The organism is Vibrio sp. 1641, from assembly GCF_033339995.1.
Taxonomy (GTDB): Bacteria; Pseudomonadota; Gammaproteobacteria; order Enterobacterales; family Vibrionaceae; genus Vibrio; species Vibrio alginolyticus.
Map to the genome: position 1 here is coordinate 288,356 of NZ_JAWOVP010000003.1, position 230,686 is coordinate 519,041.

Here is a 230,686-nt window from a genome sequence, read left to right on the forward strand (position 1 = left end):
GTTATCGTAATCTCATTCTAGAGAAGCAGAAGCAGTTGCTGTCTAACCAATTTGTGAACGCGAATTTAACGGGCATGGCTTCAGGCCTGCTTATGCTGGTGAACGGCATTACACTGGTTGTGATGCTTTGGTTTGCTGCAGACGGCGTAGGTGGTCGTGCTCCTGATCCTTGGATTGCGCTGTTTGCGTTTGCAACCATGGCGAGCTTTGAGATTCTGATGCCTATCGCGAGCGCATTCCAGTATCTCGGTCAAACGTTGACTTCTGCTCGTCGTTTAAATGAAGTAATTTTGGCTGAACCTGACGTTGTCTTCCCTGAGCAGTCGAAACATAAAGACACAACGTTAGACATTGAATTCGACAACATAGATTTTACTTACCCTGACGGTCAGCAAAAGGTGCTGAAAGACTTGTCACTCTCACTACCGTTGGGCACTAAAACTGCAATTGTAGGTCAAACAGGTTCAGGTAAATCAACACTGATTCAGCTTCTTTGCCGCTACTGGGATGTTAACCAAGGTGAAGTTCGAATCGGTGGTACAAAACTGCAAGATTGGAGCGAGTCGGACCTGCGAGCAGCAATGACTGTGGTCAGTCAACGCGTAGATATACTAAACGGGACACTACGTGACAACTTACTCATGGCCTTTCCGGATGCAAGTGATGAGCAACTGTCTACTATTTTACGAAAAGTCGAGCTTGGCGGACTTCTTGAAGAGCCAGGTTTAGACGCTTGGTTAGGCGACGGCGGTCGTCAGTTATCTGGTGGTGAGAAACGCCGAATCGGTATTGCTCGAGCATTGCTACGTGATGCCCCAATCCTACTCTTAGATGAGCCGACTGAAGGCCTCGATAAGCGTACGGAACAAAAAGTGATGGCGCTTTTCAATGAACACTTTGCTAATAAGACAGTAGTATTCATTACACACCGACTGATAGAGTTAGAAAGTATGGATAGCATCTGTTTGATGGAACAAGGTGAGATCATCGAACAAGGCGACCATCCAACGCTACTCGCTCAAAAAGGTCGTTACTACCAGCTATTACAATCTCTATAATTCGATTTTCAGTGACGAGAAGGGCTCATCAAACGATGAGCCCTTTTGTTATTCCTGTATTATTAGTTACCTAATTAAGCACGTATACAGTGCTGATTTACCGACCAGATTTTTTGAGATAAGCCGCCATTTCATCTTCCGGAACCATGCCCCCACCTGTTGCCCAAACAAGATGTGTTGCTTTTTTGAGTTTTTCTTCGTCAAATTTCATTCGAGACTGATAAGCATGGTTATTCGAGACGTGCACTGCCCCAATCATACCGGCTAATGCAGAAGGCTCTAGATTAATACCTTCCAGTTCACTTAACTCACCCAAGTGGTGATACATACGAGCGTCATCAATGGTGTAAAAACCATCAAGTAGCCTTTCCATCGCTCTTCCGACAAATCCCGAGGCACGACCTACTGCCAAACCATCAGCGGCGGTAATGTTATCGATACCCAAATCTTGCACCGAAATATCGTCATGCAAGCCTGTATGTACGCCCAACAGCATGCACGGTGAGTGCGTTGGCTCTGCGAAAATACAGTGGACATGCTCGCCAAATGCTACCTTCAAGCCAAATGCCACCCCACCAGGTCCACCGCCAACACCACAAGGAAGATAAACAAACAATGGATGATGCTCATCAACCACGATTCCCAAGTCATCAAATTGCTGCTTAAGACGCTCACCCGCAACAGAGTAACCTAGAAACAGCGTCCGTGAGTTTTCATCATCGATAAAGAAACAGTTGGGATCTTTTTCTGCCTCTTTACGACCTTGCTCGACAGCAATACCATAATCTTCTTGGTGCTCTACGACATTAACACCATGCGACCGGAGCTTATTTTTCTTCCATTCCCGCGCATCCGCAGACATGTGGACTGAAACTGAAAAACCCAGCTTCGCACTCATGATGCCGATGGACATACCAAGATTGCCGGTTGAGCCAACCGCAATACTGTACTGCTTAAAAAACTGCCGAAACTCATTGCTGAACAATTTTCTGTAATCATCGTTTTCACAGAGCAAGCCGGCTTCAAACGCCAACTTTTCTGCATGAGTGAGCACTTCATAAATACCACCTCTCGCTTTGATCGAACCAGAAATTGGCAAATGACTGTCTTTTTTGAGCATTAAATGGCCCAATATTGGTGTGTCGTATTGCTGCTCCAAACGCACTTTCATATTGGGAATATCCACCACTGGGGACTCAATAATGCCACGCGACGTTTCCGTTTCGGGAAACGCCTTCATCAAATAAGGCGCAAATCGTGTTAGCCGTTCACTCGCAACTTGAATATCTTGTTCACCTAACCCGACATGAGGTAAGCCTTCCTCCAAGGAAGTGATATGGGGGTTAAACCAACAAACCTCTTCAAGATCAATAAGTGCTGCCAAGAGTGGGAACTGCTTAGTCAGCGCTTCAATATTTGCCTTGGTCATTTTACCTTCCTGGAATGATGTGAGTTGAGATAAACAAAAGCGCCGCAATAGCGACGCTTTGGAGAACAACTATCAGTTTGAGCTTACGCGTAGTTTTTCTCAAACTCTTGCATGAAGTCTACTAACGCTTGAACGCCTTCAAGCGGCATTGCGTTATAAATGGATGCTCGCATACCACCAACTGCTCGGTGACCTTTTAGCGCTTTCAGCCCTTTAGAGTCTGCTAGCTCAAGGAAGGTTGCATCCAGTTCAGGCTTAGCAAGTTGAAATGGCACGTTCATCAAAGAACGGTTTGCTGAGTGCACGCCATTACGGTAGAAATCAGACTGATCGATGTAATCATACAGTAGCGCGGCTTTAGCGCGGTTCACTTGCTCAATCGCTTTTACTCCGCCCTGTGCCTTCAGCCATTTGAAAACAAGACCAGACAGGTACCATGCAAAGGTTGGTGGCGTGTTGAACATTGATTCTTTTTCTGCCAAAACAGTGTAATCCAAAATACTTGGTAGTACCTGCTTCGCCATACCTAATAAATCATCGCGCACGATAGCAATAGCAATGCCGGAAGGACCAATATTTTTCTGAGCGCCCGCGTAAATCACACCGTATTTCGACACATCAATTTCACGAGAAAGAATTGTCGAAGACATGTCAGCAACAATCGGTTTGTCGGTGATAGGAAGATCGTTAATCTCAATACCATCAATGGTCTCATTTGGACAGAAGTGAACGTAAGCCGCTTCTGGAGCAATTTTCCATTCACTTGCAGGTAGAACCGAGACTTTCCCGTTGATTTCTGTTTTTGCATCAAACACGTCTGGTTCGCAGTATTTTTTCGCTTCAGCTACCGCGCTTTCAGCCCAATAACCACCATCGATGTAAGTTGCCGTATCGGCATCACCAAGTAAGTTTAGAGGAACAGCAGCAAACTGAGCACGAGCACCACCTTGGCAGAACAGTACTTTATAGTTGTCCGGAATATTCAGAAGATCACGTAAATCCTGCTCGGCTTCTTCTGCAACTTTGATGAACTCTTTGCTTCGGTGGCTGATTTCCATGACCGAAGTACCAAGGCCTTGCCAATCGATTAGTTCCTGTTGTGCTTGCTGCATAACTGCTTTAGGCAGGCCTGCTGGCCCTGCACTGAAGTTAAATACGTTGTCCGTATTTTGTTCCATGATGCTCATTGCTCCTGCTATGTAAATATTACGAAATTAATATCACGTTTTCGCAGTGATAAAAACAAGAAAAGAGGTCTTACGACCTCTTTTTAAAGACTAAGCGTTGAATTGGAACAAATTCGCAACAACACGAATTACTGTTGTTGCATCAAAGCAGGCATAAGTAGAGCCACCAATGGGAACTCATGCCCATTTTCGAACTTCAATTTGCCTTCACCAATTTCTGCTTTTAATTGATAACCGCCCTCTACTTTTTCGATCAACTCCATAATAAGGAGCTCATCAATCCCTTCTTGAATAAATGGGTAATGCGTTACTAATTCATCAGAGAAGTAAGTGCTAAGTTCACCAGTAGTGGCCGTCACCAACTTCATTGGATCTTGAGAAATATGCTCAGTACCTTCAGGGATGGATAGTTGCCACTCATTGTGGAACTTGCCGTCACCGAACGCGAGTGAAAGCTCGTTCACGGATAAATCAAAACCTTTGCTAAACAGCGTATCGACATGCGGCAATAAATTCGCAATTTCCTGTTCATCTAGCATAGGAGAGCTTTGATAGATAGACATAATTTGATCAAAAGACTGGCTATCCACATCTGCAATTGAGAAATCCAACTTAAAGTTATCGACATCCGTCCCATCAGTTAAACGTAGTTTCTTAGCATCTAGGTTTAATTGACTGTTCAGCTTATCACCAGACTCACTCATCGTAGTGTTACCACGGTAGCTCGCATTTTCAATCAAAAAGACAGGCGTCAAGTTCGCATCAACCACATCCAGCTTCTCTAGAGAGAAAGATTGCTCGCCTAACCAGTAGCCTTTTGCTTGCTTTCCTTTACCTTGCCCTGTCAATGCATTCAGATGAAGCTCTTCACCGTTTTCAAAATCCACTTGAACAGAAGGAACGGAAACTTGGTAATTGAGATCACCCAATACCGTCACATCACCTGTTACTTTTGCAGGGCTTGTAGAAACAGAAACACCTTGCGCTTCGTTACGATAATGCCAGCTGTCTAGGTCGAGGATAAATGCTGTATTGCCATTTAGTTGAGTCTGGCTATGCATCGTGAGAGGCAAAAAGTCATTGTCCACCAATTTTGAATCTGCTGTTAGGCTTGTTAGACCGTGGCTAACATCACTGGTTACGTCAAACGTCGTTGGCATACCATCACGCTCTAGCTGAGTTTTAAGCTCAGGATCAACAACTGAATAACGAGTCAGCACGACTGAAGACAAGTAGCCACGCTGATACTCGACTACTTCACCTTTAATCATTTCATCATTCATATTGGTAATACCATCTTCAATGATGGACTGACCAATTTGTCCGACAGCCAATGGCCAACACAGTGCTAATGAGATAGCACCACCAATGGCGCCGATTTTTTTAAGATTTTGCATAACGTCACTTATTAGATATTTTCGGTCAGTCTACCCCAAACCACCTGCGGAGAAAACATTGAGACAAATCAGACTATTGATGCTTATTCTAGTCCATTAATCAGGAATCATACTTGGCTCCCACTCATCATGTCCTTTTATTGTTAAAGTTTGCGTGGCGAAGTTTTAACCGGAGCTAAAACATCTGTGAATCGTTATGCTGTGTTGTGTCTCGACAACAACCCAATCAGTGCTGAACAGTTTCGATTGGAGCTGTCTGCCTTCTCAAGTAAGTTTGATATTTTTTCTGTCGAATCGATAGAAGAGGCTCAAAGCGCTTTAGAGTATCTAGAAGAAAGAGAACAGACTGTTGCTTTAGTTATAGCGAGCCATCACGCTCATTTTAACGGCGTGGATTTTCTTATTGGTTTAGACCGGATGCCACATACCGAGCAAGCAAGAAAAATTCTTATTAGCTGCTCGTCTGATATAGAGGCAATTCTCACTGCCGTTAATGAGGGCAGGCTCGACCACTGCCTCACTAAACCTTTGCCAGATCACGTCTTATTTAACACAGTGCAAAAAGAGCTGACCCAATTTATCTTGCGAAATGGCAAAGAAGACCTGCTAAGTTACAGTCAGATATTGGATCATCACAGCTTGTTGCGAGCGCACATCAATAACCAGATGAGCCATTATCAAGCCGGATTCTTACACGACTACCACTCGATGTCTGATGCCGAGTTAGCCGAGCAAGTGATCTCCGCTCTCCAGCAATTTTTCAAAGATAATGACGAAACAAGAGCGTGCCGTACATACTCACCTGAACACTTATTAACCGTGGAAGGCGAGCCAAATTGCTTTTTGTGGTTTATCACCGAAGGTGAAGTGGCTCTGTACAAGCGCGATGAGCAAGGCATGCAGCGAGAGGTTGTACGCCATAACAAAGGGAATATTGTCGGAGGCATGTCGTTTGTTACTGGGGAATGTTCTTTCTCGACAGCTCTAACACTAACCAAAACAGAAGTTATCAAACTCGATCGCAACGTATTCAATAAAGTGATGCAAAGCGACTCAAACTTACTGCCTCTTTTTACAAACTTGCTTTTACGCCACTTCAACCGCCGATTGCAAAGAAGCATCAACACCAAACTGCAACTTCAAAAAACGCTCGAATCTTTAGAATCAGCCCACCAGCAGCTCATTGAAAGAGAAAAAATGGCGATGCTTGGTCAATTGGTTGCGGGAGTGGCCCACGAACTAAACAATCCAGTAGCCGCGATATTAAGAGGCGTAGAGAATTTAACGCATACACTAGAACGATTACTTAACGATGCGCCCAGTTCCGATATACAAACCAAAGGCATTGAATTACTGAACAAAGCGCAAACCTCAAAACCCGCTTCAACCGCCGAGCTCAGATCACGCGTAAAAGCGCTTAGCCATACTCTTCCAGACCGAGCGTTGGCAAAGAAAGTGGTGAGCCTTGGTTTAGAATCCGATCACGAGCTACTTACCCAACTAACGAGAAAGCAGCAAGCGTCTTATCATGCTCTCAATACACTAGAGCAATACCACAAAGCAGGTTCTACACTTCGCTCAATTAATGTCTGTGCAGCACGAATTGCTGATATGGTAAAAAGCCTGAAAGGATATGCTCGGTCAGATGATGAGACCCTGCACTATGCCGATATTCATGAGGGCATTGAAGACACCTTGGTGATTTTCGAGAACAAATTAAAAATGCACCAAGTTTCAACCGACTATGCAAACTTGCCTTCCATCCTTTGTCAACCGATCGCACTCCAACAGGTGTGGACGAACTTGGTCTCTAACGCCATTGACGCATTTCCTGAGAAAGGTGTGTTAAACATACAAACACGCCTTGTAGAAAAAGAGCACACACATTATGCCGTTATCTCATTTGAAGATAATGGATGTGGCATTCCTGAATCGCAAAGAGACGCCATTTTCGAGCTGAACTTCACCACAAAAAAAGAAGGTAATTTTGGCTTAGGCATCGGGCTGTCCATCTGCCAGCAAATCGTAACAGCACACAGAGGGTGGATTGACGTCGAATCAGAGATCGGCCAGTTCACTCGAATGACCGTCTGGTTACCAGTCATCGAAGAAGGAGATGAAACATGACCAAGTATCTAATTTTATGTGTCGATGACGAACGAGAAGTCTTGGATAGCGTGCTCCAAGATCTTGCTCCCTTCGAGGAGAACTTTGTCGTCGAAGGAGCGGAATCGGTGACTGAAGCTCGGCAAGTGATTGAGGAGATGGCGGAAGAAGAAGTTCAGCTTGCGCTCATTTTATGTGACCACATTATGCCGGAACAAACTGGGATCAGCTTCTTAATCGAACTCAGTCAAAATGGTGGCACAAAAGCAGCGCGCAAAGTTTTACTCACAGGACAAGCTGGTTTGGAAGACACCGTAGAAGCCGTAAATAACGCGAGTCTCGATTATTACATTGCCAAACCTTGGAAAGGTGAAGCATTGAGAAAAGCAATCGTGTCTCAGCTTACCGCGTTTGTGATTGAGAATGATGATAACCTGCTATCCTGGACTCAAATCCTTGATTCTGAGGCAATCCTCAACGCCATGGCAGAAAGAAGAGCAAGCTTTGGCGAGTAATAAAGTGTTTGGTTCTAACTTGAACTCAACGATGCTCATTGCACCACCTAACTTCGCATAGTCGAATGAGGTTAGAAAAACATCGTTACTTGTCCGAGTGAAATTCTCGGACACTACGTATATGGCGTAGTTTTTGCTTAAACCAAGGAACTATTAAGTTAATTGACAAAACATCGACACATTTTTGTTGGTCGTGGACCTTCCTTTTTATTATGATGTCGGACAAATCAGATTACGGTTCAAGTGGTTGCTTGAATCCATGGAAATAATGAACAAGGTTTATCGTTAGTTATGCGTAAAACACTATTAGCCGCTGCCTTACTAGTGGCATCAAGCCATGCCCTAGCTGCAAACGATCGCAATGCGCCAGCAACTATGAGCAACTTTAGCTACGACTATTTCGAAGCACGTATTGGCGCAAGTCCTGTGACATTTGGTGCTGGATTCAGCAAATCAATTCACCCGAACGCGCATGTTATTGCTCGTATTGACTCTGAGTTTGAAAGTGATTTTGACTCAGCTGCTGGCTTTGGCTTCCATTCTCCGCTGAACAACTGGGCAGATCTTACTGGTGAAATGCTAATGCGCATTGTGCAACCTTCGAATGAGAGCAGCACAGATGTTGGTATGGAGCTTAACTTAGGTGTTCGCCAATGGTTGGGCCCTCAATTAGAAGTAGGCGGCAAAGTCGGCTACGTTTCTATCGATAACGATGACAATTGGACTGGCTCTGCCTACGCTCGATTCCACTCAACAGAGCTTTTCTCTTTGGGTGCTGAAGCACGTATCAACGATTTTTACGGTGATCAGGTAATGTTCACTACGCGTTTTAAGTTTTAAGATTTGTGCTGTAAGAAAAGAGCAAATTAAAAAAACAAAAACCGAGGTCTCTGCCTCGGTTTTTTTGTCTAATTTAATGACTAACTCAATGAAGTGGTAAAAAACTTCAACGTCCTTTTTCCGCTTTTCACACTTGCCTTTACGACCCGCTAACTCCATCGAAACGAGTCAATCATTGTGCGATCAGCTTCGCTTAGTCACACAGTGCCAATAACTGTTTTTTACGCGGCTCTTGGATCAGTTTCCAATGTACGCCATCAGTTGCACCAGCAAATTTCCACAGTAGCTTTACATCAACATCATTACCGTAAGCCGTTTTAACTTTGTTGAAGACTTTTACAGGTCCAAGTTCTAAAAAGGTTTCTACGTCATCAACACCGGCTTTCTTGACCATACGTTCAAGGGTTAGTTGCATGTTGGGTAAGTCTCTTAAGCGTCTACTGGCAGAGGACTTTTGATATTTCCGTTCCTTAATTGAGTATTCAATTGATTTCTGTACCAGTTCATCAAGCCCTACATATCCGGATTCGAATAAATCGGTTACATCATAATAATTTACGGTTGCCGTCGTCTGTTTTTTGACGTGCTTATACTTCTCACAGCTCAGTTGAGTAAACACTTCATCTAGCCCATTACCACCACGTAAGTAGCAGCAATCATTGCTGACAAGCGCAAACATAGCATCATCGGTGAATAAACCAATACCACCGAACATAGAACGTTTTTGGTACTCACTGAAGGTGCGTACATATTTAAAAAAAGCTTGGTCTGTCATGTCCATTGACCTCTTTAATCTGAATAAATTACCCCGATTAGCGATGTCACCAGATAAACAGCAGCTTATAGCGAATTATAAATGTCGATTTGTTGGCGATATTTTTGTGAGTTGTGCTCACCAACTTGCTTAATCATACTTAACGTTGAAAAATAAGTTAGGACATAGGTCACATATAAAAAAGTATAAATTCTGCATACGTGATTAGTTTCACACTTATTGTTTGTGTGGTGATATTTTTTTGACGCATAGCATGCCTAAAACACGCCATCATTATGATCTCGCTGGCAATTACGGGCACATAATACGCATTTAATTGATAAAGAATACGCTGTAAGGGTACACTGTACGAAAGATCTCAAGTACAGCGTCACAATGGAACATTTATCATTTTTTTGGCTGCCAAATAATAAAGATAAGCTTATAAACGCACTGGAATCCGAGTTTGCTCAGCTGGTAGAACAGTCCATCGCCACGGGTAAGATTTCGTTACCTCCTATTCCTGATGTCGTGCTTAAAATTCAGCAGTTATGTGTCGAAGAACACACCACGATTGCCGATGTTGCTAACTGTTTATTGGAAGATCCCGGATTAGCAGCGGTCGTTTTACGAGTCGCTAACTCTGTGATTTTCAATCGCAGAAATATCACATGCAACGACTTAACTACAGCGGTATCTCGTCTCGGAATACTTCGTGTACGTGATATTGTTACCGCACAAGCGATCGAGCAACTTAAACACTCAGTTAATCTCACTAAAGAATGCAATGCCATCTTGGTGAAGAGTGCGGCGATATCTCGTGAGCTCGGTGCCGTCATGGTGATGTTGGTTCAATCGTTTCGTAGCCACGAGCCAGGCACTTATGGTCATCTAGAGCAAGAAAAGGCGTTATTGGTCGGTCTATTAGCCGATATAGGGTTATTTTGCCTAATTAATGAGTACCACTTGTACTTAGATAGGGGCAATTACTTAGACCCAGATATTGCATTGCAGATCTTCCAAACACGTTGTTCTGCCACAAGTAAACTGGTACTTGAGCGTTGGGGGTTTGACAACGACTTCAGAGAAGTATCCTCAAACGAAAAATTCGAATTAACGCGACCAGAAGTGAGTTATCTCGACATCGCTAGAATTGCGCATCATTTATTGATGTTCCGCAATCACGATGAACGCATTGACGAACATGAAGTTGAATTCAACTTAACTGGTGCAGAAGTCTTGTATGAACTTAGTAACATGAGTGATACTGACTTCAATGATCAAATCCGTGCTGTACTGAATGCTAGCGGTTTGTAATTTATCGTTTTCTGATAATACCTTATCCGTGATAAAACGATTCGCTCAAGGCTGAGCTGTGTGTGGTGAAATGTCTCTAATTTCAACCGATAGATAATTTGATTTATGCGTGTTGATGTTATCTCAAAAAGGAATCATTGAGCTTTATGTTCTCAGGGATGCTATTTATTTTCGCTCCGCTTGTGGTGGGGTATCTAATTCCTATATCTCGATCTTCGTTATTGGAGAAGATCAATCAGTCAACGTCCTACCTTATTTACGTCATTTTGTCGTTGATGGGTCTTAGTTTGGCGGCGCTCGATAATTTAAGCAGCAACTTACAAAGTATTCTCCTCTATGCGAGTACGTTTTTTTTGTGTCTAAGTGCCTGCAACCTGTTGGCTTTGCCTGTTATTGATAAAATTGTTCCACTCCAGACCAATCAAAATCAAAAGAAGCTACCGTTATCTTCGATGGCTTTAGAGTCTGTTAAGCTTATCGTGGTCGTTGGCGGCGGGTTAGTGGTTGGCCTGCTGTTACCCATTGATTTGAGTTGGGTAGATACAGCAAGCGAATGGATACTCTTTCTACTTCTATTTTTTATTGGTATTCAGCTGCGCAATAGTGGACTTACTCTGCGTCAAATCCTATTAAATAAACAAGGAATGGCTATTGCGGCTGTTGTCATCGCAACATGTATGCTTGGTGGCGTTCTTGCAGCGGTGCTTTTGGATCTTCCTCTTTATCAAGCACTCGCAATGGCTTCAGGTTTTGGCTGGTATTCACTCGCAGGTATTTTAATGGGTGACGCTTTTGGTCCGGTATTTGGTGGCGCGTCGTTCTTGATTGAATTGATGAGAGAGCTAGTCGCACTGGTTGCCATTCCTCTCTTTATTCGTAGCTATCCGTGCACCGCAATTGGTTATGCCGGTGCAACAGCAATGGACTTCACCCTACCCGTTATTCAAACCACCGGTGGTGTGCGTTGTGTTCCTGTTGCTATCGTTAGCGGCTTTATTTTGAGTTTATTGGTACCAGTTATGATGCTTTTCTTTGTATCACTTGCTAGCTAGATCTCAGGTTTTCGCTTTAACATCCATTACAATACGGCAAAAATTTAAATACCCAGTTAACGTCAAAGTGGTCAATATTTTTTGGCAAGCCCCCTCTTTCTTTTCGTCATTCAGCTCAACGATTTGTCACGACCAAATAGAAAGAAGGGAGAAACATCAACTGATGTGCATTGCGTTAATAAAGGGATAACAACCAGAAGGAAGAAGAATGAAACGCTTTGTCGTTGCAGCGCTCCTCGCTACAAGCTCAACTTTTACGCTTGCCGCAGATCAACAATGTCTTGCTAGCAAATACGATGGCTACGTCGATGCCTCACTACAGTGGTATCAAGATCTTGTTGATTTGACGGTTACCCAATATCCAGATCTGAAAGAAGTTAGCCAATGGTTCTTGGATGGACGTAAACATCACTTTGAATTAAACCGCGAAGCGGTTCACTACTTTCTAGAGAACGACCCTAGCCGCGTTGCGACGGAACAGCCAATCGAAGCATGGTTAAAACTAGAGCAACATGACGTTAAGCAGTTAGCGACCCGAAGCGATAAGTTAGGTGAAGTTGCAAAACAGACATTTAGCGACCGTCAATCAACTAACCACCCAAAAAACTACGAGCTTCGTTCAGCATTCGCTGATCTGCTTAGTCATCCCCAACAAATTGATACCGCACTTAATAAGTACAATCAGTCAATAGAAAAGATTGAAAAGCAGAAATGTGACTAAGATTGCTCGCATTAGTCGTTGATTAGCATTCGAAAACACTAGAATGTTTTAACGTACTCAATCTAGAATTTTTTAATGTGAATATCGTAACCTTCACCTAAAATTTTCATTTCTACAACTTGGGTTTCAACAATTAAAACGGGACTTTGCGCCCGTTTTAGTTTAGATTGTGCCGCTCGCATTACCAAAATAACTACAAAGATTCTTTGCTATGGTTAAGGAACAAAAAACCGCTGATGTTAGCTTTGAGAGCTTGCTAAAGATCTTCACTGTCCCAGAAGGTCCGGACTCAACGTTAACTAAAATTGACGAGAGCCTCTCGCGAAATCTAAATCAATTTCTTCGTGAACACATCGTGGCAGAAGAAAAGCCTTTACGCGAAATCGAAAAAGACTTTTCTTCTGCTCAGATTCCTGAGCAGCCAGAGTTCGTGTCAGATCATACAGAGCACTTACTCGACACTTTGGTGTCGCACTCAGTTCACACATCTTCACCAAGCTTCATTGGTCATATGACATCGGCACTGCCTTATTTCTTGATGCCACTGTCAAAGATCATGATCGCCTTAAACCAAAACCTGGTAAAAATAGAGACTTCCAAAGCCTTTACGCCACTTGAGCGTCAAGTTTTGGGTATGCTGCATCGCTTGATATATGGTCAGAATGATACGTTTTACAATCAGTGGATGCACAGTGCAAACCACTCATTAGGCGCATTTTGTTCCGGCGGCACCATTGCCAATATCACTGCGCTTTGGGTAGCACGTAACAAAGCGTTAAGAGCCAATGGCTCATTTAAAGGCGTGGAAAAGGAAGGCCTTTTTAAAGCCATGAAGCACTATGGCTATGATGGCTTAGCGGTGCTAGTGTCTGAGCGTGGTCACTACTCCCTTAAGAAAGCAGCCGATGTATTAGGGCTAGGCCAAGAGGGCTTGGTTGCGGTTAAAACCGATGCCAACAACCGTATTATTATCGACGACCTTAAAGCGAAAATTGTTGAGCTCGAAAAACAAAACATCAAGCCTATTGCTGTTATTGGTGTGGCTGGCACAACAGAGACAGGTAATGTTGATCCATTGCCTGAAATCGCTGAAGTCTGCCAATCTCACGGCTGTCACTTCCATGTGGATGCCGCATGGGGTGGCGCAACACTTATGTCTAACCATCACCGTCATCTTCTTAAAGGTGTGGAAATGGCAGACTCAGTAACTATTGATGCGCATAAGCAGCTCTACATCCCGATGGGCGCTGGTATGGTTCTGTTCAAAGACCCTGACGCAATGAAATCCATAGAGCATCACGCTCAATATATATTGCGCAAAGGTTCAAAAGACCTAGGCAGCCATACATTAGAAGGTTCACGTTCGGGTATGGCGATGTTGGTCTACGCCGCAATGCACATCATAAGTCGCCCAGGTTACGAGCTTCTGATTGACCAAAGCATTGAAAAAGCTCGATACTTTGCGGATTTAATCAAACAGCAAGATGATTTCGAGTTAGTTTCTGAACCAGAGCTTTGTCTGCTCACATACCGTTATTTGCCGCCATTCATCCGTGAAGCATTAGCACAAGCAGAAGGCTCACAAAAAGAACAACTGAATGAGCTGATCAATGAGTTAACACAGTTTATTCAAAAGCGTCAGCGCGAAACGGGCAAATCGTTCGTTTCACGTACAAGACTGAACCCAGACCAATGGCAACGCATGAATACGATAGTGTTTAGAGTGGTTTTGGCAAATCCACTGACCACAAAAGAAATTTTGAGCTCAGTGCTTGATGAACAACGCGAAATCGCCAAGCAAGCACCAAATTTGATGAAAAGAATTCAACAGCTGGTTGTCGATATTCAATCGTCTTAACAGCCAGATCGAGTTACATCAATTTGAAATTTTTTTTCGTTTTGATGTAACTCAAACATCATTATCGTGCGACTAGCGCAACAAAACTTCGTTTACACATCCAATTCTGTAGTTTTTACAACATTTTGTTTGAGGCCTGTCAAATTCTCACTAAATAGTACCCGTTATTGGTTTAGACTGATTGAAGATCAGGTTTATACTGATTCTATGGCGCTGGTTGTTTTCGTTAACGCCCCACTCTACTCCGGAATCTTCGTGTTTCCTTTCGTTAGCAGAGCCAGCGAGTTGTTCTCTATACCCTCGTGAACACTATGAATACATTAGAAAAAATTCAAAAAAACCTGGAGAATTTCAGTAAGTCAGAGCGCAAAGTTGCGGAAGTAATTATGGCGTCTCCACAAACTGCAATTCATTCAAGCATTGCAACGCTGGCTAAAATGGCCGACGTTAGTGAGCCCACTGTAAACCGCTTCTGTCGTCGTCTGGACACCAAGGGCTTTCCAGATTTTAAGCTTCACTTGGCACAGAGCCTAGCCAACGGCACCCCTTACGTTAACCGTAATGTGGAAGAAGACGATGGCCCAGACGCGTACACCCATAAGATTTTCGAATCGACGATGGCGTGTTTAGATGTCGCGAAAAATAGCCTAGATCCAATGCAAGTGAACCGTGCGGTCGATTTGCTAACGCAAGCGAAGCGCATTTCATTCTTTGGCCTTGGTGCATCATCTTCTGTTGCCCGAGACGCACAAAACAAGTTTATTCGCTTTAATATTCCAATTACTTGTTTTGAAGATATTGTTATGCAGCGCATGAGTTGTATCAACTGCAGTGATAATGATGTTGTGGTTCTTATTTCTCATACCGGTCGAACAAAGAGTCAGGTAGAAATAGCGAACCTTGCTCGTGAAAATGGCGCAACGGTTATTGCGATTACAGCGAAGGATTCTCCTCTAGAAAAGGCAAGCTCGCTGGCCATTACGCTCGATATTCCAGAAGATACCGACGTTTACATGCCAATGGCAAGCCGAGTTGTACAAATGACAGTGATTGATGTGCTAGCAACTGGCTTCACTCTTCGCCGTGGTACAGGTTTCCGTGAGAACCTAAAACGCGTAAAAGATGCGTTGAAAGACAGTCGCTATGACAAATTAAGCCAGTACTAAGCACTAAAGCTTAGTCAATACTTTATCTAGGGGAGCTCAAGGCTCCCCTTTTGTTTTAATGCTGCTAAGGGAGCAATCACCCTAAGTCGTTGACACTCGATAAGTCCGTTCTTGATTCCAGTACTTCAACAGAACTGACATGTTGTGCACTCTCTGCTACACACTCTCCGCTACAATCACAGACTTGCTGCAATATGTGTATCAAACGTTCCTGATTAAGAGGTAAAGGATTCCCTTTGATTGCCATTGATTTAAGCGCATCATTCGCCACTTGCTCAAAAGAGGTTTGGCATACTCCAAATTGAGCCAGTAGCGGTAACGCTAACTTATCTAGCACCATATTTACCCAAAGAATTCCATCGTGTTCGTTAGCATTTACTCGCTCAGTGACTAATTGGGCCAGCTTGCGATAACGACTTATCACATCATTCCTACCCGCGAGTTTAGCGGCGTTAATGTTCTCCTGCATCACGTGCGGAGCTAGGCGAGCCGTAATAACGCTATGGGGGGCGTCTAACTTGCCTCCTAACGCCGATGCTAACCCATGAGCGGCACCTAATTTGGCATTAGTAATCGCCATACCACCAAGCAATGCAGCGAACGATAAATCAGAGCGCGCCTTATGATTATCTTGCTTACAAGCGGCAATCACTGAACGGCTTAAACGGCGTAGCCCCTCTTCGCAGACCATATCAGTAAGAGGGTTTGGCTCACCACACACATACGCTTCCATTAAATGAGTGAACGCATCCATTGCGCCACGTCCAGATGTGTATTGGTCGGTCCCGTAAGTAAGTGTCGGGTCTACAATGGCAACGTCTGCGAGCATATCAGGGCTTCGAAGACTCACTTTCACTTTATCTTGTCCAGATTTCAGCACAGCATTTCTGGTCACTTCTGAACCGGTGCTTGCTGTCGTAGGAATTGCAATAAAATGAAGAGGCTTTGCTTTTAAAGGGACGCTTCTTCCTACCACTTCTACGTAATCGTAAACATTGCCTTGATTGGGAATAATGGCAGCTAAGGCTTTGCCCATATCGATGACGCTGCCACCACCTATCGCAACTACCATATCAGGTTGGAATTTTCTACCGAGCACTGCGGTCTCTTCTACCATCGTGATGTATGGTTCACCAACGATAGCTACGTGCTGGTAACGCATATTTTGAGCTTTAAGATATTGGATAATGGGGGCGGCTCGTTGGGTATCCTGCCCAGTAACCAGCAAAACACTGTAGCCAAATTGGTTAATAACGGATAATGAAGATTGAAGTGCACCTTCACCAAATATAATCCTTGTTGCAGTCATAAACTGAAACATACACACCCTCCCAAAAGAATATACCCAAATAACCTCTCGCCCTCTGATTTAACACTTATGTAAGAGTTGAAGTTATTTGCGTATAGCCAAAATAGATTGCTATTTTTTTAAACAAAAAAAATTGACCAATTCCACCTTGCCATCATTAACCCTTTAGAATGTATGTTTTTTATGCGTCACTTCACATACTTCAGAGTCGTAAAATAAGCACGTGCGTTTAGTTTTTATTCGATAGATTTCACCTATAGAACCAAGAGGTAATTGCCGCTTTATTTCCGTATCTGGATCGGGCATAGTTACTCCAACAAAAGAAAGCGCACTCAGCCGCTATGTTTTGTACGCTTTCAAAAAAGAATAGATTTAGGAGAAATAAGATTATGTTCGTTGTTATCTTTGGTCGCCCTGCATGTCCTTTCTGTGTTCGTGCAAAAGAGCACGCAGAAACGCTAAAAGCAAAACGTGATGACTTCAACTACCGTTACGTTGATATTCACGCTGAAGGTATTTCTAAAGCAGATCTTGAGAAAACAGTTGGTAAACCAGTTGAAACCGTTCCTCAGATCTTTATCGACCAAGAGCACATCGGTGGCTGCGACGAGTTCGAAGCATACGCGAAAGAGCACCTAGGTCTATTTGACGAGTAATAAAGACTGTTTTCAAAAAAGCCGCTTCATGCGGCTTTTTTATTATTTTTCAGCTGGTTATTACGTTAAGTCAACTAATGGTAAAACCTAAAAAAATTCACTTATCTTTTTGCTATATTTAGTTACAATTCACAGTTCTTAATCTTTTTTGGCACACACTCTACCGAGCCACACAGTGAACATAGACGTCGTATACCTTCTCGAGCAAAACCCTATCCTTCTAATCTTCGTCGTATTAGCCATTGGCCTTGCCATCGGAAAAATTCGATTTGGCAAATTACAATTAGGCAACTCTATTGGCGTTCTTATTACCTCTTTGGTAATGGGCCACCTTGGTTTCTCATTTAATGCAGAAGCTTTAACCATTGGCTTTATGCTGTTTATCTACTGCGTTGGCATTGAAGCTGGACCAAACTTTTTTGGTATATTCTTCAGAGATGGTAAGCATTATTTTATTTTAAGCATGACTGTTCTCGTGTCTGCGGTCAGCTTAACGTATGGCTTGAGTCACTATTTCGGCCTCGATTTTGGCTTATCCGCCGGTATGATGGCAGGCGCATTGACCGCAACGCCAGTACTGGTTGGTGCACAAGATGCTCTTAACTCTGGCCTTGCGACTATACCGCGGAATATGGAATTTTCTCTGGTATTAGAAAATCTATCCGTAGGCTACGCGATGGCTTATCTGGTCGGCTTAATTAGCATGATCATGTTTGCTAAATTGTTGCCAAAACTGCAAAAACAAAACCTTTCTGATTCCGCGCAGCAAATCGCACAAGAGCGTGGCCTTGGAAATTCAAGCCAGAGAAAAGTGTATTTACCCATTATTCGAGCTTACCGAGTGGGCCCAGAGCTAATTGACTGGACTGATGGTAAAAACTTGCGAGAACTGGGTATTTATCGTCAAACTGGCTGTTACATTGAACGAATCCGTCGCAATGGTATTCTCGCCCACCCAGATGGTGATGCTATCTTGCAAGAGGGAGATGAAATTGCACTGGTTGGCTTCCCTGACAGCCATGCTCGCTTAGACCCTAGCTTCCGTAATGGTAAAGAAGTATTCGACCGTAACTTGCTTGATTTGCGCATCGTTGAAGAAGAAATCGTCGTAAAAAGTGACGCTATCGCTGGTAAGCGTTTATCGGATTTGAATTTGTCTGAGTTTGGCTGTTTCTTAAACCGCGTAGTTCGCGCTCAGATTGAAATGCCTATGGACTTAGACATTGTGCTCGCTAAAGGGGACGTCCTTCAAGTGAGCGGCGAGAAAAGCCGAGTACATGGACTGGCGGAAAAAATCGGTTTCATCTCGATCCACAGTCAAATGGCCGATTTGCTCGCTTTTTGTAGCTTCTTTATTTTGGGTATTCTGTTTGGCCTCATCACAATGACATTCGGTCAGGTGTCTTTCAGTTTGGGTAATGCGGTGGGTCTTCTGTTATCCGGTATTACGCTTGGTTTTTTACGAGCAAATCACCCTACTTTCGGTTATGTCCCACAAGGGGCGCTGAATATGGTCAAAGATCTAGGGTTAATGTTCTTTATGGTCGGAATTGGTCTAAGTGCAGGTGGAAAGATGTTCGAGCACCTAACGCAAGTAGGACCAAAAGTCATTGGTTTGGCATTTATTGTCAGTGTTGTGCCTGTAGTTCTGGCTTACTTAGTTGGCGCACACGTACTCAAGATGAACCGTGCCCTGCTCTTCGGTGCCATTATTGGCGCCCGTACTTGCGCTCCGGCTATGGATGTCGTTAACGACTACGCTAAGTCCACCATCCCAGCCCTTGGTTATGCGGGTACCTATGCGATTGCGAATATTTTAATGACGCTAGCTGGTACGATTCTGATAATACTAAGTTAATACTCACTTTGACTATGAAATACAAAAAGGCGCTCAATGAGCGCCTTTTGTTTATTGGTTATCTAGTCTGTGATTCGATTAGATTTGAATGAAGTCTGCTTCAACTGCTGGATTCACATCCGCTTCGTAATCTACGCCTTCAACGCCGAAACCAAATAGTTTCAAGAACTCTTCTTTGTACTCAACGTAGTCAGTCAGCTCTTTTAGGTTCTCAGTCGTAATTTGAGGCCATAGCTCACGACAGTGCTGCTGAATGTCGTCACGAAGTTCCCAGTCATCCAGACGTAGGCGGTTCATCTCATCAACTTCTGCCGCGCTACCGTCTTCTTTGTATAGACGTTGGCTGAACATACGGTAGATTTGTTCCATACAACCTTCGTGTACACCTTCTTCGCGCATTTTCTTGAATACCATTGCGATGTACAGTGGCATAACAGGAATTGCAGAACTCGCCTGAGTTACAACAGATTTAAGTACCGCAACATTGGCACTACCACCTGTTGCTGCTAACTTGTCGTTTAGCGCTTTCGCTGCACGGTCTAGGTCCATTTTTGCTTTACCTAGTGCACCATCCCAATAAATTGGCCAAGTTAGCTCAGTACCAATGTAGCTATACGCGACGGTCTTACAACCTTCAGCAAGAACACCAGCATCAGACAACGCATTGATCCAAAGTTCCCAATCTTCACCGCCCATTACAGTGACAGTGTCTTTGATTTCTTCTTCTGTTGCAGGCTCAACGCTAGCTTCGATGATCACATCTTTGTTGGTATCAACAGCCGTTGATGTGTAAGTTTCACCGATAGGTTTAAGAGATGAACGAACTAATTCACCAGTTTCTGGCATTTTACGTACTGGAGATGCCAGTGAGTAAACCACCATATCGATTTGACCTAAGTCTTCTTTGATGAGCTCGATAGTTTTCTGTTTCGCTTCATTTGAGAAAGCGTCGCCGTTTAAGCTTTTTGCGTACAGACCTTCTTCACGCGCTAGCTTTTCAAAAGCAGCGGCATTGTAAAAACCTGCTGTACCTGGTTTCTTCTCAGTACCTTCTTTTTCGAAGAAAACACCGATAGTTGATGCACCGCCACCAAATGCCGCAGCGATACGAGAAGATAGACCGTAGCCACTTGATGCACCAACAACAAGAACACGCTTAGGTGCGTTTTTGATTGGACCTTGCGCTTTGGTGTACGCAATTTGTTCTTTTACGTTAGCTTCACAACCAACAGGGTGCGTTGTAGTACAGATAAATCCACGAATTCTAGGTTTGATGATCATATTCAACTTCCTTTAAAAAACCTTGTTAGGATAAAAGTTTCGTTGGGATTTCGCATCTAATTTCTGTAAAAATGCTCTTAAAAGGCAAGTGGTTGGAGCACTATCCCACCATCCACTCCCCAAGAATACAAAAAAGCACCTCATTGAGGTGCTTTTCTTAACATTAGTTGTCTATTATGCCGCCGGATTCAACTGCGACTTTTTTGGGCTATGAGTTCGCACTTCAGAAAAGTCATGACTAAAGTGGTCAACTTGAATCGCCTTGTAGCGCAATTTATCTGCAGCCATGATTTGATCAATTTCTTGCTCAGTTAACACGCCTGCTTCAAATGCTTGCTGCAAACGGTCATGCAGCAGACCTTTACGAGCCACTTTACCATCCTTCGCAGCCTTCATAAGTTTACGCTCCAAAGGTTTAATGTCGTACATTGCAAGGAATGCATTCTCCATTAAGCCTACGCTGTCATCCTCTGATTTTCCGATGTAGCACAGATGCGTGAGGCGATCACGTTGCGCGCCTGGTGTCATCATCGCTTCAGCCAAATTCACACACAGCTCATCACTTGGCTTATTGAAATGATTACCAAGCGGGAACAATAGCCCCTTAAGCACACCGCCAACGTATTTCACAGGGAAGTTGGTGTAAGCCTCATTTAATGACTTAGAAGCGTTATACAAACAGTGTTGAACAGCGTAATGAACGAAGTCTAGATCGCCTTGTTGACGGCCTTCATCTTCATACTTTTTCAAGGCAGCAGATGCCATGTATAGATAGCTTAATCCATCACCCAAACGTGCTGAGATCATTTCTTTACGCTTCAAGTCTCCACCTAAGGTTAACATCGCAAAGTCTGCACTTACTGCAAGTGCACGACTAAGACGAGTAATGTCTTTGTAGTATTGCTGCGTTGGGCCACTCATGTGCGCGTTAACAAATCGAGAACCAGTTAGTGCTGCACCAAATGCACCGAATGTATTACCGAGAGCGTGCTTGATGTGTTTAAAGAGTAGGTTGTCAAATTCTTTCGCACCTTGTTCAGAATCTGGATTCGCCGCGGCTTCCATTTCTTTTAGAACATATGGGTGGCATCGAGTCGCACCTTGACCAAAAATCATCAGGTTACGAGTCAGAATATTCGCGCCTTCAACAGTGATAGCAACTGGGATGCCAAGGTAATGTTTAGCAAGATAGTTCATTGGACCATCTTGAATCGCACGACCCGCATGGATATCAAACGAATCATTTAGAATGGTACGCGCGATTTCTGTCATGTGGTACTTGGCAATCGCGGTTACAATCCCAGGTTTTTCTTTCATATCGAGAGAAGTCGTCGTTAGCGTACGCGTCGCTTCTAGTAGGTAAGTAAGACCACCAATGCGCCCCATCGCTTCTGCGACACCTTCAAACTTACCGATCGACATACCAAACTGTTTACGCACGTAAGCATAAGCACCTGTTGTACGTGTAGTAAGGTGACCAATCGCTGTGCCAAGCGCTGGGAGAGAGATACCACGACCAGCAGAAAGACACTCAACCAGCATACGCCAACCTTTACCTGCGTAATCAGCGCCACCGATCAACCAGTCCATAGGGATGAAGACATCTTCACCACGAGTAGGGCCATTCATGAACGCAGACCCCAGAGGATCATGGCGCTCGCCTATCTCGACACCTACATGGTCAGCGGGAATCAACGCACATGTAATGCCAACCTCTTTCTTGTCACCAAGTAGCCCTTCAGGATCCTGCAGTTTAAATGCTAACCCGAGCACTGTCGCAACTGGCGCAAGCGTGATGTAGCGTTTATTCCAACTAACTCGCACGCCAAGCACTTCTTTGCCTTCATGGGTGCCGTAACAAACCACGCCTTGATCAGGTATGCCACCTGCATCAGAACCCGCTTCAGGGCCAGTTAGGGCGAAACAAGGGATGTCTGTACCATCAGCTAAACGAGGCAACCAGTAATCTTTTTGCTCTTGCGTACCATAGTGCGATAGCAGCTCACCAGGGCCAAGAGAGTTCGGTACCATTACCGATACCGCGGTACTGATACTTCGAGTCGCAATACGAGAAACAATGGTTGAGTTCGCCAAAGCGGAAAATTCACGACCACCATATGCTTTCGAGATGATCAAAGAGAAAAATCGCTCTTTACGTAGGTACTCCCATACTTCAGGCGGTAAATCCCTGTCTTCTTTGACAATCTTCTGGTCATCAAGCATTTCTAGCAGGGTCTCAAGCTCATTATCCATAAATGACTGCTCTTCTGCCGTCAGTGTAGGCGTTGGATAATGATGCAATGTTGTGAAGTTTGGCTTGCCTGAGAATAGTTCGGCATCCCACCATACACTACCCGCTTCCATCGCCTCTTTCTCGGTGCTAGACAGAGGTGGCAATACTTTTTTGAACACTTTAAAAGCCGGGTCACTAATCCATTTTCTTCGTAGAGAGCTCATAGTTCAGATCCTTTTGTTCACGTAACCGCTCGGGGTATAATCTTATTATTGGTTTAACTTTCTTATTTGTCTTATGCCAACTGCTTTGCTGACATTCCTGCTGACAAATATGGAATCAGTAAATCGACGACAGATTTCACATCGACTTCCTTTTCAAACTTACTTTCTGCCAGCTCCGAAAGAGCTTGGCTTGAAGCCATCGTAAATACACAGGTTCCTAACGTGAAGTGCAGTCGCCAAAACAACTGTTCTTCACATAGTTCCGGGTTCGCCTTCATTATCGAGAAAGTGAAAAGGTTCAGTACCTCTTCGTATCTGGTGGTAATGAACCAGCGTAGATGACCTTGAACGTCTGTATAACCGCGGCCAATTAACAACATAAATAGCGCAGTACCATTTGGGCGTACATCATTTAATGTACGTAAAGGTAATCGCAATGACTCAAAGACATCGTCCATGTTGTAGCTATCGCGCGTGTTTAACTCAATTAATGAAGTCTTAATGCTCGGCATTAGTGCTTCTAAATACCTATCTAAAACCGCTCTAACCAGCGTTTTTTTATCGCCAAAGTGATAGTTTACCGATGCTAAGTTAACGTTAGCTTTACCTGTTATCGTTCTTAGCGAAGTATCATTAAAGCCATGTTCAGCAAAGAGTCCTTCTGCGACATCGAGTATTTTTTCTTTTGTTGATGTTCTCGGGGCCATTTTAATCACTCGTATTAAACAACTGTTTGAAAATATACTCCCGAAACTTAAGATTAACAAATGATTAACATCACACTTTAACCAATTGGTCTGACCAGGCAGTAAAAGGTGTGATCTAATCTTTTGAAATTCAATCGAATACTCCAGTGAAGCTTGTCAGAAGAAAACGATCAAATTTCTCAGTCCATCGCAATTGAAACGCTAACAATAGCCATGGCGGCTCGGAGTGAGCGACGAGAGTATGAAATACATCTTCGGTTCTAGGGAAGATAAAATTAGAAACACAGAAGTTAGTAACTTCGCCAAGTTGGTAATCCATCTCGATTTTTCTATTACTTTCGGGTGTGTAAGAAGCTAGAAAGCATTAAGTAGAAATTTTTTGAAAAAAAATGGAACTGTTTGGAAAAGGCTCGGTCTGAATATACGTAACAGTTAGGGCATTTGAAGTTTCACTGGCCGTCAAACTTGTTTCCATCTAATTGTTACGTTGCTGCTTTTTTCTTATTAACTCCTATGTTTGTATCCGCCCAGTCAAATTTTCGGCTGGGCTTTTTTTCGCCTGTAGATTTACCAAGCGCCTCTTTCGATGATTTGCCCCAACTCCATAAGCTAGACCTTAGTTGGTCACAAAAGTAACCACCCTGAAGTGGTTGATGTGCCAATCTGCAGACATAAAAAAGCCTCCCGAATGGGAGGCTTTACTAAACAGTGTGTATCTTACGCTTGCGCTTTCTTAGGCAAAGAAAAGTGCAGTAACGCGTAGCCAAGTAACGCGGCTGTCGTCGAGCCCATTAAGATACCTAGTCGAGCATAGGTATCAAACTCAGGGCTTACATTTCCAAACGCTAAAGAGGAAATGAATATAGACATTGTAAAACCGATACCACACAACACAGAGACCGCAAAGATATGCTTGAAGTTAATGCCTTCCGGTAACTTAGCTACACCCATTTTCACAGCTGCCCAACTAAAGGTGAAGATACCTAGAGGCTTACCAACCAGTAGCCCCAAAGCAATACCTAATGGCAGCATTGAAGTTAGGCCTGACATCGATACGCCTTCTAGCGAAATCCCCGCATTTGCAAATGCGAATAGAGGTAAGATACCAAATGCCACGTATGGATGAAGTGCGTGCTCCATGTGCTTAAGTGGGGAATGTTCGCCCTGTTTACCCTTAAGAGGAATAGCAAAGCCGATCACTACGCCTGCAAGTGTTGCGTGAACACCAGATTTAAGTACCGCAAACCATAAGATCGCGCCGACTATCATGTATGGCGTCAGTTTCGTTACTTCCTTCGCATTCAACATGAACAGGACACCAGTCATGATGAAGCCAACAAGCAGCGCCATGCTAGAAAGATCACCTGTGTAAAACAGTGCAATAATAACAACCACGCCTAAATCGTCGATGATAGCGAGAGCTAACAAAAACACTTTAAGGCTTACTGGTACGCGCTTACCTAGTAGCGCCATGATACCTAGAGCAAATGCAATATCCGTCGCAGCTGGAATGGCCCAGCCAGAAACCGCCTCTGGGTCGTTAGCATTAAACGCAACGTAAATAAGAGCAGGGGCTAACATACCACCAACCGCTGCAATCGCAGGGAAAATTGCGGTTTCTTTTGATTTTAGCGCTCCTTCAAGTAGCTCTCGCTTCACTTCAAGGCCAATAAGTAAGAAGAAAACAGCCATTAGGCCGTCATTAATCCAGTGAGAAACTGACATACCGAATACATAAGTATGCAGTACAGATTGATAAGTTTCGCCCAGCGGTGAGTTAGCAATGGTCATCGCAATTGCCGCTGCAATTACGAGAAGAATACCACCTGCTGATTCCATTTTGAAAAAGTCACGAATGACATCGTTCATGGTTTCGTCCTTATATTTATTATCTTAATAAACGATTAACAAAGAGTGATAAGAGTGTATAGCTGTCGAAAACTTTAGAATAATCGCTTCTTCAGAGTATAAACTTCGGTTTTTTCGATGTTAAGTTTACTATACATCGTATTTTCCAACATGACACTCAATTTTGATCGGACATCGTATTTGTTTTTGTCGCACCAAATATTTATCAAGATGATGAGAAAATCAGCATAACACGGCTTGTACCATCATGATAACCCCGTACTTTTGAGAAAAAGCTAGGAAGCTTCGCGCACTAAAAAACCACCCGTAGGGGGTGGTTTTCTTCACAACTCAATAGCCTGTCAGCTGCATAAAGCCCCAAGCCTCATTGGAGCCGGAAGCTAAAGTAGGCCCTTCCCAGTAAGGTATTACAAAGGGTAGCCACATATCTGACTTGATAATGCGGGTAGTCAAATTAATTTGATGCTTCGGAATATTGATAATCCACTGCAAAGGTAACCTTCTTCCATTGGATAAACTGGTCACTTGCATTGGTTTAATACTGATATCATCGTCTGAGAGGTTGATGACTTTACCTGAGCGTGTCGACAACGTGCCAAACACGTGCGGTGTTTGCCCATGGTGACGATAACGGCTAACAGTTAATGCTCGACCATCATCTAAATTGAAAACAAACCAATCCCAGCCTTGTTGCCCCTCACCAATTAAGCCGCTGCCCCACTCTTTTTGCGCCCAAGCAGAACCCGTCACTGAGAATCGCTTACCATTTAAGCTTAAGCTGCCTTTTACTTTTAAAAATGGAGCACTGAAGCTGAAAGAAGCAACAGATTGCAACGCATGTTTAACTTGGAAGCCTTTGTCTCCATTCACCACAAAGGGGCCGCTTGTCATGGTATTGAGCTCAAGTCCAAACGTATCAGTATTCACATTCAAGTTGCCCGGGAAAGGCGTCGCACCGAGTGATCGCCAAGTCCAATTATCAATCCATAACCTGAAAGGACGATTGATCATACCAGCTTGGCCTATCCCACCTCTAGCTACCCGTTGCTCTTTCCATACATGCGAGCCATGACTGACGACAACATGTGAAATGTACAATTGAGGGTTCTGCCAACCGCTGGTTTCTCGCTCGTCCGTCGCAACCCTGAAATAGCTCCATTGAACATTGTAGATCTTGCCTTGCTCATCTTTTAGTTTCGCAAAGTAGTGCCACCATTCATGCTGATACTCGGGATGAAAGCGAAAGTCTGAGGGTAAAGAGACATGCTCATTAGGTAGTACAGGCTCGAAAATCGTTTGATTTTCACGCGTTAAGATAGAATCAAGTTCGCTTTCTCGTGTTGCTGTCGCCTCTAACCAAAAAGTTGAGTAAAAAGCAGCCCCAGTCAGAAAAGCGAACGTAACAACAATGAGCGTTGAAACCAACAAGCGTTTTTTAGAGCCCATTTTTTTCATTACAACGCGTCCCTTAATGACTTCATCGGTGTACTTTTGATCATTCTAATAACTGGCAATGCGCCAGCAACCATGATGGCAAGCATCGCCCAAGCAATGGTTTGAGCATACTCCCATGGAATCGTTTGAAGCTCTAGAGACCAGCCAAATGATTGCTTAATGATAATATCAACGATCAAATGTGCGAGCGCCAAGCCGAGCGGCACTGCAATAATCGCAGAAATGGCTCCGAAGACGAATAGCTGCAAACCACCTAATACGACAAGTTCTTTTCCGGACACACCCATGCACCTTAATAAGGAAAAATGCCGCTGCCGTGAAAGTTCTCCTGCCAACGTCGCAAAGAATAAACCAAACACGGCAATAATCAGCGTGATATTGCCCAAGGTTCCTGCTATCGCAAAGGTATGATCAAACACTCTCATTGCTTGGCTATAAATATTACCGTTATCAAACACACGATCTTGCGGGAGACGGAATACATTCTCTAAGCGATTTTTCAGCCCTTCTCCATTGACGTTATCTTTTAATACTACGCCAAGACCAACATTACCCGTACCTGCAAATGCATACAGCCAATTCCGGTGCGACATCATCACCTGGTTATATGGGTTTCCATAATCGTAGTAAACGCCTACGACTTGCCAATCACCACCAAGCGGTTCTTGCAAGTTAATGAAATCGCCAGGGCGGATATCCAGCTTCAAGGCCATCGACTCACTGACCATTAAGCTCTTGGTAGCGTGCAGTTGATACCAGTAATTTGGGACACCTAACTTGACGGTAAGTGAGTCTAACTCACCTTCAGAAGAGCCAGTACTCACAACTTGCAGAGCACCATGCTCGGTCGGCATATCTTTTTCCCAGCGCCACCAAACCGAGTTCACCTCTGGCTGATTCTGGAGCCATGCGCTCATCCTAGCGGCTGAATTGTTAGTCGGATAGATGTACACATCAGCGGCTAATCGCTGATTTAGCCACTTATCGGTTGTATCTCGAAAGCTTCCGACCATTGTTTCTACACCAATGTTTGCCGCCAGCGCTAACATAAACGCCATCGTAGCCACACCTCGATAGCTCATGCTGGCTGCTGCATCAGCAAAAAACCAACGGACACGAACCCATCGCATGGTATAAGAAAAACTTTGGAACATATGCCACATAATAAATGGCATAAACAACGCCACACTAATCAACATCAGCGCAATAATTGCAAAGCCGGTTTCTTGTGTTTTCGGCGCCTGATATACCGCTATTGCAGCGACACAAAACGCACATGCCGCAAGCGCCTGCCAAGAGAACTCTCTTCCAGCAAATCGCATTAGCGACAGTCGAGAAGAAAGGCGGATTGGTTGTGACTTCAGCAAACGGATTAATGGCCACAGACACGATATCAACGCACCCATCGCTGCCATGATTAGGCTATATAAGCTAGATTGCCATGACCATCCTATGGTTAAACCTACGTTGGCATCATACAAATCACTCAGGCTCGAAGACACTGCTGGGATAAGTTCATTCGCTAAGATCAAGCCAAAAAAGTTACCACACGCCCACGCAATAAAGACGAGCAAAGACAACTCTAGCAATAAGGCTTGCGCTAACTGTGTTCCGTTAACACCAGTCTGTCTCAAAATACCGACCAAACGTTGTCGCTGGATGAAAGACAGAGACATCGCTTGATAAAAAATAAACAACCCGACCAAAAACGACAGCATTCCCATCGCGGTGAGATTCATATGGAATGCGTTAGTTAGCGACTCAAGCTCAGTACGCGTATTCCTAACAAGCGTCATTCCGTTTGGCAGCATGTTTTTCAGTGCTATTAGCTTTTCCTCTGGCATTTCGCCACAAGAAATCGCAGACAAACCTGAGCTCCGCTTGAGCATACGCAACAACGATATATCAGTAACCAGCCGAGTACCTGAAAGCATCTTGTCCTTATCTACTTGAATAGGCCCAAGACGGCTTCCATCATTCATCTCAATGAAATCCCCATCCTGCCAACTCATGTAAGCGGCCAAATCTTGACTAACAAGAATAGGATAAGGAGGCTTCATTAGTGATAAAACAGGCATCTCACCTAGCGATTTTCCTTGTTGTAGTGGGATCATCGCGACAGGATCTATCCCCACCAACATCAGGCTCATATCGGTCTTGGCATCTAGATGAAGCACGTCAAACGGTGCACATTGGTTGAACCCAGCTCGACGTAACTGAATATAGAAACCTTGAGGAATTTTATTGGCAGAGTGCTTCGTTCGGATTCGGTATGGCAAAGGATTGGAGAAAAGCTTTTCCCCAGTAGCATAACTTTGTTTTGCATGCTGGTTGATAGAAGTAACACCAACAAGGAGGGACACGCCTAAAGTTAATCCCAGCCAGACAAGAATAATTTGTAGAGGGTAACGACGGTAATGACCGAGTAGTGCCTTAACTACGGGCCATAACATGTAGCTGCCCTCCTTGAAGTCGAATCTTTCCTTCCATATGGGCGGCCACTTTTTCACTGTGCGTCACTAACAGCAAAGTACACTCCAATTGGCGAGCGAGACTCGTTAATAAGCGCATTACTGCTTCTGCGTTTCGCTCGTCTAGGCTACCAGTTGGCTCATCAGCAAGCAGGATTTTGGGTTCCATATAAAGGGCGCGAGCAATCGCCGCACGTTGTTGCTGACCACCAGACGCCTCTTCCGGATAACGTCCTAGCAATGGCATTAAGTCCAAAGCAGAAAGAATTTGACGCCACAACTCTTTATCTTCCGGCAGACCTTTTAACTGACGACAAAAACGAATATTGTCGGCAATATTAAGTGTAGGAAGCAGGTTGAATTGTTGGAAGATATTACCAATATTGTTGCGGCGATAAAGGGTTCTTAAATGCTCCGGTGCTTCATGCATAGCAAAATTTGGAAACTGCACTTCACCAGAGTCAGCAGTATCTAATCCGGCGATTAAATTCAGCAGAGTACTTTTACCCGAACCACTTTCTCCCATCAGAGCAACTTGGTCGCCTTGCTGCAATGTTAATTCTGCCCCTTGTAATACAGGGTGAAACTCTCCCCCGTCTACATAGCCTTTACATAGGTCTGACAGTTTTAACATTGATTATGCCGCTCGGATGGTGTTTAAAAATTGGGATCAGAATCTACACTAAAATCCTGTTAGTAGAAAGTATTTTGAATGCTTGATCACACTATGGAAGTACAAATGCAACTCGATTCACTTTCTGTTGCTAATTTTGTTGACGTTTTGAGCAGATTTTTGCAGCCAAAATAAACTCTGTTCCTCCTTACTGGCCAATCAGGTTTTTCATCCATTTTCGGCTAACCATTCTTGGCAAGCAAATCGCCCACTTCACAACTTCTTCCGTCAAAAAGAGTAAGTAAACCCATTGTGGGTCCCAATTGAGATAAATCGCTGCAAATGCTGCGAGTGGAATCCCGATCACCCACTGCGCCAAGATGTCTTGATACAAACAAAACTTAACATCACCGCCCGCGCGTAATACACCAACAATCGCCATCATCGGCACCGAGCGTAACACGACACCCAACGCTAGAATCACCATAAACTGTTCAGCTAGCTCGCGAGTGTCTGTTGTCAGTGCACTAAACGCATTAAGGATCCATTGATTTGACACTATCAACAAGATGGCGACCACAAATGCGATAAGCACATTCAAAATGACCGTAGCCCATGCTTGATAATAAACGGGTTCAAAATTACGAGCGCCGAGCTGGTTCCCTACTAGAACTGCAGCCGCATTCGATAAACCAATCATCATCGCCAATGCGATCGACTCAACAGGTGTCATTACGGAAAGTGCCGCCAAACCTTGTACGCCTGCTTGCCCCATGATGGCGTGATAAGCAAACAGCCCACCAGCCCACGCCAAGAAGTTAAATGTGGTTGGCAAAGAGAGGCTCAAGAAACGCGTAATTTTATCTAAGACCAATCCTGCGCGTATATCATCCCAACCAAATGCGATTATGTGTTTTTTCAACCATAGATAACCAAACAGGCAACCTACTTCGATCGCGCCACTGATTACCGTTGCGATCGCTGCTCCCGTAATACCCAGAGCAGGAAAGCCTAATTGACCAAAAATTAAAACCCAGTTAAGAAACACATTAGATAAAATGCCTATACCACTAAAAAAAGTGCTTAGGCCTGGTTGGTGCATCGCCCTTAGGCCCACCGACATACTGGCCACACATGCAACAGCAAACATGCTAACCGACGAAATAATGAGATAGCTGGCCCCTAATTCAATCACTTCTTGTGAATCGGTAGTCAAGCTCATGATGAGTTGTGGAAAAACAACAAACAAAGCAACAGCAATCGCAGCAAACATCATTGCGATCATCCATGTTAAAGCGGTACTGCGACGCACCCCAACTTTATCGCCAGCCCCCCAATATTGAGCGGTTAACAACGCACCGCCCGTTGTCACCCCAACTAACATGATGGTGGTGACGAAAGTCGCGCGCGCAGCAACTCCAACAGCGGCAATTTCTGCTTCACCAAGTTGACCAAGCATAAGAACATCGACGAGGCTTCGGCTAGAAAACATCATGCTTTGCAGTGTAATTGGTAACGCGATTGCAAATAAACGACGTAAGAATGCTTTATCTGCGTGTATTGAGAGTTGAGAAAGAAAAGTCACAAGCGCTCCAACGACAACTTATTGATAGAATGGGGAAAGTGTCTCATGATTATACTCTGTGGTGTTTATTCCACCAACGATAAAAGGACAGATAATGAAAAAGGTGTTGGTGCTAGGCGCCTCGGGTTACATTGGCTCTCAACTTCTTCCGTTACTCTTAGATAAAGGTTACGCCGTCACAGCAGCGGCGCGACATATTGATTATTTAGAGTCAAGAACTCAGCCTCACCCTAATTTAACGTTAAGGTATCTCGACTTGGCTGACGCAGAGACCACGAAGGCTGTAGTGAACGATTTTGATTTAGTCTTTTTTCTCGTGCACGGGATGGCTCAAGGTGATGACTTTGTTGAGTACGAACTAAACCTTGCTTTGAACTTCAAATATGCGTTGGAACAAAGCTCCGTCGAGCATGTTATCTATTTGAGCGCCATTCAACCTCAAACCGGAAACTCTCGCCATTTAGCCGCTCGTAAAGCCACGGGAAAAATAATTCGACAGTCTGGTATTCCAGTAACTGAATTGCGTGCTGGCGTTATCATCGGCCCCGGCTCTGCCGCTTTCGAAATCATGCGTGACTTTGTCTACAACTTACCTATTTTGATCGCGCCTAAATGGGTCGACTCAAAAGCGAACCCTATTGCCTTGCCCAATCTCAACCACTATTTGTTGAAGTTAGCAGAAGCCCCCTCTCCAGAAGAAAGTCAAATTTATGAAGTTGGTGGGCCAGATACACTTAGCTACCGCGAACAGTTCAAAGTCATTTGCCGAATCACGAACAAGCCGTATCGGCTGTGGTCGACCCCGCTACTTACTCCGAAAATGGCATCGTACTGGCTAGGTTTAGTTACCTCAGTGCCAACTAGTATCGGTAAAGCATTACTTGCGGGCTTAGAGCACGACTACATTGCAGACTCTAAAGCGATTGAAGAACGATTTCCTCAAACGCTGATCAGCTACGAGCAAGCGGTAACTGATACCATTCAAGATGAAGGCACATTTGTACGCAGTAATGTCTGGGGGTTTGAACCCGCAGCGCTTCGTCGATGGCAACCAGGATATGGCTATTACCCAAAACAAGCTGGAGCGAGCATTAAAACTCAAGCCTCCGCTGCGGCATTATGGAAAGTGGCGCAAAAGATCGGGAGTCGCGAAAAAGGCTATTACTTTGCCAACATCTTGTGGCGTACACGTGAATGGCTCGATATCTTTTTTGGCGGCGGAAAACCGATTCGCGTTTCTCCTCCTGGACCAGAGCTCAAAGTCGGTGATTTTATTGACTCTTGGAAAGTGATTCGCTGCGATAACAATCAGTTTCTTTCACTGTTTTTTGGTATGAAAGGCCCAGGCCTTGGGCGTTTAGAAATTACCATCAAAGATCTCGGTGACGAACGAGAATTGGATATTACCGCCTGGTGGCACCCGCAAGGGTTTCTTGGGCTGCTTTATTGGTTTGCAATGATGCCAGCCCATCTTTTCATATTTAAAGGCATGGTCAAAGCCATCGCGAAAGAAGCAAACCGTTTAGAAAACAAAAAGCCCCAATAACAGGGGCTTCTAAACACTCAAAATGTCACTTTAGTCAGCTTTGAACGAGAGTGGAATTTCGGCTAACTGGTTGCCTTCGTTTGCTGGAAAAATAAGGTACTCGCCATGGTATTTCACCATCGATTTGTAGTCTGTTACCTTATGTACCATAAAGCCCGCTTGCGCTGCTTTCTCAACAAACTCAGCATGATTGCCACGTACAAACCAACTCATTGGCTTTACGAGCAACTCGCCATCAAAACAGCTTTCGCATTGGTCTGCACATAACGCTAAAGAGTTTTGACCTTCAGTGAAGATTTGTACTTTGCCGCACCCAATCAGTTGCTCAGACGTTGAGACTTCCCAGCCTGCTTGCTCCATCAAATCAAGAAAAGACTCAATATCTGAATCTTTGAACACTTTGGAGTCTTCACCTTCAGGGAAGAATTGCGCATAAAAAGCAGAAATACGTTTAAAGATAAACAACAAACCAGCATCGTTCCCCTTTGAGCGACCTGCTTTTTGCCAACGCGTTAAGTCATCGCCTACCGTACGTCCGAAACGTTGTGATTTTAGCGCCTTTGTTACCCAACGCACTAAATAATGGTTATTCGCAACAGGGGCATTGGCTAACTTACCTGAGCGATGCTCTTGATCTAACTCTTCAAGTGCTGAGTTAACCAAGTTTTGAATTTCTTTGGTGTAATTCGACATTACGCCTTTCTTCCTAAAGTCCAATAAAACAGTGCTGAAAGCACAGAACAAGCAAACATCACGATGATCATCGGCCAAGCAACATTCCCGGGCAGTGATGCCACCAGCGCACCAACCAATGAACCGATACCGAATCTTAATGTCCCCGCTAGAGACGACGCCGTACCCGCCATTGATGGGTAACCACTTAAAAGCAGCGCCATCGCGTTACTACCTATCGTCGACAATGTACCGATAAACAGCACAACAAAAGGCACAATGCCCCATAATCCGAAGTCCATTAACCAACTTACGAATAAACCAATCCCCGCCAAAAGTTGCACGAACAACCCAAAACGAAGCATGGCATGGGAACCCACTTTCTTCACCAAGCGACCATTAATACTGGTCATGATGATCATCGCCACAATGTTCAAACCAAATAGGTAACCAAAGTGGTCTGGTCGAACACCATATAAATCAATATAAACAAACGAACCCGCCGTCAAAAATGCAAACATTCCGGAAAATGAAAACGCACCTGAGAGCATCAAACCGATCGCTTCAGGATTGGAGCATAATCTGGCGTAGTTTCTCAGCGTCGTGCGGAAACGAAGAGGCTGACGATTTTCAGGCTGTAACGTTTCAGGGATTTTCCAAAGTACGAGAAAAATCACAACTACAGCGAAAATAGCTAGTACCCAAAAAATGGAACGCCAACCAAACCAAATCGCGAGATGGCCACCGATCATCGGTGCCACCAACGGCGCAATAGTAATGACCAGAGTAACGAAGGACATTGCGCGTGCAAAGTCTTCACGGTCAAACATGTCACGCACGACGGCTTGGATAATGACCGCCGCTGCCGCGCCAGCAAAACCTTGTGCCGTACGTACATAGGTCAGCGCATCAATGCCATTTGTTGTCGCACTCACAACAGCAGCCAAGCCGAAGAAAAGTACGCCTAAAATCAACACAGGTCTGCGACCAAAGCTATCGGCAAGCGGCCCGTGAATTAACTGGCCGATCGCAAAACCCGCGGTATAAGCCGTCAACGTAATCTGAACCGCGCCAGGCGCGACCCCCAAATCTTTCGCTATTGTCGGCATCGCAGGCAAATACATATCGATCGCCAAAGGCGTCAAAGCACCAATCGCTCCTAGTACCAGAAACAATAGAAAACTGATTTGGGATTGCGGAGCACTTTGAGCTTTTTCTGTCATTCTTTTACCTCTTGTTGGAGCCCTACCGTCAATACTTGCAGAACAAAGTGAAAATAACGGAAGTTCTCATATCGCTGAATGTAGAAGCCAAAAACCTGTTCTATCCAACGTTCGAGAATCATAAGGGCAAATATGTACCAAGGTGTGACCTTGACGAACTCGACATAGAAAAGCATGTGAAAGCGAAATGTGTTTATGGGAAACAAACACAATGCAGTAAAAATGATGGCGTTGACACCATCATTCCATTCACCGTAGCCGAAGGCTTTGCAATAAGAGTATGCATGCATCAGCTAAATGCAAAGGCATATCACTGAGATGAGTAAGCACACCGGAATTGTCTAGGCACTAATTTTGGTAGGAAAATTTATTTTGAGCCAATTCCTACCAAAAGACTAGTTCCTATTAGGAACTAAAGAATTTCCCATGCCGACAATTAATTCCAAATAGAATCAATTTCTTCTTGCGTGAGGTAGCGATAATCACCTGGTTCTAGTGCCTCATCAAGTTCGATAGAACCAATACGCTCACGATGTAAGTACTCAACTTTATTTCCTAACGCCGCGAACATACGTTTCACTTGGTGATACTTACCTTCCACGATAGTTAACAATACTTCATTCTCAGCCTCGTTCACGATTTCCAAACGAGCAGGCAATGTTGCTTCTGATTCATTGCGCAAAATGATGCCTTGTTCGAGCTTTTCCTCGTAATCTGGCTGAATAGCATCGACGAGCCAAACACGGTACGTTTTCTCACACTTATGCTTAGGTGAGGTAATACGATGAGACCACTTACCATCATCCGTAATCAATACTAAACCAGTTGTGTCGACATCTAATCGGCCCGCAAAGTGAAGGTTTTCAATTTTAGGCTCATCAAGCAATGCGAATGCAGTTTGGTTGTAGCCATCTTCATGTGAACAAACAAAGTCAGCAGGCTTATACAACATAATGTAACGAGGACCAGGAGCACCAATAACACGGTCTTCCCACATCACTTCCGCACCTTTAGGTACTTTAAATGCACCACTTTTTTGAACCTCACCGTCAACGGTGATGTCTCCACTTTTGATGATCTTTGTTGCCTGTTTGCGTGTTGCACCCAGAGCGTCACACAAATATTTATCTAAACGCATGAATACCTCATTGAATTATACCCAAGTGATCTCTAAATCTTGGTTTAAAGGTCACTTGGGTATAAAAGTCAGGTATTATAGCGTTCCTCGTTCGAATAGTTGAGCAATTTCACATATTTTCATGTACACACTTCGTCCTTATCAAGCCGACTCGGTTAAAGCCGTTATTCATTACTTTCGTAAACACTCGACACCAGCAGTGATCGTGCTGCCAACCGGTGCAGGAAAAAGCTTGGTGATCGCAGAACTTGCTCGCCTTGCGAAAGGACGAGTGTTAGTCCTCGCCCACGTAAAAGAACTGGTCGAGCAAAACCACGCAAAGTATGAAGGTTATGGTTTAAAAGGTTCTATCTTCTCAGCAGGATTGGGACGAAAAGAAACTGACCAGCAAGTCGTGTTTGCTTCGGTTCAATCGGTCGTACGTAACTTAGATTCGTTCAAAAACCAGTTTTCTCTGCTCGTTATTGATGAGTGCCATCGTGTGCCAGATGACAAAAACAGCAGCTACCAAAAAGTTATTACTCACTTACGAGAACTGAACCCTGGCATTAAGGTGCTGGGACTAACTGCAACGCCCTATCGTTTAGGAATGGGCTGGATTTATCAGTATCACACCCGAGGTCAAGTGCGAACCGAAGAGCCTCGATTCTTCCGCGATTGTATTTTCGAACTGCCGATCCGTTACTTGCTCGACGAAAACTTCCTCACTCCAGCCCGCATGATGGATGCCCCCGTTTTGTCTTACGACTTCTCTCAGCTGAAGCCCGCTAACACCGGACGCTACAAAGAAGCAGAAATGGACATGGTGATCGATAAAGCCAAACGTGCGACTCCGCAAATTGTTGAGCAAATCATGCAATATGCGAAAGAGCGTCAAGGTGTCATGATCTTCGCTGCAACTGTTCGACACGCACAAGAGATACACAGTTTATTGCCAGAAGGCGAAACTGAAATCGTCATTGGTGATACACCTACGCCGGAGCGCGATGCGATCATCCAAGCGTTCAAGAATCGTCAAATAAAATACTTAGTCAATGTTTCGGTACTGACAACCGGGTTTGATGCGCCGCATGTCGATTTAATCGCGATTTTGCGACCAACAGAGTCAGTCAGTCTGTACCAACAGATAGTAGGACGAGGATTACGCTTATCAGACGGAAAATCAGAATGTTTAGTGCTTGATTACGCAGGCAACAGCTACGATTTATACCAACCTGAAGTCGGTGATCCCAAACCAGACTCTGACAGTGAAATTATCACGATTCCTTGCCCGGCTTGCGGATTCAATAACAACTTCTGGGGTAAGTTGGATAGTAACGGTTTCTTGGTTGAACACTTTGGCAGACGTTGCCAAGGTTACTTTGAAGATGAAGACACAGGCGAACGTGAACACTGTGGCTACCGTTTTCGTGCCAAATACTGTGGTGAATGTGGTGCGGACAACGATATTGCTGCACGAATTTGTCATGAGTGTGACGCGACGCTCGTTGACCCAGATAAAAAGCTAAAAGAAGCCCTTAATCTCAAAGATGCATTAATCTTTGAATGCACAGAAATGGACCTATCTGTATTTAAGTCCAGTGATGGTAAATCTCAGCTAAAAGTGACGTATTCTGGTGAACCATACCAAGGCGAAGGCAATGCGTTAGTTCATGAGTTTTGGTCATTGAGTACCAAAAAACAAAAACAAACGTTTAAAGATCAGTTCGTACGCCCCCACTTAGCAGACAAGCATCGCCCTTTTGAAGAGACTTCACCGACACGCGTTGTAGCTAATCAACATCGTTTCCGTTTGCCTCAGTTTGTTATTGCTAGAAAATCTGGTCGCTTTTGGAAGCTGCGAGATAAAATTTTTGAAGATGAGTTGAAATAACATCGACAACACATGGCAAAACTTAATTAGCTGATTCACTCTCTGTTCATCTATATCCGATATACTGCGGCTAACGCTCCAGAAAAGGTTTGACTATGTATAAAGCAACGACTTCTCTACATTCTGCGTTACTTTTCGGCCTTATCACGACATTCATGTGTGCACCAAGTTTTGCCAAGCATGACAACGAGTACACATCACAAAATGGCCACGCCATCGTGCAAGATGTCGAAAAGCCAGGAACACGCATCGAATTCGATGAAGATCAAGATGAGGTCTACCGCGCGGTTCAACAAGGATATATACGACCATTTTCGGAACTTTACGCCGCAGTAGAAAACGACTTATACGGCCGCATCATCAAGGTCGAGCTTGAAGAAGATGATGATGCTTGGGTGTATGAATTGAAAATTCTGTACAACAATAGCGTCCTGAAAGTTGAGTACGACGCCGCCACGCTGGAAATGCTTGAGATCAAAGGTCGCAGCTTTAACAAAGCGTTAAAGCCGCAAAACAACTAAACTTGTCTAATGCGTAATCCAGACACGATGCGTAACTTACTTCGATAAAAATCCAAACATAATAAGAATCATCAATATGAAAATACTTGTTGTTGAAGATGATCCTCGTTTAGGCGAGCAAATCATCGAAACATTAGAAAGTACCGGCTGGGTACCAGAATTGTCCCAAGATGGCATAGACGCTCTGTATCGCGCGACTTCGGAAGAATGGGACGCCATTGTTCTCGACCTCGGCTTGCCAAAACTGGATGGTCTTACCGTCCTAAAAGGCATCAGAGATGAAAACATTAATACTCCTGTCGTGATTCTAAGCGCTCGCGACACCCTAACGCAGCGAGTTGAAGGCTTAAACGCAGGTGCAGACGATTACCTAACTAAACCATTTGAAATGGTTGAGCTTATCGCTCGTATTCGTGCACAGCTGCGAAGAGCCTCTGGTAATGCCTCTCCTGTGATGCAAATTGGCGACTTGAGCTTGGATACACGCACTTCTAAAGTCATGTGGCAAGGGCAAGCGGTAAGCTTGACGGCGCTAGAGTATAAAGTGGTCGCTTACTTTATGCATAACCCGGAAAAAGTGATTTCTCGAACCGAACTCGTCGAGCACATTTACAAACAAGACTTTGATCGTGACTCCAACACAATCGAAGTTTTTATCGGCCGAATTCGCAAAAAAATCGCACCAAAGATCATCAAAACTGTCCGAGGGTTGGGATACCAATTAAATGCCGAATAGAAACAGGCTACCGTTGAACGCAATAAAACGACTGAGTATCAAAAGTCGCCTCGTTTTAGCGGCGATCGTTTGGTTAACGGCAATGATCCTCGCCGCTGGTGTGACGATACCGACGCAGGTCTACAACTATATGGTTGATGACACTCGCTCACAGCTCAGCATTTTTATGGATGAAGTCGCCGCACAGTTAGAAGTCGATAACACCGGGCATCTTTCACTCGCAGCTCAGCTATCAGACCCTCGATTTAACCGACCTTACAGTGGTTTGTATTGGAGTGCCTCTACAGAGGCAAGCCTCGAACGTTCTCGTTCGTTGTGGGACAAAAAAATCGAATACAAAGGTTTGGATAAAGATGCGTATGGAGCAAGAGGCGAAAAACTAATTACGCTAGAAAAAGCGCTTTATCTTCCTGATTACGATGGTCCTATTCACATTATTATTGGTATTGACGAAGAGCCCATTAAAAATACCCTTCAAACGTTAATCGGCCAACTTTGGCTTATTTTGGGTTTATTATTCGCGGGCGTACTTACCGTCATTTTACTGCAAATTGCTTGGTCATTGAGTCCGCTTACAAAGCTACAAAAAGAATTAGCCGAGCTGAAGTCTGGTAATAAAAAGAGTCTAGAAGAAACCTACCCAAAAGAGATTTCTCCTCTAATCTTCGACCTCAACGCTCTGCTGTTCCATTACCAAGAATTACTAGAGAGAGCTCGCAATCATGCAGGTAACCTATCTCATGCACTTAAAACGCCACTTTCTGTTCTAAAAAATGAAGTTCAGACGTTAGAACCTGAGGCACAATCCCGTCTCCGAGCTCCAATCAATCAAATACAAGACCATATCGATTACCATTTGGGTCGTGCCCGTATGGCCGGATCGATGAACATATTATCAGTGAAGTCGAACCCAGCAGATCGTGTGGATGCTATCTCAATGGCGTTTGATAAAGTGTATGCGAGCCGAAGCATTACCTTAATTAATGAACTTGATTCAGAGCTGAATGTAGCAGTAGAGCAGACCGATCTCGATGAAATGCTAGGTAACTTGCTAGAAAATGGCTATAAGTGGGCCAACAGCATGATTCGTGTGCACTCCTCTCAGGATAAGGAAAATATACACATCATTATTGAAGATGATGGGCCAGGCATCCCTAAAGAGAAACTGAGTCAAGTAATCAAGAGAGGAGTTAGATTGGATGAAACAACCCCTGGCTCAGGTCTTGGTCTAAACATAGTCAGTGAAATGGCACACAGTTACCGAGGTCAATTAACATTGGATACAAGCGCTTTGGGTGGATTAAAAGCATCTTTAGTCTTACATCTCAGCCGAACATAAAGCATATAACAGTAAACTTTGTTCTTCGGACCTTGATCAGTAAACCGATGAAAATGAAGTCGATGTGAACAAAATCCAAGCAAAGCGTTAAAAGGGATAGCCTTCCACCCCGCTAAATCATACCTTTTTGTTGATTTGGATACGATTTGGGTTGCCCATTTATAAGTGGAATGATAGTATCCGCGCTCGCTTGAACAGTTCCTGTTTCAAGCTTTACCACGAACAACAAGGTCGCATTGTTGATTGTGAACATTTGATTTTTACTAATTTGAGAGTAAATACTATGAAATTCGAAGCAGTAGTACGTACTGAACTAGGTAAAGGTGCGAGCCGCCGCCTACGTCACGCTGGCAAATTCCCTGCAGTTGTATACGGCGGTGAAGAAGCAGCAGTAGCTATCGTTCTTAACCACGACGACATCGTAAACCAAATGGACAAGCCTGAATTCTACGAAGGCATCGTTCTAGTTATCGATGGCAAAGAAGTTAAAGTTAAGCCACAAGACGTTCAACGTCACGCGTTCAAGCCAAAAGTTGAACACATGGACTTCATCCGTATCTAATTCCCTACCAAGGAATTAATCGGATTAAATCCAAACCTTTTGCATAAAAGATAATCGGACTTACCAACCGAGACATCTACAAAATTTCAAAACCCCGGAGTCTTACCACCTCCGGGGTTTTACTATATTTGGCATATAGCATTTGATTTATGAACGGGCAATATACTTCACTAAAGTGAGATCGGTCAGCGTCATACTCTCAATCACTTCCGACTCTTCCTCTCCAGTACGCACAAAACCACACTTCTTGTAAAAGTTAAGCCCCTGTTGATTAGTATCCAGTGCTTTCAAACTGATCTGCATAACTGACGTAGAGAGCAAACGTGTCTCTAACTCATCTAACAGTGCACTTCCTGCTCCTTGCCCATAATGTAGCGGCGTAACGTAGCAACATGTCACTAATGCCGTTTTATCTTCGCTGGTGTGGTTAGGTAACTCGTAACTTAAAAAGCCAACAATTTCTCCTTGCCTCTCAACTACGATCAATTGGGCCAGTTGCTCCGTCATCACTCGCGCCCACATCCTTTCTCGACGCTCAATCGTAAACTGCTCTATGTAGCTCTTTGGCATTAATCCTTTATACGCCACCTGCCAAGAATCAACGTGTATCTTGGCGATTTGGGCTGCTTCCTTTTTGAGTGCGTCCCTTACTGTGTATCTCATAAGCATCCTTTATTAGCGTTCACCACTTACAAATTCTTTTAACCCTACCCTTTAAACCAAAGCTCAAAGATAACAGCTACAGTCGCAACGCTTTACATTAATCCATTTCATTTTCATTAATTAAATGATAGTTCACATCATAATATTCGAAGAAGAATGATCCATTATTTACTTTTCATTTTGACTCATTAGGTTGAATCTATTTGTTTAAACATTCGAGTGTCAAATGCGGAATAAGCACGATAAGGTATCGGATGAGGATAAATAAACGATGCTTAAAGCATAAGGTTTCTAAACGATCGCAATTATAGTAAAGAGATAAATACAATTTTTGATAGAGTTTGGCAGAATAAAGCCATGATCAAATGAGTTTAAGCTCTGTGCTGTTCATTATGCATACAAACCGCCACCCCTCATCATCAGAGCGAAAATTTATAACGATTTGTGTCATACCTATTAGGAAAAACATAAACTTGGCAAAATAATCACCAAAATCAGCGTAATACTTCGCAAAAATGCGCATTGATTCACACAAACAACACACATTCAATTAACTACCTCACAAAAAATAGAGCTAGCTATATAAAATAAATACTAAATACCAATTCTGTTTATTTATAGACGTAGTTTGCAGGCTTATTAATTCATTTCTCCGATAGAAGTATAAATAAGAGATAGATCACTAAAGTTTCACATTAATTCCGTATATTTCACGCCGTAACAATAACAAAATCACAAAGAAAGGATCCCTTATGAAGTTTTCCAAATCTCTTTTGGTAGTGGCAGTGGGCGCTGCGCTAGCAGGATGCGGCTCAGACAGCGACAATTCTCCAGTAACCTGCGAGACTGCAGATTCTTGTACCAAGTTCACCGTTCTCCACACTAACGATAACCATGGTCGCTTTTGGCATAACAGCGACGGCGAATACGGCATGGCTGCGCGTCACACTTTAATCGAATCTATCCGCGCAGAAGTCGAAGCAAAAGGCGGTGAAACCATTCTGCTATCTGGCGGTGATATTAATACCGGTGTACCAGAATCAGACATGCAAGATGCGGTTCCAGACTTCGTAGGGATGAACCTACTTGGTTACGATGCAATGGCTGTCGGTAACCACGAATTTGATAACTCACTAGATATTCTCGATATGCAAGCCGAGCTAGCTGACTTCCCTATGCTGGCTGCGAATATCTATAAAAAAGATACAAACGAGCGTTACTTCGACCCTTACAAAGTATTTACTATCAACGGCCTTAAGATCGCTGTTATTGGTCTAACAACGCAAGACACTGCGAAGCTAGTCAATCCAGACAACGTATCAAACATCCACTTCGAAGACCCTCAAGTAGAAATCAAAAAGGTACTGAAGGAAATCGAAGAGAACGAAAAGGTAGACCTAGTATTTGCAACAACGCACATGGGTCACTACGAAGATGGCAAAAACGGTAGTGAAGCACCAGGTGACGTTAAACTCGCTCGCTCTCTTGAAGAAGGACAGCTAAACGCTATCATCGGTGGTCACTCACAAAACCCTGTATGTATGGAACCAGGTACCAATGAGTATGCTGATTTCAAACCTGGGGATGATTGTGCCCCAGACCAACAAAAAGGCACTTGGATTATGCAAGCGCATGAGTGGGGTAAATATGTGGGTCGTGCTGACTTCGAATACTACGACGGCAAGCTTCACTTAGCGAACTACGCACTGATTCCTGTAAACCTTCTAGACGAAAATGATGAAGTTATCGGTGAACGAATTCAACAAGATGCAACGGTAAAAGCATTACTACTGCCATACCAACAACAAGGTCAAGAGTTATTAGATGAGAAGATTTCTAATACGACGGGTAAGTTAGAAGGTGATCGTAACGTAGTTCGCTCTCAACAAACTAACCTAGGTCACCTACTCGGCGAGGCATACCGTACTTACAAAACGGTAAATGCTGACTTTGGTGTGATGAACTCTGGCGGCGTGCGTGATTCAATCCAAGATGGTGATATCACTTACCGTGACGTACTAACGGTTCAGCCATTTGGTAACTTCGTGACTAAAGCAACTATGACAGGTAAAGAAGTTAAAGAATACCTAGACGTGGTTGCGACGAAATCTGCAGGCTCTGGTGCTTACGCTCAACTAGATAACATCACTTTAGATGTAAATTGTGATGCTGGCTCAGTAACCATTACCGATATTAACAATAAAGGCTTCGATCTAGACGCAACGTACACATTCTCTGTAATCAGCTTCAGTGCTGCTGGTGGCGATAACTATCCAATCATCGATGTTCAATCTACACAGCTAACCGATGCATACGTTTTGCGCGAGTTCTTCGTAAACAACCCACAAATCTCTGCGGATAACTACAACAAGAACTTAGAGAACATCAAGTACTTCAGTAATGGCCAACCAGTAAAAGGCTGTCCTGCATCTGGTAGCTAATACTAAACACCTTCCCCCTGGCACTAAGAGCTTTTACAAGCAATTTCGTCAGGGCTTTCCTCAAAACCGAAGCTTTGTGCTTCGGTTTTTTATTTTCGATAAATTACTGAAAACTCTCCACCTTCACAATATGTTCAAAAATTGTTCATTTGTGTTATTGACGCCCCTGTGTTGGGCTTCTATGTTTGATAAGGTCTTTTAAATATGCAGGTTCATCGGCTAAATTTCGCGAAACATTTTTAATCGCATAGTCAATGATTCTGAGAAAGATGTGAATGGCGTTACAAACACTGCTCTCAAACAATTTGTCTTTGGACTTCAAACGATGGTGATGTGCCTCCACGCGCACACTAATGAGCAGCGATCTGGACGTCAATGTGTTCAAACTGCTGCCATCGAGTTCTGGAGGTCAAAAATGAAACGAGCCAGCAATAGCTACAGACTCCAAATGATCAAAGAAGTAGTTACCCGTAGAGAGCGTGAAGCTTGTACGGATCCTATGGCGAGATACATTCATCAACTGATGGATGAACGCCCAACAAGTAAATTAGATGTTGAATTCAATCATCGATTTTCAGGAAATCACTTCGACGAACAAGCGGGAGGCTGGGTTAGCGACCGTTGGTCGATGAAATAACGCCAATTACCGCTTTATAGGGAAAATGGATAGGAGATTCCCGGTTCTTAAAGGACACCTTGCCGGACCGGGAATATGTAAAAGCCTAATCAGAACCGAAAGCGAAGGCGTAACCCCACAGACTGAACAAGAACTCTAGAATAAGTCTTGTTGAGGCGATGACTCATCTTGAAGCTGTTCTGGCTTCGTCTTCCCTGCCAACATCTTTCTTCTGTACCTTTGACGACACAACTTAATAACGTGCAACTGCTGAGCGGGGGTTAAGTTAAGCCAATTAAACCTTTCCTCTCTCTTTCTCATACACCCCTTGCAATACCCTTTTTCATCGGAGGTACATACTCCAACACAAGGGCTTGGGACAGTAAAAAACTCCAGTTGCTCCATACTAAAACCGCTCTTTCCATATTAGGGCGTATTGGCCTAGTTTAAATAATGAGAAGATTAGTCAGCAACAAAACTTGCTATATACTTCGTTATGTCAAAAACATACGAAACCATAACCTTATGCTGACAAAAACAGTGTTTTATTACTTATACTTACCGCGTTTATAAAAACGGAGTCTATAAAATGAAGCTTAGCCTAAAAACGTTAGTTACAGCAATCTCTCTCCCTGTTCTTATGACTGCTTGTGCTAGCAACGGTGATGATGTGAAAGAAATAACGGCTCAAGATTTGCAGCACCACAACTGGGAACTTGTTCAAGTTGATGGCAAAAATATCGTTCTAGACGAACACCAAAAAGCGGCTCGCCTAGAAATCGGTGAAAATCTAACCGCAAACGGCAACGCAGGTTGTAACAACTTCTTCGGTCAAGCCGAGCTGAAAAACAACCAACTACGCATCGAAAAAATGGGCATGACCATGAAGATGTGTATGGAAGATCAAATGAAGATCGAAAACGCAATGACACAAACACTATCTAACTGGAGCGATATCACGCTAACTAAAGATGGTCTTGTTCTGAAAAGTGCCGATCACGAATTGACGTTTACACTACGTGACTGGGTAAACTAATCCCAACTAAGTAAACCAGATAGTATCTTAAAGCAGCCAAACGGCTGCTTTTTTTACATCGATGAATCGTTAGTCATGCATGCTAAAGTCATTTAAATGGCCAACTTTCTTTCTCTTTTCGCCCTCAATTCCATGCTTTAGACATCAATTTTGCTCTGTAAAACAACCTATTCATATCTCTGGGGACAATAATTTTCAATTACTTGAAAGAATATCCTCAAACAAACGGTCCGCTCCTAAAATGACACCAAATTTGTCCTTTCTTCGTTTTGCTTCACATTGAGAGTAATTCTTTGAATCAATGAGTGATTCCGTTTGGGATTGGCATTGATAATAGAGAGAGATGAATTACTATCCTTGTAACAGAGCGGAACGACTTGCGAAAACGTCAATAGAAACGAAAGCAAGAACCAAAAGACATAACACGGAATAGATATGAAAAAGCTACTCAGCAGCATTGGCATTTTAGCCACGACTTTTGCGATACCTTCTTTTGCCGATTCATCAGTGAATAGTGAATGGCAAAAAATCGAACAGCAAGCCGACGGGCAATCCGTCTACTTTCATGCTTGGGGCGGGAGCCAAGAAATTAATCGCTACATACAGTGGGCGAGTAGAGAGCTAAAATCACGTTATAACGTGACGCTAAACCACGTTAAAGTAACTGATATTTCTGAGACCACTACTCGACTTATCGCAGAAAAAGCGGCAGGCAAAAACAGCGGTGGTAGTGTTGATATGGTTTGGATCAATGGCGAAAACTTCAAATCAATGAAGGATAACCAATTGCTATTTGGTCCTTTTGTCGAAGGTTTGCCAAGCTGGCAATATGTGGATAAATCTCTACCAATTGATGTGGACTTCTCCGAGCCAACAGAAGGTCTAGAAGCACCTTGGGGAGTAGGACAATTAGTGTTTATCCATGACGAGCAAACCCTCCATAACCCTCCAAAATCATTCGCAGAAATGCTGAGCTATGCAAAAGCGTTCCCGAATCGCCTGACTTACCCTCGACCACCAGAGTTTCATGGCACAAGCTTTATCAAAGCGTTACTCATTGAACTGTCTAACAACGCCCCTGAGCTGCAACAACCAGCTACCGATGACACGTTTGAGCAAGTCACTCAACCGCTGTGGTCTTATCTAGATGAGTTCCATAAAGTCGCTTGGCGCGGTGGTAAGCAGTTTCCAGGCGGTACAGCAGAAACCCTTCAGCTACTAGATGATGGTCAGACTGACCTGGCGATTACCTTTAACCCGAACGCGGTTTTCTCTGCGCAGTCGAGCGGTAATCTTGCAGAGAGCACCAAAGCGTACGCAATGGACGCAGGAGCACTCTCAAATATCCACTTTTTAGCGATTCCTTGGAACACAAATGCCAGTGCTGGTGCACAAGTTGCGATAAACTTTTTATTGAGCCCTGAAGCACAGTCTCGCAAAGGTAACCTAAACATCTGGGGCGACCCTTCGGTACTAAGCAACCAATACCTAACTGGTTCGGCCAAAAACACTCAACAATTCAAATCTATCGCTGAGCCACATCCAAGTTGGCAAGCGGCGTTAGAAAAAGAATGGTTGAAACGCTACGGGAATTAGTAAGAATCCATGTTAAGAGCGCTGTATTTAGTCATTATCGCAGTTTGTATTTTGCCTACCATTCCGGGACTATTTGGAGTGGTGGTCTCTGCGCTCGGTTATGTACCTCCTATCGGTCTACACCACTTTTCTTTTGATGGCTTCAATGCCGTCTTTGATTGGGAAGGTGTTTGGACATCCATCGGGCTTACTTTCTACTCCGCCATTTTCAGTAGCTACTTGGCTTGCTTCATCACGTTTGCCATTCTACAGGCGTCTTGGGGCAGCAAGTTTTGGCGAAAAATTGAAGTTAGCCTTTCCCCACTTCTCGCTATGCCGCACGTCGCGTTTGCCATTGGCTTTGCGTTCTTATTTGCCCCTACGGGTATGGGCGTTCGTGTTCTCAACCAACTGTTTGGTTACGACCCGAATGCACAAACGGTGAATGACTTAGCATTGCTGATTAAAGACCCACATGCACTCGGTTTGGTCATCATGCTTGCGATTAAAGAAGTGCCGTTTTTATTGTTGATGAGTATTCCGATCCTTCAGCAATTGAAAGTCGATAAGGTTGAAAAAGTCAGTCACTCGATGGGCTACAGTTCCGCGCAAACGTGGTGGAAATGCGTATTTCCGCAATGGTTAGCAAAACTTCGTTTCCCAATGCTGGCGGTATTGGCTTACAGTTTGTCCGTTGTCGATGTCGCCCTGATTATTGGCCCTACCAACCCACCGACGTTCGCGGTTTTGGTATGGCAATGGTTTAACGATCCAGATTTATCGCTCCTACCAAGAGCTGCCGCTGGCGCAGTAATACTGTTTGCGATCGCTAGCGTTTTGATTGGATTTGCACGCTTAATGGAATGGTGTATTACCAAAGGCTTCAAACGCTGGCAGTACTCTGGTCGAAACGGGTTTCGTTTACCCGGTAAAACCCTATTTTCACTGATTGCTCTACTTGCACTTCTAATGATTCCACTCATGGTGCTGTGGAGCTTTGCCCAACGTTGGCGCTTTCCAGATTTGCTCCCAAGCCGTTACAGCCTGCGTTTTTGGGAATACGAATGGCACGGTATTCTAGGGACTCTAGAACAAAGTATGTCAATCGCCCTAATCAGCGCGACTGTCGCGCTAGTTCTTGCTTTGATAGCACATGAGTATCGTCTCCGTTATCGCTGGGAGGTGCCCGGTTACATCATCGCCATCCCAATGCTGATTCCTCAGTTATCGGTGCTATTCGGTATGCAAGTAGTGACGCTGTACTTAAACAGTAATGCGTATTTCTTTTGGGTATGTTGGGCGCATGTATTCTTTGCGTTCCCATTTATTTACCTCTCGCTAGACGGTCCGTGGCGCAGCTTCGACAACGGCTTAACTCGCGTCGCACTCAGCTTGGGTAAATCACCGATGCAAGCTTGGTTAAAAGTGAAACTACCAATCCTCCTGCCTGCGATTGCATTCGCATGGGCTATCGGTATTAGCGTAAGTCTGGCGCAATACCTACCGACATTGGTGCTAGGGGCTGGGCGCATTAGCACCATCACAACCGAAGCCGTTGCACTATCCAGTGGTTTTGACCGACGTGTCACCGCTATTTACGCTATTTGGCAAGCTCTGCTGCCATTCTTGTTCTTCTCTTTTGCGATACTGCTTAGCCACTTGCACAGGAAGTATCGCCGCTTGTCTATAAAAGGTTTACTACTGAATGAGTCTTTGTCTCGAAAACCTCGCCATCCGTAAAACCAATGGCGACGCGCTTTTCTCGGCGTTCAATATGACCGTAGAAAAAGGTGAAATCGTTACCCTGATGGGGCCTAGCGGTTGTGGTAAATCCACTTTGTTGGATGCCATTGCCGGGCACCTATCCGCCGAGTTCAACTACTCTGGATCCATTACGCTTGATAACGAAAAGTTGGATGCCCTCCCTGCCCATAAGCGTCAGGTCGGTATTCTATTCCAAGAAGATTTGCTCTTCCCTCATTTAACGGTGTGGGAGAACCTTGCCTTCGCGCTACCAAACTCAATCAAAGGTGAAGAGCGTAAAGCTCACGCCATGCAAGCACTGAAGAACATTTCATTGACCAAACTAGCAGAGTCCTTTCCTGACCAAATTTCGGGAGGGCAACGCGCCCGTATCTCATTGACTCGTATGCTGCTAGCAAAGCCGAAAGTTGCGCTACTTGATGAGCCCTATAGCAAGTTGGATAAAGACCTGCGTGTACAATTTCGCAATTGGGTGGTCGAACAATTGCAGCAAGCGAACATCCCTACTTTGATGGTAACGCACGATGAAGATGATATTCCTGATGGCAGCCGCTGCCTAAACTGGCCGTGGGAGACAAATCATGCTTGATAGCCTGAGTATAAAGCTCATCCGCAAACCGCTGGCACTCAGTGCGACATATATCGATAAATGTGGCATCACCGCAAATCAGACGACAGTATTTGGTTTTGTGCTTGGCTGTTTTGCCCTGCCTGCTTTGATCGCCGAACAGTACTTGTTGGCGTTGCTGTTTATTTTGCTGAACAGAATCTGTGATGGGTTAGACGGTGCACTGGCAAGGATTCAAGGCATTACCGATGCGGGTGGCTTTCTTGATATCAGCTTAGATTTTTTGTTCTATTCGTTGATTCCTTTTGGCTTTGTGCTTGCCAACCCAGAACACAATGCCGTTGCAGGCGCATTTTTGATTTTTTCCTTCATCGGCACTGGTAGTAGCTTTTTGGCTTTTGCCATCATGGCAGGAAAACAAGGCATCGATAATCCGGTATATAAAAACAAATCGCTTTACTACATGAGCGGCTTAACCGAAGGTACAGAAACCATTGGCTGCTTGGTTTTATTTTGTTTGCTACCGCAACACTTTGCCGTCATCGCGTATATCTTTGGCGCGGCATGCTGGTTTACTACTTTTACACGTATTTATTCAGGGTTTCATACGCTTAACGATCATTAATACTGCTTAGACAATCGCGTTTCCTTAAGGGACAGGCCGCTAAGCCACTGTTTTATAAAGCACCAAAACGCAGGTTAAATTGGGGTATATACTCTTTGAATGAAGAAACCATTCGGAGGCTATATGAAAAAACAGATCAATTTAGGCATGTTGCTCACCATTACTTGTGCGCTCGTGCTTGGCGGCTGTAGCTCACCTAACCCGTACGGAGATGCATACGGCTCATCCGACACTCGCAAAGTTCAGCAGGTTTACTACGGCACAGTAGAAAAAGTAGAACCCGTAACCATCGATGCCTCTACCCAATCCAATGCCATTGGCACCATCGCTGGTGCTGCCGTGGGCGGGATCTTAGGCTCAAAAGTTGGGGGCGGTTCTGGCTCGGATATCGCTGCCATTGGTGGTGGTCTATTGGGTGGCTATGCAGGCAGCAAAGCGGCTGAAGCAACCGCGAAAAGAAATGGCGTGAATCTGACCATTCGTTTAGAGGACGGAAAGATTATCTCTATTGTTCAAGAAGCAAATCCAAACATGATTTTCCAACCAGGCCAAGCGGTCCAAATCAATGTTTCTGGTAATGACGCTAGAGTCGTTCCTCGTTAATTCGGACGAACCAAACCTTTGGCCTGCTTTAATTCAAACACCTAACCCGCGCAAGCTTACATCACTGGCTTGTTAACTTGCGCGTTTCTTTTCGTATCAAACTTGATCGTCGTCAATGGAACATCAATCTCCCACACCTTTCGATGTTCAAATGACATCAAGTTGCTAGCATGAGCCCATTCCAGATAACTTTGAGCTTGTTATGACTCCGACTGTTGACCACGTACTCCTTAATATCGCGCTAAACCTCAGCTCAAATCGCTCTCACGAGCAGCAATATCAAAATCTCATTGATGGGGTCGCGCAAGTATTCCCATGTGATGCGAGCTGCCTGTTTATCTTCGATGAGGATGGTTTTCTAACTCCTGTCGCGGTAAAAGGCTTATCCAGCTCGGTCTTAGGTCGTCGCTATTTCCCCAAGGCGCACCCTCGCTTAGATGCCATTATTCATAGCCGTGAACCGGTGCGTTTCGATGCCGATTGTTCACTGCCGGATCCTTTCGACGGCACACTATTAACTGAAGACCAATGCATTGATGTTCACGATTGCATGGGCTTTAGCTTGTATGTCGAAGGCCAACTTGTTGGCGCACTAACGATGGATGCACTAACGGTGGGCGCGTTTGATGGCATCGATCCTGTCGCTATCGAAACCTTTGCAGCTTTGACCGCTGCGACATTGCGTAACATTGCTCAATTAAAAGCGCTCAAAGCGCAAAACCAGAAGCAAAAAAGCGTCACTCAAACCCTTATCCAGCAAGCCCGTTCTCAACATGGTGAAATGGTGGGTTTGAGTCCACAGATCAACCAGTTACGAAACAACATTGCGACTGTTGCTCAATCAGATTACGCGGTACTTATCACAGGAGAGACCGGTACTGGTAAAGAACTGGTCGCGCACTCGGTACACGCGCAATCTCATCGTAGCGATAAGCCGATGATTTACGTCAACTGTGCGGCCCTGCCTGAAGGTCTGGCTGAGAGTGAACTGTTTGGCCATGTCAAAGGCGCATTTACAGGTGCTAATAGCCACCGTGCCGGTAAGTTTGAACTGGCAGACGGTGGAACGATTTTCCTTGATGAAGTGGGCGAACTGCCTTTGATTTTGCAAGCAAAATTGCTGCGCGTAATTCAGCAAGGCGAGCTGCAACGTGTAGGTAGCGATCAGCATTTGATGGTCAATGTGCGCATCATCGCCGCGACCAATCGACAACTAGAAAAAGAGGTCGAATCTGGCACGTTTCGAGCAGACCTTTTCCACCGTTTGAACGTGTTCCCAATCCAAGTCCCCCCACTGCGTGCCCGTGACGGGGATATTCCCGTTTTAGCAGGATATTTGTTGGAAAAAGTACGCCAACAATTCAATGCTCCCAATCTGCACGTTCACCCTAAAGTGTTGACTCAATTGGAATCTTTACCTTGGTACGGAAACGTGCGCGAGCTCGAACACACTTTAACTCGCGCGGCTTTACACGCTATTCAACAAGGTGCAAGCACGATCATGCTTAACCATTTTGACACCTCATTAGCTCTCGATGATGTAAAAAACACATCGCATTATCTGCCTAAAGAAAGCCAGCCAATGCGAGAGCTAATAGAAAGCTATCAACGTGATTTAATTGAACATGCTTTGAGCCAAACTGGTGGCGTTTGGGCAAAAGCAGCGGAGTTTTTACAAATGGATCGCGGGAACTTATATCGGATGGGTAAAAAGCTCGGGATCAATAAATAACCGACCACAAGAAGTCGATGTGATTAAGACATCAACTGCGTTGTCTTAATTACATCAACCACTCTCCTAAATCTGATAAAATTCAATACAAATCAACAAGATAATAATTGGCACACATTCTGCTCTCTAGCGGTCAACATCACGACTATTAAAACAATCACTGGAGAACCCAATATGTTCTGTATTCAATGTGAACAGACAATTCAAACCCCTGCTGTTAAAGGTTGTTCTTTTGCACAAGGCATGTGTGGCAAAACTTCTGAAGTATCAGACCTACAAGACGTGTTGGTTTACACACTGCAAGGGGTTTCTTTTTGGGCATCAAAAGCACTTGAATTCAACATCATTAACGATGAAATCAACCAATGGGCACCCAAGGCATTTTTCTCTACATTGACGAACGTAAACTTTGACCCTGAACGTGTCCTAGAGCTAACTTCTCAAGCGGCAACGTACAAAGCATTGCTAAAAGAGCAAGTGATGTCTGCAGCAACGCTTGCCGATACCGAAGTCGCTGACATTCCTGCGGTTGCTCACTTTGAGCTACCAAACAGCGCAGAAGCGATCTTAGCTTTTGCTCCTCAAGTCGCGGTTAACCGTGGTAAAGACCAAGTACATGAAGATGTTATTGGCCTACGCCTACTTTGCCTATACGGTCTTAAAGGTGCAGCCGCGTACATGGAGCACGCACGTGTTCTTGAGCAAACCAACAACGATATCTATGCCGAATACCATGAAATCATGGCGTGGTTGGGCACCGATCCTGAAGATCTCGGCGAACTACTTGATTGCTCAATGCGCATTGGCCTGATGAACTACAAAGTGATGGAAATGCTCGACCAAGGCGAAACAACGACCTTCGGCCATCCAGAACCAACAACGGTGAACGTCAAGCCAGTAAAAGGTAAATGTATTCTTGTTTCTGGCCATGATTTGCATGACCTAGAAAAAATCCTGCAACAGACTGAAGGCAAAGGCATCAACGTTTACACTAATGGTGAAATGCTGCCTGCACACGGCTACCCTGAGCTGAAGAAATACCCTCATCTCGTCGGTAACTACGGCAGCGCGTGGCAAAACCAACAGAAAGAATTCGCCAACTTCCCTGGCGCAATCGTGATGACATCAAACTGTCTGTTAAACCCAAATGTGGGTCAATACGCCGACCGCTTGTTCACCCGTAGCATTGTTGGCTGGCCTGGTGTTGCACATATCGAAGGCGATGATTTCAGCCAAGTGATCGAATGTGCTCTGGCACAAGACGGCTTCCAACACGATGAAATCGAACACCACATCACGGTTGGTTTTGGTCGCAATGCACTGATGAACGCCGCCCCTGCGGTTATCGACCAAGTGAAGCAAGGCAACATCAAACACTTCTTCCTAGTCGGCGGTTGTGATGGTGATAAAGCGGAACGCAGCTACTACACCGATTTTACGGCTGAAGCGCCAGAAGATACGCTCATACTGACCTTGGCGTGTGGTAAGTTCCGCTTCAACAAGAATACGTTCGGCGATATCAACGGTATCCCTCGCCTATTGGATGTGGGCCAATGTAACGATGCTTACTCTGCAATCCAGCTTGCACTTGCACTGGCGAAAGAGTTTGACTGTGACATCAATGAACTGCCACTCACGCTTGTACTTTCTTGGTTCGAGCAAAAAGCGATCGTTATCTTGCTAACGCTATTTGCATTGGGCGTGAAAGGCATTTACACAGGCCCTACTGCACCGGCATTCCTAACGCCAAACCTAATCGCCATCATCCAAGAGAAGTTCGATATGCGCAGTATTGGCAATGTTCAGGATGATCTAAAAGCCATCCTAGCAGCTTAATAAACTTGCTTGTTCGCGCCTCCTTACGTGGAGGCGCTATCTATTTCGAACTAAAAATAGCCACAACCAAAGAGATTGTTATGTTTTTTGAATGGCAAGGTAACCAACCCGTCACACTCCGTTGCATCGACAAATACTTCGAAACACACGACACCGTCAGCATAAAATTGGCCGAACTAACCGAATCACTTCTGTTTCAGTTTAAACCTGGCCAGTTTATTAACTTGGGCGTCGAAATTGATGGAAAAATGGAGTTTCGTGCCTATTCAATCAGCTCGATCAATGAAGACGATCACCTTCAACTCACCATCAAACGAGTATCTGGCGGTAAAGTATCGAACTACATCGTTGACTCGCTGCTGCTCGGTGATACCGTTCAAGCATTACCACCAACGGGCGAATTTAACTGCATTGACCATCCACCCGTTTTACGTGATGGCGAAACAAAAGCCTTGCTTATCAGTGCAGGTTGCGGCGTCACGCCCGTATTTTCCATGGCAAAACACTGGCTGAGTAATCAAGATGAAAACGACAACGATGTGGACATCGCATTTCTTCATATCGCACGCAGCCCTGAAGAGACGATTTACTACGATCAGCTAGAAACGTTCGACGCTGTGTATCCCAACTTCCATTTAAAGCTGTTGCTGAAAAACCGCGAAGGAACGTCACACCCACAAGGTCGTTTGAATGCCGACTGGATTAAAGAGCTTGTTCCTGATTTCAAGCAACGCACCGTTTACCTGTGTGGTCCAAGCCAGTTTATGCAAGATGTTCACGGCTATTTGAATGATCTTGGTTTTGACATGACGAACTTCTACCAAGAGAGTTTTACGCCAGCGACTGGCGCAGAATCATCGGTCTCCGATGAGACGGTTAACGTTTCTGTTCCTGATTTTGCTCAAAGCATCGATGCGCAAAAAGGTCAGGTACTGGCCGATGTGCTCGAAGGCGCAGGTTTACCATTAATCGTCGCTTGTCGAAGCGGGATTTGTGGCTCGTGTAAATGCAAGGTTCGTAAAGGCAACGTCTCTTCCACCAGCCTAGAAACATTGACACCAGAAGAAATTGAACAAGGCTATGTGCTCGCCTGCTCATCAATCATCGAAGCGGATCTTGAAGTGCAGATCGGTTAATGCTGCTGGTATCGATCTTTTATTGTTTCCCGTCATTCCGACGAGCCTAGGCGAGGCCAGGAATCTAATATCAGCGTGTTAGGAATAACTCACTCTGATAATAGACTCTGAATCACACTCGCGTCTCGCTATTCAGATTAACGGGGTATCGTGGAAATGCCAGCCGTACTCAAACGGCTGGTATTATAGATAGGTACAACTTTCGTTTCGTCGTCATTGCTTCTCGCTAAACAGCAACACTTTCAATGCTGCTTCGCTGTCTACGTCCATAAACTCTGGTGGGTTATCCAGACGCTCACGGAATGTCAACTCTGGCGCTTCTTCTTTCATGCTTTCAATCAAGAAGTCGCTTGTCACAGATGGTGAGTTCACACATGCCATCACTTGACCGCCTTCTGCCAACAAATCCGGCAATCGACGTAGAATCTTTTTGTAGTCTTTAGTCAGCGCAAAGCTGCCTTTCTGGAATGAAGGCGGATCGATGATGATCAAGTCATACTGACCAGATTTCTTAATCTTACCCCAAGATTTAAAGATATCGTGCCCCATAAAGCTTACCTGGTTGATGTTATGACCATTTAGCTTGTGGTTCTCACGACCTTTAGACAGCGATGCTTTCGCCATATCGACGTTAACCACTTTATCTGCGCCCCCCGCAATGGCAGCGACAGAAAAGCCACACGTGTAAGCAAACAAGTTAAGCACGTTTTTATGCTTCGCATTTTCGCGTACCCAATCACGACCGTAGCGCATGTCCAAAAACAGACCGAAGTTTTGGTTGCGGCCAATATCCAATTGGTATTTCAAACCGCTTTCTTCAACGACAGGGCGAGCGTCTAATTCACCGACAAGCACTTCTGAAGGCGCACCATCGGCATAACGGTGCTGAAGAACCATAGTGCGACCTTGCTTGTCTGCCCACAGTGGTGATTGTACCAACGCATTGAGGCCGCTTTTCAGCTCAGCGAGAAACGCGTCGTCGACTTCTTTAAACAAGTTGATGATCAACTGACCTTGTAACCAGTCACAGGTGATTTGCTCTAGGCCCTCAAAACGACGACCACGACCATGAAACAGTCGACGAATTTCATTCGGAGCTTGCGCTAGCTCGGTTTCTAGATGCTGAAAAAACAGCGGAAGTTGTGATGCTTGCATCGAGTTCTCTTATTAGTTTTCTTTGTGACGGTTATTTGATCGTAGGCCAGTTCAGTTCCCAGGGGGAAAGCCAAGTATCCAAACCCTGAGAGACGATTTCACTGTACCATTTGTTACCAAGCACTTTGTATTCTCGTGGATCGCAAACAAAGCGATATTGCTCATCTCGGTATTGGAAGCAAAGTGAAAATGCATGCAGATAACCGCGATCAGCCTCATTGCCTGCATTGTAAATCGGGTCGCCAACAATGCCTGAGCCAACCGATTTTAATGCCACGCGGATTTGATGCGTTTTACCAGTGTGTGGCTTACATAAAAATAGGCGCTCTCCGGGCTCTGCCGCAAGAGAGAAAAACTGGGTGACGGCTGGGTTATTTTTGCTGTTGACCAGCTTCCATGATGAACGGCGCGAACGCTCCATATCACCAACGACCAAACCTTGTTTCTTTTTCGGCTTTTTAGAGCCAATCGCCAGATAGAACTTTTCCACTTGGCGGTCAGCAAAAGCTTGCGATAACGCACTGGCCGCTTTGGCGTTGCGTCCGAGGAGCAGAATACCCGATGTCATTTTATCCAAGCGATGGATAAGATAAAGCTGCTCATCACCACTCTGCTTAGCCACTTCTTGCAACAGCATTGTGTCGCCATCGTCTTTATGAACAGAGACGTTGGGATGCTTATTGATGATCAGAAAATCGGGATGGGTATGTAGAATATCGAACATAAAAAACTGGCTCCACGTTTGGAGCCAGCAGTATACATAAGTTACCGGACAAAGCTATCGAGGCTTGCCCCCAAGGTCTTTGCTAAAGCTTCTTCGAGAAAATGCCAGCAAGACCAATGATTGCGATACCCAGCAGCATGATTTCACCTTTGCCACTATCAAAGCCAGACTTAATCCCCATGAAGGCAACAATAGCAATCGCAACAGGAATCAGGTATTTAACTAGGTTGTACCACAATCCAAATAGCGGGAAGGATACTTCGCCGTCATTAGTGATCTCTTTTTCTAACTCAGCACGGCTTAGGCGCCATCCTGCAAAGATACAAACCAACATACCACCAACCGCTAAGAAGATTTTGTCCGTTAGTAAGTCAAAGATATCAAAGGCACCGGTACCAAACAGCGTTGGTCCCATTCCACCTAACGATAGTGACGCAAAAATACATAATGCCGCCATAACTGCACTTGCAGACAGAACTGCGTTAGAGCGCTTCATGCCTTTCTCGTCAATTAGGTAAGACACGACAACTTCCAATAGTGATACTGAAGAAGTTAATGCCGCCACCGTCAAACCGATGAAAAATAGCAACGCGAATAGCAACCCAATCACACCGCCCATTTCAGCAAATAGCTGAGGAACGACAACGAAAACAAGACCAGGGCCTGCCGCAGGCTCCATGCCAAAGGCAAACATTGCTGGGAACATAGCAACACCAGCAAGAATCGCGACACCTGTATCCATCGCAGTAACCATACCGGTTGTTTGAACTAGGTTCTCTTTCTTTTTCAGGTAAGAACCGTACGTCATCATACAACCCATACCTAAGCTAAGTGAGAAGAACGCCTGCCCTAGTGCAGCAAGAACCACGTTGCTGTCGACTTTAGAAAAGTCCGGCATGAATAAGAACTCAAGGCCAGCCATTGCACCTGGCAGCATTAAGCCCTTAACAGAAACAACGATTAGGATTAAGAACAGAAGCGGCATCAGAACCTTACCGGCTTTCTCAATACCACCCGAAATCCCTTTCATCACAATCATGACGTTAAGGAACAGGTAAACACCCATCCACATTAAAGGTTGAATCGGATCTGAGATGAAACCGCCAAAGCTGTCGCCAATTGCTTCTGGCGCGCTGAGTAGACCACCGCCCACTTTAAAGATGTAGGCCAATGCCCAACCACCAACCACTGGGTAGAAGCCCATGATCAAAAGACCACTGAAGACTCCCATAACGCCAGTGAACGTCCAGCGTCGGTCAGTTGTTTTGAATGCACCTACGGCAGAAAGACCTGTCTTACGACCAATAGCGAACTCTGTCAGCATCACGCTAAAGCCGATAAAAATTACAAAGATAAGATAGATAGCAACGAATGCACCGCCGCCACTCTCACCTGCTGTGTAAGGGAATTTCCATATATTGCCTAAACCGACAGCGGAACCCGCTGCTGCCATTACGAAGCCTAGTTTAGACCCCCACGTATCACGTGGTGCTGCTGTATTAGTTGTAGCCACGCTTTTTCTCCAAAATTAGTTTGTTGTGTATGCATAGAGATAGGCGTCTAAAAAGTTTATGTAAAAATTATTGTACACTTATAAAATAAGCGTTCGACGCACTATGTCTAGAAAGTAAAGCAGCTCCCCTTTAAAATTGGAACCCCAAAAAAGTACATTTATCGCACAAGTGTCGAGTTACGCAGGTTAAATGCTGCTTTTTTATTCAAAAGTTAAAGAATGACCTTATTTTTCACATTAAAATAACAGAATCAGCTGTTATGAAATTCATTCCTTATATAAGGTCAATCCCACGTCTAAATGGGAAATCTATTCCCCCAACCCACTTTTATGCTTAATATCCTAGAAGGGCATATTACTCTGAGCGTATATGGACAAGTTTTATCACTTTCTTACTTTAGCTGGCATCGGGCTATATTGGTTACTGGTCGCAGGTGTGACCATTCGTGTCGTTTTAAAGCGCCGTGCAGTGAGCGTGTCTTTAGCTTGGCTAATGATCATTTATATCCTTCCCGTTCTGGGTGTCGCATGTTATTTCCTCTTCGGTGAACTGAACTTAGGCAGAAAGCGAGCCGAACGTGCGAAAGAGATGTTTACACCATTCGAGAAGTGGTTCAGTCAGCTTAACGACTGTAACGCGCACAACCCAGAAACGATGGGAAGGCACATCTACCGAATTGATGAACTTTGTAACAACCGCCTTGGTCTTCCCGCATTGAGCGGTAATACATTGTCGCTGCAACAGTCACCTAATGAGATTTTGCATTCCATTATTGAAGACATCGAAAACGCGCAGAGCAGTATTCGAATGGTATTCTACATTTGGCATCCAGGTGGTTTGGCTGACTCTGTCGCTTCTGCGCTTATTCAAGCGGCTAAACGCGGCGTAGATGTCAAGCTATTGCTCGATTCAGCAGGTAGTCCACGTTTTTTCAGAAGTCCTTGGTATCGAATGATGCAGGATGCTGGAATTGAAGTTATTCAAGCGCTAGAAGTGAAGATGTGGCGTATTTTCTTACGTCGTCTTGATCTTCGCCAACATCGCAAGATCATCGTAATTGATGATGAAATTGCTTATACAGGTTCAATGAACTTGGTTGACCCGGCTTACTTCAAGCAAAATAGTGGCGTTGGGCATTGGGTGGATATCATGGTTCGTATTACAGGACCAACGGTAAACGTATTGAGTGCCATCCACTGTTGGGATTGGGAAGTCGAAACTGGCGAACGCCATTTACCGAGACTACCTGAATGTAAAATCGATGAGAGTGAATTCCAACACCCTATTCAGGTTGTGCCTTCTGGCCCAGGTATGCCGGAATATCTGATCTATCAAGTATTAACATTGGCAATAAACCAAGCCAATCGCTCGGTACGAATCACAACACCATATTTCGTGCCCAATGCTGATTTACTCGAAACGTTAAAGATGACAGCACAACGAGGCATTGACGTTGAACTCATTATTCCACATAAAAATGACTCTATGATGGTGCAATGGGCGTCACGCGCTTTTTATAGTGAGCTCTTGAGTGCAGGGGTCAAGATTTATGAGTTTTATGGTGGTTTGCTGCATACAAAATCTGTCGTAATTGACGACCAATTCTGTTTAGTTGGCACCGTAAACATGGATATGCGCAGCTTGTGGCTGAACTTCGAAGTGACCCTCGCCGTTGATGACGAAGAGTTCACCAAGCAAATGTCTTGGTTACAAGATAGCTATATTAAGCAATCTCACACTGTTGTATTGGAAGAATGGGAGAAAAGGAGCCTATTTTCTCGGTTCTTAGAGCGAGTGTTCTATCTCTTCAACCCACTCCTCTAATACCTCAAATACACAGGCTAAAAAACCTCCAGCGCTACATGCATCCTGCTGGAGGTTTGTTCTTTTAGCTCCCTATCTACACGATACCTCTCGACATCATTACCTGTTCATCTTGGCTGTTATTGGCTGATAGTTGACTTTTCCCTTGCATAACCTACGTCGTCCATGTTTTAAATATTCAAAACCGTAATATTTAAGACAGGGAACTTTTATGTCAGAGGGAAAAAAAACCAAACTCATTACCGCTGGCCGCGATAAAAAGTGGACAAATGGTGTTGTAAACCCACCCGTTCAACGCGCTTCAACCGTGGTATTCAATACCGTTGCAGAAAAGAACCAAGCCACCATTAATCGTGCAAACAAAACATTGTTTTATGGTCGCCGAGGCACCAACACGCACTTTGCTTTCCAAGACGCAATGGTTGAGATTGAAGGTGGAGCTGGTTGCGCGCTTTACCCTTGTGGAACGGCAGCAATTTCAAATGCCATCCTCTCTTTCGTTGAAACTGGCGATCACATTCTAATGGTGGACACTTGTTACGAACCAACTCGTGACTTTTGTAACACCATCATGAAGAAAATGGGCATCGAAACCACCTATTATGACCCAATGATCGGTGAAGGTATCCGAGACTTGATTCAGCCGAATACCAAAGTCCTTTTCTTGGAGTCTCCTGGTTCAATAACCATGGAAGTCCAAGATGTGCCTACATTAGCGCGCATTGCCCACGAGCAAGATATCATCGTGATGCTAGACAACACATGGGGAGCTGGCGTGAACTTCTCTCCTTTCGAGCATGGCGTAGACATTTCCATTCAAGCGGCAACTAAGTATATCGTTGGACATTCAGATGTCATGCTAGGTACTGCTGTGGCTTCTGAAAAGTATTGGGATCAGCTTCGTGAACAAAGCTACCTGATGGGTCAGTGCGTTTCTCCTGACGACGCATACCTAGGTCTTCGAGGTATTCGCACGTTGGATGTTCGCCTAAGACAGCACGCAGAAAGCAGTTTAAAAGTCGCTCAGTGGCTCGCTTCTCGCCCAGAAGTTGATCATGTCCGCCATCCAGCTTTAGAAACAAATCCTGGCCATGAGTTTTTCAAACGAGACTTCACAGGTGGAAACGGCTTGTTTTCATTTGTTCTCAAAACGTCTTATCCAAAAGCGACGACGGCTCTGCTTGATGGCATGAAACACTTCAGTATGGGTTACTCTTGGGGCGGTTATGAAAGCCTCATTCTAGCTAACGAACCTAAGAGCTTTAACAGCCTGAGAACCATAGCTCACCCACACTTTGAAGGTACTTTGGTTCGTATTCATATTGGCTTAGAAGACGTGAATGACTTGATCGCTGATTTAGAGGCTGGTTTTGCGCGTTATAATGCCTTAATGCTTGAAAAAGAAGCCTCCCTATAACAATGATTGAATCGCCCTGCATTGCGGGGCGTTTTTATAAACCCCTGACTTAATTAGAATTAACTAACATTCACCCGAGCCATTAATTAATGTTAATCATTTGTGTTGTTTTTCAATTGAGCAGTCACAGAATGAAATAATGTGCCACAAATAGGCTTTCCAAATTTAGAGTTTCTCTCCTACTTTTTATCATTCATAAGAGGTCATACCACAAGGAGATAGTTTTGAAACTCAAATTTATAGCGCTAATGCTTTTTACCTTAGTTACCGTCCCAATAACCTCCGTATACGCTGCAACAGGTTATACCCAAACCAAGTATCCGATTGTTCTGGTTCACGGTTTGTTTGGTTTTGATACCCTGGCAGGCGTTGATTACTTTTTCGGAATACCACATTCCTTAACAAAAGATGGCGCTACGGTTTATGTTGCACAGGTATCCGCGACCAATAGCAGCGAAGTTCGAGGGGAGCAACTGCTTGCTCAAGTAGAAACCTTACTTGCAGCAACAGGCGCAGAGAAAGTCAATCTCATTGGTCACAGTCATGGTGGTCCAACAACGCGCTATGTTGCCTCTGTCCGTCCTGACCTAGTCGCATCAGTTACGAGTATAGGAGGCGTTAATAAAGGGTCTAAAGTGGCAGATTTAGTTCGTGGCACCGTATCTGAGGGTTCGGGTAGTGAGCAGCTCGCGGTAAAACTGGCGCAAGGTTTAACCACTCTTATTAATCTTCTATCAGGCGGTTCTGATCTCGACCAAGACCCTTTAGCCTCACTAGCAGCATTAACCACGGAAGGATCATTAGCGTTTAACCAACACTATCCAGAAGGAGTCCCTACCAGTGAATGTGGTAATGGTGACTTGCTGGCTTCAAATGGCGTTTATTACTACTCATGGACCGGATCATCCACTTTTACAAACGTTTTCGATCCGACCGACGCTGCCATGATGGTACTTGGCTTAGCCTTTGATGGGCCAAATGATGGCTTAGTTGGTGCGTGCAGCACACATTTGGGCAAAGTCATACGTGATGATTATCAAATGAACCATTTGGATGAAATTAACGGCCTACTCGGTATTCATCATCTTTTTGAAACCGATCCAGTCACGCTTTATCGCCAACATGCAAATCGTCTCAAACTTCAAGGTTTATAAGAGGTCATCACAATGAAGAAAGTCGCTCTCACCACTTTTATCCTGCTCTCGATATTTGGCGTGGGAGCGCTTTCTCTGTTGCAAAGCGACAAACAACAAGAGATAACCTCTAACCATTCGCAATCTCAGCAAGATATAGCCGCCGATGTCTCTTCCCCAAAAGACTTCTTCGAATATTCTCTTAGCCGGCTGGGCGAAGAAGATCTCGATACGATCAAAGCGGAAGTTAATGATGACACTTTAGCAAAGCAAACTCTGAATATTGATGCCAAACTTTTTCAAGCCTACCTTTCCTACAAGCAAGCACTCTCTGCATTAGAGCCTTTTGAGCACAACCACCTAACGCTTGAACATTTAACCATGCTGAATGAAGCAATACTGAACTTACAGCTTCAATACTTTAACGAGGTGCAGATAACCCAATTGTTTGACGAAGAAAACCGACTTCGCCAACTTGCTTTAGAAAAGCTGACGATTAAAACACAGGCATCGGATATCGAGAGTCAAGCACACCTTCTCAATCAAGCATTATCAGAACAACCGGATTACATACGAGAAAGTGAACGCAATAACGCATTAGCAGAGCAGCTCGAGCAAGCTTCTCAGCTTGATTCACAAGACAAGTACATCGCCCGTGTTGCTCTGGTAGGAGATGCCGGAGCGCAGAGGCTGCAAAAGCTTGATGAGCAAAGAGCATCATTTGAGACTCAACTCGCCACTTACTTAAAGCAGCGTCAAAATATTCTGAATAGGGGTTTTTTAGGGCAAGACGAAAAACAGGCAGAAATCATTGCTTTAAGAAAACAAAGCTTCGATGCCACTCAATGGCGTCGAATCGAAGCTTTGGAACGTATTCATGATAGCCAGAACTAACAACATTAGCTTAATAGCCAAACGTTACTTATTCTGCTTTTTAGGACATCCAACGATATGGTCATCCACCATGCCGACGGCTTGCATGAAGGCATAACAGATGGTTTCACCGACAAACTTGAAGCCTTTCTTTTTTAGGAATTTACTCATGGCTTTGGATTGCTCTGTCGAAGCTGGTACGTCACTCATATGTTGCCATTGATTGACGATTGGTTCGCCATCCACGAACTGCCACAACGCGTCTGATAAACTCCCGTATTCAGCAATTAACGCTTTGGCCGCTTTGGCATTACTGAATACCGAGTTAATCTTTCCGCGATGTCTCACAACATCGAAGTTTTCCACGATGTATTCAGCGCGTTCTTCATTTCTTTGTTCCAACGCATCTAGATCGTAATTCTCGAACGCTTCTCTGTAACCTTCGCGCTTTTTAAGGATGGTGATCCAACTAAGGCCAGCTTGCGCACCTTCCAACGTAATAAATTCAAACAGGACTTGGTCGTCATATACTGGCACGCCCCATTCGGAATCATGATATTCGCGCTCTAATGGGTGATTCATCGCCCACGCACACGTTTTTTGTTCTGTCATTATTCTTCCTTAAAAAGCGCCTCTAACTGATGAGTTAGAGGCGCGATATTTTTCATCGTTATATCAGTAGCACTAAGCCTGTTTCGGTACTGCCACTTTATGGAACAAACGATACAACACTGGCACGACAATCAGTGTCAGGACTGTCGCAAAACCCAAACCAAACATAATCGTAACCGCCATTGGTTTGAAGAAAATATCTGGCAACAGTGGGATCATACCAAGGATCGTCGTGATAGCAGCCATACAAACGGGACGGACGCGACTTACCGCAGCATCAACGACCGCGTCATAAGCCTCTTTACCGGACTTCATTTCAATTTCAATTTGGTCCAGTAATACGATGCCATTTTTGAGCACCATTCCCGATAAGCTTAAGAAGCCGAGCAATGCCATAAAACCAAACGGCGTGTTGAGTGCCAACAAACCTGTGGTGACGCCAATTAACGCCAGCGGCACGGTAAGCCAAACAATGAGTGGCTCTTTGATAGAGTTAAATAGGAATACAGTGATCAAGAACATGAACAAGTACCCCATTGGCATGGTAGTAAACAGCGACTCTTGAGCATCACCAGAAGATTCGTATTCACCACCCCACTCTAGTGAATAGCCAGGAGGCATTTGAATCGCTTCGATTTGGGGCTGTAAACGTTTTTGCAACGTCGATGCGGTTTCTTCACCTAGAATATCAGGGTCTGCCATCACAGTGAGCATACGCTTACGGTTCTTACGCACAATAATAGGATCCTCCCAACGCATGTCGTAACCCATTGTGACTTGTTGAAGTGGAATAAACTCGCTCTGTGCTGGACTCCATATTTTCATGCCTTCGATGTTACGAATATCAATGCGCTCATCTTCTGGTAAACGAGCCACGATAGGCATGAGCGTCGTGCCGTCTCGGTATAAGCCTATCGTCATTCCAGAGAATGACATGGACAAGAAATCATCGACGTCCGATTTGGTAATGCCATAGCGACGTGCCTGACTCTCGTTAAACTGAGGTTCAAGAACTTGGGTTCGTTCACGCCAATCATGCCTGATATTTGTTGCCTGAGGATCGGCGTACATGATGTCCTTGACCTGAGCGGCTATCGTACGAAGGACGGTTGGATCTGAACCAATAATGCGCGCTTCAATTTTTGCACCACCACCAGGGCCTAACTCAATCTGTTTGAGCTTGTAATTGATTTCTGGGTAGTTGGCTTTTAAATACTCTCGAAACTTCGCCATTAATGGTTTTAACGCTTCGTAGTTTTCCATACGAGTGGTTATCTCACCATAAGCCGCATAACTTTTCTCTGGCGCGTACGTTAACATGAAGCGCTGTAAGCCTTTACCCGCGGTCGTCGTGATATGGTCAACATGCTCTTGCTTAGCTAACCAACTTTCTAACTCTTTAAGCGTTGTGTTGGTTGCTCGAATATCAGTTCCTTCTGGCATCCATACATCTAACTGAAAAATCGGCGTTGTCGAAGATGGGAAAAACGCTTGCTTCACAAAGGTGAACCCGTAAACACTTGCCGCTAATCCCGCAATCAGCACCACAACGGTAAACCAAGCACGACGCATACAAAACTGAAGAAACTTTTTATAAATAACGAAAATAACCCCGTTATATGGATCATTTTCTTCCCCTTCACCTTGTTTAATCTTCTGGCCTTTAAAGAAGATGTCAGCAAAGAATGGTGTCAACGAGATAGCGGTAAACCAGCTCAACATTAAAGAGATCAGCAGAACCGTAAATAAAGTGCCACAGTATTCGCCCGTCGAGTCTTCAGACAGTCCAATTGGCGCAAATGCAGTTACCGCAATCACAGTTGCCCCAAGTAATGGCCACTTTGTTTGGGTAACAATGTCGGTCGCTGCTTGGAGTCGAGTTCGCCCTTTTTGAGTACCAATCAAAATCCCCTCAACCACGACGATTGCATTGTCCACCAGCATACCCAATGCGATAACCAAGGCACCTAATGAAATCCGCTGTAAATCTATCGCGAGATACTTCATGAAAATGAACGTACCCAGCACCGTCAGCAGCAAGATTAAACCGATAAGTAGCCCAGAACGTAGCCCCATAAAGAACAGAAGTACGATAATGACGATACCGACAGCTTGAGCCAAGCTGACAACAAAACCGCTAACCGATTTATCCACCTCTTTAGGCTGACTGTAAATTTCAGAGATTTCGATACCAACAGGTTGTTGGTACTTTAGCTCGGCAAGGCGATGATCAAATGCTTTTCCGACTTCAACGACGTTGACGCCTTCAGCAAAAGAAACGCCGACGTTTAGTGCAAGGCTTCCGTTAAAATTAATAATATTATTCGGGACTTCTACATACCCGCGTTTTATTTCCGCCACATCTTTCAAGAAAATGAGCCCTTGAGCGCCCGACTCAGTAATCAACAAATCACCCAGCTCCTCCACACTCTGGAACTCGCCAGTCGGCTGAATTCTGATGTACTCGTCACCAATTCTGATCGCTCCCGCGTCAGAAACCACGTTTTGCGTCGAAAGAAGATTAAACACGGTATCCGGAGCAAGACCTATACTGCTCAGCTTTTTCATCGATACTTCGATGAAAACTTGTTCTTGCTGTTGCCCGGATACCGAAACTTTACTCACGCCATCAACCAGTTCGAGCTCTCGGCGTAAGTAATCGACGTAATCCAGTAACTCTTTATAGCTATAACCGTCGCCAGTCACCGCTAACAAAATCCCGTAAACATCACCAAAATCATCGATCACTTGAGGTTCATTCACACCTGGAGGCAACGTCCCTTTAAGGTCGTTCACTTTACGGCGTAACTCATCCCAGATTTGTGGCAGATCATCAGGGCCATAATTGTTCTTCATCGTGACCGTGATTTGCGATAATCCTCGGCTAGAAATCGAATTTACTTCATCAACATAAGTAAGCTGCTGAATCGCTTTTTCGATTGGATACGTCACTTCTTCTTCGACTTGTTGCGGTGTCGCACCAGGGTAAGAGGTCACTACCATCGCATCTTTAATAGTAAAAGCAGGGTCCTCAAGACGCCCTAAACCAAAGAATGCGGCGATACCACCAATCAAAAATATCAGTGCGACCATCCAACTGATGACGCGATTTCGGATGAAGTACGCAGCAATACCGGTCACATCATCATCACTTTGAGGCACTGATTTATTAAGATCGCTCATAGACCGGCCTCCTGCGTAGCCATTTCCTGTATCACTTCCACTTTCATGCCATCCCTTAATCGAGAAACACCGGCAATCACAACTTTGTCTTTGAGCATGAGACCATCAAGGATTTGAATGGACGTTTTAGATGCCTTACCTGCTCGCACCTGTTTGCGCGATACCGTATTGTCGTCATTCAGTACCCAAACAAATTTGTTTTCGCGCCCCAGCTCGTCACCATCCGCATTAAAAATGGCTTCGATAGGGACATTAATTCCTAGGTTGAGATCAAGCCCAACATTCTCGTCTTTAGACGTTACTTCAACAGCCATCCCATCTAGGATGTACTCTTCTTCCGGCATAGGAAGCGACAGTGTGACAGTAAACGTACCTGTTGTTGGATCGGGCTCAGTCGTAAATTCTTTTACCGTCGCGTTATATTCGTTACCACTGGGCACGCGCACCAATGCTTTGATCGCGGTAAGCCTTTCTTCCGTTGGCGGTTGGTTCACATAGAGGCGGTCAGGAAGCTGAATCAACACTTCGACTCGCTCCAAGCTGTGAATATTAACGATATGCTGTCCGACTTGAACATTTTCGAATTGGTCGATATTAACTCGCGAAATAATCCCATCCACAGGCGCTTTTAAGGCAGTAAATGATAGACGAAGTTTGGCTAACTGAAGCTCAGCTAAGGCGATTTGTCGTTGTGCTGCAATTTCATCAAACTGAGACTTAGCTAATAGGCCTTTATCAACCAAAGGGCGTGAGCGGCGATACTGACTGTCGACAACAGAAAAACGCGCACTCGCATTATCTACATCCAACTCATAGTCAGTGGGATCTAGCGTTGCAATAACATCACCCTTCGTGACTTTGTCGCCCTCTTTTACCATGATGCGGCTGACTTCTCCTGCCACTCTGAAGCTCAAATGAGAGCGATCCGCTGCATTCGCAACCGCAGGGAAGTACAAGTTGTCGTCCACCTTGTTTCCCGCTAATGACGTAACCCTAACTCGTGGCGTTTCGAGCTCTTTTTCTGGCGCCTTATCCCCACAGCCAACGAGAAAAAGCGTTGAAAGTAAAGTCGCTAGAGAGATGATTCCTTTCATATTACAACCCTCTTTCCTTAATCCACGCTCTTACCTTAATTCCGGGTTCAATTACACTGACACCCGAGATAATGATTTGGTCGCCATCGTTAAGCCCGGCTAACACTTGATTTTTGTCATTCATCTCAATTGCGGCTTTAGACACAATGCCTTGCTCATCGACACGCCAAACGTATGTTTTGCCGTTCTCTACTAGCAGCGCAGAGTTAGGAATCTTTGTCGCTCCTGCACTTTTGGACAGGAGGTAAGCATTGCCAGACATTCCCGGCAAAAGGCCTATTTCTGCTGGCCGTTCCATGACCATCGTGACTTTGTAACTGCCCGTTTTAGGATCGGCTTCTGTATCGATTTCCTGAAAGGTTAAATCAAAGGCTCGCTCGGGGAACGCATCAAATATCATTCTGGCAGAGACATCGCTCCCCTGCGTGTAACGATTTAGAAGATAGTCTGGGATTTGGAATATCACTTTGAGGAGTTGGTTGGACTGAATATTCATCACCCCTTCTTTCGCGGCAACATATTCATGGTTTTCTGCTGGAATGTACGAAATAGTGCCATCATATGGCGCGACAAGTTTGGTATATCTTAAGTTTGCCTTTGCTTGATTCCATTGAGCTTTTGCCGAGTTATGGTTCGCTTTTGCCTCATCAAAATCTTGCTCAGATACTACTTGGTCTTTACGTAGCTTTTGGTATCGCTTGTATTGCACATCTGCGAGCAAAAAATTTGCCCGAGCTTGCTGTTCGAGCAGAGAATATTCATCTGGGTTTAATGATGCCAAAACATCACCTTTACTGACGACTTGACCTTCATTCACTTCTATCGTTTGAAGAAGCCCTGGAACTCGAAATGTCAGTACTGCTCTATCGCCAGCTTCCGTCGTGGCAGGAAAATGTCGCTCAAACTGGGCATTGCCAACAGATACTGTAAATAGCTTCGCAGGGCGCGATTCAGGTTCAGGAACAGGAGGAAGTTCTTTACCGCACCCCGACAAGACAGCCGAGATGGCAATAGGAATGAGCAATTTTCTCATTACATTCATCCATAAAAATTGGGGGATTATTTTTAAAGTAGATGAATTTTGAACGAACTTCCAGAGCAGAAAAGATTAATAGTGCTTTAAAATTAGTAATTTGTGATAAAAAAGCAGGCTTTATGCCTGCTTCAGTTAAATCTTCTTTGGATACAAAATGCCTAGAGCTTACTGAATTCTCTGTTCACCCTATATGTATCAGACGTAACATACGCTTCCATGTTACGAATTTTGCCATCAAGACGGTCAAAATCCCTTTCCAACACACTGAGCAGTTGATCAGGGCTTTGCCCTTTCTGCCAAGGCTTACTTTTGAGCGTATGCTCTTGCTGCGCTCTGATATTTTCAGAATACGTTACTGGTTGCTTTTCTAACATAAACGCCATCGCGATGTACGCTAACAAGACCAAAAACGTACCACCTAACAGCGCTGCAGAAATCACTACAATACGAATCAACCAAACTTCTGCACCAAAGTAGTTGGCAATTCCGGCGCAAACACCGGAGATTTTGCCATTTACTGGATCACGATACAGTTCTCGATTATTCATACTTGCGTCTCCATGTTGGTGACTCAGCATCCAAGATGCGCTCCAATGTATCAACTCGGGACTGCATCGCTTCCGCTTTTTCAGATAGTACCTGAAGGCGCTCTAAATCTTGGCTCGACAGTGCACTATCTGTTTTGCGTTTGCTGCGATAGTGTAAGAAGAGCCATAGTGGAGCGACAAAGATTAAAAAGACAATCACTGGTCCTGCTATAAAAAATGCCGACATAAATGGCTCCTTTCTTATTTATCTTTCGATGACATCTGTTCTTTCAGTTTTGCCAACTCTTTTTCAATTTCGTCTTGTGCCTGCAACTCTGCAAACTCTTGTTCTAGCGATTTAGCATTACCAGTTTGAGCATACAAGTCTGCTTCCGCTTCCATTTCATCCACTTTACGTGAGTACTGCTCAAATTTCGCCATCGCTTCATTAGTACGGCTAGTGTGCAGGTGTTTTTGCACATCACGACGGTTAGATGCAGTTTGATTACGAATTGCTAGTGCTTGCTGTTTTGCGCGCGTTTCAGCAATTTTGCTTTCCAACTTACCAATCTCGCCAGTAAGCTTATCGATCGTTTCTTCCACTAAGGTTTGCTCAGTGTGGAGGCCTTTAATCACTTGCTCTAGCTTTTGCTTTTCAATTAATGCTGCACGAGCTAGATCTTCGCGCTCTTTAACTAATGCTAAGCTCGCTTTTTGGCCCCATTCGCCAATTTGCTCTTCTAACGTTTCAACCTTACGAGCCAACTCTTTCTTGTCTGCAATCGCTTTAGCCGAGTTAGTACGCACTTCAACAAGTGTGTCTTCCATTTCTTGAATGATAAGACGGATCATTTTTTCAGGATCTTCCGCCTTGTCCAGTAATGCACTGATGTTTGAGTTAACGATATCTGCAAATCGAGAAAAAATACCCATAACGGAACTCCTCTTTTTTCCTATTAAAACTCGACAAGGTGGTGATTAACCTTGTGTCTCCCTGAATACATAACAAGTAACGTGCCAACTTATAATTTTCTTTTAAATCAGAGTGTTATTCATTTTGTTGTCGTTACACACTATTGTGCTATGATGTTTTTCACCAACTGTTGGTGAAATTTACCAACTCTATCCCTGAATCATGGCTCGGCTGTTAAATAAGAAGGACTTTATGAAGCAAAACCTGATTGGTGAATCACCTGCTTTTCTCGCTGTACTAGATAAAGTATCACAACTTGCACCCATTGAGCGCCCTGTCCTCATCATTGGTGAACGAGGTACGGGTAAAGAACTCATCGCTCAGCGTTTGCATTATTTATCAAGACGTTGGGATAAACCACTACTATCACTCAACTGTGCGACATTAAGCGAAGGGCTAATAGATTCCGAATTGTTTGGACATGAATCCGGCTCGTTCACAGGCTCTAAAGGTAAGCATAAAGGGCGTTTCGAGCGTGCCGAGGGCGGTACTTTGTTTCTTGACGAGCTGGCGACCGCACCACTTTTAGTTCAAGAAAAGCTATTACGCGTCATCGAATATGGTGAATATGAGCGAGTTGGCGGTCATACCGCTCTCAATGCGGATGTTCGACTTGTTTGTGCAACCAATGCCGACCTACCAAAGTTGGCAGAGCAAGGTGATTTTCGTGCAGATCTGCTCGACAGGCTAGCCTTCGATGTCATTATGTTACCACCTCTTCGCGAGCGCAAAGAAGACATTCTCTCTTTAGCAGAGCACTACGCGATGAAAATGTGTCGTGAACTGCAACTGGAATACTTTGTCGGTTTTACCCCAAAAGCGCAACAATCGCTTATTGAATATGAATGGCCCGGTAACGTCCGCGAACTAAAAAACGTGATTGAACGTGCGATTTACCAACATGGTCTGAATGCTCACCCAATTGATGAACTGATTTTCAATCCTTTTGAAACAGTTTGGCTCAGCGCGCTTGGCCATAGTGCAACACAAGCAGAGCAACAAGAAGAGGAAGCATCAAGCAACACCATCCAATTCCCTCTAGACTATAAACAATGGCAAGAGGAACAAGATATCCATTTACTCAATCGTGCATTGGAAGAAGCCAAGTTTAATCAACGACAAGCAGCCGAGCTACTTGGCTTGAGCTATCACCAATTACGAGGGATGGTTAGAAAATATGGTTTGGTCGGACAAAGCTAACTTGACCGAGAGTACTCAATCAATACACGAGCTCGTGACTGCGCTCTAATTCGCATGCATTTATGGCATAACACCTTACAGTGTATGGATTTTATGTTTGGAGCGAGTTCACAAAGGTGATAAATTAGCGAGATCATTTTCGCTTGTTAGCTTTGAAAGAGTAAGATCAAACGAAACGAGCAAGATCCAATGAACATTTCATATTATGAATGCTTTTATAAGATTATCGCTGAGCCTTATTGGGATTAGCCTACTGACCGCTTGTGGCGATGAAATTGACCACAATGATATTCGCAAAGCTGGCTTTGTGTTTTGCGGACAGGGTAAGCCGACCACGTTTAACCCTCAGCTTATTGATAGCGGTATTACCGCAGAGGCTCTGAGCCCGCAGCTGTACGATACGCTGCTCACGCTCGATCCTAAATCACATCAGCCCGTGGCAAGCATCGCCGAGAGTTGGTCAGTAAATGAATCAGGGACGGAATACACGTTTAAGCTTAAACGTGGTGTTAAATTCCAAACCACGCCTTGGTTCACACCCACTCGCCCATTGAATGCAAAAGATGTGGTATTTAGCTTCAAGCGAATCATCGATGTAGACCATCCTTTTCACCAAGTAGGTGGTGGTTTTTATCCATGGTTTGCAGGGTTAGATTTTCAAAGCCTACTCCAAGACGTGGTTGCAATAGATGAGCATACGGTAAGGTTTACGTTATCTCAGCCAAACTTTTCTTTCTTGGCCAATATTGCCACCAGCCATGCGGTTATCTTGTCTGCGGAGTATGGACAGCAATTGGCAGCAAAAGATCATAAAGAAGAAATCGACCAACTTCCTATCGGTACCGGCCCTTATCAATTAAAAGAGTACCAAGTGAACGATTTGATTCGATTAGAGCGTCATTCTAATTACTGGAAGTCACCAGCAAAAATGGAACAAGTGGTGTTCGATATCTCTCACAGAGGGACGGGTACATTAGCTAAACTTTTAAGAAACGAGTGTGACGTACTCTCTTCACCTATTTCGAGCCAAATACCTGTCATTCAAGAAAATGACAACCTTGAGCTGACGGCTACACCAGCTAACAACGTTTCCTTTATTGCGATAAACACAGAAACCACCGCGCTGAGTGATGCTCGAGTCCGCCAAGCACTTAACTTAGCGATCAACCGTCAAAATATTTTAGACTCGGTTTACTACGGAACTGGCTCCCAAGCTTATACCTTGCTACCACCTAATTCATGGGCTTATCAAAAAGACAGTGTAAAAATTCGTTATGACCGGAATTATGCATTGGCACTACTTCGAGATGCAGGCTACGGAGACGGCCTAGAATTGACCATGTGGGTACCACTTGAACCACGTGCTTTTAACCCAAGCCCTCGCAAGACCGCAGAGCTAATCCAAGCGAATTTTGCCGATATTGGGGTTAAATTAACGCTACTGACCGATGATAGGTTTGAACGTGTGGATTTGGAGAACATCAACGATATCGATTTACTTTTAACAGGTTGGATTGGTGATACCGGGGATCCTGACAACTTTTTCCGCCCTTTATTATCTTGCGAGTCTGACCGCGTTGGCCTTAACGTGTCCATGTGGTGTAACGATGACTTCGATTTCTTGCTCGATTTGGCGTTAGAAACTCAAGAACCGCGTTACCGTTTGAACCTATATCGCCAAGCACAGAACATTTTGAATCAAGAGTTCCCGGTTATTCCTCTGGCGCATGGCGTGCAGTTCCGTGTGCACGACAAATCTTTGACAGGCTTCAAATCAAGCCCTTTCAATGCCCAACCGTTTGATAGAGTTGAGAGAATTCACTGATGTTTTGGTATACCGTTCGACGCTTTAACCTATTTATCATCACTTTGATGATCCTTACATTAGTGGGTTTTTCTCTGCTTCGCCTTGACCCTCTCTCGCACTGGGCAAACGTTGATTTTTGGTCTGGTTGGCAAACTTACTTAATCAACCTTTCTCAACTCGATTTTGGCATAAGTAAAAACGGCAATGCGATTTACGACGAGCTCGCCGTTGTATTCCCAGCCACTTTGGAACTGTGCTTTTTTGCCTTTTTGGTGTCCCTTTTGATCGGCATTCCTCTTGGAACCGTGGCTGGGATGAAGCAAGGTAAATGGCTCGATACCAGCATTTCATTCATGTCAATGTCTGGTTATTCCGCCCCAATCTTTTGGGTAGCTCTGCTACTTATCATGGTCTTTTCATTGGAATACCAACTCTTTCCCGTTGCGGGACGGTATGATTTACTTTACGAAATTGATCATGTAACCGGGTTTGCCATTATCGACGCATTCATGGCGAAAGGCGAATACCGCGCTCATGCACTGCAAAGCGTTATTGAGCATATGGTGCTGCCATGTTTGGTGCTCGCTTTGGCTCCAACCACCCAGGTTGTCGGACTAATGCGTTCCTCGGTAGCGGAAGTGATGAGCCAAAACTACATCCGTGCAGCGAGAATCAAAGGTCTTTCTAACCGCGAAATCGTAACTCAACATGTATTGCGGAATGCGATACCGCCTATCATTCCCAAAGTTGGTGTTCAACTTTCGAGTATGATTACCTTAGCTATCATCACGGAGTCTATTTTTAACTGGCCAGGTATTGGTCGTTGGCTTTTAGATGCGCTGGCAAGCCAAGACTATGCATCTATCCAAGCTGGCGTGATGGTACTTGCGACTTTGGTTCTTACCGCTAACATTCTCTCGGATTTGATTGGCGCGATGATTAACCCTTTAGTTCGAAAGGAATGGTATGCTAACAAATAACGTTTATCAGGAAGAGCGCATTCCAACACAGTTTGAGCGTTTTTGGCGAAGCTACCGCGCCAACGGACTAGCCATGTTTGGCTTGTGGTGCTTGGTGTTTATCGTCCTTATTACCATTTTTGCCCCCCTACTTGCACCATTTGACGCCCAAGCACAGTCAGGTGAGTTGCTTGTGCCGCCATCATGGGCCCCAGCAGGAACGGTTGATTACTTTTTGGGGACCGATGACTTAGGTAGAGATATTCTTTCGCGCCTGATTATGGGCTCTCAGCTGACATTTGGCGCTGCTGTCGCCATCACCGCAATTGCTGCCGTTGTAGGCTGTTTAATTGGCGTATTGGCAGGTATGACGAAAGGCTTACTGTCGAGTACTCTCAACCACTTGCTCGATACCGTCATGTCGATCCCGTCGCTCTTATTAGCAATCATTTTTGTGGCATTTCTAGGCTTTGGTGGGTTCAATATTTTACTCGCAATCTGCTTGGCTTTGATTCCGCGTTTTATTCGCTCCGTTTATATCGCAGTCCACACCGAAGTTGAAAAAGACTACATAATGGCAGCACGCCTTGATGGCGCTAATGATTTCTACTTACTGTGGAGTTCAATTCTTCCTAACATTCTGACGGTCATTGCCGCTGAAATCACACTCGCGCTCTCTGCTGCGATTTTAGATATTACGGCACTGGGTTTTCTTGGCCTAGGCGCACAGGCCCCAAGCACCGAGTGGGGAGCAATATTAGGTGACTCTGTCGAGCTTATTTATATTGCACCTTGGACAGTGACCCTACCCGGCCTGACCATCATGTTTACTGTTATTACCCTAAACTTAGTAGGTGAAGGTGTACGTCAAGCGCTTAATGCGGGGATCGAATAATGCCGTTGTTAGATATTCGACATTTGACCATTGAGATCGAAACACCTCAAGGGTTGGTCAAAGCCGTTGACCGAATGAGCCTAACTTTGAACGAAGGCGAAATTCGTGGTCTTGTAGGTGAGTCTGGTTCAGGGAAAAGCTTAGTTGCAAAAGCGATTGTCGGGGTAAGTAAAGATAACTGGCGCATCACCGCAGACCGTATGCGCCTTGGCAATATTGACTTGCTTCAGCTTACACCAAAAGAGCGTCGGCGCGTCATTGCTCGTGATATTGCGATGATTTTCCAAGAACCTTCAACTTGTCTTGACCCTTCAGAGGAAGTCGGGCGTCAATTGATTGAATCCATTCCATCTCGCGCATTTGAAGGGAAATGGTGGGAGCGATTTAAATGGCGTAAAAAACAGGCCATCGCGCTTTTGCATAAAGTGGGTATTAAAGATCACAAGCGTTTAATGGGTAGCTACCCTTATGAACTGACTGATGGTGAGTGTCAAAAAGTCATGATTGCCATGGCGATAGCGACCAAACCAAAGTTGCTGATCGCAGATGAGCCAACCAACGACTTAGACCCGATTACCCAATCGCAAATTTTGCGTCTGTTGAGCCGCATGAACCAACTTAATAACACAACCATTCTGCTTATCGGCCACGACTTAGCGACCATAACACAGTGGGCAGGACGTATTACGGTAATGTATTGTGGTCAGTCGGTAGAGTCTGCCGATACCAGTAAAATCATTGCGGCACCCAAGCACCCGTATACAGATGCCTTGCTTAAAGCGATGCCAGACTTTAATGATTGGGTACCACACAAGCAAAAACTCCAATCCCTACCGGGCTCGATTCCGCCATTGCAGCATCTGCCTATCGGTTGTCGCCTCGGACCACGTTGCCCATATGCGCAGAAACAATGTGTAGAAATTCCACACACCAGACGAATTAAGAATCATAAATTTAACTGCCACTTTCCATTGAACACGGAGAAAAAGTCATGAGTGCGTTACTTGAAGTCGATAATTTATCGAAGCAATTTGTTACGCGCTCCCGTCTGTTCAAACGTCAGGTTAATGAGGCAGTTAAACCGGTAAGCTTTACTTTAGAGCCAGGACAAACTATTGGTTTTATTGGTCAAAACGGGTCAGGAAAATCCACACTAGCTCGTATGCTTGCTGGCGTTGTTGAACCAAGCTCCGGAGAGATCCGTGTGAATGGCGAACGATTGGAGCACAAAGATTACGCGACACGCTGCAAGCTCATCCGCATGATTTTCCAAGATCCAAACACATCGTTAAACCCACGAATCCAGATTGGTCGTATTTTAGAAGGTCCGCTAAAGCGAAATACCAACATGCCGCCAGATGCGCGCATGCAGCGTGTAAAGAACACCCTACTCCGCGTAGGATTGCTGCCTGAGCACGCCTATTTTTATCCACAAATGCTAGCTGCCGGTCAAAAACAGCGCGTGTGTTTGGCTCGTGCACTTATTCTTCAACCTTCCATCATTGTCGCTGATGAGGCGTTAAACGGTTTGGATATGGCAATGCGCTCGCAGATCATTAACTTATTCCTCGAGTTGCAAGAAGAGATGGGATTGTCATTTGTGTACGTGTCTCAGCACATTGGCATTGTTAAGCATATTACTGATAAAGTGATGGTGATGCATGAAGGTGAAGTGGTCGAGTTTGGCGAGACCAACCAAGTACTGACTCATCCCGAGCATCCTATTACTCAACGACTAGTCGAAAGCCACTTTTATAAAGCGCCAAGCCATCAAACAAAATAGTTATCAAAGATGTAATCGTGCAAATGTAAAGAAGCCTGCTTTAACGCAGGCTTCTTTATTGCATGGGTACTAATCAAAAAACTAACGGCGGCTCGCTTGTTTGCGCAGTTCAAAATCAAACTCGTCAGGAAACAATACGACCCCTTCTTCATTTTGATTTGGGAATACAACAATCGATAGCTCGTCATCCTCTAGACCAGAGGTCCAACGGCTGTGCCACTTGTTTAAAGAGATCGCCTCAGGCTCGCAATCTTCCCAATCACCATTCGCCCATTGCAAAGCGAACTCTTCGTTTGGCCATACTGGTACACAATCATCATCTTCTGTATTTAACATGACACAGCCATGTTCGTCTTTCAGAATCCAAACCTTACGATTCGCCACAATCTCTTTTACGCAGTACTTTAAACGTTGCTCTTCGTTGTAGCGATTAATGGTATCCATCTGCTCTTGGGTCAGTTGCTCAGACATATTCGTCTCCTATTTCCCATAGAAAAATGCCCGCAGCTAGGCGGGCATTTAAAGTATATGCTAGAAAATTAAGCTAGCTCAGTTTGAAGCCAAGGCCAACCTTGCTTCTTACGGCTTAGCGTGTTTTCCATCATTAGCATGCCGTCTTTTTCGTGCTTAACAAGCTTCTCAGCCCACTCACCTTTGTATAGAAGACGAGTTTGAGCAGTCGTGATGTCTGTTAGCATTACAGCAGCGAACGCTAGGTTATCTTTCTCACAACGAGATTCTAGGTCTGCTTCTAGTGCTTCGATCATACCGTCAACTTGCTCAAGAGTTGCAAGTTCAACTTGACCAACCACTACGTCACGACCGTTGAATGGGTAACCTTTAAGGTCTTTCTCAACAAGCTCAGCCGCTGATAGACCTTCGATGTTTGTTTTAGCAATTAGAAGATCTTTAGTGAACGCGTCAACATCTTGTACGTCTGCGATTGCCGCTAGTTCAGCAACGGCATCTTTGTCTTTTTGTGTACAAGTTGGAGAAGCAAAACCTACTGTGTCAGATAGAATTGCTGACATCATTAGCTTAGCAATTTGTGGAGTAATCGCGTGACCTTCAATCTTGAACATGTTGAATAGAACAGTGTTGGTACAACCAACAGGCCAGATCCATGCTTCCATTGGGTTTACTGTCATCACGTCACCTAGACGGTGGTGGTCAACAATACCCGCAATTTCAGCTTCTGCGATATCGTCTGGTGCTTGTGCTAGATCTGAGTAATCTACTAGCCAAACGGTCTCACCCGCAACTGATGTGCGAAGCTCAGGAACTTCAGCGCCAGCAACTTCTAGGATGTGCTGAGTTTCACGGTTGATTTCGCCTTGGCGAATTGGCATAGCTTCAACGCCACGCGCTTTTAGAAGTTCAGTTGCAACGAGTGCACTACAAATACTGTCACTGTCTGGGTTCTTATGACCTACAACTAGAATCATGTTTCTTCCTATTCAAGTCAATTTTATACGCCGCCTAATACAGTTAATTAGGGCGTGTTTGCTCACAAAGGCCGATACTTTACCTGATTTCAGAGAGTTTGACACGAAGAAAAGTTCACAATGCTATTGCGAATAAATCTCATTTACATATAATGATAATTATTCCTATTTGCATTTGAGTAAACGATGAACGCGACCCAATTATTACACTCTGCACAACAGTTGTTTCAGCCTACTCAGTTTCGTTTAGCTTATAAGCGATTGCTGATCCCTATCGTCATGCTCATTTTGCTAGGCAATGAAAATACACGTGACGTAGCCGTACAGACGCTATCCGACTCATTCTGGGCGGTGTCATGCTATGTTGCTGCCACATTGGCTATTTATCATTATCTTTCAAACTTTATGTCGAAAACCAATCGAATTACCGAGCTATATCATCGCTCGCGTAATCATCAGGTTTTCTTTGCTTCTTTGTTGGGTGCTTTGCCTGGCTGTGGTGGCGCTATTGTTGTGACAACGCAATTTATTAGTGGCCGAGTAGGATTTGGTGCGATTGTCGCGGTACTTACTTCAACAATGGGTGACGCTGCCTTTTTACTTCTGGCCGCCAAACCAAGTGTTGGATTAGGCGTGGTTGGATTAGGCATTATCGTGGGTACTCTTTCAGGGTTAGTCGTTAATGCTTTTCATGCTGATAACTTTCTGCGACCAGAACCAAAAGAAGCACCTCAGACACATGCTTGTTGCCAACACCAGACAGACCGACACACACCCCTTGAACAACGTGCAATCAATCTACAAGGCGCATTTTGGAAATGGCTTATTGTGCCTGCTAGTGTCGTTGCTGTGTTAATGTCTTTCCAAATCGATATTAATCAGCTGTTGTCTTTGCAGGCCAATACCATTGAATGGCTGGGCGCTATCTTCGCGGTGATCACAATGTCGTTGTGGGCTATGACAAAAGAGCTCGGCGATTATCAGTCAACGGTCTCTGAAGATGAAAAAATCGTGGACTCACACCCGATTCAAAAAGCAGCACAAGATACGAATTTCGTCAGTGCTTGGGTGATCGTGGCGTTTCTGGCGTTTGAACTGACGACCTATTTTTCTGGACTCGACCTTGTAGAAACCTTTTCTCATTGGGGAATTTGGATGCCATTAGCTGGCCTAGCCATTGGTATGTTGCCTGGTTGTGGACCGCAAATTTTAGTCACTAGCCTATACATTTCTGGTGCAGCGCCACTTTCTGCGCAACTGGCCAATGCGATTTCTAACGATGGTGACGCCCTATTCCCCGCTATTGCAATGGCACCGAAAGCTGCTTTGGTCGCGACTATTTACTCGTCCATTCCTGCGTTTATTGTTGGATACGGGTATTACTTTTTATTTGAGTTCTAACGCTCAGAGCATCAAACGAGAAAGGAGCCGCAATAGGCTCCTTTCTTGATCTTGGTATTAGGCGATTTACTTCACGTTATGCTGTAACGATCGCTTTCGCATTGAGCCCTTTATCCACGCTCACCATTAACAACTGGCAAGGTTCTTGGTTTAGCTTTTCCCCTGTCCAGTAATCATACCAGTCCACCGGTTGATCAGACGTCAGCGTAAATTCCATCGCTCCGTAACTCGCATAATTAAACAAACAATGGAGGTCATTCTTCGTCGTTAGTTTTAAAAACGCGTGATTTAAACTCAAAGCGGTAAACTTTGCAGATTGTTGGTTACGTTGTTGACGTAACATGAGCTTAGACAGTGTCTTCTTAGCAAACGGCGTAATCTCAGGGAGCGGGTCACCAGACAGCAGCAAACCACCACTCGCTAATAACACCGTGCGATGAAATTCATACTCTTCTCTGGATGCGGCTTGGTTAGCTAGTGAAGTGAATGTCGCGCAATCCGGGTCAATTTGCCACAGTTTTCGGTGCTGCCAACTACGGTAAAAGGTTTCTCTGGCTATCTGCTCGAATCGATGACTATGACGCTCTACATCGTCAGAAACACGCATTGCATCCACAAGTCCCAGAGATGGCCACATTGGCGCATTACAGCCTAACAGCCATGCATCCCCTGCCCCTTTAGCGATCGCTTCCATACCCATGCGGTAGGCTTCTACACCGGTGACACCCGATTGGCTTCGTTTACCTTTTAACGTGCCCCAGTAGTTTGCGTCTAATTTGAATAGCTCAACGCCCCACTCTTGACGCATAACAGAGACCACATGAGTTAGGTGATCTTGCACTTCAGGGTTTGAAGTATCGAGAATGTACCAAGGCGTGCATCGCCAACCACCGTATGTGGCATCTTCTGCTTTAAGTAAGCCACCATCCTTGTGGCGAACAAACCAATCTGGATGCTGTTTGAAGATCTCCGACTCAGGTTGAGCAATAAAGGGCGCCATCCAAATCGCCGGCTTTTTGCCTTTTGCACGGATGTTATGAATGAGCTCTTTTACGCCACCAGAAAACTTATCTGATGGGGTTAACCAATCGCCCATAAAGGCTTGATAGCCATCATCCAGAAGTACCCACTCTAGGTCTTCGAGCTTATCTTGCATGCAATCTACGTTCTGCATGATGTTTTGCTCTTTCACGTCTGCGTAGTAGGCATACCACGAACACCAACCGACAGGCGCATCTTGTGTCACACCTTGGCGAACAGGATGATGCTTTGCAATCATCTCGCCATAGGTTTGATAAAGCTCGGACAGCGATTGACCACAGAGTACCGCCACGGATTCAAGTTGATTACTTTCCCAATCCGCCACTTGAGTCAACTCACCATCAATTGCGGCTGATAAAACCCAATGCCCATCACGCAGTACAACATCAAAATAGCCAGCAAAGCGATGACATGATGTGAAGCCAAATAATGTGTAGCCCGCTGAACCTTCCACCACTAAATAGTTGTAATAACGCTTAGGGGCATCTTTAGGGTAGATTCGATAAGAAGGATTATTGTCTGGGCAGCGACCAATATCAACGGGGTGATTGATCGTTCCCGCCGTTTGCGCCAACATTTGAAAACCATCCCCAATTACGTTGGCCTCGTGCTCGTACAAAAACGGCATTTCGAGCAACACTTCACGGTCGGTAAAGGTTTTATTGTGGAGACCAGCAAAAGAAAAATGTAATTGATTACCCTCGACTTCAACTTGGAAGTCATTGTTATTCACAGTGATCTCAGTGTGATTTGCCAATTGAATGCTCTGAGCCATAAAGAGTCTACTCACTTAATTATTATTGTTTAGCTTGGCGCATTATCTCCTGCTTGTCTCACCCAATTCGTTACCATCATCACGAATACCAGTCTCGTTTAACGTTATGAAGTTACTATTGAGACAACGCTCACTGAAATTTTGATAAAAAAATACCAGCCCTGAGGCTGGTATTTCGACTTATGCAAACTGCACTAATTAAGCAACTTCGATCGGACCACCAAATGAAGTGACTGGTGGCACTTTACCTGTGAACTTCTCGAAGTCTACGATACATGTGTTCGCAGAAGTCGCCTGTGCAAGCTCAGAAGAACCGATGTCTTGCGTCAGCGTGTTAGGATCACCGTAGGTACAGATTGCGCCCTCTTTCTCGTTTAGAGGACCGTACCATGCACCTTCTTCGATACGAACAACGCCACGTGGGTAGCTGTCAGTCAAAACAGCACCAGCTAACAGCTGACCACGACCGTTGAATACACGTACCAAATCACCATCTTTGATGCCTTTTGCTTTGGCATCCGCTGGGTTGATGTAAACCGGCTCACGACCTTGTACCGCGTAAGTCGCGCGGAACTCTTCAGACTCACACATCTGAGAGTGCAGACGCTTATCAGGGTGGCAAGACTGCAACCAGAATGGGTATTTATCTGAACCAGGACCACCGTGTGAACGCTCTGATTTTTCGAACCACATTGGGTGCTCTTGACAGTGTTCGTAACCGTAACGGCCGATCTTGCGTGATGTAATCTCGATGAAGCCAGACGGTGTACCTAGTGGGTTAAGTTCAGGGTCTTTACGGAAGTCCGCATGACGAACCCAAGGTTTACCTTCACCGAAGTCTAGTACGCTCTTCTCCCAGAACTCGTTGAATTCTGGCATTTCGAACTTACCTTCGTTCGCTTTTTTACAATCGTTGTAAAGGCTTTCGATCCATTCCATCTCGCTCATACCACGAGTGTATTCTTCGCGGCGACCAAAACGCTGAGTGAGTTCACTCATGATTTGGAAGTCAGGCTTAGATTGGAACAATGGATCAACGAGGCGATGCATTGCAATCAGACCTTTGTTCGAGTATGAACCGTATACGTCGATGTCGTTACGTTCCCATTGCGTACACGCCGGTAGAACGATATCTGAGAAACGACATGTCGCAGTCCAAGCAAACTCGATCGTTACAACCGTTTGAAGTTTGCGGAACGCTTTCTTCATGCGGTTACGATCTTGATGGTGGTGCCATGGGTTACAACCCGAGATAACCATCATCTTGAAGTCTGGCAGTTTCACTTTACCGCCGTTGTAGTTGATCTCTTTGCCAGGTTCTAGCAGACAGTCGATCCAACGTGCAACTGGGATAGTACGACTGTAGCCGTTAAAGTCGTTGTTATCCCACTTCGGTTTCATACCTTGGTCAAGGTTACGAGGGAAACCACCAGGGCCCGCGAAACCAGTAGAAGGCACACCGATACTTGAGTAGTGGTGACCGTAAGAGATACCACCGCCAGGTAGACCGATTTGACCAACCATTGCAGCAACCACAGCCGCTGCCCAGTATGGCTGCTCACCGTGCTCTTGACGCTGGATACACCAACCCATCAGGATCTGTGTACGACCGCTGACTAGCATGCGTGCGAATTCACGGATCTTGTCCGCTTTCACGCCACAAATCGCTGCTGCCCATTCAGGCGTCTTCTCTACTTTGTCTTTTGTCTTACCTTGAACGTATTGAATGAACTCTTCAAAGCCGAGACAGTAAGTATCAATGAACTTCTTATCGTACAGGTTTTCGTTGTACAACACGTGTGCCACAGCGAGCATGAACGCTACGTCTGTCAGCGGGTTGATGTACAAGTGATCGTTCTCTAAGTAGCGCTGAGTTTTGTTCTTAACTGGGTCTACAGATAGAACGTTGATCTCACCTTTCGCCACTTTTTCTTTTAGTTGTGCAAGGTACTTAAACGACTCATGCGTTTCACAGTTCCAACCTACTTGAAGGTTTTTCACTGGGTCGTTAGCCCAAAGAACGATGTTGTCAGAGTTTTCTAGGATCTCAGACCAAGACGTACCTTGTGCGTAAACTTCGGTTGAACCTAGCACGTACGGCATAATGGTTTGGCCTGCACCCGTCGAGTAGTCACCTACTTTCGTGATGAAGTTGCCGTGCATACCCACTGCACGTTGCATGTGCGCGGTACAGTTGTTGAATGAACCTGTTTGGTTCCAACCCGTTTGACCTGCGTGTAGCGCCCATGGGCCGTAGTCTTTTTGAATACGTTCTAGTTCGCGGTAGAACAAATCTAGCGCTTCATCCCAAGTTACTCGGATGAAACGGTTGTTACCGCGAGTATCTGCGCTGTATTTATGTTTCTTCAACCAATCTAGACGAACCATTGGGTAACGAACACGTGAAGGGCTGTAGATAATACCCTTAATGCCGTTCAACATTTCTGTTGGGTTTTTGTCTAGCTCTAGCGGCTTGATCTCTTGAACTTTACCCGCGTAGATGTGGGCGCGGAACGCGCCCCAGTGAGAACCGGTTACTTTCCAAGTACCTGTCGTCTCAACGGCATTTGCAGAGGCGGACGCCAATAAGCTAGGACCAATTACTGACGCTGCACTTGTGGTTGCTACACCTTTAAGAAAACTTCTTCGTGTAATAGCCATTTAAAATTACTCCAATCCGACGCTTATTAGTGGTGACCTTCAGCATAATCTGAAGAGTGTTTCTGTAGATACTTCAAGATCAGTGCTTCACTGTCTGTATCTAGGTTAACGAACGCCAACATACCGTCGAACATACCTGGCCAGGTGTTCGCGTCGAAGTGCGCTTCCGCAGGTTGAGTGTGACATACAGAACAATTGGTCTTGTAGGCTTCACGAGATTTTTCCCAAACAGGATTGATGTCGTTCAGCATAGACTCTTTCTTAATCCATACTTTCGCCGCTACTTTTTCCCAAGGAAGGCCTGTTAGCTCATCCACTTTTTTCTCACCAGTCGTCACAATGTTGCTGTCTGTTGCTGCTTCTTTCATCAGAGACGCAGTCGCAATGTTCTTACCGAAGTCTTCTTGAATTACACGACCAAAACCTTTTGCTTTGCGCCAACCGTCAATTTCGATCTCAACAAACTCGCCTTTGTCTTCAAGAACTTTAACGGTCGATGCAGGATTAAGAAGACCAGCTTCTTTACTGCCTTGCGCATCAAAGTAAATTGGTAGGTGACGAACGCTCACGAGTTGCTGACCAACGCCGTAATCCGTGTTAGAAGTCATACCCTCTAGATCACCCACGATACCGCCAATGCTGTCCATGCCTGCTGGTAGGTTGTGCGCAATACCCTTGTGACAGTCAACACAGCTTTGATCTTTCTCAGCGGCTTGCTTCATTTGGATACGAGCGGTTGGAGACATTTGCTCGAAATCCATCGATTCGTAGTTGTGACAGTTTTTACACTCCAGAGATTTGTTTGCCGAGAAACGATCCCATTCGTGTTTAGCAAGTTCGATACGACGCTCTTCGAACACACCCGGTTCGTCGTAGTTGCCAAATACTTGTGCAAATACTTCTTTAGAAGCTTGCATCTTACGAGCGATCTTATCTGTCCAGTTATGTGGAACGTGACAATCAGGACAGGTAGCACGAACACCAGAGTGGTTTTTCCAGTGCACCGTTTCTTGTAGCTCAACGTATACGTTGTCACGCATTGTGTGACAACTAATACAGAATTCTTCTGTGTTGGTTGCTTCTAGAGCGGTGTTAAAGCCACCCCAAAAGATAACACCAGCAATAAAGCCGCCCATAGTCAGCACACCTAGGCTGATATGTACAGCTGGGCGCGTCATGGTACGCCACAGTTTAATGATTAATGATTTCATTATTTGCTCTCTTAAAATCTTTTCAAAAGTGTGGTTATGAGCGCACTGGCTTACATGCCGTGTGCGCCTGGAGGCCCAAAGAAGAAGACTTGCAACATCCAAACGATGAACCCGTAGCCGCCAACAAAGGCCACACTCAGAATTGGGAAGAGAACAACTGCAATGAAGAGGAACGACTTCCACTCCAGGGAGCGTTTTTCACCACTCTCAATTTTATTAACATCACTCATACATTTGCCTATTTTGTATCTAGTGTTATTGAAAAGCCCGCGTAACCAAGCTTAAGTTTTTTACAATCTCTAATGGAAAATGTTAGACCATACTAATAGTAGGGTTCAATCAAATAAGCGACCTCAGACCTTGTAATTCAACACTTTTTTGAGCTCATCCAGAGATATGATGGATTGATGTTATTTATTAAAAAACATGAACAGATGTGACAAAATAAGTCTTTTAAGGAGTTGTTAAATAACCAACATTTAAGAAACATCGATCACATTTAAATCGTAATTACCATGCCATAAATCGACTTAAAAACTCCGAAAAAGATAACCGTTTGTAAACAAAATGCTGCGTATTAATGTCGAAAATAGCACTCAAGATTTACTTTAAGAACAGCAAAAAGTGCACGTAGTGGTTCATATAAAGGAGAGGCTTAGATACAATTATTCGCGTACTTTCAAGGAGCGATTATGGATAACGTGGTGGATATAAGCTGGGTCAAACTGGCACTGTTTGGTTTGATTTTATTGGTCCCCTTTTTTATCAATGCCCGCTACAAATTAGGAATAGCAAAAGACACGATAATCAGTGTTATCCGAATGACACTTCAGCTCATATTGATTGGCGTGTATTTAGAATATCTTTTTCAATTAAACAGCTTACTTGTCAATATACTTTGGCTTGCCATCATGCTACTGATTGGTGCCAGCTCAATTGCGGGAAAAGCTCACTTACCTAAAAAGCCACTTATGCTTCCGCTACTAACGGGCCTTACCTGTGGTCTAATACCACTTCTGATAGCAATTACAGCAGGCTTAGTGCAACCATCCCCTATTTACAATGCGCAGTACATGATCCCACTTGCTGGTATGTTATTGGGTAACAGCTTGAGTAGTAATATCATCGCTCTTCAGAATTTGTTTACGGCTTTTGAGCAGAGACAAGCAGAATATGAGGCTGCAATCTCACTTGGAGCCTCTCCTCGCTACGCATCCTTCCCCTTCATTCAGGAGGCTCTTAGAAAGTCCCTTGCCCCGACTTTAGCTTCTATGGCCACTACAGGGCTGGTTACCTTACCGGGTATGATGACCGGTCAAATTCTAGGTGGCGCGAGCCCGATGGTTGCGATTAAATACCAGTTAGTAATTATGCTGGCTATTTTCGTTATGTTGAGTGCCTCCGTAACCATAACGTTAGAAATGACATTGCGCTGGGTACAAACCAAAGAAGGCCGAATCAAGATAAAAATCGAGCAACCCGAATCGACCAAAACTCACGGTTAGTTGGCGCTTGTGGGTAAAGCCCGTTAAACAACTTGTGTTGCCAAGTCGAACGTACTTATAACTGAATAACTCAACTATTCTTCGAGCACTCATCAAGACGCTTTCAGATGAAAAGTCAGGCAGAATTCTTTTTGATATAAGCCTCTAATTTTATGAAATTTTCTTTGCAAGTTTAGATACGCACGATCTTTGATACAGGTTATCCACAGAAAATGTGGATAAGCCCCCAAAACCCATACGCAACCAGAAACATAGCAACATAAGTGATCAATCTAATCTTCATGCATTGATCACGTGACTGACATGTTCTAATTTTAAAGTAAAGGCAGTGACCACAAACTTGGAGAGACGTACATGGATGTCTTAATGATCAAAGAAAATTACGATGAACTCCTGTCCGATGCACCTCTGGATTGGCTCGTTCAAGAACCAAAGGAAGTAACTTCTCATTGGCTCCCAACCGATTTTGGCATCAACGAAGAGTTGATTTAGCATGACTCGACTTATTTGACACTTGCAGAGACAAGTAAAAAGAAAGGCGAACCATCTGGTTCGCCTTTCTTGTGATCTTCTAAACTTATCGCAAATGGTTATCTTCATCGCGTAGATAAATCATCCAATACCACATGCCAACAAATACGCCACCACCAATAATGTTTCCTATCGTAACAGGAATTAGGTTGTTTACGATGAACCCCATCATGTTTAAGTCCGCGTAGTTTGCAATATCTGCCCCTGTCATTTGCCAAAACGCTTCTGGCGCAAAGTACTTAATACCAATCGCCATAGGTACTTGGAACATATTCGCAATACAGTGCTCAAAACCTGCCGACACGAACATAGCCACAGGCAAAATCATGACCGCTATTTTATCTGTCAATGTTCGCCCACTAAACGTCATCCAAACTGCAATACAAACTAATACGTTACACATGATGCCAAGCGCAACAGCAGCAAAGAAACCATGATGTAATTTGTGTTGGGAGATCGCCATCGCGTTGAGACCAACTTGGCCATGATCAAACATATATTGCTTGGTAACTAGCATACAGGCCACGAGCAAAATGGCCCCAACCATATTGCCAAAATAAACCACCAACCAGTTTTTGATAAGTGCTTGCCAAGAGATTTTTCCACTCGCACGCGCAACTAGTGTCAGCACAGAGCTAGTGAAAAGCTCGCCGCCAGTAACCACCACCAAAATCAAACCAAGGCTAAATGCCAGACCACCAATGAGTCGTGTAATGCCCCAAGGCAGCTCGCCTGCGCCTGTCGTTACTGTGGTATAGAAGATGAAAGCAATACCAATATGAAGCCCCGCAGAAATGGCGAGCAGAAAAGATTTGATTGGAGCTTTCGTTGCTTTGCCTACCCCCACTTCAGCCGCGCGTTCCGCAGCTTGTGGCGGTAATAGTGAGTCAAACTGATTAAAGTTCATTCTGGTGTAACATTTAGAAACATTTAAAGAGGCGCGGATAATCGCTCTATTTCCCTATTTTTTCAAGTGCTATTTGGCGTGTTTACTAAAATCGTTGTTATTGGGAGATAAAGCAATAAATAGCGCCTATCATTCGCTACCGTAAGTATCATTGATACTTAACAAGTATTCGACCTTTCGAACAAAGATCCTGCGTTATATCAGCCTGATAGCGCCATACTTAACACTTCTTGTCGTTGAATGTTGCCCAACGCTACTTTTCAGACTAGCTTGGTAAAAAAAGCGCAAAGGAATCATTTATGAAATATTCAGCTGAACATATCGCCGAATTGAATCTACTTCTTCAGTTCGACCTAAGTAGTGCTGCAACTGGTATTAAAGTTCATACAGACGCGTCAGAAGAAATGCAGGCAGCCGTTGCTCGTCTATATAAGAAGCAACTTTGTACACAGCCTGACGGTGGTTATCTAACAGACGAAGGCATTGAAGTTGCAGAACATGCAGATAAGATTTTAAGAGTTTTGTCTGTGTAATTTGAACAAAAAACGCCACCGAACTCGGTGGCGTTTTTTAGTCCTATATTTTTCCTGTCGATGCCTGTGGCAATAATCGCTTTTTCATTTTGCTAAATGGTTGAACCTTGTCATACAACCAGTTAAAACCAGTGGCATAAAATAGGAAGAAAACGAGGAAGCCGGCTTCCAGCATTAGAGCTTGAAGAAGCGTAATTTCTAAGAACCAGGCAATCACAGGTAGAGAGATAAAGATCAATCCTCCCTCGAAACCAATAGTGTGTCCAAGCCGCATCGCTAAACTTCGCTCAGCTCGATTGTCACCAAACCACTTATCAAAATACAAGTTGTAGATGTAGTTCCATATCACGGTATACATGCTCAACCCGACCCCAACCAACGCGAGATCACTAGAACCCTTTCCAGTGATCAATGAAGCCGCTGGTACAATAATCGCGAGTGCGATTAACTCAAAAAGTACTGCATGAAAAATTCGTTCGTTACGAGTCATATTTCTCTGTCCAAATAGTTCTACTCAATGCTTAGAATTTTATCTATTATTTAGATAACCAAAAGTTAGATACCATCGGTTTAAGCGATATGTTTACCATCGAACAACTGCAAGCTTTCATTGCTACATCAGAAGCAGGATCATTTTCAGGAGCAGCTAGAAAACTGGGGCGAGCTCAATCTGTAGTGAGCCAGCACATCATGAATATGGAGATCGACTGTGGCGTTGAGCTTTTCGATCGATCAGGCAGGTACCCTAAATTAACTGAGAATGGCCTCGCGCTCGTACCTTATGCACAAGCAACAATCAGCCAACTCGACCGCCTAAACAATAGGGCATCACAGCTCTTTTCCACGCCAACGAACAAATTAGTCTTAGCTATTGATGAAGGGATTCCTCTGACTCGCTTGCCGGATGTGCTAAAGAAGTTAGAGCAACGCTTTCCACACTTACAAGTTGAATGCTTAACGGCATCAAGCCCTGATATCATTGAATTGGTTAAGTCGGAACGCGCCACGACTGGGATTATTTTGAGTGATTTACAAATGCCAAGGCACATCGATTTCACCAATCTTGGCAATATTGCATTTGATGTCTATGTTTCTTCAACACATCCTTTAGCAAAGCAGAAAATCACTCACATTGATCAATTAAAACAACATCGTCAATTGGTCATACGATCCAAAAGTGCAGAGCCATGTGGCCTCAATCAAGCATTTAGCCCAGATATCTGGTACGCTGATAACTACTATATTTTGTTGGAATTGGCGAATAAAGGGTTTGGTTGGTGCTTTCTACCACAGCATTTAGTCGCGTATTCACCTAATACATTAGAAAAAGTTGGGGATGATTTCACAAAACTGGCTTGGCAAGTCAATGTTGACCTTATTCAGCACCAGAAATGGCATTCAGATCCCCTCCATCAACAAGCTAAAGCAGAACTGCTCAACCTATTCGGGCAGACATAAGTAAGTAGGAAGACCCAAATGGCAAATACATTGATCGTAGGTGCAGGCTGGCTCGGAACTCCGCTAGCAGAAACATTGATGAAAGATGGACACTATGTTGTCGTCACTCGTCGTAGCCAAACTCGATTAAAAGAGTTACCCACCTCATTAACTCACTCCGCATTGTTCGATTTCAATCAATTGAACGCCACAGCACGGCTAGATGAGCTGCTCAAACAGCATCAAATTACGCACGTTATCGGTGCTTTTCCTCCAGGATTTCGTAAAGGACGCGGTCAAGAATATGCACAGCAATGGCAAATACTTGCCAACGCAGCTAAGCAAAACAACGTTGAAAAACTTCTCATGATCAGCTCTACAACGGTTTACCCTAACCTTGCTTCCGATATGGAAGAAGCTGACGCGTCAATCTCTTTAGCAGCCGAAAGCCCTTATTTCTCTGACAATGCACGTATTATGCTTCAAGCAGAGCAGCATGTTATCGACTCGAATATTAGCTTTGTTATTCTACGTTGTAGCGGATTAATCGGGCCAGATAGACACCCATCTCGCTTTGCAGCAAGGCTTCAACAAGTTAGTCGTAAAGCACCAGCTAATATGCTTCATCAAGATGATGCTGTCTCGGCTGCGAAATTTGCCTTAGGCAATTTAAGCAACCAAGTCATTAATGTTACGACACCTCATACTGTCAGCAAGGCTGAGTTCTACCAAGCTGCCATAAACAAAATCGGAAGTGAGATACCTCTTCCACCCGTCACAGAGCAAGCTGACAAGCGTATTCTTGCTGACAAACTACTCTCACTTGGTTATCGATTTCACTTCAATTCAACTTTGGATGCGCTATGAGACTCTATAGACATATAGAAACGCTTTGGGATTACATGCAACTTAAACATGAACTGAAGCCTGCGGACTGTTTGTTTGTGATGTGCAGTAATGATGTGCGTGTAGCGGAGCACGCTGCCAAGCTCTACCACCAAAAGTTGGCACCTTTGATTGTATTTTCAGGGGGTGAAGGTCGCTTCACAGATGGACTGTTTGAAAAAAGCGAGGCAGAAACCTTTGCCGAGATTGCAAAGTTGTCGGGCGTTCCAAGTGAAGCAATTTTGCTCGAAACTGAATCCACAAACAGTGGAGAAAATGTTCGCTTTACTGAGCAACGATTAAAAGAGGAAGGAAAACAGTGTTCCTCGTTTATTCTGGTACAAAAACCGTTTATGGAGCGTAGAGCAATCGCGACATTTGAAAAACAGTGGCAGTCACCCTACACTCAGCTCCAAGTAAGCTCTGCGGCTCTTCCATTTTTTGAATACATTAATGAAGACATGCCATTAATGATGGTGCTAGAAGCACTAATGGAAGATTTCTCTCGCGTAAAAAGCTATCCAGAGAAAGGATTTCAAACCGAGCAGAACATCCCTCAGCAAGTCGAATCTTCTTACCAGGTTTTACTCGAGCGGTTTGGTTTTGACTTAGTCTAACTTTTTCTAACCGACAACAAAAAGCCACCAAGTTCTGTGGCTTTTCTGTATCAATACGGCTTATTTACCGAGTGCTTCTTTGTAATGTTGGCGGCATACGGAGACATACTTATCGTTACCGCCGATCGCAACTTGATCGCCTTCTTTAATTGCCACGCCGTGTTCATCGGTACGAATAACCATATTCGCTTTGCGGCCGCAATGGCAGATTGTTTTGAGCTCAACCAGCTTGTCTGCCCAAGATAACAAATACTTACTGCCTTCAAAAAGTTCGCCTAGAAAATCGGTGCGAAGGCCGTAACACAATACTGGAATATGCAACTTATCAACGACTTCAGTAAGTTGATAAACTTGTTCTTTCGACAAGAACTGACACTCATCAACAAGAATACAGTGACGTTTTTCAACCTCATTCAGATCTGCGATCTCTTGATACAAATTGGTATCCTGACGAAATAAATGTGCGTCAGATTGAAGACCAATACGAGAGCTCACTTTACCGACACCAAAACGATCATCTAGCGCAGCCGTAAAAATAACTGGCGTCATGCCGCGTTCTTGATAGTTGAAAGAGGATTGAAGAAGCGTTGTTGATTTACCCGCATTCATTGCTGAGTAATAGAAATACATCTGAGCCACAGAGCATTACCTAAAGTTAAAGTTTTAATTTATGGAAATGGAAAATAAAAGGGCTGAATTATCAGCCCTTTAAAAATGAAAATTCAATTACTTACGACGCCACGTTGTGCCTTCTGGACCATCTTCCAGAACAATGCCCATTTCGGTCAGCTTGTCACGAGCCATATCTGCATTCGCCCAATCTTTCGCAGCACGAGAGTCGTTACGTAGCTTGATCAGAGCTTCGATTTCAGCCACTTCATCATCGTTACCCGCATCACCTTTTAGGAAGGCTTCAGGATCTTGGTGAAGAATACCGATCACGTCAGCTAGTTCACGCATTAGCGCACCTAGCTCGCTCGCTTTCTCTAGGTTTTCTGTTTTCAGACGGTTAACTTCTCGCGCCATGTCGAACAGTACTGAGTAAGCTTCTGGTGTATTGAAGTCATCGTTCATCGCTGCAGTGAAGCGAGATACGTATTCTTCACCACCAGCAGGAGCAGCATTTAGATCCAAACCACGTAGAGATGTGTACAGGCGCTCAAGCGAAGCACGTGCTTGGTTTAGGTTATCTTCGCTGTAGTTTAACTGGCTACGGTAGTGACCAGACATTAGGAAGTAACGAACTGTTTCAGCATCGTAGTGACCAAGAACGTCACGGATAGTAAAGAAGTTACCTAGAGATTTAGACATCTTCTCACGGTCTACCATTACCATGCCGCTGTGCATCCATGTGTTCACGTATTGTGTATCGTGTGCACAGCATGATTGTGCGATTTCATTTTCATGGTGTGGGAACTGAAGGTCAGAACCACCGCCGTGAATGTCGAAGTGGTTACCTAGGATTGAAGAGTTCATTGCTGAACACTCAATGTGCCAACCTGGACGACCTGGACCCCATGGTGACTCCCACGTTGGTTCACCCGGCTTTGACATCTTCCAAAGTACAAAGTCTAGAGGGCTGCGTTTTGCTGTTTCGATATCAACGCGCGCGCCAGCTTGAAGCTGATCAAGGTCTTGCTTAGAAAGCTTGCCGTATTCGTTGAATTTACCTACCTCAAACATTACGTCACCGTTATCTGCAACGTATGCAAAACCGCGCTCGATTAGCTTCTCAACCAATTCGATGATTTCAGCAATAAACTGTGTCGCACGAGGTTCAACGTCCGGACGTTTCATGTTCAGCGCATCAAAATCAGCGTGCATTTCACCAATCAAACGCTCAGTCAATGAATCGCAAGACTCACCATTTTCTGCGGCACGTTTGATGATCTTATCGTCGATATCTGTGATGTTACGTACAAACGTCAGATCATAGCCCAAGTAGCGAAGGTAACGTGATACAACGTCAAAAGAGACGAAAGTACGACCGTGACCAATGTGACAGAGATCGTAGATGGTAACTCCACAGACATACATACCGACTTTGCCAGCTGTAATTGGTTTGAATTCCTCTTTCTGTCTTGTGAGTGTGTTATATATCTTTAACATGATCTCTATCTATGATTGTGAATGAATAAAAGAAGATGAGTATATCAACTCCAACCTAGTTAGGTAATAGCAATTAACCGATAAAACGATAATCGGCTAAACTTCAAGCACAAAACGAAGAATTTCCTCTTCCTGAGTTTTTAAAGCACTAGAACTTAGGCTAGAATCTCGGGCTCAACACAACACAGTAAAGGAAAGTAGCATGATCACCCTTCACACTAATTTTGGTGACATCAAGATTCAACTAAACGAAGAGAAAGCGCCAGAGACAAGCGCAAACTTCCTTCAGTACTGCCGCGACGGTTTCTACGACAACACGCTTTTCCACCGTGTAATTGACGGCTTCATGATCCAAGGTGGTGGTATGGAGTCTGGTCTACGTGAAAAAGCGACTCGTGCACCTATCAAGAACGAAGCAAACAACGGTCTTAGCAACAAAGTGGGTACACTTGCTATGGCGCGTACTATGGAGCCGCACTCAGCAAGCTCTCAGTTCTTCATCAACGTAAACAACAACACATTCCTAGACTTCCGTAGCGAAAGCCTAGACGGTTGGGGTTACTGTGTGTTCGGTGAAGTAATCGAAGGCATGGACATCGTAAATAAGATCAAAGGCGTTAGCACTGGTTCTTACGGCATGCACCAAGACGTACCTCTAGAAGACGTAGTAATCACTGGTACAACAATTGAAGAGTAATTCTTAGGAATTATTTTTAAAGGATAAGTTAATGGGGAGGCATAGCTTCCCCTTATTTCTATGACGACATTATTTATTTCCGATCTTCACCTTACCCCATCACGTCCTGATATCACGGAATGTTTTGTGACGTTCATGCGAACAGAAGCAACAAAAGCTGATGCACTTTATGTACTCGGCGATCTGTTTGAATTCTGGATTGGTGACGATGACAACACCCCTTTTGCAGACCAAATCCGTGCAGAATTTAAAGCACTGACGGATGCGGGTGTGCCAACTTTTTTCATCCAAGGCAATCGAGATTTTTTACTCGGCAAACGCTTTTGCAAAGAAACCGGTATGACATTACTCGACGATGTCTGCACAATTGATCTTTATGGTCAAAAAGCCGTAATCCTACATGGCGATACGCTCTGCATTGACGATGTGAAATACCAAGAGTTTAGAAAAACCGTTCACAAGCCATGGCTACAATGGTTGTTTAACCGTATTCCTTGGTTCATTAAGAAGAAAATTGTCTCAAAAGTTCAATCCGATATTCGTGATGATAAAATGAGCAAGTCATTAGATATCATGGACGTCAACCAAAATGAGGTCGAGAAAGTGATGTCTCAGAACTGCGTCAACTTAATGATTCATGGTCACACACATCGCCCGAACACACATTTTTTTGACGTCGATGGCGTTAAAAAGACCCGAATTGTTTTAGGGGATTGGTATACGCAAGGCTCAGTTTTAAAAGTAAATTCTGATAGTTTTGACCTACAAACGAGACCGTTCATACAGAATTTGCGTTAAGCATGTAGAGCGCGTAGAAGATTCACGCTCAAGTCGTAGATATTTTGTAAAAAATCGCTATTATCATAATACTAAGTTAAACAGAACGAAGTACCTAATTGAAGTATTCTTACGTAGCTCGCCAACCGATTCTGGATAGAGAAAAACGAACCATAGGTTACGAACTCCTCTTTCGAGACGGCCCTAAAAATACCTTCCCTGAAGTAGAACCAGAGCTGGCTACTAGTCGACTGCTATCCGATCATTTTTTATCGACGCATTACAACACATTAGGAAACAAACTTGGCTTTGTTAACTTTCCGCATCAAAGCTTGGTGAACTTGGTCCCAACTTTGTTCCCTAAAGAATCTCTCGTCATTGAAGTCCTTGAAGACTGCGAACCGACAGAAGAACTGTTAGAAGCCATCAAGCACCTTCATGAGTGCGGATACAGAATTGCTCTGGATGATTTTGTTCCGACGAAAGCTTGGAAGCGTTTTCTTCCATACGTTTCCATGATCAAGTTTGATATTAGACTTGTGCCGATTAAGAAAGCTGCCATTTTTATTCAGGCGTTGAGCCCATTTAAAATCGACTTTCTTGCGGAAAAGGTAGAGACCTATGAAGAGTTTGAGCAAGCTCTAGAAGCCGGTTTTAACTATTTTCAAGGGTATTTTTTTAGCAAACCTGAGATGATCCAGAAAAAGCGGTTGAACCCCGCGTTTCTTACCGTCATCCAGCTTTGTAAAGAGATTGCAGATAAGCCCATCGACTTCAATGAGGTTGAACGTCTGTTTTCGATTGATGTGACGCTGTCATACAAGCTGCTTACTTACGTTAATTCAGGCTATACATTAACGACTAAGATCAAATCGTTCAGACAGGCGCTTATTTATCTGGGTGAAGAGCGACTACGACGCTTTATTTCCTTAGTTGCAATTGCCTCCGTTCAAGAAGATAAACCTGACTCTCTTTACTCTTTAGCGATTCAGCGTGCACGAATGTGTGAACTGCTACTTAGTCAAATGAACACTAGGTATGACCCTGGGCAGGCTTTTTTGACAGGCATGTTTTCTTTGCTCGGATCTTTGCTCGATCAACCGCTCTCGGATGTCATTGAAGATATCCCCGTTGACGAAGATATAAAACTCGCATTAACCAGTCGAAAAGGCGTACTTGGTCACTTACTTTCGATGACGATCGCCTATGAACAAGCGGACTGGGAGTTAGCCGAGCGATATTGCACCGTTCTTAAATTAACCGAACCTCAATTAGCAGACGCTTTTAATCAATCTACCGAGTGGGCTCAAGAACTGCTGTCTCAAACGCCCTAAATCGCTATAATGCCTCACCTCCAGCCTCGCAATTGTGAGGTTGTTTGTTTTTACCGCTTAATTAATCGAGATTTCATTTTATGGCTTCTTCTTGCCCTTGCGGATCTAACCGCACCTACCAACAGTGTTGTGAAATTGCCCACAACAACCATGCTGACGTCACCACTCCAGAGCAGTTAATGCGCTCTCGTTACAGTGCGCATGTGTTAGGTCTAGTCGATTACGTGGTCAACACTTATCATCCAATCTGTAATGCAGAAGAGCAACGTGAAGGCATTGCCCAATCTATCGACAGCGATTGGTGCAAACTTGAAGTTGTAAAAACAGAAGCTGGCAGTAATGACAATGAAGGCTTTGTAGAGTTTAGCGCTTATTTTGATGAAGACGGCAAACGCTACTGTATGACAGAGCGTTCCCGCTTTGTAAAAGAAAATGGGCTTTGGTACTACATTGACGGCACGTTTCCAGAAGAAGAGCTAGAAGAAGAACCAGAACAAGATCCTCGCCTAAACCAACCAGTGAGTAGCCTAAAAGTAGGTCGTAACGACCCGTGTATCTGTGGAAGCGGTAAGAAATTTAAGAAGTGTTGTGGGTAAGATCATCCACTCCTAGCTTATTGAGCTCGATTTAATTGGATTCTTGACTTCGCCTAGGTTCGTTGGAGTGACGTGAATATATGTACCTATTTGAAGTAAATAACTCTACTGCAAGTACCATTAGAAAATATACCGTCATTCTGAACAGCGAGGGACGAGCGTGATTCAGAATCTAATCGCCACCAGCACTGTTGCCGGTTTTTGCCCCGAATCAAGAACACTAAAGTAAAAAGCCCCTAGGCTCGAGAGCATAGGGGCTTTCACTTATCGCAAGCTTACTTATGACGCTCTTTCAGTTTGTTCACTACGTCATTCATCGATAAGCCTTGGTCTTGAAGCAATACCATTAAGTGATAAATCAAATCTGCAGATTCACACACTAACTCCGTCTTATCGCCCGACGTCGCCGCAAGCGCGACTTCAACGCCTTCTTCGCCCACTTTTTGCGAAATACGCTTGGTGCCACGGGCATAAAGACTGGCAGTATAAGAGGAATCTGGGTCGGCACTCTTGCGGGCAGCCAATAGCTGCTCAAGTTGATGAAGCCACACCATTTGTGACTCCTCTTGAGGGTCCACATCCCAGCAAGTTGTGTTACCCAAGTGACACGTAGGACCAATGGGATTCACTTTCACCAGCAGCGTATCGTTATCGCAATCGAGCTGCATGTTCACCAATTGCAATACGTTGCCAGAAGTCTCACCTTTCGTCCAAAGACGCTGCTTGGTACGAGAGAAAAACGTCACTTGACCTGTTTCGCCCGTTTTTGCCAACGCATCTTGGTTCATATAACCCATCATCAGCACTTGGCTTGATTGGAAATCTTGTACGATAGCAGGTACCAGACCATCCACCTTTTCCCAGTTGATTCGCTCAACTAGCGAACTTACTTCGGCGGCTTTCACACTCATAGTCGTACCTCAATGCCTTGTTGTTTCAAATACTGCTTTAGTTCACCAATATTGATGACTTGTTTGTGGAATACCGATGCGGCAAGCGCGCCATCCACATTTGTTTTTTGGTAGGCTTCCGCAAAGTGCTCCATAGCACCCGCGCCACCCGATGCAATCAGCGGTACATTACATACTTCGCGCACCATATTCAGTTGTTCGATATCGTAGCCGTTACGCACACCGTCTTGGTTCATCATGTTCAGTACGATTTCACCAGCGCCGCGTTTTTGTACTTCTTGCACCCAATCACGCGTTTCCCATTGGGTCGCTTTGGTGCGTTCTTCATCACCAGTAAACTGGTAAACCTGATACTTGCCCGTCTCTTTGTCGTAGTATGAATCGATACCAACGACGATACATTGCACACCAAACTTATCAGCAAGGTCAGTAATCAACTGAGGGTTCGCCAAGGCAGGAGAGTTAATAGATACCTTATCTGCACCAAACTCAAGAATGCGCGCCGCGTCCTCTGCTGATTTAATGCCACCAGCCACACAGAACGGAATATCAATCACTTCTGCAACGCGAGCGACCCAACTTTTATCAACGACACGCCCATCACTTGAAGCGGTAATATCGTAGAACACAAGCTCGTCAGCGCCTTCTTCAGCATAACGCTGCGCCAGAGGAACGATGTCGCCAATGATCTCGTGATTGCGGAACTGAACGCCCTTTACCACTTGTCCATCACGAACATCAAGACATGGAATTATTCGCTTTGCCAACATGCAAATGCCTCCTCTGCTGTGAACTTACCATCTAACAATGCACGACCAACAATCACGCCAGCAACACCGCTGCCTTTTAGTGCTTCGATATCCGCTAATGAACCGATGCCACCTGAAGATTGGAACTGCACTTGCGGGTACTGTTTACATAAGTCAACGTAAAGCTCTACGTTTGAGCCTTCTAGCGTACCGTCACGAGAAATGTCCGTGCAAAGCACATGCTGTAGACCTACCGTCAGATAATCGTTGACCAAAGCTTCGATAGTCACACCTGAATCTTCTTGCCAACCAGAAATCGCTACTTTACGCGTGCCGTCTTGATCGATGTTGATGTCTAGCGCAAGAACGATTTTCTCTGCACCGTATTTTTCCATCCAACCTTTCACAAGCTCTGGCTGTTTTACCGCTGTAGAGCCAACTACAACGCGCTGCGCACCGGCTTCTAACAGATCAATCACGTCCTGCTCTGTACGCACTCCACCACCGATTTGGATGTTCGCTGGCGTACTTGCTAATAGCTTTGCAATCAAATCAAGTTGACGTGCTGTCGTGTCTTTCGCGCCAGTTAAATCCACTAAGTGTAGCCAGTTAGCACCTGCTTGGTGGTACAAATTAAACTGCTCTGCTGGGTCGACTTTGTACTCGGTAACTTGACCGTAATCACCTTGATAAAGGCGAACCACCTGTCCTTCAATTAAATCAAGAGCTGGAATAATCACACTAAATCCCTTTTATAATTCTAAGAAGTTTTGAATAAGCTTCGCGCCCGCTTTTGAAGAACGCTCAGGGTGGAATTGCACACCGTAGTAGTTACCGCTTTGTACTGCTGCTGTGAACGGGTTGCCGTATTCACACTCAGCAATCGTGTACTCCCCGACAGGCATTGCAAAGCTGTGTACAAAGTAGAAGTACTCACCTTCTTCAATGCCTTTGAACAATGGGTTACCTGCTTTTGCAGACACTGTATTCCACCCCATATGCGGCAGCGGTAAATCGCCGGTTTGTAGCAACTTCACTTCGCCATCACAAAGTCCAAGACACTCAACCAACTCATCTGCTTTCTGCCCTTTCTCTTGAGACACTTTGCCCAATAGTTGCATGCCTAAACAGATACCTAGCAAAGGCTTTTCTACCTGTTTTACCAAGCTGATAAGATCGCGCTCTTCTAGGTTTTTCATCGCTTCGCTGGCGGTTCCCACGCCCGGTAGGAATAACTTATCTGCCGACAACACAACTTGTGGATCTTTTGAAATAGTTACGTCATAACCTAGGCGTTCGATGGCAAACTTCACCGAAGAAACGTTGGCACAGCCAGTATCGATAATGACAACTTTCTGTTCTGTCACTGTTTTTCTCCTTGCTAACGTGAGCCTTAAAGCACGCCTTTACTACTTGGTAGCTCAGTGCCTTCTACTTTGATTGCTTGACGTAAAGTACGACCAAACGCTTTAAACAAGCTTTCAATGATGTGGTGGTCATTATTGCCCGCAGAAGACAGGTGCAACGTACATGCTAATGTGTCAGTCAGAGAGCGGAAGAAGTGAACTACCATCTCTGTTGAAAGATCACCCACTTGCTCACGGCTGAATTGCGCGTCGAACTTAAGGTAAGGACGACCTGATAGGTCTAGTGCGCATTGTGCCAAACACTCATCCATTGGAAGGCTAAAGCCAAAGCGACCAATACCACGCTTGTCACCCAGTGCTTCTTTCAACGCTTGACCTAACGCAAGAGCGGTATCTTCCACTGTGTGGTGATCATCAATGTGCAGGTCACCTTCCACTTTGCACACCATTTGGAATCCACCGTGCGTCGCGATTTGATCCAGCATGTGGTCAAAGAAGCCAAGACCTGTAGAAATGTCGTTACCACCTTGCTCATCAAGATTAACGAATACTTTAATATCTGTTTCTTTTGTGGTGCGAACCACTTCAGCAACGCGAGCCTTCACCGTTAGATCTTTCAGGATCTGTTTCCAACCCATGGTTTCTGGGTTGTATTGAATGCCACGAATTGCCATGTTTTCTGCAAGTTGAAGATCGGTTTGACGATCGCCAATCACAACAGAGTTTTGGAAATCTACTTTGCCACCTTGAAGATACTCTTTTACCAAGCCTAATTTAGGCTTACGGCATGAACAGTTATCTTCATCAAAGTGAGGACAAATCAGCACGTCATCAAATTTCACACCTTGAGATTCAAAGATCTCCATCATCATGTTGTGTGGTGCATCAAAATCTTCTTGTGGGTAACTGTCGGTACCCAAACCATCTTGGTTCGTGACCATCACTAGACGGTATCCTGCATCCTGCAACGACAACAGGCTTGGGATAACAAATGGCTCCAGTTTTAGTTTATCTAAACGGTCTACTTGAAAATCAATCGGCGGCTCAACAATTAAGGTGCCATCACGGTCGATAAAGAGGATTTTTTTTTGTTTGCTCACTCGAACTTCCTTATTGCTATTCTTTTGGCGCTCCCGCTATTGAGCGAGAGCGATAAATTCTGTCTCTATTTATGCGTAGTAGTTTCTGATAAATCCAAGCGTTTTTTCGCATTCGTCACGGTTACCCACACTGATACGCACACAGTTTTCAATTGGCGAGTTACGCAAAATAATGCCCGTATCCCAAGCCGCTTTGAAAAGGTCATCGCCATCTGGGAATTTCACCAATAGGTAGTTTCCCCACCCTTCAAACACTTCCAAGCCCGGAATCATTGAAAGGCCAACTTGCAAGTAAGCACGGTTTGCATTCAAATCGAGAACTTGAAACTTCGCTCGCGCTAAACCAGCTTCCGAAAGTGCCTGAGTCGCAATTTCTGCCACTGGAACTGGGACTGGGTAAGGTGCGATAACTTTAAGAAGTACATTAATCAGCTCTTCGTTCGCAAGCGTAAATCCACAACGCAGACCTGCAAGCGCAAAAGCTTTCGACAGAGTACGCAGAATCGCAAGATTCGGGTATTGCGCCAGTAAATCTACCGTTGACGCTTCTGGACAAAAATCGATGTATGCTTCATCCATCACCACGATTGCTCGGTCTTTTGTCATCTCAAGCAGAGACACAATGTCCTCACGCTTAACCAAGTTACCTGTTGGGTTGTTTGGCGAACATACAAAAACCAGTTTCACGTTATCCAGATTAGCTTCGATGCCTGCAAGGTCTAGTTGCCAATCTGACGTTAGCGGCACGGTTTTGCGCTCTACACCGATGGTTTCTGCACTGATGGCGTACATGCCGTAAGTTGGTGGGCAGTAAAGAATCGCATCTTCACCCGGCTCACAGAATGCACGAATTAATAACTCAATACCTTCGTCTGCGCCGCGAGAAGTCAGTGTTTGTTCTGGCTTCACACCCGCATACGCTGCGTAAGCGGAAATCAGTTCTTTCGGTTGGCATTCGCTGTAACGATTAAGACGAGCAAAGTCTGTTTTGTATTCATTGTTAAATGGTGATTCGTTGGCATTTAGCCATACGTCACCCGTACCACCGATTCGGCGAGCCGACATATAAGGGGTAAGCTGTTGGACTTGTTTACGCGCTAGCTTTTCCATCTCATTACTCTCTTATTCTTTCTTACTTGCTAATTTTTCTACGCGGATAGTAACAGCACGTTTGTGAGCGTCCAGACCTTCTGCTTCAGCCATCGTGACTACCGTTGGTGCAAGGTTCTTTAAACCATCAGCAGAAAGCTCCTGAACCGTCATTCGTTTAGAGAAATCCGCCAAACCTAAGCTTGAATAAGTACGTGTGTAACCGTAAGTAGGAAGGACGTGGTTAGTCCCCGATGCGTAATCTCCCGCAGATTCAGGCGACCAATCCCCAAGGAAGATAGAGCCTGCATTATCAAGTAGAGGTAGAAGCTCACGAGGGTTCTTAGTCTGAACAATCAAGTGCTCAGGACCGTAGTAATTGGAAATAGAAACTGACTGCGTCATCGACTCGGAAATAATGATCAAGCTTGATGCCAGAGCCTTTTCTGCGATGTCTTCACGAGATAGCTCCTTAAGCTGACGTTGAACCGCATCCGTCACTTGATCAGCAATCACAGGAGAAGAAGTCACAAGTACCACTTGAGAATCAGGACCGTGTTCCGCTTGGCTCAAAAGATCCGCAGCGATAAAGTCTGCATCTGCGGTTTCATCGGCAATTACAAGAACTTCTGATGGACCTGCTGGCATATCAATCGCAGCACCACGGAAATCATTACTTACCTGACGTTTTGCTTCGGTCACGTAAGCGTTGCCCGGACCAAAGATCTTATCTACTTTCGATACAGTCTCGGTGCCATAAGCCATTGCAGCAACTGCTTGGCCACCACCGACGTTATACACCTCATCAATGCCACACAGTTTCGCGACATAAAGGATCTCATCAGCGATTGGGGGTGGAGAACAAAGAACGACTTTACGACAACCTGCAATTTTTGCAGGAACGCCGAGCATCAAAACAGTCGATGGCAAAGGCGCACTGCCACCAGGAATGTACAAACCCACTTTTTGAATTGGGCGTGTTACTTGTTCACAAAGGACACCTGGCTGGGTTTCCACCTTGATCGGTTGCGGCTTTTGCGCTTTGTGGAACTTAGAAATATTGGCGTAAGCTTGCTCTAGTGCGCTCTTCATTGACTCTGACAAACGCTCTGACGCTGCCTTAATTTCCTGAGAAGAAACACGAATGGATTCAGGCTTAACACGGTCAAACTTTTCGGTCAGCTCAATAAGAGCAGAGTCACCTTCTTCTCGAACTTTAGCAATAACTTCGGCCACAGCAGTGGTGATATTGGCACCTTCTGCAATAGCAGGGCGCTCCAAAATAGAGTCTTGCTGATTCTCACTTAATGATTGCCAAACGACTGTTCTCATGATGCTTACTCCATCATTTTTTCAATTGGTAGAACGAGAATTGAACTAGCACCCAACTCTTTCAGCTGTTCCATTGTTTCCCAGAACAGGTTTTCAGAACTCACTAAGTGAACAGCCATTTTCTGCTTATCTGCAGAAAGAGGAAGAACAGTTGGGTCTTCAGCACCTGGCAGTAGTGCTTTAATTTGATCTAACTTCTCTGCTGGGGCGTGAAGCATAATGTACTTAGATTCTTTCGCTTGCTGCACGCCTTGCATGCGAGTTAACAGCTTTTCGATTAGCGCCACTTTGTCTGCGTCGAACTCACCTGTGCGTTGAATCAATGTCGCTTTTGATTTGAAGATAATTTCAGCTTCTTTAAGGCCGTTCGCTTCCAGTGTTGCACCTGTAGAAACCAAATCAGCGATAGCATCAGCGAGACCCGCGCGAGGCGCAACTTCTACAGAGCCTGTCAGCATACATGTAGAGAATGGAACGCCGGCTTCATCCATGTACGCTTTTAGAAGTTGAGGATACGTTGTAGCAATACGCTTGCCAGCTAAGTCTTGTGGACCGTTGTACTCTTCGTCCTTGTCGATTGCGATAGATAAACGACAGCCACCAAAATCAAGTCGACGAAGCTGAACAAACTCGCAGGGTTCACCTAATGCTTTGCGGTCAAGGCGAACTTCTTCTAGTTCATTTTCGCCAATAAAGCCAAGGTCAACCACGCCATCCATAATTAAACCTGGGATGTCGTCGTCACGAACCAAGAGTAAATCAATTGGCATATTTTCAGAATGGACAACTAAACGCTCGCCCATTACGTTGAACTTTACGCCGCACTGTTTTAGTAGAGCTTGACTCTCTTTGCTAAGACGACCTTTTTTCTGAATTGCGATTCTTAAACGTTGTGTTTGCATTGCTTTGTCCCTATGCAAGATTTTGATATCTAAGTATTTTTCAAACTAATAAAACTAAAAAACCCTCGGGAGATTGAAGTCTCCCGAGGGTTTAAAATCTGCTTTTACTTTGATTTTACCTCCGGGAGTTTCCTGCCTCCCGGGTATGCGTACATCGCCCGAAAGACTAGATTGGGTGATGATGGTGATGAATGTTCATTACAAAATTACGCATACTTATTTAAGGCTCTTTTTGAGTTGCTTTGTTAGTAACCACACTAACTAAGGATTCTATATTTTTCAATACTCAATTGAATATTTTCTAAATATTTTTCACAAGACATTGATTTAAATGAAATTAAATTCTTTTCCATATTGAATACTCTGGTGGAAAGAACACCTCCAATCAGCTCTACTCTGACGAAGAAAGCGAAGAATAGTATGAATATTCACCAAAACAACTATTTAGACCGTACCCAACCCATTAATTGACACTTTTCTCAATAAAGAGACAGCAACTCACGTTTGAGACAAGTCATTCAAAACTATTATTAGAGCGGGGCAAAAAATAGTGATTAACAATGAAACTGCGTAACGGTAGTAATAAACAAGCTGTAGATTTCGACGATACGGCACTATACCCGTTGATCGGCAATAGTGCCTGTATCCAAGAACTTCGTACTGCAATACAAAAGTACGCTCAATGTGATGCTGAAGTCCTCATTCAGGGTGAAACTGGTGTTGGGAAAGGTCTTTGCGCTCGCCTTATTCATCAATTGTCGAACAGACACTCAGCACCTTTTGTGGAAGTCAACTGTGGAGCCATTCCAAGTGGTCTTATTGCATCCGAGCTTTTCGGCCATGAAAAAGGAGCATTTACAGGCGCAATCTCAGAGCGTATAGGTTTTATTCAAAAGGCACATAAAGGCACCCTATTTCTTGATGAAATTGGTGACATGCCACCAGACCTACAAATCCACCTCCTTCACTTTTTGGAGAGTAAACAAATCCATAAAGTCGGAGCGGATAAATTCATTGACGTGGACTGTAGGGTCATTGCAGCAAGCCACGTGGATTTGAAAAATGAGGTCGTACAGGGAGGATTTCGTGAAGATCTATTCTATCGGCTTAATATATTGCCATTAACTATCCCTCCACTGAGAAAGCGTGGAAAAGACATTATTATTTTATCTGAACACTTCCTAGCAGATCTGTCTCATGGTCAGGTACAAAAAATGTCTGATAAGGTAAAAGCCAAGCTCCTCAAACATCGTTGGCCAGGCAACGTAAGAGAACTGCGGAATGTCATCCAACGAGCAATTGTCATGTGTGAAGATCACACGCTTCTCGTCGCTGACTTGGGCCTTGATAACAACGAGAGGCAATTGCTCCCTTCTGTGGACCAAATTGATCTCGACTACCTACTGCAAGCTATCGAAGAAAATAAACACAATATGAGTGCGGCTGCACGTCATCTCGGCATTTCAAGAACAACGCTTTATCGATTAATAAAGAAATACAACTTAAATGTTTAAATACTGTGTAGGTGTAACGTAACACTGTGTAACAGGTAACTCTTTAGATATCATTTAGTTAACTCTGCATCGCAACCATGCGTATTTTGCTGTATTAAAAATCAAAAGCTTAAAATGGGCATAGTCTTTGCTTAGAACTAAGAAGAAGATGGATTGCTTTTCCATTACAGCCCATCAAGGAGAGCTCGGTACACAAACAATTCGCTCTTAACACGAGACTTTTATCCCCAAAAACGCGATTGCCCCCCTCACCTAAGTCGCGTTAAAAAAAAGCTCCGCTAAATTAGCGGAGCTTCCCTCTGTAACGAATCTATTCAAAACAACTTACGCACTCTGGCAAGACGCTATTTTAGACTTTGAAAGCCATGACAAAATAGCGCAAACGATAACGAATGTTATCGACGCTGCAATGAACGAGAACGCAATTGAAGCAGTCATACCAAGGGCAATAAAGCCGACGCATGAAACAAGCGCGACTGATAATGCATAAGGTAACTGTGTTGATACGTGGTCAATGTGGTTACAACGTGCACCCGTCGATGACAGGATAGTCGTATCTGAGATTGGTGAACAATGGTCACCGAATACCGCACCAGCTAAAACCGCACTCAGCATCGGTAGCATTAGCGCTACGTCTGTTGCACCAGCCATGTCTCCAGCGATTGGAAGCATGATGCCGAACGTACCCCATGAAGTACCTGTTGAGAACGCCATCAGGCCAGACAGCAGGAATAAGATGACTGGGAGCCAATGAGGGTTGATATTGCCCTGCGCCATTGTCGAAAGGTAAGTACCTGTCTTCATATCACCGATAACAGAACCAATGGTCCAGGCAAATACTAAGATTAGAATCGCACCAAACATAGACTTAGCACCAATCCAAAGTGTACGTGCGATCTCAGCCATTGGTAGACCTTGCTTCACAACAGTAAACAGTGCAACTGCTAAGCCAAGCAAGCTACCGTAGATTAGTGATGTACCTACATCTGTATTTTCAAAAGCACCAAGAAGCGCAAACTCCTTACCATCAGCAGCCAATGCTTGGCCACCCGTGTAAAGCATTGAAGCGATAGTCGCGATAATCAGCGTCACGATAGGAAGTATCAAATCTGACACTTTACCCTTTTCACTTTCACGGATATCTAGCTCTTCATTTAGGTCATGCGCTTCTTGCGAGTCATTTTCTTTGTCTTTATCAAAGCCACGACCTTGCGATGCAGAGATCTCATGCTCACGCATTTTACCAATATCAAGACCAAACCACGCAACAGCGAACACCATTAGCAGCGCAAAAACGGCGTAGAAGTTCATTGGGATAAGACGAACATATGCGCCAAGAGCCGAATACTCTGTGATCCCATGTGAGACTAAGATCCCGCCAATAATAGTAATAATGTAAGCACCCCAGCTAGAAGCAGGCATAATTACACACATTGGAGCAGCGGTTGAGTCTAGAATGTACGCAAGCTTAGCGCGAGACACATAAAAGCGATCGGTTACTGGGCGAGAGATCGCACCAACAGCAAGGCTATTAAAGTAATCATCGACAAAAATGAATACGCCTAAAAAGGCGGCAAGAAGTTTGGAGCCGCGTTTACTCTTCACTCGAGATTGTGCCCATTCAGCAAAAGCACGAGTACCGCCAGATAGCGTTAATAAAGCTGTTGTCATACCTAATAAGATTAGGAAACCAACAATGCTCATGTTCCAAGTGTTAATTCCGCCATCTTCAATAAAGACAGAAGAAACTTGAGAACTGACGTAACCTGCGGTGTCGCTGATAGACCAGCTATTAAGTAGCACCGCACCTAGCACGATACCTACACCCAAGGAAACTAATACACGTCGAGTCAAAATCGCCAAAGTCAAAGCGACAATAGGTGGCAATAATGAAACAGGAGAACTAGAAAAATCTATTAAATTCATGATCTTCAAAAACCAAAGTTTGGCTAGAGATCTACTGCAGACAAGTCACGTAGCATACGATACGTGCTCATGTTGAACTTAGCGACAGGGAAGCGAACACTCCACCCAACCCTACAGTAGCGCTCCATAGTTTAATGTGAATATATACTATGGCAGTGTTGTTCCTTTCAGATACAACCCCAGCAAGTAACTTTGATGAGTTACTTACTTCGGCAATCTTCGCCTTCCACTATTATTCATTGGCATCACCCCAATAATAGCTACTCTTCGAGACCGCGCCTCTACGGCAACAACAAACAATTAACCACTAACTGTACAAATTAACAACAAATTGTCTGCAATATTGCATCAGGTGGCAGCCATTGTACTTATGATGAGAGTCAATGCAACACATCAAACTAAATTAAACAAATAAATAATGACTGAGATAATTTATAAACCTTGCCTACTTCCATAAGTTTTGTGCAACTGAAATCACATCAATCATGTTATTTATGAAACATTATTACTACCTTAGAAATATCATGGTTTATCTTATATCAATAAATTAAGGATATATGACACACCATTAAAGATGGATGCTTCATATTTTTAAGTAATAACTCAAATTTTTTTATAAAAAACCAAGCTGTCACTCTCTCTATACAATAATGATTGTTGATTTTAGTTCTCATCTAATAATGATTTATTTCGAGTGTAATAATATTAATTGCTTTAAAAAATAGTCAAATTTAAACAAAATCTTGATTTAGCATTTGCACATAAGGAAAAGATAAAGTTAAATATAAGGACTCTTTGTTTATTTATAGATTGGCATTATTTAATCGTAACGATAAAAAGTGCCCAACACATTAACCTTTTAATAGGAATCGTTATGTCAGAGCTGACTAAAACCCTTCTAAATATCCGTAGCCTTCGTGCATTTTCTCGTGAGCTGACTCTAGAACAATTGGAAGAAGCTCTAGATAAACTCACTACTGTCGTAGATGAGCGTCGTGAAGCAGAAGAAGCAGAACGCGCAGCACAAGCAGAGCAAGAAGCTAAGCTTGCAGAGATTGCTGAGAAAATCGCTCAAGACGGTATTGACGTAGAAGCACTTATTACTGCGCTATCTGGCGAAACTAAGACGAAAGGCAAAGCGAAGCGCGCACCTCGCCCTGCTAAATACAAATACACAGATTCAAACGGTAATGAGAAAACTTGGACTGGCCAAGGTCGTACACCTTCGGCGATTCAAGAGCAACTTGATGCAGGTAAATCTCTGGATGAGTTCCTAATCTAGATCCGTGCTATTTTTAAAAGGCTCCCATAGGGAGCCTTTTTTATTTAAACCATTACAAATAAAAAAGGCACATTTCTTAATGTGCCTTTTACTTTAGTTACAGAATAGTTAATTAAACCGCTTCGTATTAACGTTCCCAGTATGCTTCTTCTAGGCTATCTTCTCGCTCAGGAAGTCCGCGCGACAATCGTGGTGAATGTTGCACGAGAACTTCGTAGCTAGCACGGTTTGCGTATTTGCAGACTTGAGAAAAAGAAGAGTAAGTTAAATACTCGTTACTGTGCTTGCTTGAATTAGGCACATTTTCTTTATGGTATTTATTTGCTGCCATATCATGAAGAACAGCAGATAACGCGGCATCACCTGCGCCATTTGTATTCTTAATTTTTTCTGGGCCACCCATATATGGCGAGATATGCGAGTACACTTTTATTGGCGTCTCGCATGAGTCTTTTTTCGCCGGACGACTAAATTCATAACGATTAAATTCAGCAATTGACCCTGGAAGCAATGGCAAAGAAGTTTCGCGCTTCGCGCTATCTTCTGTATACCCAGCCATAAATAGACCTACAGGACCCGCCGTGCACAATACTAGATCAGCCCACTCCAATGTTTTATCAGACGCAGCAAGTGGATCAGATTCCCCCGTCAGAGCTTCTGCTTCATCTTCATTCATCGCAACGACTGAAACGTTATCTCTAATGAATTCTTGCCAATATTTAGGGTCATCTTGAATAACAAACTTTGTGCCTAAAGTCAGAACAACAGGCACATCATTCTTTTTCGCGTACTCAATCGCTTTCATTGTTGCTTCCGGCATTGGGTCGCCGTCTTTGCAACGTACTAGATATGACGTCAGTACAAGTGCTGATGCATTTTTAAAGATTTTCTCTGGAATGCTATCAGGATGGAGTTGGTTCATTTGCCCTTCGCTGATAGCAAAAGTACGTTCACCGTCTTCTGTGATAAGAGCAAAACAACGGCCAATTGCACCATCTACACCTTGTAGGTAGTTCAAATCCATGCGGCTTGATGTATTACAAAGATAACGGTAACCGTAGCTGCCAATCTTAATATCCTGGCTCATCACTCCAAGTAGTGTGGAGCGGTCATCCGCTAGCACGGAGTAGTTATGTAGCGTGTTACCAATTGTACCGCCCGCATACTCATTGGTAATCAAGTTCTCTTCTTTCAGTTGCTGGTATAACTCTTCTGCTCTTTCGTCATCGATAACCAAAGAGTGACCTTTACTCAGACCGTACTTTTCAATCACATCCGTTGTAACTTTTGCTTCAATATCAACCAAGGTTTGGTCAATACCAATGATGTGAGTGCGCGTCATCTTCTTGCTTTCTTGTGCTTGGCTCACCAGCGGGTCACGAGCATGAACAGGAAAATAGTGCTTCGATTTGCGTTGTCCAGGAAATTTCATATTGTCAGTCTGAGTAAGGGGATGAAAAGGAGAGCGGATTCTATACCGCTAATAATAAAGCAGCAATAAAAGCGATTATAGCAAACGTTTGCTGACTACTTTTTTCTTTTAGGTTGCTTATTCACCTTCCATAAAGCTGAGATCTGGTAGTTGCTCAAGGTGCTCGCTATAACGCTTTAGGTTGAACTCACCCTCATTCTTCATTACATCAAAAATCTCAATTGACATCGCACATGCCATCATCGCAACCGCATCTTCACGTGGTGTGCCAGTCATCATTAAACGCATAAGGGTTTCTTTTACTTTAAGCGGGTTACCATCTTCGAGCTGATTTTCAACAATTTCAATCAACTCACTTTCTTGCATAAATTGGTTTTCTTCTGTCATTTGATGTTTCCTCTTGGATTTTGGCCAACTATGCCATATATACCTCTTCTATACTTGCGAAATTACTCGTTCGAATCTTTGTTGAAGAAAAATTCAGCGAAACGAATTGTGATTTCGATCTCGGATCTGTCACCGGTCTGTGGATTCTGATAGAATCTGCATCCCGTTTATTTAAGTGGTGTTTAGTAATGTCTGATAACAGCCAAAAGAAAGTCATCGTCGGTATGTCCGGCGGCGTTGATTCATCTGTTTCCGCGTATCTTCTAAAACAGCAAGGCTACCAAGTAGAAGGCCTTTTCATGAAGAACTGGGAAGAAGATGACAACGAAGAATATTGTACAGCGGCAGAAGATCTTGCTGACGCTCAGGCAGTATGTGACAAGCTAGGCATCTACCTACACACTATCAACTTTGCTGCCGAATACTGGGATAACGTATTTGAGTACTTCCTTGCTGAATACAAAGCGGGCCGTACTCCGAACCCTGACATTCTTTGTAACAAAGAAATCAAGTTCAAAGCATTCCTAGAATTCGCTGATGAAGTACTTGATGCTGATTACATTGCAATGGGCCACTATGTGCGTCGCTCTTTCCCAGAAAACGGTGAAAAACCACAGATGCTACGTGGTCTAGATGGCAACAAAGATCAAAGCTACTTCCTGTACACATTAAGCAACGAGCAAATCGCACGTAGCCTATTCCCTGTTGGTGACCTAGAGAAGCCAGAAGTACGCCGCATTGCGGAAGAGCAAGATCTAATCACGGCGAAGAAGAAAGACTCTACTGGTATTTGTTTCATCGGTGAACGTAAGTTTACGGAATTCCTGGGTCGCTACCTTCCAGCTCAGCCTGGTAATATCGAGACTCCAGAAGGCGAAGTGATTGGTCAACACCAAGGCCTGATGTACCACACACTTGGTCAGCGTAAAGGTCTACACATTGGTGGCCGTAAAGGCGGCGGTGGTAACGAGGACCCATGGTTCGTTGGTGAGAAAGATCTAGAACGTAACGTTTTGATTGCTGTTCAAGGTAAAGACCATCCAATGTTGAAATCAGAAGGTCTACTTGCATCACAACTTCATTGGGTAGATCGTGAGCCAATTCGCGATGTTATGAAGTGCACAGTGAAAACTCGTTACCGTCAGGAAGATATTCCTTGTACAATCATCCCTATCGATGATGAAAACATTAAAGTTATCTTTGACGAGCCACAAATTGCTGTAACTCCAGGTCAATCAGCAGTGTTCTACAAAGGTGACGTGTGCCTAGGTGGCGGCATCATCGAGCAACGCATTAAATATTCTCAAGCTTAGGAGTCGTTACGTGGCGAATACACTTTATGACCGTACTATCGCTTTCGCTGGGATTTGCCAAGCTGTTGCTTTAGTTCAACAGGTAGCGAGAAACGGACATTGTGATCAAGATGCTTTTGAAACATCAATCAACGCTATTTTGAGCACGAACCCTGCTAACACAGTTGGCGTATTCGGTCGCGAAGCCGATCTAAAGCTCGGCCTAGAATGCTTGGTTAAAGGGATTGATAGCACACCATCAGGCAGTGAAATTACTCGTTACATTATTAGTTTAATGGCGTTAGAACGTAAGTTAAGCTCTCGTAACGATGCTATGTCTCAGCTTGGTGATCGTATTCAAATGGCCAAGCGTCAGTCAGAGCACTTTGAGCTACTAGACGATCAAATGATCAGCAATTTAGCGAGCATCTATCTGGATGTCGTTAGCCCTATTGGCCCACGCATTCAAGTAACGGGCACGCCATCTGTACTGCAGCAGACGGCAAGCCAACACAAAGTTCGTGCGCTGTTGTTATCTGGCATTCGTAGTGCAGTTCTTTGGCGTCAAGTTGGTGGTAAGCGTCGCCACCTAATCTTCGGGCGCAAGAAGATGGTAGAGCAAGCACAAATCCTTCTTGCTCGTCTGTAGTAAAATATCAAATAAGCAGCTCGCGTTTATCGCGAGCTCATTTTTTTCGACTAAAACAAATCTCGCGCAAACGTTTGCGCAATATTCGTGACAATTGCCACAGTTATTGGTATAAAGCTCACGAAATTTAGAAACCCAATTCAGGAGAACATCATGGAACTGTCAGCATTGACTGCTGTTTCACCAGTAGACGGCCGTTACGGAAGCAAGACAATTGCGTTACGCGAAATTTTCAGTGAATACGGTCTACTAAAGTACCGTACTATCGTTGAAATCCGCTGGCTACAAAAGCTTGCTGCTACTACTGAAATTGCAGAAGTGCCAGCGTTTAGCGCAGAAGCAAACCAATTCCTAGACGACCTTGCTGCAAACTTCTCTGAAGAAGATGCACGCCGTATCAAAGAGATCGAGCGTACAACTAACCACGACGTAAAAGCGGTTGAGTACTTCCTAAAAGAGAAAGTAGCAGACGTTCCTGAACTGCACGCAGTAAACGAGTTCTTCCACTTCGCATGTACTTCTGAAGACATCAACAACACATCACACGCTCTAATGCTTAAAGAAGCGCGTGAGAACGTGATTCTTCCAGAAATCCGTAACCTAATCGACGCTATCAAAGCACTAGCAGTGGAATACCGCGACATTCCTCTTCTATCTCGTACACACGGTCAGCCTGCTTCTCCATCTACTATGGGTAAAGAAATGGCAAACGTGGCGTACCGTATGGAGCGTCAATTCAAGCAAATCGAAAACGTTGAGATCCTAGCGAAAATCAACGGTGCAGTAGGTAACTACAACGCACACCTTTCTGCTTACCCAGAGCTAGATTGGCACAAGTTCTCTGAAGAGTTCATCACAGAGTCTCTAGGCGTAACTTGGAACCCTTACACAACTCAAATCGAACCGCACGATTACATCGCTGAGCTGTTCGACGCTATCGCTCGTTTCAACACTATCCTGATTGACTTCGACCGTGACGTTTGGGGTTACATTGCACTAGGCCACTTCAAGCAAAAAACTATTGCTGGTGAGATCGGTTCTTCAACAATGCCTCACAAAGTTAACCCAATCGACTTTGAAAACTCAGAAGGTAACCTAGGTCTTGCGAACGCTGTATTCGGCCACCTAGCACAGAAACTGCCTATCTCTCGTTGGCAACGTGACCTAACTGACTCAACGGTTCTACGTAACCTTGGTGTTGGTGTTGGCTACGCTATCATCGCTTACACTTCTACGCTTAAAGGCATCAGCAAGCTAGAAGTAAACCGTGAAGCGCTTCTTGCTGAACTAGACAAGAACTGGGAAGTACTAGCTGAGCCAGTACAAACAGTTATGCGTCGTTACGGCATCGAGAAGCCATACGAGAAGCTGAAAGAGCTAACTCGTGGTAAGCGTGTAGACGGCGAAGCAATGCGTAACTTCATCGACGGTCTTGAGCTTCCTGAGCACGAGAAAGCACGTCTGAAAGAGATGACGCCAGCGAACTATATCGGTCAAGCAATCGAGCTGACAGATAAGCTGTAATCCTCCTGTAACGACCAGATACCTAAAAGGTTGACGCGAAAGCGTCAACCTTTTTAGTTAGGAGAGTTAGGTCGGGAGAAAATAATTTTAGTTATATGGCATGGATTATTAATTGAAGATCTTCCCCATTTGTTATGGCTGCTTTTGGAAGAACAAGGTTATTGTTCCTACTTCCACACCAAACTTTTTTATTTTCGTTAGATTGAAAACGTGTCTGTCATCCTGACGGTAAAGCCAATCATCAAAAGCAACCGTCACTGATGAATCCTCCATTTGTAGCTCAAAGTCATATTGCCACTGTAGCGCATTGCCCTGCTCTTCCCCTGTTGCTACACCTATAATATCGTCTGCCTTACCTTCATAACTACCGTCTTCTAATCTAGTGATAACCCAAATTCGCTGGTCCACCTCTCCGTCATCAAACGCGAAGTCTTCCACTAGCGTCAGCGTATCACCTTCTACAGTACCCACTATATCGACTTCAAAGCGACGGGTTTGCTGTTCGGTATAATCTTGCACCATCCCCCACGCCTTTATGTCGCCTTCGAAATAACCGAATACGTCAAAAGTCGGTGTAGAAGAGCGGTAATTATCAATGTCTGCGGAACATGCCGAAAGAAAAACAGCTGCCACTAAAGTCGCTGATTTAAAAATTCGTTTAAGCACTATCTAACCTGCCCTATCAATTGTTTTCGGAGTTTCGGAAATTCTGTGTTGGGTGATAACCATATAGCTAAAAATGCATCGTTCATTCGTTCGTCTTCAATGATGCCAACGTTCTTTACTTGCACGTCCCCAACCTGCTTATAAAAAAGCTGACCAGATTTTCCATCTGTTAGATAAGTAAGCTCGTCACCTTTTTGAATATCAGGAAACATACGATCGAGCTCGCTGATCCAAGCTTTTCGATATGAGTCAGTAAAACCCAATTTCGCCCACTGCTCATCCGTCACATCAAGCAGCTGTTGCTTACTGATGTCTCTCTTGTAATTAATTTCCAACGCAAGGGGATGTGGCGATACGTCATCGCTTACGATGAACTTTCCATCAGGCGCTTTTAATCTTGAGTGATAAATATCGAAGATGAACCAAGTAAGTTGGGCTTCTCCAACAGTTTTCCATCCCTTCCAATTCGCAATGTTGCTTGCGGCTTCGCTATTTCCAACAGGTTGAGCTTGCAGAGCAAAAGAGCCAGTTACTATTACCAACGCAAGCAGCCTAGTCAGCCTCTGAGTTAAGTCTCTCTTCAAGCTTTTCATTTCCGTACACCTTGAGTATCAAGAGCATCATGACGCACCATTCGACAAACAACATTGCCAGTGTAGCGCCAGTGCTAAATCCAAATTCAACGGCTTGGAGCTTATAGCCAGCAAAGTAGCTCGCTGTTCCTCCGAGTCCGCCTACTATTGATACGTAGGTTTTTGGGAAACGGTACAAAATTGACTTGAGTTGATAGGCATACCAGGCGAACAGAATCCAAAGGCACAAAAGCCAAAGGGGTAACCATTGAGTGGCAAACATGAAAATTGAAAATTGCTGATTTAATGTATCAAGCACGAGACCAATCGTGGCGATAACACCAATACTTTTGAGCGAAGATGCGTCAGTTTTCAAACAATATAGTAGGGTTGCCAAAGTAAGGAATAACGTCCCCCATTGCCATTGATAGGTTCCAAGCACCGCTGCAAACCAGCAGAGTTGGAACCATGTCGAAGCAAGAAACACCTTCATAACGAACTACGGGCGTTGAAACGTCATGTGAACGGCACTGATCGTGCGAGCCAAAAAGCCACCTTCACAGTAGCTCAAATAGTAGTGCCACATACGCACAAAGCGGTCGTCGTAGCCAAACGAGCGCACTTCATTCTCTGCTCGATTAAAACGTAGGTGCCATTCATTCAGCGTCTTAGCGTAGTCCAAACCAATATCGAACAAGTCTCGCGTCACTAAGTCACTGTATTTTGTTGTGGCTTGGGTTAGTGAGGTTACCGACGGTAAAAAACCACCCGGGAAAATGTACTTTTGGATAAAGTCGACGTTGTTACTGTAGTAATCGTAACGCTGATCGGCAATCGTAATTGCTTGAATCGCCATCAAGCCACCGGACTTCAACAAAGACTCGCAGACCTTAATGTACGAAGGCAGGAATTGTTTGCCCACAGCTTCAATCATTTCAATAGAAACGAGCTTGTCATAAGTGCCAGTTAAGTTACGGTAATCTTCTTTGAGTAGTGTGATTTTATCTTCTAAGCCACGCTCTTTGATTTTTTGCTCCGCGTACGCGTGTTGCTCTTCAGATATCGTTGTTGTGGTGACCTGACAGCCGTATTGTTCGGCCATGTAAATCGCCATAGCGCCCCACCCTGTGCCAATTTCAACAACATGATCAGTGGGCTTCAGCTCAAGTTGCTGACATAGACGATCCATTTTGTTGATTTGAGCCTGCTCTAGAGAGTCATCCGCATGATTGTAAAGCGCCGAAGAGTACAGCATGTTGGTATCAAGGAACGCTTCGTATAAGTTGTTACCCAAGTCGTAATGCGCATGGATATTTTTACGTGAGTTCTCTTCAGAGTTTCTGTTTGACCAATGGCTGAACTTGTACAGTATTTTAGTCAACCAACTGCCTTGCTCTTCGAGTTTATCTAGAGCACGCATGTTAAGGGCCATCAGTTTCATTAATGAGGTTAAATCGGGGCTATCCCACCACCCATCCATATAAGCCTCACCAGCAGCAATACTGCCGCCCTGCAAGATCCGTGAATAAAAGCCTGGATGTTTTACCTCTATAGTAGCGACAACAGGTTGACCACTATACTCCCCATTTGGCGCACTAAAACGCTCGCTTCGCTCTGTCGTTTCCGTCTTAAAACTTTCAATAACTGTTAAGCAGCCGATTTCCATTTTTTGCAGACATTGAAAAATAACTCCGCGAGCCGCTTTTTGCGTTGTCGTCAATTTACGCGGCAATGTCATAGAACTAGTATTTAACATGCAGAATTCTCCTTGTGCTTTTTATTTTTTTTGTCTGTTTTTTCAATATCGGCTTCTATTTCTTCATGCGTTGAATATTTAGGATGAGAATAAAAAGGTGCGCCTTTCACCCAAAGTTTTAATGCGTGCCAATAAATACCAACCATTACTTTTACCGTTTGTATTGGTGTAACGATCAAACACCTCAATAAGGTTTTGCTTGAAAGTGGCTTTGCTTTCATAACCATGGTGGCATCAAAGTGTTTCTCTCCTTTGTGACATTCAAGATGAATATTCAACTTGTCTGTCAAAGGTTTAATTCTCCAGCGGTAGAGTTGGTCAATCGGGTTGAATGGTGAAACATGGAATGCTTTATCTTGTTCCCAACCAAACTTTTCTTCTTTATCTGCTGACACCACGTAGTAATGTCGTTCATTCCAAGGAGTGTTACTCACCTCTGCGAGGAGATACTTCCATTCTCCTTCCGTGTTATAAACGTAGTAGAAATTAACGGGACTGAAATAAAGTCCTAGATAACGCAAGTGACAGACTGCGATTACCTTGCCGGTACAGCGAACACCTGTCAGTTCTTCAATTTTGCTGTGCACTGCCGACTTGACGCTACCTTCACCAATGTAATCACTGCGCTTGAAGCGAGCCCAATGCCACCAACGCGAACCAAAACCCCATACTTTTTTCTCTAAAGCATCGATCTCGTCTACATCAATGGCGGGCATAAATAAAGAGTAGTTCAACTCATGATTCACCGGCGTGAATCGACGGTGACGAACGTTGCCTATAAACAATCGGCTGTTCATTTGGCTATCCATATCACGCTGCGCCTTTTTCGAAAGGAACCACATTTTGTTCGCGGTACTTTTCTTCTAGTTCTTTCACAACATCAAGCGCGCTACGCACGCCATCTTCATGAAAACCGTTGTACCAATAAGCGCCGCAGAACCAGGTACTTTGTTTACCCTGTATCTCATTTTTGCGCTGCTGCGCTGCAATAGACTCAGTGGTGAATACTGGATGATGATAAGTGAACGAACGCAAGACTTTATTTGAGTTAATTTGCTCAGTACTATTCAACGTTACACAAAACGTGTGTTCTGATTGAATATGCTGAAGAATGTTCATGTTATAAGTGAGCGAAGGGAGGCGTTGCTGTTCCTCCTCACTGCCTTCCAATAGGTAGTTCCATGATGCCCATGCTGCCTTACGTTTTGGTAGTACGGCAGAGTCGGTATGAAGAACAACTTCATTTGCTTGGTATGTCATATCCCCCAAGATTTCCTGCTCAATTGGGCTGATATCCTCTAGCACTCTCATTGCTTGATCACTGTGACAAGCAAAGATAACGTCATCAAACCAATGCGTTTCTCCACGAACTTGAACGCCAACCCCTTTTTCGTTGCGAACCACTTTTTCGACAGGACTATTAAGACGAATATTCTCGGCAAAGCCTTTGGTCAATGGTGGAATGTATGAACGTGAACCACCTTTAATCACATACCATTGCGGTCGGTTAGTCACATCTAGCAGACCGTGGTTGAGGAAGAAACGTAAGAAGAACATAAGAGGGAATGCGCGCATGTCAGCTAAAGTCGACGACCAAATCGCAGCACCCATCGGTAAAATGTAGTTATCGGTAAAGAAAGCACTGAATTTGTGTTCGTCAAGGAACTCACCTAACGTCTGAGAGTGCGAGGATTGCTCGCTAGCGAAGCGCTTGGCAAGTTTATTGAAACGAAGTATCTCGAAGATAAATCGATAAAATTTGGGGTTTGCCCAGTTGCGTTTTTGAGCAAACAATGTCGACACTGTGTGGCCGTTGTACTCTAGTCCGTTCCCATCGTTTCTGACACTGAAGCTCATTTGAGTAGGCAGACCTTCAACGCCAATCTCGCTCATCATTTTAATGAAATTAGGGTACGTACGGTCGTTATAGACGATGAACCCAGTATCTATCGCGTATTCTTTACCATCAAGGCTCACATCAACGGTTGCAGTATGGCCACCGATGTAATCGTTCGCTTCAAACAGCGTTACATCATGTTCTTTATGCAAGTAATAACCACAAGTAAGGCCAGAGATTCCCGTTCCCACAATCGCTATCTTCTTTCTTCCTGCTGTTTTCATTTTTATTCCTTCTTATGATACGAGTTTAGCAGTTAGGCGAGCTTGCCAACTGTATGGAAGTAACGAGATAAAACGTAAAATACTGGTAAATCTCGCTGGGAAATAGATATAGGTCTTGTTGGCGGCTAACTGCTTCCTGATAGAGTCCGACGCTTGCTGAGTAGAAATGATCATTGGCATTTCGAAGTCGTTTTTGTCAGTCAACGGCGTTTCAACAAAACCAGGAAACACCGTTACCACATTGATCCCTTTCTTTTTCAAGTCGACGGCGAGCGTGCGTGCAAAATAACTGACTGCCGCTTTGGATGCGCCGTAAGCTTCAGCACGAGGCAGTGCCACTTCTGATGCGATAGAGCCAACAATAACAATGCGGTGCCCTCTCTCTAAATGCACTTGGCTGCCTTCAATGCAGTTGGCAACACCGACAACATTTACGTTCATCACACGCGCCATGAGTTTCGCGTCGACCACTCCCTCATCCATGTACTCACAATCGCCTGCGTTAAAAACCCATGTGTTTGGCGTAAAGGGCAAATTAGAGAGCGCCTGCTGAGTTTCCTCATAATTTGTCACATCGAACTGTAATGTATGAATTTTGGAAGAAACAGCCTCCAGTTCTGCAAGAACATCTTGATTCCGACCACAAGCAATCACATTCCATTCTGAGTTCGCGTAATCTAGCGCAAGCTGTCTTCCTATTCCGGAGGTGGCGCCTGTGATTAAGATGGTGTTGTTCATTGTCCTAACCTCTGCTTGATGGTTTTAACGACTGAACCTAGTAATGGTAAATGCTCATAGAGCATCTCTCCGAGATCAAAATAGTCCCGGTGATAAATGACCTGACCTTCGCTAAATTTGAGGTGCGAAACACCATTGACGAGAATAGGCGCACCCTTCTGAAGTTTGGGATGCTGAAGGTCCATTGTCCAAGTTAGGAAGCCTGTATCTCCGACTTGTTGATGCTCATGGATTACAAAATCACAACTGATGACGTTGGCATATAATGAGGTGAAATAATCCGAAAGTGCTGGCCATCCTTCTAAACGATGCGCTGCGTCCTCAAATACTACATCTTGGTGATATATATCCTTAAGTAGATGTAAGTTCGCTTTGTTGAGCTTTTGATAGATATTGCCAACAGACTGTATGTCCATTTTTTACTCCTACACGCCCATTAAGTTGTACAAAATTATTATATGTACAAGATAGTTCATTCCACCAAAGTTGTACAAAAATAATTTTGTATAACTTTGTTTCTGTAAGTAGTACGTGATGAAGTTCGCACGCGATCAATCGGCGAAAAAAAAGGCTTGGTCAAAACCAAGCCTTTTCAGCAGATTAACAATTATTTAAGTAGGAACAATTAGTATTGCTGGCCTCGCAACGCTGCAATACGTTTATCTAGCGGAGGGTGGCTCATTAGTAGCTCAGTCAGCGACTGCTTGCCATTGATACCAAACGCCATCATGGTGCCATCCAGTTGAGATTCATGACTCACCTTCAAACGCTCTAGAGCCGCAATCATTTTTTCTTTGCCAACGAGGCGCGCAGCACCTGCGTCCGCGTGGAATTCGCGATGACGGCTGTACCACATAGTCAAGAAGCTAGCTAGGAAACCAAATACCAGTTCAAGCACCATGGATACGCCAAAGTAAACCATCATGTTTGTACCTTGGCCTTCTTCATCATCGTTCGATGCCACGATATTGGCAATAAAGCGTGATAGGAAGATAACAAACGTGTTCACGACACCTTGCATCAACGTCATCGTGACCATATCACCATTTGCAATATGGCTCACTTCGTGTGCAAGTACTGCCTCTGCCTCATCACGAGTCATATTGTGTAAAAGACCGGTAGAAACTGCGACAAGAGAGTCATCTCGTTTTGCACCTGTCGCAAATGCATTGATATCTGGTGAATCATAAATAGCCACCGTTGGCATGCCAATACCCACTTGTTGAGCTTGACGACCCACAGTTTCGACTAACCAATGCTCCGTTTCGTTGCGCGGGCTTTCAATGACCATACCACCAACCGAGCGTAGCGCCATACCCTTTGACATCATCAACGAAATAAATGCGCCACCAAAACCAAATACAGCAGCCATTACAAGTAAACCTGACAGACTGCCTGGTTGCATTCCAGTTACAGCGTAAACAATATTCAGAACAACACTAAGCACTAGCACGACAGCTAGGTTAGTTGCTAGGAATAACATAATTCGCTTCATTACTTTTCTCCGAGGAAGCTTATCGTTTTTTTAAAACGGATTGTTATAAGGAACAAATGGTAATCGCTATAAAAGCCAATTCCGTTGATTTTCATGTTCCGTGCGTTATAGATATAGTCTATCCGCGATAAAAACAAGGTTAAGCAATAAATTGCAACATTTGTTTTCGGGACTGAAATATTTGATTCAAGCGATTTCAAAACATGCTTTGGTAGGAGCTGGAACCTCCGTTCATATACATTTATCAAAATGATAAAATAAGCTCTGAGCTACCCATCATCTATTGATAGATGATCTTGGTGTTAAATCTATCACCTCTTAGCAACTTAGCTAGAAATTTTTAATAGACCAAAAACAGTACGTTAGCTCTGCTATAGACTTTGGTCTTATTGTGCGGCCACATGGACATGCTAAATTCGAATGAGATGAACAAAACAGAGCCACTCTAAGTACATTGCAAAAAGTGCATTGGGTGAGCTCAAAAACTCCATGTATTGAGGGAAAAACCATGGTAGAAACTAACGACTATCAAATGGCTATTGATTTACTACGTTGTCACCTAGGCATCTCAGAGGACGAGGCAAAGCAACAACTTGGTATTTCAACCGATCATCATATGTCTCAGCGTGTTGCAGAAACACAACAAGCATTGATGGGGCTCAGCCAAGATAAGTAATCTGACTTTTTAGGTTACACCAACAAGAAAGGGCTGCATTGCGCAGCCCTTTGGTTTTTTAGTCTTTTACCCTAAACACCATTAGTCAGTGTTTAGCAACGGCTCTACATTAATGTACTTGCCTAGCTCTTTGCGTTTAGCACTTGGAATATATGGAATTTCCCCAAGCTTAGGTGCATCGATACGTGCTTCTAGCATCTCGATAATGTCAGCGTAGTGCTCTGTGCCTGGGTTGACGCGGTTTGCCACCCAGCCAACAAGATTCAAACCATCCGCTTTAATACTCTCTGCTGTGAGTAAAGCGTGGCTCAAACAGCCTAATTTAATGCCAACCACCAGTACAACAGGTAACTGCTCTTCTTTTACCCATGTAGATAAACAGTCCGTATCGGATACTGGCACACGCCAGCCTCCAGCACCTTCAACGAGAACAACATCGGCTTGCTGCTTATGTTGAGCCAGTTTTTGACTCAGAACATCGTAACTTATTTCGACATGTTCATGCTTCGCTGCAATGTGGGGAGAAGCAGGCAACTCTAAAGCGTATGGGTTCACATCATCATAGGCCACATCGAGTGTTGCGGCGTCTTGTAAGTGTAAAGCATCAGAGTTACGCCATCCGGCTTCAGTCTTGTCACTCCCTGCTGCCACTGGCTTATAACCAATAGTGTTTAGTCCTTTTGCGGCGATCGCTTGCAAAATGGCTTTAGACGCTACCGTCTTTCCAACATCAGTATCCGTACCAGCAATAAAAAAAGCATCAATCATAGATGTATTACTCCAAAACAAACCTGATAACTTGCAGGTAGAAGACCTTGATCGTTTTTAAACGCTTGGTACGCATGCTCAACTTTTAACAAAGTCTCGCGACTAGTTAAACCGTGTGAGCGCCCGCTTACGTGATTTGCACCTATACCTTTGAGGTCACGCATAACTGAAAATGCAGAGTCGTACCAAACTGTGATGGTGGTCAAGTCTAGTTGATGGCTGTCACATCGAGATTGCGCTAACGCAATTTTTACCTGATTGAGCGTTAGAAAGTTATTGACGTGTTGATATGCATCAATTTTTTCCCATGATGCACGCAGCTCATACAGTGATCCATCAACCAGTGTAGAGAACCACGCTTTCCCACCATTTTTTAGCACGCGGCGCACTTCTTTTAGTGGGTAACTTAAATCTGTACACCATTGCAGCGCTAAACTTGAAAACACGTAATCGAAGCTATCATCGTCAAATGGTAAGTTTTCAGCATCAGCAACTTGGTAGTGCATTCGTACTGCACCACAACGCTGCTCTGCTTTATCTAACATGGCTTGAGAGATATCGCCGCAGACTACTTCCGCACCGCGTTGTTGAAGTAGTTGGGAGAAATAACCCGTGCCACAACCTAAATCCAATACACGTTTTCCCGTCAAGTTTTCAGGAAGTTTATCAAGCAGCTGATGCCCGACATCACGTTGAAAAGCCGCATGTTTATCGTATGTTTCTGCTGCTTTACCAAACGAAGAGGCAATCGCGTCTTTATCTTGATGGAAACTCTCTAACGCGAGCGTTTGCGCTAATGCGGTAGTTGCATTATCCATTACAGCGCTCCTAATGCTTGCTTCAATGCCATTGAAAGCGTTTTAACTTGTTCGTTGGTGTGATTGGCAGTGAGTGTGATTCGAAGGCGAGACGTCCCTTTAGGCACCGTCGGTGGTCGAATAGCGGTAACCCAAATGCCGTTTTGGCGACAAGCGCTCGCAACCTGCAAAGCCAGTTCAGATTCACCAATCACAAACGGCTTAATCGAAGTCTGAGTCTCAACAAAGCCCTCCAGATCGCTGAGGCAGTCTCGATACACTTCACTAAGCTCTGAAAGCTTTTCACGTCGCCAAGACTGCTCTTGAACGATAGAAACCGCATGCGTTAGCGCATAGGCTTGTGCCGGAGGCATCGCTGTGGAATACACATGGTGACGAGCAAACTGAGTTAAAAAGTCCCCCGTTGCGTGGTCACATAAAATAGCCGCGCCAGACATACCAAACGCTTTGCCGAAAGTAACGATCAGTATCTCGGGTTTAACCGTTGCCAACTCACAAGAACCACCACCGGATTGACCAAGAACGCCAATACCATGAGCGTCATCGACAGCAAACCAAGCATCATGACTACGAGTGACTTCAGCTATATCGCTAAGCGGCGCACAGTCGCCGTCCATGCTGAATACCCCTTCAGTCACAACTAGATGGTTGTCTTCGCTATTAATCAGCGACTTTAGGTGCTCGATGTCATTGTGTTTGAAGCGCTTCATCTTAGCTGGTGACAACGCCCCCGCTTCCATCAGTGAGGCATGGTTCAAACGGTCTTGGATCAATACGTCTGATTTTTCCAACAAGGTGAACAACAAGGCTTGATTAGCACTGAATCCAGAACCAAACAGAATTGCTCTGTCGTAACCCAACCATTCGGTCAGTGCGGCTTCTAAATTGCTGTGCGCGGCACTAAAGCCAGTCACCATCGGTGATGCTCCACTGCCACTACCATATACGCTTAAACCTTGCTGCCAAGCCCGAACAAGCGCTTGGTCATTAGCCAATCCCAAATAATCATTACTTGAGAAATTAATGTAGCGTCTACCTTCGTGTTCCAAAACGGACTGGTTACCGGCAAACACCACATTCATAGAACGATTCAACCCTTGCGTTTTACGCTCAGCAAGGGCGGACTCGATACGAGATTTAAACGCTGGCATCGTAGAAAAGGTCGTCTTTTGTCGGACGGGCAGCAACGCGCTCTACGACGCGATCGAGTAACTCGTTTTCTTCGATTTCATCAGGCTTTTGAGACACCTCTTGGCTGTTAATACCGAGCTTGTTGAACAGCATCATGTCTTTGTCTTCAGAAGGGTTTGGCGTGGTCAGAAGCTTGCAGCCATAGAAAACGGAGTTTGCACCCGCCATAAAACACAGCGCTTGCATTTGTTCGTTCATGTTTTCACGGCCAGCGGATAAACGAACGGCTGATTGAGGCATCATGATTCGTGCAATCGCAATCAGGCGAATGAAATCGAAAGGCTCAACATCATCCACTTCTTCCAGTGGTGTCCCCTTTACCTTCACGAGCATGTTGATTGGAACGCTTTCAGGGTGTACCGGTAAGTTAGCCAATTCAACCAACAAACCAGCTCGGTCGTTAGCACTTTCACCCATGCCGATGATGCCACCGGAACAAATCTTCATGCCAGCATCACGAACGTGAGACAAAGTATCTAAACGGTCTTGGTAAGTACGTGTGGTAATGATGTTGCCGTAAAATTCAGGTGAGGTATCTAGGTTGTGGTTGTAGTAATCCAGACCTGCGGTTGCCAATTGCTTTGCTTGATCTGGCGTCAACATGCCTAATGTCATACACGTTTCTAAACCCATGCCCTTCACGCCTTTGATCATGTCGGTCAAATGTGGCATGTCACGCTCTTTCGGGTTTTTCCATGCTGCGCCCATACAGAATCGAGTAGAACCAGCATTTTTGGCTTTTTGCGCAGCATCGAGTACGCGTTCTACTTCCATCAGACGCTCTTTTTCGATGTCTGTGGTGTAACGAGCACTCTGAGGACAGTACTTACAATCTTCTGGACAAGCACCTGTCTTAATCGACAGAAGCGTGCTTACTTGAACATGGTTGGTTTGTTGATATTGACGATGTACAAGCTGCGCTTCGAATAGGAGATCCATGAATGGTTTTTCCATGAGATCGCGCACTTCAGCATGCGTCCAGTTATGACGAACTTCCACGTGTATTCCTTTAGTCACTTTTGTTGTTGTGTTGACAGTCTACTGAGTCTCGATAAACTGTCAACACAGCACAAAAGAGCAAAGTTTACACCTGTTTATTTTTTAACCTCAATTACTATTGGAATCGCACATGGATCTCGCCTTCGACCGCCAGCATATCTGGCATCCTTACACTTCTACATTGACACCTCTGACCTGCTACCCAGTGGCATCGGCAAATGGTGTGCACATTAAATTGGAAGATGGTACTGAGCTGGTCGATGGCATGTCTTCTTGGTGGTCGACGATCCACGGCTATAACCATCCGCACTTAAATCAAGCCGCTCACCAGCAAATCGATAAGGTCTCTCACGTGATGTTTGGCGGGATTACCCACCAGCCAGCAATCAGTTTGTGTAAGAAGTTGCTATCCCTAGCACCAAGTAATCTTGAACATGTATTCCTTGCCGATTCAGGCTCTGTTGCCGTAGAAGTCAGCTTAAAAATGGCACTTCAATATTGGCATGCAAAAGGCGAACGCCGACCGAAGTTTCTTACTTTGCGACACGGTTATCACGGCGATACGTTTGCGGCGATGTCGGTCACCGATCCTGACAACTCAATGCACTCTCTCTACAAAGGCTTTTTGCCTGAGCATATCTTTGCGGAGTCACCAACTTGTGGTTATTGGGATGAATGGAAGCCAGAAGACCTTACCGACTTCGAGCACAAGATTGAGACGCACCATCAAGAACTTGCTGCGGTGATCCTTGAGCCTATCGTTCAAGGCGCAGGTGGCATGCGTATCTACCATCCAGAATTTCTCAAAGGCGTGCGTAGACTTTGCGACAAATACGGTCTGTTATTGATTGCAGATGAGATCGCTACCGGTTTTGGACGCACAGGTAAATTGTTTGCCTGCGAACATGCGGATATTCAACCAGACATTCTGTGTGTCGGGAAAGCACTTACTGGCGGCTACATGACCCTCTCTGCGACCCTCGCGAGCAAACACGTAGCAGACACTGTTTGTGGTGGTGATGCTGGTTGTTTTATGCACGGTCCAACCTTTATGGGGAATCCACTCGCTTGTGCCGTAGCTACTGCAAGTTTGGAATTGATCGAGCAAGGTGATTGGAAGCAACAAACCCAACAAATTGAAACGCTGTTTTCTGAGTTACTACCAAAACTTGAAGAATACGACTTGGTGAAAAACACCCGTTGGTTGGGTGCTATTGGCGTAGTGGAGACGCTTCGCCCTGTGAATATGGAAACCATCCAAGCCTTGTTTGTTGAACACGGAGTGTGGATTCGTCCATTTGGCAAACTGATTTATATGATGCCGCCGTTCATCAGCAAGCCAGAAGATATTGAGAAGCTAGTTAACGCGATTGATGCAGCGTTGCAACGTAAAGACTGCTTCGCTTCATAGTTCCATTCAATACGAAAACGGTTTGAGTATGAGACTCAAACCGTCTCGTTATTTATTAGAGCAGTAAAGCTATCGAAGTTGACTGTCTTTACTCGCTCGTCGATTGAACAATGCTTGGCGTTGAGATACCAATTCGATTGTTGACTGACATTCGATACACAAACGAACGCCTTTCATTGCAAGACGACGCGCTTCTGGGATCTCATCACCACACTCATCGCAGTAATGGGTGCTCTCACCCTTTGTGATACTGCCACGAACACGGGAAATCTCGTCGTCTATTGTGTTTTGAATTTGTTGGCTGACGCTATCGTCGTTTGCCCACCCTACGGCCATAAGCCCTCCTCGTTACTTGAATGAGAAAATCGACTTACCGTGGTAAGGTGGATGATTATATCGATTACAAATAACAAGATAATTAAGGTAAATACGAAAACACTATTACGTTTTAGTAATAATTACTCTGTAATCGATTATTCGGCGCTCTCATGGAAAAGCAATGCAAGGTTACTCATACTCCCTTCCTCGCATTCAAAATACTGCGTTTGCTCAGGCTCTCTCAAAGTAACACTGAGTATCTTCTCAACCTCATCAAACTCCTCGCTAAAGTACTCACTGACTAATATGACGCGCTCACCAATACTAAATTCCAGTGACTTCTCATCTACCAACGCTCGATGATACTGGTCTAATTTAAAGTCCTTTATAACTAAGGTTCTTTCAATACTGCTCCCCCCTAAATTAAGCTCCGACAGTAGAACCTGACTGTTTATATTTTCTATTGATATTTCTAGACGGTTAGGATGTGAAGCAGCACACTTAAATAGCGCAGTATTAGTGTGGCTGGAAGCACAAGCAGATGAACTAAAAATAAGTCCAAGCAAAGAAATGTTACGCAGCATTTTTAATCGAAGCATATTTTTTGTAAGCCTTTTCTAATTTGACGTCGTATTGATTTTTCTGATACTCAGAACCATTGTAACCACGAGCAAAGGCAGCCCAATTTTTATCTCTTATATGTTCACCTAAGCCAGACTTTTGGATAAACGTAACAAAAGCCTCAAGTTGTTTCTTCTCCGACTCGAATACAGCCTTAACAAAGGATTCAGCGGTAACATGACCAGCTAACTTGAAATTAAAGCCCATAATTTGGAAACGTCCCCAAGATGCGGAGCGGATTGCTGCATTTGAATTCAGTTCAATCGCTTTATTTAAACGTACGTATTCTGAGATACCACCAACATACAGACTTCGATTCCAATGCCGACTTGAAATACTTGGATGACTGTTATCGTAGGCTCTTGAAGTGAGTCTCGAAAATATATGAGCCTCAAACAAAATCTTTGGCTTACCATTGCTAAAGTAGGCTTCTCCTCGGCTCTCAACTTCCGCTACAGCTTTAATAGCAGCGACTTCGCATCTAAGAGTTTCAGCTACTTTGCGATAATCCAAGTCCGTCAACGCATCTCTTGAGCCAACCAAAGGTAACGTATATGCCACCATAGTCTCAGGTGTTCGTTTTAAATAATCATTCAGCTTACGATGGCTTCTTCCATTCACATCTATCCTTCCATCTGGACGAGCCATCCCAACAAGGTTTTTCTGAAAAGCTTTAATTGCGCCGACAGTCTTGGAGTTTTCCGGTCTAGAGCCTAGTTTCCCATCCACTTTAAGTTCCTTTACTCCCTTTAAAGAACCAAGCAATTGGTTAATAGACCTTTGTACCGTACGAATATCAGCATCCACATTTTTACCACCTAAGCCAACAGAGCCGCTTATTCTTATTGAAGCCATGAAAGTACCTCCTCTTAATATTTTGGAGGAGCTTGTCATGCTCAATGAAGCTTAGAAAAATATCATTAGGGACTGGTTTTTATAATTTAGGCTAACTATGCAATACCTCATCCTACATTTACATAACAACGTATTTTCACTCGACGCAGATAACAAAAAACCCAGCACTAAGGCTGGGTTTTGGTGTTCTAGTGGTTAATGAATTAACCGATGTGCGTTGCGCCTGCCATGTACTTCTGAAGTACTGTAGGGATTGCAATGCGGCCGTCTGCTTCTTGGTTGTTTTCTAGAATAGCAACCATTGTACGACCTACAGCAAGACCAGAACCGTTTAGCGTGTGTACAAGCTCAGGTTTCTTCTCGCCTTTACGACGGAAACGCGCTTGCATACGACGAGCTTGGAAATCCCACATGTTAGAACATGAAGAGATTTCACGGTAAGTTTCTTGAGCAGGAACCCAAACTTCTAGGTCGTAAGTCTTACGAGCGCCGAAGCCCATGTCACCTGTACATAGAATCACTTTACGGTAAGGAAGCTCAAGAAGTTGTAGAACTTTCTCAGCGTGACCTGTTAGCTCTTCTAGTGCGTTCATTGAATCTTCTGGCTTAGTGATTTGTACTAGCTCAACTTTGTCGAACTGGTGCATACGAATCAGACCACGAGTGTCACGACCGTAAGAACCTGCTTCTGAACGGAAACATGGCGTGTGCGCTGTCATCTTAATTGGTAGATCCGCTTCGTCAGAAATCGTGTCACGAACTAGGTTCGTTACAGGTACTTCTGCAGTAGGGATTAGAGACAGTTTACGTGGCTCTTCGTCGTTTACTTTTTCTGCTAGCGGCTCAGTGTGGAAAAGATCTTTACCGAACTTAGGAAGCTGACCAGTACCGAATAGGCTGTCAGAATTTACTAGGTAAGGTACGTACATTTCTGTGTAGCCGTGCTCTTCAGTGTGAAGGTCTAGCATAAACTGAGCGATTGCACGGTGTAGACGAGCGAATTGGCCTTTCATCACGATGAAACGTGCGCCAGTGATCTTAACTGCACTTGCGAAGTCTAGACCGTCACCCATTTCACCTAGGTCAACGTGATCTTTCAGTTCGAAGTCGTAAGATTTTGGCTCACCCCAACGAGAGATTTCAACGTTGTCGTTTTCATCTTTGCCATCTGGCACTTCATCTGCTGGGATGTTTGGTACAGAAAGCGTGAATTCGTCTAGTTGAGCCATTACTTGCTCAAGTTCAACTTTCTTCGCATCAAGATCGCTACCTAGCGTACCGATTTGTTTCTTGATCTCTTCTGCGCCTTCTTTGTCACCAGCCGCCATTTTTTGGCCGATTTGCTTGGAGATGGAGTTACGCGTGGATTGTAAATTTTCTACTTCTACTTGAATGGACTTACGTTGTTCTTCAAGTTTACGAATAGTATCTACGTCTAGCTTAAAGCCACGACGCGCCAGTTTAGCAGCTGTTTCATCCAGCTCTGTACGAAGTAATTTAGAATCCAGCATTGTTAATCCTATGCTTTTTGTTGTGAAATCACGCGCACTTTCCAAGCGTACGCGTTAAAAAAATTTACTAAACAAATGTATCCAAAAACGCCTACTTTTCATAGCGCTTTTGTGGGCTATTTGCGTCTAAAGTAGCCAAGTAATCTAACTTTTCGCCGATTTTGGTCTCCAGACCACGATTTGTCGGCTGATAGTACCTACGATCGCCCATTTCAGGCGGCAAATATTGCTCACCTTCTGCGTAAGCACCAGGCTCATCGTGAGCATAACGATACTCAGCCCCATAACCCATGTCTTTCATCAAACTGGTTGGCGCATTTCGAAGGTGATGCGGCACTTCATATTCAGGTAAGTTATGAGCGTCCGTTAGCGCTTGTTTCCAAGCAACGTAAACGGCATTACTCTTTGGAGCGCACGCGAGATAAACAATAGCTTGAGCAATCGCACGTTCACCTTCTGCTGGACCAACGCGTGTAAAACAGTCCCACGCGGAGAGTGCCACTTGCATGGCTCTAGGGTCCGCATTGCCGACATCTTCCGATGCTATCGCAAGTAATCGACGGGCAATATAAAGAGGATCACAACCCGCAGCAATCATACGTGCAGCCCAGTAAAGCGCCGCATCCGGGTTTGAACCACGAATGGATTTGTGGACCGCAGAGATTAAGTCGTACCAGATATCACCTTTGTTATCAAAGCGAGAGACTTTCTCCCCTGCTACTTCCGCAAGCAACTTAAGCGTGATCTCTTTTTCACCTTGCGCATTGTCTTCTGCCATGTCGTAGAGCAGCTCAAGATAATTGAGAGACATGCGAGCATCACCGTTTACCAGTTCTGCTAGGCGGTCTAATACGTTATCAGCGAAGTGTGCGGGTGTATTGCCCAAGCCACGCTCTTTGTCACTGATCGCTTGATTCAGCGCCAGTGAGATTTCATCTTTATCGAGAGACGTTAGCTTGTAGACACGTGCACGTGACAGCAATGCGTTGTTTAACTCAAACGATGGGTTTTCTGTCGTCGCACCAATAAAGGTAACCGTGCCATCTTCGATATGCGGTAAAAACGCGTCTTGTTGAGATTTGTTGAAGCGATGCACCTCATCCACAAATAAGATGGTGCGGCGACCCGCCATTTTGTTCTCACGTGCTTTCTCGATTGCAGCACGGATTTCTTTCACACCAGACGTTACGGCAGACACACGCTCTACTTCAGCATTGGCGTAGTTTGCAGCCACTTCCGCTAATGTCGTTTTGCCTGTGCCTGGTGGTCCCCAAAGGATCATAGAGTGAATGTGACCCGCCTCTAGCGCACGGCGCAGTGGCTTACCAGGGCCTAAAATGTGCTGCTGTCCAATATATTGCTCGATCGTTTCCGGTCTCATACGAGCAGCAAGGGGACGAAAATCTTCGTCCCCCGAGAAATCTAATGTGTAATTACTCACTACCAATTAATTCCTTTGGTCATCCACTTCCACACCTTTTGGAATTGTGAATGTGAATCTGTCTGCTTTTGGTTTACCCAGCTTCACGTTGTTAAAGGTGAACAAACCTTTTTGGCCGTCTTGCTCAACCACATTGAAGCCTTTCACCACACCTTTGGCATCAATATTAATCTGGAATTGACCTTGTGTGGAGTCTACTGCAGTAGGAATGAGAGTGAACTGGTCACCTTTTTGAGATATTTTGTAGTTATTCCAATCACTTGCTCGGTTACGCGTTAGCAAAACAAATGGCGTTTGCTCTGTTGCTTGCTCTTGCCAGTAGATGCTCACTTGCTCGATGAATGGGCTGTAGTACCACAATGTCTTACCGTCAGAGACCAATAGGTTCTCATCAGGGAATGTTGTACTCCAACGGAACAGGCTTGGGCGGGCAATTTCAACCGTACCTTCTCCTTCCATCACCGTTTCGCCTTCAGGGCTGATAACCTGCTGAGAGAAATCTGCACTAAAGCCATCATTCATAGAAAGGCGTTTGTTTAATTCATCTTTAGGAGACGCTGCGTGTGCAGTAGAGAAGAGGGAAAAGCTTAAAACAAGCGCGGAGAAAAGTTTCGCTGAAAATAGTTTTTTCATTCAGATACCTATTATTAGAACCACTCACCTCAGTTGGACTGAGGTGAGTAACACAAGTTCATTAATCTTTTGGTGGCGCAGGTGCCAGTACTTCACGGTTACCGTTATGACCCGGAGCACTTACGATGCCCTGCGCTTCAAGCTGCTCTACAATACGGGCGGCACGGTTGTAACCTATCTTAAATCGGCGCTGAACACCGGAAACCGAACCTCGACGTGATTGAACCACGTGCTCAACAACTTGATCGAAGAGCGGGTCTACATCTTCATCCGCTTCCATTTGCTCACCTGGCAATAGACTTTCTGGAGTTTGATCTCCACTGATGATCTCTTCAATGTAGTTCGGTTTACCACGCGCTTTCCAGTTGTTTACAACTGCATGAACATCATCATCTGATGCAAATGCACCGTGAACACGAGTTGTATGACTTGATCCCGGCGGTAGATACAACATATCACCCATACCAAGTAGTGATTCTGCGCCGCCTTGATCTAGGATTGTACGAGAGTCCGTTTTAGTCGATACCGTAAACGCAACACGAGTTGGAATGTTCGCTTTAATTAGACCGGTAATAACATCAACCGATGGACGCTGAGTCGCAAGAATTAAGTGAATACCTGCCGCACGCGCTTTTTGCGCCAAGCGAGCAATCAGTTCTTCAACTTTCTTACCTACCACCATCATTAGGTCAGCAAATTCGTCAACAACAACAACGATGTAAGGCAGCTTTTCTAGCAATGGCGGTTCAGTATCCATGCTGTCGCCTTCCTGCCAGAACGGGTCATGGATTGGGTGGCCCGCTTCTGCTGCCATCTTCAATTTTTCGTTGAAGCCCTTCACATTACGTACACCTAATGCCGACATCAATTTGTAACGACGTTCCATCTCGCCCACACACCAACGTAGAGCATTTGATGCGTCTTTCATATCAGTCACAACTTCAGAAAGAAGATGAGGGATACCTTCATAAATAGAAAGCTCTAGCATTTTCGGGTCAATCATGATGAAGCGTACATCTTCTGGACCTGCTTTATACAGCATGCTCAAAATCATCACGTTCACACCCACCGACTTACCAGAACCTGTTGTACCTGCTACTAACACGTGAGGCATCTTCGCAAGATCGGCCACCACAGCTTCGCCCGCAATGTCTTGACCTAACACAACCGTTGTTGGTGACGTTGCTTGCTCAAACTGAGGGCTACTGATGACATCAGATAAATAGACCGTCTGACGACTCATGTTTGGCAGTTCCAAACCGATGTAAGGCTTGCCAGGGATTACTTCCACGACACGTACCGCCATCGCAGACAATGCACGCGCTAAGTCAGTTGAAAGACCAGAAATACGACTTACTTTCACCCCCGGCGCCAAATCAAGCTCAAAACGAGTGATCACTGGACCAGGATAAATACCAACCACATCGGCTTTGATTTTGTAGTCAGCGAGTTTGCTCTCTACCAATCGAGCGACCTGCTCTAACGCATCACGGTCGATAAAGTTTTCACGTTTTTCTGGATGATAAAGCAACTCGAGCGTTGGGAGTGGCTCTTCCGGAACTGGCAAGTTTTCTTCTTTCTGTACCAAAAATGGGTTCTGTGTTGCAGCGACTTTGGCTTGCGCATTGGAAACCATATCTTGGAATGCGGTAACGTCTTGGTCGTTGTCTTGGACCTCTTCTACTTCCACTTTTTGAGGTGCAGGTTCAAATGTTGTTGAAGGTGTTGCAACTTGCTGATGAGGCGTTGTTGGCTGTACTTGCTGTGCAGGCTGAGACTCCTCTTCGTCTTCATCATCTAACACATCAAAGTCAGAGATCGTAGGCTCAATATGTTGGCTCGATTCCGTTTGCGCCGTGATGCTATCTAATACAGCAGAATCAATCGCAGGCTCTTCATGTACAGGATGCTCAATACTTGGCTGCTGTACTTGCTCTGCTTCAAATTGTTCGTACTCCGCATAATCTGGTTCAACGCTGATCGGTTCTTCTGTTGCTGTATGTTGCCCTACATAGGAAGAGTAAGTATCTGCAAATGATGGAGCTGCCTGTTCTTCAGTTCCCCAGTCATCTGCTTGTTGCGCCGCTGCTTCAAGCTCTTCTATCGTAACATTCAGTTGCTTGGTGCGTTCCAAGAGCGGATCAACGTTATCAGTGTTAACCGTATGGATAGGTTGTATTTGAGGCTCAGGTTCAGAATAAACTGGCGCAGCATTAACCGTAGCCTTGCGTTGTGGTGGCGTCGGTTCTACCATCGCCTGTTCCGCAGGCTTATCAGGTTTAGCTTGCGGCATATAAATAGGATACTCATGCGCTGGCGCCGACTCTTTCGGTTCATCGACATCGTACGCCGTTAAATGAGGAAGCGGCTCATCATCAATTTCATGGTCTACATTATGTTTAGGCGTAGAGACTTTGTCTTCTACAAACTCATCAAGCTGAGGTTCTAAAACTTCCTGCTCTGAACCTCTTGCCTTATTTGCAAGCGCGGCAATTAGTGCTAACGCACGATCACCAAGCCATTCCACGATGTTAAGCCATGAGATGCCACTGAAGAGCGTAAAGCCCGCTCCCCACAAGAACAGCAGTACCAATGTGGTACCGAGTACATTCAATGTAGGTAAAGCGAGGCTAGACAACACATCCCCGACCACACCTCCGGATGAAAAATACCAAATGTCATCAAAATTAATATCGGCAAGACCGCAACTGGTCATAATAAGGACGACAAGACCGAGCAGCCTTGTACCCCATAGCATGAAATCAATTGGCTCATCTTCTCCTCGTTTACGGCAAATCACCCATGCAGCCGCCGCTAGCAAGAAAGGGATTGGGTAAGCGAGAGAGCCAAATGTGAAGAATAGAGTATCGGCTAGCCAAGCGCCGAAAAGGCCACCAGCATTATCGATATCCCCTCCCCATGCGGTTTGGGACCAAGAAGGATCGGCCGGACTGAAGGTAAATAGTGCAACCGCAAGCAATACCGAGCTAAGAACGCCAACGATAAAGCAGCACTCTTTTAAGCGTTGGAAGCCATTTAAGCGTGAAGACTGGGGCTCTTCACTGGTTTTGATAATGGTTTCGACTTTCTTTGCGTTCTCTTTGAACATAAATCAACTTGAATATGGAAATGAAATAGGAAATTGCAAAACATTCCGAGCGGCATCAAGCCGCTCGGTAAATTGATTTAACCATATCAAGGAGAAAAACCCAATTACTCTCTGGCGAAAGCGGAAGCATATACCGCTTTCTTTGCAAGAAATTAACGAGTTTTGATCACAAGCTGGTTAGATTGTTTCACTTCTTCCATAACAACGTATGTGCGAGTGTCATTTACGCCAGGTAGACGTAGTAACGTATCGCCCAATAGTCGGCGGTAAGCACCCATATCTGATACACGGGTTTTAAGAAGATAGTCAAAGTCACCTGAAACAAGATGACACTCTTGTATGTCGTCTAGCTTTTGAACAGCTGAGTTAAACTGCTCAAACACATCCGGCGCACCACGGTTTAGCGTAATCTCAACGAATACTAATAGTGATGCATCCAGGAACTGCGGATTCAATAATGCAGTATACCCTGTGATATAACCCTGACGCTCTAAGCGACGTACACGCTCCAAACATGGCGTTGGAGAAAGTCCCACACGTTTTGAAAGCTCAACGTTTGAAATACGACCGTCTTTCTGCAGCTCATTAAGAATGTTGCGGTCGATACGGTCTAGTTCCTTGGACGGCTTTTTATAGTTGTCTGCCATTTTTTATTCCACCTTATTACTTCCTTGCAAAAAAATATACTACAACTTTTTAATATTTGGTGCCAAATTTTACAAATCTATAACTATACTAGTTATTAATTCGACAATAACACCCTACTAACAGTTAATACAACCATTATAGAAAGAGGATACAGGATGATCATTGGCGTACCTAAGGAAATCAAGAATCACGAATATCGTGTTGGTATGATCCCAGCTAGCGTGAGAGAACTCATCTCACATGGTCACCAAGTTTTAGTTGAGACCAATGCAGGTGCCGGCATTGGTTTTTCAGACGATGATTACATCGCTGTCGGCGCATCCATTCTCCCTCATGCTGCTGACGTATTTGCGCAAGCAGACATGATTGTAAAAGTAAAAGAACCCCAAGCAGTAGAGAGAGCAATGCTCCGCGAAGGGCAAATTTTATTTACTTATTTACACCTAGCACCAGATTTTCCACAAACTGATGAGCTAATCAAGAGCAAAGCTGTCTGTATAGCCTATGAGACTGTAACAGATAATATGGGTCGTTTGCCACTGTTAGCACCAATGTCAGAAGTGGCAGGTCGGATGTCTATCCAAGCTGGTGCGCAAACGTTGGAAAAATCGCACGGCGGTCGTGGTCTGCTCCTAGGCGGCGTACCTGGTGTTGAACCTGCAAAAGTCGTTATCGTTGGTGGTGGCGTTGTTGGTGCAAACGCTGCTCGTATGGCGGTTGGCCTTCGCGCTGACGTCACTATTCTAGACCGTAACGTAGACACACTTCGTAAGCTTGACGAAGAATTCCAAGGTCGCGCAAAAGTGGTTTATTCTACTGAAGACGCTATCGAGAAGCATGTTCTAGAAGCGGACCTGGTTATCGGTGCCGTTCTAATTCCTGGCGCAGCAGCACCTAAACTGGTCACTAAAGAGCACATTGCTAAGATGAAGCCTGGTGCAGCAGTGGTTGACGTGGCAATTGACCAAGGCGGTTGTTTCGAAACTTCACACGCGACAACTCACGCAGATCCAACTTACATCGTTGATGAAGTGGTTCACTACTGTGTAGCAAATATGCCTGGCGCAGTTGCTCGCACTTCAACATTTGCACTCAACAACGCTACACTTCCATACATCGTGAAGTTAGCAAATAAAGGCTACCGCGAAGCACTTCTAGAAGATAAAGGCTTCCTTGAAGGTCTAAACGTTATTCACGGAAAAGTAACGTGTAAAGAAGTAGCAGAAAGCTTTGACTTGGAATACGTTGAACCAACTCAAGCTATCGCTATGTTTAATTAATGACAAAATAAAACATAACTTGTCACGTTTTGTTTACAAAAGCCCACTCATAAGTGGGCTTTTTCATATAGAGCGTTTGGCTATAAAGAATAACTAAATCTTATATGCACAAATTAAAATATTTCTAGGCGTGACCGATTTAGGGCAAAACTCTGACAATCTAACACGGTAACCACGTTCTTCAAGATAAAGCACTTTGTCTAATGCGAGCCAGATCTCCAACGGACGTTGAAAAACAAGTTGCACTAAGCTCATTCTCTCCATTTGCCAGAAGCGTTGTTCGCTTAACTTTTCAAAATGAGAGAAATCGATTTCTTGAGGAAGAACAATGCCTTTTTGCTCCGCTGCCCAGCGACATAAGGCTTCAAAACCATCACTTAATTGCGACTTACGGATACTCGGCACAGGCTGATACTCTGCCATTCCCAAAGCTTGTCGCGTGATCAAATCAAACCCAAGACGAAACATCATTTCCTGCTGACGATGACGACGCACGCGCTCTCCTCCCGTCACCGTTTGTTGTAATGGGATACGCAGTTCTTGCTTAGACAATGAGAGAGAAGAAGCCCTGCCCGATTCCGACATCGGCTGGTATTGTTCCGACTGAATCAAGTGGTAACAACAAGGTGATATGGTCATCGCAGCAACCCCATTTTCACTGCCGTACTGCATTAGACGAACGTGAAGGTCACCGCATGCATGCAGTGCTACTGCGTGTTGCGTTGGCTTAAACACGGCTTTCGCTTTGCTATCAAACGCGTCGCCTTGAATAAACGTCATCTTCCAATGATGTTCATTGGCTGCTTGTTGCCCCGAATCGCACAGTGCTTGTTGGTATTCAAAGCTGGTTACAGGCTGATCGGTTTGCGTTGTCAGGATTCGCCCCAAGTAACCTTTACCTGAGCACCATTCTAGCCATTCTTCGCCACAGCGTTGTTGAATTGCAGCTTCACCCATCGAGCTAATTTGCTCCAACTTACGTCCCGGAATACCGTTATCTAAACCACGAGCGAGTTCCAAGCCGTTTAACGACAAAAGCTCTAAATGAGTCAGTTCTGCGAGTTGTTCAAGCTCAGGAAAAAACGGACTAAGTGCTTTTAACGCGAGTTCTGGTGCTGCTTTGTATTCTTCGATTTGAGAGGGAGTAAGAGACGCTAGCCATTGGCACAGTCGAGGATGTTGCTCCTGCCAAGGTAATGATGTGTGAATGCTGCTTTTAAAAGGCTCGAATCGCCACAAAGATTGGTTTTCGATTAAGCAGTCATTAATAAATTGAAATTGCGTTTTCATAGCTACCCCCTACAACGAGCGCATTGTAGAGGGAATCGAAACATCAATGAAGTGTTATCTCACCGGAAGCTCGATGTCTTTAAACATCTCTTCGATTTCTGCATTAGACTTCAACGAAATCGCCTGCTCAACCACTGGACGCGTTAAGTGCGGTGCAAAACGCTCCATAAAATCGAACATGTAAGAGCGTAAGAATGTACCACGGCGGAAGCCGATGCTCGTGGTGCTCGCGCCAAACAAATGGCTCGCATCTATTGCAACCAAGTCACCGTCCTGCTCTTCATCCACAGCCATGCTTGCAATCACACCCACACCAATACCCATACGAACGTAAGTTTTAATGACGTCTGCATCAGTTGCCGTGAACACCACTCGCGGGGTTAAACCTTCGCGGTTGAATGCTGTATCCAGCTCTGAACGGCCAGTAAAACCGAACACGTAAGTGACTAATGGGTAAGCGGCAAGATCACTGATCGTTACTTTGTCTTTCTTCGCTAGTGGGTGGTCTTTAGGCACAACTATTGAACGATTCCAGTGATAACAAGGCAGCATGATGGCATCTTGATATAAGTGAAGAGCTTCTGTCGCAATCGCAAAATTCGCTGTGCCTTTAGCTATCGCCTCAGACATTTGTGACGGTGTACCTTGGTGCATGTGTAACGACACTTTTGGATAACGAGAAGTAAAACCTTTGATGACATCTGGCAGTGCATAACGAGCCTGCGTATGTGTCGTGGTGATATTCAGCGTCCCCATTTCTGGATGGGTGTGCTCTCCAGCCACCGCTTTGATACTTTCTACACGAGCGAGAATTTCTTGAGAGATACGTACAATTTCTTCTCCAGCTGGCGTCACTTGCGTTAAGTGCTTACCGCTACGTTCAAAAATCTGAATGCCTAACTCGTCTTCCAGCAACCGAACCTGTTTACTGATACCTGGCTGAGAGGTATATAAGCTTTCCGCCGTTGCAGATACATTCAGATTATGGTTTACAACCTCAACAATATACTTCAGCTGCTGCAGTTTCATCGTAATCCCTTACTTATTCATGAGAGAGTTTATTGGCCACTCAAGCGAGCGATATAATAATTAGTTATAACGCGTTCAAATCGAAATGAACAGCAATTTCTAACTTATACCTCAATCACATACTAATAATCTTCAAGCAAGAAACAATATGCACAAAGTTGAGCCAATAAATGACCGAAGTTCTATGATGTGACTTCTATCAGTAACTAAAACGTGGGAGAGACAAAATAATCAAACAAATAAGGTGCCGAGTAAGATAAGATTCATGTATTCTTTAACGCTAGCCGCAGAAAAGTAAAGCAGACGCAAAGATATGAATATTGGTTTAATAATCGCTTTGGTAGCCATCCTACTGGTGTTAATCCTAGGCTATAACATTATGTTGCAATATAAGGTTAAAGTTGAAACCGCAAAAAGGCAGGAATCAGCGCGATATGTAGCCTTGATAGATGGTACTGAAGAGTTGATTGGTCATGCACACCATATCCCTTTTAGTAAAGAGCTGTTGCTGTGTCTAAACAATCGTATTCTTGACGCGCTAGAGAGCATGCATGAGCTGGACCCGAAGAACAAGCAACTTGCTCAACGTATCGAAAATATGAAGCAGCAGATTACGCAGCTAAAAGAGAATGGTCCTACTGGCGAGAGTACCACTTTCAAGATGCCGAGTAGTGATAAACAAGCTATCGTCATGCTTAAGCTGGTTAAACGACTTCGTGACACTATCCGTAACGAGCACAACAAAGGCCGATTGGATACCCAGACTTACGTCACTGAAAATGCGCGCTTGGAAACGATGCAAATTCGCATCAACATTGAAAATGTCATCAAAAGAGCAAACGACTCTATCGCTCGTGGCCAACCAGGCACCGCGCTTCAACTGCTGCGTAAAGGTATCGATGCTTTGAGCACTAAGAGCGATCCTTATTCTATTCAAGCGAAACAAAAGCTTGAAGAGATGTTGGGTGACTTAGATAAAAAGCGCCAAGATAAAAGCGATGCCGAAATGCAGCAGATTGCTGACAAAGAGCGTGACAATGACATGGAAGCACTCTTCGGCGAGAAGAAAAAGTGGTAACATTCACTTCAGGTCAAAAAAGGCTGCAATTGCAGCCTTTTTTCTATCCGCAAGACAACGGATATGCCCAATAAAAATGTGAAGTACTAAAACTAAAATGATGAATCTAGACGCCTATCAAGATCTTCTTGCTCCCATTAACCAATTTCTGCAATGCAGTACACCTGATGAATGGGTAGAGGAAGCAAAGAAACCAGAGAACCTTCAAACCATTTTGTTAGACCACCTACTGTGCGAACTAAAAGCTGGCCAATCTGCCATGTTTTTAATTCGTAAGTATGCCGTTGACCAATCCAGTTCACATGCTCTACTTGACTGGTTTAAGCCCTACGAAGATTTTGCTTACCGTAACGTAGGCTCATTGGAAACTTTAAAAGGCAAGAGCAATATTTCTAAGTCAATCATGGCTAAGTCCGACTCACCATACAGCCAAGATTTGATCGATAAGATGGTGCTTTTGATAAAAGAGGAGTTACACCACTTTTATCAAGTTTTAGAGATCATGGAAAGTCGTGGAATTGAGTATAAAAATATTCCAGCAAGTCGCTATGCTAAAGGACTGATTTCGCATATGAAGACTCATGAGCCGGAAACGCTGATCGATAAACTCATCATTGGTGCGTACATCGAAGCCCGATCTTGTGAGCGTTTTGCCAAACTAGCACCACATATGGATGACGATATCGCAAAGTTCTACATTTCTTTATTACGTTCTGAAGCACGCCATTACCAGGATTATCTTGTATTAGCGGAGCAAATCGCAGGCAAAGATATCAGCGAGCGCATCGCCTACTTTGGACGTATAGAGGCAGATTTAATTTCTACGCCAGATACAGATTTTAAGTTTCACAGTGGTATTCCAGCCTAGCGAGCATATTCTCCCAAGGTTGAGCATACTCTGAACTTATATAGACAGAGAATAAATAAGCCGGACATTTCGTCCGGCTTATTTATTGTAGCAATGAGGTTAGGAATAAAGCTGAAACACAACAACTAGAGCTGGAATGAACCCATTCGAGTTTTCAAGTTGTGCGCTAGGCTACTAATCTGCTGACAAGCCACAGCCGTTTGTGAAGCTCCCTCAGCCATCTCTGTTGAAGCACTATTAATATGCTCCACGCTGCGATTCAGCTCTTCGGATACAGAATTCTGCTCACTGCACGCCGTTGCGATTTGTGTGCTCATTTGCGCTATGTTATCGACAGAATGTTCAATTTCTTTTATCTGGCTATCAGCATCATTAACTTGCTCAACACACTGAGAAATACCCTCCTGACAATCACGGCTTGAATGCCCTATTTTACTGCTGCTCTCTTGTAGTTGATTAACAATTTCCACAATTTGTGAAGTGGAGTCTTGAGTGCGTTGCGCCAGAGAACGAACCTCATCTGCCACAACAGCAAACCCACGTCCTTGTTCACCAGCCCGAGCGGCTTCAATTGCGGCGTTCAGTGCTAACAAGTTTGTTTGCTCGGCAATCCCGCGGATCACATCTACGACCACATTGATATTGTTTGAGCTCGATTCAAGCTCACGTGCCAGTTCATCTGATTCTTGGATCGTATGTGATACACGCTCAATTACTGCGATAGTTTGTTGTAACGTCACCGTTCCTTGCTTTGCCACTTCCGCAGCCGAATAAGCAGAGGTTGCGCCAACTTCGGTACTTTGTGCCACTTCACTTACAGCAGCTTGCATTTCTGTCATCGCAGAAGCCACCGAGCTAAGTTCAATTTGTTGATTTTGCATACCAGAAGCGGTCTGAGAAGAAATAGCACTCACTTCCTCTACTGCTGCCGTTAGCTGAATCGTTGAGTCATTAATCTCAGAAACCAACGAATGTAAGTTTGTTTGCATACCGACAAGCTCTTTGAGCAGCGTTCCTAACTCGTCTTTGCTCAATTCGCTTTCGTCGATTTGATTATTCAATTGACCCTTGGCGATTTTGGAAGCGAATTCCAGTGCTCGATCAACAGGCCCGCAGATGACTCGAGAAAGCAACATGGCAGACATTACCATGACCAATGCGACGACAAGCGCACCAACAGCAGCGCTGTATTGTGTAAATGCCGCTTCACTTTGTACTTCTTCGCCAATCAAATTCACCAACTCATCGTTCAACGCGAGGGTATCATCCAAGCTGCTCAACGCTTTTGAGTAGGTATCGAAACTTGATAAAATTACATCATTTGCACTTTCAGCATCGCCTTGGCTTAGCAATACGTTGTAAGTCTTCGTTTCTTTGATGTATTGATTCCAAGTTTCTTTAAAAACGCTAAAGGACTGCGTTTCACGCTTATTAAGGTCGAGCTTTTCGTATTCTGCAATACCAGCCTGCACATCAGAACGCCATTGGTCGAGGCCTTTTAACCACTCACCAATTTTGGGGTGATTTGCGTTTGGCAATAAAGAGAACTCATCTTTACGCACTTTAGTAATATCAACTTGGATACCTTTCAAAATCGCAACAGAAGGTAAACTTTTATCTGTTAACACTGAGATGTCTTTATTCAGTGTTAACAAACCTTGCACCAACATTACTGACACTAAACCAAACACGGCAAAAACGGTTAAATAACTAACCGATATTTTCTTTACGACACTTAAGTCTTTAATACGCATGCACTTTCTCCCCGCAGCCTTTCCAAACCTCTCACTTAAGTGAAAGCTTAACCTCTAAAACACACTGTTTTTTGCGCTCGATATCATTGAACGCTCTTATATACATCGGCTTGAGAGATCAAATCTTGACCAGTAATTGATAGTTTTATCACATGCTATTTTAGAGATAGGCTCGTATGCTCCGTATTGTGTCTACATCTTTTCATGAGCGCTTCTCGGCGCAGATCCAAGATCTCATCGATGAGCTTTTCTTTCGCATTTATCCCAAAATGCTGGGCATAATTTTTTACTTTTGCTATCTCATTAGGTTGCAAGCGGTACACCTCTTTCTTTAAACGCGCTTCTGCTTCACTTCTAATCAAACCTTGCTCTTGTAACAATTTAATGATGGTTTCATCGGTTGGATTTACTGCTCTAGCCATGGTGCTCCATCTATCAATTTGAGTTCTAGCCATATAGCTAGATGAATGACGCCGCACAACTTATAGAGCAAAGATGACAGCTTGATTGCAGTGAATGCAATTCGTTGACTGTTGGTACTATTTTCCACCGCTTTAACGGCCACACACTCAATATCCCCATTCTCACCATTGAATAAAGATCACATTCTGATAACAATTTTCAGCGCTGGCTTAGATGTCATCCATATTTAACGTGCAAGTAACATTTATAAACAAGAATGATTGCTCTAGTTCAAATGATGGAAAAATAAGATGAAATTTTCGCAGTGGAGCCTTTTATTAAGTAGCTTGATAGCGTTACCCAGCATTGCAGATACCGACGTTTACCTAACGAATAACTCTGAGCAACCGTTAACTATTCAAGTAAAACATGAAGGCAGTGATTTGCTTCAATACGGAGAAGAATGGCAACAACATGTGCAGGTACTTGGTCCGTGGGAAACTAAATCTGTATTAAGCTTCAACCGCTGGGAGGGCGTGAAATCAAATCAAACTTACCGTTTTGAAACGGTGGTTTCTAGCCCCGAAGGTGAAAGCATAACACTCAATCAAATAATGGAAGGCCATTGGTACAATTCGACCATTGAATACGGCTTGTCCGCAGCCGATGTCGAGTTATCTCTCAAAGATGATCGTAACATTCATCGTGCCAACACTAACGCTTTTGGTACGAGAGAAACCGAACTGGCATTTAAGTCAGACAGTACCGCTCGATATGATGATCTTTACTACACCATCACGCCAAGCAAGGTAGTGGAGTCTGTCGACAACGAAGAACAAAACCTTAAGTTGATGACTTATAACATCTGGGCATTGACGGCTATTGCATCGCACATTGGAGATCGTTACGAACTGATTCCTCAACATGTAAAAGGTTACGATGTTTTGGCGCTGCAAGAGGTGTTTGCCAGCGGCCGTGAAACATTCTTACGTGAGTTAGCCAAGGAATATCCTTACCAAACAAAGATGTTAGATAAAGAAGGCGTTAATATTCATGATGGTGGCGTAATCATAGTTAGTCGCTACCCTATCGTGAATGAAGCGCAATATGTCTTTCCCGATTGCTCTGGTACAGACTGCTTTGCCGATAAAGGCGTAAATTATGCGGAAATAATTAAAGGTGGTCAGGCTTACCATGTGTTTGCTACCCATACCGCATCTTTCGATACAGACACCGCCCGTGAGTATCGTCAGCGCCAGTTCAAACAAATCCGCGCACTCGCCCAATCTCTTGACATTCCTTCAAGCGAAACTGTGGTATACAGCGGCGACTTTAACGTAAACAAAAGAAAGTTCCCTGGTGACTACCAACAAATGATCGCTAACTTAAGTGCCATAGAGCCTCACTACTCTGGTTACACGGAGTCAACCTTTGATCCCCGTATCAATAACTTCGCAGGTGAAGCGTTATCAGGTGGCGAAAACGTGGAATACCTTGACTATGTTATGGTGAGTAGTGAATACGGGGTGAAATCATTCAATGACAACCGTGTAGACGTGCCGCGCACAACCGCAGAGAGTTTATGGAAACACTATAACCTTTCTGACCATTTCCCAGTAAGCGCAACAATCAAGCCATGAAGAAAATCGCTTTGATAATCATGTCCGCCATTATGGCGGGCATGATATTTTTAACTTTCAGTCACGATGTTCAAAAAGAAGAGCTCGCTTCCTCTCCTTCCCCTAAGACAAAAAATCAGAGTGTCTCCAGTACATCACCACAAACAAGCAGCATCGTGCCCGATACGGATACTTCACCACAAACAGCTAACCTCCCTTCCACAGTTCAAATAACGACTGAGCGATTAACTCAACTCAAAGGCAGGAAACTTGTCGCTGAACTTGAGACGTTTTGGCATGAGTGTATGTTGAACCGTAGTTGTGAAGAGCAGATCGCCTTGTTTGAGGCGCATTTATCTTCAGCTCGATTCCAGCTTTTGGCGAACTACCCTCAGCTCAGCAGCCAATGGCAAGAGAGTGTAGGAAATTTGTTATTTGATGAGCAACAATCACTGGCGTCGCGTATTGCACAGCTGAAGAACGAAGCAAGAAGCATCTGGGGAGAATTGGCTGATGTTGTTTTCGCGGATGAGTTCGCGCTGTACGATTTCAACTTAGAAGCCCAAAAGCTGGACACTCAAAGCCCAGATAACTTTTTGCGAACTTTCGAACAACTCACCATTGACTGGCAAGAACATGCAGATGCTATCGGGCTAACAAGCGACCAGGAAAAATATGAGCGTGCGGTCACCCTGATTCCTAATAGTATGAGCCTACCAGATCGCTTGGCGATCATCGCAGAGCTTGAACGAACTTACTTAACGAAAGAAGAAAGTAAAAACATTCATGCTCGTCAGCAGCAAATTACAGAGCAAAAAAAACAAGTCAAAGATTACCAACAAGCATTACAACAACTTGAGTCCAAGCTAAGAACGCAAAGAGCTTCTAGCCATTCAAATTTGTCAGAACCGGAATGGCAAAGCTATTACCAACAAGAAGTCGCGGATTTTCGTCGTGAATTTTTTTCTTCTTAACAATGCGCTTTGACTGACTGGGAACTTAAAAAGGCACGTTGCTAACCAGCCGTCGTGCCTTATGTTCAAATCTCTACTTTTAATTCAGAACAAATTTAAACCAAATACATCTTTCACATCAAATAGCACTTTTTCGGTTTTCTCGCGAGAACGCTCACTACCTTGTTTTAAAATATCAATCAGCTGCGCTTTATCATTCAAATACATAGCGCGCTTTTCTCGAATAGGGCGAAGCATCTCTTGTAAGCATTCTTCTAACACTTTCTTGGTCAAACCATCACCTAACCCACCTCGTCGATAATGGTCTTTTAGCTGTTCGACATAATTTTTATCAGGATGAAAAGCATCGAGGTAGATGAATACAATATTCCCTTCGACTTGGCCAGGGTCCTCAATTTTCAGATGATTGGGATCGGTATACATAGATTTCACTGCCGCGGAAATCTCCTTTTCGGAGGCCCCTAAGTTGATTGCGTTCCCCATGCTTTTAGACATCTTATTTTTACCGTCAGTACTCGGCAAACGAGGTGCATCGCTAAGTAATGGACGGCATTCTCTAAGAACCTCTTTTCCACCCAGATGGTTTATTTTTCTCACGATTTCATTAGTTTGCTCTAACATCGGCAGTTGGTCATCACCCACTGGTACTAGCGTCGCATGAAACCCCGTAATATCAGCAGCTTGAGAAATTGGATACGTTAAAAAGCCTGCGGGAATAGAGCGTTCAAAGCCTTTACTTTGAATCTCATTTTTAACCGTGGGGTTTCGCTCTAATCGTGCGATAGAAACAAGATTACTGTAATACATTGTCAACTCGGCTAACGCTGGAATTTGAGACTGCAACGTGATCGTAGTTTGAGCGGGGTTGATACCAACAGCCAAATAATCTGCAACGACATTGAGAATATTAGAGGATACCTTTGATGGATTATGCGCGTTATCCGTCAACCCTTGCATGTCCGCGACCAAGATCGTTTGCTCGTGCTCCGTTTGCAATTTGACTCGTTGTTGCAATGAACCAATATAGTGCCCGAGGTGTAATGGACCTGTTGCTCGATCTCCGGTAAGTATAATTTCACGCTGAGATGTATTTTTATGGGTATTCATATTTGTCTCCAAGTAATTAATAGATCGCTACTGGAGATAAAAAGATCAAACACTCTTAGCTACCATCCAGCAGCTTAAGAATGTAAGTATTCCGCGCCGCTCTATTTAGAGCGCCACCAAGAGAAGGTTGTTAATGAAGGGCGAACGTGTATTTTCATGTTTTTTAAACTAACAGCACATACCGCAGAACTCAATCTGTTTTGTACTGAATTAGAGTGAGTGTTCCAACAGCCAATTAAGAGGATTACATTGGTAAAGACATCGCAATGACCAAAACCGCACCAAATACCGAACCTGAGACAAACGCACACAGTACAGTTTTGTTGTGTTTCCTTTTCATTGATGAACTCCTATCCATAACTACGATGACCAGCCCTCACATCTAATACGCATGTGGATGCATCACGACAACGAGTTAACCAACATATCGCACGTAGGACCAGTACCGCTTTGTTAAATTGGGACCTCGTCCATAACTTGGAGTGTAAATGACTCCGGAACCTACAACAGAAGAAAATTTCATCACGTTACTGTCCTACCCTCCGGGTTTGTGGCTTAATAGGCAACAGGAACACTTTTTTCTTTTGCTGCGGATACTTACATGGAAGCTGTTTTACATCAGTTGCAATTCTCTTTGTCGATAACCGGACCTATCTGTTTGATGTTGGTACTTGGCGTTCTTTTTAAGCGCTTTGGTCTAATCAACGATAATTTTATCGAAGTAGGCTCTAAACTGGTGTTTCAAGTTACCTTGCCTGCAATGTTATTTGTCAGCATTGTGGCTTCAGAACACGACTTTTCCGCGGCAAGTGGATTCGTCAATTTCGGCGTCATCGCTAGTATTTCGTTTTTCATTTTCACCTACCTTTCCGTCAAACTTCTGTTCAAAGCATCGCCTGACCAAGGCGTTCTCATCCAAGGTGGGTTCCGAGCAAATACAGGTATTATTGGTATCGCTTACGTTGCCAATGCGTATGGTTCTCAAGGTGTGGCGCTAGCAGCGCTCTATGTCGCGGTCACCACATTTATTTATAACGTCCAAGCGGTAATTTGCTTATCGCCCAAGGGGGCAACGTCTGCCTCGCAAGCAGCAAAGATGATGGGCCGAACACTGACTAGGAATCCGCTCATAATCTCCATTGTTCTAGGAATGGCTTTTTATTTACTCACTATTCCAGTACCGAATGTGGTTATTGACGCAGGAGACTACTTGTCCAAAATGACATTGCCTTTGGCGCTGTTGTGTACGGGTGGCTCACTTGACTTTAGCTTGATGAGAAAAGAGAAAGGTCCATCTTGGTTTGCGAGCAGTTACAAGCTCATCGTAGCGCCAGTCATCATCACCATGGGAGCTTACTTAGTAGGATTTCGAGGAATTGAGCTAGGTATTCTTTTCTTTATGAACGCCTCTCCAGTCGCTGCTGCCAGCTATGTCATGGCGCGTTCCATGGGAGGCAATGCCACGTTAGCTGCAAATATCATCGCACTCACTACGGTGCTTTCTACCGTGACCTGTACGTTGGGCATCCTATTTCTTAAGTTCTACAGCTTAATATAATTGGTCCGCGATAAAATAAAGACGCTAAACGGCATTGATGTCAGTTACTGGTCGTGATTCGCAAAAGTGAGCTTTCTTACCAGACGAAAAAATTCACTCGCTTCAGATTCCGACAAACAAGAAAAAAACTCTTTCTGTAAATTCGTCATGATTTGATGAACTTGCTTTAAAGCATTTGCCCCCTCTTTTGTCATGCTTAGCATTTTAAGGCGCTGATTCGATTTACTTTTAGAAACTTGAACAAACCCTCTCTTTTCCAGATTGTCCACCATCCGCTTTGCTACACTTCGCTCAGTTCGAACCGCATCAGCTAACGCTTGCTGGCTCATAGGCTGAAATTCTTCTAAAGCGGCCAGTGCACTTGCCATTTCTAGTGTCATCAAATTTTGCCGAGAGAGCTCAGCTTGGGCACGATTGCGGTACATGCGCTGCATCACACCACAAACAAACATAGGACTTTGATCCAAAACGGAAATTGGGGAAATTTTCTGATCTTTCATCGTCGTTTTTCTTCTTTAGGCTTTCATTCGGCCGAAAAGGCTGTGCTGATACTGAACACAACACGCCGTCTTTCAGGCTCGCGTCATAGACGGTAACCACCAAGTGAAAACATAAAATAAAGAGCGCCGAAGCGCCCTTTAATCGTGTTTATTATCACTAGTATAACTCAGTTAAAACAACCAAGTCCTACTCGCTTTGCTGAGTGGGTTTAGTGCTGGTCTCAGACAACTCTGCCTCAGACTCTTTTCTCGCACGTCGATCAAACAATCGCTCAACCACTACAAAGAAGATTGGGACGAAGAATATACCCAATATCGTGGCACTGATCATGCCACCAAGTACGCCGGTACCCACTGCGTTTTGACCTGCCGATCCCACACCTGAGCTGATAGCAAGTGGTACCACACCCAAACCAAAAGCAAGCGATGTCATGATAATTGGGCGCAGACGAACGCGAACAGCATGTAAGGTTGCTTCGATAAGCCCAGCGCCTTTCTCATAGTAGTCCTTTGCAAACTCAACAATCAGAATGGCGTTTTTGGTTGCCAAGCCGACCGTCGTTAATAAGCTCACCTGGAAGAACACATCGTTATCCATACTGCGCGTCATTACCGCAAGCACAGCACCAAGCACACCAAGAGGAACAACTAACACCACGGCGAAAGGTACTGACCAACTTTCATACAAAGCGGCAAGAACTAAGAATACGACGAGGATAGATAGCGCATATAGCATCGGCGCTTGGTTTCCGGAAAGGCGCTCTTCATACGAAATACCATTCCAGTTCACCGTGAAGCCTTCCGGTAGCTTTTCTACCATTGCTTCAATTTCTTCCATGGCTTCACCAGTACTTACACCAGGAGCTGCACCGCCTTGAATATTCATTGCTGGCAAACCATCAAAGCGCTGCAAAAGAGGAGACCCATAGGTCCACTCGCCACTCGCAAAAGCAGAGAAAGGCACCATCTCTCCCTTAGCGTTGCGTACGTACCATGAATCGAAGTCTTTTGGCTGCATGCGGTATTCCGCATCACTTTGCACCATCACTTTCTTCACACGACCGCGATCAATATAATCGTTAATGTAAGCCCCGCCCCATGCAGCTGACAGAATTTGGTTTACGTCATTGATACTGACATCCAAAGCACGAAGTTTGACGTGGTCAATGTTAACTTTGTACATTGGCGCATCTGCCTGACCGTTTGGACGAACACCGACAAGTTTCGGGTTTTGTGCTGCCATGCCCAGAAGTTGCCCTTGAGCCGCAACTAATGCATCGTGCCCTTTATTCAACGAGTCTTGGAGATAGAAATCGAAACCTGTCGAGTTACCTAGCTCTTGAATCGCTGGAGGGGCGAACGCAAACACCAAAGCTTCTTTAATAGTAGAGAAGTACCCCATCGCTCGGCCCGTAATGGAAGCGGCATCGGCGCCAGGCGCTTCACGCTCAGACCAATCTTTCAGACCGATAAATGCCATCCCCATGTTTTGGCCTTGGCCTGCGAAACTAAATCCAGCAACGGAGAAGACTGACTTTACATTGTCTTTTTCGTCTACTAGGTAAAAGTCACGCATTTTCTCAAGTGTTTTTTCCGTCTGTTCTTGTGTTGAGTTAGGCGGCAAAATAGCCATTGAGAATACTGTGCCTTGGTCTTCATCTGGCAAAAATGACGTTGGAAGGTTCATAAATAACCAGCCAGCACCTGCACTCATTGCCAAAAATACAACCAACATGCGACCTGTGCGTTTTAGAAGTTTGGCAACGCCGGTTTCATAGCCTGCTGTCATCGCATCAAACTTGCGGTTAAACCAGCCAAAGAAGCCTTTTTTCTCTAGAAGCTCAGCATCGCCTTTTTTCAGCAACGTAGCACACAATGCTGGAGTCAGAATTATCGCAACCAAAACGGAAAGCGTCATAGCCGCCACAATAGTTATCGAGAACTGACGGTAAATAACCCCGGTAGAACCAGACATAAACGCCATAGGGACGAATACCGCTGAAAGCGTCAACCCCACACCAATCAGGGCACCAGTGATCTGCCCCATCGATTTTTTGGTCGCTTCTTTGGGCTCTAAACCATCTTCATGCATCACACGCTCGACGTTTTCCACCACAACGATGGCGTCATCCACCAGCAAACCGATAGCCAGAACCATCGCGAACATGGTTAACGTGTTTACGCTAAATCCAGTCGCGTACAAAATAGCGAAGGTTCCGAGCAATACGACAGGCACTGCGATCGTTGGAATGATCGTCGCACGGAAGTTCTGCAAGAACAGGTACATGATTAAGAACACAAGAAGAATAGCTTCTAATAGCGTTTTAACCACTTCTTGAATCGAGGCTTTGACGAATGGCGTTGTTTCAAATGGGTAAGCAATCTGCAACCCTTCTGGGAACGTTGCACTCAGTTGTTCTAAGCGCTCTTTTACCGCATTGGCGGTCTCAAGCGCGTTTGCGCCAGTACCTAATGAAATACCTAACCCCGATGCTGGGAAGCCATTATATTGGCCTCGAATATCATAACTTTCTGCACCACGCTCAACGCGAGCTACATCTTTCAAATAAACATTCGAACCACTGGCGTCAGACTTAAGAATGATGTCTTGGAACTCTTCTACACTGCTCAAACGACTTGCAGAAGAAATCGTAGCATTCAACAACTGACCCTCCTGCGCAGGTGCCGCACCAAGTTGACCTGAAGAAACTTGCGCGTTCTGTTCACTGATTGCATTTGCTACGTCGATCGCGGTCAAGTTGAACTGCGTAAGCTTAAAAGGATCCAGCCAAACTCGCATTGCATACTGCGCACCAAACGCCTGCACTTGTCCTACACCAGTAACACGACTTATCGGGTCTTGAATATTCGTTACAACAAAGTCGCCGATATCGTTTTCTGTAAAGTCAGGATCTTCAGAATAAACTGCGACGACCATGAGAAATGCCGTATTAGATTTATTGACGACAATACCTTGGTTTTGTACCTCCATCGGCAATGAAGTCAATGCCAATTGCAGTTTGTTCTGCACCTGTACTTGCGCGATATCAGGATCAGCTTCGCTATCAAACGTCAGGGTAATTGTCGCATTACCAAATGCATCACTGCTCGATGATAGGTAGCGAAGGTAATCTAATCCCGTCATATTTTGCTCGATAACCTGCGTTACCGAGTCTTCAACGGTTTTTGCTGATGCACCTGGATAACGAGCACTGATGGTGATCGTCGTCGGTGAAATCGTTGGGTATTGCGAGACGGGTAAATTGAATAATGACATTACCCCCGCCAACATCGTTAGAATCGCGAGAACCCAAGCAAATACCGGACGATCGATAAAAAATCGTGCCATGATTACTCCTGTTCACCGTTTTGGATAGTTACCGAACTACCTGGCCCTACCTTTTGTAAACCGGCGGTAATGACTTTATCACCCGCGTTCAAACCATCAATAATGCGCCATTGGCTATTGATCGCTTCAGCTGTCTTCACTGGTTTCGCTTCCACTTTGTTCTCGCCATTAACCGTCATCACTGTCGCTTTACCTGTCGCATCACGAGATACCGTATTTTGTGGTATTAGAATCGCATCAGGGTCGACACCAGTAATGACCGTCGCACGAACAAACATTCCAGGTAGCAACAAACCGTCAGGGTTTGGGAATTCGGCACGAAGCGTCACGCTGCCCGTACTTTCGTTCACATTGACCTCAGTAAATTTCATTGTGCCTTTGTGTTCGTAAGTGCTGCCATCTTCAAGCATCAATGTAACTTGCGCAGAATCATCTTCTTGCATATGGCCTTGGGAGAGTGATGCTTTCAAACGCAGCAGTTGCGCGGATGATTGCACAATATCAACATTGATAGGGTCAAGCTGCTGAATGGTCGCTAATTTGGCAGCTTGGTTAGCCGTAACCAACGCACCCGCTGTCACACTCGATTTACCGATCACCCCGCTAATCGGAGCTTTGACTTGCGTATAATCTAAGTTGATTTTTGCTGTGTTGATCTTGGCTTTTGCGACTAGGACCTGCGCTTTCGCTTCTTTGTATGCCGCTTCTGCTTCATCCAAGTCTTGTTGGCTGATGGATTTTTTGGTGATCAAGGTTCTGTAACGCTTCACCGTGGCATAGGTCGACTCTGCCGCAGCTTGCGCACGGATTAATTCCGCTTCAGCGCTCAGCAAATCCGCCTGAAATGACGAATCATCAATTTGATATAGCGACTGTCCTTGTTCAACAAATCCACCTTCAACAAAATTTCGTTCCGAAATAATGCCAGTAACTTGCGGACGAACTTCTGCTTCTTTGAATGCTCGGCTACGACCCGGCAGCTCTACTGTCAATGCTTGGCGCGTTGGCTGCACTGTTAACACTTCTACTTCGGTTGCGGGCGCAGGACCACCATTTTGGCTCGATCCTTCTTCGCTAGGTTGACATCCAACCACAAAAAGGCTCGACGCAATCAGCAGAGATAGCGTGGTTTTACGTCTCATGAATTTTTCTCTCTTATCTACCGACAAGCCTTCAAGATTCCTTATTAAAAGCTTCTAGAATGACTTAATAATGACTAACGGATGTATATCCAGAACAAATTAATTAGGATGATAAATACCCAGTGTTGTACATACAACAAAATTTACAGTTCTATACGCTTACGAAAAACGTTTATGGTAAAGGTGTTATGAAGTTCTCAAATTTGAAGATTTTGGGTTGGAAATCACATTTTCCTGTGTGCAATTGCAATGGTTAAAAAGCAGCAAAAGTGATGATAAAAGCATCATCACGCTGTACAGAGTTTGTTACCGCTGTCTAGGGTTATTTGCCCACTCTGGTATACGAACTAAAGTGAGAAAGGAATGTAAATATAGTCGAAATTTCACAAGTCAGGTTCGCCACTTATCTAAAAAATAACCCGCTAAGAAGCGGGTTATTTCGTCAGTGAGATTGCTGTTCTCAAGCTTATACTTTGAACTGACTGACCTGATGATCTAAACGTTGAGTTTGCTCTGACAACATGGCTAAAGAAGCTTGCGCTTGGTTTACGATTTCCACAATTGAAGTGCTACTGTCTGCAATGCCTTGTACGTTGCTATTTACTTCGTCACTTACTGTACTTTGCTGGCTCGCAGCCGTTGCAATGTGTGTATTCATCTCGTTCATACGTGAAATCGCGTTCAAGATTTCAGAAAGGGATTCACTCGCTCGGCCAGCGGACTTGATCGTTTCATCACTGCTATTTTGGCTACCGCGCATCACTTCTACAGCTTGTCCTGCACCAGATTGTAGCTTTTCAATCATGGTTTGGATTTCTCCCGTACTCTGTTGCGTACGACTGGCTAAAGAACGAACCTCGTCCGCTACCACAGCAAAGCCTCGCCCTTGCTCTCCAGCGCGAGCCGCTTCAATGGCTGCGTTAAGCGCTAATAAGTTTGTTTGCTCGGCAATACCACGAATTACATCCAGTACGGACGCAATGTTACTCACATCATGATCCAATGTGTTAATGACGTGGCTTGCGCTTTCGATTTCACTTGCGAGGCTACGAATTGAGCTAACCGTTTGATCCAAAATAACATTGGTATTGGTAAGTTCATCATTCGCTGTTTGGCTCGCAACCGCAGCTTCGTTAGCGCTATCGCTTACATTTCTGCTGGTGACTTGCATTTCATGCACTGCCGCTGCTACCGCCTCGCTATCTTTTTGCTGAGAAACGGTCGAATTCGCGATGGTCGTGGTCAACGAGCTAAGATTTGCCATTTCGTTACGTAAGGTATTTGAGCTTTCAATTACCTGAGCGACTGTCATTTGAATTTTGGACACAAACTGGTTAAATGCGTCTGCTAAATTGCCAATTTCGTCTTGTGTTTTTACATCGATTCGCTGACTTAGATCACCTTCACCGGACGCAATTTCTGTCATCGCATTTTTAATATCATTGATAGGCTTCACAACCGTTTGTAACAACAAAAAAGCCATCGCGATAGCGGCAAAAATAACAATCACAATGCCAGCCTCAAGAATGAGTTCTGCTCTTGTTGCAGCCGCTGATATTTCGTCCTTCAATTGGCTTTGCTTTTCTTCTATTGCATCTTTTACAACGTTAAGCTGCGCTCTAACCTCGATAAATTGGTCTTCAAAGGTATGTTTGTGCTCATTGTAGTAACCACGCCATTGAGATTGAGGTAAACGTAGCATCGCCTCATAACTTGCTAACCACTTTTCACCCAAAGAGACAAGCGTTCGAACTTCATTACCATGTGTAGAAGGCATCACACCGGCTTGTGATAGCTCAATCATTTGTTCCATACGTGGCAGTGCTTTGTAGGCGTTGTCTTTGTATTCACCGATGTGGTGATCAATATCGGTTTGAGTATCAGAAAGTGCAACACCTTGGATTGCAGATGTTGCTTGGTAAAGATCGCGATAAGCATCCTCAATCGTTAATAAGTTCGGCACGATCTGTTCGTTGAGTGTCTCACTCAATTCAGATTGCTTCCAACTTGTCATAACGTTTAATACAGAGCTCACAATAAACAATCCAATAATCAATGACAGCGGAATCACTATCTTCTGCTTGATCGTTAAGTTCTGGAACATGAATAGACTCTCTTTATTTATGGTATACAAACTGCCGGAAATTATATCAAACAAATAGAGTATACTATTAGGTAAAAGAGGCTATTCAACATGAAATCTAATGACTTTTTGACAAGGGTTCTAATTTCAACAATTAGTTGATTTTATACAAAATTTAACAAAGAGATCTTTTCAAAAGATGCAAATTAAAATGCTCTTTCAAAACGAAAAATATGTAACAGAAAGTGAATTAAAAGGGACCACATTTTGAAGAATAGATCGACTCAATGATTTACTGAGAACACATACAAAACACAGTTCTTGGATTGAGCACCACCGCGAAATATTCAAAGGTCCGAACATTTCTTTTAAAGCTCAAAAAAAAACCATTGTTTATCTGACGTATTTAAGGGTACTCCTTGATGATGTTAGTCGTGATGTTGGCAGACAGGATACTTACAAGTTTTCGAAGTTAACCAGTAGCACAGTGAACGATTCAGATTTTCTTGAGCGCCAAGGCAATAAAAAAGTTTGCTATTTTCCTCTCAAGAGACGCATTAAAGAAAATAATGCAACCTAGTCACAAAGTCTTGCTACATCTTCAGAAAAGAATGATGTTGCTAAACAAATCTGGTGCAGCATACACATTGAAGCTAAACTCGTTTAAGGAACTTTTTCATATCAATATGAGAAAACATAGATTTCTCAAAGTTACATCAACCATTCAACGATTAAACTAATGTTAGCGTACCGGTACGTCCGAAAACTCCATGCATGAACCATTTAAAAGAGCCAAAATGTTCCAACCCAACTTCGCCTCAGTGGAGTGGCGAGTCGTTTCGCTCGCTCTCCTACTCTCTCTACCTCATACTGCTAATGCGGATCCACTAGATAAGGAAATTAGCAACCTTCTTCAACAACGTTTTTCTATCGCGGTTTTGCTGTCCGACACTGACGCAATTGCGTTTGGTATTGGCGACTTTGATCCGAATGCATTATTTGATACCGCCAACCCAGAGTTCGGGACTGACGAGTCAATCAATGAACGTCGAAGCAAATCCGTATATGTTCTCCCTTACACGACTAACTTTGACATTGAGGGCAGCGAGGATTTACATGAGCTGTCGTTTAAGGCGTTTACGATACAAACAGAGAATGATCTCAAACTATTCGGCACAAGTAAGGATCTTCTCAAGGAAAGGACATACGGTGCGTCGATTGGTTATGGGTATCTATACAAAGCAAGTGAAAGCGTCACTCTTAGCACCAGAACGACGACTCACCTTATGCGTTATGAAAACTCATTCTCTACCGATAATAAACTTTCCTCCATCATTGGAAGAATCCTAGACGGCCGTGCCGTTAACGTTTCAGCATGGGCGGCAATAGTTCAACCATCCATTAAAGCCAAATACACGTCTCCCACAAGTTGGGGGAAATGGCATGCCAGTTCGACATTGAATTCATTCATTGGGCACAGCTGGGGAAGCGCAAATAACGGCAATATAGGCAACCCTAAAGGTTGGTACCTATCTAATGAAATCACCGGTTACTACAATATTTATCACGGTGAGCAGGCTTTATTTACCGGGATTAAAAGAGTCGACCTTTCGCATGATTTAAGCGATGAACTGGGAAGTCCGCATTACTACGAAGCTTCTATAGGATGGCTATTTTATGCACCAAAGCCCTTTGATTGGTTGGACAATTTCGGCATAGGCGTTAACTTCAACTACGGCTCGACTCTCAGAGGCGGCAGCATTCAGCTTTACTACAACAAACAATAAAGCCGTCAATACAGGAACCAGTTGGTAGCATATATAACAAGAAGAACTAGAAGACACAAAAGGAATGGCAGAGTTAGCGTCTTCGCAAACTTTTTCATGAGACTTGGGTTATCAAACACCACACCTTCCGCTTCTCTTACCCTTCGCTCTTCGTCAAAATGCCATTTAATGGCTAAGTAGGCTCCTATCCCTAATACAATAAGCTTAAAAGCTCCAGCAAAGTAAGGAAAGAAATTAGCCCAACTGTCATTCATTATCCATCTCCATCAAATTCAATATCAGCTTTGCGGTGGCAGAATCCAAAATTCATGTAGAATGCCCCCCTCAAAGTCAGACTCTCTGGCTAGCGCCAGTCTACTGCTCGAGATAGCTGTCCACAACTCTCTTTACCATATCGGCATCTATTAATTATTTAATAAATAATAAGAAAGACACTAGCACACTTGCTGAAAAGTAAGTGTCAGTTTGGATTGAAACTCATCAGGAATCGAAAATGGTCCGCAGTCGACTTGTTGATCTAGTGAAAGCCGAATTACCTAGCGCCAAATCGTTCGCTAGTATAAAAATGTAGCCTATCGCACTTCTGGTCGAGTGCTAACGAACTTATGATGCATATGTCATTAGCAGTGCAATTTTAAGTTTATCAATTAGCTAAAGTTTCCCACCTTAACTGCCAGTAAGTTTGCTGTGTTTGAGATGATCTCGACATGACTAGTGTATAAATAGTATGGAGGTTCAAAGTGAAGGCAAGGCAATTTTCCTTACTAAAAATATTGTTTTTGTAATTTTATTTCAGGATTATCGAAACCATCATAAGGATAATTCGAACTAATCTTAATCCATGCTCCTTCAGTTACATTTGCTTTCTTTTACTCACTTCTCGCGACTATTAGTGGCATTTTGAGACAATTTCCTACACTCCTTTCTTTCCCTTAGTTGATATAAATCATGGTTAGAAGAAAACAGAATCACCTGTATTTCTCGATACATGAATCCAAACTGCCCGACTTTTCGTAACTAAATTACAGATAGACACGATTTTTAGTATGGCACGTTTTTGAGGAACCAAGATGTTAGATACCCTCATGCTGTCGCGGATCCAGTTCGCGGCCAATATCAGCTTTCACATTCTCTTCCCGACCATCACCATCGCGTTGGCATGGATGTTGGTGTTTTTCAAGTGGCGATATAACCGCACCCAGGCCCCCGTATGGCTCGATGTTTATTACTTCTGGGTCAAGATATTCGCTCTTACTTTCGCCTTAGGTGTGGTATCCGGCATTACGATGAGTTTCCAGTTTGGTACCAACTGGCCAGGCTTTATGGAACGAGTCGGTAACGTAGCAGGACCATTGCTCGGATACGAAGTGATGACCGCCTTCTTTATGGAAGCCACCTTCCTTGGCGTGATGCTTTTTGGACGAGGACGAGTGCCGGAATGGGTTCATACTCTCGCCACCGTTCTGGTTGCTGTTGGGACAAGTATGTCCGCGTTTTGGATTCTAGTGCTTAACAGCTGGATGCACACACCAAGTGGCTATGAAGTGATTGACGGAATTGTACATGTAACCAGTTGGAAGGAAGTTATTTTCAATCCTTCTTTACCTTACCGTCTTCTGCACACGCTATTAGCATCGGCGCTGACTGCCAGCTTCTTGATTGCGGGTATCTCAGCTTATCAAATAATGAAAAAGCCAGATCACCGCTCAGCCAAACTTGGCCTAAAAGTCGCGCTGTTCGCGGCGGCTGGATTCATCCCAATTCAAATCTTTGTCGGTGACCTTCACGGGTTAAACACGCTTGAACATCAACCTGCAAAAATCGCAGCGATGGAAGGCGTGTGGGAGACCGAGCAAGGCGCGCCTCTTCTTCTGTTTGCGATGCCAAATGAAGAAACTCGCAGCAATGATTTTGAAGTGGGCATCCCAAAGCTGGCGAGTTTGATTCTTACGCATGACTTAGATGGGGAAATCCAAGGACTTAACGAGTTTGCACCTGACCACCCGCCAGTGAAGCCCTTGTTCTTTGGTTTCCGCGTGATGGTTGGTGTTGGTGTCCTTATGTTGCTTGTTAGCTGGTATGGCGCGGTGAAGCTAGCACGTAAAAAAGCGCTACCTAAACCTTACCTGTACACGGTATTAGCCATGACGTTCTCTGGTTGGATAGCCACACTGGCGGGTTGGTATGTTACTGAGATTGGTCGACAACCTTGGTTGGTCAGCGGTGTATTGCGAACATCCGAAGCCGTCACCACGGTTGCGAGCAGTAGCGTGATGACTTCGCTCATTATGTACTTAGCCATTTATGCTGCATTGCTGGTTGCGTACATCCATACCCTATTCTATTTGGCGCGCAAAGACGTTGCAGCCCATGAAGTCCCACTGACACAACAAGAGGCCTAATCATGCTCGACTATCTACCAGAAATTTATCTTCTGCTGCTTGGCTTCTCGGTCTTTATGTATGCCGTGCTCGACGGCTACGATCTTGGCGTCGGTATCCTTTTACCGAGTGATAATGAAGCGCAACGTGACCGAATGATAGCGTCTATAGGCCCTTTCTGGGATGCGAATGAAACGTGGTTGGTGTTAGCCGTCGGTATTCTGCTGATTGCCTTTCCTACTGCTCATAGCTTGATTTTGACGGAACTTTATATGCCGACCGCGATTATGCTTATCGCACTGATCATGCGTGGCGTGGCGTTCGACTTCCGAGCCAAAGCGAACTCGGATCATAAACCTCACTGGGATTGGTGCTTCAGAATTGGCTCGTTAGTCACCGCGCTAACCCAAGGCTACATGGTGGGTCGTTACATCATGGGATTTGAACAATCAACCGAAGCATTTGGCTTTGCTTGGTTAAGCGCACTTTGTGTAGCGGCGGCGTACGTTTACATCGGTGGCGCATGGTTAGTACTAAAAACGGAAGGTGATTTGCAAATACGCTCGGCCCGTTGGTCTCGCCGTGCTGGTTGGTTAGCAGCCTTAGGAATCTTGGTGGTTAGCGTTGTAAACCCAATTGTAAATCAACAAGTTGCCTTGCGTTGGTTCAGCTTCCCAGAAATCTTGTTGCTTGCCCCAGTTCCGTTAATTGTATTGGCAACCATCTTCCTAGTTGATCGCTATTTGCGTCAGGTTCCAATGGTGAATGATCTGGGTGTGCGCTGGCCTTTCTTTGGTGTCACTGTCATTTTCGCGTTGAGCTTTCTCGGGCTTGCGTATAGCTTCTTCCCAGAAGTTGTGCCGGGATTAATGACCGCACAACAAGCTGCCTCCTCGCCTGCGACGTTAATAATCGTGGGCTACGGTGTGATGATTGTTATGCCGGTGATATTGCTTTACACCTTTGTGGTATACCGGATCTTCAAAGGCAAAGCGACAGAACTTAGCTACAAGTAGGAAAGGGAATTCCTCAACAAAGCGCCGCTGCTCATGCGGCGTTTTTTTGCAGTACTCAACGACTAAAGTATCTACCCAAGGCGACTGAGTGGGAACGCTGAGAGAATGTAGCGGCAGCCAGTAGTTTGTTCCTAACTAGAACGAGATAACCGTTTCTCAACTATAGCGATACAGGCACAAAAACAGAAAGAATATTTGATGTTACAAAAGGTAGACCGCCACTTTAAAACGCTTTGAGTATTTTTTGCGCTCAATGAGGTGCAAGTATACTTATGCTTTTTATGACTTGTGAACACTCAATTGCATGTTATGTTGCTGTTGAAATCGTACATGAAATAAGGACAAGAACATGAAGATAAGATGCAAAACGACGCAAAGCATTGAAAAATTTAACCCTGATGACCTCAATCTAAACACAGATCTCTTTGGTATGATTGCTGTTGTATTCGTGTTCATGGCTGTTTTGCTTAGCATCTAGTAGCACTACGTTCATTCTTGTGGCCGTATTCATACCTCATGTGATATGGGTGCTAAATTCTAGATTAAAGCGGATGTGCTAACCCGCACCAATCAGATTATGGCTGCCTCTGTATAGCATCTTCAATTTTGGCGTTGTATAGAGGTGAGATGTGAATAGTTGGCTTGTAGATAGAATGGCGCTTGCACCTTGAGCACTCTTGTGTACTTTCAATGACGCATTACTTTAGTGTAGATACGAAAAAAGGCCTGATAAATCAGACCTTTTAGAATGTGGCGGTGAGTGAGAGATTCGAACTCTCGATACGTTGCCGTATACACACTTTCCAGGCGTGCTCCTTCAGCCACTCGGACAACTCACCGAATCAAATTTTGGTTAGCATCATTGGCTAACGAGGCGCTAATTTAATGATTATGTGCCTGATGGTCAAGGCTAAACATAAAAAAAAGCGCCCTTTTCGAATCGATTGCTCACTAAGTAACTAAATTGAGCAAAACTGGGGCATTTAGATGCTTTGAGAATAACCGGGAACACGGAACCAACGGCGGCACATGTCCAAGAAGTACCCATACAACACACCCATGCCACAAGAAATAACAGCGTTACTTGCCACTGCGGTCACAATTTGATCTGTAGACGCGCCAACTGCGAATAAGATACCCGCATAAACTGGAGATTGAAATAGTACATAAGCGACCAGATCAGAGATGTTTTTCATAAAGGAAGACGGTGACACCTTACTACCTTGATGCAGCACCCAATCACGAAAAACCCCATACGGCCAAGCAATGGCGATATTCACTGGAATCGATAGCGTACGCGATGCTAGAGATTGCTCAAATGTCATCCCTGAAATCAAAATCTCGACAATCATCCCTGTGATAAAGCAAAAAACAACCATAGCAAAGGTATCCGCTGCGGCGTGACGAATACAAAATGGTCCACGAGACTTCATTTACAAAACCCTTAAAATCAAACACTGCAATTAATAAAAATAATAAAACTATTAACCACTAAAAAGACACCAAGCCAGTTAATGATGCAATTAGAACACACAAAAACTAGCTTATGGCTCTGTATTTAAAATTAAGTTGTAAATTTATAACCAACTTTTAAAGTAAAAGTAGTTTTTTTCACCAATGACGAGTAAAAACGCCTAAAATTACGTAAAAATGGTACAAAAACACGGATTTCACTTACATAAAAAGGGGTTACGATAATTATTTTGACGTAAAGTTAGAACAAAACTCGGACTGTAAACAGTCACTCCTATAGCTTATGCTACCAAGCTGCGAAAATTCAGAGTATTACCGATATAATCACAGTAGAAGGTCTTGCTGCTTTACTCGTAAAAGTAAAACTGCAAGCCTGTTCATTGCAGGTTAGAAGAGTTTGTCACGAAGCTGGATGACGTATGAATAGTAAGAACAATTCACAGTTGCGCCATATTGATTCAGTTATGGTGAGGCCAGCAAAATCGTTAATGTATCGATATCATCTTGGTCTGGGGATTGCTGACGCTTTAAGTTACTTCTTATCCGTTCAGCGACTGAAGAAACGTCGTCACTGAGTTCAAGGGGGGCCTCCGCAATGATCGCTGAAATAGCCTCAAGTGCTTCATTAAGATGTCCATTATCTAGAGCGACATAGAAGTTGAGTAACCACTTTTCAGCATTAAAGCTATCTGCTGCATTTCCATCAAAGTCCGATTGGTACTGATATAACTGTGTCGCATGAAGATACAGTGCATCATTTAATTCAGACTCCACTATTGGTTTCGCTATTATGTGGTCTGCTCCTACATTAATCATACGTTCTTGTGTTTCTTTGAACACATCCGCTGTACAGCCAAAAATCAGCACCGACTTAGCAGGTGAACTCATTGCTCGAATGGCTGATATGGCCCCAACGCCATCTAGAACAGGCATATGATTATCCATTAGTATCAAATCAAATGGTTTGCTCGCAACCTCATCGACTGCAAGCTGACCATTTTCGACACTTGTGCACTCAAAGCCCTTGGCTCGGAGGAAAGTTTCCATAATGATCGCATTTGTTCGGTTGTCTTCAACAATGAGTGCTTTCAACCCTTTACAGTTCAATTTATGTGTATTGATTGACTCTACTTTACCCGGCTTGCAAGGTGTAAGGGCAATTTCGACAGTAAAAGTCGTTCCAGCGTCCTCCTGACTCTCTACAACCACTTGCCCACCCATATGTTCCGCGATTTCTTTGACTATTGCTAAACCAAGCCCTGTACCACCAAACCGTCTAGTCGTTGATGACTCCGCTTGCTCAAAAGGACGAAAAATGCGTTTTTGTGCCTCTTTTGAAATACCAATTCCTGTATCTTTTACCTTTAGTATCAGCTTGGTGCCTGCCTTACTCGATTTCTCGGCTAGCTCTACCTCTATGATGCCACGATCGGTGAACTTAACAGCGTTATTGAGTAGATTGAACAGTACTTGACGCAAACGGGCTTTGTCATTGTTGTACCAACGACCCGTTGGTAAATGCGAGACTACTCTAAAGCGAAGACCTTTTTCTGCACATAGAGTTTGATAAACACTCTTGATACTGCCGATAATCGACTCAATTGGGAAAGGCTTATTTTCAAACTCAACATGCCCTTGTTCAATTTTTGAGTAATCTAAAATCTCATTGAGTAATATCATCATGTGATCACCTGAATCATAAAGTGTTCTCAGGTGCTTACGCTGCTCATCGCTAAGTGGTGTTTTTAACAGTATCTGGGCAGTTCCTAGTACACCGTTCATTGGTGTGCGAATCTCGTGGGACAATGTGGCTAAGAATGCCGTTTTAGCGTTTGTCGAAGCCTGAGCTTTTATTCTCTCCTGCTCTAAATAGATCGTCTTTTCATTGAACTTCTCGATAAGCTGTCCGATTTCGTCATCGCTATCGTAGTCAATATCTATGATCCCACCAGTTTTCGAGTCATCAATCTTAGCGGCAATGCGAACAATTGGTTCAACAATGTAGCGATTCAGTAAGTAGTAACCGACCAAGACACACAAGAGCAAAAATGGAATGATCCTCCCCTCAACGCTCATCACTTGTTCAAACACTTGATCAGCGACTTTAGCTTTTGCGTTGACAACTTCCATGCGCCAATCGAACTCTCCGAAATCAAGCTCGCTGACATAAATTTCGTCCGTCAGTTGAAAGTTGTGTTCAATAATCACGTTTGAGTCAGCATCGCGAACCACTACCCCCAAAGAATGCTGGTTCGTGTGCTCTCGAATAAACTGAAAAAGTGCATCAAGTGATAGGTCTACCGTTACAACTCCAGCGAATCGACCGTTTTGGTAGTACGGAGAAGACGCGGTAATCATCTGGACCTGAGTAAAGGTATCGATGTAAACCGTAGACCAACTAACAGAACCTACCGGAGCATCGGCGGCAGCGACATACCAGGGTTCATTATCATAACCGCCAGATTCGGGATTATTGTAGGAGTGAATTTGGTCAATACCACTATCACTGTTTTTATTGAAGAATAGACTTCTATATCTCCATTGTTCTGCTGTGAGCTCGGGTTTAGGCCATACGCCACCACTAACAAGCATCTTGTCACTCAATTGAAGAATATGTGGAATTATTGTGTTGAGAGATTGAATATTTTCAGTCCCTTGGGCTAGCCCTACTAAGCTGCTCAATACACCTGTAGAACTGAGGAGGGGCTCTTTTATCTCAAGAGCCAGGAGTTGGGTACGTAACTCTAGGTTTTGCTCTAGCTTTTGTCTAACCGGTGGCTCAACAACCAAATAGGCGACAGAACCGATAGTGGCGATAAAGAAGCACAGGTAAAGTGTTAGGGCGAGAATGCTTTTTTTTCTAAGTGATGAGCGAATTTCCATAGATGTGTGAATCATTCCCTAATATCGATTTATCACTAATTGATTGGTAAGATGAGCGCAATCAACCAGCCCATTAACAAATGGTATTCTATTTTGAAACTACAAGACATCCTTTCTCTCCCAGAACTTGACGGTAAACTACTAAACCTGGCAAAAACTCAAGGCTTTGTAACAGCGATGGCTGCAGCGCCAAACGTATTAATGCCTCAAGAGTGGTTGCCATTCTTATGGGGTGGAGAAGAAACAGCGCCATTTACTGACGGTGAACAACTAGAGCAGTACATTGACGAGATTGTACAAATGTGGAACCAAACTCGTCCCGCTCTCCTAGAAGGCACTTGGCAGTGGCCTGCAGGGTGCGCGCTAGATGAGCAAGACATTGTAACAAGTCAGGCTCGCGATTTCTGTGAAGGTGTATTACAAGGCTGGCAACTTGCGCGTGATGACTGGGAAACGTTGATGCCTGAGGATAGCGAAGATAATGCCCTACTCGGTGGTGTTTTACTTTCTCTTACTATGCTTTACGACCCAGAAACAACCATTGAAACATTGGCCGAACAAGGTATGGAAGGCTTAGAGCAGTTTGAAGAGATCTTCAATGCAATGCCAGTGATGTTATGTGGTCTTACCCAGCGCGGTGTTGCATTAGCTGAAGAACAATAGACGCAACGCTGTCGACCATCAAGATTGAACGGCTGAATAGACAAAAAGCTCTCCAAATGGAGAGCTTTTTTGATCATGTTAAAATTACATGTGGAATATACCGCGCCATATCTTGAGTCACTAAGCTACTGTCTTCCCTAATCGAAATACCGGCAGCTCTATCATTGACCAACCAACTGCCAATTAACGTATGGTTGTGCCCAAACTTAGGTAGTGGATGGTATTGCTGGACGATATTGAATTTAGATTCATAAGGCCCTGACGTTTTAACAAAACGTTTTCCATCGATGACGATCTCGATGTTCGCGCCCTCTCGAGAAAATAGTGGCTTGATGACATAATCTCTCATAGTGTTCGCTTTTGAATCGTTAGCAAAATAAGCGGGCAAAAGGTTCGGGTGGTTAGGAAAACGCTCCCACAATAACGGTAAAAGTGCTTTATTGGATAGAATCGACTTCCACATCGGTTCTAACCAGTTTACGTTCGCAGTCGCTAAGTACTTCGCATATTCCTCTTCAAACATAAACTCCCAAGGGTAAAGCTTAAACATCCAACGAATCGCTCTGTCGTCAGCATCCACAAACAGACCATCTTCCGTCACTCCAATATCTTCGACATGCACGAATGCCGTTGCTAACCCTGCCTCTCGCGCGCAATCCTCTAAATACTGGACAGTCCCTTTATCTTCTTCAGTGTACTTGCAGCAGCTAAAGTGAAGTGTTTGTCCTGGTTGGTATTTTGCTATTTCGGCAAAGCGCTCGATCAAAAAGTCTTGAAGAATATTGAATTGATCCGCGCTCTGGTGAACTCGACCTTTATTTACAACATCTTCTAGCCACACCCACTGCCAAAAGCCAGTTTCAAACAAGCTGGTTGGCGTATCCGCATTGTTTTCCAGTAATTTTGCTGGCGAGGTCCCGTTGTACGCGAAATCCAGCCGCGAATAAAGCGAAGGTTCGCTTCGTCTCCATGAAGAAGCGACCTGCTCCCACATAGATTCAGGGATCGCACATTGCGTCAGCAACCGCTCACTCCGAACGACTTCATCCACAATAGCCAGGCACATCTGATGCAGCTCTTCAGTGGGCGCTTCTATATCGCGCTCAATTTGCTCCAGCGTGAATTGATAGTAAGCACTCTCATCCCAATACGGTTGGTCATACATGGTATGGAAACCAAAACCAAACTGGCGTGCTAATTCACGCCAGTTTTCGCGCTCTTGTATTTCTCGTCGAAACATAGTGCTTTTTAACCGCCTCGACTGACCGACACCGCTTTACCAAACCCGCCTCGAGACATCGCCCTGCCAATGGTGCCGCCACCACGTTTATTAAGGCTATTCGTCGCAACTTTGGTCGGCTGATTTCGGTAGGAGCCAAAGAATTGTCCTGCTCCATTATAGAATTTGGATTTATAACGGTACATCGGCTCTGAGTAATAGCTCTTGTTATAACCTTTCAACCCGCTTAATGAGCGACTGTAAAAAAAACCGCCAAAGTTAGGTACATAAGCTCGGGAACTGGAACTGTAGTAACAATCATCCTCGTAGAAATCATTCTCGCATTCGAACTCGCTGCGGTAGCGAGGGGCATTTTGTTCGGCACGAGCTAAAGCTTCTTGGTATGCAATGTCACACTGTTCACTAAACTCAGGCGAGTTAGATTTACACTCATCAGCATCAGAAAAAATGTACCCTTCTGTTTTTGACTCGTACGTAGCAAAGAAGAAAATACCACCAAAGGCAGCAAAGGGAAGAATTTTCCCAAGCTTTAAGCTTTTGTCCATGGAAGAACGTTTAACGTTAGAACTCCGCTTCATCGTTCCTCCTAGTAGGTCATGCACGCGGCATTCAATACGCCAACCGAAACAGAAACTGCGGCTAATACGATACCGGCTGGCAGTTCATCTTTTTCGATACGCTCTGCCACTTTCGGAAGTAAAATAAAGCGTACAATTGCAAATGCGATAATTTGAGCAAGCATTGCGACAACGCCCCACACCATAAAATCGACGATATTGACCGAGTTTTTTGCCGCCCCCGAAATCGCGAGACAGTAACCAAGGAAAGCCCCACTTAGCGCAATCGCTGCTGCTGTATTTTGTTTTTCTTTAATCAGATGCCACTCATCGTATGGCGTCAACTTGACGTAGATGAACTTAAACGCCAATACAAAAATAATAGAAACAGAGAAATAGAGTAAAAAGTTTGGGAAGCCTGCTAACAGGCCGGCAATCATGTGCATTATTGTTCCTTGTTCATTTCTTTCCAGGCAAAATCTTCAATACGTTCATCTGCAATGTAAAACAGCTTGGTACTCGCGGGTACTTCAGCATCTAAATCTGGGTTGAGTTGAATACCATCGCCAATATCAAAAGCAATCAGCGTGGCATGATGGCGTCTTTTGAGAAAAACGAAGAGATTCTCAATAGTGGTGGCAGACTGCCCCTCAGGATAAATAACTGAGTATTGCGTCATACCTCGTGTTGAAGCCAAAAGCTCCTGATGAAGCGCACTTGAGCCCGGGTCAACCGCCGCTTTTGCCAACATTTCTGCGCCAACAGCAGGTATGCATTCCGCTTTCGGGCAATGCTGACTTAGAAGTCGGCCTAGCGCTTCATCTTTAAAGTAAGCGACCAAATGAGCGGAAGGGTTTACAGATGCGCAGTATAGAGCGGCTGACAAGGTAATGTCGTCCGAGAGATTATCCACAATAATGCAAGCGGCTTCGGCAATATTGGCGTTTTTCATTTCTTGCGAATCGGTATAACTGGTCACTTTGATAAAACTGATTTCGCCAGGTAACGGGTTCTCTATTTCTGAACGGCTGCATAAAACAATCGGACGCTTTCCCTCTTCTTCATGTTGTAACATGCGAATAAGGTGCATCGTTCTCGATCCATTCCAGCCCAACAATACAATATGGTTTTCCACTCTTACTCTCCGTTTTCCTAAAATACCCGCTCGCCAATAGTCCATCGCTGCTCCAGCGATACGCCCCAATAATGCGGCGAATAAGCTCAAACCGCCGGGGATTACAAATAGTACGACAACCCATTTACCCATATCTGTTACTGGAGAATGGTCGCCATAACCCACCGTACTCGCCGTAACCATGAGGTAATAGATAAAGTTAGCGAAACTGTCTGTTAATGCTGTTTCACCAGCGAGAACCAGCAGCCACCATGAAAGGCTCACATATAAGCCACTAAAGATGAGAAGGCTTCGGTTGCTCAATTTAAAAAGGTGGGAACTAAGCCACTTTTTAACTACTAACCACACCGCCATAAATTTATGACCTCGATATTCATTGATTGCATCAATAGTAACTCATTGATAGTAAGACACAAAAAAACCAGCCATATTCGGCTGGTTTTTGAGATTTACTTTCAGTTACGCCTACTTTTTAAGCATTACCTTTCACTTGCATATTTAGCTGCTCAGCAAAATCTAGCATGCGGTTAAGCGGTATAAGGGATTTAACACGCAGTTCTTCGTTAACAAAAATCTCGTGCTCTTCACCACCTTCACTAAGCGCTTTCTCAATTGCTTTCAAACCGTTCATTGCCATCCAAGGACAGTGTGCACAGCTGCGACATGTTGCGCCTGCACCTGCGGTTGGCGCTTCGATAAGTTCTTTCTCTGGCACAAGTTGCTGCATTTTAAAGAAAATGCCTTTGTCTGTCGCAACGATCATTTGTTTGTGAGGAAGCGCTTTCGCTGCTTTGATCAGCTGACTCGTTGATCCAACGGCATCGGCAAGTTCTACGACGCTTGCTGGTGACTCAGGGTGAACCAAAATAGCCGCATCTGGATACACGCTCTTCATTTTTCGTAGCGCATCAGCAGAGAACTCATCATGAACCACACACTCACCCTGCCAAAGCAGCATATCTGCGCCAGTTTTGTTAGCGATGTACGATCCTAGGTGACGGTCTGGTCCCCAAATAATTGGCTTATCTTCAGCGTCTAAGTGTTCCACGATTTCAAGCGCAATACTCGATGTAACGACCCAGTCGGCACGGGCTTTAACCGCTGCTGAGGTGTTTGCGTAAACTACAACCGTATGATCAGGGTGAGCATCACAAAACTCGCTGAACTTATCCGCAGGACAGCCAAGGTCGAGCGAACATTCCGCTTCCAACGTTGGCATTAGAATGCGCTTTTCTGGTGTCAGAATTTTGGCCGACTCGCCCATAAAGCGAACACCACCAATAATCAATGTACTTGCAGGGTGACGATTACCAAACTTCGCCATTTCCAACGAGTCACCAACAAACCCGCCAGTGTCTTCAGCTAGGGCTTGAATCTCAGGGTCGGTATAATAGTGCGCGATAAGTACCGCATCTTTTTCTTTGAGTAACTTTTTAATACGCTCAATGTAAGATGCTTTTTCTTCTTCGCTTAATGGAACTGGTTTCGGTGGGAATGGGTAAACAGTGTCGATTTTATCTAATATATGGCTCATTGCTCTTGCTCTACGCAACTTCCTTTAATCCGAGTATTGTAACCTCGTTAATTTTCAAAAACCAACTTGTCGCGGGGATTTCTAGCGGTCTAGCCGTATATCTTTGTTACAGGTAGCATTTCCGAGTAGCGAAATTCGGTGCAACACAAGGTCAGAGGCTCTGCATCATTGCTATCGACTTAGCCGTTCTGCACCAACAGAAAATGGAAAAGAAAAAGGAAGCCGAGGCTTCCTTTTCAAAACATAACGTCTTACAGCTTAGAGCTGGCAAGTTTTGCAGATGCACTACCTGGGTATTCATCAACCACTTGTTGGTAGTACTTTTTCGCTTGAGCTGCATTGTTATTACGCTCAGCGATTTCGCCTAACTTAAGCAACGCATCGGCTCGCTTATTGGAGTCTTTATAAGACACCACAGCGGCAAAACTTTTCACTGCATCCTCATCCTGCTTTTTAGCGAAGTACAACTGACCTAACCAGTAGTGAGAATTCGCTGAATATGTAGAATCAGGATAATCTTTCTGGAACTGCTGGAACGCTGCAATTGCGCCAGTGTAATCACGCTTTTTGAGAATGAGGTCAACTGCATTCTGATATGCCGTTTGCTCATCAACATTTGGAGTGTACTGACCACCTGTTTTCACAGGTTGTGCTTCTTGTGCAGGTGCGGATTTTATCTCTCCACGAACACGATCCAGCTCGACAAACAACTCACGTTGACGTTGCAACATTTGTTTCATTTCGTAGCTATTTCGCTCTAATTGACCACGCAATTCACTGATCTCTTGTGACATTTGGTCAATTTGCTGTTGCATTTGGAGCTGAACGCGATTGCGATTTTGTAGCAAACGTTCTAGACGCTCTACTTCCGTTTCAGATGAACGGCTCTTAGAGACGGATGATGTGCTGTTGAGATCGGATACTGGAGCTGGTGCAGCGAACGCAAAGTTCGCTGCACTTGCCAGTAACGTAAGCGCAACAGCGCGCTTAGTGTTACTGAACATGAGGATTACCTCGAATTAGTATACTAGAACCGCGCGACGGTTCTTAGCGTAAACTTCATCTGATTGACCTAGAAGAAGTGGCTTCTCTTCACCGTAGCTAACGATTGAGATTTGGTCAGCTTGAACACCTAGTGCTTGTAGGTAGTTCGCTACTGCTTGCGCACGACGCTCACCTAGAGCAATGTTGTACTCAGGAGTACCACGCTCATCAGCGTGACCTTCGATAGTTACGTTAAGTGCTGGGTTCTTGCTTAGGTAAGAAGCGTGAGCCGCTAGCATCTCTTCGTAATCTGCTGCAATTGTTGAGTTGTCAAAAGCAAAGTAGATTGTTTGAGTTTCACGTAGCGCTTGCTCTTTTAGCTCTTGCTCTGTCAACTGACCGCTTTGATCAATTGGCGTAGCTACTGTTGTTTCCACTGCGCCATTGTTGTTTGTTGCTGCACCAGTGTTAGAAGCAGCGTCGTCGCTTGAACTACACGCTGTAACAGCCATTACAGGAAGCGCGATTAGTAGCCCTTTTAGAACCTTGTTCAGTTGCATCTTATTTTCCTTTATTAATCAAACTTATTACTACAAAAACGGTGACCATGCAGGCGCTCGAACACGCCCATTTGTTGCCGGTAATCTAGCTTTGAATCGACCATCAATTGACACCATCGATAGTACGTTTTTCTTGTTGTAAATCGAGCTATACACAACCATGCCACCGTTTGGGGCAATACTAGGAGACTCATCAAGCAAGGTCTTAGTTAAGACTTGAAGAGCACCAGTTTCCAAATCTTGTTTCGCCAAATTAAATCCTGCGTTGCTGCGGTTCACCATAACTAGGAATCGCCCATCAGGAGTAATCTGACCACCCAAATTTTGGCTGCCTTGCCAAGTCAAACGGTCAATAGAACCGCTGCCCAAATTTACTTGATAAATCTGTGGTTTACCACCCCTATCCGATGTGAAAATCAACGATTTTCCATCCGGATGCCAGAACGGTTCCGTATTATTTGATCTGCCACGCGTAATTTGCGTCAGCTTACGAGTGTTAAGGTCAAACGTATAAACATGAAGCGAGCCTGTTTTAGAAAGAACAATCGCTAACTTATTGCCATCTGGCGAAAATCTTGGCGCACCATTGTGACGTGGGTATGAAGTAATTTTCTCACGTTCACCGGTGTAGATGTTCATGATGAAGATTTCTGCTTGGCCATTTTGGAAGCTAACATACGCAAGCTTTTTACCATCTGGTGACCACGCTGGTGACATTAATGGTTGCTTAGAACGTAAAACCAGACGCTCATTGTAGCCATCGTAATCAGCGACTCGAAGTTGGTAAGGGAAACGGTCTTTATCGTTCACTACCACATATGCGATACGAGTCATGAAAGCGCCACGGTCGCCAGTTAACTGTTCATACACCAAATCAGAGATACGGTGAGCGTACTCACGCATACGAGGCCCTTGAACAGTGGCTACTTTATTGAACAGCACATGATCTTTTGACAGAACTAATTCACCGTCACTACCAAGCGCCTTACTCTTCCCACCTGTTAACTGACCACGCACAATATCAACAAGTTGATAGTTGATAACGTAGTCACCTTGGTCGTTTTGCTTGATTGAACCAGTCAATAGCGCATCCACACCTAAATTGGTCCAAGCATCAAAATTAACTTCTGATTCACTGAACGGTGTTTGTGGCATTTTGCTCGTTGGAACTGGGCTGAATTTACCACTACGTTGTAAATCCGAGGCGATAACAGCAGAAACATCCGTTGGAAGCGCTTGTGTGCCCTCCCACTTAAACGGAACAACAGCAATTGGTCGTGCTGAATCAATACCATCGGTAATGACCAACTCTAATGCGGCATTCGCCACATTTGTCATACTGCTAAACAGTACAAACATTCCTAGTAAAAGGCGTCTAATCACGTCTTATTCCTTATTCTAGTATTCAACGGTTAAGTTGATATCTCTAACTTTATCAATAACATCTCTATCTTTAGGCATCGGAAAGTTGCCAACTTGGGCTACTGCACTTTTGGCTGCACTACAAAGACGAGAGTCACCGTTTAACACAGTAACATTACTCACAATACCATCAGTCCCAGTTGGAACTAGCTTCACATTAAGCCTACACGACTTTCCCACAAGATAATCGTCCTTAATGATACGACTCTCTATCAATTGTTTGTAAATTGCACCATAGCGGTCAACTTCAGATTGCACATGTTGATTTTTCGCTTGCTGATTCTGTTCTGACTCACTCTCGAGACCCGCAAAAATATCATCTAACGCGGCTTCTTGAGCTTTACGCTCACGCTCGGCACGCTCAGCTGCTTCTCTCGCTTTACGCTCTCGCTCCGCTGCCTCTTTTGCCGCTTTCTCTTTTGCAATGCGCTCTTGTTCAGCTTTTTCAGCAGCTTCACGCTCACGACGTGCTTTTTCTTCCGCTTCTTTTGCTGCTTTTTCACGAGCTAAACGTTCTTGCTCAGCTTTTGCTATAGCCGCTTCTTTTGCTAAACGCTCCTGCTCAGCTTTACGCACGGCTTCTTCTTTTGCCTTGCGCTCTTTTTCTAGCTTAGCAGCTCGCTCTTTTTCTTTGCGAACACGTTCTTCTTCCTGCTTGCGCTCTTGCTCTTTTTTCTTACGTGCAGCTTCTGCTTCTCGTGCCGCTTGAGCATCTTTCGCTTGCTGCTCTTTCAACTTGCGAATTTGCTCTTCTTCAGCTTTGCGGTTTTTTTCTAGCTGCTCTGCTTCGCGTCTCAGTTTATCAAGACGCTCTTGTTCTTTTTTCGCTGCCTTTTCGCGTTGCTGGCGAATTTCTTTCGCTTGTTGCTGCACAAGTTTTGGATCGATGACAACAGCTTGAACCATTTGCCCTGTAGGCTCTGGTTTAGACATGTTGAAGTCAGTCCCCCAAAGCAGGGCTGCAACTAGAATTGCATGCAAACCAACCGATATTGCTATCGGTTTGGCGTATTGGTTGGGTTTCTTCTTGTGATCTTTCATAGATAATTGATGTCTATTCCCTGATATCGGTCATTAGACCTACCTTAGGGATACCAGCTCGACTTAGTTCATCTAGCAATAGAACAACATCGGCATATGGTGTTGCCGCGTCGCCACCTACCGCAACTGGTGAATCCGGCTTAACCTCTCGCTCCGCTTTCACTCGCACAATAACATCTTGCAACGACAAACCTCGCTGAACTTCTTCATCATTTACGCTTAGGCCTAAATTACCCTCGCTATCAATTTCGATGATAATAAAGCTACTGTCAGTCTCGCCAGCAAGGTCTTGCATAGATTCTGCGGTCGATGTTTTCGGAAGATCAACGTCGACGCCTTGAGTCACAAATGGAGCGGTCGCCATAAAAATGATCAACAGTACGAGCATTACGTCGATATACGGAACAACGTTGATCTCCGCTGTCATTTTTCGCTTTTTAGGTTGATAACCCGCCATGCTTTATTCCTTATCCGCGCTGTCTCGGCCAGCCATCGCTTGACGATGAAGGATGCTGTGGAATTCTTCAGAAAATGTTGCGTAAGTGTGCTCTAGTTTACTCACTTTATTGCTTAGGCGGTTGTACGCCATTACTGCCGGAATAGCCGCAAATAGCCCCATCGCTGTCGCGATAAGTGCCTCGGCGATACCCGGTGCAACCATAGACAACGTAGCTTGCTTTACTTCACCCAGCGCAATAAAGGCGTGCATGATGCCCCAAACGGTACCAAATAGGCCGATATAAGGGCTTATAGAACCGACTGTTGCCAAAAACGGTAAGCTTGTTTCTAGCTCATCTACTTCACGAGAAACAGCAACGCGCATTGCGCGGCCAGTGCCTTCCATGATGTAAGCTGGTGAATTTGCGTTGCTCTTACGTAGGCGAGCAAACTCTGTAAAACCTGCGTAGAAGATTTCTTCTGTGCCTTCAATTTCGTCTTTACGCGCTTTTACTTTTTGGTAAAGCTGAGAAAGATCAGTACCCGACCAAAATTTGTCTTCAAACTGCTCTGCATTTTTTGATGCTTGAGAAAGCACTTTGCTGCGCTTGATGATCATTGCCCATGACACAATTGACATGCCAAGCAACGTCAGCATCACAAGCTTTACCAACAGACTGGCCTGAAGAAAGAGATCTAAAATGGAAATATCAGCAGTCACTATTTGTTAGCTCCGAATTTATAAAGGTTGGAATAGCTATTGGTTTCATTTTCTTATTATCGATACATGCTACCTTAACCGAGGCCTTGCACAATATCTTGCCTTGATCATTGACCAACTCTTGACAGAATTGCAGAGAAGCACGTTTTATTTCTGACACTCGGGTTACGACTGTCAGATGCTCGTCCAGCCTAGCCCCTTGGTTAAAATCGATATCCATGTGTCGGACAACAAAGCCGATATATTGTTCCAGTAACACATGTTGAGAAATGCCTTTAGCACGTAACATCTCTGTCCGTGCGCGCTCAAAGAATTTTAGATAATTAGAATGATATACAACACCGCCCGCATCAGTGTCTTCATAGTACACGGTGATCGGCCAGTGAAAGAGATTTGATGTGCCTTGCAAGGGAGTACCAATATATTCAATTCTTTAAAGTAATTACTATAACTGAAGCGACAGCAATTGGTACCGAGCTAAGGAAATATTTTTGAAATTTGTAGAAAAAATAAAAGCTAGGCGAGATACCTAGCTTTTATTCGATGATTTAGTAACCGACTTTATTACAGCATATTTCAGCCTAAATGAAATAAAGTGCCGTTAGATAAATTAAGATAGCTAACGAGAAATAAGGACTAAACAAAACTTGCCAGTACCAGTTTCTTGGCTTGAAGCCCACCCCATACACCATGCTTGAACATACAGACCAAATCAGTGCTGGTGCGACGATTGAGTTAAAACCACCAATTGCTTGATGGTAAGCTTCAGGGTCCCACATCACCAATCCTACGTGCATAAAGCCAAGGATGAGAGATAAGACTCGTAGCAGAGTCTTATCCATTGGTGCGTGAAGTTTCGCTACCTTATCAGCGAGGTTACTCACTGTCTTTATCCATCATTTCTGAGTGCTCTAGCCAAAGAGCGTTGATGATACCGAATGCACAAGCAAGTAGTACACCTAGAATCCATGCGAAATACCACATAGTAAATGCCCCTTAGTAAAGTGAGTTTTTGTTGTCTTCAATGTACTGGTCATCAAGGCGACCAAACATCTTGTAGTAAGTCCAAGATGTGTAACCAAGGATGATTGGCACCATAACAAACGCAACGCCTGTCATTAGGTTCAGAGTCAGCTCAGATGACGTTGCATCCCACATTGTTAAGCTGTGGCTTGGCATTAAGTCTGAAGGCATGATGAATGGGAACATCGCAAAACCTGCAGTAAAGATAACACCAGCAACACCCAAGCTTGAAGTAATGAACGAAATCGCACATTTTTCAAGACGAGATGCCAATACAGCGAGAAGCGGCATTGCAACACCTAATACAGGAGCAGCCCATAGTAGTGGGTAGTTTTCAAAGTTCTTCATCCACGCACCAGCTTCACGGATAACCTCTTTGTTTAGAGGGTTAGAAGCAGCGTTAGTGTCGATACCGCCAACAATGACGTAGCCATCGATATTTTGGATCCAGAAACCAGCCGCTACAAACGCAGCAACCGTCAGTAAACCAGCTAACTGAGCAACGTTGCGCGCACGCACATGCACTTCGCCCGTTGTTTTCATTTGTAGCCAAGTAGAACCTTGCATCAAAATCATGAACAAGCTTACTAGACCACACAACAGTGCAAATGGGTTTAGTAGACCAAAGAATGAGCCATGGTATGTTGGCATCAAGAACTCACTCAATTGGAATGGTACACCTTGTAGAAGGTTGCCAAACGCTACACCAAAGATGATTGGCGGAACAAAACCACTGATTGAGATACAGATATCCCAGGTATTGCGCCATTTTGGATCTTCGATTTTAGAGCGGTAGTCTAGGCCCAGAGGACGAAGCCATAGCGCTGCTAGTGTCAAAATCATCGCTAAGTAGAAGCCTGAAAATGACGTTGCGTAAACCAAAGGCCAAGCTGCGAACAGTGCACCACCAGCAGTGATAAGCCAAACTTGGTTACCATCCCAGTGAGGAGCAATTGAGTTAATCATGACACGGCGTTGCGTGTCGTTTTTACCGATGATAGGTACAAGCGCGCCTACACCCATATCGAAGCCGTCTGTTACTGCAAAACCAACTAGTAGAACACCGATTAGTACCCACCAGATGAGTCGCAAGATTTCGTAATCAAACATCTTGTTATCTCCTTACCTTACGCTTCTACTTGGCGACTAACTTTGTCTTCAACAGAGTCAGCATTTTGCTCGAAGTGGTAGCGACCCGTTTTCAGGCTACTTGGGCCTTTACGAGCGAATTTCAACATTAGGTAAACTTCTGCAATCAGGAATACCGTGTATAGCGCCAGAATTGCGAAGAGTGAAGTCCAGATTTCACCTGCAGTTAGTGCAGAAGCTGCAACATGCACTGGTAAAATTTCACCTACAGCCCAAGGTTGACGGCCGTACTCAGCGACGAACCAACCCGCTTCAATTGCAATCCAAGGTAGTGGAATGCTAAATAGTGCAGCTTTTAGAATCCATTGTTTCTGCTCAATCTTCTGACGACACGTTTGGATAAACGCCGCACCAAAGACAAACAACATGATGAAGCCACAAGCAACCATGATACGGAATGACCAGAATAGCGGCCATACTGTTGGGATTGAGTCGTCCGCAGCAGCTTGGATTTGCTCTTCTGTTGCATCAACAACATTGTCTGTGTAGCGTTTTAGAAGTAGACCGTAACCTAGGTCACCTTTCACTTCATCAAACGCAGTCATGTTTTCTTCTGACTTATCGCCCGCACGAAGCTTCTCTAGAAGTTCATAAGCGTACATGCCGTCACGAATACGATCGACGTGTTCATCACGTAAATCACGAAGACCTGTTACTTGCTCATCAAAAGAACGTGTCGCGATAATACCCATTACGTAAGGGATCTTAATTGCGTAATCGGTATGCATCGTTTCCTGGTTAGGAACACCAAATAACGTAAATGCGGCAGGTGCAGGTTCAGTGTGCCACTCTGCTTCAATTGCAGCGAGTTTCACTTTTTGAACTTCACCAAGCTCGTAGCCAGATTCGTCACCAAGAACGATGGTAGATAAGATAGCTGCAATACCGAAAGAAGCAGCAATAGCAAACGAACGACGAGCAAACGCAATGTCACGACCTTTTAATAGGTAGTATGAACTGATGCCTAGAATAAACATTGCGCCACAAGTGTAACCAGAAGCAACCGTATGCACGAACTTAACCTGAGCAACTGGGTTTAGTACAACCTCAGAGAAGCTCACCATTTCCATTCGCATGGTTTCGAAGTTGAAATCTGCGCCTACTGGGTTTTGCATCCAGCCGTTTGCGATAAGAATCCAAAGAGCAGAGAAGTTAGAGCCTAGTGCCACAAGCCAGGTAACCGCTAAGTGTTGGCGTTTAGATAGACGATCCCACCCGAAGAAGAATAGACCAACAAAAGTTGACTCCAGGAAGAATGCGACAAGTGCTTCGATCGCTAGCGGTGCACCGAAGATATCACCTACATAGTGGGAGTAGTAAGACCAGTTCGTACCAAACTGGAACTCCATGGTAAGGCCTGTCGCCACACCAAGTGCAAAGTTAATACCGAATAGCTTACCCCAGAACTTGGTCATGTCCTTATAGATTTGCTTGTTCGTCATTACGTACATCGATTCCATAATGGCCAGAAGGAAGGCCATACCAAGGGTCAATGGTACGAATAGGAAGTGATACATCGCTGTCAGTGCAAACTGCAACCGCGATAGATCAACTACGTCAATCATGGTAACTCCTATGTGTCGGCTGAATGACACTCTCTACATATTGCAATCCATATTCAGGTGTTATTTACACTTGAAAAATGTTGAATTATCACAACTCATTGTTGCAAAAATGTGCTTCATTGGTTAGTTAATTGTTAAGCATCAGCTAATATAGCTGGGGCTAATATTACTTGTAAAAACAGATTGTTTCAAAAGGTTTATAGCCGTAACGCGCTTTGATATACATCAATGTTTATGCGCGGAATTTGCACAAAAATCCATCACATTGATCTAGATCAACCAGTATTGGATACGGATGTTAAGAGAGAGTAATCAGGAGAGAAATTAACCAGTTGCAAGCAAACATCGAGTTAACAATCAATGCTTTTTACTTACTAAACCAGTATGAGAAAAAATTCAAAAAATGTGAGTTTGGTCAACTTTAATGAAGCGCTGGGCAACAAAGGCCCAGCGAGGGAATCTTATTTTTCAATTCCGAAATGCAAATACGCACGATCTGTCGCGATTCTTCCACGCGGAGTGCGTTGTAAATAACCTTGCTGAATAAGATAAGGTTCAAGAACGTCTTCAATAGTGTCCTTTTCTTCACCTATCGCCGCTGCCATGTTGTCGAGCCCGACCGGACCACCACCAAATTTTTCCATAATCGCGAGTAGTAGCTTACGGTCCATGTAATCGAAGCCTTCGGCGTCCACATCAAGCATATTCAACGCCTTATCGGCAACATCGGCACAAATGTGACCATTGCCTTTCACTTCCGCATAATCACGAACACGGCGTAGCAAACGGTTAGCAATACGTGGTGTGCCACGCGCACGTCTTGCCACTTCCAATGCACCTTCAGGTTCCATTGATAAACCTAAACAATCCGCGCTTCGCTGCACAATATCTTGGAGGTCTTTTATCTTATAAAACTCAAGGCGCTGAGTAATACCAAAGCGATCGCGCAATGGTGACGTCAAAGAGCCCGCTCGGGTCGTCGCACCAATTAACGTAAATGGTGGTAAATCGATCTTAATAGAACGAGCGGCCGGACCTTCACCGATCATAATATCCAGTTGATAATCTTCCATCGCCGGATACAGCACCTCTTCAACCATCGGGCTCAAGCGGTGAATCTCATCGATGAACAACACATCGTTTTCTTCAAGGTTGGTTAACAGCGCGGCCAAATCGCCTGCTTTCTCAAGTACAGGGCCTGAAGTAGTGCGAATGTTCACTTCCATTTCATTGGCAACGATATTCGCAAGTGTGGTTTTACCCAAACCTGGGGGACCAAAAATCAAAAGGTGATCAAGTGCTTCGCTACGTAACTGAGCAGCTTTAATGAAGATCTCCATTTGGTCACGGACATGGTCCTGACCTTGGTAATCCGCTAATTTTTTTGGCCGAATAGCACGATCAATGACATCTTCATCACGAAAGGCAGGGTTTTCTGGCGCGATTAAACGATCGGCTTCAATCATCTTTTTACCTTGAAAAATGGTTACCTGAGAGAATAATGCCGCTCGTTTAACAGCAAGTGGCATATTTCTATATCTCGTCATCCTGTACAGCGACGAAGGAGCGTGATACAGGATCTTCTATCCGAGCGATTTATGGTCAAATTGTTTCATTAACCGCTCAGCGTGCTGCTATTAGATTCCCAGTCTCGCCAGGCTCGCTGGAATGACACAAAAAACATCGTTAAGCGATTGGCATTAACCTTAGAGAATGAGTTATCTTGAACAAATGTTCACTGTGCAACCAGCGTTACACCATTGATTTTAGAGCTTCACGGATCATTTGCTCACTGCTCATGTCCGGTTTAGCGATCTGAGATACCACTTTCGACGCTTGAGTCGGCTTGTAACCTAGAGCTAGAAGCGCACTGATTGCCTCTTCTTCTGCGTTGTTGGATGTTGCACCAGAATCCGCAGGAGCAGCATCCGTAAATGGCGTAAATAGATCGCCAGCGCCCCACCCTTTCAAGCGGTCTTTCATTTCAACAACCAATCGCTCTGCGGTTTTCTTGCCAACGCCTGGAAGCTTAACCAGCGTAGAAACGTCTTCATGTTCCACACAAGTAACAAATTGCGTTGCTGTCATACCAGAGAGAATACCAAGACCGAGTTTAGGACCAACGCCATTGGCTTTGATCACTTCACGGAAAAGTGCTCGTTCTTTTACTGTGTTGAAACCGTATAGCAATTGCGCATCTTCACGGACAACAAAGTGAGTATAAATAATGGCTTCTTCGCCAACATTTGGCAGTTCGTAAAAACAGCTCATTGGCATCTGGACTTCATAGCCAATGCCATTAATTTCAATTAATACTTCAGGTGGTTGCTTTTCAATCAGTATGCCACGAAGACGTCCAATCACTATAAATACTCTTTGGAAATGAATTTGCGACAGGATAATAAAGAACTGGATAGACATCCAGTTAATTTTAACGGTAGCGCCCTTTTCTGGCACTGGTTGCTTTGCCCGCTAATGCAACGAGAGTCTTGTTAGTATTGGCATGACAAATCGCCACACCTAAAGCATCGGCTGCATCCGCTTGAGGCTTGGCGGGCAATTTAAGCATCTGCTGAACCATATGCTGAACTTGCGCTTTGTCCGCGCCACCAGTGCCGACGACAGCTTGCTTAATAAGACGAGCCGCGTATTCAAATACCGGCAACTCCGCATTCACCGCAGCAACAATTGCACTGCCACGAGCTTGGCCAAGTTTTAGCGCTGAATCCGCGTTTTTGGCCATAAACACTTGCTCGATCGCGAAAACGTCCGGTTGAAACTGGGTAATGATTTCCGTGACGCCTGCATAAATCTGTTTAAGCCGACCCGGAAGTTCTTTTTCTGAAGTACGAATGCAGCCACTACCAAGGTATTGCAAGTGGCGTCCATTTTGACGAATGACCCCATAGCCGGTAATGCGCGAACCTGGGTCAATGCCCAAAATAATTGACATGAATGTTCCTAAAAATGAGGCCTAATTCGGCCTCAGTCTTTTTATTATTACTTGCTAACTTCGGAGCAAATACCGCTCCCGACACCTTGAGTTTAATCTAGCGTAGCCGCAACGTCGTCAGAGATATCACCATTGTGATAAACCTCTTGAACGTCGTCCAGATCTTCCAAAGCGTCAATCAAACGAAGTAGTTTTGGCGCAGTATCCGCGTCCAAATCTGCTTTCGTAGATGGGATCAGCGACACCTCCGCGTTCTCTGCCTCAAACCCTGCGGCATCAAGGGCATCTTTTACGAGTCCAAAGTCGCCTGGGGCCGTGTAGACATCAATCGAGCCATCTTCTGCCGTTTCAATATCATCAGCACCACTTTCTAATGCTACTTCCATTACCGCATCCTCATCTAAATCTGGGCCATATGAAATCACGCCTTTCTTGTCGAAAAGATAGTTGACGCTACCATCCGTCCCCAGATTACCGCCTGACTTTGAGAATGCATGGCGTACGCCAGATACCGTACGATTTCGGTTATCCGTCATACATTCGACCATGACCGCCGTACCACCTGGACCATAACCTTCATAGATCACGGTTTCCATGTTGTCGTCGCCTTCACCACCAGCACCTCGGCTGACAGCACGGTTGACAGTGTCACGTGTCATGTTGTTAGACAGTGCTTTATCAATTGCTGCTCGCAAACGTGGGTTATTTTCTGGCTCACCGCCCCCCTCTTTTGCCGCAACAACGATTTCACGAATTAATTTAGTAAAGATTTTGCCGCGCTTCGCATCTTGCGCTGCTTTACGGTGACGAATATTCGCCCATTTACTATGACCAGCCATAATTCACCTTTTAATGTATTTTGACGCTTAATAACAAAACATGTTCTAAAAAGCGTTGCTTGGGAAATTGCTTTGGAAGTTTCTTGGGTTTATTTAAACAAAAACTCCCGCAGTTGCGGGAGTTTTCTTCAAATGTTGTGCGCTTATTCTGCGTCTTTTTCTTTCGCTGCAGTTACTGCGATTGCTAGCTCTTCTAGCGCTGCTGGGTTCGCAATACTTGGTGCGTCTGTTAGTAGACACGCCGCTGCTGTTGTTTTAGGGAACGCGATAACATCACGGATGTTCTCTGTGCCACATAGCAGCATTACTAGACGGTCTAGACCAAATGCAAGACCAGCATGTGGAGGCGTACCGAATTTCAGCGCATCAAGCAGGAAACCGAACTTAAGCTGTTGCTCTTCAGGTGTGATACCTAGAATATCAAATACGGCTTCTTGCATATCTGCGTTGTGGATACGAACAGAGCCGCCGCCCACTTCGTAGCCATTTAGAACCATATCGTAAGCGTTAGAATTTGCCGCAGCAGGGTTTGCTTTTAGCTCTTCTGCAGTCACACCTAGAGGCGATGTGAATGGGTGGTGCATCGCGTGTAGGTTGCCTTCGTCATCTTCTTCGAACATTGGGAAGTCAACAACCCATAGTGGAGCCCATGCAGACTCATCCGTTAGCTCTAGGTCTTTACCTAGTTTCAAACGTAGCGCACCCATTGCTTCTGCAACGATGCCCGCTTTATCAGCGCCAAATAGGATAATGTCACCAGATTCCGCTTGAGTACGATCTAGAATGCCGTTGATCACGTCTTCATTTAGGAACTTAGCGACTGGAGATTGGATACCTTCCATGCCCGCTGCACGGTCGTTAACCTTCATCCAAGCTAGACCTTTCGCACCGTAGATACCAACGAATTCACCGTAGCCATCAATTTGCTTACGAGTCAAAGATGCACCACCTGGAACGCGAATAACGGCAACTCGGCCTTTTTCGTCGTTTGCTGGACCTGAGAATACTTTGAACTCAACGTCTTTCACTAGGTCAGCAACGTCTACTAGTTCCAGTGGGTTACGTAGGTCTGGCTTGTCAGAACCGAAACGACGAATCGCTTCGCTGAACGGCATTACTGGGAATTCACCTAGGTCAACGTTTAGTAGCTCTTGCCACATTTCACGAACCATTTTCTCAGTCGTTGCACGAACTTGGTCAGCCGTCATGAATGACGTTTCGATATCGATCTGAGTGAATTCTGGTTGACGGTCAGCACGCAAGTCTTCATCACGGAAACACTTAACGATTTGGTAGTAACGGTCAAAACCAGACATCATTAGAAGCTGTTTGAATAGCTGTGGAGACTGAGGAAGCGCGTAGAAGCTGCCTTTGTGAACACGGCTAGGTACTAGGTAGTCACGAGCGCCTTCTGGTGTCGCTTTTGTTAGTACTGGTGTTTCGATGTCTAGGAAGCCGTTGTCATCTAGGAAACGACGAACAAAGCTAGACGCTTTAGCACGTAGCTTGATGCGGTCGCTCATTTCTGGACGACGTAGATCTAGGTAACGATACTTCAGGCGCTGCTCTTCAGAGTTCTTTTGGTTGAAGTCTAGAGGCAGAACATCAGAACGGTTGATGATTTCAAGACCTTTCGCAAGGATCTCGACTTCACCTGTTGCCATGTCTTTGTTTGCTTGGCTCTCTGGGCGAACGCGCACTTCACCCGTTAGTTTGATACAGAATTCATTACGAAGTGTGTTCGCCACTTCATACGCATCCGCCATATCTGGATCAACAACTACCTGAACGATACCTTCGCGATCTCGCATATCAATAAAAATAAGACCGCCTAAATCACGACGACGGTTAACCCAGCCGCAAAGTTCTACAGTTTGTCCTGCAAGGGACTTGTTCAGGTGACCACAGTAATGGGTACGCATAATGAAATTCCCAATCTCTCAAATGTTGTTAACTACGCTCTGTCAGCCTCATTGCTAAGCAGAGTAAAGATTCAGTTATACGCTGAATGTCCACGAAAATCGACTACTCAACATACAATTACGTGTGTTTTATCATTCACTGGTGCTTTTTAGTACAACAAATGTTCAAAAGCGCACCAAAGCGAAAAAATTGGGGAGGATTATAGCGTGAAATTACCTATTTCAGCAAAACTCTCGTAAAGTATTCACACGAGTAGCAAGCAGTAAAGAATAATGGATAACTTACCTCTTCGACTTGGATTGACGATGTGGTCGCACAATCAATGGCAACAAAGTTTTTACGGCAGCGGGACAAAGCCCGCTGAACGTTTAGAAAGGTATGCGCAAGTGTTTCATACCGTGGAAGGCAACACGACATTTTATGCCACACCGACGCTCAATACAGTGCAAAACTGGAGAGCCGCAACCCACGATGATTTTCGCTTTACTTTCAAACTTCCTAAAGCCATCACTCATGAGCAAATGCTAAGAGGTTGCAGCGAACAACTGAGAGACTTCATGAAGGTCATGGAGCCTTTGCATGACCGTGTGGGCCAATGGACAATTCAATTACCAGCCGCATTTGGTCCTGAGCACCTTGATCGACTGAAAAAGTTCTGTGCGAGCTTTCCACCTAACTTCCCTCTCGGTGTTGAGGTTCGCCATATGGCATTTTTCTCCAAAGGCGAAGAAGAGCGAGCACTTAACCAATGGTTAGTAGAGAATAATATTGACCGCATTATTATGGATAGCCGCCCAGTCTTTGCCGCTAAGCCCGACAATGAGGCGATTATTGATGCACAAATGAAAAAACCACGAGTCCCTGTTCACGCCATTGCTACCGCTTCACACCCTTTGATTCGCTTTATTGGTCATCCAGAAGAACAGCAAAATTACGAGTTTTTTAAACCATGGCTCAACAAGTTGCCACAATGGATTGCCGAAGGTAAACAGCCATATGTCATGATCCATACCGCAGACAATATAATTGCGCCAGAGTTGGCCGCAAACCTATATAAAGACATACAAAAGCGTATCACGCTCCCTGAGTTAGCGCCTTTCCCTGCTGACGATGGCAACTCGCAGTTACAGATGTTCTAACGCAACACATGACAGAGGCGCGAAATTCCCATAAAATACGCGCCTTTTTTGGTGCCTGACATTTTCAGGCGGCTTGTATGCAGAGACTTAGTTATGAACCCTAAGAGCAATCCAGATACTATTTTTTCGGCTCCAATCGATAAAATTGGGGATTTCACGTTCGATGAACGCGTAGCGGAAGTATTTCCTGACATGATTCAACGATCGGTACCGGGTTACAGCAATATCATTTCTGCAATCGGTATGCTGGCAGAGCGTTTTGTAAAACCTCACTCAAACATCTATGACCTTGGCTGTTCTTTGGGTGCTGCAACATTGTCTATGCGTCGCCATATCAAACAAGAAGGTTGCCAAATCATCGCAGTGGACAACTCTCCAGCGATGGTTGAGCGTTGTAAACTTCACGTCAACGCTTACCGCAGTGACACTCCTGTGGATGTAGTAGAAGCAGACATTCGCAATATCGAAATTGAAAACGCGTCAGTGGTGGTGTTGAACTTCACTTTGCAATTCCTCTCTCCAGAAGATCGTTACTCCTTGCTCGAGAAAATTTACGCAGGCCTGCGTCCAGGCGGCATTTTGATTCTATCGGAGAAGTTCGTCTTCGAAGATGAAGTGTCGAACGAACTGTTAATTGACCTTCACCACGACTTTAAACGTGCGAATGGTTATAGCGAACTAGAAATCAGCCAAAAGCGTAGCGCGATAGAAAACGTAATGCGCCCAGATTCAAAGAAAGAACATAAAGAGCGTTTCGCTAAAATTGGCTTTTCTAGCTACGACGTTTGGTTCCAATGCTTTAACTTCGGCTCCATGTTCGCGATTAAATAGACCATGCATACCAAGCCTGAACCATACCGATTTCGGCTTTTGTTAATAATTTATACCCATCAACTCAGCGATTGACTAACTATGTTTAACTTTGCAAATTTCTACCAATTGATTGCCCAAGACACTCGTCTTCAACCTTGGCTTAATGTGCTTCCGCAACAGCTAACGGATTGGCAAAATGCAGAGCACGGTGACTTTGGTCGCTGGTTGAAAGCCCTGAACAAAATCCCAGCGGGTAGACCGGACAACATCGACATTGTTGATTCTGTCACGATTTCAAACAATGAGCCGATGCCTCAAGGGGAACTTAAAAAGCTAGAAAGCTTACTTCGTACATTCCATCCTTGGCGCAAAGGCCCATACCACGTACACGGCATCCATATTGATACTGAGTGGCGCAGTGATTGGAAATGGGACCGCGTGCTTCCGCATATTTCACCATTAAAGAATCGCAGCGTACTCGATGTAGGTTGTGGTAACGGCTACCACATGTGGCGCATGCTAGGCGAAGGTGCACGCTTAACTGTCGGTATCGATCCATCTCACCTGTTCCTGATTCAGTTCGAAGCAATTCGTAAACTAATGGGCGATGACCAACGTGCACACCTACTGCCATTGGGCATTGAACAACTACCTAAGTTAGAAGCGTTCGATACGGTATTCAGCATGGGCGTGCTTTACCATCGCCGCTCGCCTCTCGATCATTTAGTGCAACTAAAAGATCAATTGGTATCTGGAGGTGAACTCGTATTGGAAACACTCGTGATTGAAGGTGATGAGAATGCAGTACTGGTCCCGACTTCTCGTTACGCGCAAATGCGTAATGTCTATTTCTTCCCTTCAGCAAAAGCCCTAAAAGTGTGGCTAGAATTGGTCGGTTTTGAAGATGTTCGTATCGTTGATGAAAACATCACATCCGTAGATGAACAACGTACCACAGATTGGATGACGCATAACTCTCTACCTGACTACTTAGATCCGAACGACCCAAGCAAAACTGTAGAAGGCTATCCTGCCCCTCGCCGCGCGGTTCTTGTCGCTCGCAAATCATAATTCGCTGAGATTCCTGACATTGTCTTAACTCATTTTACGAGTTAAGACATTACCCTCTTTCCTCGTAATGAGCGAGTTTGTTTTTTGAATCCATTTTTCACGTCAAAATATAAGCACGCTCTAAATAAGGATGCGCTTTTATGTCCTTGATTTTTGGCTTTTCATCACTATTCCTCAAACAATAAGTAATAGAGAAACATTCTTACTTGTGAGGCTTTATCGATATAAGCTAAACTCCTAAAAAATAAACAACTTAATCCAATCCCAAGGTTTTCAATGTTATTACGATTGACCCCGATTGTTGCCATCGCCTTACTATCTGGATGCTCACTAACCAAAGGCGAACAGTACCACCAAGAAACGTTAGCGGCGATTCAAAATTCAGAAGCGAATGTCAATAATCGCATTACCAACCTAGAGCTACAGCTCAGCAACCAATCGGACTATATCGACAGCCTTGAAGAACAAGTCGATAAACTACAGGTTGAACTTCTTACATTTCGCGATGAAGCAATGGCAGAAGTAAAAAAACCGAAAGAGCCGATTATTGTCCAATCTCCCGCTCCTGTGGAACCAACCCCAACTCACGATATTGTCCTTGGCTCTATCGAAAAGGTCACTGTAGAGTCGATTAAGCAAACTTTTGATGCACGTATCGACACTGGTGCCGCGACGTCGTCTTTAAATGCCGTTGATATTGAAGAGTTCGAAAGAAATGGCAAAAAATGGGTCCGATTCCACTTAGCAGACACCAGTAAATCCGAAGAAGAGAAAAGTACTTGGATCGAAGCTCCTGTCATTCGCTACGTCAAAATCCGCCAGGTTACCAGTGAAGAGTTAGAACGCCGCGCTGTGGTAGAACTTTGGGTGCGCGTTGGAAAAATTCATGAAAAAGCGCAATTTACGTTGGCAGATCGCTCACATATGAACCATCCTATTTTACTGGGTAGAGAATTTATGCGCGACATAGCACTTGTCGATGTAAGTCGTACCTATATCCAAACGGACGAAGATAAAAAATAATAAGGTAGATTATGACGTCAAAAATACCGTTTTACCTTTCTATCATCTTATTGGTGATTGCGGGCATTGCTCTGAGTGTTTTCAGACATGAAAACTACGGCGTGCCTTGGACGCCAGGCGAAACTCGCCAGGTATGGGATGTAGAAGCTCGTATTGAGTTCAATGCTAACGGCAACGAAGTAAAAGCGTCACTTGCAGCACCTCATACACAAAGTGGTTACACACTTATCGGTGAATCTGCTTCCTCATCAGGTTATGGCGTTTCCTACATCAATGACGATTCAGGCCGTCGTGCAGAATGGTCAATTCGCCAAGCTCAAGGGCCACAAACCATATACTACAAAGCCCAGTTCTTAGTAGACCCTCAGGCTAAAGTCACTCCTTTACCGCCAACGGAAGACATTACGCCACCAACGCTATCAGCACCACAAGCAGCAGCGGCAAATGCCCTTATCGAACGTGCGATGAGTCGCTCAGCCGATAATGTGACGTTTACTCGTGAGCTTATCAAAGCGCTTAATGACCCAGATAGCCAAAACTCGTCGCTACTACTGAACGATTTCAGCCGTACTGATGCACTGCATAATATTTTGCTTACCGCAGGTATACAGAGCAAAACCGTCGGTGTTATCGAACTAGAAGATGGTCGTCGACGCCAAACAATTCAACCAATGGTTCAGGTTTGGTCAGGTAAAGATTGGGTACTGTTTTCGCCAAAATCCGAACAAAAAGCAGTGAAACCCAACTTGTTAGTGTGGGATGAATCAAACGTATCCTTACTTGACCTTGTTGGTGGTAAAAATAGCCAAGTGCATTTCTCGATGATTAAGCAAGAAATGACACCACAACAAGCTACAAACAACAAAATAGAAGCAGATGGATTACTGAATATTTCAATTCATAGCCTACCTTTGGAAGAGCAAGCGATGTTCAAAACCATCATGCTCATCCCTATTGGTGCTCTGATCGTTGTGTTCTTGCGTGTGATTATCGGCCTGAAAACATCCGGTACCTTCATGCCTGTGTTGATTGCCGTTGCTTTTGTTCAAACTCAACTATTAACGGGTATTGTCGGTTTCTTGCTAATTGTAGGTACAGGCCTGATTATTCGAAGCTATTTGTCTAGGTTGAACTTATTGCTGGTAGCAAGGATATCTGCGGTCATTATTACCGTTATTATGATCATCTCGGTGTTCACCGTTGTTGCGTTTAAAATGGGCTTAACAGAAGGCCTAACAATTACCTTCTTCCCTATGATCATCTTGTCTTGGACGATTGAACGTATGTCAATCCTATGGGAAGAAGAAGGTGCGAAGGAAGTTGCTCTGCAAGGTGGTGGTTCATTGCTGACAGCAGTATTAGTTTACCTTGCAATGACGAACTCATACATTCAACACTTAACCTTTAACTTCATTGGTCTACAGTTGATTGTTCTGGCCGGTATTCTATTACTAGGTACTTACACAGGTTACCGCCTCACTGAGCTACGACGCTTCAAACCACTAGCGGAGGACTAAACGATGTTCGAAAGTTTTACTTCGCCGTCTAAGCTTCGCCATAAAGGCATTATGGGGATGAACAAGCGTAACCACAGCTATATTGGCCGTTACAATGATCGTTCTAAATACCCACTTGTCGATGACAAGCTAAAGACCAAAATTATTGCACAGGCAGCAGGAGCAACAGTTCCTGCCCTGATCGGTGTCATTCATAACCAAGCTGAAGTTAAGACTATCCACAAAATGGTTGAGAACTGGCCTGGTTTTGTAATCAAACCTGCACAAGGTAGTGGCGGTAAAGGCATTCTGGTTGTTACGTCTCACAAAAACGGGGTATATACCAAACCCTCCGGCTCTACAATTGGTAGGGATGAGGTCGAGCGTCACATTAGTAATGCGCTTGCTGGCCTTTTCTCTCTTGGTGGTAAAAATGACGTTGCTGTGGTTGAAAACTTAATCAAGTTTGATGACTGTTTTGATGGCTTCAGTTATGAAGGCGTACCAGATGTTCGGATCATCGTATTTAAAGGTTATCCAGTTATGGCGATGATGCGCTGTTCTACAGCGGCTTCCGACGGCAAAGCAAACCTTCACCAAGGTGCCGTAGGAGTAGGCATTGACATCGCGACAGGTAAAGCCGTCAGAGCGGTGCAGTTCGATCATCCAGTGACTCATCACCCTGATACAGGTAAAGATCTTTCGACCCTTCAAGTACCGCATTGGGAGCGCTTGCTGGAGCTTGCGTCAAGTGCCTGGGAAATGACAGGTTTGGGATACATGGGTACGGATATGGTGCTGGATAAAGATGAAGGACCTATGGTTTTAGAGCTTAACGCTCGCCCTGGTCTGGCAATCCAAATCGCTAATGGTGCAGGCTTGCTTCCTCGTTTGAAACACATAGAGAGCCTTGGCACACCTGCTGAGTATCCAAAACCGATTGAACGCGTCGCTTACGCAGCAGAGCAGTTCGGTGTGAAGCCGTTGTTCTAACCCTCCGACCTAATGTTCGTTATTACTCGCCAGTAATTGTCATGATTACTGGCGTTTTTGTTCCCGCATCCAAAAACCTTGCACTTGCTCTCCTTATTAAACACATCCTTCTCATATATAAGTTGAATCAATGATCGAGCTAACAAAATCAACATAGATCGTTTCTTTTCTACTTTGCCTTTTGAGTATGATGAGAGCTCCCCTTACTCAACTTGAGAGGTTGGGAAATGCTAATAAAAGAAACAAATAATGATGAACCAGAGCTTGAAGAACAAGAGAGCTTAGACCAACACCTACAACGCTTGTCTGAGCTTTCTGTCCAAGCACTTGAAGAGCTTGCTGAAATGATCGAAGTCAGGGACGATATTCCAGAGGAATAAACGTCGCTTCCTCATTAAGTTCCGTTAATAAGCCGAGACTGCCGTCCTACAGTCTCGGCTTATCTTATGTATTTCGAAGCCTGCCTCGTAAACAGATACAAAAACGCCCGCGTTCATTGCGGGCGTTTTGTTAGATTCGCAGTTTACGATTCAAACTCTTCAATCATCTCTTGTGCTTCAGTCTTAGGCTTATCCGTTTGACCAAAACCACGCAAGCCAACCACGTGTACGTGTTCGTGATCTTTAAACACCTTACGCACCAGTTTGTAGGTCGTACCTTTCTCTGGGCTGATGTTTTCAGGCGCCGCGATAAGAAGCTGCATATCCAGACGGTCACACAATTCGAACAATGTCGCGATCGATTTCGCATCCAGACGCGCGGCTTCATCCAAGAAGAGCAGACGACAAGGCACAATGTCTTTGCTGCGTAGACGACGAGACTCTTCTTCCCAGCTTTGAACAACCATAAGAAGGATTGACTGACCGGTACCGATCGCTTCACCTGTTGATAGCGCGCCAGACTCAGCCTGTAGCCAACCATCTGTACCACGGTTCACTTCTACACTTAGCTCTAGGTAGTTACGGTAATCCAGTAGCTCTTCACCCAGAACTTGAGGTGAACGTTGACCCATATCGATGTGTGGGTTCACGCGTTGGAACAGTTTCGCCATTGCTTCAGAGAAGGTAAAGCGAGTCGATTCAAACAGGTCTTTATGCTGCTCTTGTTGTGTCGCTAGGCCGTTCAGTAGCACTTCGTGACTTTCGCGGATCTTCACGTTTAGACGTACGCCCTTCACCTGACCAAACGAGATGTTCGACAGGCCTTGGTTCAGCATACGAATACGGTTTTGCTCACGTTGAATCGTCTTCTTGATAATGCTCGCTACTGACTCAGAGCTGATCGCTAGACGGTTTTCACGTTGGGTTAGCTCTTCCGTTAGACGCGCCAGCTCGACTTCCATCTCTTCGATTGCTTCAACTGGGTCATCAGTACGGATGATATCCTGACGAATACGCTCACGAAGGTGTTGGTATACAGCAATATAGAACAGAACTTTACGCTCTGGACGTGCGTTATCTTCTGATAGACGCAGCGCATCACGCAGGTCGTCATTGTTCGCAACCGCTAGACGCAGCGCACCCAGTGATTTATCCGACATCGAACGCAGTTCATCCGCTGACATGTAAGCCAGTTCACGCTTGTGTAGACGACGCTCAACATCATTCTCACGCGCCAGACGAAGTACTGAACACCAGCCAGCTTTCGCAGCAACCACGAACGTACGCAGCTCAACGTATTCTTTCTGAACTTTCTTCAGACGTTTTGCCAAGCCTTTCATCTCTAGTTCAGTAGAGGTTATCGTGCGCTCGTATTCGCTCTTACGGCTGCGAGACGTGTGTAGACGCTCGTGCAATTCGTCACGACGACGCATTGCGCGCTCTTCTGCACCTTCGTCAGCGTTCACGCCAAACTCTTGAAGCTCTTGTTTGAACTCTTGAACCGTTTCCAGTTTCGCTTGGTGTGAACTCTTCAATGATGCCAATACTTGGTTGTATTGGTTCATTTGACCTTGCGATTGCTTCAACTCTTCACGAGAGCGAGTACGCATTTTTTCAGCTTGAACCAGTTTAGCTTTTAGCTGCTCACTCAGTTCGCTACTCTTGTTCAGTAGGTCTACTGAATCAGAGTAAGCGAAGTAGTGACGACGTTCAACGAGATCCGAGAGTGCAAAGATTTGCTTCTTAAGATCTTGTAGCCGCTCGTCTGCCGCTTTGTATTCTGCTTCTAGTGCATCGAATTGCTCTGGGTCAGCATCAAGTGCAGACACAATATTCTCTAATTGCGCGACGGCTTTTGCATGGTTGCTTAAGAAGTTCTTCGCCTCTGCAAGCTGAGCGATTTTCTCTTCTAGCTCATCAAAACGCGCTTGCAATGACTCATCTTCAACAAGCACCATGTGTGACGCTAGCTTGTCCAGAGAAGACAACGCTTGCTTGCTGGTTTGAAGCTGAGAACGTTGTTGTTGCTCTTTCGCATCTAGATCCGCCAGCACGCGAGCAATTTGGTTACGCTTATCACGAATAGTTGCCAGTGCTTGTTCTGGATCGGCGTCAAAAGCAACCTGAATGTGGTTAGACACAAATAGGTTAAACGCTTGGTACAAGCGCTGCATTTTCTGAGAATCAAACGCCGCTTTCGCGTGTTTCTCTACCACTTCTTCTCGTTCGTTACGCAGCAACTCTAGACGCTGCTCACGTGCCGCACGGCCAAACAATGGGATCTCAGGCAAGCGAGAGTAACGCATTTGGCGATCGTTCATACGAACGCAAACCGCGCCCTCTAACTCTTCTGCATCGAACGAGCTGTCATCAAAGGCATCGATGTCACCTTCAATGATGTACAAGTCTTCTGGACAGTCGTCTAGCTCTACCAGTTTCTCTTCGATGCCTGACAAGTCAGAAACAACGATAGCGTGACGAGCCGGACCGTACATCGCACTGAAGTAAGGCGCGTCATCAATCGTGATGTCATCGTAGATCTCAGACAGCAATACGCCGCCCAGTGTATCTGCCAAACCTTTCAGGCGAGGGTCATTTGAACCACCAGGAGAAGCAAGACGCTCAATCTCAGAGTCTAGCTGGCTACGGCGCTCAGCAAGCTTATCTTTAGCTAAAGACAGCTCCCTTTCTTGTTCAAGGACAACTTGCATGTGGTTCATTACCGCATGGCGATCCTCAAGCTCTTCACCGCTCTGCTCTCTCAGTTTCTCTAGCGCATCGTTCGCCGCAATCCAAGCTGGTGCTATTGCTTCAAGCTTACTGATTTCTGCCACCGCGTTTTGCTCTAGACGGCGCTGTTCACCACGCTGATCACGAACTTCTTCTTGAGCTATCTCTACTGATTCGATTTGCGTCGCATGACGTTCACGTTCTTGTTCAAACGTAACCTCATCGGTTAGTTCAACGTGATATTGCTTTTTGTATTCAGCAACCAGTTCACGTGCTTGACGCTGCTGGTTAAGGCTGCGTTCGAGATCACGGTGTTGTGCTCGCCATTGCTGTTCGTTTTGTGCGATTTGTTGTGACTCACGCGCTTTCGCAATTGCGGTTTTCGCATGTTCAGACGCGTCTTTGCGCTCAACTTGACCAACAATGCTTTGTACCAGTTTAAGCGCGGTTTCAAACTGCTCTGCCGCTGCAGAAGACATGTCCAGTTTGTGCTTAACCGATAGCAACGCATTGGTGCTTTCTGACTCTTTGTTCTTAAGCTCAGAGACAAGCGCTTGAGCCGATTCTGCCGTTAGGCTGTCATCGCCAAGTAGCTGCTTCGCTTTCTCCAGCGCTTGAACTGCTTGTTGATATTGAAGGGCGCGAGTTTGCTGAACGTCAAGAGCTTGCTGGTAATCAGCAAGTTGCGTCTTAAGGCTATCCACCTCTTCTTCTGCAACGGTAGCTTGCTCTTCAGCCATCATCACGCGTTCTTGCGCTTCTTCGACTACCATCATTTGTTCTTCAAGACGCTCGCTCAGCTCTTCAAGATCTTCTTGGTAGCGTTCGATCTTCTCTTGCTGACGCAGCGCGTTTTGCACCAGTTGCAAGTGATCAGAAGCCGCTTGGTAGTCTTGCTCTAAAGAAGATTCTGACTCGATCAGCAGTTCCAGCTCTTCTTGAACGCGGTTAAGCAGATTGTTTTGCTCAATCAAGGTCTCGCGAGAACCAAATAACTCTGAACGCAAAGACAATGTCTGTTCTAGTTTTTTACGGCGCTCGTTGGCATGGCGCATATAGTCCGCTGCCACGTAGTTGGTCGACTCTGTAATCAAGTGTTTGAACAAGTCACGGTCTGCTTGCGTGGTTTTGATCGCTTCTAGCGTCATGCGGTTTTCACGCAGTGCCGATTCCATATCTTGGAACGCTTTTTTCACGCCGCCGTTTTGTGGCAAAAGGTAGTCACGTAGCGAGCGGGTAATCGCACTTGAGATACCACCGTAAAGCGATGCTTCGATCAGGCGGTAGAATTTAGAACGGTCTCCAGAGTTACGCAGTTTCTTCGGAATCACACCGAATTCAAACATTTGCGCGTGGTAATCCACGATAGAAGAGAACGCTTTGAACTGAACGCCTTCAAATTCCGCGATCGATTCTTTTACTTCGTTGATTTGACGTACACGAGCTTGAGTCGCAGATACGCTTTCAACCAAAATATCCGTTGGTTTCACATGGCTTGGAAGACCTTGGATAACAAACGGTTTGATGTCTACTTTCTTATCACGACCCGCAACTTGCTGCAGTTTTACTGCAAACAATAAGCGTTGGTTACGTGAGTTCACCACGTCCAACGCCGCATAACATGCGCCCGGCTGTAGCTTACCGTACAAACCTTTGTCGCGAGACGATTGGCTGCTGCCTGCTTCTGTCGTGTTACGGAAGTGCAGTAGCGTTTGGTCAGGAATCAATGCGGTGATGAACGCCGCCATTGTGGTTGATTTACCTGCACCGTTACCACCTGATAGCGTGGTGACCAGACCATCGATGTCAAACGTACGGGCAAAGAAGCCGTTCCAGTTGACCATGGTCAGCGATTGGTATTTACCGCGTTCAATCATGCTCATGCTTCACCCTCTTCTGTTGTTTCTTCTTGGGCTTGGTCGTCTTGATCTTCTTCAGACAATAAGCTGCCTTGGCTTGGCTCTTTGGTGTGCACTACTGCTTCACCATCACGGATCAGACGCAGCTGCGCTTCACGCATGTCATCGCCAATACGTACATCGGCACCAAAGCGGAATACCGCTTCACTGATGCTGAATTTACCGGTTTCACCGATGTTGATGATCATGCCTAGGCGACGCAGACGACGAAGTGACGTACGTACTTTTTCAAACAGCTTTTCTTTATCAAGGTCAGAACCGGTAGCACGGTTCGTCACTAGCTTCATCAGCTTATTTTCATCTGCTAGAGCAAGCAGTTCGTCATACAGCTCTTGGTTAGTGAAGATGCCTTCGTGCGCAAGACGCTCTGGGCTTAGGTAAAGGAAACACAGTACCTTACCCACCAGCATATCCAGTTCAGAAAGAACACTACGGCCAATCAGAGATGTTGAACGTGGACGAAGGTAGAAGAAACCTTCTGGCGCTTTCACCAATTCGGTGTTGTAGCGTTGGTAGAAAGAAGAAAGCTCAAGTTCGAAATCCGACAACAACGCGTGGTTGTCTAGATCTTCACTTGAGATATGACGCCCTGCTCGAAGCATGCTGTCTAGCGCTGGGAACAGAGGGTTAGAAATTGCTTTTGCCAGATTTTCTGACATGTATTCATTAGTATCGGTCGATGACATTCGCTTGTACCTTTGCCCCAAATTCGTTGATTGCTTTCCAGTCTGGTTGAATCGCTTGGTAATCCGATTCTGAATACCCTAGACGTACAGCTTGATCGACGATAATGCGAGCTAAATCAAAATGATGAGTGTAAGGGTGCTGTGCAAGGTAATCTCGCAGTACCACACTCAAATCGATTGGTGTGCCTTGATCTTTATGCGCTTTTAGCATGTCACCAATTCGTTCAGACAGCTCATCATTGACTTGTTGAAACTCTTCGTATTCTACTTCCATCGGAACTTGACCCGTGACCTCATCATCACGCAGTACTAGGGCCTCATCACGAAGGTCAGAAAGCCTCTCCGCATCTGCATAAGTCAGATACCAAGGCGCATCGAAGTAATCTTTGACGGATTGACGCAGACGCGAGCTAAACGCACGGTTCTTATCCATATCGATTGCAGTACGAATAAACTTGTGCACGTGTCGGTCGTAACCAATCCAAAGGTCGATCGCTTGCTGGCCCCAGCTTGTGATTCGGTCCAGCTTCATTTGCAGACCAAACAAGGCTTCTTCGATAAACTCCAGCTCAGGGTCACCGTAAACAATTTCTTGAATATCGAGGATCTGAGTTTGCAGTTCATCACTGGCGGCTTGCAGCGTATCTTGAAGTTCACGCAACGTGCTTGATGTTTCTGACAGAAGTGCTTCACAGTTGTTGATCGCTTCGCGCCAGTCTTTGTTAAGCAGGTCAGCAATCTGTTGTTTCACTGACTGTTGCTGCTCATCCATAACACGTTGGTTGAGGTCAATTTGATCGAAAATTTCGCCTACAGAATATTTTAAAACACCGTATACGTTTTTCTTCCAGTGACCCGGTGTGCCACCTTTTTGTGCTGCCTCAATCGCTTTCGCCATTTCATCCGCTACCATGGATAGCTGGATAGATAGACGCAGTTTTGAGAACTCACGATGACGCACGTAGTAGTCGGTTATTCCTATCGCTAATGGCGACAAGCGGTAAATGCTCGCTCCGTCAGTAATTTCACTGACAAAACGGCTCATAAGACGCTGCTTAACCATCTCGTTGATCGCATTGTTCGCACGAAAAGCGGAGGCTTCGCCGGTCTCATCAAATAGTCGAGTGACGATGGCAAATGCATCATGCAGTTCACCTTCACCCAGTTCTTCATCGAACCTTTCATTACTCAGTACGGCAATGGCTATCAAAAATGCCAATCGCTCTGTGGTCAGGTTCAACGAGAAATCGTGCTGCTTAACCCAGCCAACCAGCTCATCGATTGGTTGCTCTGCAGCATTGAGAGTCATCTCACTCATTGTTATTCCTGTTTATCGTTCTTTTTAGCCCACACATGAATGTAGCGGCCTAATGAGAGGTATGGCTCTTGTCGACAAAGTTGTTTTTCTAGCGCCAACACATCTTCAAACTCGTAATCACCCATGTATTCCATATTGCCTATGTAATCACTAAATGAGCGAATACCAGATTTGCCACAAATATTAAAACCTGAATTTTCTATCCACTGGTAGACTTCTTCAGGTTTTAAGCCTTTTTGCGGCTGTAGTTTAAATCTTTTTCGGTGAGGCATGCCGTCTAATATATGAGGAATGTTGCCACAAACCACGTTTTTATAGACTAAACCGTGGTGGTTGTAGAACATGACTGATGCGATGCCTCCCGGTTTTACTTGTTCTAGAACTGTTTCAAGTGCGGCCTTAGGATCAACAAGCCACTCCATCACAGCGTGGAACATAACCAGATCGACCTGTCCATCCATATGTTCACCGATGGATTGGACAGGCGAATGAATCAGGCGATACTGCTCAAGCAAACCGTTTTTTTCAATATCCTGCTTAGCCAACTGCAGCATTTCCGAAGATAGATCACATAAAGCGATTCGATGTCCGAGCTTAGCAAGCTTTTGCGACATTTGTGCCAAACCACCACCAGCGTCTAACACTTCTAGGGGTTGCTGGTCAGCATCTAATTCACTTAGAATCTGTAGAAAATCTTCCCACACAATGATTTGGCGGATCTCCCCTTTATCGGAGCCGTAAATATTTTTTGCAAATTTGTGGGCGATATCGTCGAAATTGCGGTCTTCTGTCACTTCTGCTGAGTTATCATAACGGATTGTGCCGCTATTCTGGCACAAGGAAAGCAGGAATAAAGAGGGATACCCTCATTTTTATTATCAATTGATGTTTTTTCGGACTATTTATGTATGTTTGAGCTGAAAAAAGTAGTGTCAGCCATGCTTATGCCCCTTCCGGCATTGCTGCTGATAGGCTTGTTGGGTCTTGCTCTCATTAGTTTTACTACAAAACGTAAAACTGGCTGCTTCGTTGTTCTATTCTCTTTTGTTGGCATTTTTCTTGTTGCCTTCCAACCTGTTTCAACCAAGCTTCTTATGCCGTTAGAGCGAGAGCATAAAGCCTTTTTGCCAGTTTCTGGCACCATCGACTACGTGATGGTTTTAGGGAATGGTCATGTTATCGATGACGAAATTCCACCCACCTCGCAGTTAAGCCGTGCAGCATTAATGCGCTTAACTGAGGGCATTCGTATTTTAAGAATGTATCCAGGCGCGAAATTAATCTTATCCGGCTATGCTGGCGGATCTGAAATTAGCCACGCGCGAATGATGGCGAACGTTGCCCTTGCGTTGGGAGTCGCGAAATCCGATATCATTTTATTAGAAGATGCGAAAGATACGTGGGAAGAGGCGCGTCAAGCGGCTGCATTCGTTCAACAAAAGGAGATTGTGTTAGTCACTTCTGCGAGTCACATGAGCCGTGCATTGTATGAGTTCAACGCAGCAGGCATTAAACCAATCCCAGCCCCGACCAACTTCTTAGCTATTAGCGAGATAAGTCAACCTTGGGATAAATACTCACCTAAAGCGCGTTACTTAGAACAAACAGAGCTTTATTGGCATGAGTACTTGGGCAGTATTTGGCAAAGGTTGCGTGATACTGTCGGCCAAACACCAATGGTTGAAGCAAACTAGTATTATCTTGAAGCCACAAAAAAGGAGAGCCGAAGCTCTCCTTTTCTTTTTACGATTGAGTTATGTTCAAACTAGTCACCAGCAAACATATAGCCTTCGCCGTGCACCGTTACAAAAATCTGTGGGTTCTTAGGATCGAACTCCATTTTTGCGCGCATACGTCGAATAAGAACATCAATGGTGCGGTCATTCGGCGCATCCACTCGATGGCTGATCATGTTCAAAATACGCTCACGACTTAACACCTGGTTAGGGTAAGACGATAATGCCACCAAAAGTTCATACTCTGCTTTAGTTAGTTTTACTGGCTCACCGTTGCGGCTAAGTGCGCGACGTTGAATGTCGAATGTCCACTCCCCAAAGCGCACAATGTGCTCTTCACTGGTTTCATTCGCTTTCGAGCTGCCACTGCGCGCTGCTGAAATACGCCACAGCAAGTTTTTAACGCGAACTAACAGCTCTCTCAGTTCAAAAGGTTTTGTCACATAATCGTCAGCACCCATTTCTAGGCCTACGATTTTATCAATGCTATCCGTGCGTCCTGTTACTAATATGATACCAATATCCGATTGGCTACGTAACTCACGAGTAAGCATCAGGCCGTCTTCACCAGGCAGGTTAATATCCAGCATGATCAGGTCTACATCGCCCGCTTGCAAAACTTCACGCATTTCTGCGCCACTCTCTGCTTCGCTGACTTGGTAGCCCTCATTTTGGAAATATCCCGCAAGCTTACTACGAGTTACAACATCATCTTCTACGACTAATACGTGATAGCTCATTTACACCACTTTTCTGTCTTCTTATTATCCAAGACGTATTCTATTCATAACTAGTAACATTTCTAGTCATAGATACATTAAAACGCAAGATTTAGCGTTTTTATTGATTCAAAACAAGCTTGCCCATTGCTATTAATAAACGGTCATTTTTGACCATAAAACATAACAATTATAGTTACTGCTATTCATTTTAATTGATTACACTTAGGGGATATCCCTAATTGACTTTGTGATGCATGACTTGAAGCATCATTCAGGAGCCCAAAATGCAAGAAGTGAAAGCTTTTAATGAAAAACGCGCTGAAATTTACTGGTGGTTTTCGAGCTTGTTCGCAAAAGAACTAACAGAGAAAGAATTGGAAGCCTATCACAGTGTTGAAATTCGCAGTTTTCTCGCAGGTTTAGGTGAAAATGAGTCGCTAAAACCAGCCGTTGATAGCCTAGTTGATGCGCTGAATCGGTTACAAGATCGTGAAGATGCACAACTAGAGCTTGCAGCTGACTTTTGTGAACTGTTTTTGAAGACAGAAAAATACGGCGCTCTTCCTTACGCATCCATGTACATTGGTGAATCAGGTTTACTGAATGACAAGCCAGCTGAGGAAATGGAAAAGTTGATGGCTGAATTTGGCGTTCAAGTAGACGAAAACCTAAAGGAACCTGCGGATCACTTAGCCGTTGAGCTCGACTTTCTCGGGAACATGATTATCCGCTCAAACGAGCTTGAACAAGAAAAACACATGGAAGAAGCCTTCGTTAAACAAAACGACTTTATCCAGCAACAATTGATGTCTTGGTTACCTCAGTTTTCAGACAAATGTAAACAATTCGACGAATTTGGATTTTACTCGAGTGTCGCGAAACTATTAGTTGCATTTTGTAAACTAGACAGCGCCTACCTTCTTGGTGAATAATTGCCGCCTATTTTTAGGGAGCCTGCCTATCGGGCTTCCTGTATGCCTGAAAGTGACCAATTGTAAGTAACTTGGGTATAATATTCGTTTGCCTTAACTTAGCGCAAAGACGCTTGGTTATTTAGCAGTCAAAATGTGACTTCAAATACACAAATCTCTTGCTGAAAACATTGCTAGTCAGTCCACATAGGGCTAAAATGTGAGCGCAAACGATTAAATATGATTTATATGTAAACCGCTGAAATATAGCGGTTTTTGTGTTTTCTTAACAGGTTGATGGCAATTTCTCATCAGATAGAAAAAAGATAAAATTCATCGACCGATGCTGCTACGCACCCTTTTGTCGCACTTGGATCAACCGCTGCCGAGACACTTAGCGCCAATTTTATATTGCTAGGTGTGAAACCATTAGAGCATCAGGTACATCCAATACGACATATTTCAGTAGCTCGATACAGGACACCATTTATGGCCACGATAAAAGACGTTGCTCGCTTAGCCGGCGTTTCCACTACGACAGTTTCGCACGTTATCAATAAAACGCGTTTCGTTGCAGAAGCAACGCAAGAAAAAGTAATGAAAGCCGTTGACGAGCTGAATTACGCGCCAAGTGCCGTTGCACGCAGCCTAAAATGCAACTCAACTCGTACGATTGGCATGTTAGTAACTCAATCAACTAACCTATTTTTCTCAGAAGTGATTGATGGCGTTGAGAGCTACTGTTACCGCCAAGGCTATACTCTGATTTTATGTAACACAGGCGGGATTTACGAAAAACAACGCGATTACATTCGTATGCTGGCTGAAAAGCGCGTTGATGGCATCCTAGTGATGTGTTCTGACTTAACCGAAGAACTAAAAGAGATGCTTGACCGTCATGCGGACATTCCTAAAGTGGTCATGGATTGGGGCCCAGAGAGCTCACAAGCAGACAAGATCATGGATAACTCAGAAGAAGGTGGCTACATTGCAACCAAACATCTGATTGACAATGGTCATACGGATATCGCTTGTCTAAGCGGTCATTTTGAAAAGCTTGCTTGCCAAGAGCGCATTGCAGGTTTCCGTCGCGCAATGAGTGAAGCGAACCTAGCTGTAAATGAAGACTGGATCCTTGAAGGTAACTTTGAATGTGATACGGCCGTATTAGTTGCAGATAAAATTACCTCAATGGACAAGCGCCCGACGGCGGTATTCTGTTTTAACGACACAATGGCTCTAGGCCTAATGAGCCGCTTGCAACAAAACGGGATCAAAATTCCTGAAGATATTTCAGTGATCGGCTACGACAACATCGAGCTTGCGGAATACTTCTCTCCACCGCTAACGACTATCCACCAACCTAAACGTCGTGTTGGTAAAAATGCATTCGAAATTCTACTTGAGCGTATCAAAGATAAAGAACATGAAAAACGAATTTTCGAAATGCAACCTGAGCTTGTAATTCGAAATACTGTGAAAAAAATGAACTAAATTTCACTGTATTTAACCGTGTTAAATAAGCGCTCTACAGGGGCGCTTATTTTTTTGGGAAAATTAAGCATTCTCTAATACTTCACACCGCTCTAATAACAATTGACTAACGTTAACTCCCTGTTTTATATAAATGTAATATATATTAAGAACTCCTTTTCAAAGGCCAATTTGCACCTTTCCATATGCAAAATAGAGCATTCAATCTATCATTTTTATTGAACCGAAATCACACTTTTAACGCTAAACCGTGATGTTAATTCAATATAAGAAGTATGCTCATTGTGTCACGCACAGGGCAAACCATTCGAAAGAGTGGGACGCAAAGCCTCCGGCCTGAACCATATTACGATATGGAAGGTAGCGGGGTTACCGATGGCAAGTGTGTAAGCAATGACTTTACTCTGTAATGACATTGTTTTTACGCATGTTTGCTACTCTCTCGGACCTGACTTTTGGTGGCGTAATATTAATTACACCGAGATAACAAAACATGGATAAACCGATACTCAAAGACTCTATGAAGCTATTTGAGGCACTTGGTAATATCAAGTCGCGCTCAATGTTTGGTGGCTTCGGACTATTCGCTGATGAAACAATGTTTGCACTAGTGGTAAACAATCAGCTTCATATCAGAGCAGACCAAAAAACTTCATCTGACTTCGAGAAACAAGGGCTAAAGCCTTACGTTTATAAAAAACGTGGCTTCCCAGTCGTTACAAAGTACTACGCTATTTCCAGCGATTTATGGGAATCAAGCGAACGCTTAATCGAAGTAGCGAATCAATCATTGAAAAAGGCAAAGCTTGAGAAAGAACAGCAAGCAAGTACAAAGCCTAACCGTTTGAAAGATTTGCCTAACTTACGACTGGCTACCGAGCGCATGCTAAAAAAAGCCGGCATCGAATCCGTAGAGAAGCTTGAAGAGGAAGGTGCGCTTAACGCCTATAAAGCGATAAGAGATACGCACTCTGCAACCGTCAACATTGAGTTGCTATGGGCACTAGAAGGTGCTATCAACGGCACTCATTGGAGTGTGGTACCTCAAGCTCGCCGAGATGAGTTGATGAACGGCCTCCAATAAAAGTCGGCCTAAAAACTATCTTGTAAAACCGCAGTCTAATCTGCGGTTTTTTTGTGAAATTTTTTCGGTTTTCCTACTGTCTTATTACATATATCCCAAATTGGAATCAAAATTATGAATAAGAAACTGATTTTAGGTCTCATCCTACTAGCGGCTATCGTCTTTTTAGGTATTAACTTTGGCCAGTATTTAACCTTAGAGAATGCAAAAGCCCAACAAGAAGCACTAACTACATACATCGATCAGAATTTTGTATTCTCGGCTGCGATTTACTTTTTTACCTACATTGCAATTACCGCTTTTTCTATCCCAGGAGCGGCAGTAGTCACCTTACTTGGTGCAGCCTTATTTGGTTTTTGGACAAGCTTGCTACTGGTTTCTTTCGCTAGCACTATGGGGGCAACACTGGCCTTCTTGAGCAGCCGATACTTATTGCGTGACTGGGTACAAAACAAATTCGGAAATAAACTCAACGCAATTAATCAAGGTGTCGAAAAAGACGGAGCTTTTTATCTATTTTCCTTGCGTCTAATCCCTGTATTCCCTTTCTTTCTAATCAACTTACTGATGGGCTTAACGCCGATGTCTGTAGGTAGATTTTATCTCACTAGCCAAATAGGTATGCTGCCAGGCACAGCCGTATATCTGAATGCAGGTACTCAATTAGCAACAATTGAAAGCCTATCGGGCATTGTTTCACCCGCAGTATTAGCGTCTTTTGCGCTATTGGGACTATTTCCAATCATCACTAAATGGGTTATGAATAAAGTAAGGCCGACACCAAGTCAGCAAAACTCGTAATTGGTGAAGTGGGTATTTTGATGAAAATATTTATCGCTAAAAACCCAACAGAAGCACACATTGTATGTGAGCTGCTTAAAGTGGAACAAATTTACTGTGAAGTTCGTGGAGAAGGTATTTTCGGCTTAAAAGGAGAACTGCCGTTTGGTGATGATACCGATCCTTATGTGTGGCTTTTTGACACTGCACAAAAGATGAAAGCTGAAGAAATAGTAAAAGCATATCGAAAACAATCCGATAGGCATGAGTATCAAGATTGGCAATGCCCAAAATGTCATGAAATAAACGAAGGGCAATTTGGTGCATGTTGGCAATGTGGATATCAACTAGGAGAGCTATAGCGGCTCTCCTATTCAGTGGATGCACTCAGTTTTAAGCACATACAGCTTGCTGTTTAATAAACTCGATGGAGTGTTGATTGAAGTCTTCTGGACGCTCTACATTGCATACATGACCACAATTCGGGATTTCTCGTAGAGTGCTGAGCTTATGTGCTGCAACCATTTCTTTGACAGGTTTAATAAACATGTAATCCCTGTCGCCCATTAAGTAGAGAGTCGGAATGGGTAACTCTCGATCTTTAAAATATTTCATTAACGGATTTACATCAGCAGCAAGAATAAACCAACGTTTAAATTCTTTTTGGCAAAGCTTCTTGGCTTCGCGAATAAAAAGGTGGCGAGATTCTCGTTGGCTTCTTTGAGGCATAACAATATAAGCGAACAGTTTGTAGAGCCACATGTACGGTAGGATATGCTTACAAAAATTACCTAATTTCACCAATATCTGAGAACGAGTGTTAAGCCTTGTGACAGCACCGCCGAGCACCATCGAACGTACGCGCTCTGATGACAATTCAGCAAGGTTTCGAACAATAATAGTACCAAGCGACATACCGACAAAATGAGCGGATTGGATCTTTAAATGGTCCAATACTTTCAAAATATCTTGGGTAACTTCCGTAAAGGTATAACGGCTAGCAATGAGCTCTTTAAGTAACTGATTTGACTTTCCATGACCTCTTAAATCGATCAGCAATAAGTTAAAGTGTTGCTTGTAAGCTTTAATTTGCTTGAACCAGATAGAAGAGCTACCACCAGCACCGTGCACAAATACAACCCACTCATTACTAGTAGGGTGCAAATAGGTTTTATGAAAAAGTAGCGGCTGGGTCATATTGAGTATCAAAAAGATCGTGCTATTGAGTAAAAAGCCATCCTACCACACTCCCCTTACTCAAGATAATAAAGGCACCTCATTCGGTGCCTTTCGTTACAATTTTAAGTCAAACTAACGCTGAGTGGTAAAGCTGCAAATAAGATTCTGCGGCCTTTTGCCAACAAAAGTCTTGTTGCATCGCGTGCAACTGTACTTTATTCACTTCAGGCTCGTTTTGAGCGTAGAGCAACAGTGCCCTTAGCATCGTTAACAACAATGCCTGCGGTGTCGGTTCGAAAAAAACAAACCCCGTTGCTTCAGATGGGTTTACATCATAATCGCTAACGCTGTCCTTTAAGCCACCAACACCGCGTACTATCGGTAATGTCCCATAAGCCATACTATAGATTTGGTTTAAGCCACATGGTTCAAACTCAGAAGGCATCAAGAAGAAATCAGAACCCGCTTCAACGATATGCGCAAGTTCATTGTCATACGCTTCTACAAAGGCAAATTTGCTAGAAAACTGCGCGGCAACCTCTCGTAACTGAGCGGCAAGAACAGGGTCTCCGGTCCCAACGACAACTAGCTGAACATCGTGCTTTAAAAAATCGGCCAAAGCAGGCAACAAGTAATGAACGCCTTTCTGCTGGGTCAACCGACAAACCATACCGAACATAGCTACATTTTTTTCGGGCAAATTTAGTCGCTGTTGTAATGCTTTTTTACAAGCTTTCTTCCCTTGCGACATACTTTGCTGGTCGGCGCAGTAATTAACCGGCAAGTAGGTATCAGTTTCCGGATTCCAAGCACTGTAATCACAACCGTTCAAGATGCCGACTAAGTCCTGCGCGCGTTGCTGAAACTCCCAAGCCATGCCGTGACTGCCAAGCTCTGTTTTTAGTTCCTCTGCGTACGTAGGGCTAACCGCGTTTATCTTATCTGCATTCATTACACCAGCTTTAAGCAGCGTAATATGCGTTGCACTCACCGCAGCATCGGGAACGTTTCTACAATGAAACTCTGGCAAACACTGCACGTCTTCATAACTAAATACGCCTTTAAAGACCGCATTGTGAATTGAAATGACGCTTTTAGTATGAGCAAAAAACGGATCATTGCCATACCTGTGCTTGAGCAAAAATGGAACAAGACCTGTGTGCCAATCGTTCGCGTGTATGATATTAGGTTGAAAGGCGAGCTTGGGTAACATATCGAGACATGCTGCACTAAAAAACGCAAAGCGCTCGCCGTTATCAGTATACGCTTGGTTGTTCTCCGCATACATTGATGGTCGATTGAAATACGGCGGACAATCAATCAGGTAAACAGGATTTTGACCTAACATGAGCCGCAAAACTCGATACTCCGTATGCGGCCATGATGTTAATTCTGTTTCTAATACAACTTCTGCGTCTGCGAGTTTATCAATACTACTGTACGCAGGGATGGTAATTCTTACGTCTTGCTGTAGGTTTTGAAGGGCTTCCGGTAGTGCCTTGGCAACATCTGCCAAGCCACCACTTTTAATGAGGCCTTCAACCTCAGAAGCTACAAACAGAATAGATAAGTTGTTAGTAGCCAACTCGAGCTCCTTTCGGAATAACAACAATGCCCTCCTCAGACACGTGGAAGTGTTTTTTATCTTCTTGAAGATTCACACCAATCTGAGTACCAGGAGCAATATCGGCATCCTTGTCGACAATCACACGACGTAAAACACAGCCTTCGCCAATTTTTACGTCACCAAGAAGTATACATTCGCTGATATCGCAAGCAGAAGCAATATTACTGCGAAAACCAAGCACCGACTTTTCGATTCTTGAGCCTCTAACATAGCTGCCATTACACACTAAACTATCGATTATCTGCACACGACCATTATCAGAGTCGGTAAATGTCGCAGGTGGCAATGGTGGGTAGTAGGTGTGCAATGGCCATTTACGGTTGTACAGCGAAAATGGTGCATCTTTTTCTAGCAGATCCATATGCGCTTGCCAGTACGCATCAATAGTTCCGACATCACGCCAGTACACCTCTTCTTTTTCGCCACTGATTTTGTTGGTACTGAAGTCATACACGAACACATCACCTCTAGGGAACATCTTTGGAATGATGTCCTTTCCAAAATCATGTGATGAAGCTTCATTATCCGCATCTTCGACCAACTCTGAGAACAGTACCTGAGCTTCAAAAACATAGTTACCCATTGAAACTAAAGCGTAATCTGGGTCCCCAGGAATCGACTTCGGATTTGCTGGTTTTTCTTCAAAGCCAATCATACGACCTTCACTATCCACTTCGATAACCCCAAATTGCGACGCCTCTTTTAGTGGCATGCGCAATGCAGATACCGTCAGAGAAGCCTGCTTTTCTGAGTGGAAGTTCAGCATTTGTTTGATATCCATCTTATAGATATGGTCAGAGCCAAAAATACAAACTTGCTCTGGTTCCTCTAACTCCATAAAACGCAGGTTTTGATAGATCGCGTCCGCCGTCCCTTCGTACCAACGTTTACCAGTACGCATTTGAGCGGGAATAGGATCGATAAAGCGGTCTGTAATGCCGTTGATGTTCCACCCCTTTTTTAAGTGATGGAATAAAGATTGAGATTTAAATTGGGTTAGGACGTAAATGCGCATCAGATCCGCATTAACAAAATTGTTTAGAGCAAAATCGATCAATCGATAACTACCACCAAACGGTACCGAAGGTTTACTGCGAGATTCCGTTAAAGGTCTCAAACGAGAGCCTTCACCGCCAGCAAGAATCATTCCCAAAACACCAGCCATTTGTTGTTCTCCATATCGTTATAGCTTGGATTTGGTACTCGCTTGAATGAGTCATACTCGGGGAGTCAAGCGAATACATTTAGCAACCGTCTCTGAGTTTCTGTGAACTCTTACAACACGGATAAAAAAGCTACGGCACTTCCAGTATGCAACGTCCACTCTTTCCTTATTTTTTGACGCAAAAAATGCACACAGTTGCACTAATTTTTGTAATAAATTATCTAAGCGGGTTCTAAATTACAATTTTTAATACGCCATTCTGTGTACCATACAGCTCTTGCGTACTCAAGACGATATCTAGATCACACATGGAAAAGCAAACGATTACATTGTGAAAACAATTTACGAACGGATTCACTACACCGCCGATTTTTTAGCCCAATGTATAACAAATATGTGAATGCAAAATGAAAGTTACAACGAATATTTTTTACATAAAAAATACATCAGCGACTACGAAATATTGATACTGGGATCTTCTCGCGTCAGCAAAACTCAGTCAAAGCAGCAAAGATCTATACGAACAACACAGTGGCCTTTACGCAAAAAAGGCAGCGATATCGCTGCCTTTTTACATTACTTAGATCGTACGTTTTTATGCTTTCGCTTTTTTACGCTTATCAGTGACTTCCCACTTACCGTCAACAAAGAGCGCTGTCCAACCAGATGGTTTGCCATTCTCTTCCGAACGAACGTAGTTCTCTTTTGTTTTGCGACTAAAGCGTACAACTGCAGGACGACCATCAGGATCTTCTTGCGGTGCGGTCGCTAGGTATTTGAACTTCTCAGGTAAACGCTCTTCAAAACGTGCCAGTTCAGCAACCAAAGGAGCACGTGTCTCGCGCGATTTCGGGAAGTTGCTTGCCGCCATAAATAGACCTGAAGCACCATCACGAAGTACGAAATACGCATCTGAGTTTTCACATGGCAACTCGGGGAAATGAACAGGATCTTCTTTCGGGGGCGCGACTTCGCCATTCTTCAAGATCTTTCGAGTGTTCTTGCACGTTTCGCTCGTACAATCCATGTATTTACCAAAGCGACCGTTCTTAAGCACCATATCAGAGCCACATTTGTCACATTCAACAACTGGACCATCGTAGCCTTTTACTTTGAACTCGCCGTATTCAACAAGGTAGCCTTCACAGTTCGGGTTATTACCACAAACATGCATCTTACGCTTGTCATCAATCAGGTATGCGTCCATCGCTGTTTCACAGATCGGACAACGCTTTTTAGCACGAAGAGCTGCGGTTTCAACGTCTTCTTCTAGAACGTTAATAATACCTTCTTCGTCACCCAAGTTGATGGTTGTCTTACAACGCTCTTTTGGTGGTAACGCGTAACCTGAACAGCCTAAGAACACACCTGTCGAAGCAGTACGGATGCCCATTGGACGGCTACACGTCGGACACTCGATATCCGTCATGACGATGTGGTTTAACTTCATACCGCCTTCTGACTCATCCAGCTCCGCTTTTTCAAGATCGCCAGTAAAATCAGCAAAGAAGTTGTCTAACACAGCTTTCCAGTTCACTTCACCTTCAGCGATTTGGTCCAATTTCTGTTCCATACGCGCAGTAAAGTCGTAGTTCATCAAATCGTTAAAGCTGTCATCAAGGCGGTCAGTAACAATTTCACCCATTTTTTCAGCGTAGAAACGGCGCTGATCAACTTTCACGTAGCCACGATCTTGAATCGTAGAAATGATCGATGCGTAAGTCGACGGACGACCAATGCCTCGTTTCTCCAGCTCTTTAACCAGTGCTGCTTCAGTGTAGCGCGCAGGTGGCTTTGTAAAGTGCTGTTTAGGGTCAAGTGACTCTAAGCTTAGCTTATCGCCAAGTTGTACCGCTGGAAGGATTGTATCCTCGTTTTTGCCCATTGGACGCTGTACACGAGTCCAGCCGTCAAATTTAAGGATACGGCCTTTCGCTTTAAGCGTGTATTCTGCCGCTTTTACGCTAATGGTTGTTGAATCGTATTCTGCTGGCGTCATTTGACACGCTACAAACTGATTCCAAATCAAAGCATAAAGTTTGTGCGCATCAGCATCGACACCTTGCAGGTCTTCCGCCTTAACACCCACATTTGAAGGGCGGATCGCTTCGTGCGCTTCCTGTGCTCCTTCTTTGCTACCGTACGTCAATGGTTTCGCTGGTAGGTACTTATCACCAAACTCAGAACCAATAAAGTCACGTACAGCGTCCACAGCCTCGGCACTTAGGTTAGTCGAGTCAGTACGCATATAAGTGATGTAACCGGCCTCATAGAGGCGCTGAGCTAGCATCATGGTCTTTTTCACGCCGTAGCCCAGACGTGTACTTGCTGCCTGTTGAAGCGTAGAGGTGATGTAAGGTGCTGAGGGCTTGCTCTTTGTAGGGCGGTCTTCACGCTTACATACTTCGTAACTTGCATTCTCAAGTACAGACATCGCTGCTTTGGTTTCTGCCTCATTAACTGGCTTAAACGCAGAACCGTCTTTCTGAGCAACAAGCAGTTTAAAGTCCGCTTTGTCTTTCGTTTTCGTATTCGCATGAATGTCCCAGAATTCTTCTGGTACAAACGCGTTAATCTCACGCTCGCGCTCAACTAACAGTTTCACCGCAACAGACTGCACGCGACCAGCAGATAAACCACGAGCCACTTTTTTCCAAAGTAAAGGTGAAACCATAAAACCAACGACACGGTCCATGAAGCGACGTGCTTGTTGGGCATTTACACCATCCATGTTCAGCTCGCCAGGTGTCTGGAAAGCTTGTTGGATCGCGTTTTTCGTAATTTCGTTAAAAACTACACGTTTGTATCGCTCTTCATCGCCACCGATGATCTCACGAAGGTGCCATGCGATTGCTTCTCCTTCGCGGTCCAAATCGGTTGCGAGATAAACGCAATCTGCGTCTTTGGCGAGTTTTTGTAGTTCGTTGACAACTTTTTCTTTGCCTGGAAGGATTTGGTAATTCGCTTCCCAGTCATGATATGGGTTAATCCCCATCTTTTTGATCAACGCTTTGCGGTCTTTCTCTTTTTTAACGCGCGCTTTCTCTTCCGGACTCATCCCTTTAGTTGAGATGGCTGCGGCTTTTTTCTCACCAGTGCTTTGACCGGCCGTAGGCAGATCACGCACATGACCAACACTAGACTTAACAATAAAGTCTTTACCAAGGTACTTATTTATCGTCTTTGCCTTGGCTGGTGACTCCACTATAACGAGTGATTTACCCATAACTGACTCTAACGTCCTTCATAATAATGCGGGTAGAAACCTTGTTTAAAGGCCACCCGCATAATGTTCTATTTCATTGCTTCTTTTTTTACTATTGTGCGAGATGAAAAGAAGATCAACTGCTTTTTTGAAATTCAGATCCGATTGGTTGACAATTCATCGTCTTTATACTTCAAAGAGACAGGGTTCTGAAAGGTATTGAGCGGCATATCTAAACAGGCAAACTTAGCATCCGCTAATCCAATGCAATAAATTTTGTTACCCATCACAAAATAGTTTGGTTCAATGCTCTGCCATCTTCCTCCGCATCATGCTTATACTCTAAAAATTGATCTGTTTAGTCTTACTGAACGATTGACTGAATTAATCATGCAAACCCATTTTAGTTGTAGGTATACTCAGCGTTCTTAACTGAATAGGATGGTAGAAAGAATATGTCTGATAGAACGTTTATCGAAGAGTTCGACCTTCTTTTGATCGCTAACCAAATCATCCAAGAGCACGATGATTACATCGAGGGGATGCGAGCAACAAGCGTAGAAGAAAAAGAAGGTGTTTTAGTTTTTAAAGGTGAATACTTCCTTGATGACAAAGGTTTACCAACTTCAAATACGACTGCAGTATTCAATATGTTCAAATACTTAGCGCATCACCTTTCTAAGGAATTTACGCTGGTTAAATAGTATTGGGAAACAAAAAAGCCAGAGTGTTATTCACTCTGGCTTTCCTGTTTTAGGTCAGAATATTTAGCAACTTAAAGCCTTAAGTTTGTCGAAGTAGTCAGGGAACGTTTTCGACGTACACTTTGGATCGTTAATCGTCACAGGCGTATCACTAAGTGCCACCAGCGAAAAACACATCGCCATTCGATGATCATCGTAAGTATCAATCGCAGCATGCTTTAACTGAGAGACAGGTTTGACGATGATGTAGTCTTCCCCTTCTTCCACTTCCGCACCAACTTTACGTAACTCAGTCGCCATAGCTGACAAACGGTCTGTTTCTTTTACACGCCAGTTATAAACGTTACGAATAGCGGTAGTGCCTTCGGCAAATAACGCTGTTGTCGCGATGGTCATTGCAGCATCAGGGATATGGTTGTAATCCATATCAATGCCTTTTAATTGACCAACACGTGAAATTACGTAGTCATCACCCCATTCAATTTCTGCACCCATTTTTTCAAGCGCATCAGCAAATTGAATATCACCTTGAATGCTGTTTTTACCGATACCCGTGACTTTAACTTCTCCGCCTTTGATGGCTGCCGCCGCCAAGAAGTAAGAAGCAGAAGACGCGTCACCTTCAACCAAGAAATCACCTGGAGCGATGTATTGCTGACCGGCTGGGATCACAAACTCTTGATAGTCGTTGTTGATCACATCGACTCCAAACTGCTTCATGATATGCAGGGTGATATCGATATAAGGCTTAGAAACCAAATCGCCTTCGATGTTGATGCGAATTTCACCTTCAGCCAATGGCGCAGACATTAAGAAAGCGGTCAAGAACTGACTTGAAATGGACCCATCGATAGAAACTGTACCTGCTTTTAGGCCAGTACCAATTATTTTGAGAGGCGGAAAGTTCTCGTTTTCCATGTACTCAACGTTCGCACCAGCATCTTTCAGTGCCGTGACAAGGTGACCAATTGGACGCTCTTTCATACGAGGTTCGCCCGTCAGTACATACTCCCCTTCTCCAAGACAAAGAGCCGCAGCTAATGGTCGCATCGCAGTGCCAGCATTGCCGAGAAATAATTCTACTGGTTCTGAGACAGAAAACGGACGCCCAAGGCCTTCAACGAGACATTCTGTTTTATCTTCGGAAAGTTGGTATTGAACGCCTAGTTTAGTCAGCGCATTCAGCATATGACGAATATCATCACTGTCGAGGAGATTAGTAAGGCGAGTTCTGCCTTTAGCAAGAGCAGCAAGTAAAAGAGCTCGATTAGAAACGCTTTTAGAACCAGGAAGGTTCACTTCCCCTTGAATTTTATTGATAGGTTGTAACGTTAGGCTTTCCATTAAAAGTTGATAATCCTTTGTGCCCTCAACATACGATTTTTTATGAGGGCTAAACAATTCTTCGTGAATTCAGACTACCCAAAAAAACACGACAAAACCAGAGTAAATCGGCGCTAATTTATGAATATCCTCAAGCAGCCTAAAGATACAGAATTAAAGGCATTGCCAGCGATGTAAATAAGAGCGAAAGAAGTACGGCGAAACAGCAAACTATTTCGACTTTATTTGACGATAAGCCAGCCCGACTGTACATGCCTGATTAAGCTTCGTTAGGCTAAAACAACCTAGGGTTAATAAGTGATATCAACCCTGACTCCATCATCAAAATATAAGATACGAACTTCATCCCCTCGACTAAATAACATATTTTTATCAACATCTTGGATGACATTAATTAGCTTATCGCCCTTCACTTTGATGAGTAGCTCAACTAACTTATATTCAACCGTGTATTGGTAATTACTTTGGTTTTGAGCAACTGCGGCACCTGCAAGCGCACCCACTGCCGTCGCGACTTCTCTTCCCGTACCGCCACCAAATTGATTACCGACTAAACCACCGATAGTGGCACCAAGTAGTGTCTTCCAACCGTTACTTTTCGATTGAACAACCTCTTGTTGAGTAATATAACGGACAGAGTCAATCTTCCCGTAAACTACTTCATTAACTGGCTTGGCAACATTTCTTTCATAGGCTGCGTTGGCGACAAGTGGTAAAAACAGTATGATCCCAAGCCATACTTTTACGATATTTCTTAACCAGGTCATCATAAACTCCTCTGACTCCAATGTTGGTAACGACTTCTTATGGCTATTTATTTAACTGAACTCGATGAAACGTTCAACTTTCCCTCACCCTATAAAGCACTCAGCGACCCCAATGGTTTGCTGGCTTTTGGTGGTGACTTAAACCCCATGAGAATCCTCAATGGTTACTATCAAGGCATTTTCCCTTGGTATGGTCCTGGTGAACCTATTTTATGGTGGAGCCCTTCTCCGCGCGCTGTGTTTGACCCATTGCAGTTTAAGCCATCTAAAAGTCTCAAAAAATTTCAGCGTAAACATAACTATAAAGTAACACTCAATTTCGCGACAGAAGAAGTGATTAGACTATGTTCTTCAACACGCCCTGTAGAGGAAACATGGCTCAACGAGGAAATGCAAGCTTCCTACATTGAGTTAGCCAAACTTGGTCACTGTCACTCTGTAGAAGTATGGCATGACAACAACCTGATTGGCGGACTATATGGCATCTGCGTGGGCCAACTTTTTTGCGGAGAGTCGATGTTTAGTCTAAAAGATAACGCATCCAAAATTGCATTGTGGTACTTATGCAACCATTTGGCGTCAAAGCAAGGTCAATTAATCGATTGCCAAGTTATGAATTCTCACTTGGCATCACTTGGCGCATTTGAACTTGAGCGTGACGAATTTATGCAAAAACTACTATCTTTAAGAGAAAAGCAAACACTATTTGATGCCTATCAGCCCCAAGTTTTGCAGGATTCAGTATGAGTACGGATATACAACATATTCGAATAGGGTTGACGAATAATCACCCTTGTAGTTATTTGCCTGAACGGCAAGAGCGGGTTGCGGTGGCGCTTGATGAAAGGCTGCATACTGAAGAAAATTACCAGTTGCTCATGGCTAACGGTTTTCGTCGTAGCGGAGATACCATATATAAACCGCATTGCGAGCATTGCACCGCTTGCCAGCCAATTCGAGTCTCGATTCCAGACGTTAGACTATCAAAAAGTCAGAAGAGGCTGCTTAATAAAGCACAGTCTTTACGCTGGGAAATGAAACCTGAAATGGATGAGGAATGGTTTGAGCTTTACAGTCGGTACATCTGCAAACGGCATAAAAACGGCACTATGTACCCACCAAAGCGTGATGAGTTTGCTCGATTTGCTCAAACCAGCTGGCTGACAACGTCGTTTTTACACATTTACGATGAATCAGATCAATTGCTCGCCATTGCAGTGACAGATTTGATGCCACAATGCTCGAGTGCTTTTTATACTTTCTTTGACCCTGACTACGAGTTATCTCTTGGCACGTTAGCAGTGCTTTATCAAATTAAATACTGCCAAGAAAACAAACAACAGTGGCTATATTTGGGATATCAGATTGATGAGTGCCCAGCAATGAGCTACAAAACACGCTTTCAACGCCACCAAAGGCTAGTAAATCAGCGTTGGCGAGGGTAGAATACGCCTCAACTTTACATAATTACTATTTAGCGGCAGAATATAGCCCGCTAATATTGCCTAATTTCTAAAGAGGATTAAATGGCTAAAGAAGACGTAATCGAGATGCAAGGCACAGTCCTTGACACTCTACCAAACACTATGTTCCGTGTTGAACTTGAAAACGGTCACGTTGTGACTGCTCACATCTCTGGCAAGATGCGTAAGAACTACATCCGTATCCTAACGGGTGACAAAGTAACTGTAGAGATGACTCCATACGACCTGTCAAAAGGCCGCATCGTCTTCCGCGCTCGTTAATCTCTGATTTTCGGATGCAATAAAAAACGGAGCAAGCTGCTCCGTTTTTTATTGCACAATTTTTTCCGATTTAGTTCAGATAAAAAAGCGCACGATCTTCTCGTGCGCTTTTGCGTTTGTTACCGAATAACGATTAATGCATCGCTGTCTCTTTCTCACTTAAGTATTCAAACTCAAGCGTATCGTTGACCAGCGTTACTTTCACTGTACCGCCGTCAACTAAAGATCCAAACAACAGTTCGTTAGCCAAAGGCTTCTTAAGCTGTTCTTGGATAACACGCCCCATTGGGCGAGCCCCCATAGCTTTGTCATAACCTTTATGTGCTAACCAATGGCGAGCGTCTTGCGATACTTCCATTGAAACGCCTCTCGCATCAAGTTGCACTTGCAGTTCAACAATGAACTTATCAACCACTTGATGGATAACGCTTTCATCAAGGCTGTTAAACCAGATGATGTTATCAAGACGGTTACGGAACTCAGGAGTAAACACCTTCTTAATTTCCGCCATTGCATCGTGACTGTTGTCTTGTTGAATCAAACCAATTGATTTCTTCTCGGTTTCCGCCACACCTGCGTTAGTTGTCATAACAAGAATGACATTACGGAAGTCTGCTTTGCGACCATTGTTGTCCGTTAGCGTACCGTTATCCATGACTTGCAACAGCAGGTTAAAGATATCAGGGTGCGCTTTTTCAATCTCATCAAGTAATACGACTGAATGTGGGTGCTTAATAACAGCATCAGTTAGCAAACCACCTTGGTCATAACCGACATAACCAGGAGGCGCACCAATTAAGCGACTTACGGAGTGACGCTCACCATACTCAGACATATCAAAACGAAGTAGCTCGATACCTAGAAGCTTAGATAACTGCACTGTCACCTCTGTTTTACCAACCCCTGTTGGGCCTGCAAACAAAAATGAACCAACAGGTTTGTTGTCTACACCTAAACCTGCACGTGTCAGCTTGATCGCCTCGGATAATGCATCAATCGCATTATCTTGACCAAATACCAACATCTTCATTTTGCTATCTAAGTTTTTCAAAATGTCTTTATCTGAAGAAGAAACCGACTTCTCTGGAATTCGCGCCATTTTGGCAACCATTGATTCGATATCAGCCACTCCGACCGTTTTTTTACGACGGCTTGCAGGAGCAAGACGACTACGAGCACCAGCTTCATCAATGACATCAATGGCCTTATCTGGTAGATGGCGTTCATTAATGTATTTAGCCGACAGTTCTACCGCGGCACGCAGTGCTTTATTGGTATAACGTACTTCATGGTGAGCTTCGTACTTCGGCTTCAAGCCCATCAAGATTTTAGTTGTGTCATCTAATGAAGGTTCTACAACGTCTATCTTTTGGAAACGGCGAGACAACGCACGCTCTTTCTCGAAAATGTTGCTGTATTCTTGGTATGTCGTCGAACCAATACAACGCAACTTACCACTACTTAAAAGAGGCTTAATAAGATTTGCTGCATCGACTTGACCACCAGATGCCGCGCCTGCACCGATGATGGTATGTATTTCATCGATGAACAAAATGGCATCTTCTTCTTTTTCAAGTTGTTTCAAAATCGCCTTGAAGCGCTTTTCAAAATCACCGCGATATTTGGTACCAGCGAGCAAAGAGCCAATATCTAGTGAATAAATCACGCTGTTTTGAATAACCTCAGGGACCTGCCCTTCGACAATTCTCCATGCAAGACCTTCCGCAATGGCTGTTTTACCAACCCCTGCCTCACCCACTAGTAGTGGATTATTCTTGCGGCGTCGACAAAGTACCTGAATAGTGCGCTCTAACTCTTTATCACGTCCAATGAGTGGGTCGATGTTTCCATCTTTAGCGACTTGATTAAGATTCGTCGCAAAGCTTTCTAGGCGTTCTTCAGAATTAGGCTCTTCAACACTTTCTGAGCTAAACGAGTCTGATGATGAATCCTCACCTGCACCTGATGCTTTAGTAATACCGTGGGAGATGAAGTTAACAATATCTAATCGGGAGATGTCATTTTTCTTCAGAAGGTAAGCGGCATGCGACTCTTGCTCACTGAAGATAGCAACAAGCACGTTGGCGCCTGTTACTTCATTACGACCAGACGACTGTACATGAAAGACGGCGCGTTGTAGTACACGTTGAAAACTCAAAGTCGGCTGCGTTTCACGCGTCTCATCACTATCTGGGATAAGAGGCGTAGTTTGATCGATGAAAATATCGAGTTCGTTGCGTAAAGCGTCGAGATCCGCCTTACAAGCTAGAAGGGCTTCCTTAGCTGCATCATTTTCCAACAATGCAAGTAGGAGGTGTTCGACAGTCATAAACTCGTGGCGTTTGTCGCGCGCCCGAGCAAATGCACCGTTAAGGCTTGACTCTAGTTCTTTATTTAGCATAAGTACCTCCCGAAAAAACAACTGGGGTTGTTCGAGCAAGTCTTCTTTGTTTACGCTTGCTCCATAGTGCAAAGTAGCGGATGTTCATTTTCCCTTGCGTACATCGTAACTTGCGCTACTTTTGTTTCGGCAATTTCTGCGCTGTATGTGCCGCAGATTGCCTTTCCTTCATAGTGGACCTGAAGCATGATTTGAGTTGCTTTATCAATATCATGTGAGAAAAATCGCTCAAGCACCTCTATGACGAAATCCATAGGTGTATAGTCATCATTATTGAGTACGACATTGTACAGCTTAGGTGGCTGGACTTTCGTACTTTCTCGCTCCAGAAGATCAGAGTCCGGAGTGACCCATTCAAAATTTTTACTCATGGCAATCTAAAGATATCGTATCAAAGGGTTGATGTTTTCGACCTATAAAAACAATCTACCACAAGCATGCAGCGCGGTGTAGTGAGTTATGGCACCGAATTCGATCTTTGATCGATAAAAGTTGCTACCTAATATAGAGACTAATGCACGTCTTGATACGGCGCAAATAAAAGATGCTTGTCGATAAGTTACACATTTTTTCTTATAAAAGAACTTTCTATTTATTGCTCTCGGACTATTGCAAACCACCCCATCATCTTCTATCTGGATCACACTTCCTCATTGAGAATACGGTAATTATCACGAAAACTTCATTTTTTATTCAGTCAGAGGATTCTTCTCCCATAAGCAACACGGACAGTATGGCTTTTTCAGTATGAGCCACTTCATAGGCAAATTGACTAAACTTCTGCGTATATACGAAAAACTGTTTGCAAATTTGTTAATCTCAAAAGTGATTTGTTTTCAATTATGTTTCTGTTTGTTGCTCACTGCTATTGACTGTCGAAATTCATTGACTACAGTGGAAAGTGTCGATGCATAAATCATCATTTTGAAACCTCTCTTCTTTAAGTGGTTTGATGAATGTGACTTATCATTGATTTGACGTTTGTTGGCATTCGCTGACAATGGTAGTACCAAGTTAAAGGTATAACTTGGTTGCAGTAACAACATCAGTAAAAAATGCATGAGGGATGTAAAGCATGGCTACAGGTACAGTAAAGTGGTTTAACAATGCCAAAGGATTTGGGTTTATTTGTTCAGATGAAGAAGAGGGAGATATCTTTGCCCACTACTCAACTATCCAGATGGACGGTTATCGTACACTGAAAGCAGGCCAACAAGTCTCTTACGAGATTGAAAAAGGTCCCAAAGGCTGTCACGCGAGTAGCGTCGTGCCTCTTGAAGGCCAAGCCAAATAATTAGAGCGCTGTCGAAATATAAAAATATTGCTCTCGAAACGCCACGTTGATGTTTTGAAGAGAAAAATAAACCCGCCAAGATAGCGGGTTTCTTACTATTTAGAGCACGTGTTACAAAAGGAACACTTACAACGCACTTACAGGATAGGAAACACGCCGAAAACGACGTGTTTTTTAACACTAACTTACTTGTTAATGATTGCGTTAAAGGTTTCGCTTGGACGCATCAATTTAGAAACCAATGCATCGTCTAGTAAGTAGTAACCTCCTAGCTCACCTTTCACGCCTTGCGCATTATTTAGCTCAGCAACGATCGTTTCTTCCTGCTCTGACAGCGCTTTTGCAATTGGTGCAAATTCAGCAGCAAGATCCGCATCATCCGTTTGCTCTGAAAGCGCTTTCGCCCAGTAAAGTGCAAGATAGAAGTGGCTTCCACGGTTATCTAGCTCACCCACTTTGCGTGACGGAGATTTGTTGGTGTCTAAAAACTCACCGGTCGCTTTGTCTAGTGTATCTGCTAGAACCTGAGCCTTAGGATTGTTTGTCGCTACACTTAAATGCTCTAACGAAGCTGCAAGCGCTAGGAACTCGCCCAAAGAATCCCAACGAAGGTGATTCTCTTTTTCTACTTGTTGAACGTGCTTAGGAGCAGAACCACCAGCGCCTGTTTCAAATAGACCACCACCATTCATCAATGGAACAATAGATAGCATCTTAGCAGACGTACCTAACTCTAGAATTGGGAACAAGTCTGTTAGGTAGTCGCGAAGAACATTACCTGTAACAGAGATAGTATCTAGGCCCGCTTTCATACGCTCTAGTGAGTACTTACAAGCTTCAACAGGAGATAGGATCTTAATCTCTAGACCGTCAGTATCGTGATCTGGTAGGTAGGCGTTTACTTTCTTGATGAGCTCAGCATCGTGCGCACGGTTTTCGTCTAGCCAGAATACAGCTGGAACACCTGTTGCACGTGCGCGAGTCACTGCTAGTTTAACCCAATCTTGGATTGGTGCGTCTTTAACCTGACACATACGGAAGATATCGCCTTCTTCAACCGCTTGCTCTAACAGTACGTTACCTGAAGCATCAACAACGCGAACAGTACCCGCAGCGTCTAGAATGAATGTCTTGTCGTGAGAACCATATTCTTCAGCTTTCTGAGCCATTAGACCAACGTTAGGCACGCTACCCATAGTGGTCGGGTCAAATGCGCCGTGCTCTTTACAGAAATCAATAACCGCTTGGTAAATACCTGCGTAGCTACGATCTGGAATCATCGCTTTGGTGTCTTTTTGTTTACCATCTGGTCCCCACATTTGACCCGAAGAGCGAAGCATTGCTGGCATAGAAGCATCTACAATAATGTCACTTGGTACATGTAAGTTTGTGATACCACGATCAGAGTCAACCATCGCAAGTTCTGGTTGAGTTTGGTAAACCGCTTGAATGGCCGCTTCAATTTCTGATTTTTGCGCTTCAGGTAGAGACTCAATTTTTGAGTAAACATCACCGATGCCATTGTTTACATCAACGCCTAGCTCTTCAAACAGCTTACCGTACTTATCGAAAACGTCTTTGTAGTAAACTTTTACTGCAAGGCCGAAAATGACAGGGTCAGAAACTTTCATCATCGTCGCTTTCATATGAAGAGACAGCAGCACGTCTTGCGCTTTCGCTTCTGCAATCTCTTTCTCGAAAAATTCAACCAACGCCTTCTTCTTCATTACGGAAGTATCAATGACTTCTTTATCTAGTAATGGGAACGCAGACTTAAGCTCTTTAACTGTACCATCATTACCGACAAACTCGATTTTGACCTCTGTTGCACCAGAGATAGTTGTAGACTTTTCGCTACCAAAGAAGTCATTGTCTGACATGCTCGCAACATGAGACTTAGATTCTGCTGACCATGCACCCATTGAGTGTGGGTTTTTCTTCGCGTAGTTCTTTACCGAAGTCGGAGCACGACGGTCTGAGTTACCTTCACGAAGTACTGGGTTAACCGCACTACCTTTGATTTTGTCGTAAGCCGCTTTAATCGCTTTCTCTTCGTACGTGCTCGGCTCTTCTGGGTAGTTTGGTAAATCGTAACCTTTCGCCTGAAGCTCTTTAATCGCCGCTTTAAGCTGAGGAACTGAAGCTGAAATGTTAGGTAGCTTGATGATATTTGCTTCTGGAGTTTGAGCTAGTTCACCAAGCTCAGTCAACGCATCGCCAATGCGCTGTTCTTCTTTTAGATGCTCTGGGAAGTTAGCGATAATTCGACCTGCTAGTGAAATATCACGAGTATCTACATTGATGCCAGACGATGCTGTGAATGATTGAATGATTGGTAGTAATGAATAAGTTGCTAGCGCCGGCGCTTCATCAGTGATGGTGTAGATAATTGTAGGTTTTTCTGTAGGCATGAAATTTCCCTATTTTTTAATCAACTTGTTGGCTGATCAACTCAGCGTCTGAGTTGGTTTAATTGACGCATTGCTGCACGTTAGCAGTACATGTCTCCTCACTAACGCCACATGCGGTTCGCACTCTTTGTTGTAGTTTGAAGCTCTAAGCTCTGAATCCATGAGTGCACTGATATAATTAAACAAATAACACGAATTAGTCTATCATTCTGTGCGCGTTTGTTAGTTTTAGGCGCGCAAATCATATCCGATCATGAGAAAACTTAAAACTTTCAAACACAGTTCATTTACATTTTTGCAGGGTAGTTAACATGTCATCTCGTACAGGTCAGGAAAAAGGTCGCAGTCGTAACCAGTCTAAAACGGGCCATTTTAAACACTCAGGAGCTCGCAATGGCTCGAAGACTCGTACTCAACAAGACCGCCGCCCTAATCGTCCAACAAAAAGCCAAAAGCCAAAAGTGGCCCCTAAAGATCGTAAAGTCATTATTTTCAATAAGCCTTACGATACGCTCAGTCAATTTACCGATGGCGATGGTCGCAAAACGTTAGCGGACTATATCCCAATCAAAAATGTCTATGCGGCTGGCCGATTGGACCGAGACAGCGAAGGTTTAATGGTACTCACTAACGATGGCATCTTGCAGGCGAAGCTAACGCAGCCAAAGTCAAAATCACCGAAGACTTATTGGGTTCAAGTCGATGGCGCTCCTCAAGAGCAAGATCTTGAAAAATTGAGAAAGGGAGTAGAGCTAAAAGATGGTATGACTCTACCAGCCGAAGTTGAAGTTATTCCAGAACCACAAGTCTGGGACAGAACCCCTCCGGTCCGTTTTCGAGCAAATATCCCTACAACTTGGTTAGCCATTACCATTATTGAAGGAAGAAATCGTCAGGTACGTCGCATGACTGCGCACATTGGCTTCCCTACTTTGCGCCTCATTCGTCATTCGATGGGTGATATCGTCCTTAACGACCTAATGCCTGGTGAATGGAGAGAAATCTCTCTCTAATAAGCAGAAAAGATAAAAGCAGGCTTAAAGCCTACTTTTTAGATTCGTACTTTTTCAGTTAAGCCCTATCTAATGAACTAAGGGATTACTGCTCAGCAAGCCAGTTTTTAAATGCCTCTTTTTCCGCCGGAGACGCTTTCTGGTACATCGTCTTTAATACATCAACCATTGGGCTGTCGTTCGATGCGGCTGTTGAACGGGTATCACTAGTCTCAACTCGAGGCTCGATATCACTTACTGATTGTTGATGCTGATTCACAGTTACATAACTAACGGCAACACTCGCGATACCGCCAGCAATATTGTAGTTGCGAGATTCTTGAGGGTAATTACGACCAATTTGAACACCATCTGACTCTAATACATCTTCGACCAAAGCAATAGGTTGGCCTTTGGTATCCAGTAATTGCCAATCTAGAGGCGAGATGTTGTTTTGCGCTTGGCGAAGAGTTTTAAACTCTGGCAGTTCAAACGTTAGCTTTTCGTTTTCAGCATCAAATTTAGCAACGATTACATCACTGTAAACCGTCTTAAGGTTTTCGTTAATTTCGAATGTAGGTTGATATTTGAAGACAATTTGATTCGTTCCGTCAGGTAGTTCGATTGTCTTCTCACTAGAAAAAAGACCACCTTCTAGATCTGGCTTCTCCATGTTGACGGCCAATAACTTCACGTCTTCTGGAACCACTAAAGTCGTTGCAGCGTAGAGGTTTGTACTGGCAAAAATAGACAGTGCCATTGCCACTTTTAATGATAACTGCATAGAATTTTTCATCCTTATCTTCATAGTAAAAGACCCAGCATATAGCTGGGTCTTACAATATCAAACTGGGTATTGATTACCAGTAGAAACGAGCACCAACACCGAAGTTAGTTGCGTCGTCTGTGTCTTTGTTGTCGAAGTCAGTACCTTCGAAAGTGTAACCCGCTTCTGCGAATACACGTGCCCATTTAGAGAACTTGTATTCAACACCAGCGTAGAACCAAGAAGAGTCTGCGTCTACTTTACCTGCTTCGTCAGTAGACTGAGCTAGGTACTCGTAACCAGAGTATAGAGTTGTTTTAGGAGCAACAGCGAACATACCAGCTACAACGATGTAGTGTGAATCAACTGTTGATTTACCTAGCTTATCTTCGTTTTCGTTGTAGTAGTACGTAGCACCTAGAGTGTGCTCGTTTAGTGCGTACTCAGCAGTTACTTCAAAAGATAGGTTTTCGTTATCAGTACGCTCTGTGTGAGAAACTGTTTGCTCTACACCATTAAGAACTAGTTTTTTCTCTTTAGTTACGTTGATGTCGTTGTTCGCAGTAAGTACACCAGCGTGTAGAGATAGGTCGTTGAAAGATTTACCAACGAATACTTCTAGTACTTCTTCGTTAGAATCTTTTTCGCCTAGCGCGTAACCAGCTTTTAGCCAGAACGCGTCATTTTCGTAAGCGTATTTGATTTGAGAATCGTTGTTCCAAGCATGACCGTATGCAGTTTCCGCTGCGTTACCACCGAAGAAGTAAGAGTAATCTGCGAAGTATACGTCATCAGCCCAAGTACCTTCTTTACCGAAGCGAAGAGTACCCATATCACCCATATCAAAACCGATGATGTGGCGACGTACGTATACAGAGTCATCTGTACGCTCGCTTGAATCAGCACCTGCGTCGTAGTTGTCACCTAGAGCAACACCGATTTCAACTTCACCCAGAACTTTTAGGCTTTCGTCAACAACGTAAACCGCGTTCACACCAGTACGAGAAGAGCTAGTGTTTAGCTCTGCTGTGTGATCAGTTTTTTCTGTGAATAGAAGAGTTGGACGTAGCTGACCGTAGAAATCTACAGAACCTTCTTCAGATTTGAATACTTCAGCTGCGTTCACTGAAGTTGCAGACGCAACTACAGCTAGTGCTAATAGAGTTTTTTTCATAATTAATCCACTGCCTTTTCTTAGTTCGGGATATCCTTGTCCGGTTCCCTTTTTTTATATGTTTGAGGTAGAGCGTTAACAAAACGTTATACAGCACCTCCTCAAAATCTGGAGCTAAGAGTGCAAAAGATTATTCTGGCTGTCAAATTTTCTAAATACCAATGTAAAAAAAACAAAATACCATTACAAAACAACAACTTGATAAGATTACCTTTATTTATTCGACGAACATCTAACCAATCTCCATTATTATTTGTAATTTACAAAATTATTAACAAATGGTTTTTTAATCCAATAAGTAAATTTAAAAAAACAAAAAAAAGAATAAAAACCTACAAATCAGACAAAGTTGGAGTTTTATATTTTTCATATAATGAAATTAATTTCATTAAGATAAGGTTCAATATTTTTTTGTGAAGGAGATCTACATTCCTTATAAAAGCATTCCGTTTTGTGAACTACTGTACAACTAGTGATGTGTGCTACTATTCGCCTCCAACGCATTTGAGGCCCGTATGCTGACCAGTAACATTCAAAAATCGATTCGTAATAGCTATCAAAACCTTCAAGATCAACTTGATAACTTTGTGCCTAGAAGAGCACAAAACTACCTTGTTGCAGAGATTGCAAAAACGCTGTGCGGTCAGTATCACAAATCTAACCGAATACTCGTTGCAGAAGCAGGGACTGGAATTGGTAAATCGCTCTCCTATCTAATGGCGACCATTCCCGTGGCTGTACATAACAATAGAAAAGTGGTTATCTCAACGGCGACCGTCGCCCTGCAAGAGCAGCTCATAAATAAAGACCTCCCTCTTTTTCGTCGGATTACCGACCGAGAGTTTTCTTTTATTTTGGCAAAAGGCCGTCAACGCTATTGTTGTGCAGAAAAGCTCGCTACTGCTAGCGGTGCTGATGGTGGCCAGTTAGCCATGTTTGAAACCAAACCTAAGCAAAAAGATATAGAGCTGTTAGAAACAATGCATCGCTCTCTTGCGCAAGGTAAATGGGACGGTGACCGTGATTCTTGGCCTAAACCCATCGACGATAAGCTTTGGCAACTGATTGTCAGTGATAAACACAGTTGCAATAACAGTTTACCAGGCCACCGCGGCTGCCCATTCCAAAAAGCGCGCTCAGAGTTGGATAAAAACGATGTCATCATTGCTAACCACTCTCTCGTCATGGCAGACGCAGATTTAGGTGGCGGCGTGATTTTACCTGAGCCAGAAAATACGATATACGTCTTCGACGAGGCACATCACTTACCTCACGTCGCTCGTGACCATGCTTCAGCATCTGCGAGTTTAAAAGGTGCGGCAGCATGGCTTGAGAAGTTAAATCAGTCGATTAGTAAGTTTTCATCACTCGCAGACGAGAAACGCGTAGCTCGATTTCGCAACGACCTTCAAGACGCGGTTCAGAACTTGATACCGGCACTGACTCAATTGCCCAAA

206 protein-coding genes, 1 tRNA gene, 2 riboswitches and 1 other annotated feature (2 of these 210 cut by a window edge) are annotated in these 230,686 nt (G+C 44.4%); of the genes, 87 read left to right on the forward strand and 120 right to left on the reverse strand.

Annotated elements, in window-relative coordinates; all coding sequences use genetic code 11:
* Positions 1-1,058: the 3' portion of a heme ABC transporter ATP-binding protein/permease CydC gene (cydC, locus tag R7Z47_RS09150; protein ID WP_262606586.1), read on the forward strand. It extends 664 nt beyond the left edge of the window; the window shows 1,058 of its 1,722 coding nt (coding positions 665-1,722); the start codon falls outside the window, past its left edge; the stop codon is at positions 1,056-1,058.
* 97 nt (positions 1,059-1,155) lie between these two features.
* Here cydC and R7Z47_RS09155 read toward each other — a convergent pair whose 3' ends face one another.
* From R7Z47_RS09155 to R7Z47_RS09165, 3 genes are all read right to left on the reverse strand, one after another.
* Positions 1,156-2,487: a D-serine ammonia-lyase gene (locus R7Z47_RS09155; RefSeq protein ID WP_033905127.1), complete on the reverse strand. Its 1,332-nt coding sequence runs from the start codon at positions 2,485-2,487 to the stop codon at positions 1,156-1,158.
* A gap of 83 nt (positions 2,488-2,570) precedes the next feature.
* A complete protein-coding gene (gene serC, locus R7Z47_RS09160) occupies positions 2,571-3,665 on the reverse strand; it encodes a 3-phosphoserine/phosphohydroxythreonine transaminase (protein WP_262606587.1) in 1,095 nt (364 codons plus the stop codon).
* Between the two features lie 137 nt (positions 3,666-3,802).
* Positions 3,803-5,071 (reverse strand): DUF945 family protein, encoded by a 1,269-nt coding sequence (locus R7Z47_RS09165; protein WP_005378002.1) that lies wholly within the window; start codon positions 5,069-5,071, stop codon positions 3,803-3,805.
* Between the two features lie 186 nt (positions 5,072-5,257).
* On the opposite strand from R7Z47_RS09165, the gene R7Z47_RS09170 reads away from it, so the two are divergent.
* The 3 genes from R7Z47_RS09170 (at position 5,258) to R7Z47_RS09180 (ending at position 8,532) form a co-directional block, all read left to right on the forward strand.
* Positions 5,258-7,198, forward strand: a complete 1,941-nt coding sequence (locus tag R7Z47_RS09170; protein WP_025998638.1) for an ATP-binding protein — start codon at positions 5,258-5,260, stop codon at positions 7,196-7,198.
* Positions 7,195-7,692 carry a response regulator gene (locus R7Z47_RS09175; protein ID WP_017634872.1) on the forward strand — a complete coding sequence of 166 codons (498 nt, stop codon included), beginning with the start codon at positions 7,195-7,197 and terminating at the stop codon, positions 7,690-7,692. Before R7Z47_RS09170 ends, R7Z47_RS09175 begins: the two co-directional genes overlap by 4 nt.
* Positions 7,693-7,983: 291 nt before the next feature.
* Positions 7,984-8,532 (forward strand): hypothetical protein, encoded by a 549-nt coding sequence (locus R7Z47_RS09180; protein ID WP_017634873.1) that lies wholly within the window; start codon positions 7,984-7,986, stop codon positions 8,530-8,532.
* 193 nt (positions 8,533-8,725) lie between these two features.
* Here the strand turns inward: R7Z47_RS09180 and R7Z47_RS09185 are convergent, their stop codons facing one another.
* Entirely contained in the window at positions 8,726-9,313 is a 588-nt protein-coding gene (locus R7Z47_RS09185; RefSeq protein ID WP_005378007.1) for a TfoX/Sxy family DNA transformation protein, read from the reverse strand.
* A 369-nt stretch (positions 9,314-9,682) separates the two neighbouring features.
* Here R7Z47_RS09185 and R7Z47_RS09190 point away from each other — a divergent pair, with 369 nt between their 5' ends.
* From R7Z47_RS09190 to R7Z47_RS09210, 5 genes are all read left to right on the forward strand, one after another.
* Positions 9,683-10,603, forward strand: a complete 921-nt coding sequence (locus R7Z47_RS09190) for an HDOD domain-containing protein (protein WP_262606588.1) — start codon at positions 9,683-9,685, stop codon at positions 10,601-10,603.
* A 146-nt stretch (positions 10,604-10,749) separates the two neighbouring features.
* Positions 10,750-11,655: a lysine exporter LysO family protein gene (locus R7Z47_RS09195; protein WP_104979015.1), complete on the forward strand. Its 906-nt coding sequence runs from the start codon at positions 10,750-10,752 to the stop codon at positions 11,653-11,655.
* Between the two features lie 208 nt (positions 11,656-11,863).
* On the forward strand, positions 11,864-12,376 hold the full coding sequence (locus R7Z47_RS09200; protein ID WP_017634875.1) for a hypothetical protein: 513 nt from the start codon (positions 11,864-11,866) through the stop codon (positions 12,374-12,376).
* A gap of 211 nt (positions 12,377-12,587) precedes the next feature.
* Positions 12,588-14,234: a pyridoxal-dependent aspartate 1-decarboxylase PanP gene (gene panP, locus R7Z47_RS09205; protein ID WP_262606589.1), complete on the forward strand. Its 1,647-nt coding sequence runs from the start codon at positions 12,588-12,590 to the stop codon at positions 14,232-14,234.
* 311 nt (positions 14,235-14,545) lie between these two features.
* Positions 14,546-15,400 carry a MurR/RpiR family transcriptional regulator gene (locus tag R7Z47_RS09210; protein WP_005378021.1) on the forward strand — a complete coding sequence of 285 codons (855 nt, stop codon included), beginning with the start codon at positions 14,546-14,548 and terminating at the stop codon, positions 15,398-15,400.
* A gap of 76 nt (positions 15,401-15,476) precedes the next feature.
* On the opposite strand, the gene R7Z47_RS09215 is transcribed toward R7Z47_RS09210, so the two are convergent.
* Positions 15,477-16,721 (reverse strand): iron-containing alcohol dehydrogenase, encoded by a 1,245-nt coding sequence (locus R7Z47_RS09215; protein WP_054576427.1) that lies wholly within the window; start codon positions 16,719-16,721, stop codon positions 15,477-15,479.
* A 377-nt stretch (positions 16,722-17,098) separates the two neighbouring features.
* Between R7Z47_RS09215 and R7Z47_RS09220 the strand changes: the two genes are divergently transcribed.
* Both R7Z47_RS09220 and R7Z47_RS09225 read left to right on the forward strand, forming a co-directional pair.
* The gene (locus R7Z47_RS09220; RefSeq protein WP_005378026.1) at positions 17,099-17,365 is read left to right on the forward strand and encodes a GrxA family glutaredoxin; all 267 of its coding nucleotides are present in this window, start codon (positions 17,099-17,101) and stop codon (positions 17,363-17,365) included.
* Between the two features lie 175 nt (positions 17,366-17,540).
* The gene (locus R7Z47_RS09225; RefSeq protein ID WP_005378028.1) at positions 17,541-19,223 is read left to right on the forward strand and encodes an aspartate:alanine antiporter; all 1,683 of its coding nucleotides are present in this window, start codon (positions 17,541-17,543) and stop codon (positions 19,221-19,223) included.
* Between the two features lie 78 nt (positions 19,224-19,301).
* On the opposite strand, the gene fabV is transcribed toward R7Z47_RS09225, so the two are convergent.
* The 8 genes from fabV to R7Z47_RS09265 form a co-directional block, all read right to left on the reverse strand.
* Positions 19,302-20,504: an enoyl-ACP reductase FabV gene (fabV, locus tag R7Z47_RS09230; RefSeq protein ID WP_005388648.1), complete on the reverse strand. Its 1,203-nt coding sequence runs from the start codon at positions 20,502-20,504 to the stop codon at positions 19,302-19,304.
* A 174-nt stretch (positions 20,505-20,678) separates the two neighbouring features.
* Positions 20,679-22,961: an acyl-CoA dehydrogenase gene (locus tag R7Z47_RS09235; RefSeq protein WP_262606590.1), complete on the reverse strand. Its 2,283-nt coding sequence runs from the start codon at positions 22,959-22,961 to the stop codon at positions 20,679-20,681.
* 71 nt (positions 22,962-23,032) lie between these two features.
* A complete protein-coding gene (locus tag R7Z47_RS09240; protein ID WP_005378033.1) occupies positions 23,033-23,668 on the reverse strand; it encodes a TetR/AcrR family transcriptional regulator in 636 nt (211 codons plus the stop codon).
* Positions 23,669-24,385: 717 nt separating this feature from the next.
* The gene (nhaA, locus tag R7Z47_RS09245; protein ID WP_005378034.1) at positions 24,386-25,537 is read right to left on the reverse strand and encodes a Na+/H+ antiporter NhaA; all 1,152 of its coding nucleotides are present in this window, start codon (positions 25,535-25,537) and stop codon (positions 24,386-24,388) included.
* Positions 25,538-25,867: 330 nt separating this feature from the next.
* Complete coding sequence (locus R7Z47_RS09250; protein WP_042521997.1) at positions 25,868-26,992, reverse strand: lipocalin-like domain-containing protein; 1,125 nt, start codon at positions 26,990-26,992, stop codon at positions 25,868-25,870.
* Entirely contained in the window at positions 26,992-29,445 is a 2,454-nt protein-coding gene (locus R7Z47_RS09255) for an ABC transporter permease (protein WP_213970479.1), read from the reverse strand. The genes R7Z47_RS09250 and R7Z47_RS09255 overlap by 1 nt, the downstream gene beginning before the upstream one ends.
* The gene (locus R7Z47_RS09260) at positions 29,426-30,097 is read right to left on the reverse strand and encodes an ABC transporter ATP-binding protein (protein ID WP_005378040.1); all 672 of its coding nucleotides are present in this window, start codon (positions 30,095-30,097) and stop codon (positions 29,426-29,428) included. The genes R7Z47_RS09255 and R7Z47_RS09260 overlap by 20 nt, the downstream gene beginning before the upstream one ends.
* Positions 30,098-30,284: 187 nt before the next feature.
* Complete coding sequence (locus R7Z47_RS09265) at positions 30,285-31,661, reverse strand: MATE family efflux transporter (RefSeq protein WP_213870495.1); 1,377 nt, start codon at positions 31,659-31,661, stop codon at positions 30,285-30,287.
* Positions 31,662-31,755: 94 nt separating this feature from the next.
* Here R7Z47_RS09265 and R7Z47_RS09270 point away from each other — a divergent pair, with 94 nt between their 5' ends.
* Positions 31,756-33,207, forward strand: a complete 1,452-nt coding sequence (locus R7Z47_RS09270) for a DUF2867 domain-containing protein (protein ID WP_053349522.1) — start codon at positions 31,756-31,758, stop codon at positions 33,205-33,207.
* A gap of 30 nt (positions 33,208-33,237) precedes the next feature.
* Here the strand turns inward: R7Z47_RS09270 and R7Z47_RS09275 are convergent, their stop codons facing one another.
* From R7Z47_RS09275 to rsuA, 3 genes are all read right to left on the reverse strand, one after another.
* Entirely contained in the window at positions 33,238-33,900 is a 663-nt protein-coding gene (locus R7Z47_RS09275; RefSeq protein WP_005378053.1) for a DUF2913 family protein, read from the reverse strand.
* A complete protein-coding gene (locus tag R7Z47_RS09280; protein WP_017820848.1) occupies positions 33,900-35,102 on the reverse strand; it encodes a Bcr/CflA family multidrug efflux MFS transporter in 1,203 nt (400 codons plus the stop codon). The genes R7Z47_RS09275 and R7Z47_RS09280 overlap by 1 nt, the downstream gene beginning before the upstream one ends.
* A gap of 436 nt (positions 35,103-35,538) precedes the next feature.
* On the reverse strand, positions 35,539-36,240 hold the full coding sequence (gene rsuA / locus R7Z47_RS09285) for a 16S rRNA pseudouridine(516) synthase RsuA (RefSeq protein ID WP_017820850.1): 702 nt from the start codon (positions 36,238-36,240) through the stop codon (positions 35,539-35,541).
* Positions 36,241-36,361: 121 nt separating this feature from the next.
* Between rsuA and R7Z47_RS09290 the strand changes: the two genes are divergently transcribed.
* The 5 genes from R7Z47_RS09290 to rplY all read left to right on the forward strand — a co-directional run bounded on the left by R7Z47_RS09290 (position 36,362) and on the right by rplY (position 41,271).
* A complete protein-coding gene (locus tag R7Z47_RS09290) occupies positions 36,362-38,113 on the forward strand; it encodes a DEAD/DEAH box helicase (RefSeq protein ID WP_262606591.1) in 1,752 nt (583 codons plus the stop codon).
* Positions 38,114-38,268: 155 nt separating this feature from the next.
* The gene (locus R7Z47_RS09295; RefSeq protein WP_372036143.1) at positions 38,269-38,634 is read left to right on the forward strand and encodes a PepSY domain-containing protein; all 366 of its coding nucleotides are present in this window, start codon (positions 38,269-38,271) and stop codon (positions 38,632-38,634) included.
* Between the two features lie 76 nt (positions 38,635-38,710).
* The gene (locus R7Z47_RS09300) at positions 38,711-39,370 is read left to right on the forward strand and encodes a response regulator transcription factor (protein WP_005378073.1); all 660 of its coding nucleotides are present in this window, start codon (positions 38,711-38,713) and stop codon (positions 39,368-39,370) included.
* Entirely contained in the window at positions 39,360-40,709 is a 1,350-nt protein-coding gene (locus R7Z47_RS09305) for an ATP-binding protein (RefSeq protein WP_005378071.1), read from the forward strand. The genes R7Z47_RS09300 and R7Z47_RS09305 overlap by 11 nt, the downstream gene beginning before the upstream one ends.
* A gap of 283 nt (positions 40,710-40,992) precedes the next feature.
* Positions 40,993-41,271: a 50S ribosomal protein L25 gene (gene rplY, locus R7Z47_RS09310; protein WP_005378066.1), complete on the forward strand. Its 279-nt coding sequence runs from the start codon at positions 40,993-40,995 to the stop codon at positions 41,269-41,271.
* Positions 41,272-41,418: 147 nt separating this feature from the next.
* Here rplY and R7Z47_RS09315 read toward each other — a convergent pair whose 3' ends face one another.
* Entirely contained in the window at positions 41,419-41,934 is a 516-nt protein-coding gene (locus tag R7Z47_RS09315) for a GNAT family N-acetyltransferase (RefSeq protein ID WP_017634886.1), read from the reverse strand.
* A gap of 752 nt (positions 41,935-42,686) precedes the next feature.
* On the opposite strand from R7Z47_RS09315, the gene ushA reads away from it, so the two are divergent.
* Both ushA and R7Z47_RS09325 read left to right on the forward strand, forming a co-directional pair.
* Positions 42,687-44,375: a bifunctional UDP-sugar hydrolase/5'-nucleotidase UshA gene (gene ushA / locus R7Z47_RS09320; protein ID WP_017634888.1), complete on the forward strand. Its 1,689-nt coding sequence runs from the start codon at positions 42,687-42,689 to the stop codon at positions 44,373-44,375.
* A 415-nt stretch (positions 44,376-44,790) separates the two neighbouring features.
* Positions 44,791-45,012, forward strand: coding sequence for a hypothetical protein (locus R7Z47_RS09325; protein ID WP_005386686.1), 222 nt, complete (start codon positions 44,791-44,793; stop codon positions 45,010-45,012).
* 135 nt (positions 45,013-45,147) lie between these two features.
* Here R7Z47_RS09325 and R7Z47_RS09330 read toward each other — a convergent pair whose 3' ends face one another.
* Complete coding sequence (locus R7Z47_RS09330) at positions 45,148-45,396, reverse strand: DUF1289 domain-containing protein (RefSeq protein WP_005378062.1); 249 nt, start codon at positions 45,394-45,396, stop codon at positions 45,148-45,150.
* Between the two features lie 184 nt (positions 45,397-45,580).
* Here R7Z47_RS09330 and R7Z47_RS09335 point away from each other — a divergent pair, with 184 nt between their 5' ends.
* The 9 genes from R7Z47_RS09335 to R7Z47_RS09375 all read left to right on the forward strand — a co-directional run bounded on the left by R7Z47_RS09335 (position 45,581) and on the right by R7Z47_RS09375 (position 55,866).
* On the forward strand, positions 45,581-46,027 hold the full coding sequence (locus R7Z47_RS09335; RefSeq protein ID WP_005378077.1) for an META domain-containing protein: 447 nt from the start codon (positions 45,581-45,583) through the stop codon (positions 46,025-46,027).
* 435 nt (positions 46,028-46,462) lie between these two features.
* Entirely contained in the window at positions 46,463-47,623 is a 1,161-nt protein-coding gene (locus tag R7Z47_RS09340; protein WP_262606592.1) for an ABC transporter substrate-binding protein, read from the forward strand.
* 9 nt (positions 47,624-47,632) lie between these two features.
* Complete coding sequence (locus R7Z47_RS09345) at positions 47,633-49,342, forward strand: ABC transporter permease (RefSeq protein ID WP_262606593.1); 1,710 nt, start codon at positions 47,633-47,635, stop codon at positions 49,340-49,342.
* The gene (locus tag R7Z47_RS09350; protein ID WP_042522013.1) at positions 49,308-49,955 is read left to right on the forward strand and encodes an ATP-binding cassette domain-containing protein; all 648 of its coding nucleotides are present in this window, start codon (positions 49,308-49,310) and stop codon (positions 49,953-49,955) included. The genes R7Z47_RS09345 and R7Z47_RS09350 overlap by 35 nt, the downstream gene beginning before the upstream one ends.
* Positions 49,948-50,559 (forward strand): CDP-alcohol phosphatidyltransferase family protein, encoded by a 612-nt coding sequence (locus R7Z47_RS09355; RefSeq protein ID WP_005386693.1) that lies wholly within the window; start codon positions 49,948-49,950, stop codon positions 50,557-50,559. The genes R7Z47_RS09350 and R7Z47_RS09355 overlap by 8 nt, the downstream gene beginning before the upstream one ends.
* A 123-nt stretch (positions 50,560-50,682) precedes the next feature.
* A complete protein-coding gene (locus R7Z47_RS09360; protein ID WP_005386695.1) occupies positions 50,683-51,162 on the forward strand; it encodes a glycine zipper 2TM domain-containing protein in 480 nt (159 codons plus the stop codon).
* 202 nt (positions 51,163-51,364) lie between these two features.
* A complete protein-coding gene (norR, locus tag R7Z47_RS09365) occupies positions 51,365-52,894 on the forward strand; it encodes a nitric oxide reductase transcriptional regulator NorR (RefSeq protein ID WP_213876577.1) in 1,530 nt (509 codons plus the stop codon).
* A 174-nt stretch (positions 52,895-53,068) separates the two neighbouring features.
* Positions 53,069-54,730 carry a hydroxylamine reductase gene (gene hcp, locus R7Z47_RS09370; protein ID WP_045626782.1) on the forward strand — a complete coding sequence of 554 codons (1,662 nt, stop codon included), beginning with the start codon at positions 53,069-53,071 and terminating at the stop codon, positions 54,728-54,730.
* 80 nt (positions 54,731-54,810) lie between these two features.
* The gene (locus tag R7Z47_RS09375; RefSeq protein WP_318130005.1) at positions 54,811-55,866 is read left to right on the forward strand and encodes a hybrid-cluster NAD(P)-dependent oxidoreductase; all 1,056 of its coding nucleotides are present in this window, start codon (positions 54,811-54,813) and stop codon (positions 55,864-55,866) included.
* Between the two features lie 213 nt (positions 55,867-56,079).
* On the opposite strand, the gene R7Z47_RS09380 is transcribed toward R7Z47_RS09375, so the two are convergent.
* The 3 genes from R7Z47_RS09380 to R7Z47_RS09390 form a co-directional block, all read right to left on the reverse strand.
* Entirely contained in the window at positions 56,080-57,021 is a 942-nt protein-coding gene (locus R7Z47_RS09380) for a class I SAM-dependent methyltransferase (RefSeq protein ID WP_158159622.1), read from the reverse strand.
* 31 nt (positions 57,022-57,052) lie between these two features.
* Positions 57,053-57,745 carry a TIGR01621 family pseudouridine synthase gene (locus R7Z47_RS09385; protein ID WP_318130008.1) on the reverse strand — a complete coding sequence of 231 codons (693 nt, stop codon included), beginning with the start codon at positions 57,743-57,745 and terminating at the stop codon, positions 57,053-57,055.
* 82 nt (positions 57,746-57,827) lie between these two features.
* Positions 57,828-59,198, reverse strand: a complete 1,371-nt coding sequence (locus tag R7Z47_RS09390; protein ID WP_042522154.1) for a sodium-dependent transporter — start codon at positions 59,196-59,198, stop codon at positions 57,828-57,830.
* 430 nt (positions 59,199-59,628) lie between these two features.
* On the opposite strand from R7Z47_RS09390, the gene cls reads away from it, so the two are divergent.
* From cls to R7Z47_RS09410, 4 genes are all read left to right on the forward strand, one after another.
* Positions 59,629-61,083, forward strand: a complete 1,455-nt coding sequence (gene cls, locus R7Z47_RS09395) for a cardiolipin synthase (RefSeq protein ID WP_005378105.1) — start codon at positions 59,629-59,631, stop codon at positions 61,081-61,083.
* Between the two features lie 211 nt (positions 61,084-61,294).
* Positions 61,295-62,500 carry a cystathionine beta-lyase gene (locus tag R7Z47_RS09400; protein WP_053349514.1) on the forward strand — a complete coding sequence of 402 codons (1,206 nt, stop codon included), beginning with the start codon at positions 61,295-61,297 and terminating at the stop codon, positions 62,498-62,500.
* Between the two features lie 248 nt (positions 62,501-62,748).
* Positions 62,749-63,654 (forward strand): esterase/lipase family protein, encoded by a 906-nt coding sequence (locus R7Z47_RS09405; protein ID WP_017820863.1) that lies wholly within the window; start codon positions 62,749-62,751, stop codon positions 63,652-63,654.
* Between the two features lie 12 nt (positions 63,655-63,666).
* A complete protein-coding gene (locus tag R7Z47_RS09410; RefSeq protein WP_086046632.1) occupies positions 63,667-64,527 on the forward strand; it encodes a lipase secretion chaperone in 861 nt (286 codons plus the stop codon).
* A gap of 24 nt (positions 64,528-64,551) precedes the next feature.
* Here the strand turns inward: R7Z47_RS09410 and R7Z47_RS09415 are convergent, their stop codons facing one another.
* The 7 genes from R7Z47_RS09415 to pspA all read right to left on the reverse strand — a co-directional run bounded on the left by R7Z47_RS09415 (position 64,552) and on the right by pspA (position 71,891).
* Positions 64,552-65,118, reverse strand: a complete 567-nt coding sequence (locus R7Z47_RS09415; protein ID WP_005378109.1) for a DNA-3-methyladenine glycosylase I — start codon at positions 65,116-65,118, stop codon at positions 64,552-64,554.
* A 72-nt stretch (positions 65,119-65,190) separates the two neighbouring features.
* Positions 65,191-68,301: an efflux RND transporter permease subunit VmeI gene (gene vmeI, locus R7Z47_RS09420; RefSeq protein ID WP_064353810.1), complete on the reverse strand. Its 3,111-nt coding sequence runs from the start codon at positions 68,299-68,301 to the stop codon at positions 65,191-65,193.
* Complete coding sequence (locus R7Z47_RS09425; protein WP_005378112.1) at positions 68,298-69,395, reverse strand: efflux RND transporter periplasmic adaptor subunit; 1,098 nt, start codon at positions 69,393-69,395, stop codon at positions 68,298-68,300. The genes vmeI and R7Z47_RS09425 overlap by 4 nt, the downstream gene beginning before the upstream one ends.
* Position 69,396: 1 nt before the next feature.
* Entirely contained in the window at positions 69,397-70,428 is a 1,032-nt protein-coding gene (locus R7Z47_RS09430) for an efflux RND transporter periplasmic adaptor subunit (RefSeq protein WP_054577943.1), read from the reverse strand.
* Between the two features lie 161 nt (positions 70,429-70,589).
* Positions 70,590-70,979: an envelope stress response membrane protein PspC gene (pspC, locus tag R7Z47_RS09435; RefSeq protein ID WP_025766867.1), complete on the reverse strand. Its 390-nt coding sequence runs from the start codon at positions 70,977-70,979 to the stop codon at positions 70,590-70,592.
* Positions 70,972-71,205 carry an envelope stress response membrane protein PspB gene (pspB, locus tag R7Z47_RS09440; protein ID WP_005378117.1) on the reverse strand — a complete coding sequence of 78 codons (234 nt, stop codon included), beginning with the start codon at positions 71,203-71,205 and terminating at the stop codon, positions 70,972-70,974. The genes pspC and pspB overlap by 8 nt, the downstream gene beginning before the upstream one ends.
* Positions 71,206-71,219: 14 nt before the next feature.
* Positions 71,220-71,891, reverse strand: a complete 672-nt coding sequence (gene pspA / locus R7Z47_RS09445; protein WP_005378119.1) for a phage shock protein PspA — start codon at positions 71,889-71,891, stop codon at positions 71,220-71,222.
* A 232-nt stretch (positions 71,892-72,123) separates the two neighbouring features.
* Here pspA and pspF point away from each other — a divergent pair, with 232 nt between their 5' ends.
* From pspF to R7Z47_RS09475, 6 genes are all read left to right on the forward strand, one after another.
* Positions 72,124-73,131, forward strand: coding sequence for a phage shock protein operon transcriptional activator (pspF, locus tag R7Z47_RS09450; protein ID WP_213973312.1), 1,008 nt, complete (start codon positions 72,124-72,126; stop codon positions 73,129-73,131).
* Between the two features lie 205 nt (positions 73,132-73,336).
* The gene (gene sapA, locus R7Z47_RS09455; protein WP_138939988.1) at positions 73,337-74,956 is read left to right on the forward strand and encodes an ABC transporter substrate-binding protein SapA; all 1,620 of its coding nucleotides are present in this window, start codon (positions 73,337-73,339) and stop codon (positions 74,954-74,956) included.
* Positions 74,956-75,918, forward strand: a complete 963-nt coding sequence (locus R7Z47_RS09460) for an ABC transporter permease (RefSeq protein ID WP_005378122.1) — start codon at positions 74,956-74,958, stop codon at positions 75,916-75,918. The genes sapA and R7Z47_RS09460 overlap by 1 nt, the downstream gene beginning before the upstream one ends.
* The gene (locus tag R7Z47_RS09465; protein WP_005378123.1) at positions 75,905-76,792 is read left to right on the forward strand and encodes an ABC transporter permease subunit; all 888 of its coding nucleotides are present in this window, start codon (positions 75,905-75,907) and stop codon (positions 76,790-76,792) included. The genes R7Z47_RS09460 and R7Z47_RS09465 overlap by 14 nt, the downstream gene beginning before the upstream one ends.
* A complete protein-coding gene (locus tag R7Z47_RS09470; protein ID WP_005378126.1) occupies positions 76,792-77,787 on the forward strand; it encodes an oligopeptide/dipeptide ABC transporter ATP-binding protein in 996 nt (331 codons plus the stop codon). Before R7Z47_RS09465 ends, R7Z47_RS09470 begins: the two co-directional genes overlap by 1 nt.
* The gene (locus R7Z47_RS09475; protein ID WP_005393308.1) at positions 77,784-78,575 is read left to right on the forward strand and encodes an ATP-binding cassette domain-containing protein; all 792 of its coding nucleotides are present in this window, start codon (positions 77,784-77,786) and stop codon (positions 78,573-78,575) included. Before R7Z47_RS09470 ends, R7Z47_RS09475 begins: the two co-directional genes overlap by 4 nt.
* Positions 78,576-78,656: 81 nt before the next feature.
* Here the strand turns inward: R7Z47_RS09475 and R7Z47_RS09480 are convergent, their stop codons facing one another.
* Both R7Z47_RS09480 and R7Z47_RS09485 read right to left on the reverse strand, forming a co-directional pair.
* Positions 78,657-79,046: a DUF2750 domain-containing protein gene (locus R7Z47_RS09480; protein ID WP_005378129.1), complete on the reverse strand. Its 390-nt coding sequence runs from the start codon at positions 79,044-79,046 to the stop codon at positions 78,657-78,659.
* A gap of 68 nt (positions 79,047-79,114) precedes the next feature.
* The gene (locus R7Z47_RS09485; RefSeq protein WP_017634678.1) at positions 79,115-80,020 is read right to left on the reverse strand and encodes a manganese-dependent inorganic pyrophosphatase; all 906 of its coding nucleotides are present in this window, start codon (positions 80,018-80,020) and stop codon (positions 79,115-79,117) included.
* A 186-nt stretch (positions 80,021-80,206) separates the two neighbouring features.
* On the opposite strand from R7Z47_RS09485, the gene R7Z47_RS09490 reads away from it, so the two are divergent.
* Positions 80,207-81,421 carry a putative manganese transporter gene (locus R7Z47_RS09490; protein WP_017820871.1) on the forward strand — a complete coding sequence of 405 codons (1,215 nt, stop codon included), beginning with the start codon at positions 80,207-80,209 and terminating at the stop codon, positions 81,419-81,421.
* A 76-nt stretch (positions 81,422-81,497) separates the two neighbouring features.
* Here R7Z47_RS09490 and R7Z47_RS09495 read toward each other — a convergent pair whose 3' ends face one another.
* From R7Z47_RS09495 to torE, 4 genes are all read right to left on the reverse strand, one after another.
* Positions 81,498-83,237 (reverse strand): glycoside hydrolase family 36 protein, encoded by a 1,740-nt coding sequence (locus R7Z47_RS09495; RefSeq protein WP_262606595.1) that lies wholly within the window; start codon positions 83,235-83,237, stop codon positions 81,498-81,500.
* A 198-nt stretch (positions 83,238-83,435) separates the two neighbouring features.
* Positions 83,436-85,898: a trimethylamine-N-oxide reductase TorA gene (gene torA / locus R7Z47_RS09500; RefSeq protein ID WP_062730706.1), complete on the reverse strand. Its 2,463-nt coding sequence runs from the start codon at positions 85,896-85,898 to the stop codon at positions 83,436-83,438.
* A gap of 26 nt (positions 85,899-85,924) precedes the next feature.
* Complete coding sequence (gene torC, locus R7Z47_RS09505; protein ID WP_005378139.1) at positions 85,925-87,109, reverse strand: pentaheme c-type cytochrome TorC; 1,185 nt, start codon at positions 87,107-87,109, stop codon at positions 85,925-85,927.
* Between the two features lie 50 nt (positions 87,110-87,159).
* The gene (gene torE, locus R7Z47_RS09510; RefSeq protein ID WP_005378141.1) at positions 87,160-87,339 is read right to left on the reverse strand and encodes a trimethylamine N-oxide reductase system protein TorE; all 180 of its coding nucleotides are present in this window, start codon (positions 87,337-87,339) and stop codon (positions 87,160-87,162) included.
* Between the two features lie 462 nt (positions 87,340-87,801).
* Between torE and R7Z47_RS09515 the strand changes: the two genes are divergently transcribed.
* On the forward strand, positions 87,802-88,614 hold the full coding sequence (locus R7Z47_RS09515; protein WP_017634681.1) for an ABC transporter permease: 813 nt from the start codon (positions 87,802-87,804) through the stop codon (positions 88,612-88,614).
* A 366-nt stretch (positions 88,615-88,980) separates the two neighbouring features.
* A complete protein-coding gene (locus R7Z47_RS09520) occupies positions 88,981-89,106 on the forward strand; it encodes a hypothetical protein (RefSeq protein ID WP_254903806.1) in 126 nt (41 codons plus the stop codon).
* 85 nt (positions 89,107-89,191) lie between these two features.
* On the opposite strand, the gene focA is transcribed toward R7Z47_RS09520, so the two are convergent.
* Positions 89,192-90,052: a formate transporter FocA gene (focA, locus tag R7Z47_RS09525; protein ID WP_005378146.1), complete on the reverse strand. Its 861-nt coding sequence runs from the start codon at positions 90,050-90,052 to the stop codon at positions 89,192-89,194.
* Between the two features lie 299 nt (positions 90,053-90,351).
* Here focA and R7Z47_RS09530 point away from each other — a divergent pair, with 299 nt between their 5' ends.
* Positions 90,352-90,585: a TIGR02647 family protein gene (locus tag R7Z47_RS09530; protein WP_005387662.1), complete on the forward strand. Its 234-nt coding sequence runs from the start codon at positions 90,352-90,354 to the stop codon at positions 90,583-90,585.
* Between the two features lie 43 nt (positions 90,586-90,628).
* Here the strand turns inward: R7Z47_RS09530 and R7Z47_RS09535 are convergent, their stop codons facing one another.
* Complete coding sequence (locus R7Z47_RS09535) at positions 90,629-91,075, reverse strand: PACE efflux transporter (RefSeq protein WP_042522041.1); 447 nt, start codon at positions 91,073-91,075, stop codon at positions 90,629-90,631.
* An 89-nt stretch (positions 91,076-91,164) separates the two neighbouring features.
* On the opposite strand from R7Z47_RS09535, the gene R7Z47_RS09540 reads away from it, so the two are divergent.
* From R7Z47_RS09540 to R7Z47_RS09550, 3 genes are read left to right on the forward strand one after another with little or no spacing between them, the layout of a single operon-like run.
* On the forward strand, positions 91,165-92,043 hold the full coding sequence (locus R7Z47_RS09540; RefSeq protein ID WP_137281859.1) for a LysR family transcriptional regulator: 879 nt from the start codon (positions 91,165-91,167) through the stop codon (positions 92,041-92,043).
* A gap of 18 nt (positions 92,044-92,061) precedes the next feature.
* Complete coding sequence (locus R7Z47_RS09545) at positions 92,062-92,889, forward strand: NAD-dependent epimerase/dehydratase family protein (protein WP_017634682.1); 828 nt, start codon at positions 92,062-92,064, stop codon at positions 92,887-92,889.
* Positions 92,886-93,524 carry a YdcF family protein gene (locus R7Z47_RS09550; RefSeq protein WP_137281858.1) on the forward strand — a complete coding sequence of 213 codons (639 nt, stop codon included), beginning with the start codon at positions 92,886-92,888 and terminating at the stop codon, positions 93,522-93,524. Before R7Z47_RS09545 ends, R7Z47_RS09550 begins: the two co-directional genes overlap by 4 nt.
* 60 nt (positions 93,525-93,584) lie before the next feature.
* On the opposite strand, the gene R7Z47_RS09555 is transcribed toward R7Z47_RS09550, so the two are convergent.
* Positions 93,585-94,163, reverse strand: a complete 579-nt coding sequence (locus tag R7Z47_RS09555) for a thymidine kinase (RefSeq protein WP_042522050.1) — start codon at positions 94,161-94,163, stop codon at positions 93,585-93,587.
* A gap of 87 nt (positions 94,164-94,250) precedes the next feature.
* Complete coding sequence (cysS, locus tag R7Z47_RS09560; RefSeq protein ID WP_005378155.1) at positions 94,251-95,633, reverse strand: cysteine--tRNA ligase; 1,383 nt, start codon at positions 95,631-95,633, stop codon at positions 94,251-94,253.
* A 202-nt stretch (positions 95,634-95,835) separates the two neighbouring features.
* Here cysS and R7Z47_RS09565 point away from each other — a divergent pair, with 202 nt between their 5' ends.
* The 4 genes from R7Z47_RS09565 (at position 95,836) to R7Z47_RS09580 (ending at position 99,037) form a co-directional block, all read left to right on the forward strand.
* Positions 95,836-96,330, forward strand: coding sequence for a peptidylprolyl isomerase (locus tag R7Z47_RS09565; RefSeq protein WP_005378156.1), 495 nt, complete (start codon positions 95,836-95,838; stop codon positions 96,328-96,330).
* A gap of 60 nt (positions 96,331-96,390) precedes the next feature.
* Positions 96,391-97,128 carry a UDP-2,3-diacylglucosamine diphosphatase gene (gene lpxH, locus R7Z47_RS09570; protein ID WP_005389817.1) on the forward strand — a complete coding sequence of 246 codons (738 nt, stop codon included), beginning with the start codon at positions 96,391-96,393 and terminating at the stop codon, positions 97,126-97,128.
* A 98-nt stretch (positions 97,129-97,226) separates the two neighbouring features.
* Positions 97,227-98,441: an EAL and HDOD domain-containing protein gene (locus R7Z47_RS09575; protein ID WP_053349504.1), complete on the forward strand. Its 1,215-nt coding sequence runs from the start codon at positions 97,227-97,229 to the stop codon at positions 98,439-98,441.
* An 80-nt stretch (positions 98,442-98,521) separates the two neighbouring features.
* Positions 98,522-99,037 carry a YchJ family protein gene (locus tag R7Z47_RS09580; protein ID WP_042522052.1) on the forward strand — a complete coding sequence of 172 codons (516 nt, stop codon included), beginning with the start codon at positions 98,522-98,524 and terminating at the stop codon, positions 99,035-99,037.
* A gap of 275 nt (positions 99,038-99,312) precedes the next feature.
* Here R7Z47_RS09580 and hisIE read toward each other — a convergent pair whose 3' ends face one another.
* From hisIE to hisG, 8 genes are all read right to left on the reverse strand, one after another.
* Complete coding sequence (gene hisIE, locus R7Z47_RS09585; RefSeq protein ID WP_262606596.1) at positions 99,313-99,948, reverse strand: bifunctional phosphoribosyl-AMP cyclohydrolase/phosphoribosyl-ATP diphosphatase HisIE; 636 nt, start codon at positions 99,946-99,948, stop codon at positions 99,313-99,315.
* Complete coding sequence (gene hisF, locus R7Z47_RS09590) at positions 99,945-100,718, reverse strand: imidazole glycerol phosphate synthase subunit HisF (protein WP_171352286.1); 774 nt, start codon at positions 100,716-100,718, stop codon at positions 99,945-99,947. The genes hisIE and hisF overlap by 4 nt, the downstream gene beginning before the upstream one ends.
* A complete protein-coding gene (gene hisA / locus R7Z47_RS09595) occupies positions 100,700-101,437 on the reverse strand; it encodes a 1-(5-phosphoribosyl)-5-[(5-phosphoribosylamino)methylideneamino]imidazole-4-carboxamide isomerase (RefSeq protein ID WP_009698177.1) in 738 nt (245 codons plus the stop codon). Before hisA ends, hisF begins: the two co-directional genes overlap by 19 nt.
* Before the next feature lie 12 nt (positions 101,438-101,449).
* On the reverse strand, positions 101,450-102,064 hold the full coding sequence (gene hisH, locus R7Z47_RS09600; RefSeq protein ID WP_176301217.1) for an imidazole glycerol phosphate synthase subunit HisH: 615 nt from the start codon (positions 102,062-102,064) through the stop codon (positions 101,450-101,452).
* Positions 102,065-102,090: 26 nt separating this feature from the next.
* Positions 102,091-103,164: a bifunctional histidinol-phosphatase/imidazoleglycerol-phosphate dehydratase HisB gene (gene hisB / locus R7Z47_RS09605; protein ID WP_213965342.1), complete on the reverse strand. Its 1,074-nt coding sequence runs from the start codon at positions 103,162-103,164 to the stop codon at positions 102,091-102,093.
* A 69-nt stretch (positions 103,165-103,233) separates the two neighbouring features.
* Positions 103,234-104,274 (reverse strand): histidinol-phosphate transaminase, encoded by a 1,041-nt coding sequence (gene hisC, locus R7Z47_RS09610; protein WP_017634689.1) that lies wholly within the window; start codon positions 104,272-104,274, stop codon positions 103,234-103,236.
* Between the two features lie 12 nt (positions 104,275-104,286).
* Positions 104,287-105,585: a histidinol dehydrogenase gene (hisD, locus tag R7Z47_RS09615; RefSeq protein ID WP_025766878.1), complete on the reverse strand. Its 1,299-nt coding sequence runs from the start codon at positions 105,583-105,585 to the stop codon at positions 104,287-104,289.
* Between the two features lie 5 nt (positions 105,586-105,590).
* Positions 105,591-106,487, reverse strand: coding sequence for an ATP phosphoribosyltransferase (hisG, locus tag R7Z47_RS09620; protein WP_005378180.1), 897 nt, complete (start codon positions 106,485-106,487; stop codon positions 105,591-105,593).
* A gap of 53 nt (positions 106,488-106,540) precedes the next feature.
* Positions 106,541-106,678, reverse strand: a sequence feature (His leader region).
* A 369-nt stretch (positions 106,679-107,047) separates the two neighbouring features.
* Here hisG and R7Z47_RS09625 point away from each other — a divergent pair.
* A complete protein-coding gene (locus R7Z47_RS09625) occupies positions 107,048-108,001 on the forward strand; it encodes a sigma-54 interaction domain-containing protein (RefSeq protein WP_005388056.1) in 954 nt (317 codons plus the stop codon).
* Between the two features lie 324 nt (positions 108,002-108,325).
* Here the strand turns inward: R7Z47_RS09625 and tet(35) are convergent, their stop codons facing one another.
* A complete protein-coding gene (gene tet(35), locus R7Z47_RS09630; protein WP_005378182.1) occupies positions 108,326-109,927 on the reverse strand; it encodes a tetracycline efflux Na+/H+ antiporter family transporter Tet(35) in 1,602 nt (533 codons plus the stop codon).
* A gap of 109 nt (positions 109,928-110,036) precedes the next feature.
* A riboswitch (Lysine riboswitch) is annotated at positions 110,037-110,219 on the reverse strand.
* Positions 110,220-110,801: 582 nt separating this feature from the next.
* On the opposite strand from tet(35), the gene R7Z47_RS09635 reads away from it, so the two are divergent.
* Positions 110,802-111,209 (forward strand): H-NS family nucleoid-associated regulatory protein, encoded by a 408-nt coding sequence (locus tag R7Z47_RS09635; RefSeq protein WP_005378185.1) that lies wholly within the window; start codon positions 110,802-110,804, stop codon positions 111,207-111,209.
* Between the two features lie 127 nt (positions 111,210-111,336).
* On the opposite strand, the gene R7Z47_RS09640 is transcribed toward R7Z47_RS09635, so the two are convergent.
* Together R7Z47_RS09640 and R7Z47_RS09645 are read right to left on the reverse strand one after the other, a co-directional pair.
* Positions 111,337-112,641 carry an inosine/guanosine kinase gene (locus R7Z47_RS09640; protein WP_005378187.1) on the reverse strand — a complete coding sequence of 435 codons (1,305 nt, stop codon included), beginning with the start codon at positions 112,639-112,641 and terminating at the stop codon, positions 111,337-111,339.
* Between the two features lie 117 nt (positions 112,642-112,758).
* Entirely contained in the window at positions 112,759-113,028 is a 270-nt protein-coding gene (locus tag R7Z47_RS09645) for a hypothetical protein (protein WP_005378190.1), read from the reverse strand.
* Positions 113,029-113,216: 188 nt separating this feature from the next.
* On the opposite strand from R7Z47_RS09645, the gene mnmA reads away from it, so the two are divergent.
* From mnmA to purB, 3 genes are all read left to right on the forward strand, one after another.
* Positions 113,217-114,341 carry a tRNA 2-thiouridine(34) synthase MnmA gene (gene mnmA / locus R7Z47_RS09650; RefSeq protein ID WP_262606597.1) on the forward strand — a complete coding sequence of 375 codons (1,125 nt, stop codon included), beginning with the start codon at positions 113,217-113,219 and terminating at the stop codon, positions 114,339-114,341.
* 10 nt (positions 114,342-114,351) lie between these two features.
* The gene (hflD, locus tag R7Z47_RS09655) at positions 114,352-114,969 is read left to right on the forward strand and encodes a high frequency lysogenization protein HflD (protein WP_005378194.1); all 618 of its coding nucleotides are present in this window, start codon (positions 114,352-114,354) and stop codon (positions 114,967-114,969) included.
* A gap of 153 nt (positions 114,970-115,122) precedes the next feature.
* Entirely contained in the window at positions 115,123-116,493 is a 1,371-nt protein-coding gene (gene purB, locus R7Z47_RS09660; protein ID WP_262606598.1) for an adenylosuccinate lyase, read from the forward strand.
* A gap of 132 nt (positions 116,494-116,625) precedes the next feature.
* On the opposite strand, the gene R7Z47_RS09665 is transcribed toward purB, so the two are convergent.
* From R7Z47_RS09665 to htpX, 9 genes are all read right to left on the reverse strand, one after another.
* Positions 116,626-117,159, reverse strand: a complete 534-nt coding sequence (locus tag R7Z47_RS09665) for a DUF3833 domain-containing protein (RefSeq protein WP_104975218.1) — start codon at positions 117,157-117,159, stop codon at positions 116,626-116,628.
* Positions 117,159-117,752 (reverse strand): chalcone isomerase family protein, encoded by a 594-nt coding sequence (locus tag R7Z47_RS09670; RefSeq protein ID WP_017821712.1) that lies wholly within the window; start codon positions 117,750-117,752, stop codon positions 117,159-117,161. The genes R7Z47_RS09665 and R7Z47_RS09670 overlap by 1 nt, the downstream gene beginning before the upstream one ends.
* Positions 117,712-118,224: a DUF2878 domain-containing protein gene (locus tag R7Z47_RS09675; RefSeq protein WP_167415124.1), complete on the reverse strand. Its 513-nt coding sequence runs from the start codon at positions 118,222-118,224 to the stop codon at positions 117,712-117,714. The genes R7Z47_RS09670 and R7Z47_RS09675 overlap by 41 nt, the downstream gene beginning before the upstream one ends.
* A 6-nt stretch (positions 118,225-118,230) precedes the next feature.
* Entirely contained in the window at positions 118,231-119,487 is a 1,257-nt protein-coding gene (locus R7Z47_RS09680; RefSeq protein WP_318130019.1) for a cyclopropane-fatty-acyl-phospholipid synthase family protein, read from the reverse strand.
* The gene (locus tag R7Z47_RS09685) at positions 119,481-120,296 is read right to left on the reverse strand and encodes a DUF1365 domain-containing protein (RefSeq protein ID WP_258489352.1); all 816 of its coding nucleotides are present in this window, start codon (positions 120,294-120,296) and stop codon (positions 119,481-119,483) included. The genes R7Z47_RS09680 and R7Z47_RS09685 overlap by 7 nt, the downstream gene beginning before the upstream one ends.
* Position 120,297: 1 nt before the next feature.
* The gene (locus R7Z47_RS09690) at positions 120,298-121,608 is read right to left on the reverse strand and encodes an NAD(P)/FAD-dependent oxidoreductase (RefSeq protein WP_262606599.1); all 1,311 of its coding nucleotides are present in this window, start codon (positions 121,606-121,608) and stop codon (positions 120,298-120,300) included.
* 12 nt (positions 121,609-121,620) lie between these two features.
* On the reverse strand, positions 121,621-122,346 hold the full coding sequence (locus R7Z47_RS09695) for an SDR family oxidoreductase (protein ID WP_206954048.1): 726 nt from the start codon (positions 122,344-122,346) through the stop codon (positions 121,621-121,623).
* Complete coding sequence (locus R7Z47_RS09700; RefSeq protein ID WP_005378211.1) at positions 122,343-122,762, reverse strand: nuclear transport factor 2 family protein; 420 nt, start codon at positions 122,760-122,762, stop codon at positions 122,343-122,345. The genes R7Z47_RS09695 and R7Z47_RS09700 overlap by 4 nt, the downstream gene beginning before the upstream one ends.
* A 209-nt stretch (positions 122,763-122,971) precedes the next feature.
* A complete protein-coding gene (gene htpX / locus R7Z47_RS09705; RefSeq protein ID WP_005388085.1) occupies positions 122,972-123,841 on the reverse strand; it encodes a protease HtpX in 870 nt (289 codons plus the stop codon).
* Positions 123,842-124,349: 508 nt separating this feature from the next.
* On the opposite strand from htpX, the gene R7Z47_RS09710 reads away from it, so the two are divergent.
* Entirely contained in the window at positions 124,350-124,517 is a 168-nt protein-coding gene (locus R7Z47_RS09710) for a hypothetical protein (protein WP_005378215.1), read from the forward strand.
* Positions 124,518-124,598: 81 nt separating this feature from the next.
* Here R7Z47_RS09710 and bioD read toward each other — a convergent pair whose 3' ends face one another.
* From bioD to bioB, 4 genes are read right to left on the reverse strand one after another with little or no spacing between them, the layout of a single operon-like run.
* A complete protein-coding gene (bioD, locus tag R7Z47_RS09715; protein ID WP_005378217.1) occupies positions 124,599-125,285 on the reverse strand; it encodes a dethiobiotin synthase in 687 nt (228 codons plus the stop codon).
* Positions 125,282-126,103: a malonyl-ACP O-methyltransferase BioC gene (gene bioC, locus R7Z47_RS09720; protein ID WP_005388087.1), complete on the reverse strand. Its 822-nt coding sequence runs from the start codon at positions 126,101-126,103 to the stop codon at positions 125,282-125,284. The genes bioD and bioC overlap by 4 nt, the downstream gene beginning before the upstream one ends.
* Complete coding sequence (gene bioF, locus R7Z47_RS09725; protein ID WP_064376604.1) at positions 126,103-127,254, reverse strand: 8-amino-7-oxononanoate synthase; 1,152 nt, start codon at positions 127,252-127,254, stop codon at positions 126,103-126,105. Before bioF ends, bioC begins: the two co-directional genes overlap by 1 nt.
* Entirely contained in the window at positions 127,241-128,293 is a 1,053-nt protein-coding gene (bioB, locus tag R7Z47_RS09730; RefSeq protein WP_005378222.1) for a biotin synthase BioB, read from the reverse strand. Before bioB ends, bioF begins: the two co-directional genes overlap by 14 nt.
* A gap of 130 nt (positions 128,294-128,423) precedes the next feature.
* On the opposite strand from bioB, the gene bioA reads away from it, so the two are divergent.
* Positions 128,424-129,704: an adenosylmethionine--8-amino-7-oxononanoate transaminase gene (bioA, locus tag R7Z47_RS09735; protein ID WP_033905079.1), complete on the forward strand. Its 1,281-nt coding sequence runs from the start codon at positions 128,424-128,426 to the stop codon at positions 129,702-129,704.
* A 69-nt stretch (positions 129,705-129,773) separates the two neighbouring features.
* On the opposite strand, the gene R7Z47_RS09740 is transcribed toward bioA, so the two are convergent.
* From R7Z47_RS09740 to lrp, 8 genes are all read right to left on the reverse strand, one after another.
* Positions 129,774-130,040, reverse strand: coding sequence for a DksA/TraR family C4-type zinc finger protein (locus tag R7Z47_RS09740; RefSeq protein ID WP_033905078.1), 267 nt, complete (start codon positions 130,038-130,040; stop codon positions 129,774-129,776).
* Positions 130,041-130,177: 137 nt separating this feature from the next.
* Positions 130,178-130,621, reverse strand: a complete 444-nt coding sequence (locus R7Z47_RS09745; RefSeq protein WP_262606600.1) for a hypothetical protein — start codon at positions 130,619-130,621, stop codon at positions 130,178-130,180.
* Complete coding sequence (locus R7Z47_RS09750) at positions 130,596-131,498, reverse strand: N-acetylmuramidase domain-containing protein (protein WP_258509576.1); 903 nt, start codon at positions 131,496-131,498, stop codon at positions 130,596-130,598. The genes R7Z47_RS09745 and R7Z47_RS09750 overlap by 26 nt, the downstream gene beginning before the upstream one ends.
* 203 nt (positions 131,499-131,701) lie before the next feature.
* Positions 131,702-133,009: a serine--tRNA ligase gene (serS, locus tag R7Z47_RS09755; RefSeq protein WP_262606601.1), complete on the reverse strand. Its 1,308-nt coding sequence runs from the start codon at positions 133,007-133,009 to the stop codon at positions 131,702-131,704.
* Between the two features lie 91 nt (positions 133,010-133,100).
* A complete protein-coding gene (locus tag R7Z47_RS09760) occupies positions 133,101-134,456 on the reverse strand; it encodes a replication-associated recombination protein A (RefSeq protein WP_318130023.1) in 1,356 nt (451 codons plus the stop codon).
* Positions 134,457-135,083: an outer membrane lipoprotein chaperone LolA gene (gene lolA, locus R7Z47_RS09765; RefSeq protein ID WP_005388103.1), complete on the reverse strand. Its 627-nt coding sequence runs from the start codon at positions 135,081-135,083 to the stop codon at positions 134,457-134,459.
* Positions 135,084-135,144: 61 nt separating this feature from the next.
* On the reverse strand, positions 135,145-138,192 hold the full coding sequence (locus R7Z47_RS09770) for a DNA translocase FtsK (RefSeq protein WP_213868361.1): 3,048 nt from the start codon (positions 138,190-138,192) through the stop codon (positions 135,145-135,147).
* 152 nt (positions 138,193-138,344) lie between these two features.
* Positions 138,345-138,839: a leucine-responsive transcriptional regulator Lrp gene (gene lrp / locus R7Z47_RS09775; RefSeq protein ID WP_005378234.1), complete on the reverse strand. Its 495-nt coding sequence runs from the start codon at positions 138,837-138,839 to the stop codon at positions 138,345-138,347.
* Positions 138,840-138,995: 156 nt separating this feature from the next.
* On the opposite strand from lrp, the gene ald reads away from it, so the two are divergent.
* On the forward strand, positions 138,996-140,120 hold the full coding sequence (ald, locus tag R7Z47_RS09780) for an alanine dehydrogenase (protein ID WP_005378241.1): 1,125 nt from the start codon (positions 138,996-138,998) through the stop codon (positions 140,118-140,120).
* 93 nt (positions 140,121-140,213) lie between these two features.
* On the opposite strand, the gene R7Z47_RS09785 is transcribed toward ald, so the two are convergent.
* Positions 140,214-141,410 (reverse strand): methyltransferase, encoded by a 1,197-nt coding sequence (locus tag R7Z47_RS09785; RefSeq protein WP_262596507.1) that lies wholly within the window; start codon positions 141,408-141,410, stop codon positions 140,214-140,216.
* Between the two features lie 54 nt (positions 141,411-141,464).
* Positions 141,465-142,439, reverse strand: a complete 975-nt coding sequence (gene cysB / locus R7Z47_RS09790) for an HTH-type transcriptional regulator CysB (RefSeq protein WP_005388967.1) — start codon at positions 142,437-142,439, stop codon at positions 141,465-141,467.
* Between the two features lie 313 nt (positions 142,440-142,752).
* Here cysB and R7Z47_RS09795 point away from each other — a divergent pair, with 313 nt between their 5' ends.
* Both R7Z47_RS09795 and miaE read left to right on the forward strand, forming a co-directional pair.
* Positions 142,753-143,517: a hypothetical protein gene (locus R7Z47_RS09795; RefSeq protein ID WP_005378247.1), complete on the forward strand. Its 765-nt coding sequence runs from the start codon at positions 142,753-142,755 to the stop codon at positions 143,515-143,517.
* A gap of 97 nt (positions 143,518-143,614) precedes the next feature.
* Positions 143,615-144,385, forward strand: coding sequence for a tRNA isopentenyl-2-thiomethyl-A-37 hydroxylase MiaE (gene miaE, locus R7Z47_RS09800; protein WP_005388968.1), 771 nt, complete (start codon positions 143,615-143,617; stop codon positions 144,383-144,385).
* Positions 144,386-144,510: 125 nt separating this feature from the next.
* Here the strand turns inward: miaE and R7Z47_RS09805 are convergent, their stop codons facing one another.
* A complete protein-coding gene (locus tag R7Z47_RS09805; protein ID WP_213870143.1) occupies positions 144,511-146,139 on the reverse strand; it encodes a methyl-accepting chemotaxis protein in 1,629 nt (542 codons plus the stop codon).
* Positions 146,140-146,294: 155 nt separating this feature from the next.
* Complete coding sequence (locus tag R7Z47_RS09810) at positions 146,295-146,561, reverse strand: hypothetical protein (protein ID WP_005388970.1); 267 nt, start codon at positions 146,559-146,561, stop codon at positions 146,295-146,297.
* A 291-nt stretch (positions 146,562-146,852) separates the two neighbouring features.
* Between R7Z47_RS09810 and R7Z47_RS09815 the strand changes: the two genes are divergently transcribed.
* Positions 146,853-148,181, forward strand: a complete 1,329-nt coding sequence (locus tag R7Z47_RS09815; RefSeq protein WP_262606602.1) for a sphingomyelin phosphodiesterase — start codon at positions 146,853-146,855, stop codon at positions 148,179-148,181.
* Positions 148,178-149,134 (forward strand): ATP-dependent dsDNA exonuclease, encoded by a 957-nt coding sequence (locus R7Z47_RS09820; protein ID WP_213870141.1) that lies wholly within the window; start codon positions 148,178-148,180, stop codon positions 149,132-149,134. Before R7Z47_RS09815 ends, R7Z47_RS09820 begins: the two co-directional genes overlap by 4 nt.
* Before the next feature lie 84 nt (positions 149,135-149,218).
* On the opposite strand, the gene trpS is transcribed toward R7Z47_RS09820, so the two are convergent.
* Complete coding sequence (trpS, locus tag R7Z47_RS09825; RefSeq protein ID WP_005378260.1) at positions 149,219-150,241, reverse strand: tryptophan--tRNA ligase; 1,023 nt, start codon at positions 150,239-150,241, stop codon at positions 149,219-149,221.
* 601 nt (positions 150,242-150,842) lie between these two features.
* Between trpS and R7Z47_RS09830 the strand changes: the two genes are divergently transcribed.
* Positions 150,843-151,799, forward strand: a complete 957-nt coding sequence (locus R7Z47_RS09830) for an AEC family transporter (protein WP_167415114.1) — start codon at positions 150,843-150,845, stop codon at positions 151,797-151,799.
* 44 nt (positions 151,800-151,843) lie between these two features.
* On the opposite strand, the gene R7Z47_RS09835 is transcribed toward R7Z47_RS09830, so the two are convergent.
* The 4 genes from R7Z47_RS09835 to R7Z47_RS09850 all read right to left on the reverse strand — a co-directional run bounded on the left by R7Z47_RS09835 (position 151,844) and on the right by R7Z47_RS09850 (position 158,894).
* Positions 151,844-152,299 carry a MarR family winged helix-turn-helix transcriptional regulator gene (locus R7Z47_RS09835; RefSeq protein WP_017635039.1) on the reverse strand — a complete coding sequence of 152 codons (456 nt, stop codon included), beginning with the start codon at positions 152,297-152,299 and terminating at the stop codon, positions 151,844-151,846.
* Between the two features lie 187 nt (positions 152,300-152,486).
* Complete coding sequence (locus R7Z47_RS09840) at positions 152,487-155,648, reverse strand: efflux RND transporter permease subunit (protein WP_005378264.1); 3,162 nt, start codon at positions 155,646-155,648, stop codon at positions 152,487-152,489.
* Positions 155,649-155,650: 2 nt separating this feature from the next.
* Positions 155,651-156,790, reverse strand: coding sequence for an efflux RND transporter periplasmic adaptor subunit (locus R7Z47_RS09845; RefSeq protein ID WP_262606603.1), 1,140 nt, complete (start codon positions 156,788-156,790; stop codon positions 155,651-155,653).
* A 466-nt stretch (positions 156,791-157,256) separates the two neighbouring features.
* Positions 157,257-158,894: a methyl-accepting chemotaxis protein gene (locus tag R7Z47_RS09850; protein ID WP_262606604.1), complete on the reverse strand. Its 1,638-nt coding sequence runs from the start codon at positions 158,892-158,894 to the stop codon at positions 157,257-157,259.
* Between the two features lie 776 nt (positions 158,895-159,670).
* On the opposite strand from R7Z47_RS09850, the gene R7Z47_RS09855 reads away from it, so the two are divergent.
* Positions 159,671-160,660, forward strand: a complete 990-nt coding sequence (locus R7Z47_RS09855) for a Solitary outer membrane autotransporter beta-barrel domain (protein WP_262606605.1) — start codon at positions 159,671-159,673, stop codon at positions 160,658-160,660.
* Positions 160,661-160,665: 5 nt separating this feature from the next.
* On the opposite strand, the gene R7Z47_RS09860 is transcribed toward R7Z47_RS09855, so the two are convergent.
* Positions 160,666-160,914 (reverse strand): hypothetical protein, encoded by a 249-nt coding sequence (locus tag R7Z47_RS09860; protein ID WP_005378271.1) that lies wholly within the window; start codon positions 160,912-160,914, stop codon positions 160,666-160,668.
* A gap of 816 nt (positions 160,915-161,730) precedes the next feature.
* On the opposite strand from R7Z47_RS09860, the gene R7Z47_RS09865 reads away from it, so the two are divergent.
* The 3 genes from R7Z47_RS09865 to R7Z47_RS09875 all read left to right on the forward strand — a co-directional run bounded on the left by R7Z47_RS09865 (position 161,731) and on the right by R7Z47_RS09875 (position 164,535).
* Positions 161,731-163,062: a cytochrome ubiquinol oxidase subunit I gene (locus R7Z47_RS09865; RefSeq protein ID WP_005388402.1), complete on the forward strand. Its 1,332-nt coding sequence runs from the start codon at positions 161,731-161,733 to the stop codon at positions 163,060-163,062.
* Positions 163,063-163,064: 2 nt separating this feature from the next.
* Complete coding sequence (locus R7Z47_RS09870) at positions 163,065-164,057, forward strand: cytochrome d ubiquinol oxidase subunit II (protein ID WP_017820054.1); 993 nt, start codon at positions 163,065-163,067, stop codon at positions 164,055-164,057.
* A gap of 349 nt (positions 164,058-164,406) precedes the next feature.
* Complete coding sequence (locus tag R7Z47_RS09875; RefSeq protein ID WP_005378275.1) at positions 164,407-164,535, forward strand: hypothetical protein; 129 nt, start codon at positions 164,407-164,409, stop codon at positions 164,533-164,535.
* A 273-nt stretch (positions 164,536-164,808) separates the two neighbouring features.
* Here R7Z47_RS09875 and R7Z47_RS09880 read toward each other — a convergent pair.
* The 3 genes from R7Z47_RS09880 to R7Z47_RS09890 form a co-directional block, all read right to left on the reverse strand.
* Positions 164,809-164,896: transfer RNA gene (locus R7Z47_RS09880), tRNA-Ser, on the reverse strand.
* A gap of 144 nt (positions 164,897-165,040) precedes the next feature.
* Positions 165,041-165,490 carry an L-alanine exporter AlaE gene (locus tag R7Z47_RS09885; RefSeq protein ID WP_054575116.1) on the reverse strand — a complete coding sequence of 150 codons (450 nt, stop codon included), beginning with the start codon at positions 165,488-165,490 and terminating at the stop codon, positions 165,041-165,043.
* Positions 165,491-165,992: 502 nt separating this feature from the next.
* A complete protein-coding gene (locus tag R7Z47_RS09890; RefSeq protein ID WP_151515134.1) occupies positions 165,993-168,413 on the reverse strand; it encodes a hybrid sensor histidine kinase/response regulator in 2,421 nt (806 codons plus the stop codon).
* Positions 168,414-168,464: 51 nt separating this feature from the next.
* Here R7Z47_RS09890 and R7Z47_RS09895 point away from each other — a divergent pair, with 51 nt between their 5' ends.
* The gene (locus tag R7Z47_RS09895; RefSeq protein ID WP_005378278.1) at positions 168,465-169,076 is read left to right on the forward strand and encodes a YecA family protein; all 612 of its coding nucleotides are present in this window, start codon (positions 168,465-168,467) and stop codon (positions 169,074-169,076) included.
* A 73-nt stretch (positions 169,077-169,149) separates the two neighbouring features.
* Here R7Z47_RS09895 and R7Z47_RS09900 read toward each other — a convergent pair whose 3' ends face one another.
* The 21 genes from R7Z47_RS09900 to aspS form a co-directional block, all read right to left on the reverse strand.
* Positions 169,150-170,316, reverse strand: coding sequence for a glutathionylspermidine synthase family protein (locus R7Z47_RS09900; protein WP_042522104.1), 1,167 nt, complete (start codon positions 170,314-170,316; stop codon positions 169,150-169,152).
* Between the two features lie 8 nt (positions 170,317-170,324).
* Positions 170,325-170,894, reverse strand: coding sequence for a DUF1190 domain-containing protein (locus tag R7Z47_RS09905; protein ID WP_025766906.1), 570 nt, complete (start codon positions 170,892-170,894; stop codon positions 170,325-170,327).
* Positions 170,895-170,902: 8 nt separating this feature from the next.
* Positions 170,903-171,319: a DUF350 domain-containing protein gene (locus tag R7Z47_RS09910; RefSeq protein ID WP_005378281.1), complete on the reverse strand. Its 417-nt coding sequence runs from the start codon at positions 171,317-171,319 to the stop codon at positions 170,903-170,905.
* A complete protein-coding gene (locus R7Z47_RS09915; protein ID WP_262607017.1) occupies positions 171,319-172,362 on the reverse strand; it encodes a potassium channel protein in 1,044 nt (347 codons plus the stop codon). Before R7Z47_RS09915 ends, R7Z47_RS09910 begins: the two co-directional genes overlap by 1 nt.
* A 118-nt stretch (positions 172,363-172,480) precedes the next feature.
* Complete coding sequence (gene nadA / locus R7Z47_RS09920; protein WP_047100825.1) at positions 172,481-173,542, reverse strand: quinolinate synthase NadA; 1,062 nt, start codon at positions 173,540-173,542, stop codon at positions 172,481-172,483.
* Between the two features lie 251 nt (positions 173,543-173,793).
* Entirely contained in the window at positions 173,794-174,546 is a 753-nt protein-coding gene (ybgF, locus tag R7Z47_RS09925) for a tol-pal system protein YbgF (RefSeq protein WP_167415111.1), read from the reverse strand.
* A gap of 15 nt (positions 174,547-174,561) precedes the next feature.
* The gene (gene pal / locus R7Z47_RS09930) at positions 174,562-175,086 is read right to left on the reverse strand and encodes a peptidoglycan-associated lipoprotein Pal (RefSeq protein ID WP_005378293.1); all 525 of its coding nucleotides are present in this window, start codon (positions 175,084-175,086) and stop codon (positions 174,562-174,564) included.
* Positions 175,087-175,116: 30 nt separating this feature from the next.
* Positions 175,117-176,469 carry a Tol-Pal system beta propeller repeat protein TolB gene (gene tolB / locus R7Z47_RS09935; RefSeq protein ID WP_005387925.1) on the reverse strand — a complete coding sequence of 451 codons (1,353 nt, stop codon included), beginning with the start codon at positions 176,467-176,469 and terminating at the stop codon, positions 175,117-175,119.
* 15 nt (positions 176,470-176,484) lie between these two features.
* Positions 176,485-177,549 (reverse strand): cell envelope integrity protein TolA, encoded by a 1,065-nt coding sequence (gene tolA / locus R7Z47_RS09940; protein ID WP_053303231.1) that lies wholly within the window; start codon positions 177,547-177,549, stop codon positions 176,485-176,487.
* A gap of 13 nt (positions 177,550-177,562) precedes the next feature.
* Positions 177,563-178,006, reverse strand: coding sequence for an ExbD/TolR family protein (locus R7Z47_RS09945; RefSeq protein WP_005378298.1), 444 nt, complete (start codon positions 178,004-178,006; stop codon positions 177,563-177,565).
* Between the two features lie 3 nt (positions 178,007-178,009).
* The gene (gene tolQ, locus R7Z47_RS09950) at positions 178,010-178,708 is read right to left on the reverse strand and encodes a protein TolQ (RefSeq protein WP_005378301.1); all 699 of its coding nucleotides are present in this window, start codon (positions 178,706-178,708) and stop codon (positions 178,010-178,012) included.
* The gene (gene ybgC / locus R7Z47_RS09955; RefSeq protein WP_318130030.1) at positions 178,698-179,117 is read right to left on the reverse strand and encodes a tol-pal system-associated acyl-CoA thioesterase; all 420 of its coding nucleotides are present in this window, start codon (positions 179,115-179,117) and stop codon (positions 178,698-178,700) included. The genes tolQ and ybgC overlap by 11 nt, the downstream gene beginning before the upstream one ends.
* Before the next feature lie 172 nt (positions 179,118-179,289).
* A complete protein-coding gene (gene ybgE / locus R7Z47_RS09960; protein ID WP_017820043.1) occupies positions 179,290-179,592 on the reverse strand; it encodes a cyd operon protein YbgE in 303 nt (100 codons plus the stop codon).
* Positions 179,585-179,692: a cytochrome bd-I oxidase subunit CydX gene (cydX, locus tag R7Z47_RS09965; RefSeq protein ID WP_000270284.1), complete on the reverse strand. Its 108-nt coding sequence runs from the start codon at positions 179,690-179,692 to the stop codon at positions 179,585-179,587. The genes ybgE and cydX overlap by 8 nt, the downstream gene beginning before the upstream one ends.
* 12 nt (positions 179,693-179,704) lie before the next feature.
* A complete protein-coding gene (gene cydB / locus R7Z47_RS09970) occupies positions 179,705-180,841 on the reverse strand; it encodes a cytochrome d ubiquinol oxidase subunit II (protein WP_006742909.1) in 1,137 nt (378 codons plus the stop codon).
* Between the two features lie 17 nt (positions 180,842-180,858).
* Positions 180,859-182,445 carry a cytochrome ubiquinol oxidase subunit I gene (gene cydA / locus R7Z47_RS09975; RefSeq protein WP_005378311.1) on the reverse strand — a complete coding sequence of 529 codons (1,587 nt, stop codon included), beginning with the start codon at positions 182,443-182,445 and terminating at the stop codon, positions 180,859-180,861.
* A 461-nt stretch (positions 182,446-182,906) separates the two neighbouring features.
* Complete coding sequence (gene ruvB, locus R7Z47_RS09980; protein ID WP_005378312.1) at positions 182,907-183,911, reverse strand: Holliday junction branch migration DNA helicase RuvB; 1,005 nt, start codon at positions 183,909-183,911, stop codon at positions 182,907-182,909.
* 286 nt (positions 183,912-184,197) lie between these two features.
* On the reverse strand, positions 184,198-184,809 hold the full coding sequence (gene ruvA / locus R7Z47_RS09985) for a Holliday junction branch migration protein RuvA (protein ID WP_151514652.1): 612 nt from the start codon (positions 184,807-184,809) through the stop codon (positions 184,198-184,200).
* 67 nt (positions 184,810-184,876) lie between these two features.
* Positions 184,877-185,398 (reverse strand): crossover junction endodeoxyribonuclease RuvC, encoded by a 522-nt coding sequence (gene ruvC, locus R7Z47_RS09990; protein ID WP_005387909.1) that lies wholly within the window; start codon positions 185,396-185,398, stop codon positions 184,877-184,879.
* Between the two features lie 92 nt (positions 185,399-185,490).
* On the reverse strand, positions 185,491-186,237 hold the full coding sequence (locus tag R7Z47_RS09995; RefSeq protein WP_137281838.1) for a YebC/PmpR family DNA-binding transcriptional regulator: 747 nt from the start codon (positions 186,235-186,237) through the stop codon (positions 185,491-185,493).
* Positions 186,238-186,380: 143 nt separating this feature from the next.
* A complete protein-coding gene (aspS, locus tag R7Z47_RS10000; RefSeq protein ID WP_005378401.1) occupies positions 186,381-188,159 on the reverse strand; it encodes an aspartate--tRNA ligase in 1,779 nt (592 codons plus the stop codon).
* Positions 188,160-188,432: 273 nt separating this feature from the next.
* On the opposite strand from aspS, the gene R7Z47_RS10005 reads away from it, so the two are divergent.
* From R7Z47_RS10005 to R7Z47_RS10035, 7 genes are all read left to right on the forward strand, one after another.
* On the forward strand, positions 188,433-189,299 hold the full coding sequence (locus tag R7Z47_RS10005) for a DUF72 domain-containing protein (protein ID WP_033905053.1): 867 nt from the start codon (positions 188,433-188,435) through the stop codon (positions 189,297-189,299).
* Between the two features lie 93 nt (positions 189,300-189,392).
* On the forward strand, positions 189,393-190,130 hold the full coding sequence (gene cmoA / locus R7Z47_RS10010; RefSeq protein ID WP_017635063.1) for a carboxy-S-adenosyl-L-methionine synthase CmoA: 738 nt from the start codon (positions 189,393-189,395) through the stop codon (positions 190,128-190,130).
* A gap of 81 nt (positions 190,131-190,211) precedes the next feature.
* Positions 190,212-191,183 (forward strand): tRNA 5-methoxyuridine(34)/uridine 5-oxyacetic acid(34) synthase CmoB, encoded by a 972-nt coding sequence (gene cmoB / locus R7Z47_RS10015; RefSeq protein WP_005387902.1) that lies wholly within the window; start codon positions 190,212-190,214, stop codon positions 191,181-191,183.
* Between the two features lie 276 nt (positions 191,184-191,459).
* Positions 191,460-192,206, forward strand: a complete 747-nt coding sequence (locus tag R7Z47_RS10020) for an ATP-dependent zinc protease (protein ID WP_005378391.1) — start codon at positions 191,460-191,462, stop codon at positions 192,204-192,206.
* A gap of 11 nt (positions 192,207-192,217) precedes the next feature.
* Positions 192,218-193,723, forward strand: coding sequence for an inactive transglutaminase family protein (locus tag R7Z47_RS10025; RefSeq protein WP_005378389.1), 1,506 nt, complete (start codon positions 192,218-192,220; stop codon positions 193,721-193,723).
* Positions 193,724-193,726: 3 nt separating this feature from the next.
* Positions 193,727-194,695 (forward strand): alpha-L-glutamate ligase-like protein, encoded by a 969-nt coding sequence (locus R7Z47_RS10030; RefSeq protein WP_005378387.1) that lies wholly within the window; start codon positions 193,727-193,729, stop codon positions 194,693-194,695.
* A 227-nt stretch (positions 194,696-194,922) separates the two neighbouring features.
* Positions 194,923-195,075, forward strand: a complete 153-nt coding sequence (locus R7Z47_RS10035; RefSeq protein WP_005378381.1) for a hypothetical protein — start codon at positions 194,923-194,925, stop codon at positions 195,073-195,075.
* Between the two features lie 143 nt (positions 195,076-195,218).
* On the opposite strand, the gene mukB is transcribed toward R7Z47_RS10035, so the two are convergent.
* From mukB to cmoM, 4 genes are read right to left on the reverse strand one after another with little or no spacing between them, the layout of a single operon-like run.
* Positions 195,219-199,682, reverse strand: a complete 4,464-nt coding sequence (gene mukB / locus R7Z47_RS10040; protein ID WP_047100904.1) for a chromosome partition protein MukB — start codon at positions 199,680-199,682, stop codon at positions 195,219-195,221.
* Positions 199,683-199,684: 2 nt separating this feature from the next.
* Positions 199,685-200,410 (reverse strand): chromosome partition protein MukE, encoded by a 726-nt coding sequence (gene mukE, locus R7Z47_RS10045; RefSeq protein WP_005378379.1) that lies wholly within the window; start codon positions 200,408-200,410, stop codon positions 199,685-199,687.
* Positions 200,391-201,728: a chromosome partition protein MukF gene (mukF, locus tag R7Z47_RS10050; RefSeq protein ID WP_017634722.1), complete on the reverse strand. Its 1,338-nt coding sequence runs from the start codon at positions 201,726-201,728 to the stop codon at positions 200,391-200,393. Before mukF ends, mukE begins: the two co-directional genes overlap by 20 nt.
* Positions 201,729-201,730: 2 nt before the next feature.
* On the reverse strand, positions 201,731-202,522 hold the full coding sequence (cmoM, locus tag R7Z47_RS10055) for a tRNA uridine 5-oxyacetic acid(34) methyltransferase CmoM (protein WP_025766915.1): 792 nt from the start codon (positions 202,520-202,522) through the stop codon (positions 201,731-201,733).
* Positions 202,523-202,636: 114 nt separating this feature from the next.
* Between cmoM and elyC the strand changes: the two genes are divergently transcribed.
* A complete protein-coding gene (elyC, locus tag R7Z47_RS10060; protein ID WP_005387893.1) occupies positions 202,637-203,422 on the forward strand; it encodes an envelope biogenesis factor ElyC in 786 nt (261 codons plus the stop codon).
* Between the two features lie 71 nt (positions 203,423-203,493).
* Here the strand turns inward: elyC and torR are convergent, their stop codons facing one another.
* Positions 203,494-204,204 (reverse strand): two-component system response regulator TorR, encoded by a 711-nt coding sequence (gene torR / locus R7Z47_RS10065; RefSeq protein WP_005378370.1) that lies wholly within the window; start codon positions 204,202-204,204, stop codon positions 203,494-203,496.
* Between the two features lie 266 nt (positions 204,205-204,470).
* On the opposite strand from torR, the gene torD reads away from it, so the two are divergent.
* The 5 genes from torD to R7Z47_RS10090 all read left to right on the forward strand — a co-directional run bounded on the left by torD (position 204,471) and on the right by R7Z47_RS10090 (position 208,817).
* Positions 204,471-205,118: a molecular chaperone TorD gene (torD, locus tag R7Z47_RS10070; RefSeq protein WP_017820035.1), complete on the forward strand. Its 648-nt coding sequence runs from the start codon at positions 204,471-204,473 to the stop codon at positions 205,116-205,118.
* 468 nt (positions 205,119-205,586) lie between these two features.
* Positions 205,587-206,591, forward strand: coding sequence for an HTH-type transcriptional repressor PurR (gene purR / locus R7Z47_RS10075; RefSeq protein ID WP_318130035.1), 1,005 nt, complete (start codon positions 205,587-205,589; stop codon positions 206,589-206,591).
* Positions 206,592-206,878: 287 nt separating this feature from the next.
* A riboswitch (cyclic di-GMP riboswitch) is annotated at positions 206,879-206,968 on the forward strand.
* A gap of 116 nt (positions 206,969-207,084) precedes the next feature.
* Positions 207,085-207,675, forward strand: coding sequence for a TfoX/Sxy family DNA transformation protein (locus tag R7Z47_RS10080; RefSeq protein WP_005378367.1), 591 nt, complete (start codon positions 207,085-207,087; stop codon positions 207,673-207,675).
* A gap of 114 nt (positions 207,676-207,789) precedes the next feature.
* On the forward strand, positions 207,790-208,476 hold the full coding sequence (locus R7Z47_RS10085; protein ID WP_005378366.1) for a TVP38/TMEM64 family protein: 687 nt from the start codon (positions 207,790-207,792) through the stop codon (positions 208,474-208,476).
* Positions 208,477-208,496: 20 nt separating this feature from the next.
* On the forward strand, positions 208,497-208,817 hold the full coding sequence (locus R7Z47_RS10090) for a DUF2007 domain-containing protein (protein WP_213969473.1): 321 nt from the start codon (positions 208,497-208,499) through the stop codon (positions 208,815-208,817).
* 31 nt (positions 208,818-208,848) lie between these two features.
* Here R7Z47_RS10090 and R7Z47_RS10095 read toward each other — a convergent pair whose 3' ends face one another.
* The 4 genes from R7Z47_RS10095 to topA all read right to left on the reverse strand — a co-directional run bounded on the left by R7Z47_RS10095 (position 208,849) and on the right by topA (position 215,652).
* Positions 208,849-209,652: an alpha/beta fold hydrolase gene (locus R7Z47_RS10095; protein ID WP_262607019.1), complete on the reverse strand. Its 804-nt coding sequence runs from the start codon at positions 209,650-209,652 to the stop codon at positions 208,849-208,851.
* A 109-nt stretch (positions 209,653-209,761) separates the two neighbouring features.
* Positions 209,762-211,219, reverse strand: a complete 1,458-nt coding sequence (glgA, locus tag R7Z47_RS10100) for a glycogen synthase GlgA (protein WP_318130038.1) — start codon at positions 211,217-211,219, stop codon at positions 209,762-209,764.
* Positions 211,209-212,426, reverse strand: coding sequence for a glucose-1-phosphate adenylyltransferase (gene glgC, locus R7Z47_RS10105; RefSeq protein ID WP_017634726.1), 1,218 nt, complete (start codon positions 212,424-212,426; stop codon positions 211,209-211,211). Before glgC ends, glgA begins: the two co-directional genes overlap by 11 nt.
* 595 nt (positions 212,427-213,021) lie before the next feature.
* The gene (topA, locus tag R7Z47_RS10110) at positions 213,022-215,652 is read right to left on the reverse strand and encodes a type I DNA topoisomerase (RefSeq protein ID WP_005378351.1); all 2,631 of its coding nucleotides are present in this window, start codon (positions 215,650-215,652) and stop codon (positions 213,022-213,024) included.
* 434 nt (positions 215,653-216,086) lie between these two features.
* On the opposite strand from topA, the gene R7Z47_RS10115 reads away from it, so the two are divergent.
* Positions 216,087-216,335, forward strand: coding sequence for a YciN family protein (locus R7Z47_RS10115; protein WP_005387884.1), 249 nt, complete (start codon positions 216,087-216,089; stop codon positions 216,333-216,335).
* Between the two features lie 63 nt (positions 216,336-216,398).
* Here R7Z47_RS10115 and aroA read toward each other — a convergent pair whose 3' ends face one another.
* Entirely contained in the window at positions 216,399-217,679 is a 1,281-nt protein-coding gene (gene aroA, locus R7Z47_RS10120; protein ID WP_005387883.1) for a 3-phosphoshikimate 1-carboxyvinyltransferase, read from the reverse strand.
* Positions 217,680-217,969: 290 nt separating this feature from the next.
* Positions 217,970-218,446 (reverse strand): glycine zipper 2TM domain-containing protein, encoded by a 477-nt coding sequence (locus tag R7Z47_RS10125; protein ID WP_005378348.1) that lies wholly within the window; start codon positions 218,444-218,446, stop codon positions 217,970-217,972.
* 39 nt (positions 218,447-218,485) lie between these two features.
* Between R7Z47_RS10125 and aat the strand changes: the two genes are divergently transcribed.
* The 3 genes from aat (at position 218,486) to infA (ending at position 220,191) form a co-directional block, all read left to right on the forward strand.
* The gene (aat, locus tag R7Z47_RS10130) at positions 218,486-219,193 is read left to right on the forward strand and encodes a leucyl/phenylalanyl-tRNA--protein transferase (protein WP_182038218.1); all 708 of its coding nucleotides are present in this window, start codon (positions 218,486-218,488) and stop codon (positions 219,191-219,193) included.
* Positions 219,190-219,891 (forward strand): arginyltransferase, encoded by a 702-nt coding sequence (locus R7Z47_RS10135; RefSeq protein WP_005378346.1) that lies wholly within the window; start codon positions 219,190-219,192, stop codon positions 219,889-219,891. Before aat ends, R7Z47_RS10135 begins: the two co-directional genes overlap by 4 nt.
* Positions 219,892-219,972: 81 nt before the next feature.
* Positions 219,973-220,191: a translation initiation factor IF-1 gene (infA, locus tag R7Z47_RS10140; protein ID WP_001040192.1), complete on the forward strand. Its 219-nt coding sequence runs from the start codon at positions 219,973-219,975 to the stop codon at positions 220,189-220,191.
* A gap of 133 nt (positions 220,192-220,324) precedes the next feature.
* On the opposite strand, the gene clpA is transcribed toward infA, so the two are convergent.
* Positions 220,325-222,592, reverse strand: a complete 2,268-nt coding sequence (gene clpA / locus R7Z47_RS10145) for an ATP-dependent Clp protease ATP-binding subunit ClpA (RefSeq protein ID WP_005387879.1) — start codon at positions 222,590-222,592, stop codon at positions 220,325-220,327.
* Between the two features lie 50 nt (positions 222,593-222,642).
* A complete protein-coding gene (clpS, locus tag R7Z47_RS10150; protein WP_005378419.1) occupies positions 222,643-222,963 on the reverse strand; it encodes an ATP-dependent Clp protease adapter ClpS in 321 nt (106 codons plus the stop codon).
* A gap of 704 nt (positions 222,964-223,667) precedes the next feature.
* On the opposite strand from clpS, the gene cspD reads away from it, so the two are divergent.
* The gene (cspD, locus tag R7Z47_RS10155; protein WP_005378407.1) at positions 223,668-223,886 is read left to right on the forward strand and encodes a cold shock domain-containing protein CspD; all 219 of its coding nucleotides are present in this window, start codon (positions 223,668-223,670) and stop codon (positions 223,884-223,886) included.
* Positions 223,887-224,071: 185 nt separating this feature from the next.
* On the opposite strand, the gene R7Z47_RS10160 is transcribed toward cspD, so the two are convergent.
* Complete coding sequence (locus tag R7Z47_RS10160; protein ID WP_213969471.1) at positions 224,072-226,297, reverse strand: NADP-dependent isocitrate dehydrogenase; 2,226 nt, start codon at positions 226,295-226,297, stop codon at positions 224,072-224,074.
* 311 nt (positions 226,298-226,608) lie between these two features.
* Between R7Z47_RS10160 and R7Z47_RS10165 the strand changes: the two genes are divergently transcribed.
* Positions 226,609-227,310 carry a pseudouridine synthase gene (locus R7Z47_RS10165; protein ID WP_005387874.1) on the forward strand — a complete coding sequence of 234 codons (702 nt, stop codon included), beginning with the start codon at positions 226,609-226,611 and terminating at the stop codon, positions 227,308-227,310.
* Between the two features lie 85 nt (positions 227,311-227,395).
* Here R7Z47_RS10165 and R7Z47_RS10170 read toward each other — a convergent pair whose 3' ends face one another.
* Together R7Z47_RS10170 and R7Z47_RS10175 are read right to left on the reverse strand one after the other, a co-directional pair.
* Entirely contained in the window at positions 227,396-228,073 is a 678-nt protein-coding gene (locus tag R7Z47_RS10170) for a DUF2057 family protein (protein WP_017634732.1), read from the reverse strand.
* 76 nt (positions 228,074-228,149) lie between these two features.
* Positions 228,150-229,229, reverse strand: coding sequence for a porin (locus R7Z47_RS10175; protein ID WP_005378424.1), 1,080 nt, complete (start codon positions 229,227-229,229; stop codon positions 228,150-228,152).
* A gap of 515 nt (positions 229,230-229,744) precedes the next feature.
* Between R7Z47_RS10175 and dinG the strand changes: the two genes are divergently transcribed.
* Positions 229,745-230,686, forward strand: partial view of an ATP-dependent DNA helicase DinG gene (dinG, locus tag R7Z47_RS10180; protein WP_017634733.1) — the 5' end (the start) only. The gene runs 1,134 nt beyond the window's last position; the window shows 942 of its 2,076 coding nt (coding positions 1-942); it begins with the start codon at positions 229,745-229,747; its stop codon lies beyond the right edge, outside the window.

Excerpts from the sequence above, each read along its gene's own strand:
- R7Z47_RS09415 (WP_005378109.1), bottom strand. The coding sequence starts at position 65,118 with ATGACAGAACAAAAAACGTGTGCGTGGGCGATGAATCACCCATTAGAG.
- R7Z47_RS09390 (WP_042522154.1), bottom strand. The coding sequence starts at position 59,198 with ATGGCAGCAGCGGGTTCCGCTGTCGGTTTAGGCAATATATGGAAATTC.
- R7Z47_RS09430 (WP_054577943.1), bottom strand. The coding sequence starts at position 70,428 with ATGAGAAAATTGCTCATTCCTATTGCCATCTCGGCTGTCTTGTCGGGG.
- hisD (WP_025766878.1), bottom strand. The coding sequence starts at position 105,585 with ATGAGAACAGTCGTTTGGCAATCATTAAGTGAGAATCAGCAAGACTCT.
- R7Z47_RS09180 (WP_017634873.1), top strand. The coding sequence starts at position 7,984 with ATGCGTAAAACACTATTAGCCGCTGCCTTACTAGTGGCATCAAGCCAT.
- R7Z47_RS09900 (WP_042522104.1), bottom strand. The coding sequence starts at position 170,316 with ATGTTTCGACGAGAAATACAAGAGCGCGAAAACTGGCGTGAATTAGCA.
- R7Z47_RS09495 (WP_262606595.1), bottom strand. The coding sequence starts at position 83,237 with ATGGCTCAGAGCATTCAATTGGCAAATCACACTGAGATCACTGTGAAT.
- mukB (WP_047100904.1), bottom strand. The coding sequence starts at position 199,682 with ATGATTGAACGCGGTAAATACCAATCGCTGACCATGGTCAACTGGAAC.
- aspS (WP_005378401.1), bottom strand. The coding sequence starts at position 188,159 with ATGCGTACCCATTACTGTGGTCACCTGAACAAGTCCCTTGCAGGACAA.
- elyC (WP_005387893.1), top strand. The coding sequence starts at position 202,637 with ATGTTTGAGCTGAAAAAAGTAGTGTCAGCCATGCTTATGCCCCTTCCG.
- R7Z47_RS09945 (WP_005378298.1), bottom strand. The coding sequence starts at position 178,006 with ATGGCGGGTTATCAACCTAAAAAGCGAAAAATGACAGCGGAGATCAAC.
- ushA (WP_017634888.1), top strand. The coding sequence starts at position 42,687 with ATGAAGTTTTCCAAATCTCTTTTGGTAGTGGCAGTGGGCGCTGCGCTA.
- R7Z47_RS10030 (WP_005378387.1), top strand. The coding sequence starts at position 193,727 with ATGTTCGAAAGTTTTACTTCGCCGTCTAAGCTTCGCCATAAAGGCATT.
- R7Z47_RS09200 (WP_017634875.1), top strand. The coding sequence starts at position 11,864 with ATGAAACGCTTTGTCGTTGCAGCGCTCCTCGCTACAAGCTCAACTTTT.
- mnmA (WP_262606597.1), top strand. The coding sequence starts at position 113,217 with ATGTCTGATAACAGCCAAAAGAAAGTCATCGTCGGTATGTCCGGCGGC.
- R7Z47_RS09405 (WP_017820863.1), top strand. The coding sequence starts at position 62,749 with ATGCTTTTTACCTTAGTTACCGTCCCAATAACCTCCGTATACGCTGCA.
- ruvC (WP_005387909.1), bottom strand. The coding sequence starts at position 185,398 with ATGTCAATTATTTTGGGCATTGACCCAGGTTCGCGCATTACCGGCTAT.
- hisC (WP_017634689.1), bottom strand. The coding sequence starts at position 104,274 with ATGGAAAAGCTAGCGCGTAAACAAGTCCAACAGCTTACCCCTTATATG.
- R7Z47_RS09540 (WP_137281859.1), top strand. The coding sequence starts at position 91,165 with ATGTTTACCATCGAACAACTGCAAGCTTTCATTGCTACATCAGAAGCA.
- R7Z47_RS09185 (WP_005378007.1), bottom strand. The coding sequence starts at position 9,313 with ATGGACATGACAGACCAAGCTTTTTTTAAATATGTACGCACCTTCAGT.
- R7Z47_RS09490 (WP_017820871.1), top strand. The coding sequence starts at position 80,207 with ATGAACGCGACCCAATTATTACACTCTGCACAACAGTTGTTTCAGCCT.
- infA (WP_001040192.1), top strand. The coding sequence starts at position 219,973 with ATGGCTAAAGAAGACGTAATCGAGATGCAAGGCACAGTCCTTGACACT.
- hisG (WP_005378180.1), bottom strand. The coding sequence starts at position 106,487 with ATGCAAACACAACGTTTAAGAATCGCAATTCAGAAAAAAGGTCGTCTT.
- lolA (WP_005388103.1), bottom strand. The coding sequence starts at position 135,083 with ATGAAAAAACTATTTTCAGCGAAACTTTTCTCCGCGCTTGTTTTAAGC.
- R7Z47_RS09810 (WP_005388970.1), bottom strand. The coding sequence starts at position 146,561 with ATGGCTAGAGCAGTAAATCCAACCGATGAAACCATCATTAAATTGTTA.
- R7Z47_RS09355 (WP_005386693.1), top strand. The coding sequence starts at position 49,948 with ATGCTTGATAGCCTGAGTATAAAGCTCATCCGCAAACCGCTGGCACTC.
- R7Z47_RS09290 (WP_262606591.1), top strand. The coding sequence starts at position 36,362 with ATGTACACACTTCGTCCTTATCAAGCCGACTCGGTTAAAGCCGTTATT.
- R7Z47_RS09255 (WP_213970479.1), bottom strand. The coding sequence starts at position 29,445 with ATGTTATGGCCCGTAGTTAAGGCACTACTCGGTCATTACCGTCGTTAC.
- R7Z47_RS09280 (WP_017820848.1), bottom strand. The coding sequence starts at position 35,102 with ATGACAGAAAAAGCTCAAAGTGCTCCGCAATCCCAAATCAGTTTTCTA.
- R7Z47_RS09670 (WP_017821712.1), bottom strand. The coding sequence starts at position 117,752 with ATGAAAAGCTTGAAGAGAGACTTAACTCAGAGGCTGACTAGGCTGCTT.
- serS (WP_262606601.1), bottom strand. The coding sequence starts at position 133,009 with ATGCTGGATTCTAAATTACTTCGTACAGAGCTGGATGAAACAGCTGCT.
- aat (WP_182038218.1), top strand. The coding sequence starts at position 218,486 with ATGGCTATTTATTTAACTGAACTCGATGAAACGTTCAACTTTCCCTCA.
- mukF (WP_017634722.1), bottom strand. The coding sequence starts at position 201,728 with ATGAGTGAGATGACTCTCAATGCTGCAGAGCAACCAATCGATGAGCTG.
- R7Z47_RS09915 (WP_262607017.1), bottom strand. The coding sequence starts at position 172,362 with ATGGCGGTGTGGTTAGTAGTTAAAAAGTGGCTTAGTTCCCACCTTTTT.
- serC (WP_262606587.1), bottom strand. The coding sequence starts at position 3,665 with ATGGAACAAAATACGGACAACGTATTTAACTTCAGTGCAGGGCCAGCA.
- R7Z47_RS09305 (WP_005378071.1), top strand. The coding sequence starts at position 39,360 with ATGCCGAATAGAAACAGGCTACCGTTGAACGCAATAAAACGACTGAGT.
- torE (WP_005378141.1), bottom strand. The coding sequence starts at position 87,339 with ATGAGTGATGTTAATAAAATTGAGAGTGGTGAAAAACGCTCCCTGGAG.
- pspF (WP_213973312.1), top strand. The coding sequence starts at position 72,124 with ATGAAGCAAAACCTGATTGGTGAATCACCTGCTTTTCTCGCTGTACTA.
- R7Z47_RS09260 (WP_005378040.1), bottom strand. The coding sequence starts at position 30,097 with ATGTTAAAACTGTCAGACCTATGTAAAGGCTATGTAGACGGGGGAGAG.
- cydA (WP_005378311.1), bottom strand. The coding sequence starts at position 182,445 with ATGATTGACGTAGTTGATCTATCGCGGTTGCAGTTTGCACTGACAGCG.
- cysB (WP_005388967.1), bottom strand. The coding sequence starts at position 142,439 with ATGAAACTGCAGCAGCTGAAGTATATTGTTGAGGTTGTAAACCATAAT.
- R7Z47_RS09580 (WP_042522052.1), top strand. The coding sequence starts at position 98,522 with ATGGCTTCTTCTTGCCCTTGCGGATCTAACCGCACCTACCAACAGTGT.
- R7Z47_RS09325 (WP_005386686.1), top strand. The coding sequence starts at position 44,791 with ATGAAACGAGCCAGCAATAGCTACAGACTCCAAATGATCAAAGAAGTA.
- R7Z47_RS09695 (WP_206954048.1), bottom strand. The coding sequence starts at position 122,346 with ATGAACAACACCATCTTAATCACAGGCGCCACCTCCGGAATAGGAAGA.
- R7Z47_RS10115 (WP_005387884.1), top strand. The coding sequence starts at position 216,087 with ATGTCTGATAGAACGTTTATCGAAGAGTTCGACCTTCTTTTGATCGCT.
- htpX (WP_005388085.1), bottom strand. The coding sequence starts at position 123,841 with ATGAAGCGAATTATGTTATTCCTAGCAACTAACCTAGCTGTCGTGCTA.
- R7Z47_RS10135 (WP_005378346.1), top strand. The coding sequence starts at position 219,190 with ATGAGTACGGATATACAACATATTCGAATAGGGTTGACGAATAATCAC.
- pspA (WP_005378119.1), bottom strand. The coding sequence starts at position 71,891 with ATGGGTATTTTTTCTCGATTTGCAGATATCGTTAACTCAAACATCAGT.
- hcp (WP_045626782.1), top strand. The coding sequence starts at position 53,069 with ATGTTCTGTATTCAATGTGAACAGACAATTCAAACCCCTGCTGTTAAA.
- R7Z47_RS09270 (WP_053349522.1), top strand. The coding sequence starts at position 31,756 with ATGAAAAAGGTGTTGGTGCTAGGCGCCTCGGGTTACATTGGCTCTCAA.
- R7Z47_RS09820 (WP_213870141.1), top strand. The coding sequence starts at position 148,178 with ATGAAGAAAATCGCTTTGATAATCATGTCCGCCATTATGGCGGGCATG.
- R7Z47_RS09515 (WP_017634681.1), top strand. The coding sequence starts at position 87,802 with ATGGATAACGTGGTGGATATAAGCTGGGTCAAACTGGCACTGTTTGGT.
- R7Z47_RS10175 (WP_005378424.1), bottom strand. The coding sequence starts at position 229,229 with ATGAAAAAAACTCTATTAGCACTAGCTGTAGTTGCGTCTGCAACTTCA.
- tolA (WP_053303231.1), bottom strand. The coding sequence starts at position 177,549 with ATGAAAGATCACAAGAAGAAACCCAACCAATACGCCAAACCGATAGCA.
- R7Z47_RS09995 (WP_137281838.1), bottom strand. The coding sequence starts at position 186,237 with ATGGCTGGTCATAGTAAATGGGCGAATATTCGTCACCGTAAAGCAGCG.
- R7Z47_RS09885 (WP_054575116.1), bottom strand. The coding sequence starts at position 165,490 with ATGAAGTCTCGTGGACCATTTTGTATTCGTCACGCCGCAGCGGATACC.
- R7Z47_RS09195 (WP_104979015.1), top strand. The coding sequence starts at position 10,750 with ATGTTCTCAGGGATGCTATTTATTTTCGCTCCGCTTGTGGTGGGGTAT.
- R7Z47_RS09520 (WP_254903806.1), top strand. The coding sequence starts at position 88,981 with ATGATCAAAGAAAATTACGATGAACTCCTGTCCGATGCACCTCTGGAT.
- R7Z47_RS09340 (WP_262606592.1), top strand. The coding sequence starts at position 46,463 with ATGAAAAAGCTACTCAGCAGCATTGGCATTTTAGCCACGACTTTTGCG.
- sapA (WP_138939988.1), top strand. The coding sequence starts at position 73,337 with ATGAATGCTTTTATAAGATTATCGCTGAGCCTTATTGGGATTAGCCTA.
- R7Z47_RS09675 (WP_167415124.1), bottom strand. The coding sequence starts at position 118,224 with ATGAAGGTGTTTCTTGCTTCGACATGGTTCCAACTCTGCTGGTTTGCA.
- R7Z47_RS09235 (WP_262606590.1), bottom strand. The coding sequence starts at position 22,961 with ATGAGCTCTCTACGAAGAAAATGGATTAGTGACCCGGCTTTTAAAGTG.
- R7Z47_RS09795 (WP_005378247.1), top strand. The coding sequence starts at position 142,753 with ATGAATATTGGTTTAATAATCGCTTTGGTAGCCATCCTACTGGTGTTA.
- R7Z47_RS09640 (WP_005378187.1), bottom strand. The coding sequence starts at position 112,641 with ATGAAATTTCCTGGACAACGCAAATCGAAGCACTATTTTCCTGTTCAT.
- cydX (WP_000270284.1), bottom strand. The coding sequence starts at position 179,692 with ATGTGGTATTTCGCATGGATTCTAGGTGTACTACTTGCTTGTGCATTC.
- R7Z47_RS09335 (WP_005378077.1), top strand. The coding sequence starts at position 45,581 with ATGAAGCTTAGCCTAAAAACGTTAGTTACAGCAATCTCTCTCCCTGTT.
- R7Z47_RS09830 (WP_167415114.1), top strand. The coding sequence starts at position 150,843 with ATGGAAGCTGTTTTACATCAGTTGCAATTCTCTTTGTCGATAACCGGA.
- R7Z47_RS09535 (WP_042522041.1), bottom strand. The coding sequence starts at position 91,075 with ATGACTCGTAACGAACGAATTTTTCATGCAGTACTTTTTGAGTTAATC.
- R7Z47_RS09155 (WP_033905127.1), bottom strand. The coding sequence starts at position 2,487 with ATGACCAAGGCAAATATTGAAGCGCTGACTAAGCAGTTCCCACTCTTG.
- R7Z47_RS09855 (WP_262606605.1), top strand. The coding sequence starts at position 159,671 with ATGTTCCAACCCAACTTCGCCTCAGTGGAGTGGCGAGTCGTTTCGCTC.
- R7Z47_RS09295 (WP_372036143.1), top strand. The coding sequence starts at position 38,269 with ATGTGTGCACCAAGTTTTGCCAAGCATGACAACGAGTACACATCACAA.
- miaE (WP_005388968.1), top strand. The coding sequence starts at position 143,615 with ATGATGAATCTAGACGCCTATCAAGATCTTCTTGCTCCCATTAACCAA.
- R7Z47_RS10125 (WP_005378348.1), bottom strand. The coding sequence starts at position 218,446 with ATGACCTGGTTAAGAAATATCGTAAAAGTATGGCTTGGGATCATACTG.
- norR (WP_213876577.1), top strand. The coding sequence starts at position 51,365 with ATGACTCCGACTGTTGACCACGTACTCCTTAATATCGCGCTAAACCTC.
- R7Z47_RS10160 (WP_213969471.1), bottom strand. The coding sequence starts at position 226,297 with ATGCCTACAGAAAAACCTACAATTATCTACACCATCACTGATGAAGCG.
- R7Z47_RS09785 (WP_262596507.1), bottom strand. The coding sequence starts at position 141,410 with ATGAAAACGCAATTTCAATTTATTAATGACTGCTTAATCGAAAACCAA.
- vmeI (WP_064353810.1), bottom strand. The coding sequence starts at position 68,301 with ATGAGCGATCTTAATAAATCAGTGCCTCAAAGTGATGATGATGTGACC.
- mukE (WP_005378379.1), bottom strand. The coding sequence starts at position 200,410 with ATGTCATCGACCGATACTAATGAATACATGTCAGAAAATCTGGCAAAA.
- torC (WP_005378139.1), bottom strand. The coding sequence starts at position 87,109 with ATGAAATCATTAATCATTAAACTGTGGCGTACCATGACGCGCCCAGCT.
- R7Z47_RS09740 (WP_033905078.1), bottom strand. The coding sequence starts at position 130,040 with ATGGCCGTAGGGTGGGCAAACGACGATAGCGTCAGCCAACAAATTCAA.
- R7Z47_RS10165 (WP_005387874.1), top strand. The coding sequence starts at position 226,609 with ATGTCATCTCGTACAGGTCAGGAAAAAGGTCGCAGTCGTAACCAGTCT.
- cmoB (WP_005387902.1), top strand. The coding sequence starts at position 190,212 with ATGTTTAACTTTGCAAATTTCTACCAATTGATTGCCCAAGACACTCGT.
- ald (WP_005378241.1), top strand. The coding sequence starts at position 138,996 with ATGATCATTGGCGTACCTAAGGAAATCAAGAATCACGAATATCGTGTT.
- R7Z47_RS09835 (WP_017635039.1), bottom strand. The coding sequence starts at position 152,299 with ATGAAAGATCAGAAAATTTCCCCAATTTCCGTTTTGGATCAAAGTCCT.
- bioD (WP_005378217.1), bottom strand. The coding sequence starts at position 125,285 with ATGATTGATGCTTTTTTTATTGCTGGTACGGATACTGATGTTGGAAAG.
- nadA (WP_047100825.1), bottom strand. The coding sequence starts at position 173,542 with ATGAGCCATATATTAGATAAAATCGACACTGTTTACCCATTCCCACCG.
- purR (WP_318130035.1), top strand. The coding sequence starts at position 205,587 with ATGGCCACGATAAAAGACGTTGCTCGCTTAGCCGGCGTTTCCACTACG.
- pspB (WP_005378117.1), bottom strand. The coding sequence starts at position 71,205 with ATGTCGGCATTTTTTATAGCAGGACCAGTGATTGTCTTTTTAATCTTT.
- bioF (WP_064376604.1), bottom strand. The coding sequence starts at position 127,254 with ATGCCAGCGTTTAAATCTCGTATCGAGTCCGCCCTTGCTGAGCGTAAA.
- R7Z47_RS09565 (WP_005378156.1), top strand. The coding sequence starts at position 95,836 with ATGATCACCCTTCACACTAATTTTGGTGACATCAAGATTCAACTAAAC.
- cls (WP_005378105.1), top strand. The coding sequence starts at position 59,629 with ATGGACAAGTTTTATCACTTTCTTACTTTAGCTGGCATCGGGCTATAT.
- R7Z47_RS09210 (WP_005378021.1), top strand. The coding sequence starts at position 14,546 with ATGAATACATTAGAAAAAATTCAAAAAAACCTGGAGAATTTCAGTAAG.
- cysS (WP_005378155.1), bottom strand. The coding sequence starts at position 95,633 with ATGTTAAAGATATATAACACACTCACAAGACAGAAAGAGGAATTCAAA.
- lrp (WP_005378234.1), bottom strand. The coding sequence starts at position 138,839 with ATGGCAGACAACTATAAAAAGCCGTCCAAGGAACTAGACCGTATCGAC.
- hisIE (WP_262606596.1), bottom strand. The coding sequence starts at position 99,948 with ATGAGTGTGAAAGCCGCCGAAGTAAGTTCGCTAGTTGAGCGAATCAAC.
- R7Z47_RS09910 (WP_005378281.1), bottom strand. The coding sequence starts at position 171,319 with ATGCACATGATTGCCGGCCTGTTAGCAGGCTTCCCAAACTTTTTACTC.
- R7Z47_RS09895 (WP_005378278.1), top strand. The coding sequence starts at position 168,465 with ATGAGCGCAATCAACCAGCCCATTAACAAATGGTATTCTATTTTGAAA.
- R7Z47_RS09850 (WP_262606604.1), bottom strand. The coding sequence starts at position 158,894 with ATGTTCCAGAACTTAACGATCAAGCAGAAGATAGTGATTCCGCTGTCA.
- R7Z47_RS09380 (WP_158159622.1), bottom strand. The coding sequence starts at position 57,021 with ATGCAAGCATCACAACTTCCGCTGTTTTTTCAGCATCTAGAAACCGAG.
- R7Z47_RS09460 (WP_005378122.1), top strand. The coding sequence starts at position 74,956 with ATGTTTTGGTATACCGTTCGACGCTTTAACCTATTTATCATCACTTTG.
- cmoA (WP_017635063.1), top strand. The coding sequence starts at position 189,393 with ATGAACCCTAAGAGCAATCCAGATACTATTTTTTCGGCTCCAATCGAT.
- R7Z47_RS09860 (WP_005378271.1), bottom strand. The coding sequence starts at position 160,914 with ATGAATGACAGTTGGGCTAATTTCTTTCCTTACTTTGCTGGAGCTTTT.
- R7Z47_RS09360 (WP_005386695.1), top strand. The coding sequence starts at position 50,683 with ATGAAAAAACAGATCAATTTAGGCATGTTGCTCACCATTACTTGTGCG.
- R7Z47_RS09750 (WP_258509576.1), bottom strand. The coding sequence starts at position 131,498 with ATGGCTTCAATAAGAATAAGCGGCTCTGTTGGCTTAGGTGGTAAAAAT.
- R7Z47_RS09700 (WP_005378211.1), bottom strand. The coding sequence starts at position 122,762 with ATGGACATACAGTCTGTTGGCAATATCTATCAAAAGCTCAACAAAGCG.
- topA (WP_005378351.1), bottom strand. The coding sequence starts at position 215,652 with ATGGGTAAATCACTCGTTATAGTGGAGTCACCAGCCAAGGCAAAGACG.
- clpA (WP_005387879.1), bottom strand. The coding sequence starts at position 222,592 with ATGCTAAATAAAGAACTAGAGTCAAGCCTTAACGGTGCATTTGCTCGG.
- R7Z47_RS09875 (WP_005378275.1), top strand. The coding sequence starts at position 164,407 with ATGAAGATAAGATGCAAAACGACGCAAAGCATTGAAAAATTTAACCCT.
- trpS (WP_005378260.1), bottom strand. The coding sequence starts at position 150,241 with ATGAATACCCATAAAAATACATCTCAGCGTGAAATTATACTTACCGGA.
- torA (WP_062730706.1), bottom strand. The coding sequence starts at position 85,898 with ATGGCTATTACACGAAGAAGTTTTCTTAAAGGTGTAGCAACCACAAGT.
- R7Z47_RS09175 (WP_017634872.1), top strand. The coding sequence starts at position 7,195 with ATGACCAAGTATCTAATTTTATGTGTCGATGACGAACGAGAAGTCTTG.
- R7Z47_RS10170 (WP_017634732.1), bottom strand. The coding sequence starts at position 228,073 with ATGCAGTTATCATTAAAAGTGGCAATGGCACTGTCTATTTTTGCCAGT.
- lpxH (WP_005389817.1), top strand. The coding sequence starts at position 96,391 with ATGACGACATTATTTATTTCCGATCTTCACCTTACCCCATCACGTCCT.
- R7Z47_RS09410 (WP_086046632.1), top strand. The coding sequence starts at position 63,667 with ATGAAGAAAGTCGCTCTCACCACTTTTATCCTGCTCTCGATATTTGGC.
- R7Z47_RS09770 (WP_213868361.1), bottom strand. The coding sequence starts at position 138,192 with ATGTTCAAAGAGAACGCAAAGAAAGTCGAAACCATTATCAAAACCAGT.
- bioC (WP_005388087.1), bottom strand. The coding sequence starts at position 126,103 with ATGGATAATGCAACTACCGCATTAGCGCAAACGCTCGCGTTAGAGAGT.
- R7Z47_RS10085 (WP_005378366.1), top strand. The coding sequence starts at position 207,790 with ATGAATAAGAAACTGATTTTAGGTCTCATCCTACTAGCGGCTATCGTC.
- R7Z47_RS09165 (WP_005378002.1), bottom strand. The coding sequence starts at position 5,071 with ATGCAAAATCTTAAAAAAATCGGCGCCATTGGTGGTGCTATCTCATTA.
- R7Z47_RS09845 (WP_262606603.1), bottom strand. The coding sequence starts at position 156,790 with ATGAGACGTAAAACCACGCTATCTCTGCTGATTGCGTCGAGCCTTTTT.
- pal (WP_005378293.1), bottom strand. The coding sequence starts at position 175,086 with ATGCAACTGAACAAGGTTCTAAAAGGGCTACTAATCGCGCTTCCTGTA.
- hisF (WP_171352286.1), bottom strand. The coding sequence starts at position 100,718 with ATGTTGGCAAAGCGAATAATTCCATGTCTTGATGTTCGTGATGGACAA.
- R7Z47_RS09815 (WP_262606602.1), top strand. The coding sequence starts at position 146,853 with ATGAAATTTTCGCAGTGGAGCCTTTTATTAAGTAGCTTGATAGCGTTA.
- R7Z47_RS09480 (WP_005378129.1), bottom strand. The coding sequence starts at position 79,046 with ATGTCTGAGCAACTGACCCAAGAGCAGATGGATACCATTAATCGCTAC.
- clpS (WP_005378419.1), bottom strand. The coding sequence starts at position 222,963 with ATGAGTAAAAATTTTGAATGGGTCACTCCGGACTCTGATCTTCTGGAG.
- R7Z47_RS09685 (WP_258489352.1), bottom strand. The coding sequence starts at position 120,296 with ATGGATAGCCAAATGAACAGCCGATTGTTTATAGGCAACGTTCGTCAC.
- rsuA (WP_017820850.1), bottom strand. The coding sequence starts at position 36,240 with ATGCGTTTAGATAAATATTTGTGTGACGCTCTGGGTGCAACACGCAAA.
- R7Z47_RS10035 (WP_005378381.1), top strand. The coding sequence starts at position 194,923 with ATGCTAATAAAAGAAACAAATAATGATGAACCAGAGCTTGAAGAACAA.
- R7Z47_RS10020 (WP_005378391.1), top strand. The coding sequence starts at position 191,460 with ATGTTATTACGATTGACCCCGATTGTTGCCATCGCCTTACTATCTGGA.
- cydB (WP_006742909.1), bottom strand. The coding sequence starts at position 180,841 with ATGTTTGATTACGAAATCTTGCGACTCATCTGGTGGGTACTAATCGGT.
- R7Z47_RS09330 (WP_005378062.1), bottom strand. The coding sequence starts at position 45,396 with ATGGAGCAACTGGAGTTTTTTACTGTCCCAAGCCCTTGTGTTGGAGTA.
- R7Z47_RS10095 (WP_262607019.1), bottom strand. The coding sequence starts at position 209,652 with ATGACCCAGCCGCTACTTTTTCATAAAACCTATTTGCACCCTACTAGT.
- R7Z47_RS09890 (WP_151515134.1), bottom strand. The coding sequence starts at position 168,413 with ATGGAAATTCGCTCATCACTTAGAAAAAAAAGCATTCTCGCCCTAACA.
- R7Z47_RS09345 (WP_262606593.1), top strand. The coding sequence starts at position 47,633 with ATGTTAAGAGCGCTGTATTTAGTCATTATCGCAGTTTGTATTTTGCCT.
- R7Z47_RS09425 (WP_005378112.1), bottom strand. The coding sequence starts at position 69,395 with ATGAAAGGAATCATCTCTCTAGCGACTTTACTTTCAACGCTTTTTCTC.
- R7Z47_RS09840 (WP_005378264.1), bottom strand. The coding sequence starts at position 155,648 with ATGGCACGATTTTTTATCGATCGTCCGGTATTTGCTTGGGTTCTCGCG.
- R7Z47_RS09240 (WP_005378033.1), bottom strand. The coding sequence starts at position 23,668 with ATGGCCCCGAGAACATCAACAAAAGAAAAAATACTCGATGTCGCAGAA.
- R7Z47_RS10025 (WP_005378389.1), top strand. The coding sequence starts at position 192,218 with ATGACGTCAAAAATACCGTTTTACCTTTCTATCATCTTATTGGTGATT.
- R7Z47_RS09865 (WP_005388402.1), top strand. The coding sequence starts at position 161,731 with ATGTTAGATACCCTCATGCTGTCGCGGATCCAGTTCGCGGCCAATATC.
- R7Z47_RS09710 (WP_005378215.1), top strand. The coding sequence starts at position 124,350 with ATGGTAGAAACTAACGACTATCAAATGGCTATTGATTTACTACGTTGT.
- focA (WP_005378146.1), bottom strand. The coding sequence starts at position 90,052 with ATGAACTTTAATCAGTTTGACTCACTATTACCGCCACAAGCTGCGGAA.
- R7Z47_RS09250 (WP_042521997.1), bottom strand. The coding sequence starts at position 26,992 with ATGAAAAAAATGGGCTCTAAAAAACGCTTGTTGGTTTCAACGCTCATT.
- R7Z47_RS09870 (WP_017820054.1), top strand. The coding sequence starts at position 163,065 with ATGCTCGACTATCTACCAGAAATTTATCTTCTGCTGCTTGGCTTCTCG.
- cspD (WP_005378407.1), top strand. The coding sequence starts at position 223,668 with ATGGCTACAGGTACAGTAAAGTGGTTTAACAATGCCAAAGGATTTGGG.
- R7Z47_RS09550 (WP_137281858.1), top strand. The coding sequence starts at position 92,886 with ATGAGACTCTATAGACATATAGAAACGCTTTGGGATTACATGCAACTT.
- R7Z47_RS09375 (WP_318130005.1), top strand. The coding sequence starts at position 54,811 with ATGTTTTTTGAATGGCAAGGTAACCAACCCGTCACACTCCGTTGCATC.
- R7Z47_RS09690 (WP_262606599.1), bottom strand. The coding sequence starts at position 121,608 with ATGAAAACAGCAGGAAGAAAGAAGATAGCGATTGTGGGAACGGGAATC.
- R7Z47_RS09530 (WP_005387662.1), top strand. The coding sequence starts at position 90,352 with ATGAAATATTCAGCTGAACATATCGCCGAATTGAATCTACTTCTTCAG.
- R7Z47_RS10005 (WP_033905053.1), top strand. The coding sequence starts at position 188,433 with ATGGATAACTTACCTCTTCGACTTGGATTGACGATGTGGTCGCACAAT.
- R7Z47_RS10080 (WP_005378367.1), top strand. The coding sequence starts at position 207,085 with ATGGATAAACCGATACTCAAAGACTCTATGAAGCTATTTGAGGCACTT.
- R7Z47_RS09275 (WP_005378053.1), bottom strand. The coding sequence starts at position 33,900 with ATGTCGAATTACACCAAAGAAATTCAAAACTTGGTTAACTCAGCACTT.
- bioA (WP_033905079.1), top strand. The coding sequence starts at position 128,424 with ATGGATCTCGCCTTCGACCGCCAGCATATCTGGCATCCTTACACTTCT.
- R7Z47_RS09190 (WP_262606588.1), top strand. The coding sequence starts at position 9,683 with ATGGAACATTTATCATTTTTTTGGCTGCCAAATAATAAAGATAAGCTT.
- R7Z47_RS09300 (WP_005378073.1), top strand. The coding sequence starts at position 38,711 with ATGAAAATACTTGTTGTTGAAGATGATCCTCGTTTAGGCGAGCAAATC.
- R7Z47_RS09465 (WP_005378123.1), top strand. The coding sequence starts at position 75,905 with ATGCTAACAAATAACGTTTATCAGGAAGAGCGCATTCCAACACAGTTT.
- R7Z47_RS09905 (WP_025766906.1), bottom strand. The coding sequence starts at position 170,894 with ATGAAGCGGAGTTCTAACGTTAAACGTTCTTCCATGGACAAAAGCTTA.
- R7Z47_RS09545 (WP_017634682.1), top strand. The coding sequence starts at position 92,062 with ATGGCAAATACATTGATCGTAGGTGCAGGCTGGCTCGGAACTCCGCTA.
- R7Z47_RS09385 (WP_318130008.1), bottom strand. The coding sequence starts at position 57,745 with ATGTTCGATATTCTACATACCCATCCCGATTTTCTGATCATCAATAAG.
- R7Z47_RS09485 (WP_017634678.1), bottom strand. The coding sequence starts at position 80,020 with ATGATTCTAGTTGTAGGTCATAAGAACCCAGACAGTGACAGTATTTGT.
- purB (WP_262606598.1), top strand. The coding sequence starts at position 115,123 with ATGGAACTGTCAGCATTGACTGCTGTTTCACCAGTAGACGGCCGTTAC.
- ybgF (WP_167415111.1), bottom strand. The coding sequence starts at position 174,546 with ATGTTCAGTAACACTAAGCGCGCTGTTGCGCTTACGTTACTGGCAAGT.
- torR (WP_005378370.1), bottom strand. The coding sequence starts at position 204,204 with ATGAGCTATCACGTATTAGTCGTAGAAGATGATGTTGTAACTCGTAGT.
- fabV (WP_005388648.1), bottom strand. The coding sequence starts at position 20,504 with ATGATCATCAAACCTAGAATTCGTGGATTTATCTGTACTACAACGCAC.
- R7Z47_RS09475 (WP_005393308.1), top strand. The coding sequence starts at position 77,784 with ATGAGTGCGTTACTTGAAGTCGATAATTTATCGAAGCAATTTGTTACG.
- pspC (WP_025766867.1), bottom strand. The coding sequence starts at position 70,979 with ATGAATAATCGAGAACTGTATCGTGATCCAGTAAATGGCAAAATCTCC.
- R7Z47_RS09625 (WP_005388056.1), top strand. The coding sequence starts at position 107,048 with ATGAAACTGCGTAACGGTAGTAATAAACAAGCTGTAGATTTCGACGAT.
- rplY (WP_005378066.1), top strand. The coding sequence starts at position 40,993 with ATGAAATTCGAAGCAGTAGTACGTACTGAACTAGGTAAAGGTGCGAGC.
- nhaA (WP_005378034.1), bottom strand. The coding sequence starts at position 25,537 with ATGAACGATGTCATTCGTGACTTTTTCAAAATGGAATCAGCAGGTGGT.
- R7Z47_RS09350 (WP_042522013.1), top strand. The coding sequence starts at position 49,308 with ATGAGTCTTTGTCTCGAAAACCTCGCCATCCGTAAAACCAATGGCGAC.
- torD (WP_017820035.1), top strand. The coding sequence starts at position 204,471 with ATGCAAGAAGTGAAAGCTTTTAATGAAAAACGCGCTGAAATTTACTGG.
- R7Z47_RS09400 (WP_053349514.1), top strand. The coding sequence starts at position 61,295 with ATGTCAGAGGGAAAAAAAACCAAACTCATTACCGCTGGCCGCGATAAA.
- R7Z47_RS09745 (WP_262606600.1), bottom strand. The coding sequence starts at position 130,621 with ATGCTTCGATTAAAAATGCTGCGTAACATTTCTTTGCTTGGACTTATT.
- R7Z47_RS09635 (WP_005378185.1), top strand. The coding sequence starts at position 110,802 with ATGTCAGAGCTGACTAAAACCCTTCTAAATATCCGTAGCCTTCGTGCA.
- panP (WP_262606589.1), top strand. The coding sequence starts at position 12,588 with ATGGTTAAGGAACAAAAAACCGCTGATGTTAGCTTTGAGAGCTTGCTA.
- R7Z47_RS09470 (WP_005378126.1), top strand. The coding sequence starts at position 76,792 with ATGCCGTTGTTAGATATTCGACATTTGACCATTGAGATCGAAACACCT.
- R7Z47_RS10090 (WP_213969473.1), top strand. The coding sequence starts at position 208,497 with ATGAAAATATTTATCGCTAAAAACCCAACAGAAGCACACATTGTATGT.
- R7Z47_RS09805 (WP_213870143.1), bottom strand. The coding sequence starts at position 146,139 with ATGCGTATTAAAGACTTAAGTGTCGTAAAGAAAATATCGGTTAGTTAT.
- R7Z47_RS09315 (WP_017634886.1), bottom strand. The coding sequence starts at position 41,934 with ATGAGATACACAGTAAGGGACGCACTCAAAAAGGAAGCAGCCCAAATC.
- aroA (WP_005387883.1), bottom strand. The coding sequence starts at position 217,679 with ATGGAAAGCCTAACGTTACAACCTATCAATAAAATTCAAGGGGAAGTG.
- R7Z47_RS09215 (WP_054576427.1), bottom strand. The coding sequence starts at position 16,721 with ATGTTTCAGTTTATGACTGCAACAAGGATTATATTTGGTGAAGGTGCA.
- glgC (WP_017634726.1), bottom strand. The coding sequence starts at position 212,426 with ATGGCTGGTGTTTTGGGAATGATTCTTGCTGGCGGTGAAGGCTCTCGT.
- R7Z47_RS09680 (WP_318130019.1), bottom strand. The coding sequence starts at position 119,487 with ATGTTAAATACTAGTTCTATGACATTGCCGCGTAAATTGACGACAACG.
- R7Z47_RS09645 (WP_005378190.1), bottom strand. The coding sequence starts at position 113,028 with ATGACAGAAGAAAACCAATTTATGCAAGAAAGTGAGTTGATTGAAATT.
- R7Z47_RS09220 (WP_005378026.1), top strand. The coding sequence starts at position 17,099 with ATGTTCGTTGTTATCTTTGGTCGCCCTGCATGTCCTTTCTGTGTTCGT.
- ruvB (WP_005378312.1), bottom strand. The coding sequence starts at position 183,911 with ATGATTGAAGCCGATCGTTTAATCGCGCCAGAAAACCCTGCCTTTCGT.